Annotated in this window: 216 protein-coding genes, 2 tRNA genes, 1 rRNA gene, 6 pseudogenes and 2 riboswitches; of the genes and pseudogenes, 157 read left to right on the forward strand and 68 right to left on the reverse strand. The window is 45.0% G+C overall.

The features are described 5' to 3' along the window. The 6 genes from rrf to tsaD form a co-directional block, all read left to right on the forward strand. Nucleotides 1–107 (forward strand): 5S ribosomal RNA (gene rrf, locus ACFQ1X_RS01265); the annotation flags it as partial. Nucleotides 108–119: 12 nt separating this feature from the next. Next, nucleotides 120–192, forward strand: a tRNA-Asp gene (locus ACFQ1X_RS01270). Between the two features lie 176 nt (nucleotides 193–368). Beyond that, entirely contained in the window at nucleotides 369–821 is a 453-nt protein-coding gene (tsaE, locus tag ACFQ1X_RS01275) for a tRNA (adenosine(37)-N6)-threonylcarbamoyltransferase complex ATPase subunit type 1 TsaE (RefSeq protein ID WP_144840335.1), read from the forward strand. Then, nucleotides 818–1,513 carry a tRNA (adenosine(37)-N6)-threonylcarbamoyltransferase complex dimerization subunit type 1 TsaB gene (gene tsaB / locus ACFQ1X_RS01280; protein WP_144840336.1) on the forward strand — a complete coding sequence of 232 codons (696 nt, stop codon included), beginning with the start codon at nucleotides 818–820 and terminating at the stop codon, nucleotides 1,511–1,513. The genes tsaE and tsaB overlap by 4 nt, the downstream gene beginning before the upstream one ends. Beyond that, on the forward strand, nucleotides 1,510–1,965 hold the full coding sequence (gene rimI / locus ACFQ1X_RS01285; RefSeq protein ID WP_144840337.1) for a ribosomal protein S18-alanine N-acetyltransferase: 456 nt from the start codon (nucleotides 1,510–1,512) through the stop codon (nucleotides 1,963–1,965). The genes tsaB and rimI overlap by 4 nt, the downstream gene beginning before the upstream one ends. Next, nucleotides 1,958–2,977, forward strand: a complete 1,020-nt coding sequence (gene tsaD, locus ACFQ1X_RS01290; protein WP_144840338.1) for a tRNA (adenosine(37)-N6)-threonylcarbamoyltransferase complex transferase subunit TsaD — start codon at nucleotides 1,958–1,960, stop codon at nucleotides 2,975–2,977. Before rimI ends, tsaD begins: the two co-directional genes overlap by 8 nt. Before the next feature lie 660 nt (nucleotides 2,978–3,637). Here the strand turns inward: tsaD and ACFQ1X_RS01295 are convergent. Next, nucleotides 3,638–5,581 (reverse strand): ABC-F family ATP-binding cassette domain-containing protein, encoded by a 1,944-nt coding sequence (locus ACFQ1X_RS01295; RefSeq protein WP_144840339.1) that lies wholly within the window; start codon nucleotides 5,579–5,581, stop codon nucleotides 3,638–3,640. Between the two features lie 130 nt (nucleotides 5,582–5,711). On the opposite strand from ACFQ1X_RS01295, the gene ACFQ1X_RS01300 reads away from it, so the two are divergent. From ACFQ1X_RS01300 to tatC, 3 genes are all read left to right on the forward strand, one after another. Continuing rightward, nucleotides 5,712–6,347, forward strand: a complete 636-nt coding sequence (locus ACFQ1X_RS01300) for a redox-sensing transcriptional repressor Rex (protein WP_144840340.1) — start codon at nucleotides 5,712–5,714, stop codon at nucleotides 6,345–6,347. 91 nt (nucleotides 6,348–6,438) lie between these two features. Continuing rightward, nucleotides 6,439–6,633, forward strand: a complete 195-nt coding sequence (locus tag ACFQ1X_RS01305) for a twin-arginine translocase TatA/TatE family subunit (protein ID WP_144840341.1) — start codon at nucleotides 6,439–6,441, stop codon at nucleotides 6,631–6,633. Between the two features lie 12 nt (nucleotides 6,634–6,645). Continuing rightward, nucleotides 6,646–7,413, forward strand: coding sequence for a twin-arginine translocase subunit TatC (tatC, locus tag ACFQ1X_RS01310; RefSeq protein ID WP_379081027.1), 768 nt, complete (start codon nucleotides 6,646–6,648; stop codon nucleotides 7,411–7,413). Nucleotides 7,414–7,493: 80 nt separating this feature from the next. Here tatC and ACFQ1X_RS01315 read toward each other — a convergent pair whose 3' ends face one another. Further along, nucleotides 7,494–8,309, reverse strand: a complete 816-nt coding sequence (locus tag ACFQ1X_RS01315; RefSeq protein ID WP_144840343.1) for a CPBP family glutamic-type intramembrane protease — start codon at nucleotides 8,307–8,309, stop codon at nucleotides 7,494–7,496. A gap of 571 nt (nucleotides 8,310–8,880) precedes the next feature. Here ACFQ1X_RS01315 and groES point away from each other — a divergent pair. Both groES and groL read left to right on the forward strand, forming a co-directional pair. After that, nucleotides 8,881–9,165: a co-chaperone GroES gene (gene groES, locus ACFQ1X_RS01320; protein WP_144840344.1), complete on the forward strand. Its 285-nt coding sequence runs from the start codon at nucleotides 8,881–8,883 to the stop codon at nucleotides 9,163–9,165. A gap of 40 nt (nucleotides 9,166–9,205) precedes the next feature. Beyond that, on the forward strand, nucleotides 9,206–10,837 hold the full coding sequence (groL, locus tag ACFQ1X_RS01325; protein ID WP_144840345.1) for a chaperonin GroEL: 1,632 nt from the start codon (nucleotides 9,206–9,208) through the stop codon (nucleotides 10,835–10,837). Between the two features lie 70 nt (nucleotides 10,838–10,907). On the opposite strand, the gene ACFQ1X_RS01330 is transcribed toward groL, so the two are convergent. Then, on the reverse strand, nucleotides 10,908–11,672 hold the full coding sequence (locus tag ACFQ1X_RS01330) for an SDR family NAD(P)-dependent oxidoreductase (RefSeq protein WP_144840346.1): 765 nt from the start codon (nucleotides 11,670–11,672) through the stop codon (nucleotides 10,908–10,910). Nucleotides 11,673–11,995: 323 nt separating this feature from the next. On the opposite strand from ACFQ1X_RS01330, the gene ACFQ1X_RS01335 reads away from it, so the two are divergent. The 10 genes from ACFQ1X_RS01335 to ACFQ1X_RS01380 all read left to right on the forward strand — a co-directional run bounded on the left by ACFQ1X_RS01335 (nucleotide 11,996) and on the right by ACFQ1X_RS01380 (nucleotide 22,462). After that, a complete protein-coding gene (locus tag ACFQ1X_RS01335; RefSeq protein WP_144840347.1) occupies nucleotides 11,996–12,841 on the forward strand; it encodes a DegV family protein in 846 nt (281 codons plus the stop codon). A gap of 281 nt (nucleotides 12,842–13,122) precedes the next feature. Further along, nucleotides 13,123–14,265 carry a histidine kinase gene (locus ACFQ1X_RS01340; protein ID WP_144840348.1) on the forward strand — a complete coding sequence of 381 codons (1,143 nt, stop codon included), beginning with the start codon at nucleotides 13,123–13,125 and terminating at the stop codon, nucleotides 14,263–14,265. Further along, the gene (locus ACFQ1X_RS01345) at nucleotides 14,262–14,894 is read left to right on the forward strand and encodes a response regulator (RefSeq protein ID WP_144840349.1); all 633 of its coding nucleotides are present in this window, start codon (nucleotides 14,262–14,264) and stop codon (nucleotides 14,892–14,894) included. Before ACFQ1X_RS01340 ends, ACFQ1X_RS01345 begins: the two co-directional genes overlap by 4 nt. 118 nt (nucleotides 14,895–15,012) lie before the next feature. Beyond that, nucleotides 15,013–15,945, forward strand: a complete 933-nt coding sequence (locus tag ACFQ1X_RS01350; protein ID WP_144840350.1) for an ABC transporter ATP-binding protein — start codon at nucleotides 15,013–15,015, stop codon at nucleotides 15,943–15,945. 13 nt (nucleotides 15,946–15,958) lie between these two features. Further along, the gene (locus ACFQ1X_RS01355; protein WP_144840351.1) at nucleotides 15,959–17,230 is read left to right on the forward strand and encodes an ABC transporter permease; all 1,272 of its coding nucleotides are present in this window, start codon (nucleotides 15,959–15,961) and stop codon (nucleotides 17,228–17,230) included. Between the two features lies 1 nt (nucleotide 17,231). Continuing rightward, nucleotides 17,232–18,335, forward strand: a complete 1,104-nt coding sequence (locus ACFQ1X_RS01360) for an ABC transporter permease (protein ID WP_144840352.1) — start codon at nucleotides 17,232–17,234, stop codon at nucleotides 18,333–18,335. A 219-nt stretch (nucleotides 18,336–18,554) separates the two neighbouring features. Continuing rightward, nucleotides 18,555–19,526 (forward strand): tRNA dihydrouridine synthase, encoded by a 972-nt coding sequence (locus ACFQ1X_RS01365; RefSeq protein WP_144840453.1) that lies wholly within the window; start codon nucleotides 18,555–18,557, stop codon nucleotides 19,524–19,526. A gap of 575 nt (nucleotides 19,527–20,101) precedes the next feature. Beyond that, complete coding sequence (locus tag ACFQ1X_RS01370) at nucleotides 20,102–20,317, forward strand: hypothetical protein (RefSeq protein ID WP_144840353.1); 216 nt, start codon at nucleotides 20,102–20,104, stop codon at nucleotides 20,315–20,317. A gap of 298 nt (nucleotides 20,318–20,615) precedes the next feature. Beyond that, nucleotides 20,616–21,623 (forward strand): ATP-binding cassette domain-containing protein, encoded by a 1,008-nt coding sequence (locus ACFQ1X_RS01375; protein WP_379081037.1) that lies wholly within the window; start codon nucleotides 20,616–20,618, stop codon nucleotides 21,621–21,623. Continuing rightward, nucleotides 21,620–22,462: an ABC transporter permease gene (locus tag ACFQ1X_RS01380; RefSeq protein WP_144840355.1), complete on the forward strand. Its 843-nt coding sequence runs from the start codon at nucleotides 21,620–21,622 to the stop codon at nucleotides 22,460–22,462. The genes ACFQ1X_RS01375 and ACFQ1X_RS01380 overlap by 4 nt, the downstream gene beginning before the upstream one ends. Before the next feature lie 497 nt (nucleotides 22,463–22,959). On the opposite strand, the gene ACFQ1X_RS01385 is transcribed toward ACFQ1X_RS01380, so the two are convergent. Further along, entirely contained in the window at nucleotides 22,960–23,859 is a 900-nt protein-coding gene (locus tag ACFQ1X_RS01385; protein WP_144840356.1) for a glycine betaine ABC transporter substrate-binding protein, read from the reverse strand. A gap of 186 nt (nucleotides 23,860–24,045) precedes the next feature. Further along, nucleotides 24,046–24,597: a choline uptake/conversion transcriptional regulator CudC gene (cudC, locus tag ACFQ1X_RS01390; protein WP_144840357.1), complete on the reverse strand. Its 552-nt coding sequence runs from the start codon at nucleotides 24,595–24,597 to the stop codon at nucleotides 24,046–24,048. Nucleotides 24,598–24,889: 292 nt separating this feature from the next. On the opposite strand from cudC, the gene betB reads away from it, so the two are divergent. The 13 genes from betB to ACFQ1X_RS01455 all read left to right on the forward strand — a co-directional run bounded on the left by betB (nucleotide 24,890) and on the right by ACFQ1X_RS01455 (nucleotide 42,072). Then, complete coding sequence (betB, locus tag ACFQ1X_RS01395) at nucleotides 24,890–26,362, forward strand: betaine-aldehyde dehydrogenase (RefSeq protein WP_144840358.1); 1,473 nt, start codon at nucleotides 24,890–24,892, stop codon at nucleotides 26,360–26,362. Nucleotides 26,363–26,551: 189 nt separating this feature from the next. After that, nucleotides 26,552–28,234, forward strand: a complete 1,683-nt coding sequence (gene betA, locus ACFQ1X_RS01400) for a choline dehydrogenase (protein WP_144840359.1) — start codon at nucleotides 26,552–26,554, stop codon at nucleotides 28,232–28,234. Between the two features lie 215 nt (nucleotides 28,235–28,449). Further along, the gene (locus ACFQ1X_RS01405; RefSeq protein WP_144840360.1) at nucleotides 28,450–28,959 is read left to right on the forward strand and encodes a YehS family protein; all 510 of its coding nucleotides are present in this window, start codon (nucleotides 28,450–28,452) and stop codon (nucleotides 28,957–28,959) included. Between the two features lie 160 nt (nucleotides 28,960–29,119). Further along, nucleotides 29,120–30,064: a formylglycine-generating enzyme family protein gene (locus ACFQ1X_RS01410; protein WP_144840361.1), complete on the forward strand. Its 945-nt coding sequence runs from the start codon at nucleotides 29,120–29,122 to the stop codon at nucleotides 30,062–30,064. Nucleotides 30,065–30,078: 14 nt separating this feature from the next. Beyond that, the gene (locus tag ACFQ1X_RS01415; protein ID WP_144840362.1) at nucleotides 30,079–31,374 is read left to right on the forward strand and encodes a sulfatase family protein; all 1,296 of its coding nucleotides are present in this window, start codon (nucleotides 30,079–30,081) and stop codon (nucleotides 31,372–31,374) included. A 280-nt stretch (nucleotides 31,375–31,654) separates the two neighbouring features. After that, entirely contained in the window at nucleotides 31,655–34,012 is a 2,358-nt protein-coding gene (locus ACFQ1X_RS01420; RefSeq protein ID WP_144840363.1) for a glycoside hydrolase family 65 protein, read from the forward strand. Nucleotides 34,013–34,098: 86 nt separating this feature from the next. Then, nucleotides 34,099–35,355: an ABC transporter substrate-binding protein gene (locus ACFQ1X_RS01425; RefSeq protein WP_144840364.1), complete on the forward strand. Its 1,257-nt coding sequence runs from the start codon at nucleotides 34,099–34,101 to the stop codon at nucleotides 35,353–35,355. A gap of 97 nt (nucleotides 35,356–35,452) precedes the next feature. Then, nucleotides 35,453–36,328 carry a carbohydrate ABC transporter permease gene (locus ACFQ1X_RS01430; RefSeq protein WP_144840454.1) on the forward strand — a complete coding sequence of 292 codons (876 nt, stop codon included), beginning with the start codon at nucleotides 35,453–35,455 and terminating at the stop codon, nucleotides 36,326–36,328. Continuing rightward, nucleotides 36,328–37,164, forward strand: a complete 837-nt coding sequence (locus tag ACFQ1X_RS01435; RefSeq protein ID WP_144840365.1) for a carbohydrate ABC transporter permease — start codon at nucleotides 36,328–36,330, stop codon at nucleotides 37,162–37,164. The genes ACFQ1X_RS01430 and ACFQ1X_RS01435 overlap by 1 nt, the downstream gene beginning before the upstream one ends. Before the next feature lie 24 nt (nucleotides 37,165–37,188). After that, nucleotides 37,189–37,896 carry a YesL family protein gene (locus ACFQ1X_RS01440; protein ID WP_379081047.1) on the forward strand — a complete coding sequence of 236 codons (708 nt, stop codon included), beginning with the start codon at nucleotides 37,189–37,191 and terminating at the stop codon, nucleotides 37,894–37,896. A 27-nt stretch (nucleotides 37,897–37,923) separates the two neighbouring features. Continuing rightward, nucleotides 37,924–38,607 carry a beta-phosphoglucomutase gene (pgmB, locus tag ACFQ1X_RS01445; RefSeq protein WP_144840367.1) on the forward strand — a complete coding sequence of 228 codons (684 nt, stop codon included), beginning with the start codon at nucleotides 37,924–37,926 and terminating at the stop codon, nucleotides 38,605–38,607. A 32-nt stretch (nucleotides 38,608–38,639) separates the two neighbouring features. Beyond that, entirely contained in the window at nucleotides 38,640–40,910 is a 2,271-nt protein-coding gene (locus ACFQ1X_RS01450) for a glycoside hydrolase family 65 protein (protein ID WP_144840368.1), read from the forward strand. A gap of 157 nt (nucleotides 40,911–41,067) precedes the next feature. Beyond that, nucleotides 41,068–42,072, forward strand: a complete 1,005-nt coding sequence (locus ACFQ1X_RS01455) for an LLM class flavin-dependent oxidoreductase (protein WP_144840369.1) — start codon at nucleotides 41,068–41,070, stop codon at nucleotides 42,070–42,072. A gap of 53 nt (nucleotides 42,073–42,125) precedes the next feature. Here the strand turns inward: ACFQ1X_RS01455 and ACFQ1X_RS01460 are convergent, their stop codons facing one another. Both ACFQ1X_RS01460 and ACFQ1X_RS01465 read right to left on the reverse strand, forming a co-directional pair. Then, nucleotides 42,126–43,736 carry a glycoside hydrolase family 43 protein gene (locus ACFQ1X_RS01460; RefSeq protein ID WP_144840455.1) on the reverse strand — a complete coding sequence of 537 codons (1,611 nt, stop codon included), beginning with the start codon at nucleotides 43,734–43,736 and terminating at the stop codon, nucleotides 42,126–42,128. A gap of 82 nt (nucleotides 43,737–43,818) precedes the next feature. Continuing rightward, nucleotides 43,819–45,027, reverse strand: a complete 1,209-nt coding sequence (locus ACFQ1X_RS01465; RefSeq protein ID WP_144840370.1) for an ROK family protein — start codon at nucleotides 45,025–45,027, stop codon at nucleotides 43,819–43,821. Nucleotides 45,028–45,292: 265 nt separating this feature from the next. Here ACFQ1X_RS01465 and ACFQ1X_RS01470 point away from each other — a divergent pair, with 265 nt between their 5' ends. The 3 genes from ACFQ1X_RS01470 to ACFQ1X_RS01480 all read left to right on the forward strand — a co-directional run bounded on the left by ACFQ1X_RS01470 (nucleotide 45,293) and on the right by ACFQ1X_RS01480 (nucleotide 48,408). Beyond that, a complete protein-coding gene (locus ACFQ1X_RS01470; RefSeq protein ID WP_144840371.1) occupies nucleotides 45,293–46,594 on the forward strand; it encodes an extracellular solute-binding protein in 1,302 nt (433 codons plus the stop codon). Nucleotides 46,595–46,692: 98 nt separating this feature from the next. Continuing rightward, nucleotides 46,693–47,571, forward strand: coding sequence for a carbohydrate ABC transporter permease (locus tag ACFQ1X_RS01475; protein ID WP_144840372.1), 879 nt, complete (start codon nucleotides 46,693–46,695; stop codon nucleotides 47,569–47,571). Between the two features lie 15 nt (nucleotides 47,572–47,586). Next, nucleotides 47,587–48,408: a carbohydrate ABC transporter permease gene (locus ACFQ1X_RS01480; protein WP_144840373.1), complete on the forward strand. Its 822-nt coding sequence runs from the start codon at nucleotides 47,587–47,589 to the stop codon at nucleotides 48,406–48,408. Nucleotides 48,409–48,473: 65 nt separating this feature from the next. Here the strand turns inward: ACFQ1X_RS01480 and ACFQ1X_RS01485 are convergent, their stop codons facing one another. Continuing rightward, nucleotides 48,474–49,094: a YesL family protein gene (locus ACFQ1X_RS01485; RefSeq protein ID WP_144840374.1), complete on the reverse strand. Its 621-nt coding sequence runs from the start codon at nucleotides 49,092–49,094 to the stop codon at nucleotides 48,474–48,476. Between the two features lie 480 nt (nucleotides 49,095–49,574). Between ACFQ1X_RS01485 and xylA the strand changes: the two genes are divergently transcribed. The 7 genes from xylA to ACFQ1X_RS01520 all read left to right on the forward strand — a co-directional run bounded on the left by xylA (nucleotide 49,575) and on the right by ACFQ1X_RS01520 (nucleotide 58,495). Continuing rightward, nucleotides 49,575–50,897 (forward strand): xylose isomerase, encoded by a 1,323-nt coding sequence (xylA, locus tag ACFQ1X_RS01490; RefSeq protein WP_144840375.1) that lies wholly within the window; start codon nucleotides 49,575–49,577, stop codon nucleotides 50,895–50,897. 159 nt (nucleotides 50,898–51,056) lie between these two features. After that, nucleotides 51,057–52,556 carry a xylulokinase gene (gene xylB / locus ACFQ1X_RS01495; RefSeq protein WP_144840376.1) on the forward strand — a complete coding sequence of 500 codons (1,500 nt, stop codon included), beginning with the start codon at nucleotides 51,057–51,059 and terminating at the stop codon, nucleotides 52,554–52,556. Between the two features lie 84 nt (nucleotides 52,557–52,640). Next, nucleotides 52,641–53,624, forward strand: coding sequence for an aldo/keto reductase (locus tag ACFQ1X_RS01500; RefSeq protein ID WP_144840456.1), 984 nt, complete (start codon nucleotides 52,641–52,643; stop codon nucleotides 53,622–53,624). A 43-nt stretch (nucleotides 53,625–53,667) separates the two neighbouring features. Next, on the forward strand, nucleotides 53,668–54,765 hold the full coding sequence (locus ACFQ1X_RS01505; RefSeq protein ID WP_144840377.1) for an ABC transporter ATP-binding protein: 1,098 nt from the start codon (nucleotides 53,668–53,670) through the stop codon (nucleotides 54,763–54,765). Between the two features lie 94 nt (nucleotides 54,766–54,859). After that, on the forward strand, nucleotides 54,860–55,879 hold the full coding sequence (locus ACFQ1X_RS01510; RefSeq protein WP_379081056.1) for a Gfo/Idh/MocA family protein: 1,020 nt from the start codon (nucleotides 54,860–54,862) through the stop codon (nucleotides 55,877–55,879). Further along, nucleotides 55,869–56,936 carry an aldose epimerase family protein gene (locus ACFQ1X_RS01515; RefSeq protein WP_144840378.1) on the forward strand — a complete coding sequence of 356 codons (1,068 nt, stop codon included), beginning with the start codon at nucleotides 55,869–55,871 and terminating at the stop codon, nucleotides 56,934–56,936. The genes ACFQ1X_RS01510 and ACFQ1X_RS01515 overlap by 11 nt, the downstream gene beginning before the upstream one ends. A gap of 239 nt (nucleotides 56,937–57,175) precedes the next feature. Beyond that, the gene (locus ACFQ1X_RS01520; RefSeq protein ID WP_144840379.1) at nucleotides 57,176–58,495 is read left to right on the forward strand and encodes a short-chain fatty acid transporter; all 1,320 of its coding nucleotides are present in this window, start codon (nucleotides 57,176–57,178) and stop codon (nucleotides 58,493–58,495) included. Between the two features lie 110 nt (nucleotides 58,496–58,605). Here the strand turns inward: ACFQ1X_RS01520 and ACFQ1X_RS01525 are convergent. Further along, nucleotides 58,606–58,698: pseudogene (locus tag ACFQ1X_RS01525) on the reverse strand (SDR family oxidoreductase); the annotation flags it as partial. A 229-nt stretch (nucleotides 58,699–58,927) separates the two neighbouring features. Here ACFQ1X_RS01525 and ACFQ1X_RS01530 point away from each other — a divergent pair. Continuing rightward, nucleotides 58,928–59,911 (forward strand): F510_1955 family glycosylhydrolase, encoded by a 984-nt coding sequence (locus ACFQ1X_RS01530; protein ID WP_144840380.1) that lies wholly within the window; start codon nucleotides 58,928–58,930, stop codon nucleotides 59,909–59,911. A 49-nt stretch (nucleotides 59,912–59,960) separates the two neighbouring features. On the opposite strand, the gene ACFQ1X_RS01535 is transcribed toward ACFQ1X_RS01530, so the two are convergent. The 3 genes from ACFQ1X_RS01535 to ACFQ1X_RS01545 form a co-directional block, all read right to left on the reverse strand. Continuing rightward, nucleotides 59,961–60,287 carry a four-helix bundle copper-binding protein gene (locus tag ACFQ1X_RS01535; RefSeq protein ID WP_144840381.1) on the reverse strand — a complete coding sequence of 109 codons (327 nt, stop codon included), beginning with the start codon at nucleotides 60,285–60,287 and terminating at the stop codon, nucleotides 59,961–59,963. A 107-nt stretch (nucleotides 60,288–60,394) separates the two neighbouring features. Further along, nucleotides 60,395–60,652, reverse strand: a complete 258-nt coding sequence (locus ACFQ1X_RS01540; RefSeq protein ID WP_144840382.1) for an SHOCT domain-containing protein — start codon at nucleotides 60,650–60,652, stop codon at nucleotides 60,395–60,397. A 97-nt stretch (nucleotides 60,653–60,749) separates the two neighbouring features. After that, nucleotides 60,750–60,893, reverse strand: a complete 144-nt coding sequence (locus tag ACFQ1X_RS01545; RefSeq protein WP_379081062.1) for a hypothetical protein — start codon at nucleotides 60,891–60,893, stop codon at nucleotides 60,750–60,752. Between the two features lie 260 nt (nucleotides 60,894–61,153). Between ACFQ1X_RS01545 and ACFQ1X_RS01550 the strand changes: the two genes are divergently transcribed. From ACFQ1X_RS01550 to ACFQ1X_RS01625, 16 genes are all read left to right on the forward strand, one after another. After that, nucleotides 61,154–62,737, forward strand: coding sequence for a SpoIID/LytB domain-containing protein (locus ACFQ1X_RS01550; RefSeq protein WP_379081065.1), 1,584 nt, complete (start codon nucleotides 61,154–61,156; stop codon nucleotides 62,735–62,737). Between the two features lie 188 nt (nucleotides 62,738–62,925). Beyond that, nucleotides 62,926–63,903 (forward strand): N-acetylglucosamine kinase, encoded by a 978-nt coding sequence (locus tag ACFQ1X_RS01555; RefSeq protein WP_144840384.1) that lies wholly within the window; start codon nucleotides 62,926–62,928, stop codon nucleotides 63,901–63,903. A 10-nt stretch (nucleotides 63,904–63,913) separates the two neighbouring features. Then, nucleotides 63,914–65,932, forward strand: a complete 2,019-nt coding sequence (locus ACFQ1X_RS01560; RefSeq protein WP_144840385.1) for a GNAT family N-acetyltransferase — start codon at nucleotides 63,914–63,916, stop codon at nucleotides 65,930–65,932. A gap of 14 nt (nucleotides 65,933–65,946) precedes the next feature. Then, nucleotides 65,947–66,654: a PIG-L deacetylase family protein gene (locus tag ACFQ1X_RS01565; RefSeq protein WP_144840386.1), complete on the forward strand. Its 708-nt coding sequence runs from the start codon at nucleotides 65,947–65,949 to the stop codon at nucleotides 66,652–66,654. A gap of 11 nt (nucleotides 66,655–66,665) precedes the next feature. Then, nucleotides 66,666–68,237 carry a beta-N-acetylhexosaminidase gene (nagZ, locus tag ACFQ1X_RS01570; RefSeq protein ID WP_144840387.1) on the forward strand — a complete coding sequence of 524 codons (1,572 nt, stop codon included), beginning with the start codon at nucleotides 66,666–66,668 and terminating at the stop codon, nucleotides 68,235–68,237. 375 nt (nucleotides 68,238–68,612) lie between these two features. Continuing rightward, complete coding sequence (locus tag ACFQ1X_RS01575) at nucleotides 68,613–69,785, forward strand: anhydro-N-acetylmuramic acid kinase (protein ID WP_144840459.1); 1,173 nt, start codon at nucleotides 68,613–68,615, stop codon at nucleotides 69,783–69,785. Then, nucleotides 69,758–71,122 (forward strand): extracellular solute-binding protein, encoded by a 1,365-nt coding sequence (locus tag ACFQ1X_RS01580; RefSeq protein WP_379081070.1) that lies wholly within the window; start codon nucleotides 69,758–69,760, stop codon nucleotides 71,120–71,122. Before ACFQ1X_RS01575 ends, ACFQ1X_RS01580 begins: the two co-directional genes overlap by 28 nt. 60 nt (nucleotides 71,123–71,182) lie before the next feature. Continuing rightward, nucleotides 71,183–72,127, forward strand: a complete 945-nt coding sequence (locus ACFQ1X_RS01585) for a carbohydrate ABC transporter permease (RefSeq protein ID WP_379081073.1) — start codon at nucleotides 71,183–71,185, stop codon at nucleotides 72,125–72,127. A 14-nt stretch (nucleotides 72,128–72,141) separates the two neighbouring features. After that, nucleotides 72,142–73,110 (forward strand): carbohydrate ABC transporter permease, encoded by a 969-nt coding sequence (locus tag ACFQ1X_RS01590; RefSeq protein ID WP_144840389.1) that lies wholly within the window; start codon nucleotides 72,142–72,144, stop codon nucleotides 73,108–73,110. Beyond that, complete coding sequence (locus ACFQ1X_RS01595; protein ID WP_144840390.1) at nucleotides 73,110–74,273, forward strand: exo-beta-N-acetylmuramidase NamZ family protein; 1,164 nt, start codon at nucleotides 73,110–73,112, stop codon at nucleotides 74,271–74,273. The genes ACFQ1X_RS01590 and ACFQ1X_RS01595 overlap by 1 nt, the downstream gene beginning before the upstream one ends. A gap of 11 nt (nucleotides 74,274–74,284) precedes the next feature. After that, entirely contained in the window at nucleotides 74,285–75,199 is a 915-nt protein-coding gene (gene murQ / locus ACFQ1X_RS01600) for an N-acetylmuramic acid 6-phosphate etherase (protein ID WP_144840391.1), read from the forward strand. A gap of 6 nt (nucleotides 75,200–75,205) precedes the next feature. After that, nucleotides 75,206–76,153, forward strand: coding sequence for a GNAT family N-acetyltransferase (locus ACFQ1X_RS01605; protein WP_379081077.1), 948 nt, complete (start codon nucleotides 75,206–75,208; stop codon nucleotides 76,151–76,153). 99 nt (nucleotides 76,154–76,252) lie between these two features. Then, nucleotides 76,253–77,137 (forward strand): MurR/RpiR family transcriptional regulator, encoded by an 885-nt coding sequence (locus ACFQ1X_RS01610; protein WP_379081080.1) that lies wholly within the window; start codon nucleotides 76,253–76,255, stop codon nucleotides 77,135–77,137. Between the two features lie 26 nt (nucleotides 77,138–77,163). Beyond that, nucleotides 77,164–78,351, forward strand: coding sequence for an N-acetylglucosamine-6-phosphate deacetylase (nagA, locus tag ACFQ1X_RS01615; RefSeq protein WP_144840393.1), 1,188 nt, complete (start codon nucleotides 77,164–77,166; stop codon nucleotides 78,349–78,351). Continuing rightward, nucleotides 78,320–79,045, forward strand: coding sequence for a glucosamine-6-phosphate deaminase (gene nagB, locus ACFQ1X_RS01620; protein WP_379081083.1), 726 nt, complete (start codon nucleotides 78,320–78,322; stop codon nucleotides 79,043–79,045). The genes nagA and nagB overlap by 32 nt, the downstream gene beginning before the upstream one ends. A 28-nt stretch (nucleotides 79,046–79,073) precedes the next feature. After that, entirely contained in the window at nucleotides 79,074–80,171 is a 1,098-nt protein-coding gene (locus ACFQ1X_RS01625; protein ID WP_144840394.1) for an ABC transporter ATP-binding protein, read from the forward strand. A gap of 382 nt (nucleotides 80,172–80,553) precedes the next feature. Here ACFQ1X_RS01625 and ACFQ1X_RS01630 read toward each other — a convergent pair whose 3' ends face one another. Further along, entirely contained in the window at nucleotides 80,554–82,032 is a 1,479-nt protein-coding gene (locus ACFQ1X_RS01630; protein ID WP_144840395.1) for a phytoene desaturase family protein, read from the reverse strand. 314 nt (nucleotides 82,033–82,346) lie between these two features. On the opposite strand from ACFQ1X_RS01630, the gene ACFQ1X_RS01635 reads away from it, so the two are divergent. The 4 genes from ACFQ1X_RS01635 to ACFQ1X_RS01650 all read left to right on the forward strand — a co-directional run bounded on the left by ACFQ1X_RS01635 (nucleotide 82,347) and on the right by ACFQ1X_RS01650 (nucleotide 85,467). Continuing rightward, nucleotides 82,347–83,069, forward strand: a complete 723-nt coding sequence (locus ACFQ1X_RS01635) for an ABC transporter ATP-binding protein (RefSeq protein WP_144840396.1) — start codon at nucleotides 82,347–82,349, stop codon at nucleotides 83,067–83,069. Continuing rightward, the gene (locus tag ACFQ1X_RS01640) at nucleotides 83,066–84,103 is read left to right on the forward strand and encodes an ABC transporter permease (RefSeq protein WP_144840397.1); all 1,038 of its coding nucleotides are present in this window, start codon (nucleotides 83,066–83,068) and stop codon (nucleotides 84,101–84,103) included. Before ACFQ1X_RS01635 ends, ACFQ1X_RS01640 begins: the two co-directional genes overlap by 4 nt. Before the next feature lie 74 nt (nucleotides 84,104–84,177). Continuing rightward, on the forward strand, nucleotides 84,178–84,465 hold the full coding sequence (locus tag ACFQ1X_RS01645; protein WP_144840398.1) for a DUF5316 family protein: 288 nt from the start codon (nucleotides 84,178–84,180) through the stop codon (nucleotides 84,463–84,465). Between the two features lie 243 nt (nucleotides 84,466–84,708). Next, entirely contained in the window at nucleotides 84,709–85,467 is a 759-nt protein-coding gene (locus ACFQ1X_RS01650) for a class I SAM-dependent methyltransferase (protein ID WP_144840399.1), read from the forward strand. 50 nt (nucleotides 85,468–85,517) lie between these two features. Here ACFQ1X_RS01650 and ACFQ1X_RS01655 read toward each other — a convergent pair whose 3' ends face one another. From ACFQ1X_RS01655 to ACFQ1X_RS01670, 4 genes are all read right to left on the reverse strand, one after another. Next, entirely contained in the window at nucleotides 85,518–85,742 is a 225-nt protein-coding gene (locus ACFQ1X_RS01655) for a helix-turn-helix domain-containing protein (RefSeq protein ID WP_144840400.1), read from the reverse strand. 182 nt (nucleotides 85,743–85,924) lie between these two features. After that, the gene (locus tag ACFQ1X_RS01660; protein ID WP_144840401.1) at nucleotides 85,925–86,107 is read right to left on the reverse strand and encodes a hypothetical protein; all 183 of its coding nucleotides are present in this window, start codon (nucleotides 86,105–86,107) and stop codon (nucleotides 85,925–85,927) included. A 15-nt stretch (nucleotides 86,108–86,122) separates the two neighbouring features. Beyond that, on the reverse strand, nucleotides 86,123–86,383 hold the full coding sequence (locus ACFQ1X_RS01665) for a hypothetical protein (RefSeq protein ID WP_144840402.1): 261 nt from the start codon (nucleotides 86,381–86,383) through the stop codon (nucleotides 86,123–86,125). A gap of 10 nt (nucleotides 86,384–86,393) precedes the next feature. Continuing rightward, nucleotides 86,394–86,750: a DUF1801 domain-containing protein gene (locus tag ACFQ1X_RS01670; protein WP_144840403.1), complete on the reverse strand. Its 357-nt coding sequence runs from the start codon at nucleotides 86,748–86,750 to the stop codon at nucleotides 86,394–86,396. A 173-nt stretch (nucleotides 86,751–86,923) separates the two neighbouring features. On the opposite strand from ACFQ1X_RS01670, the gene ACFQ1X_RS01675 reads away from it, so the two are divergent. Next, nucleotides 86,924–87,358, forward strand: coding sequence for a helix-turn-helix domain-containing protein (locus ACFQ1X_RS01675; RefSeq protein WP_144840404.1), 435 nt, complete (start codon nucleotides 86,924–86,926; stop codon nucleotides 87,356–87,358). Between the two features lie 44 nt (nucleotides 87,359–87,402). On the opposite strand, the gene ACFQ1X_RS01680 is transcribed toward ACFQ1X_RS01675, so the two are convergent. Together ACFQ1X_RS01680 and ACFQ1X_RS01685 are read right to left on the reverse strand one after the other, a co-directional pair. Next, nucleotides 87,403–87,963 carry a maltose acetyltransferase domain-containing protein gene (locus tag ACFQ1X_RS01680; protein ID WP_144840463.1) on the reverse strand — a complete coding sequence of 187 codons (561 nt, stop codon included), beginning with the start codon at nucleotides 87,961–87,963 and terminating at the stop codon, nucleotides 87,403–87,405. Nucleotides 87,964–88,271: 308 nt separating this feature from the next. Beyond that, nucleotides 88,272–88,433: a hypothetical protein gene (locus ACFQ1X_RS01685; protein ID WP_379081091.1), complete on the reverse strand. Its 162-nt coding sequence runs from the start codon at nucleotides 88,431–88,433 to the stop codon at nucleotides 88,272–88,274. A 106-nt stretch (nucleotides 88,434–88,539) separates the two neighbouring features. Here ACFQ1X_RS01685 and ACFQ1X_RS01690 point away from each other — a divergent pair. Continuing rightward, nucleotides 88,540–88,983, forward strand: a pseudogene (locus tag ACFQ1X_RS01690) (DUF4385 domain-containing protein); the annotation flags it as partial. A gap of 281 nt (nucleotides 88,984–89,264) precedes the next feature. On the opposite strand, the gene ACFQ1X_RS01695 reads toward ACFQ1X_RS01690, so the two are convergent. Then, on the reverse strand, nucleotides 89,265–89,567 hold the full coding sequence (locus ACFQ1X_RS01695; protein WP_144840405.1) for a TIGR04104 family putative zinc finger protein: 303 nt from the start codon (nucleotides 89,565–89,567) through the stop codon (nucleotides 89,265–89,267). Nucleotides 89,568–89,688: 121 nt separating this feature from the next. Continuing rightward, nucleotides 89,689–89,907: a hypothetical protein gene (locus tag ACFQ1X_RS01700; RefSeq protein ID WP_144840406.1), complete on the reverse strand. Its 219-nt coding sequence runs from the start codon at nucleotides 89,905–89,907 to the stop codon at nucleotides 89,689–89,691. 181 nt (nucleotides 89,908–90,088) lie between these two features. Between ACFQ1X_RS01700 and ACFQ1X_RS01705 the strand changes: the two are divergent. Continuing rightward, nucleotides 90,089–90,915 (forward strand): annotated as a pseudogene (locus ACFQ1X_RS01705) (undecaprenyl-diphosphate phosphatase). A gap of 76 nt (nucleotides 90,916–90,991) precedes the next feature. Here ACFQ1X_RS01705 and ACFQ1X_RS01710 read toward each other — a convergent pair. After that, nucleotides 90,992–91,381 (reverse strand): hypothetical protein, encoded by a 390-nt coding sequence (locus ACFQ1X_RS01710; protein WP_144840407.1) that lies wholly within the window; start codon nucleotides 91,379–91,381, stop codon nucleotides 90,992–90,994. A 135-nt stretch (nucleotides 91,382–91,516) separates the two neighbouring features. After that, on the reverse strand, nucleotides 91,517–92,257 hold the full coding sequence (locus tag ACFQ1X_RS01715) for a hypothetical protein (protein WP_144840408.1): 741 nt from the start codon (nucleotides 92,255–92,257) through the stop codon (nucleotides 91,517–91,519). 263 nt (nucleotides 92,258–92,520) lie between these two features. Between ACFQ1X_RS01715 and ACFQ1X_RS01720 the strand changes: the two genes are divergently transcribed. The 3 genes from ACFQ1X_RS01720 (at nucleotide 92,521) to ACFQ1X_RS01730 (ending at nucleotide 95,176) form a co-directional block, all read left to right on the forward strand. Continuing rightward, nucleotides 92,521–93,426: a TIGR01777 family oxidoreductase gene (locus ACFQ1X_RS01720; RefSeq protein WP_379081095.1), complete on the forward strand. Its 906-nt coding sequence runs from the start codon at nucleotides 92,521–92,523 to the stop codon at nucleotides 93,424–93,426. Nucleotides 93,427–94,022: 596 nt separating this feature from the next. Further along, nucleotides 94,023–94,679 (forward strand): DUF4085 family protein, encoded by a 657-nt coding sequence (locus tag ACFQ1X_RS01725; protein ID WP_144840410.1) that lies wholly within the window; start codon nucleotides 94,023–94,025, stop codon nucleotides 94,677–94,679. Nucleotides 94,680–94,870: 191 nt separating this feature from the next. After that, entirely contained in the window at nucleotides 94,871–95,176 is a 306-nt protein-coding gene (locus tag ACFQ1X_RS01730; protein ID WP_144840411.1) for an RNA polymerase sigma factor, read from the forward strand. A 25-nt stretch (nucleotides 95,177–95,201) separates the two neighbouring features. Here ACFQ1X_RS01730 and ACFQ1X_RS01735 read toward each other — a convergent pair whose 3' ends face one another. After that, on the reverse strand, nucleotides 95,202–95,420 hold the full coding sequence (locus ACFQ1X_RS01735) for an alpha/beta fold hydrolase (RefSeq protein WP_144840412.1): 219 nt from the start codon (nucleotides 95,418–95,420) through the stop codon (nucleotides 95,202–95,204). 594 nt (nucleotides 95,421–96,014) lie between these two features. Beyond that, a complete protein-coding gene (locus ACFQ1X_RS01740) occupies nucleotides 96,015–96,386 on the reverse strand; it encodes a hypothetical protein (protein ID WP_144840413.1) in 372 nt (123 codons plus the stop codon). A 95-nt stretch (nucleotides 96,387–96,481) separates the two neighbouring features. Here ACFQ1X_RS01740 and ACFQ1X_RS01745 point away from each other — a divergent pair, with 95 nt between their 5' ends. The 5 genes and pseudogenes from ACFQ1X_RS01745 to ACFQ1X_RS01765 form a co-directional block, all read left to right on the forward strand. Next, nucleotides 96,482–96,715 carry a hypothetical protein gene (locus tag ACFQ1X_RS01745; protein WP_144840414.1) on the forward strand — a complete coding sequence of 78 codons (234 nt, stop codon included), beginning with the start codon at nucleotides 96,482–96,484 and terminating at the stop codon, nucleotides 96,713–96,715. A gap of 127 nt (nucleotides 96,716–96,842) precedes the next feature. Then, complete coding sequence (locus ACFQ1X_RS01750; RefSeq protein ID WP_144840415.1) at nucleotides 96,843–97,397, forward strand: hypothetical protein; 555 nt, start codon at nucleotides 96,843–96,845, stop codon at nucleotides 97,395–97,397. Between the two features lie 271 nt (nucleotides 97,398–97,668). Next, nucleotides 97,669–99,735 carry a penicillin-binding transpeptidase domain-containing protein gene (locus ACFQ1X_RS01755; protein WP_144840416.1) on the forward strand — a complete coding sequence of 689 codons (2,067 nt, stop codon included), beginning with the start codon at nucleotides 97,669–97,671 and terminating at the stop codon, nucleotides 99,733–99,735. A gap of 129 nt (nucleotides 99,736–99,864) precedes the next feature. Further along, entirely contained in the window at nucleotides 99,865–99,993 is a 129-nt protein-coding gene (locus ACFQ1X_RS01760) for a hypothetical protein (RefSeq protein ID WP_379081101.1), read from the forward strand. Beyond that, a pseudogene (locus tag ACFQ1X_RS01765) lies at nucleotides 99,966–100,058 on the forward strand (DinB family protein); the annotation flags it as partial. The gene ACFQ1X_RS01760 and the pseudogene ACFQ1X_RS01765, both read left to right, overlap by 28 nt. A 70-nt stretch (nucleotides 100,059–100,128) precedes the next feature. On the opposite strand, the gene ACFQ1X_RS01770 reads toward ACFQ1X_RS01765, so the two are convergent. From ACFQ1X_RS01770 to ACFQ1X_RS01785, 4 genes are all read right to left on the reverse strand, one after another. Beyond that, entirely contained in the window at nucleotides 100,129–100,518 is a 390-nt protein-coding gene (locus ACFQ1X_RS01770; RefSeq protein WP_144840417.1) for a VOC family protein, read from the reverse strand. Between the two features lie 123 nt (nucleotides 100,519–100,641). Further along, a complete protein-coding gene (locus ACFQ1X_RS01775) occupies nucleotides 100,642–100,908 on the reverse strand; it encodes a hypothetical protein (RefSeq protein WP_144840418.1) in 267 nt (88 codons plus the stop codon). 25 nt (nucleotides 100,909–100,933) lie between these two features. Then, a complete protein-coding gene (locus tag ACFQ1X_RS01780; protein WP_379081104.1) occupies nucleotides 100,934–101,092 on the reverse strand; it encodes a hypothetical protein in 159 nt (52 codons plus the stop codon). A gap of 93 nt (nucleotides 101,093–101,185) precedes the next feature. Continuing rightward, nucleotides 101,186–101,533, reverse strand: coding sequence for a hypothetical protein (locus ACFQ1X_RS01785; RefSeq protein ID WP_144840419.1), 348 nt, complete (start codon nucleotides 101,531–101,533; stop codon nucleotides 101,186–101,188). A gap of 696 nt (nucleotides 101,534–102,229) precedes the next feature. Between ACFQ1X_RS01785 and ACFQ1X_RS01790 the strand changes: the two genes are divergently transcribed. After that, nucleotides 102,230–102,445 carry a hypothetical protein gene (locus ACFQ1X_RS01790; RefSeq protein WP_379081107.1) on the forward strand — a complete coding sequence of 72 codons (216 nt, stop codon included), beginning with the start codon at nucleotides 102,230–102,232 and terminating at the stop codon, nucleotides 102,443–102,445. 256 nt (nucleotides 102,446–102,701) lie between these two features. On the opposite strand, the gene ACFQ1X_RS01795 is transcribed toward ACFQ1X_RS01790, so the two are convergent. Further along, nucleotides 102,702–103,418, reverse strand: coding sequence for a 3-ketoacyl-ACP reductase (locus tag ACFQ1X_RS01795; RefSeq protein ID WP_144840421.1), 717 nt, complete (start codon nucleotides 103,416–103,418; stop codon nucleotides 102,702–102,704). A gap of 185 nt (nucleotides 103,419–103,603) precedes the next feature. On the opposite strand from ACFQ1X_RS01795, the gene ACFQ1X_RS01800 reads away from it, so the two are divergent. Then, nucleotides 103,604–104,281, forward strand: a complete 678-nt coding sequence (locus ACFQ1X_RS01800; RefSeq protein WP_144840422.1) for a type 1 glutamine amidotransferase domain-containing protein — start codon at nucleotides 103,604–103,606, stop codon at nucleotides 104,279–104,281. A 3-nt stretch (nucleotides 104,282–104,284) separates the two neighbouring features. Next, nucleotides 104,285–104,569 carry a putative quinol monooxygenase gene (locus tag ACFQ1X_RS01805; protein WP_144840423.1) on the forward strand — a complete coding sequence of 95 codons (285 nt, stop codon included), beginning with the start codon at nucleotides 104,285–104,287 and terminating at the stop codon, nucleotides 104,567–104,569. A gap of 660 nt (nucleotides 104,570–105,229) precedes the next feature. Here ACFQ1X_RS01805 and ACFQ1X_RS01810 read toward each other — a convergent pair. The 3 genes from ACFQ1X_RS01810 to ACFQ1X_RS01820 are packed head-to-tail and all read right to left on the reverse strand — an operon-like array spanning nucleotide 105,230 to nucleotide 106,154. After that, nucleotides 105,230–105,436: a hypothetical protein gene (locus tag ACFQ1X_RS01810; protein ID WP_144840424.1), complete on the reverse strand. Its 207-nt coding sequence runs from the start codon at nucleotides 105,434–105,436 to the stop codon at nucleotides 105,230–105,232. Between the two features lie 13 nt (nucleotides 105,437–105,449). Continuing rightward, nucleotides 105,450–105,827, reverse strand: a complete 378-nt coding sequence (locus ACFQ1X_RS01815) for a hypothetical protein (protein ID WP_144840425.1) — start codon at nucleotides 105,825–105,827, stop codon at nucleotides 105,450–105,452. Nucleotides 105,828–105,872: 45 nt separating this feature from the next. Next, nucleotides 105,873–106,154, reverse strand: coding sequence for a DUF4190 domain-containing protein (locus ACFQ1X_RS01820; RefSeq protein ID WP_144840426.1), 282 nt, complete (start codon nucleotides 106,152–106,154; stop codon nucleotides 105,873–105,875). Nucleotides 106,155–106,518: 364 nt separating this feature from the next. On the opposite strand from ACFQ1X_RS01820, the gene ACFQ1X_RS01825 reads away from it, so the two are divergent. Then, entirely contained in the window at nucleotides 106,519–107,736 is a 1,218-nt protein-coding gene (locus tag ACFQ1X_RS01825; RefSeq protein WP_144840427.1) for an aminotransferase-like domain-containing protein, read from the forward strand. Nucleotides 107,737–108,089: 353 nt separating this feature from the next. On the opposite strand, the gene ACFQ1X_RS01830 is transcribed toward ACFQ1X_RS01825, so the two are convergent. Together ACFQ1X_RS01830 and ACFQ1X_RS01835 are read right to left on the reverse strand one after the other, a co-directional pair. Next, nucleotides 108,090–108,455 carry a PH domain-containing protein gene (locus tag ACFQ1X_RS01830; RefSeq protein WP_144840428.1) on the reverse strand — a complete coding sequence of 122 codons (366 nt, stop codon included), beginning with the start codon at nucleotides 108,453–108,455 and terminating at the stop codon, nucleotides 108,090–108,092. Nucleotides 108,456–108,547: 92 nt separating this feature from the next. Beyond that, nucleotides 108,548–109,018: a hypothetical protein gene (locus tag ACFQ1X_RS01835; RefSeq protein WP_144840429.1), complete on the reverse strand. Its 471-nt coding sequence runs from the start codon at nucleotides 109,016–109,018 to the stop codon at nucleotides 108,548–108,550. A gap of 430 nt (nucleotides 109,019–109,448) precedes the next feature. On the opposite strand from ACFQ1X_RS01835, the gene ACFQ1X_RS01840 reads away from it, so the two are divergent. Continuing rightward, nucleotides 109,449–109,964, forward strand: coding sequence for a hypothetical protein (locus ACFQ1X_RS01840; protein WP_144840430.1), 516 nt, complete (start codon nucleotides 109,449–109,451; stop codon nucleotides 109,962–109,964). 196 nt (nucleotides 109,965–110,160) lie between these two features. Here the strand turns inward: ACFQ1X_RS01840 and ACFQ1X_RS01845 are convergent, their stop codons facing one another. The 4 genes from ACFQ1X_RS01845 to ACFQ1X_RS01860 form a co-directional block, all read right to left on the reverse strand. Next, entirely contained in the window at nucleotides 110,161–110,649 is a 489-nt protein-coding gene (locus ACFQ1X_RS01845; RefSeq protein WP_144840431.1) for a DUF2975 domain-containing protein, read from the reverse strand. A 154-nt stretch (nucleotides 110,650–110,803) separates the two neighbouring features. Beyond that, nucleotides 110,804–111,409 (reverse strand): PIN domain-containing protein, encoded by a 606-nt coding sequence (locus tag ACFQ1X_RS01850; RefSeq protein ID WP_144840432.1) that lies wholly within the window; start codon nucleotides 111,407–111,409, stop codon nucleotides 110,804–110,806. A gap of 7 nt (nucleotides 111,410–111,416) precedes the next feature. Then, nucleotides 111,417–111,860, reverse strand: coding sequence for a helix-turn-helix domain-containing protein (locus ACFQ1X_RS01855; RefSeq protein WP_144840433.1), 444 nt, complete (start codon nucleotides 111,858–111,860; stop codon nucleotides 111,417–111,419). A gap of 164 nt (nucleotides 111,861–112,024) precedes the next feature. Further along, a complete protein-coding gene (locus ACFQ1X_RS01860) occupies nucleotides 112,025–112,465 on the reverse strand; it encodes a hypothetical protein (RefSeq protein WP_144840434.1) in 441 nt (146 codons plus the stop codon). Nucleotides 112,466–112,610: 145 nt separating this feature from the next. Here ACFQ1X_RS01860 and ACFQ1X_RS01865 point away from each other — a divergent pair, with 145 nt between their 5' ends. The 11 genes and pseudogenes from ACFQ1X_RS01865 (at nucleotide 112,611) to ACFQ1X_RS01915 (ending at nucleotide 128,123) form a co-directional block, all read left to right on the forward strand. After that, nucleotides 112,611–112,982, forward strand: coding sequence for a TIGR04104 family putative zinc finger protein (locus tag ACFQ1X_RS01865; RefSeq protein ID WP_144840435.1), 372 nt, complete (start codon nucleotides 112,611–112,613; stop codon nucleotides 112,980–112,982). Between the two features lie 376 nt (nucleotides 112,983–113,358). Further along, complete coding sequence (locus ACFQ1X_RS01870) at nucleotides 113,359–114,030, forward strand: hypothetical protein (RefSeq protein ID WP_144840436.1); 672 nt, start codon at nucleotides 113,359–113,361, stop codon at nucleotides 114,028–114,030. Between the two features lie 135 nt (nucleotides 114,031–114,165). Continuing rightward, complete coding sequence (locus ACFQ1X_RS01875; RefSeq protein WP_144840437.1) at nucleotides 114,166–116,022, forward strand: DNA/RNA helicase domain-containing protein; 1,857 nt, start codon at nucleotides 114,166–114,168, stop codon at nucleotides 116,020–116,022. Nucleotides 116,023–116,034: 12 nt separating this feature from the next. Beyond that, nucleotides 116,035–118,638, forward strand: a complete 2,604-nt coding sequence (locus ACFQ1X_RS01880; RefSeq protein WP_144840438.1) for a GmrSD restriction endonuclease domain-containing protein — start codon at nucleotides 116,035–116,037, stop codon at nucleotides 118,636–118,638. Nucleotides 118,639–119,751: 1,113 nt separating this feature from the next. Further along, nucleotides 119,752–121,032, forward strand: a complete 1,281-nt coding sequence (locus tag ACFQ1X_RS01885; protein WP_379081120.1) for an alpha/beta hydrolase — start codon at nucleotides 119,752–119,754, stop codon at nucleotides 121,030–121,032. Between the two features lie 597 nt (nucleotides 121,033–121,629). Continuing rightward, nucleotides 121,630–122,649: a toxin regulator gene (locus ACFQ1X_RS01890; protein WP_379081123.1), complete on the forward strand. Its 1,020-nt coding sequence runs from the start codon at nucleotides 121,630–121,632 to the stop codon at nucleotides 122,647–122,649. 484 nt (nucleotides 122,650–123,133) lie between these two features. Then, nucleotides 123,134–123,463: pseudogene (locus ACFQ1X_RS01895) on the forward strand (ABC transporter permease); the annotation flags it as partial. A gap of 545 nt (nucleotides 123,464–124,008) precedes the next feature. Beyond that, nucleotides 124,009–124,944 (forward strand): acetamidase/formamidase family protein, encoded by a 936-nt coding sequence (locus ACFQ1X_RS01900; protein ID WP_144840440.1) that lies wholly within the window; start codon nucleotides 124,009–124,011, stop codon nucleotides 124,942–124,944. 162 nt (nucleotides 124,945–125,106) lie between these two features. Beyond that, on the forward strand, nucleotides 125,107–125,289 hold the full coding sequence (locus ACFQ1X_RS01905) for a hypothetical protein (RefSeq protein ID WP_068872267.1): 183 nt from the start codon (nucleotides 125,107–125,109) through the stop codon (nucleotides 125,287–125,289). A 655-nt stretch (nucleotides 125,290–125,944) separates the two neighbouring features. Beyond that, nucleotides 125,945–127,321, forward strand: coding sequence for a PQQ-dependent sugar dehydrogenase (locus tag ACFQ1X_RS01910; RefSeq protein WP_379081127.1), 1,377 nt, complete (start codon nucleotides 125,945–125,947; stop codon nucleotides 127,319–127,321). A gap of 475 nt (nucleotides 127,322–127,796) precedes the next feature. Next, entirely contained in the window at nucleotides 127,797–128,123 is a 327-nt protein-coding gene (locus ACFQ1X_RS01915; protein ID WP_144840442.1) for a hypothetical protein, read from the forward strand. A gap of 345 nt (nucleotides 128,124–128,468) precedes the next feature. On the opposite strand, the gene ACFQ1X_RS01920 is transcribed toward ACFQ1X_RS01915, so the two are convergent. Then, nucleotides 128,469–129,368: an oxidoreductase gene (locus ACFQ1X_RS01920; RefSeq protein ID WP_379081130.1), complete on the reverse strand. Its 900-nt coding sequence runs from the start codon at nucleotides 129,366–129,368 to the stop codon at nucleotides 128,469–128,471. A gap of 625 nt (nucleotides 129,369–129,993) precedes the next feature. On the opposite strand from ACFQ1X_RS01920, the gene ACFQ1X_RS01925 reads away from it, so the two are divergent. From ACFQ1X_RS01925 to ACFQ1X_RS01945, 5 genes are all read left to right on the forward strand, one after another. After that, a complete protein-coding gene (locus ACFQ1X_RS01925; RefSeq protein WP_144840443.1) occupies nucleotides 129,994–132,771 on the forward strand; it encodes a M14 family metallopeptidase in 2,778 nt (925 codons plus the stop codon). Between the two features lie 306 nt (nucleotides 132,772–133,077). Next, a complete protein-coding gene (locus tag ACFQ1X_RS01930) occupies nucleotides 133,078–133,785 on the forward strand; it encodes an MBL fold metallo-hydrolase (RefSeq protein WP_144840444.1) in 708 nt (235 codons plus the stop codon). 19 nt (nucleotides 133,786–133,804) lie between these two features. Next, the gene (locus ACFQ1X_RS01935) at nucleotides 133,805–134,386 is read left to right on the forward strand and encodes a TetR/AcrR family transcriptional regulator (protein WP_144840445.1); all 582 of its coding nucleotides are present in this window, start codon (nucleotides 133,805–133,807) and stop codon (nucleotides 134,384–134,386) included. Between the two features lie 159 nt (nucleotides 134,387–134,545). Continuing rightward, nucleotides 134,546–135,256: a GntR family transcriptional regulator gene (locus ACFQ1X_RS01940; RefSeq protein ID WP_144840446.1), complete on the forward strand. Its 711-nt coding sequence runs from the start codon at nucleotides 134,546–134,548 to the stop codon at nucleotides 135,254–135,256. 107 nt (nucleotides 135,257–135,363) lie between these two features. Further along, nucleotides 135,364–136,254: a glycine betaine ABC transporter substrate-binding protein gene (locus ACFQ1X_RS01945; protein WP_144840447.1), complete on the forward strand. Its 891-nt coding sequence runs from the start codon at nucleotides 135,364–135,366 to the stop codon at nucleotides 136,252–136,254. A gap of 200 nt (nucleotides 136,255–136,454) precedes the next feature. Here ACFQ1X_RS01945 and ACFQ1X_RS01950 read toward each other — a convergent pair whose 3' ends face one another. Then, nucleotides 136,455–137,984, reverse strand: coding sequence for an FAD-dependent monooxygenase (locus ACFQ1X_RS01950; RefSeq protein WP_144840448.1), 1,530 nt, complete (start codon nucleotides 137,982–137,984; stop codon nucleotides 136,455–136,457). A 486-nt stretch (nucleotides 137,985–138,470) separates the two neighbouring features. On the opposite strand from ACFQ1X_RS01950, the gene ACFQ1X_RS01955 reads away from it, so the two are divergent. The 4 genes from ACFQ1X_RS01955 (at nucleotide 138,471) to ACFQ1X_RS01970 (ending at nucleotide 141,622) form a co-directional block, all read left to right on the forward strand. After that, entirely contained in the window at nucleotides 138,471–139,982 is a 1,512-nt protein-coding gene (locus ACFQ1X_RS01955) for a M3 family metallopeptidase (protein WP_144840449.1), read from the forward strand. 255 nt (nucleotides 139,983–140,237) lie between these two features. Further along, nucleotides 140,238–140,939 carry a gamma-glutamyl-gamma-aminobutyrate hydrolase family protein gene (locus ACFQ1X_RS01960; RefSeq protein WP_144840450.1) on the forward strand — a complete coding sequence of 234 codons (702 nt, stop codon included), beginning with the start codon at nucleotides 140,238–140,240 and terminating at the stop codon, nucleotides 140,937–140,939. A 200-nt stretch (nucleotides 140,940–141,139) separates the two neighbouring features. Continuing rightward, a complete protein-coding gene (relB, locus tag ACFQ1X_RS01965) occupies nucleotides 141,140–141,352 on the forward strand; it encodes a type II toxin-antitoxin system RelB family antitoxin (protein WP_144840451.1) in 213 nt (70 codons plus the stop codon). Nucleotides 141,353–141,358: 6 nt separating this feature from the next. Continuing rightward, the gene (locus tag ACFQ1X_RS01970; RefSeq protein WP_144840452.1) at nucleotides 141,359–141,622 is read left to right on the forward strand and encodes a type II toxin-antitoxin system RelE family toxin; all 264 of its coding nucleotides are present in this window, start codon (nucleotides 141,359–141,361) and stop codon (nucleotides 141,620–141,622) included. 302 nt (nucleotides 141,623–141,924) lie between these two features. Here the strand turns inward: ACFQ1X_RS01970 and ACFQ1X_RS01975 are convergent, their stop codons facing one another. The 6 genes from ACFQ1X_RS01975 to ACFQ1X_RS02000 all read right to left on the reverse strand — a co-directional run bounded on the left by ACFQ1X_RS01975 (nucleotide 141,925) and on the right by ACFQ1X_RS02000 (nucleotide 145,869). Continuing rightward, nucleotides 141,925–142,125: a helix-turn-helix transcriptional regulator gene (locus ACFQ1X_RS01975; protein WP_144841677.1), complete on the reverse strand. Its 201-nt coding sequence runs from the start codon at nucleotides 142,123–142,125 to the stop codon at nucleotides 141,925–141,927. Next, nucleotides 142,112–142,645 (reverse strand): DUF6773 family protein, encoded by a 534-nt coding sequence (locus ACFQ1X_RS01980; RefSeq protein WP_144841678.1) that lies wholly within the window; start codon nucleotides 142,643–142,645, stop codon nucleotides 142,112–142,114. Before ACFQ1X_RS01980 ends, ACFQ1X_RS01975 begins: the two co-directional genes overlap by 14 nt. Before the next feature lie 437 nt (nucleotides 142,646–143,082). Next, nucleotides 143,083–143,499 (reverse strand): NUDIX hydrolase, encoded by a 417-nt coding sequence (locus tag ACFQ1X_RS01985; protein ID WP_144841679.1) that lies wholly within the window; start codon nucleotides 143,497–143,499, stop codon nucleotides 143,083–143,085. A gap of 301 nt (nucleotides 143,500–143,800) precedes the next feature. Next, nucleotides 143,801–144,637: a nucleotidyl transferase AbiEii/AbiGii toxin family protein gene (locus tag ACFQ1X_RS01990; RefSeq protein WP_144841680.1), complete on the reverse strand. Its 837-nt coding sequence runs from the start codon at nucleotides 144,635–144,637 to the stop codon at nucleotides 143,801–143,803. Then, entirely contained in the window at nucleotides 144,634–145,227 is a 594-nt protein-coding gene (locus ACFQ1X_RS01995; protein WP_379081139.1) for a type IV toxin-antitoxin system AbiEi family antitoxin domain-containing protein, read from the reverse strand. Before ACFQ1X_RS01995 ends, ACFQ1X_RS01990 begins: the two co-directional genes overlap by 4 nt. A 492-nt stretch (nucleotides 145,228–145,719) precedes the next feature. Next, entirely contained in the window at nucleotides 145,720–145,869 is a 150-nt protein-coding gene (locus ACFQ1X_RS02000; RefSeq protein WP_379081142.1) for a hypothetical protein, read from the reverse strand. A 284-nt stretch (nucleotides 145,870–146,153) separates the two neighbouring features. Here ACFQ1X_RS02000 and ACFQ1X_RS02005 point away from each other — a divergent pair, with 284 nt between their 5' ends. Both ACFQ1X_RS02005 and ACFQ1X_RS02010 read left to right on the forward strand, forming a co-directional pair. After that, on the forward strand, nucleotides 146,154–147,053 hold the full coding sequence (locus ACFQ1X_RS02005; protein WP_144840467.1) for an ABC transporter ATP-binding protein: 900 nt from the start codon (nucleotides 146,154–146,156) through the stop codon (nucleotides 147,051–147,053). Continuing rightward, on the forward strand, nucleotides 147,040–148,260 hold the full coding sequence (locus ACFQ1X_RS02010) for an ABC transporter permease (RefSeq protein ID WP_144840468.1): 1,221 nt from the start codon (nucleotides 147,040–147,042) through the stop codon (nucleotides 148,258–148,260). Before ACFQ1X_RS02005 ends, ACFQ1X_RS02010 begins: the two co-directional genes overlap by 14 nt. A 145-nt stretch (nucleotides 148,261–148,405) precedes the next feature. Here the strand turns inward: ACFQ1X_RS02010 and ACFQ1X_RS02015 are convergent, their stop codons facing one another. Further along, entirely contained in the window at nucleotides 148,406–149,278 is an 873-nt protein-coding gene (locus ACFQ1X_RS02015; RefSeq protein WP_379081145.1) for a CPBP family intramembrane glutamic endopeptidase, read from the reverse strand. A gap of 820 nt (nucleotides 149,279–150,098) precedes the next feature. On the opposite strand from ACFQ1X_RS02015, the gene ACFQ1X_RS02020 reads away from it, so the two are divergent. Together ACFQ1X_RS02020 and ACFQ1X_RS02025 are read left to right on the forward strand one after the other, a co-directional pair. Further along, on the forward strand, nucleotides 150,099–151,226 hold the full coding sequence (locus ACFQ1X_RS02020) for a M20 family metallopeptidase (RefSeq protein WP_144840470.1): 1,128 nt from the start codon (nucleotides 150,099–150,101) through the stop codon (nucleotides 151,224–151,226). Between the two features lie 66 nt (nucleotides 151,227–151,292). Continuing rightward, nucleotides 151,293–152,408 (forward strand): amidohydrolase, encoded by a 1,116-nt coding sequence (locus ACFQ1X_RS02025; RefSeq protein ID WP_144840471.1) that lies wholly within the window; start codon nucleotides 151,293–151,295, stop codon nucleotides 152,406–152,408. 81 nt (nucleotides 152,409–152,489) lie between these two features. Here ACFQ1X_RS02025 and ACFQ1X_RS02030 read toward each other — a convergent pair whose 3' ends face one another. Then, complete coding sequence (locus ACFQ1X_RS02030; protein ID WP_144840472.1) at nucleotides 152,490–153,206, reverse strand: hypothetical protein; 717 nt, start codon at nucleotides 153,204–153,206, stop codon at nucleotides 152,490–152,492. 249 nt (nucleotides 153,207–153,455) lie between these two features. Further along, nucleotides 153,456–154,448 (reverse strand): MsnO8 family LLM class oxidoreductase, encoded by a 993-nt coding sequence (locus tag ACFQ1X_RS02035; RefSeq protein ID WP_144840473.1) that lies wholly within the window; start codon nucleotides 154,446–154,448, stop codon nucleotides 153,456–153,458. A 272-nt stretch (nucleotides 154,449–154,720) separates the two neighbouring features. On the opposite strand from ACFQ1X_RS02035, the gene ACFQ1X_RS02040 reads away from it, so the two are divergent. The 6 genes from ACFQ1X_RS02040 to ACFQ1X_RS02065 all read left to right on the forward strand — a co-directional run bounded on the left by ACFQ1X_RS02040 (nucleotide 154,721) and on the right by ACFQ1X_RS02065 (nucleotide 163,096). Then, nucleotides 154,721–155,389 carry a vWA domain-containing protein gene (locus ACFQ1X_RS02040; protein WP_144840475.1) on the forward strand — a complete coding sequence of 223 codons (669 nt, stop codon included), beginning with the start codon at nucleotides 154,721–154,723 and terminating at the stop codon, nucleotides 155,387–155,389. 264 nt (nucleotides 155,390–155,653) lie between these two features. Beyond that, entirely contained in the window at nucleotides 155,654–157,996 is a 2,343-nt protein-coding gene (locus ACFQ1X_RS02045) for an excinuclease ABC subunit UvrA (RefSeq protein ID WP_379081150.1), read from the forward strand. A gap of 630 nt (nucleotides 157,997–158,626) precedes the next feature. Continuing rightward, nucleotides 158,627–159,403 carry an ion channel gene (locus ACFQ1X_RS02050; protein ID WP_144840476.1) on the forward strand — a complete coding sequence of 259 codons (777 nt, stop codon included), beginning with the start codon at nucleotides 158,627–158,629 and terminating at the stop codon, nucleotides 159,401–159,403. A gap of 123 nt (nucleotides 159,404–159,526) precedes the next feature. Then, nucleotides 159,527–160,591, forward strand: coding sequence for a M42 family metallopeptidase (locus ACFQ1X_RS02055; RefSeq protein ID WP_144840477.1), 1,065 nt, complete (start codon nucleotides 159,527–159,529; stop codon nucleotides 160,589–160,591). Nucleotides 160,592–160,675: 84 nt separating this feature from the next. Further along, nucleotides 160,676–161,131, forward strand: coding sequence for a hypothetical protein (locus ACFQ1X_RS02060; RefSeq protein ID WP_144840478.1), 456 nt, complete (start codon nucleotides 160,676–160,678; stop codon nucleotides 161,129–161,131). A gap of 354 nt (nucleotides 161,132–161,485) precedes the next feature. After that, nucleotides 161,486–163,096 (forward strand): glutathione ABC transporter substrate-binding protein, encoded by a 1,611-nt coding sequence (locus tag ACFQ1X_RS02065; RefSeq protein ID WP_144840479.1) that lies wholly within the window; start codon nucleotides 161,486–161,488, stop codon nucleotides 163,094–163,096. Between the two features lie 109 nt (nucleotides 163,097–163,205). On the opposite strand, the gene ACFQ1X_RS02070 is transcribed toward ACFQ1X_RS02065, so the two are convergent. Next, nucleotides 163,206–164,252 carry an aromatic acid exporter family protein gene (locus ACFQ1X_RS02070; protein ID WP_144840480.1) on the reverse strand — a complete coding sequence of 349 codons (1,047 nt, stop codon included), beginning with the start codon at nucleotides 164,250–164,252 and terminating at the stop codon, nucleotides 163,206–163,208. Nucleotides 164,253–164,381: 129 nt separating this feature from the next. Between ACFQ1X_RS02070 and ACFQ1X_RS02075 the strand changes: the two genes are divergently transcribed. Further along, nucleotides 164,382–164,465: transfer RNA gene (locus ACFQ1X_RS02075), tRNA-Leu, on the forward strand. Nucleotides 164,466–164,601: 136 nt separating this feature from the next. Here the strand turns inward: ACFQ1X_RS02075 and ACFQ1X_RS02080 are convergent. Next, nucleotides 164,602–165,558 carry a calcium/sodium antiporter gene (locus ACFQ1X_RS02080; protein ID WP_144840481.1) on the reverse strand — a complete coding sequence of 319 codons (957 nt, stop codon included), beginning with the start codon at nucleotides 165,556–165,558 and terminating at the stop codon, nucleotides 164,602–164,604. 327 nt (nucleotides 165,559–165,885) lie between these two features. On the opposite strand from ACFQ1X_RS02080, the gene ACFQ1X_RS02085 reads away from it, so the two are divergent. From ACFQ1X_RS02085 to ACFQ1X_RS02135, 11 genes are all read left to right on the forward strand, one after another. Next, nucleotides 165,886–168,156, forward strand: coding sequence for an excinuclease ABC subunit UvrA (locus tag ACFQ1X_RS02085; protein WP_144840482.1), 2,271 nt, complete (start codon nucleotides 165,886–165,888; stop codon nucleotides 168,154–168,156). A gap of 359 nt (nucleotides 168,157–168,515) precedes the next feature. Continuing rightward, on the forward strand, nucleotides 168,516–169,481 hold the full coding sequence (locus tag ACFQ1X_RS02090; protein WP_144840483.1) for a sugar-binding transcriptional regulator: 966 nt from the start codon (nucleotides 168,516–168,518) through the stop codon (nucleotides 169,479–169,481). Further along, nucleotides 169,478–170,401 carry a sugar ABC transporter substrate-binding protein gene (locus ACFQ1X_RS02095; protein ID WP_144840484.1) on the forward strand — a complete coding sequence of 308 codons (924 nt, stop codon included), beginning with the start codon at nucleotides 169,478–169,480 and terminating at the stop codon, nucleotides 170,399–170,401. Before ACFQ1X_RS02090 ends, ACFQ1X_RS02095 begins: the two co-directional genes overlap by 4 nt. A gap of 23 nt (nucleotides 170,402–170,424) precedes the next feature. Further along, nucleotides 170,425–171,933 carry a sugar ABC transporter ATP-binding protein gene (locus ACFQ1X_RS02100; RefSeq protein WP_144840485.1) on the forward strand — a complete coding sequence of 503 codons (1,509 nt, stop codon included), beginning with the start codon at nucleotides 170,425–170,427 and terminating at the stop codon, nucleotides 171,931–171,933. Further along, the gene (locus ACFQ1X_RS02105) at nucleotides 171,933–172,904 is read left to right on the forward strand and encodes an ABC transporter permease (protein ID WP_144840486.1); all 972 of its coding nucleotides are present in this window, start codon (nucleotides 171,933–171,935) and stop codon (nucleotides 172,902–172,904) included. The genes ACFQ1X_RS02100 and ACFQ1X_RS02105 overlap by 1 nt, the downstream gene beginning before the upstream one ends. Then, nucleotides 172,904–173,677, forward strand: coding sequence for a tryptophan synthase subunit alpha (gene trpA / locus ACFQ1X_RS02110; protein ID WP_144840487.1), 774 nt, complete (start codon nucleotides 172,904–172,906; stop codon nucleotides 173,675–173,677). Before ACFQ1X_RS02105 ends, trpA begins: the two co-directional genes overlap by 1 nt. Before the next feature lie 2 nt (nucleotides 173,678–173,679). Further along, nucleotides 173,680–175,155 carry a xylulokinase gene (locus ACFQ1X_RS02115; protein WP_144840488.1) on the forward strand — a complete coding sequence of 492 codons (1,476 nt, stop codon included), beginning with the start codon at nucleotides 173,680–173,682 and terminating at the stop codon, nucleotides 175,153–175,155. 394 nt (nucleotides 175,156–175,549) lie between these two features. Continuing rightward, on the forward strand, nucleotides 175,550–176,272 hold the full coding sequence (locus ACFQ1X_RS02120; RefSeq protein WP_379081160.1) for an Ltp family lipoprotein: 723 nt from the start codon (nucleotides 175,550–175,552) through the stop codon (nucleotides 176,270–176,272). Nucleotides 176,273–176,304: 32 nt separating this feature from the next. Then, on the forward strand, nucleotides 176,305–176,820 hold the full coding sequence (locus ACFQ1X_RS02125; RefSeq protein WP_144840490.1) for a YcxB family protein: 516 nt from the start codon (nucleotides 176,305–176,307) through the stop codon (nucleotides 176,818–176,820). A gap of 17 nt (nucleotides 176,821–176,837) precedes the next feature. Beyond that, the gene (locus tag ACFQ1X_RS02130) at nucleotides 176,838–177,185 is read left to right on the forward strand and encodes a hypothetical protein (RefSeq protein ID WP_144840491.1); all 348 of its coding nucleotides are present in this window, start codon (nucleotides 176,838–176,840) and stop codon (nucleotides 177,183–177,185) included. 176 nt (nucleotides 177,186–177,361) lie between these two features. Continuing rightward, the gene (locus ACFQ1X_RS02135; RefSeq protein WP_379081164.1) at nucleotides 177,362–177,505 is read left to right on the forward strand and encodes a hypothetical protein; all 144 of its coding nucleotides are present in this window, start codon (nucleotides 177,362–177,364) and stop codon (nucleotides 177,503–177,505) included. A gap of 407 nt (nucleotides 177,506–177,912) precedes the next feature. Here the strand turns inward: ACFQ1X_RS02135 and ACFQ1X_RS02140 are convergent, their stop codons facing one another. Beyond that, entirely contained in the window at nucleotides 177,913–178,707 is a 795-nt protein-coding gene (locus tag ACFQ1X_RS02140) for a CPBP family intramembrane glutamic endopeptidase (protein WP_144840492.1), read from the reverse strand. 57 nt (nucleotides 178,708–178,764) lie between these two features. On the opposite strand from ACFQ1X_RS02140, the gene ACFQ1X_RS02145 reads away from it, so the two are divergent. Both ACFQ1X_RS02145 and ACFQ1X_RS02150 read left to right on the forward strand, forming a co-directional pair. Continuing rightward, nucleotides 178,765–178,935 carry a hypothetical protein gene (locus tag ACFQ1X_RS02145; protein ID WP_379081167.1) on the forward strand — a complete coding sequence of 57 codons (171 nt, stop codon included), beginning with the start codon at nucleotides 178,765–178,767 and terminating at the stop codon, nucleotides 178,933–178,935. A 40-nt stretch (nucleotides 178,936–178,975) separates the two neighbouring features. After that, entirely contained in the window at nucleotides 178,976–179,557 is a 582-nt protein-coding gene (locus ACFQ1X_RS02150; RefSeq protein ID WP_144840493.1) for a hypothetical protein, read from the forward strand. Nucleotides 179,558–179,814: 257 nt separating this feature from the next. Here ACFQ1X_RS02150 and ACFQ1X_RS02155 read toward each other — a convergent pair whose 3' ends face one another. Continuing rightward, nucleotides 179,815–181,251, reverse strand: coding sequence for a carbon starvation CstA family protein (locus ACFQ1X_RS02155; RefSeq protein WP_144840494.1), 1,437 nt, complete (start codon nucleotides 181,249–181,251; stop codon nucleotides 179,815–179,817). A 634-nt stretch (nucleotides 181,252–181,885) separates the two neighbouring features. Further along, nucleotides 181,886–182,086 (reverse strand): hypothetical protein, encoded by a 201-nt coding sequence (locus tag ACFQ1X_RS02160; RefSeq protein ID WP_379081171.1) that lies wholly within the window; start codon nucleotides 182,084–182,086, stop codon nucleotides 181,886–181,888. Nucleotides 182,087–182,293: 207 nt separating this feature from the next. Between ACFQ1X_RS02160 and ACFQ1X_RS02165 the strand changes: the two genes are divergently transcribed. From ACFQ1X_RS02165 to ACFQ1X_RS02245, 17 genes and pseudogenes are all read left to right on the forward strand, one after another. Continuing rightward, nucleotides 182,294–182,842 (forward strand): general stress protein, encoded by a 549-nt coding sequence (locus ACFQ1X_RS02165; RefSeq protein ID WP_144840496.1) that lies wholly within the window; start codon nucleotides 182,294–182,296, stop codon nucleotides 182,840–182,842. A gap of 130 nt (nucleotides 182,843–182,972) precedes the next feature. Then, on the forward strand, nucleotides 182,973–184,016 hold the full coding sequence (locus ACFQ1X_RS02170) for a processed acidic surface protein (RefSeq protein ID WP_379081174.1): 1,044 nt from the start codon (nucleotides 182,973–182,975) through the stop codon (nucleotides 184,014–184,016). Continuing rightward, on the forward strand, nucleotides 184,016–184,645 hold the full coding sequence (locus ACFQ1X_RS02175) for a class D sortase (RefSeq protein WP_144840498.1): 630 nt from the start codon (nucleotides 184,016–184,018) through the stop codon (nucleotides 184,643–184,645). Before ACFQ1X_RS02170 ends, ACFQ1X_RS02175 begins: the two co-directional genes overlap by 1 nt. A 329-nt stretch (nucleotides 184,646–184,974) precedes the next feature. Then, nucleotides 184,975–185,709 carry a plasmid pRiA4b ORF-3 family protein gene (locus tag ACFQ1X_RS02180; RefSeq protein ID WP_379081177.1) on the forward strand — a complete coding sequence of 245 codons (735 nt, stop codon included), beginning with the start codon at nucleotides 184,975–184,977 and terminating at the stop codon, nucleotides 185,707–185,709. Nucleotides 185,710–185,787: 78 nt separating this feature from the next. Next, nucleotides 185,788–186,297, forward strand: a complete 510-nt coding sequence (locus ACFQ1X_RS02185) for a YfiT family bacillithiol transferase (protein WP_144841319.1) — start codon at nucleotides 185,788–185,790, stop codon at nucleotides 186,295–186,297. 194 nt (nucleotides 186,298–186,491) lie between these two features. Next, nucleotides 186,492–187,301 carry a tryptophan-rich sensory protein gene (locus ACFQ1X_RS02190; RefSeq protein WP_144841320.1) on the forward strand — a complete coding sequence of 270 codons (810 nt, stop codon included), beginning with the start codon at nucleotides 186,492–186,494 and terminating at the stop codon, nucleotides 187,299–187,301. A gap of 389 nt (nucleotides 187,302–187,690) precedes the next feature. Then, a complete protein-coding gene (locus ACFQ1X_RS02195; protein WP_144841321.1) occupies nucleotides 187,691–188,152 on the forward strand; it encodes a VOC family protein in 462 nt (153 codons plus the stop codon). Nucleotides 188,153–188,192: 40 nt separating this feature from the next. Continuing rightward, nucleotides 188,193–188,420: pseudogene (locus ACFQ1X_RS02200) on the forward strand (DNA-binding transcriptional regulator); the annotation flags it as partial. A 74-nt stretch (nucleotides 188,421–188,494) separates the two neighbouring features. Beyond that, nucleotides 188,495–189,124, forward strand: coding sequence for a type 1 glutamine amidotransferase family protein (locus tag ACFQ1X_RS02205; RefSeq protein ID WP_144841322.1), 630 nt, complete (start codon nucleotides 188,495–188,497; stop codon nucleotides 189,122–189,124). A gap of 200 nt (nucleotides 189,125–189,324) precedes the next feature. Next, nucleotides 189,325–190,521 (forward strand): c-type cytochrome biogenesis protein CcsB, encoded by a 1,197-nt coding sequence (gene ccsB, locus ACFQ1X_RS02210; protein ID WP_379081182.1) that lies wholly within the window; start codon nucleotides 189,325–189,327, stop codon nucleotides 190,519–190,521. A 224-nt stretch (nucleotides 190,522–190,745) separates the two neighbouring features. Next, a complete protein-coding gene (locus ACFQ1X_RS02215) occupies nucleotides 190,746–191,588 on the forward strand; it encodes an aldo/keto reductase (protein ID WP_144841323.1) in 843 nt (280 codons plus the stop codon). 361 nt (nucleotides 191,589–191,949) lie between these two features. Continuing rightward, nucleotides 191,950–192,684: a plasmid pRiA4b ORF-3 family protein gene (locus ACFQ1X_RS02220; RefSeq protein WP_144841324.1), complete on the forward strand. Its 735-nt coding sequence runs from the start codon at nucleotides 191,950–191,952 to the stop codon at nucleotides 192,682–192,684. A gap of 354 nt (nucleotides 192,685–193,038) precedes the next feature. Then, complete coding sequence (locus ACFQ1X_RS02225) at nucleotides 193,039–193,395, forward strand: hypothetical protein (protein WP_144841325.1); 357 nt, start codon at nucleotides 193,039–193,041, stop codon at nucleotides 193,393–193,395. A 60-nt stretch (nucleotides 193,396–193,455) separates the two neighbouring features. Then, nucleotides 193,456–194,004, forward strand: a complete 549-nt coding sequence (locus tag ACFQ1X_RS02230) for a restriction endonuclease (protein ID WP_379081187.1) — start codon at nucleotides 193,456–193,458, stop codon at nucleotides 194,002–194,004. A 37-nt stretch (nucleotides 194,005–194,041) separates the two neighbouring features. Beyond that, complete coding sequence (locus ACFQ1X_RS02235) at nucleotides 194,042–195,292, forward strand: S41 family peptidase (RefSeq protein WP_144841326.1); 1,251 nt, start codon at nucleotides 194,042–194,044, stop codon at nucleotides 195,290–195,292. Between the two features lie 19 nt (nucleotides 195,293–195,311). Further along, a complete protein-coding gene (locus tag ACFQ1X_RS02240; protein ID WP_144841327.1) occupies nucleotides 195,312–195,656 on the forward strand; it encodes a hypothetical protein in 345 nt (114 codons plus the stop codon). 191 nt (nucleotides 195,657–195,847) lie between these two features. Continuing rightward, a complete protein-coding gene (locus ACFQ1X_RS02245) occupies nucleotides 195,848–197,062 on the forward strand; it encodes an NAD(P)-dependent malic enzyme (RefSeq protein WP_144841328.1) in 1,215 nt (404 codons plus the stop codon). Nucleotides 197,063–197,183: 121 nt separating this feature from the next. Here the strand turns inward: ACFQ1X_RS02245 and ACFQ1X_RS02250 are convergent, their stop codons facing one another. From ACFQ1X_RS02250 to ACFQ1X_RS02260, 3 genes are all read right to left on the reverse strand, one after another. After that, nucleotides 197,184–198,047 carry an STAS domain-containing protein gene (locus ACFQ1X_RS02250; protein ID WP_379081191.1) on the reverse strand — a complete coding sequence of 288 codons (864 nt, stop codon included), beginning with the start codon at nucleotides 198,045–198,047 and terminating at the stop codon, nucleotides 197,184–197,186. 17 nt (nucleotides 198,048–198,064) lie between these two features. Then, nucleotides 198,065–199,087 (reverse strand): sodium-dependent bicarbonate transport family permease, encoded by a 1,023-nt coding sequence (locus ACFQ1X_RS02255; protein ID WP_144841330.1) that lies wholly within the window; start codon nucleotides 199,085–199,087, stop codon nucleotides 198,065–198,067. Between the two features lie 160 nt (nucleotides 199,088–199,247). Continuing rightward, nucleotides 199,248–199,622, reverse strand: a complete 375-nt coding sequence (locus tag ACFQ1X_RS02260; protein ID WP_144841331.1) for a DUF2294 domain-containing protein — start codon at nucleotides 199,620–199,622, stop codon at nucleotides 199,248–199,250. A gap of 331 nt (nucleotides 199,623–199,953) precedes the next feature. Here ACFQ1X_RS02260 and ACFQ1X_RS02265 point away from each other — a divergent pair, with 331 nt between their 5' ends. After that, the gene (locus ACFQ1X_RS02265; protein ID WP_144841332.1) at nucleotides 199,954–200,370 is read left to right on the forward strand and encodes a hypothetical protein; all 417 of its coding nucleotides are present in this window, start codon (nucleotides 199,954–199,956) and stop codon (nucleotides 200,368–200,370) included. On the opposite strand, the gene ACFQ1X_RS02270 is transcribed toward ACFQ1X_RS02265, so the two are convergent. Both ACFQ1X_RS02270 and ACFQ1X_RS02275 read right to left on the reverse strand, forming a co-directional pair. Continuing rightward, nucleotides 200,278–201,405 carry a 5-methyltetrahydropteroyltriglutamate--homocysteine S-methyltransferase gene (locus tag ACFQ1X_RS02270; RefSeq protein WP_144841333.1) on the reverse strand — a complete coding sequence of 376 codons (1,128 nt, stop codon included), beginning with the start codon at nucleotides 201,403–201,405 and terminating at the stop codon, nucleotides 200,278–200,280. The genes ACFQ1X_RS02265 and ACFQ1X_RS02270 overlap by 93 nt on opposite strands. Nucleotides 201,406–201,548: 143 nt before the next feature. After that, a riboswitch (SAM riboswitch) is annotated at nucleotides 201,549–201,654 on the reverse strand. 230 nt (nucleotides 201,655–201,884) lie between these two features. After that, nucleotides 201,885–202,814, reverse strand: a complete 930-nt coding sequence (locus tag ACFQ1X_RS02275) for an AAA family ATPase (RefSeq protein WP_379081196.1) — start codon at nucleotides 202,812–202,814, stop codon at nucleotides 201,885–201,887. Nucleotides 202,815–203,085: 271 nt separating this feature from the next. On the opposite strand from ACFQ1X_RS02275, the gene ACFQ1X_RS02280 reads away from it, so the two are divergent. Together ACFQ1X_RS02280 and ACFQ1X_RS02285 are read left to right on the forward strand one after the other, a co-directional pair. Continuing rightward, on the forward strand, nucleotides 203,086–203,304 hold the full coding sequence (locus tag ACFQ1X_RS02280) for a hypothetical protein (RefSeq protein WP_144841335.1): 219 nt from the start codon (nucleotides 203,086–203,088) through the stop codon (nucleotides 203,302–203,304). 296 nt (nucleotides 203,305–203,600) lie between these two features. After that, nucleotides 203,601–205,010, forward strand: a complete 1,410-nt coding sequence (locus tag ACFQ1X_RS02285) for a sodium/glutamate symporter (protein WP_144841336.1) — start codon at nucleotides 203,601–203,603, stop codon at nucleotides 205,008–205,010. A 171-nt stretch (nucleotides 205,011–205,181) separates the two neighbouring features. Here ACFQ1X_RS02285 and arr read toward each other — a convergent pair whose 3' ends face one another. The 5 genes from arr to ACFQ1X_RS02310 form a co-directional block, all read right to left on the reverse strand. Next, entirely contained in the window at nucleotides 205,182–205,598 is a 417-nt protein-coding gene (gene arr / locus ACFQ1X_RS02290) for an NAD(+)--rifampin ADP-ribosyltransferase (RefSeq protein ID WP_144841337.1), read from the reverse strand. A 100-nt stretch (nucleotides 205,599–205,698) separates the two neighbouring features. After that, the gene (locus ACFQ1X_RS02295) at nucleotides 205,699–206,448 is read right to left on the reverse strand and encodes an SDR family NAD(P)-dependent oxidoreductase (RefSeq protein WP_144841338.1); all 750 of its coding nucleotides are present in this window, start codon (nucleotides 206,446–206,448) and stop codon (nucleotides 205,699–205,701) included. A gap of 150 nt (nucleotides 206,449–206,598) precedes the next feature. Continuing rightward, a complete protein-coding gene (locus ACFQ1X_RS02300) occupies nucleotides 206,599–206,817 on the reverse strand; it encodes a hypothetical protein (protein ID WP_379081201.1) in 219 nt (72 codons plus the stop codon). A 338-nt stretch (nucleotides 206,818–207,155) separates the two neighbouring features. Next, nucleotides 207,156–207,722, reverse strand: a complete 567-nt coding sequence (locus tag ACFQ1X_RS02305) for an NADPH-dependent FMN reductase (RefSeq protein WP_144841340.1) — start codon at nucleotides 207,720–207,722, stop codon at nucleotides 207,156–207,158. Nucleotides 207,723–207,733: 11 nt separating this feature from the next. Then, nucleotides 207,734–208,792, reverse strand: a complete 1,059-nt coding sequence (locus tag ACFQ1X_RS02310; protein WP_144841341.1) for an LLM class flavin-dependent oxidoreductase — start codon at nucleotides 208,790–208,792, stop codon at nucleotides 207,734–207,736. Nucleotides 208,793–208,908: 116 nt separating this feature from the next. Here ACFQ1X_RS02310 and ACFQ1X_RS02315 point away from each other — a divergent pair, with 116 nt between their 5' ends. The 6 genes from ACFQ1X_RS02315 (at nucleotide 208,909) to nadX (ending at nucleotide 213,497) form a co-directional block, all read left to right on the forward strand. Beyond that, on the forward strand, nucleotides 208,909–209,262 hold the full coding sequence (locus ACFQ1X_RS02315; protein WP_144841342.1) for a winged helix-turn-helix transcriptional regulator: 354 nt from the start codon (nucleotides 208,909–208,911) through the stop codon (nucleotides 209,260–209,262). A 167-nt stretch (nucleotides 209,263–209,429) separates the two neighbouring features. Continuing rightward, nucleotides 209,430–210,464: a zinc-binding alcohol dehydrogenase family protein gene (locus tag ACFQ1X_RS02320; RefSeq protein ID WP_144841343.1), complete on the forward strand. Its 1,035-nt coding sequence runs from the start codon at nucleotides 209,430–209,432 to the stop codon at nucleotides 210,462–210,464. Nucleotides 210,465–210,823: 359 nt separating this feature from the next. Next, nucleotides 210,824–211,477 carry a hypothetical protein gene (locus tag ACFQ1X_RS02325; protein ID WP_144841344.1) on the forward strand — a complete coding sequence of 218 codons (654 nt, stop codon included), beginning with the start codon at nucleotides 210,824–210,826 and terminating at the stop codon, nucleotides 211,475–211,477. Nucleotides 211,478–211,536: 59 nt separating this feature from the next. Beyond that, nucleotides 211,537–212,127, forward strand: coding sequence for a hypothetical protein (locus tag ACFQ1X_RS02330; RefSeq protein ID WP_144841345.1), 591 nt, complete (start codon nucleotides 211,537–211,539; stop codon nucleotides 212,125–212,127). A gap of 42 nt (nucleotides 212,128–212,169) precedes the next feature. After that, a complete protein-coding gene (locus ACFQ1X_RS02335; RefSeq protein ID WP_144841346.1) occupies nucleotides 212,170–212,646 on the forward strand; it encodes a DinB family protein in 477 nt (158 codons plus the stop codon). 83 nt (nucleotides 212,647–212,729) lie between these two features. Further along, the gene (nadX, locus tag ACFQ1X_RS02340) at nucleotides 212,730–213,497 is read left to right on the forward strand and encodes an aspartate dehydrogenase (RefSeq protein WP_144841347.1); all 768 of its coding nucleotides are present in this window, start codon (nucleotides 212,730–212,732) and stop codon (nucleotides 213,495–213,497) included. A gap of 82 nt (nucleotides 213,498–213,579) precedes the next feature. Here nadX and ACFQ1X_RS02345 read toward each other — a convergent pair whose 3' ends face one another. Continuing rightward, nucleotides 213,580–214,026, reverse strand: coding sequence for a YrvL family regulatory protein (locus ACFQ1X_RS02345; protein ID WP_144841348.1), 447 nt, complete (start codon nucleotides 214,024–214,026; stop codon nucleotides 213,580–213,582). A 238-nt stretch (nucleotides 214,027–214,264) separates the two neighbouring features. Between ACFQ1X_RS02345 and ACFQ1X_RS02350 the strand changes: the two genes are divergently transcribed. Beyond that, nucleotides 214,265–214,780 (forward strand): hypothetical protein, encoded by a 516-nt coding sequence (locus tag ACFQ1X_RS02350; RefSeq protein ID WP_144841349.1) that lies wholly within the window; start codon nucleotides 214,265–214,267, stop codon nucleotides 214,778–214,780. A 269-nt stretch (nucleotides 214,781–215,049) separates the two neighbouring features. Here the strand turns inward: ACFQ1X_RS02350 and ACFQ1X_RS02355 are convergent, their stop codons facing one another. Continuing rightward, entirely contained in the window at nucleotides 215,050–216,357 is a 1,308-nt protein-coding gene (locus tag ACFQ1X_RS02355) for an acetamidase/formamidase family protein (RefSeq protein ID WP_379081208.1), read from the reverse strand. Nucleotides 216,358–216,661: 304 nt separating this feature from the next. Between ACFQ1X_RS02355 and ACFQ1X_RS02360 the strand changes: the two genes are divergently transcribed. Next, nucleotides 216,662–217,546, forward strand: a complete 885-nt coding sequence (locus ACFQ1X_RS02360) for a proline iminopeptidase-family hydrolase (RefSeq protein WP_144841350.1) — start codon at nucleotides 216,662–216,664, stop codon at nucleotides 217,544–217,546. A 272-nt stretch (nucleotides 217,547–217,818) separates the two neighbouring features. Further along, entirely contained in the window at nucleotides 217,819–218,721 is a 903-nt protein-coding gene (locus ACFQ1X_RS02365; protein WP_144841351.1) for a nuclease-related domain-containing protein, read from the forward strand. Nucleotides 218,722–219,002: 281 nt separating this feature from the next. Here ACFQ1X_RS02365 and ACFQ1X_RS02370 read toward each other — a convergent pair whose 3' ends face one another. Continuing rightward, entirely contained in the window at nucleotides 219,003–220,178 is a 1,176-nt protein-coding gene (locus ACFQ1X_RS02370) for an MFS transporter (RefSeq protein WP_144841352.1), read from the reverse strand. Between the two features lie 63 nt (nucleotides 220,179–220,241). Then, nucleotides 220,242–220,341, reverse strand: a riboswitch (purine riboswitch). Between the two features lie 184 nt (nucleotides 220,342–220,525). On the opposite strand from ACFQ1X_RS02370, the gene ACFQ1X_RS02375 reads away from it, so the two are divergent. From ACFQ1X_RS02375 to ACFQ1X_RS02385, 3 genes are all read left to right on the forward strand, one after another. After that, nucleotides 220,526–220,756, forward strand: a complete 231-nt coding sequence (locus tag ACFQ1X_RS02375; protein ID WP_144841356.1) for a hypothetical protein — start codon at nucleotides 220,526–220,528, stop codon at nucleotides 220,754–220,756. A 260-nt stretch (nucleotides 220,757–221,016) separates the two neighbouring features. After that, the gene (locus tag ACFQ1X_RS02380; RefSeq protein ID WP_379081213.1) at nucleotides 221,017–222,081 is read left to right on the forward strand and encodes a saccharopine dehydrogenase family protein; all 1,065 of its coding nucleotides are present in this window, start codon (nucleotides 221,017–221,019) and stop codon (nucleotides 222,079–222,081) included. 487 nt (nucleotides 222,082–222,568) lie between these two features. After that, nucleotides 222,569–222,733 carry a hypothetical protein gene (locus ACFQ1X_RS02385; protein WP_379081216.1) on the forward strand — a complete coding sequence of 55 codons (165 nt, stop codon included), beginning with the start codon at nucleotides 222,569–222,571 and terminating at the stop codon, nucleotides 222,731–222,733. Nucleotides 222,734–223,230 lie beyond the last annotated feature (497 nt).

A 223,230-nucleotide genomic window follows, 5' to 3' on the forward strand; every position in this document is an offset into this window, starting at 1 on the left:
GATGGCAAAGAGGCCACACCCGTTCCCATCCCGAACACGGCAGTTAAGCTCTTTTGCGCCGATGGTAGTTGGGGGTTTCCCCCTGTGAGAGTAGGACGTCGCTGGTCTGGTTTTTTTATGGTCCCGTGGTGTAGCGGTTAACATGCCTGCCTGTCACGCAGGAGATCGCCGGTTCGATCCCGGTCGGGACCGTCTTATGATAAACACAGCCAAGCCGCTGTGTTTATTTTTTTTGTCTAAAAGCAACGGGTTTAATGTCAGATGTAAATTTTTAATTTCAAACATTAGAACGGTGTGAATAATATATTTTGATTTACGGACATATCTCCGCTAAACTATGTAAAGACTTAATAGAGGTGACAAAACTAATGACCTATATGATAGAAGTAAATACGCCTGAAGAAACAGAAGAATTTGCTGCCAAGCTGGCGGGATACCTGCAACCGGGGGATTTGCTGACGTTGGAAGGCGGTCTTGGTGCCGGCAAGACGACATTCACAAAGGGTTTGGCGAAAGGTCTTGGAGTTAAACGGATGGTCAATAGCCCGACATTCACTATCTTAAAGCAATATTCCGGTAATCTGAATCTGAATCATTTGGATGTCTACCGGCTCGAGAATAGCGATGAAGACATTGGTTTTGATGAATTGTTTGCCGATGACGCTGTATCAGTCGTGGAATGGGCACAATTCATAGAAGATTATTTACCGGTAGAGCGACTCGAAATCATTATGGAACGCCTGTCGGAAGAAGGGCGGGCAATCCGTTTTTATCCAATAGGAACACGCTACGAAACTCTTTGTAAGGAGCTTATGCCATGATTTATCTAGGTATTGATACTTCAAATTCCCCTTTGGCCATTGCGTTGGCGAAAGATAACAGCATTCTAATAGAAGAAAGCTCGAATCTCAAAATCAATCATTCGTTGACAGTGATGCCTGCAATTGAAGAAATGATGGCTACGGCAAAGATCACACCGGCTGATTTGACTCATATCGCTGTTGCTGAAGGTCCAGGTTCGTATACAGGCGTTCGCATCGGATTGACAATTGCCAAAACATTGGCTTGGTCCTTGAAAATACCGCTGCATATGGTGTCGAGCCTGAAAGTGCTTGCCGCCAATGGACAGTTTTTTGATGGTATTGTTTGTCCGCTGATGGATGCCAGAAGAGGGACCGCTTTTATCGGTGCCTATGATGGAGAAAGATTGGAATCAGTGATTCCGGATCAGCATAGTGAAGTAAGTGAATTTCTGTTGAAATTAAAAGAATTGGGTCGTCCCGTTTTATTCGTGGGGAATGATATTGAAATTCATGAAGAAACGATAAGAAAAAATCTGGGGGATCAGGCCATTTTCGCAGCGCCATCGAACCGGTTACCGCGTGCTTCAAACCTGATCATGCTGGCGAAAACGTCGGCAGAACAGGAAATCCATCATGCGGTCCCTGAATATCGCCGTATTACGGAAGCAGAAGCAAATTATATTAAGGCGCAGGGCGGCGTTGAATCATGAATGAAGAAGTGGTATTCCGGAAAATGACCGTGAAGGATATTGATGCTGTTTACGACATTGAGCATTCTTCCTTCAGTCTGCCTTGGACAAAAGAAGCTTTTTTTTATGAAATGATGGACAATCAGCATGCCTATTATGTATTGGCTGAGACAGTTGATGGTATAGTCGGTTTCTGCGGATTGTGGATTATAATGGATGAATCCCACGTGACCAATATCGCCATTCGACCGGAACAGCGGGGCAAAAAGCTGGGGGAAAAACTCATGCGTGCCGCTATGGAAACAGCCAAAGAAAACGGGGCAAAGACGATGACACTTGAGGCCAGAGTCAGCAACACGCCGGCAAGAAACCTTTATGAGAAACTCGGATTTAAAAATGGCGGCATCCGCAAGAGCTATTATTCAGATAACTTTGAAGATGCCATAGTGATGTGGGTGAACTTTGATGAATAAAGATATATATGTATTGGGAATAGAGACAAGTTGTGATGAAACAGCAGCGTCCGTAGTGAGAAATGGTACCGAAATTATCTCAAACGTTGTGGCTTCTCAGATTGAGAGCCATAAGCGTTTTGGAGGTGTGGTGCCAGAAATTGCTTCGAGACATCATGTGGAGCAGATTACGATTGTCATTGAAGAAGCCTTGAAAGGCGCCGATATGCTTCCTTCTCAATTAAGTGCAGTGGCGGTAACAGAAGGACCTGGGCTAGTCGGAGCTTTATTGATTGGCGTGAATGCTGCGAAAGCATTCGCTTTTGCCCATCAATTGCCGATTATCGGCGTTCATCATATTGCTGGGCATATTTACGCCAACCGACTGGCGCAGGAAATGGAGTTTCCACTGCTTGCACTGGTGATTTCGGGGGGACATACGGAACTTGTTTATATGAAGGAACACGGTCATTTTGAGGTAATCGGAGAGACCCGTGATGATGCGGCGGGAGAAGCATATGATAAAGTGGCCCGTACTTTAAATCTGCCGTATCCAGGAGGTCCGCATATCGATCGGCTCGCCCATGAAAGCAGTAACCCAGTGGCTTTTCCCCGCGTTTGGCTGGAAGAAGGCACTTATGATTTCAGTTTCAGCGGTTTGAAATCCGCTGTATTGAATTATATGCACAATGCAGCACAACGGGGGGAGCAAGTGGCTCCGGAAGATGTGGCGGCAGGATTCCAGAATAGCGTGGTGGAAGTCGTTACAGCCAAAACCCTGCGTGCCGCCGAGCAATATGGCGTGCGGCAAGTAATTGCGGCTGGAGGGGTAGCGGCCAATAAAGGCTTGCGAACTTCACTGGAAAAGAAATTTGCGGAAAAAGGAGTTTCCTTCTTTATCCCTCCATTGAGTTTGTGCACCGATAATGCCGCAATGATTGCGGCAGCTGGCACTGTTATGTACGAAAAAGGCATCCGCGGCAATATGGCAATGAATGGCCGTCCGGGAATGGCAATGGATTCCTGGGTATAAACGTTTATAAACAATAAAAGCTCTTTACCCACAGTATGGGTGAAGAGCTTTTTACTGGCTGTGAATAACTGTCTACAAGTATGATATTAATTGAAAAAATACGAAAATTACAGCTATTTATCCACTGTTCGTGAACAAAAAAGTGTGCATATGTCAATAGAGAACATTTGTACTTATGCACAATTTGTTAGTAAACTGTTTGTAAGTGGAGAATAACTTGGTGATTTCCTATATCTTGTGTACTATATATCAGTATACTATGTGGATAACATTTTTATAGACTGTGGATAATGTGTGTAACTATGTTGATAGTTGATATAAAAGGAGTGGGTTTGTGCACAACTTTGTGGAAACAAATATTTCGCAAAAAGGTATTGACCAATATGTAGATACGGAAAAGCGACAGCGCCCGTTAAGCTCTGAAAGGCATAAGACGGACCAGCGAAGTGGCGCTCCGCCGCGCAGCTGGGCTGGCTTATGACCCGAAGAGCTGGGCCGCTGGAGTCTGGACAAAGAAAAGCGACAGCGCCCGTTAAGCTCTGAAAGGCATAAGACGGACCAGCGAAGTGGCGCTCCGCCGCGCAGCTGGGCTGGCTTATGACCCGAAGAGCTGGGCCGCTGGAGTCTGGACAGAGAAAAACCGCATACAAAAGTATACGGTTAATTGTTGATATGCTCAAGTTTTTCCTGTAATTGGAGCCAAAGTGTCATCGTTTCTTCGTGCTCTGCTTTTAGCTCTTCCAGTTGCTGCTGCAGCGGGAGAAGGCGCTCATGATCCTGGAAAATTTCCGGATCGGTGAACTGTTCTTCGGTTTCCTTAATTTGCAGATCCAATTTTTCCATATTTTCTTCCACTTCTTCGAGTTGGCGTGTTAATTGGCGTTCCAATTTTTTCACTTCTTTATCGATTTGGGAGGTAGAAGGGATTGTTTCAGTTGAACTGGCGATTGAAGGATTTTCAGCTTCTTCCAACGCCTTCAGTTCTTCTGTTTCCAGTTTCTTTTCCACATAATAATCATAATCGCCGAGATACTCGGTTGTGCCTTCCTTCATCAATTCAACCACTTTGGTGGATATGCGATTCATGAAATAGCGGTCATGCGATACGAATAAGATGGTGCCAGGGTAGTCGAGCAAAGCGTTTTCGAGAACTTCTTTGCTGTCGAGGTCCAAATGGTTGGTGGGCTCATCGAGCAGAAGAACATTCGCTTTTTGCATCATTAACTTTGCCAGTGCAACACGCGCTTTCTCGCCGCCTGACAGCGAAGAAACCGGCTTCAGTACATCATCTCCCGAGAACAGGAAGCTGCCGAGTATGCCGCGGATATCCTTTTCATTGATCATCGGATAATCGTCCCATAGCTCATTTAATACGAGCTTATTGCCCACGAGATTAGCCTGTTCCTGATCGTAATAGCCAAATCGGATGCCGGTGCCGTAATGGATATTGCCGGCAAGCGGCTGAATTTCTTTCATGATGGTTTTCAGCAGCGTCGATTTGCCGACGCCGTTTGGTCCTACTAATGCCAGGCTTTCCTGGCGGTAAAGTTTCAAGTCGATATCTTCGGACACCGGATTTCCGCTGTAGCCGATTTTCAGCCCCTGCACGTTCAGTACATCGTTGCCGCTTTGCTTTTCGATTGTAAAGCCAAAACGGGCTGATTTTTCACTGCCGTCCGGAGCTTCCATCCAATCGGTTTTCTCAAGAACTTTACGGCGGCTCTGCGCCATTTTGGTGGTCGATGCGCGAACCAGGTTACGGGCAACATAATCCTCCAGCTTGGCTTTTTCGCCTTGCTGTTTTTCGAACTGCTTCTGGTCCAATTCGTATTGTTTCGCTTTTTCGTCAAGATAACGGCTGTAGTTGCCTGTGTATTTCTTGACGCGGTGGCGTGATACTTCATAGACCAGCGTGACAATCTGATCGAGGAAATAACGGTCATGCGACACGACCAGGATGGCGCCGGGATAATTTTTTAAATAATTTTCCAACCAGCTTAAGGTTTCGATATCGAGGTGGTTGGTGGGCTCATCGAGAATCAGGAGTTGTGGTTTCGAAAGCAGCAGCTTCGCGAGCATCAGACGCGTTTTCTGGCCACCCGACAATGAAACAACTTTTTTACCGAAATCATCCGGATAGAATTTCATGCCGTGCAGAATGGCGCGGGTATCGGCTTCATATTGATAGCCCCCGGCATCTTTGAAATTAGTCTGCAAAAGATCGTATTCCTGCATGACTTTTTCATTCATTTCAGGATTGTTGTAGACAGTTGGATCCGCCATTTGTTCTTCGAGATGGCGCAATTGTTTTTCCTGTTCACGGAAAGCGTGGAAAATGGTCATCATTTCATCCCAGATTGTCATATCGGACTCGAGCTTGGACTGCTGTTCGAGATAGCCGGTTGTCAGCTCTTTCGGCATGATGATGTCACCGCTGTCATAAGACATTTCCCCGGAAATAATTTTCAGTAATGTTGATTTTCCTGCGCCATTGCGGCCGACAAGAGCGACCCGGTCACGGTGCTGAACTTCTAATTTGACGCCGGAAAGGATTTCATCCGCTCCGAACGATTTATGGACTTGGTTTACTTGCAGAACGATCATTTTGGGTCACCTCTATTCTTTCTAAGTGTAGCTGATAGAGGCAGGCTTCGCAATCGGCCAAGCCTTTACATATCGGGCTGCCTCATGTAAGATAAAGTCGATTTGACAAGACCCTGGGAGGTAACATTTCATGTTACAGGAACCATCAGCTAAAATTCCACAAGCCACTACAAAGCGGCTTCCGCTTTATTACCGATTTCTGCAGAACTTCGCCAATGCGGGACAGAAGAGAATCTCTTCCCAGGAACTCAGCGAAGCAATGAAAATAGATTCTGCCACCATCCGCAGGGATTTCTCGCATCTTGGTGCGCTTGGCAAAAAAGGCTACGGCTACGAGGTGAAGGAACTGCTCGAGTTTTTCCGCAAAACACTGGATCAGGATGAGCCGACAAATGTTGCGCTGATCGGTGTCGGCAGCCTCGGCAGCGCCTTTCTGAAATATAATTTCCACCGCAACCACAATACGAAAATCATTCTTGCTTTCGATTCGAACAGCCCGCATGAGGGTGAAAAGATCAGCGGAATCGATACGTATCATCCGGATATGATTGAAGAGAAGGTAAAAGAATATGGTGTTGAAGTAGTCATTTTGACTGTGCCGTCCCGTTCCGCACAGGAAGTCACCGACCGCTTGGCCACGATGGACATTAAAGGGATTTTGAACTTCACGCCGGTGCGCATTGCCGTCCCTTCGCACATCCGTGTGCAGACAATCGACTTGTCAGTGGAGCTGCAGACTCTGATCTATCTGATCAAGCAAACCTGACTTAAAACCTTCACATTTGTGAAGCCTGCGGAAATAGCCAAAGCGCCACAGATGCTGTAAAATAAGACGTATACTACAGGAGGTGTCAATTATGCCAGGTCCACTAAGTTTAATCGTTATTGCAGTTGTAGCATTGTTAATTTTCGGGCCGAAGAAATTGCCGGAATTGGGTAAAGCGTTCGGTTCTTCACTTCGCGAATTCAAGAATGCCACTAAAGGGCTTGTTGATGATGACGACGATGATATTGCAACAAAGAAGAAAGACGAGCAAAAAGAATTACGATAGGATGTTTATCCGATGACTGAAAAAGATATGACATTAGTTGAACATATAGGTGAATTGAGAAAACGGCTGACGATTATAGTCGTTTTCTTTCTATTGGCCGTGATTGTCAGCTTTTTTCTGGCGCAGCCGCTGATCCAGTATCTGCAGTTTACCGATGAAGCGAAAAACCTGACCTTGAACGCCTTTAAAATTACGGACCCGCTAAAAATCTATATGCAGGTCATGATGATCCTAGCGCTGTTCATTACTTCACCCGTGATCATGTATCATTTCTGGGCATTTATCAGCCCCGGCCTGCATGACAAAGAGCGGCGGGCGACGTTAAGCTATATCCCGTTTTCACTGTTGCTGTTTGTTGGCGGAATTGCATTTTCCTATTTGGTGCTGTTTCCTTACGTAATCGGCTTCATGCTCAATATTTCAGACAACCTTGCCATTCAGGAAACGATCGGAATCAATGAATACTTCCAGTTCCTGTTCCAGATTACCTTGCCATTCGGTTTTATATTCCAGTTGCCGGTGCTGATGCTGTTCCTTACAAGACTTGGGCTCATCACACCGATGCTGATGACAAAATACCGCAAATATGCGTATTTTATCCTGGTGGTCATTGCAGCATTCATTACGCCGCCGGACATCATCTCGCATCTTATCGTAACGCTGCCATTGATTCTTTTATACGAATTCAGTATTGTCATCGCGAAAGTCGGCTACCGCAAGTTTTTGAAAGCCGAACAGCAGCAGGCAATTGAAGACCAACAAAGCCTGTCGGAGGAATAAACTCCGTGAGGTTTTGTTTTTATAGCGAAAATATCTGAAGACAAAGAAAAGCCCGGCTGCAATTTGCAGCCGGGCTCTATTTAATTGAAGAAAAGGCGAAAGATGAACTGCATTTGCTCCAATTGTTCCATACGTTCTATAAAGCGATTGATCGAATCCATATTCAGCTGAATAAGCATGACGTAGCCGTTCAGCAGGATATGGGCGATGATAGGTGTCAGTAAGCGTTTTGTTTTTTGGTAAAGGAAGGCTAAAATCAGGCCGGTTGTGAAATACAGCAGGATATGGATAAATTCCATATGGACTATGGCAAAAACAATGGCGCTGACAGCTGTTGCAATCCAAAAATTGGTGGTCTGGTTCAAAGATCCGAAAATGACGCGCCGGAAAACGAGCTCTTCCATTACAGGGCCGAAGAGGACGACGGCAAAAATGGCGACTGGCACCACTTCTGCGATACTGACAAGATTGGATGTGTTTTCGGAACCTGGTTCGATGCCAATGGCCACTTCAATCAGGGCGGCGATCGACTGTCCGATGAGCAGCAGCAGAAATCCTAAAACTCCCCACCCGATAGACCACCATAAACCAAGTTTTTTGCCTTTCCAGATATCAAAAAATTTCTTGTCACGGAAGACAACAAACATGGCAATGGCGAAACCGATGCCCATTGCGATGAATATAAGCCAGCCGGATGTAGCGGCTTGAGCAGTATCAGGTTCCATGCCCTGATCTATAAAGTAATTGTAAGTGGTGGACAGGAACAGGATCGGAGAAAATTGGATGGCAATAAAGATTAAAATTACATATAGGGAAGTCTTTTTTGTCTTCTTCTTGGTTTTTGGTCCAGAGTCTTTGAAAAATAGATCCTTCACTGGGTTTTTCTTGGTGGCCATTTACGCAAAATTCCTTTCGATTGCAAATCTCTCTTCTATTGTAATTGTTTCGAAAAAATACCGCAAAGATATTGGGAAAAGCGACAGCGAGAGATGGTCCATAATTTTAGGGCCACCTCTTGCGACGAAGCAGCGGAGCGATGCAGGAGCAGCACTTTTGCTGGCTTATGACCCGAGGAGTTGGGCCGCTGGAGTCTGGACAAGGAAAAGTGCAAGCGCCCGTTAAGCTCTGTAAGGCAAGAGGTGGACCAAATTACATTTGGTCCACCTCTTTGCGACGAAGCTAGCGAAGCGATGCAACGCCCTTTCATGTCTCGAAGCTAGCGCAGCGATGCAGGGACAGAGACAGGAGCACTGTGGGTTTAGCAAAACCAGCGAAAAAAGAATAGCTATTCTGGTATATGACCCGAAGAGCTGGGCCGCTGGAGTAAAACCTTCTTCATCTTTTCAAAACTACTTACCTTTCCACTTGCAAATATTCTTTATATTTATTAAACTTGAAAATGGGTTAGCACTCGAAGAGTGAGAGTGCTAATGATTGCATTTATTTATTCAGAGGAGGGTGTTTCAATTGTTAAGACCATTAGGAGACCGAGTTATCATTGAACTCATCGAAGCGGAAGAAAAAACTTCAAGCGGGATTGTATTGCCGGGATCGGCTCAGGAAAAACCGCAGGAAGGCAATGTCATCGCGGTAGGAAATGGCTTGATCCGCGAAAACGGCACACGTACGGAGCTGGATGTAAAAGAAGGCGACCGTGTGATTTTCTCGAAATATGCGGGATCTGAATTGAAATATGAAGGCAAAGAATACTTGATCTTACGTGAAAACGATATTTTAGCAGTAATCGGTTAAATATTAATAAAATACATTTTGATACAGGAGGAAGCTAAACATGGCAAAAGAGATTAAGTTCAGTGAAGATGCACGTACCCTCATGCTGCAGGGTGTAGATAAATTGGCGGATGCGGTAAAAGTTACGCTTGGGCCAAAAGGGCGCAATGTTGTCCTTGAGAAAAAATTCGGTTCACCACTGATTACAAATGATGGTGTTACGATTGCAAAAGAAATCGAACTTGAAGACGCTTTTGAAAACATGGGCGCGAAACTTGTGGCAGAAGTTGCTTCTAAAACGAATGACATCGCCGGTGACGGTACGACGACTGCAACGGTTCTTGCTCAGGCAATGATCCGTGAAGGCTTGAAGAACGTAACTGCTGGCGCGAATCCTGTGGGAATCCGCCGAGGCATTGAAATGGCAGTGGAAAGCGCTGTTGAAGGCCTGAAAGCCGTTTCACAGCAAATCGAAGACAAAGACTCGATTGCACAAGTTGCAGCGATTTCATCAGGCGACGTTGAAGTTGGCCAGTTGATTGCTGAAGCGATGGAGCGTGTCGGAAACGACGGCGTCATCACATTGGAAGAATCACGCGGTTTCACAACAGAGCTTGACGTAGTCGAAGGTATGCAATTTGACCGTGGTTACCAGTCTCCATATATGGTGACGGATTCAGATAAGATGGAAGCGGTTCTTGAAAACCCGTTCATCCTTGTCACTGACAAGAAAATCGGCAACATCCAGGAAATCCTTCCGATTCTGGAGCAAGTTGTTCAGCAAAGCAAGCCTTTGTTGATCATCGCTGAAGACGTTGAAGGCGAAGCATTGGCTACATTGGTGGTCAATAAACTGCGCGGTACATTCAACGCTGTAGCGGTCAAAGCTCCAGGATTCGGTGACCGCCGCAAAGCAATGCTGGAAGATATTGCAGCATTAACTGGCGCTGAAGTCATCACGGAAGACCTTGGTCTTGACTTGAAATCAACGAACATCGCACAGCTTGGCCGCGCAGCAAAAGTTGTTGTGACGAAAGAAAACACGACGATCGTTGAAGGCGCTGGGGATTCTCAGAATATCGTTGGACGCGTCAGCCAGATCCGCAGCCAATTGGAAGAAACAACTTCTGAATTCGACAAAGAGAAATTGCAGGAACGCCTCGCGAAACTTGCCGGCGGCGTAGCAGTGATCAAAGTCGGAGCGGCTACTGAAACAGAATTGAAAGAACGCAAACTACGCATTGAAGATGCGTTGAACGCTACGCGCGCAGCAGTTGAAGAAGGAATCGTGGCAGGTGGCGGTACAGCACTTGTCAACGTCTACAACAAAGTCGCAGAACTTCTTGAAACAACTGAAGGCGATGTAGCTACAGGCATTAAAATCGTTCTTCGCGCACTTGAAGAACCGGTTCGCCAAATCGCGACAAACGCAGGCCTTGAAGGATCGATCATCGTTCACCGCCTGAAATCAGAAGAAGTCGGCATCGGCTTCAACGCAGCAAACGGCCAGTGGGTCAACATGCTTGAAGAAGGCATCGTCGATCCAACCAAAGTTACGCGTTATGCATTACAAAACGCAGCATCCGTTGCGGCTATGTTCCTGACGACCGAGGCTGTCGTAGCAGACATTCCGGAACCGGCAGGACAAGGCGGCGGCATGCCTGATATGGGCGGCATGGGCGGCATGATGTAATATCGTTCAATCATAAAGAAAACTCCTCTCACTTAGTGGGAGGATTTTTTTATGGAAAGGAATAGTTACATCACTTTGCTGTACGCTTCGAAACATAAGGAAAAATAGGATCCATTAATTCGAATTCATAGCTCTCACTGTCCACTTTCCCAACAGCCCTGTCACTATCGTAAAGGTCCAGCATGAATTGGGCCATTTCTTTTGCCGTGTGATACTTTTGGACATTGTCGCTGTAGCTGAACTCATCTATCTCCTTAGCGGTTTTCACAAATTCCGTTTCTGTCATGGCCGGCGCCAGTATCTTTACTTTCATTGGAGCTTCCTGATCACTGAGTTCCTGGGCCAGTCCTTCTGTAAATGCGCTCACGTAGAACTTGGTCGCAGCGTACGATACAGCATTGGGGGCGATCCTGTATCCCAAATCAGATGATACGTTGATTAATTGTGTGCCTTCTTTGTTGGAATAATCACGTGCGTAAAGTGTAGAAAGAGTTGTTAACGCTTCAACATTTACCCGAAGCATCTTTTCAATCTTTTTTACCTGTTGTTCAGCAACAGGCGCACTATTTCCGAAACCGGCATTGTTAATCCAGGTTTCAATGTCATATTCTTTTAGGCTTTCGTATAGCTCATGAACTTGGTCACTTTGGGAAAGATCTGCAGGTTTGATTACGACGTCCAGATCCGCGTTCACGTTGTGGATCGCTTTTTTTAATTCATTAAGCTGAGCTTCCCGTCTTGCAATTAAAATGAGGTTTTTATTCCGTGTCGCAAAAGCTAACGCGGTTTCGTATCCAATGCCTGAGCTGGAACCTGTAATGACGGTATACTTCATAAGAATTCCTCCACTGAAAGTTTTTATGATACATAGCTATCGTACTGTTAACATTAACTGGAAAGCAAATGATGTGAGGGGTTTCTGTGGGCGTAAGACAGCCCGGGGATGCCCGGTCTGCAATATCTTAATTGATTAGCGGACCTGAAAAATAAGAAAACGTGATCCATTAATAAAACAAAATAAGTTTAAATTATGGCTGGCATTTTTAAACTTCCTTCTTTTATGACACCTGTCACTACTTGTTTGCGGATGCATCATGTAAGTTAACGGTAGTCGATAGCCGGTTCCTGTAGGGGAGTGGTCTGTAAAGGAGAATTTTTATGAAAAAAATAGCTTGGATTACGGATACAGCTGCACAACTTGATGAAGCGTTCGTCCAAAAACACAATGTCTATGTGCTGCCTCTCACTGTTGTTTTTGCCGATGGAACGTACAGGGAATCGATTGATCTTACACAGGAAGAATTCTATGGTAAATTGCGTTCAGCAAAAACTTCACCGAAAACCTCGCAGCCTGCCATTGGCGAAATGCTCGCTCTGTATGAAGAATTGGAAGCGCAAGGATACGATTTGGCGATTGCGCTGCACTTGTCCAGCGGATTGTCAGGTACATTTGAAAGTGCACAGTCAGCGTCGGAAATGACGGATTTTAAAGTGTATCCAGTGGATTCGAAGATCGGTTCATTCCCGATGGTAAAGATGATTGAAGCTGGCGATAAACTTTTTGCGGAAGGCAAAGAGGCTGAAGAAGTGATAGCAGCAATTACAGATATGACAGCCCGATCCCATTTGTCCTTTATTCCATCGAGCCTTGAACAATTGCACAAAAGCGGCCGCGTTTCCGGGACGCAAACGTTTTTGAGCAATTTGCTGAATATTAAACTGGTCATCAGTTTTGAAGAGGGCAAACCCGTCATGAAAGAAAAAGTGCGTTCAGATAAGCGGGCAAAAAGCAAGGTAATGAATGCCCTGCGAGCAGATATGGCTGCAGGCGCGGTACCGGAAGTTGCGGCTATTCATTGCAATAATGCCGCCGATGCTGAAAGCTGGAAGAATGAGCTTCTGCAGGAGTTTCCGGATTTAAAAGTACAAGTGGTCCAACTGAGTGTGTGCGTGGGCGTCCATGCGGGTGAGGGCACGACAGGATTAAGTTGGGTAGCGTATTAAACAAAAACAGGGATGAACGCCTGCCGGATAGAAAAATAAAGTAAATTCAAGTATCAAAATAAAAGACTATGAGTTAAACAGAATCCCTGAATTAGACCTTGCGTAAGTTAACCAAACTTACAAAAGGTCTTTTTTGCGATTTCTCACATTGCCACCAATTCTGATAACCCTGAAACGCAATCAAACCCAGTTACGTAAATAACTTAATGATATTCAGGTTTCATTGAAGTAGTATAGAAACCATAAAAGAAGTAAAAACAGGGGCGGAAGGAGCGGGAAGCATGCGGTCGTATTGGTTTTGGGTTTTAATGCTGGGCACGGCATGGACGCTGGGACTTATCCAGTTGTCTCTGGATTTCAGTGAATTGCCTCTGCGTATTTTTGGTAGTTCCTTATTTTTCGGATTGTTTTTCCTGGCACCTTTAATCAGGAAAAATCTGGCTTTGTCATTTTTGAATTTTTCAGGGATGGCAGTCCTGGCAATCCTGGTATTTTGGCCGGCAGCATCGGCAGCATCGAATTTGTATCCGCTGCTGATTTTTGCGATCATCGCCGGCAAAGCGGTTTATCGCCTTCCGGTGAAAGCAGCTGCTGGTGTAGGAACTGTATTAGTGGCCGGCGCATTACTGCATAGTATTGTCGGAGATTCGGGTATATCTCCGCTGTTCATTTTGCTATACGCTCTGCTGGTGTGTGCCGCATTGGTCTTTTTTAGAAAAAGTTACATATTCGAAGACGAATTGCAGGAGCGCAACGAGGCTTTATTAAGTGAATACCGTAAGATGAAGCGGCGGTTGCTGACAGATGAGCAGGCAGCGAGACAGGAAGAACGGACGCATATTGCCCGGGACATCCATGATTCGGTGGGCCATAAGCTGACAGCATTGTTGATGCAATTGGAAGTATTCCGGCTGCAGGCGGAAGGGGATGCTGCTGAACAGCTTCAGGAATTAAAGTTAATAGCAAAAGAAAGCCTGGAGGAAACGCGGAATGCGGTGAAGACCTTGAAACATGATGAAGCGGGAGGGGTCACAGCCATTATCGGATTGATCCGCAAACTGGAGGCTGAAAGTTTTCTGCGCATCCAGTTTTCGGTGAAGCACGGTGCTTTATCCGCCCCGCTCGACAATGAGCAGGTGGTGATTGTCTACCGTGCGGTGCAGGAAGCGTTGACGAATGTCATGCGGCACAGCCAGGCGCGGGAAGCGGATATTCTTTTTGAAGCGCCGGGAGGAAGCATTTTCCGGTTTACGATAAGCAATAAAAACTCGGGAACTGCTCCGTTTCGTGAAGGTTTCGGCTTGTCTTCGATGCGTGAGCGGATTGAGCAGGCAGGCGGCGAATTCAAGGTGGGACCGGAAGGCGGTTTATTCATCGTGAAAGGTTCGTTGCCCTTAATCATTAAGGAGAGTGGTCTGGAATGATTCGAATATTATTGGCCGAAGACCAGACAATGGTGAGGCAAGGATTGAAAATGATGATTGAGACAGATGAAGAGATTCGAGTGACAGGAGAAGCCGTAAATGGCAAAGAAGCGGTGGAGCTGTGTGAAAGCCACGCGTTCGACCTGATCATTATGGATATCCGGATGCCGGTGATGGATGGTCTTGAAGCGACCCGGATTATCTTGTCGCGGCGGCCGGAGACGAAGGTGCTGATTTTGACCACTTTCAATGATGATGAATATGCACTGGAAGCGCTGAAAAGCGGGGCCCGTGGTTATTTGTTGAAAGATGCCGATACGTCAGAGTTGATCCGGTCGATCCGCAGCTGCGTCGAAGGCGGTCTTGTGCTGGAAGACCAGGTTGCAGCGAACATCCTGCCTAAATTGATGAAGCAGCCTGCGCAGGAGAAAGCGGATGAATCGTTGACGCCGAGAGAACTGGACATTATCTGCCGCATCGGGGAAGGACGCAGCAATCGTGAAATTTCCGATGAACTGGCGCTTTCTGTTGGGACGGTGAAAAATCATATCAGCATCATTTTGGATAAGTTGGAGCTGAGGGACCGCACCCAGATAGCGATTTACGCGATTCGCCACGGACTGGTTTAACACAATATGACGGAGGTCATGGTTTTGGATGGAAGTCATGACGCAAGACAGTGGGCGCACTGTCTTTTTTTACATACACTGAGCTTAACGAATCGGAATTTGAAAGGAGAGGGAGAATATGCTGGAAACCGAAGAGTTGAAGAAAGTGTTTAAAGGCAAGACGGCGGTGGAAGGAGCCAGCCTGTATATCGACAAAGGCGAATCGGTCGGCTTGCTTGGCCCGAATGGCGCGGGGAAATCCACCACGATTTCGATGATTTCGACTTTATTGAAGCCGACTTCCGGAGATGTTCGGCTGAACGGCAAAAGTGTCATTAAAAATCCGGCGGAAATGCGGCGGGTACTGGGTGTAGTGCCGCAGGAAATCGCGCTGTATGCGGAACTCTCGGCATATGAAAATCTGAAATTCTTTGGCCGGATTTATGGGCTTTCCGGAAAAGAATTGGAAGCCGCCATCCAGCGCTCTTTGGAATTGGTCGGATTGGTGGAGCGCCAGAAAGAGATTGTCAAAACCTATTCCGGCGGAATGAAGCGCCGCATCAACATTGCCGCTGCAATGATGCATGAACCCGAAGTGATCATCATGGATGAACCCACAGTCGGAATCGATCCGCAATCGCGCAGCCATATCCTCGACATGGTACGTAAGCTGAATAAGGAAAAAGGTTTGACGGTATTGTATACCAGCCACTATATGGAAGAGGTGGAGCGGCTTTGTGACCGGGTTTATATAATGGACCACGGAAAAATCATCGCCAGCGGCACGAAAGAAGAATTGAAAAGCATCCTCTCCAGCGAAGAAACTGTGTGGATTGAATTGGACCGCCCGTATCCGGAGTTTTTCAAAGAACTGCAATCTTTTGAAATGATCAAGCAGGCAAGTGAAGCGGAAAAAGGCATCAAGTTGATCCTTCCTAAAGGCAGTCGGGTACTGGGTAAAATTTTTCAGGCGTCCGAGCGCCATCAGGTTCAAATCATCAATGTCAATGTTCAGACGCCGAGCCTGGAAGATGTGTTCCTGCATCTGACCGGCCGAAAACTGAGAGATTGAGGAGGCTGGCTCCATGTATGCGTTTCTGAAAAAAGATATTCTGATTTTAATTCGAGATCGGACTGAACTGGCTGTGCTATTGACGATGCCGTTCATCTTAATCGCGATTCTTGGTTTTGCATTGAGTGGAGTGCTGAGTGGCAATGCAGAAGTTTTATCGATGGAAGTGGCTGTTGTTCTGGAAGATGATGAGCAGCAAGGGCTGGTTCGATTTGAGGAAGAACTTGAAGGGTCAGGCATGCCTTTGGATGCTCGGAACGGAATAATGGAGGCGGCTGAAGAAACCAGCACGTCTTCAATGCTGCAGGAGATTCTGCGAGATGAAAGCTTGTCTGGCCTGGTTACTGCAAGCGAAATGAATGAGGCAGCGGCAGAACAGGCTTTGGAAGAGGAAGAGGTAGTGGCGATCCTCACGATTCCGGAAGGCTTCACATTTAACACACTGCAAAAAATGATATTGGATGCGGGAGGCGGCAGTGAACTGCAATTGACGATTTCTGACCATTCAGCAACACAGGCAGAAGTTTTTCAAAATATTTTGGAAGAGTTTGTGTGGTCGCTGAATTTTGAAAGTGCCGTTGCAAGCGCAGCGGGTGGCCAGGAGGTGGCGTCGGAAACAGTGCAGCCGCAACTTGGCGGTGTGGAAAGCGTGTCAGCTGTGGAACCGATCAGTTCATTCCAATACTACACGATCGGCATGGCGGTCATGTTCGCCCTTTTTGTCGGTGCCACCATATCAGGGATGGCATTTGTCGAAAAACAGCAATTTGTTTTCAACCGAATTTTGCTGTCGAACCGTCATCCTTTTGTTTATCTCGGGGGAAAGGCGATTTCAGCAACACTTGTAACGTTCCTCCAATTCTGTATCTTATTCCTCCTGTCTTCCTTGATATTCGGTGCGTTCGATTTAACAGATCTGGCGTTTTGGCCGGGTATGCTGCTGATCGTTCTCAGTTTAGCTGTTTGTGTCGGCGCACTCGCTGCATTCTTGATTGCTTTGACGATGCGTTTTAATAATGACACGATTACCACAGTTTTCGCGGGAGGTGTCGTTACGGTCTTCGCATTTCTTGGCGGCAGTTTTACGCCAACAGAAGGCTTGCCAGTTTTCGTTCAGGAACTTGGGGGCTGGACGCCGAATGGGGCCGCTATGAATGCCTTTCTATTATGGGTTCAGAATTTGGAGCTTGTGATGCTTTGGGAACCGCTCAGCCGGCTTCTGCTGATTACAATTCTTCTGCTCGTGTTGAGCCTGCTGATATTTCCAAGAAAGGGGGAGGCATAGCATGAAGTCAGTATTCCTGCTGCAATGGCAAAGGTTGCGTCGCGCGCCCCTCATGGTTTTGTCGTTCCTTGTAATGACCATTATCTTTGTGGCTGCGTTAGGTGGCAATAACCCGGGAGAACGGGGGGGAATCCTTGCTTATGCAGATGATTCATTATCGCAATCGGAAGCAGAAGATTGGGTGGCTTCGCTCAATGAAGCGGAAGAATACCAATTTCAATTAATGAATGAAGAAGAGGTCCGCGACACAGTCGAGGCGGGCGATGCGCCGTTAGCGGTGCGGTTCATGGATGATAATTACCGGATCGTGCTCGCGGCGGATGATATGAGCCGCTTTGTCCTGGATGCATTTTTAACCCGAAAATACCGCGAGGAACTTCGGCTGCAGCAGGTTGAGCAGGAAACAGCTTCCAGCGATATACGGGCACAAACAGGTGCTGAGATGGAAGAACCGGCGTTTCAAGTTGCCACATCCACTCTGGATGGCATAGAGGAATTCCAATATGACAACCAATTGCAGCTGCTGTTTGGGATGACACTGTTCTTTTCGGTTTACACCATCATGTTCAGTTTGATGAAAATAGTAGAAGAAAAGAGATATGGCACCTGGAATCGCCTGATCCTGTCCCCGGTCGGAAAATGGCAAATATATTTAGGGCATCTTGCGTATAGTTTCACCATCGGTTATGTACAGATTGTGCTGATTTTCGTGCTATTTAAGTACTTGTTTAATTTTGATATCGGAGACCGTTTTGGAGTGATCTTATTGATCATTGCCTGCTACACCTTTGCGGTTGTGGCGCTCAGTATGCTCGTCATGAGCCTGGTGACCCGGCCGCAGCAGCTTCAGGCGGTCGTCCCGATTATCGCAACAGGGATGGCAATGATCGGCGGCGCGTTCTGGCCAATCGAACTGGTCAGCAATAACCTGCTGCTGGCAATTTCCAAAGTCCTGCCGATAACCTATGCACTGGATGCGCTGAAAGGTGTTGCGATATACGACCGCAGCTGGCAGGAACTCAGCGAACCGATTTCGATAATGCTGCTGTTCGGCGTCGTTTGTATGGGAATCGGCATCAACTTCATGGAGCGGAGAACTTATTAGTAGACCAAATAGGCAATCTGTTTAGCCGAAACTATGGCTGAGCGGATTGTTTTTTCATTTTCATGGAAGATTTTATTTGCAATTAAAACACGTCACTTTCCACAATCGCCTGAGTCGTGTAAACTGTATAAGGTTAAGAATGATGAGATGTAAATTGATTTTATTGAATACAATTATAGATGCAAAAAGAGTCAGGAACGAAAGGATTGGAAACAGATGTTGAAAGAGAATTTTTGGCGCGATCTGCCGAAGCCATTTTTTGTATTGGCGCCGATGGAGGATGTCACGAATGTGGCTTTTCGCCATGTAGTGGCTGAAGCAGCACGGCCGGATGTGTTTTTTACCGAATTTACGAATACGGAAAGTTACTGCCATCCGGAAGGGATCTTCAGTGTGCGTGGACGTTTGACGTTTACGGAAGATGAACAGCCGATGGTGGCGCATATATGGGGCAATAAACCCGAGCATTTCCGCGAGATGAGCATCGGCATGGCGAAACAGGGTTTTAAAGGGATCGACATCAATATGGGATGCCCGGTGCCGAACGTTGCCGCAAAAGGAAAAGGCAGTGGCCTGATCAACTATCCGGATAATGCCGCTGAAGTTATCCAGGCGGCGAAAGCAGGCGGATTGCCGGTCAGCGTCAAAACGCGCCTGGGCTACACCGATGTTGCGGAGTGGCGTGGTTGGCTGACGCACGTTCTGGAGCAGGACATCGCCAACCTGTCGATCCACCTGCGGACGAAAAAAGAAATGAGCGCTGTGCCGGCGCACTGGGAATTGATTCCTGAGATTAAGGAATTGCGTGATGAAATCGCGCCGGATACGCTGATTACGATCAATGGAGATATTCCGGATTACCAGACGGGCATGGAGCTGGCCGAGAAATATGGCATCGACGGCGTCATGATCGGACGCGGAATTTTCCATAATCCGTTCGCGTTTGAAAAAGAGCCGAAAGAGCACAGCACCGAGGAATTATTTGGCTTGCTGCGTCTGCACCTCGACCTTCATGACAAGTATTCAACGGACATCGAGCCGATCTCATTCAAACCGCTGCGCCGTTTCTTCAAGATTTATGTCCGCGGAATCCGGGGAGCCGGTGAATTGAGAAATCAATTGATGTATACAGAGACGACGGATGAAGTCCGCGAACTGCTGAATAATTTTGAAGCTTTGGCTGAAGTATAGAGCGGAGCTGAAAAGCCGGACTTCGACTGCAAAAAAATAGCGCAATCCCGATTGTAACGGGGTTGCGCTATTTTTATGGGCTGTTTCAGACTCTCGCTATCAAATTCTCAATCACTGTTTCATTGAGCATGTTTTTTTCATTGGGTAAAGGCAAGGCTCTTTTGCCGGTTTGGACGTCTTCCACGAATATAATTTCCCGTCTTACTGTGTTGGAAAAACAGATCATGTATTTTCTTTCGTTGTAATCAATCACACTGAAACGAGTTCGATCTGTCAGAAACCAATTGGGAGATATCAAAATATGCCCGCCTTTGCTGATGGATTTTTAGTTAGTATGACACGAGCCGGAAAGTATGTAAAGGTAAAAAACTGCACTAGCAATGCCAGATTATTAATATTTCACTATTACGATGAGTTACCAACACTTTTTATTCATTGTATATTAAAAGCATTCGCTTTCTAATGGAGGGAAGTCCGTGCTATAATAAGTGGCTTAGGATTAATGTAACTTTCCCTTGTAATCAAACAGGTGGCCAAGGTTTCCGCCTGCCAATAACTCATAGAGGTGTACTGAAATGAATAAACGATGGACGATCGAAAAGATTAGAGAGTTTACTGCAAAAAATTCAGACAGTAAATTGCTGTCGACAGAGTATCATGGTTTTTCCCAGAAACTGCTGTTCAAGTGTGCATGTGGTAATAATTTTGAAAAAACATTTACGAAGTTCAATAAGAACAACCAACGCAAATGTGATGTATGCCAGCCGCCAAAAGAACCGCGTGGCGCATAAGAATAAAAGAAGAGCGCAAATTTCCTTCAGGGAATTTGCGTTTTTTTATTTGCCATAAAACATTTCCGCGTGTAATTTGAGCAAGAAATTTGACCGACACATCGCAAGTGAGAGATTATACAAATGGAGTTTAAAAAAAGATTGAATAATTAGAAAACAATCATTTACATAAGCTGCCGGAAGTTGTAGAATAAAAAATAAGAACAAACGTTCCTTTTGTGTGGGGTGAATTAGAACTCCTCAAAGTCAATGTTGCATACCTATATTTCATGAACGTTCCTTCCATACATAGGAAAGGGTGAGAATAGTGGAAAATGCAAGTTATCGGCCGGCGACCACTGAATGGGCAATTGAAGCAAAAGGCATTGTAAAAGTTTTTGGCAAGCACCGGGCAGTGGACGGTGTGGATTTAGCGATCCGAAAAGGAACAGTGTACGGTTTTTTAGGGCCGAATGGTGCCGGAAAAACAACGGTAATTCGAGTGCTGGCCACCTTGTTGAAACCCGACGGCGGATCAGCCCGGATTTTTGGGCACGATTTAAGCAAGGAAGGCGACAAAATTCGGAGCCGCATCAGTCTGACAGGTCAATATGCCTCGATTGACGAAGATTTGACCGGTCTGGAAAATTTGATCATGATGGCCAGGTTAATGGGTTATGGACGCAAAGAAGCAAAAGTGCGTGCAAGGGAATTATTGACTGCATTCGGGCTGGAAGCGGCAGCCAAGCGACAAGTGAAAAATTATTCAGGCGGCATGCGAAGACGAATTGATATTGCTGCGAGTATCGTTGTTACACCAGACTTATTATTTTTGGATGAACCAACGGCCGGGCTTGATCCGAGGAGCCGGAATCAGGTATGGGATATCATTCGTGCGCTCATTAGCGAGGGCACTACCGTCATGCTGACGACTCAATATTTGGATGAGGCCGATCAACTGGCAGACCGCATTGCGGTGATTAACAAAGGTAAAATCATTGCAGAGGGTACCAGCAGTGAATTGAAGGCATCGGTGGGTACGGGCACTTTGAACATTCGGCTGGTGGAAACTGAAGACCGGCCACGGGCCATGGAAATCCTCAAAAAGAAACTTGCTGTGCCGGTTCACATGGGTTCAGATTCAGCATCGCTGACGGCACAGATAAACGATTCGTTCCGGGTCGCGGATGCGTTAAGTGAATTGTCACATAAACGGATTGCAGTAAGTGATTTTTCATTTGGCCGGCCAAGCCTCGATGAAGTGTTCCTGACTTTGACCGGACATGCCGCTGAACACGAAGCTGAACCTGAGGAGGGCGTATCATGACTGGCTATATTGAACAACGGGAAAAAGAGACCAGTGAATTGCGGCTGAATGAATCAATCGCATCCAGCCATCGGCCAAAACCGCCAAGTGCGATCACTTCGACACTGACTTTCGCGAAACGGGCCATGTTGCGCATTAAACATGTTCCGGAGCAAATGTTCGATGTAACGGTTTTTCCAATCATTTTTTTATTGATGTTCACTTATTTATTCGGTGGGGCAATTGCCGGGTCCACGGAAGAATATCTTCAATTTCTGCTGCCCGGCATCCTGGTGATGACTGTCTCTCAAATTACGATGTATACGGGCATTGACCTGAACGATGATATTCGGAAAGGGATTTTTGACCGGTTCCGTACGCTGCCCATTTGGCTGCCGTCAGCACTCGTCGGGTCGTTATTGGTGGATGTTGTCCGCTATTCGCTTGCATCGACAATCATGCTCGGGCTTGGATTCATTCTCGGTTTCCGGCCGGAAGGCGGTCTCATGGGGGTACTGGGCGCAGTTGTGCTTGTTTTGGTGTTCTCGTTCAGCTTGTCCTGGATCTGGACAGTCTTCGGTATAATTATGCGTTCGGAAAAATCGCTGATGATGATGAGCTTTATGGTGCTGTTTCCGCTGACATTTGTCAGTAATGTATTTGTCGATCCCAGCACTTTGCCGTCCTGGCTGCAGAGCTTTGTAAACGTCAATCCGATCTCCATTCTTGCCACCGCAGTGCGCGGAGCCATGCATGGTACTGCAACGGTGGAGCAGGTTGTGTGGGTGCTCATCGTATCCGTGATCATGACGGCCATATTTGCACCGATCACCATCTATTTGTATCGCAATAAACAATGAACGATACCAAAAGAAATGGAGTACTCGAGACAATTATTTACTCCACGAAAAAAGCTCCGGATATGGTCACTGAAAAGTGTCCATGTCCGGAGCTTTGTTTTGGTTAATTGAAGAAGTATTTCTTTTACTCGTGTTTTATATATCTTGAACTAATAAATCTGTAGTAGTCGATATTCCGCAAAACAGTTTGCTAAGACATTGGCCGAAGCCTGCGAGGTCAAGTCTTTGCGACAAAGCAGCGCAGCGGTGCAGCGTACTTTCATGTCCCGAAGCTAGCGTATGCGATGCAGAGACAGGAGCATGCTTATTTAACCCTGTGATTTAGCCGTCTGCGCTGTTTTGCTCCATACCTTTAAAGAGTTCACTGAGCACAGGCGCGCCTACGGACTGGGCGAAGCAATAAGACGAGTGCTCTTCTCGGCTTATTGTGAAAGCCTTGTCCAAAGCGCCGAAGCGTCATATTTACGCTATTTCTTTAATTCAACATAACTAATTCTTTATTTTACCCATTCGCCGATCAATTCTTCGTTCTCTCCGACCCATTTCTCAGCACCGGCAAGAGGTTCCTCGGCACTTTCTACGTAGTCAATAAGTTCGCCGATTTGTTTGTCATTCATCTTCCAGTTTTTGAGCCATTCGCTTACATCCGGATTCTCGTCTTCAAACCCTTGTCTGGTCGCATGGTGGATTTTTTCTACACCACCAAATGTGTTTTGTGGATCTTCCAGAAATTTTAAGTCAAATTGGGAAAATACCCAGTGCGGACTCCAAAGTGGCGCTACAATTGGTTCGTTGTCTTTAACTGCTTCATTGATTTCAGCCAGCATTGCAGCTTCAGAGCTTTGCTGCAGTTCAAAGTCCAGGTCGTAGTCCTTGATCAATTGTTCGGTAACTTCCATTGTTCCTGCGCCAGGATCAAACCCGACAATTTTGCTGTCGAACAATTCTTTGTGTTCGTTCAAATCTTCCACGCTATTAACTTCTTCCATATAAGTCGGTACAACTAGCCCTACTTTTGCATTGTCAAACCAGGTAGCCTCCGAGAAGTTGACCGAATCCTGATATTGCTCCAGATAATTGGCATCCTGCACAGGCAGCCAAATTTCCAGGCTGGCGTCGATATCTCCTGTTTCCAAAGCTTTCATCGTAGTACCCATGTCCAACACACTTAACTTAACGTCATATCCTTTTTCGTCCAGAATGACTTTCCACATATTCGTTACGGCAATATTTTCTGCCCAGTTAATTTGGCCGATCGTCAATTCTTTCTTATTGTTCTCAGTCCCAGTTTCTTCCTGCTCGCTGTCCGATGCACCATCCGCGTTTCCGCATGCCGCTAGTACAGCAATCATGAAGATTGCCACAATGAAACCAAGTCCTTTTTTCCAGTGATTCATGTTGTAAAACTCCCCTTTTTAAGTATCTATATTAATTAAAATACATTCTAATATTAAATATATTAAAAGTATTAAAATTTTATTTAACGAAAAAGCAGAACGAAGTTAGCCCTTTTTTATAAAAGAGTGGGCATCTGTAATAGGGGACAGTCCACAGCAGTGGGCTGTCCGATAACTTGTTAATGCTTAATCCCTTTGATCTTTAGGTAAAAATTCAAATATTTCGCCGCTTCTGATGCTCTCGACCAAGTCATCCAACCAATTGTAATATGCTTTGGATTCCTCCAATTGATCATAGAAATGTTTTGCTTCCGCCACAACTTCCGGTGTGCTGCTGGAATCTTTGATGATGTTGATGAAATCTTCCTGAGACTCCTCGATTGCTTCCATGTTCATTTTTACTTCCCGTTCCCACATCAGGCAGTAAAATTCCATAAATGAACGGAAGAAATTTTTCTCAGCTACATACGTATGTTTCCGGGAACCGCGGGTAAATGTTTTTTTCACCATTTTTATATCCTGCAGTTTACGGACGCTTGTACTCATGCTCGGTTTGCTCATTTCAAGCTCAGTGCGCATTTCATCAAGCGTCATTTGATCTTTGAAATACATAGTCGCATATAAATTTGCTGCAGCAGGTGTGACACCATATAAGTCCATAGTTTCTGCAATTGCGCCGATTACTTTGTCTTTGGCTTCTTCTATTTTGGTTCTGGATCGTTCACTGGATTCACTCATAATCTTGCTCCTTTGTTAATAAAGTAAACCGTGTTAAACAATAATTAAATTTTCTTAACAAACTTTATGTTAACGCGTTGAGATTAAAAGTCAAATGCAAATCGACATTTTCCCTGCTTATTTTGCCTCTTCCTTCATTAACTAGCGAAGTGAAGAAAAAATAATTTTTTTAAGAAATGATGTTAAGACTATCCAAAAGTAATTTTGACAGTCCTAAAAAGGCATGTTATGGTTTTTTATGTTAAATAAATTCTTAACAAACTTAATTTAATGGAAATTGGAGTTGAGAGCTTTGAATATAAAACTACAACAATACATCGATGGACAGTGGGTAGAATCAATTTCAGGGAAGACACGGGATATTATCAATCCTTATAATCAGGAAGTTATCGCTACGGTTCCGGACGGCGATGAAAGCGATGCAAAAGCAGCAATCGCTGCCGCAAGAAGAGCATTTGATGACGGGGAATGGGCTTTTACCCCAGCAACTGAGCGAGGGGCTATCGTAAGGAAGATTGCCGAGCTGATTGAACGGGACAAAGAAGAACTCGCGCATCTGGAATCGTTGGATACTGGCAAGACAGTGGAAGAGAGCAATGGGGATATGGATGATATCGCAGGTGTATTTCGGTATTTTGCAGAACTTGCAGATAAAAATGGTGGAGAGCTGATCGCGTCACCGGTGCCAAACTCCATTAGTAAAGTAGTCCACGAACCAGTCGGCGTTTGCGGACAAATCACACCGTGGAATTATCCGTTGCTGCAAGCTTCCTGGAAACTGGCGCCAGCGCTGGCGACTGGCAATACTTTAGTGATGAAACCAAGTGAAATCACACCACTTACTACTATTAAAGTATTCGAATTGATGGAAGAAGCGGGAGTGCCGGCAGGTGTTGCAAACCTGGTGCTCGGTTCGGGAGATACGATTGGCGCAGAGCTTTCAAGCAATACGGATGTTGATCTTATTTCGTTTACGGGCGGCCTGGCTACCGGCAAGAAGATTATGCAGGCTGCCAGCGCAAATGTGAAAAATCTGGCGCTTGAGCTTGGTGGAAAAAATCCGAACGTCATTTTTGCAGATGCTGATTTTGAAGTGGCTGTCGACCAGGCATTGAACGGCGTATTTTTCCACGCAGGCCAAATTTGTTCTGCTGGAACAAGGCTGATTGTGGAAGAAAGCATACACGATGATTTTGTGAATGCTCTTGTGGAGCGGGTGAAGAAATTCAAGCTGGGAAGCGGATTTGAAGAGGATACTCAAATGGGGCCGCTTATTTCAGCGGGCCACTTAAAAAAAGTGGAAGACTATGTAGCGACGGGCATCCAGGAAGGAGCCACCGTAGCAGTTGGCGGCAAACGTCCGGAAGAGCCTGAATTGCAAAATGGCTTTTTCTACTTGCCGACTATTTTCACTGATTGCACAACGGATATGAACATTGTGCAGGACGAAGCGTTTGGTCCGATAATCACTGTGGAAAAATTCCGGACAGAAAAAGAAGCAGTAACACTTGCCAACGATTCCATCTATGGGCTTGCTGGAGGAGTTTGGACGAACGATATCGCGAAAGCTGAACGTTGTGCAACAAAAATGCGGATGGGTACGGTTTGGATCAATGAATTTAATCTTTATTTCCCCCATGCACCGTGGGGTGGATATAAACAATCCGGTATCGGGCGTGAATTGGGCAGAATGGGCATGGAAGAATATACAGAAACAAAACATATTTTCCAAAACCTTAAACCTGAGGTTATCAACTGGTTCTAAAACAATAAATTCCATAAGTTCGTTGCAGTGTTTTTATGCAGCCAATTTGGAGCTGACGAATTAATTAAAGTAAATACCCTATAGAAAAGAAATCAGAGTGAATTTGATAGCAGAAGAAGGGCCACGGCAATGAATTATTGCCGGTTGGATTCCTTCCTTGCGGTTTCAATATTCGAGGAGGAACAGAAAATGAGTGAAAGATATGATTATATTGTTGTTGGAGGCGGAAGTGCGGGTTCAGTGCTCGGCGATCGTTTAAGTGAAGATGGTACAAAAAAAGTACTTGTTCTGGAAGCGGGGCGCAGTGACTATTCATGGGATCTATTGATTCAAATGCCGGCAGCTCTGCCATTTCCTGCAGGCAACAGCCTTTACGATTGGAAATATGAATCTGATCCTGAACCATTTATGAATGGGCGCCGCATCAAGCATGCTCGCGGTAAGGTGCTCGGCGGATCGAGTTCAATCAACGGAATGATTTATCAACGCGGAAATCCCTTGGATTATGAGCGCTGGGGAGCTGACAATGGAATGGAAACATGGGATTTTGCTCATTGTCTTCCATATTTCAAACGTTTGGAAACAGCTTTGGCATCTCCGGATGATGATCTTCGCGGCCATGACGGTCCGATTAAACTGGAGCGCGGACCTGCTACAAATCCGTTGTTTCAAGCTTTCTTCAATTCGGGAGTAGAGGCTGGTTATTCACGGACGCCGGATGTAAATGGATTTCGCCAGGAAGGATTCGGACCATTTGATAAGCACATCTTCAATGGCAGACGCTTGTCAGCTTCTCGTGCCTATCTGCATCCGGCAATGAGCCGCCGGAACCTGACGGTGAAAACGCGGGCTTTCGTTACGAGCATCGATTTTGAAGGCACACGCGCCAAAGGATTAACGTATAAGCAAAATGGCAAAATCCATCGAATCGAAGCGGATGAAATTATCCTTTCCGGCGGTGCAATCAATACGCCGCAGCTGCTTCAATTGTCGGGAGTCGGAAATGCGGAACACCTCCGCTCACTTGGCATCGATCCGGTAGTTGATCTTCCGGGTGTAGGAGAGAACCTGCAGGATCACCTCGAAGTCTACATCCAGCATTCTTGTCCGCTGCCTGTCTCGCAACAGCCAAGCTTAAACAAAGCGCGGATGCCGTTTATCGGGTTGCAGTGGATTTTTGCTCGCACCGGACCGGCCGCAACCAATCATTTCGAAGGCGGCGGTTTCGTCCGTTCGAATGAAGATGTCAAATACCCGAATCTGATGTTCCACTTCCTTCCGGTCGCTGTAAGGTATGATGGGCAAAAGGCGGATACCAAGCACGGATTCCAAGTGCACGTAGGACCTATGTATTCGGATGCGAGGGGTTCATTGAAAATCCGCTCGAAAGATCCGAAAGTTTATCCGAGCATGGTCTATAATTATCTTTCGACTGAGCAGGATCGCCGTGAGTGGATCGAAGCGATAAGAGTGTCCCGGAAAATCATGTCGCAGCCGGCAATGTCTCCCTATAATTCAGGAGAAATGTCTCCTGGACCTTCCGTCAGCACAGATGAGGAGATTTTGGAATGGGTGGCGAATGATGCTGAAACTGCACTTCACCCATCCTGTACAGCGAAAATGGGACCGGCTTCGGATCCAATGGCTGTCGTAGACCCATTATCGATGAAAGTGCACGGATTGGACAACGTACGGGTGGCGGATGCTTCTGCCATGCCTTACGTGACGAACGGCAATATTCATGCCCCTGTGTTAATGCTGGCTGAAAAAGCGGCGGACCTTATCCTTGGACGTGAGCCACTCGAGCCGATCGATGCTGACTTCTATCGTCACGGCGTTCATCCGGCTGATGCAGGCACGGTGACAAAATAAAAAATTCCATCAAATGCCCTCTTTCCTTATGTATCTGTTCATTGAACGTACATTGGTGATAGAGGGTTTTCTTTTAATTGATCAAGGCAATGATTTCAGGAATGCGGAATAGAATCTTACTGACAGCTTGGTGCATATGTTTATAGACAGCAGTCCAGCGGCCACCTATGCTATCATTAGAAGATAAATTCGGTTTTGATACAGGAGGTTTCACGATGGACAACAATGATATTTTAATCCGGCTGCGCTATGCGCTGGATATTAAGAATAACGATATGGTGGAAATTTTTAAGCTGGGCGGCATCCAGCTGACTAAAGAAGACATGCAGAAGGTGCTGACGAAGACACCGGAACGCGACGAAGATGAAGATGACAGCATTTTTACAGATAACGGCAATGATGATTATATGCCGGTGGACAACGCGATGCTCGAGTCGTTCCTTAACGGTTTTATCATTCACAAGCGTGGGCGGCAGGAAGGCCAGACCGGGACGCCGCCGCTGACCAATGAACCATCGAAGAATCTGCTTTTGAAGAAAGTGAAGATTGCGCTCCAGTTGACGAGTGAGGATATGCTTGAAATCCTGCAATCTGCCGGAGTGACCGTTTCAAAAAGCGAATTGAGCGGCTTGTTGCGCAAGCAGGGCCATAAGAATTACAGCCTCTGCGGCGATCGCTACGCACGCAATTTCCTGAAGGGCCTGGCGCTGAAGTACAGAAAATAAACAGGACAAACCGCATCTTTTGGTGCGGTTTTTGTTTTGGCTCAATAAATTTATTTGATTGGAATTATAAAGAGAAGTTTCTTCAGGAGAAATATTCTTTATTTGCAGGAATCAGTCTGAGAAAGAGAGAATTCGAAGGGTGTCGGGAGGAGGAATTCGAATGGAACGCGAAACTGAAGCTTGCTGTGGGGTCAGCAGGCCAAAAACGACAGCAGAAAAGTCGAGTGGAAAAGATGAAGTCCTGTCGCTCAATCAGAAGAACGAAATTTATTTTACAGAAAAAATGGTGCGCATTGAAGGCGGCACATTCCTCACGGGAACAAACGATGCAGAAGGATTTCAGGCAGATGGCGAAGGGCCGGTGCGTGAACGGAAAGTGGAATCGTTTTTAATGGACAGCCACACCGTCACGAACGCTGAATTTTCCCGATTCGCCAAAGAGACGGGATATGTAACCGAGGCCGAAATGTTCGGCTGGTCGTTTGTATTTTATCAATTTATTTCCCGGGCTATAAATACCGAAATTCAGCAAGTGGCGGCGACTCCCTGGTGGTTCGCGGTCGAGCGGGCTTACTGGTTCCAGCCGGAAGGTCCGGGCTCATCGATAAAGGGAAGATTGGATCATCCGGTTATCCATGTGTCATGGAACGATGCGCAAGCTTTTTCGAAATGGGCCGGCAAGCGTTTGCCGAGCGAAGTTGAATGGGAATACGCAGCGCGGGGCGGTCTGCAACAGAAGAAATATCCATGGGGCGATGAATTGACGCCGAACGGCGAACATTACTGCAATATTTGGCAGGGAATATTTCCGAATTCGAATACCGGAGAAGATGGCTATGCCGGAACGGCGCCCGCTTGTTCATTCCCGCCAAATGGATTTGGTCTTTACAATATGGCCGGCAACGTGTGGGAATGGTGCGCAAACCCATTTGAACAAGAGCTTACAGAAGAGGTGAAGGAAGAGAACGTTCACAGAGCCATGCGCGGAGGATCTTATTTATGCCATGAATCCTATTGCAATCGGTATCGGGTAGCGGCACGGACCTCGAATACAATGGACAGTTCTGCAGGCAATATCGGATTCAGGTGCGTGGCAGATCTGTAAAAGGAGGTATCAGCATGACGAAGAAGTTGAACATCCTGATGGTGATTTCACATGACACAGGCCGGCATTTGGGCAGTTACGGAAAGAAAGTGGAGACTCCGGAACTGGATAAGATTGCAGAAGAAGGAATTCAGCTTGATAATTATTTTTGCTCCCAGCCCCAATGCAGTCCAAGCCGGGGCAGTATCCTGACAGGAAAGTACGGACACAATCATGGGTTGATGGGGCTCACGCATCTTGGACATACGATGAAAAAGGGAGTCAAAACCATCCCTTCAGAATTAAAAACGATTGGATATGATACTTGGCTGTTCGGATTTTTTCATGAATCCATTGACGGCGTTTATGAAGGAGGGAAATTGGGATACGAGCATGTTGTGGAAGTTCCAGGAAATGCCGCCAGTAAAGTTACAGATGAACTGGAAGAATTTTTGAAAGAACGATCAGCATCCAAAAATGAAGCACCGTTTTACGCGTCAGTCGGATTCGAAGAAACTCATCGTCCGTTTGATGGCTTTGAACCGGATCCAATTGATTCTGTGGAAGTGCCGCCGTACTTGCCCGACACAAAGGAAGTCAGGGAGGATATCGCCTTTTTCCAGGGCTCGGTCAAGGAGTTGGACCGGTCTGTCGGGAGGATTACAAAAATGCTGGATGCCGCCGGTCTTGCTGAAAATACCGTGTTGATCTATACGACCGACCATGGAATCGCGTTTCCAAGGGCAAAAGGGACATTGCTGGATGCCGGATTGGAGACGGCTTTGCTGATCAGATTTCCAAAAGGGATGGTAAGGGAAGGAAGCAGGAAGGATGCTTTATTGTGCAATATCGACTTACTGCCGACGTTGCTGGAAATTGCTGGAGGACAAGTGCCGGAAGGGATTGATGGGCGCAGCTTTCTGCCTTTATTGAAAGAGGAGGAGTACACGGAGCGAGATCATTTTTTCTGTGAATTGACATGGCATGACCGTTACCATCCGATGCGTGGAATCAGGACACATGATTTTAAATATATCCGGAATTTTGAAGACGGTCCGAAAGTTTATCTGCCGTACGATATTTACACAAGCTTGTCCGGGAAAGTGGTTAGAGATGATTATGCTGTGCCGAATTCCAAAGAAGAGCTGTATGATTTGAAAGCCGACCCACTTGAAGAGACAAATTTAGCCAACAATAAATCCCATCACACGAAATTAGTGGAGTTAAGGGAACGAGTCATGGCCTGGATGAAGGAAACACAAGATCCTTTGCTGAAAGGACCGGTTCCAGGGGTGGAAGCGGAAGAGTGGCAACAGCAACATGATAGATAAAGGGAAGAGTTGTCAGCATGAGCTGATAACTCTTCCTGCCGTTCATCCATCAGCTGAAATGGAATATCCATTGACTATTAAAATGGATGGATTTATACTATATAAAATAGCGAATATACAGAAAATACTAAATATATAGTCAACTTAGGTGACTCGAGAGATGGAAAGGTTTACAGACATTTAAAACGGTCCGGGCAAAACCTGAAGGGGCCATCTCGCTTTTTTATGCGAAAACTAATGATTTCAGATACTCGGACAACTCCTGAAGGGGGGAACTGTGATGCTGGATTATTCGCTCGGACAGGGAGCATATGAAAATTGGGTCTTGGCCGAAAGGGATTTTTCCGCCCTTCATCTGGGGAAAAGCGAAACGGTGATGATGCTGGGAAACGGCTATCTTGGTTTGCGTTCTGCAACTGAGGAACCTTATTTGAATGAACAGAGAAATCTTTTCATCAACGGAACCTTTAATCAGGCCGACAAAAACGAAGTGACAGAATTGCCGAATGCCGCAGACACAACCCGGCTGGATATTCGGATTGACGGGCAGCGTTTCAGTCTCGAATTCGGAAACAGTGAGGATTACAGCAAACAGCTGAACCTGAAGAATGCTGAACTCATTCGTTCATTCGTCTGGACATCACCGAAAGGAAAAGAACTGCAATTCCGCTTCAGCCGCTTTGCATTTTTTGACAATCTTCATTTAATTGGAATGAAGATGGAAGTTGAATGTCTGTCGCATGCTGTCGTGTTATCAATCGATAGTGGCATAGATGCGCGGATGAGCAATTCCGGCGTTCAGCATTTCCTTGAGGGAGACCATAGAATTATTGAGGAGCATTTTCTGCAGCTCACTCAAACGACCACTCAATCGGAAATCGATTTTGTCCATAACGCTGTACATATATTAAAAATCAACGATGAGAGAATTACTGGCAAAGCGGATAAAGATATCGACCGGAGAAGAGTATGGCTGTCCTTTGAAGCCGGTCTGGAGCCGGGCGACAGCTTTGAGATGGAAAAACTCATTACAGTGCATACAAGCCGGGACAAAGACAGGGACGCAGAGCCTTATAGTTTGATGCACTTGCAGAAACATTCACATGCAGAACTAAAGAAACTCGAAGAAAAAGGCTACGAAAAACTGGCGGAATCGCACCGGCTGGCGTGGCAGAAAAAAGTGTGGGATGAATATCCCTTTGAAGTGGAAAGTGAAAATCCGACAGATCAACTGGCGCTCCGTTTTTCGCTGTATCATTTGACCGCCATGGCGCCGGCACACGATGACCGGCTGGGAATCGGCGCAAAAGCCTTAAGCGGCGAAGCGTACAAAGGGCATTCGTTTTGGGATACCGAAATTTTTATCTTGCCATTCTTTATTTTTTCAGCGCCGGAGACAGCAAGATCCCTGCTGACATACCGTTACCGGGGATTGCCGAGTGCGCGTCGGAAAGCCATAGAAAACGGCTATGCCGGAGCCATGTATCCGTGGGAAATGGCATGGCCGACCGACGGCGAAGCAACTCCGGAATGGGGCGGAATCGATATCGTCACCGGCGAGCGGACGAAAATCTGGCCCGGACTTATTGAACATCATATTTCCGCTGACATCGCTTTTGCAGTTTACCAATATGCAAATGCCACCGGTGATAAAGAGTTTATGGAACGTTATGGTTACGAGATGGTTTTCGAGACAGCCAGATTCTGGGCAAGCCGACTCGAATGGAATGAAAAAAGACAGCAATTCGAAATTACCGATGTCATCGGTCCGGACGAATACAAAGAACATGTCGACAATAATGCATTCACGAATTATATGGCGTATTTCAATTTAAAGCTGGCGATGCATTATGCGGAGGTAGTGGAAAAGAAAAATCCGGAGCTGTTTGCGAAATTTGATGTGGAACAAGCTTATTGTGAGTGGCACAGTAAAGCGGCGCAGCTCCATTTACCGAAACCGCGCGAGCCGGATTCGATCCTTCCCCAGGACGATACGTATTTGCAGTTGCCGGATATCGATCTTGGTAAATATAAGAAACAGAAAAAATCCAGAACAATCTACCGGGATTATAACCCGGAACAGGTCAACAGGATCCAAGTGACGAAACAAGCTGATGTTGTGCTGCTGTTCTATTTGATGGAGCAGACGTTTTTGAAAGATGATTTCCGTTTTACCCAACAGGCAAAACGGGCGAATTTCCTTTATTACGAAGCGCGCACGCTCCATGATTCTTCGCTGAGTTTAACGACACATGTCATTGCGGCAAATGATATCGGGGAATATGAGTATGCTTACGAATTGTTTCGAAGGGCCTGCTTGATTGATATGGGACCGAATATGGATTCTTCCGATGATGGAATTCATGCGGCAGCAATCGGTGGAATCTGGAAAGCAGCGGTGTTCGGGTTCGCTGGCGTCCGCCAGTCAGAGGGCGTGCTGAAAATAAACCCGCGGCTGCCGGTGAAATGGAAGCGCATGCAATTCAGGATTTATTGGCAGAGCCAGTCTCTGCAATTCGATATAACAGATAAACTGCTGAAAATTACGTCGGAAGGCAATAAATCCATTCATGTTGAAACGGATGGCACCGGCTATGAGCTTCTTCATTCACTGGAAATTCCGCTTGCTGATTACTGAAGCTCTTATTCTCTGAATAGTGAATTCAAATGAGTCAATCATTTTTATTGCTGTACAATTTCAAATACTCAAAGGGGGCACCAACAATGGCGGTTAATAAGAAGTTTCTCAAAGGTATGGCATTTTTCGCTTCAATGTCGGTTTTGGTTGCATGTGGGGGTGAAGACACCGGAGACAATGGAGATGGAGGGGGAGAATCAGAAGGGGAAGCGTCGGGAATTACGATTTTCCAAAGCAAAGTTGAAATTTCCGAACAGCTTGAAGAGGCTGCGCAGGCTTATACGGAAGAAACAGGGGTACCTGTGGAAGTGATTGGAACAACTGGTGACGATTATGCGCAGCAATTGCAGATCCGTTTGAACAATCAAACGGGGCCTTCGATCTTCAGTATTCAAAACACGGAAGTGGCGGAACGTCTCGAATCTTATCTATACGATTTAAGTGATGAAGAATTTGTAACGAATATCGCGCCTGATATGGAATTGATGCTGGACGACAGATTGGTCGGCATTCCATACGGTGTCGAAGGTTTCGGGATTGTCTATAACACCGAAATGGTCGACCCTGAGGATATCCAGGATTATGAGTCGTTTGTAAGTACATTGGAAGATTTTAATGCAGAAGGAATCAACGGTTTTGGCCTTTCTTCTGAAGCCTATTTCCTGATCGGGCATATCAGTAACTACCCATTCTCGCTCCAGGAAGATCCGGTGGAATTCATGGAACAGTTGACGAACGGGGAAGTGTCTTTGACAGAAACGGAAGAGTTCCTGAGATTCGGGGAATTTATGGAAGCGATCAGAGCCAATACACCAACTCCTTTAAATACCACCTATGACACACAAGTTGGTGATTTTGCAGCTGGCCAGACAGCGATGATCCATCAAGGGAACTGGGCTGCAGGAATGCTTGAGGAATTCGATGTTGATTTTGAAGTTGGCATGGCGCCATTCCCGCTCGAAGGCAATGACAAGCTGGCAGTCGGGGTCGGCAGCAACTGGGCAGTCAATGCGCAGAAGGACCCAGCGGAAATTGAGGCCGCAATCGAGTTCCTTGACTGGCTTCATACAAGTGAAACCGGCCAACAGTTTATCGTGGAGGATTTCGGATTTATTCCAGCGATGACAAACATCGAAGCTGGAGATCTGGATCCGTTGTCACAAGCTGTTTTGGAAGCATCGAACAGCGGAGAAACAATTCCTTGGGCGCATAACTACTATCCTGCCAACGTGGTTCCGAATGATTTTACGCCAGTTGCGGAGAGCTTCTTTGTCAATGAAGATATGAGCGGCGAAGAACTGGTTGAAGATCTGGAAGCAGCGTGGCAGAACGCTGCCCAATAAACGAATTTAAAAAATAGCAGGAACACGTCTTTCAGGATGTGTTCTGCTTTTTCTGCACAGGCAGAGGAAACGCAGCATCAGGAAAGTGGGGATGAGCGTGGCGAAAAGGAAGAAAATCGTCTGGTATTTAATATTTACAGTGCCATTATTAATTATTTTTACAATTATCGTACTCGTTCCATTTATCGTCGGAATTTATTACGCTTTCTTTGACTGGGATGGAATTGGTGCAAATCCGATGACATTTACAGGTCTTGAGAACTTTGTCAGATTGCTCGATGACAGCCGTTTTCTCCGATCTACATGGTTAACTGTCCTCTTTACCGTGTTATCTGTAATCACGGTGAATGCAGTCGGGCTTGCGTTTGCGCTTCTGGTAACATCCAAACTGAAACTGGCCAATTTGGCAAGAACGATGCTTTTTATGCCGTATCTGATCGGCGGACTGATTTTGGGGTATATCTGGCAGTTTGTCTTCCTCGATGTTTTCACGTTGATCGGTGATGTCACCGGTTTGGAATCGATTTTCTTCAATTGGTTAAACAATGAAGATTTTGCGCTGTTTGCGCTCGTTTTCGTCTTTACCTGGCAGATGGCGGGTTACGTGATGATCGTTTATATCGCAGGTTTGCAGGGAATTCCCGGAGAAGTGATTGAAGCGGCCCGAATCGACGGGGCCGGCGGCTGGCAGCGATTTATGAGGATCACTGTGCCTCTGCTGATGCCGGCGTTTACGATCAGTTTATTTCTTACGCTTTCCTATGGTTTTAAAATCTACGATGTAAATTTGTCGCTGACGGGAGGCGGACCCGCAAATGCGACAGAATTGTTTGCCATGAATATTTACAATGAAATTTTCGGCTACAGTAATTATGGCTATGGGCAAGCGAAGGCGATTGTATTCTTTGTCATCGTTGCGGCCATTACACTGACCCAGGTATATATTACGAAAAAGCGGGAGGTGGAAATGTGATGAGGGTTATAAGAAATTGGTCGAGAGAGATACTGCTCTTTTTGATGGCGCTGCTGTTTCTGTCTCCCATCTACATTATCTTTATCAACTCTTTTAAAACGCGGAGTGAATTATACGAAAATACGCTGGCATTTCCCGCACAATTCACGTTGGAGTTTTATGAGGGTGCAATGGCACGGATGGATTTTTTCAATGCCTTTTTAAACTCGATGTATGTGACGATTGTTTCGGTCGTCTTCATCGTGATCCTGTCATCGATGACAGCCTGGATGCTGGCAAGGTCAGGCAATTGGATCAGCACCGTGATTTTTATGACGATGATCGCGACGATGCTGATTCCTTTCCAGACGATTATGATGCCGCTGATGCAATTGGTTACCGGTATAACGAGGAATACCGGAATCCCTTTATATAACTCACTCAGCGGTTTGATCTTCATGAACATCGGCTTCCATGCGGCGCTATCGGTGTTTCTCTACCATGGTTTCATCAAGTCGATTCCGATTTCGCTGGAAGAAGCGGCGACAATCGACGGAGCTTCAAAATTCGGCGTGTTCTGGCGGGTTGTTTTTCCGATTTTGACGCCAATTACGGCTACAGTGATGATCTTGAACGTTATCTTGATCTGGAATGATTTCCTGTTGCCATCATTGACGTTGATCGACAGGGATTTGCGCACAATCCCGTTGTCTGTGTTTTACTTTTTCGGTGAATTCACCATTGAATGGAATATGGCGATGGCAGGACTGACGCTGACCATTATACCGGTCGTCATCTTTTATATAATTTCGCAGAAATACATTATTAAAGGGATCGGCGAAGGCGCAGTGAAATAAAGATTTTTGGGAATGGGGGGTATTATGCTTGAACTGAAGGGAATCAGCAGTGTTTTTTATGCAATGAGCGAATGGATCATGCGGTTTTCCGGTGTCAATCTGCTGTGGTTCGGAGTAAGCCTCCCCTTCTTCCTGTTGTTTGTGACAGTGGAAATGAGCAGTTCCGGGGGCCTCATTTATTTTGGAATTGCTGCCTGGCTTCTCGGAAGTCTGCTGTTTTTTCCAGCTACGGCAGCGGTCTTTTCAGTTGTAAGGGACTGGATTATGGAAACGGAACCCTCTTCCATTGCTAAAAGTTATTTTAAGCATTTGAAGGCGGATTATAGAGGAAATGCGAAAATGGGGGCCTTCTTTTCTCTCATATGGCTTCTTTGGTATTACGGTTATTTTTATTTGTACACGGCAAAAAACAGCCTGGCTATCATTTTATTGTTATTCGGATTGGCAATGTTCGTTTTTACCGTCAACTATCTGTCGATTAATGCCCATTACCGGATGAGCAGTATTTCGAAGGTGAAAAATACATTTTTCCTCTCAGCAGGCAAACCGTTGATGAGTCTGGCAGTCGCATTTGTAAGCGGAATTTTATTATGGCTCAGTACGACGCAATTGCTGTGGCTTTTCCCGCTGGCGTCCTGTTCGATGATTGCTTTCCTGTCTTTTAGCGCCTTTTACCGGACTGCTCAAAAAATAGGCGGCAGTTCAGCTGTGGATGAACCGGCTGATTCTTGATTGCTGAAAAAGAAAGGACCGAAACTTATGCCTCAATCTCCAAAACTCATCATATATGATCTGGATGGTGTCATTACGGATACAGCGGAGTTCCATTTTTTGGCGTGGAAAAAATTGGCTGACGAATTGGGGATCCCCATTGACCGGCATTTTAATGAACAGCTGAAAGGAATCAGCCGTATGGACTCCCTTGACCGGATTCTGGAGCAGGCTTCGCCGCCAATGAAGCTGTCAACTGAAGAAAAAATCGAGCTCGCGACCCGGAAAAATGCTTATTATCTGGAATTGATTGAAGAGATCAGTCCGGAGCATATACTGCCCGGCATCAAAGCTTTATTACAGGCGAATAAAGAGGCGGGCATCAAGACAGCCATTGGTTCAGCGAGTAAAAATGCTCCGCGCATTTTGGAAAAGCTGGGGCTTGGCGATACTTTCGATCATATCGTCGATGCGGCGGAAGTGAAAAAAGGCAAACCAGATCCCGAAACGTTCACTGCAGCCGCCGATGCCCTCGGTATTGCTTATACCGATTGCATCGGAATTGAAGATGCGGTGGCAGGCGTGGAAGCTATAAACCGCGCTGGGATGTTCTCAGTAGGTGTCGGGGACAAAGCGCATCTGTCGCATGCTGATTATTTGGTGAGTGCAACAAACGAGCTGGTTTTCGAAGAGATTATCAGGCGATTCCAAGAGAAGCAAAATCTTTCTTAAACAAGCAACTCAATGCTGGAAGGAGGGGTGAAATGAGCTGGAAACTGACGAAATACGAACTGGATAACGCGAGTTTATTGGTCAATGAAAGCCTGCTGTCCCTCGGCAATGGCTACCTCGGGGTCAGAGGGAATTTTGAAGAAGGGTACCCGGAAGGATACAAATCGATCCGCGGAACTTATATCAATGCGTTTCATGATGAAACGGAAATTACGTACGGCGAGAAATTATACGGATTTCCGGAAACACAGCAAAAAGTTTTGAATATTGTAGATGCCCAAACCGTAAAGATTTATGTGGAGGGCGAACTCTTTTCTTTATTTGAAGGAGAAGTTCTGTCGTTTGAACGGAATTTGCATTTGGATGAGGGGTTTTCCGAGCGGATTGTGCACTGGGTCTCTCCGAACGGAAAAGAAGTGAAAATCCATTTCAGACGGCTTGTGTCGTTTGTGACAAAGGAACTGTTTGCCATCGACATTGTCGTGGAGCCCATCACACCGGTGGACAGGGTGGAAATTGTTTCTACTGTCAATGGCGATGTCACTAATTTTGTCGATAAGGACGATCCGCGCGTAGCTTCAGGACATGCGAAGCGTCTTCATATAACCGAAGTCAGGCAAGACGGCGAAGTGGGAATTATAAAAGCGACCACATATCAAACAAAGCTGGAAACTGCCTGTATTTCATCATCCCGAATGACAGCAGAGAAACACGAATACAGCAGCAGCCAAACGGACTATTCTATAGAAGAAACTTATACTTGTTATGGCAATGAACCTATGCATTTTTTTATATGTAATATTTTTACAGATACATTGAGGCATGGGAAGCATCCTATTGATGAAGGAATCATACTTCTTCGCCAGGTTCAGGATAAGGATTTTGATGAACTTCTGGCAGAGCAAAAGGCATATTTGGATAAATTCTGGGCAATATCGGATATTGTCATTGACGGTGACCAGCTGGTGCAGGAAAGCATCCGCTTTAATTTGTATCAATTGCTGCAGTCGGTCGGCAAAGATCCGGCCAGCAATATTGCAGCTAAGGGTTTATCGGGGGAAGGCTACGAGGGGCATTATTTCTGGGATACCGAAATTTATATTTTCCCGGTCTTTCTGATGACGAATCCGGAGATCGCGAAAAATCTGCTTCTTCACCGTTATTCGATTTTGGAGCATGCGAAAGAACGGGCAAAGGAATTGGGACATGAAAAAGGCGCTTTATTCCCATGGCGCACGATTACGGGAACGGAAAGTTCCGCATATTTCCCTGCAGGAACTGCGCAATACCATATCAGCGCTGATATTGCCTATAGCTATATCCAGTACTATTTGGCAACCCGGGAAGAAGATTTTATGAAGCGCTACATGGCCGAGGTGTTGTTTGAAACCGCCCGCCTGTGGGCAGATACGGGTCATTTGCAGAACGGACTGTTCCGGATCGATGACGTGACGGGTCCGGACGAATACACCTGTATCGTCAACAATAATTATTATACGAATGTCTTGGCGAAACATAATTTATTGTGGGCTGTAAAAATCTATTATTTGCTGCAGGAAGAGGATGAAGATCACCTGAAGCAATTATCAAGCCGGCTTGAATTGACGGAAACAGAAGTGAATAATTGGCAAATAGCCGGTGATAATATGTATTTGCCCTATGATGAAACTTTGGGAATCAATGCACAAGATGACAGTTTCCTTCAAAAAGGGAAATGGGACCTGAAAAATACCCCGCGCGAAAAATTTCCGTTATTGCTGAACTACCACCCGTTGACGCTGTATCGCTACCAGGTATTGAAGCAGGCTGATACGGTGCTTGCCCATTTTCTGCTGGAAGATGAACAGGATTTTGACACCATCAAGAATTCCTACGATTATTATGAAGCAATCACGACGCACGATTCTTCTTTATCTTCCTGCGTCCACAGCATCATGGCGTCAAAGTTGGGATATTCAGAAAAAGCCTCCAGCTATTTTAATGAAACTGTACGCCTTGATTTGGACAATACCCATAAAAATACGAAAGATGGTTTGCATATGGCGAATATGGGCGGCACCTGGCTCGGCATCGTCTCCGGCTTTGGGGGGCTGCGGCTGAAGGAAAGTGGCCTTGCGCTTTCTCCGGTCCTTCCGGCGGAATGGAATTCATACGAATTCCATGTACGTTATCAGGGCAGGATGCTGAAAGTCCATAAAAATCGTGAATCGACAGTCTACACACTTCTTTCGGGAGCGGATTTGGAAATCACCCATGAAGGTGAACCGCTTTTTTTGGAAAGTGGGAAGGAAATTGTTGTTTGAAAGCTTGCGGAAAAGGAAGCCTTATCCTTAGCAGATGCTGAGGCTTTTTATATACGGGATTTTATTTTGGAGATTGGTCTGCGCAAACAAACCATTCCTGCGATCCATAACTTGCGTGCTAAACTAGAAAGAACTTGGAAAAAAGGGCGGGAAACTCATGATTTCACTTAGTATTTTGGATTATTCGCCAATCGATGAAGGATCGACGGCAGGAGAAGCGCTGCACCAGACGACCGCGCTCGCACAATTGGCGGAGCGGCTTGGATATCAGCGTTTTTGGGTGGCGGAGCATCACCAGGTCGATTCGGTTGCCGGGAGCTCGCCGGAAATGCTGATGATGCATCTGGCCGGTGCAACGGAAAAGATTCGGATCGGCTCCGGCGGCGTCATGCTGCCGCATTACAGTGCATATAAAGTGGCGGAGAATTTCCGGCTCCTCGAAGCGCTGCACCCCGGACGAATTGACCTCGGCATCGGCCGTTCACGCAGCTACCGTCTGGTCAATAAAGCCTTGAACGAGTCGAAGGGGATTCCGGTTTCCTACGAGCAACAAATTGCGGATATCCAAAAATATCTTACTGACGATACGGAAACGGAACATCGTTTCCGGCAATTGCGCGCGACACCGGTAGCCGAAACAACGCCCGAAATGTGGGTGCTCGGCACCGGGGAAGGCAGCGTGAAAGTGGCGGCGGAAGCGGGAGCGGCCTATGCTTATGCCCATTTCGCCAAACCGTTGAAATCCAGCGCCAAGCTGATCGGTTCGTATAAAGAACAATTCCGGCCATCGCGTTTGCTGGATGCACCCAAATCGATGGTCTGTGTTTTTGCAGTTGTCGGAGAAACTGAAGAGGAAGCGGAAGACCTGGCAAAAGCCTTTGATCTGTGGCTGCTGTTCGTCGAATCGGATACACCGCCTCCGTATTACCCGTCTATTGAAACAGCGAAGCAGCGCGGTTTCAGCGCAAGCGAGACGGAAAAGGTCGAACGTAACCGGAAACGCATGCTGATCGGCACGGCTGAACAGGTAAAGTGGCAAATCGAAGAGATTGCAGCGGCCTATCAGACGGATGAAATTCTCATCATTCCGAATGTTTCCGGTGCCTATAGCCGGATGAAAACGATTCGTCTGTTGGCGGAAGAATTTGGATTGCAGGGGTAAAATGAAAAGCCTCGTGACAGCAATTACGCTGTCACGAGGCTTTTCTGTGTTTATTATTTATTTTCTTTATAAACAAAGTAATCGAAATCAGCAGCCAGTCCTTGTCCGGATGTATCCTGGCATTGCATGCCGACAAATGCGCCGGTGAAGAAGCCGCCGCCCTGGATATAATCATCCGATAATTTATGCGACTCGAATTGGATTGGAATCCCGTTCCAGTTGTTGCCGTCAAACGAATAGGAATACTGATAGGTACCGGTTTTGACATCGACACGCATGTGCACGTAGTCGACATGTTCAGGAACTTCAATTTCTTCCCCTTGAAGGGGTTGGTCGAATTCTGTATTGTCGCAAACCGTCAATTCGAGGATACGCCCTTTTTCTTCGTTCCAGGAAATTTGAAGCGCTGTCCAGTTTTCCGTGTTGTAATAATTGACCAGTCCGGCCCCTTGCTGGAACGTTGTCGGATTGAACGCGACTTTCGTTTCAGCTGTGAAGTTGAAATGCTGCCAGCGGCGCGCAATAAAAGCCTGTGTGAATTTCGACGTCAGCGATTCTCTGCCGTGAATGCGCAGATGGCCCGGATTTTCTTTCAGCGATGCAATTTCTTCACCAAGCGGAATGCGCAGCGTTTGGAAATGGCTGTTCAATTGCTCCGAATCGAAATCGTCCCTTTCAGGAAAATCCGCTTCCCAGACGTGTTCTGCGATGGCCGGCCCTTCGATTTCAAGGGAAGGCTGGTTGCCGCCGACTACGTACGGCCAGTCGTTTTTCCATTCCAGCCGCTGGATTGCTGTTTCACGCCCGAGCGGACAGAAACCGCGCGGGTCAAGCAGCGCCTGGTCTTCCTGTGGAAGCGGTCGGCCCGTCAGATGGACGAGGAACCATTCGTCAGTATGTGTCTGAACGATGGAAGCGTGGCCAGCTTTTTGCAGCGGATTTCTTGGATATGGCCATGAAGTGATCAGCGGGTTTTCCGGATGCACTTCGTACGGGCCGTCGATTGTTTTCGAGCGGGCGATTGTCGCCTGGTGATCGTATTTGGTGCCGCCTTCTGCGGTCAATAAATAATAATAGTCACCGATTTTATAAAGATGCGGCGCTTCCGTCAATTTAATGTCGGTTCCTTTGAAGATGATTTTTGATTCGCCGACAAGCTTGCGCTGCTGCGGATCGAATTCCTGCAGTACGATGCCATAGAAATTATGATTTCCTTTACGGTGGTCCCAGTACATATTGACAAAATATTTCTTGCCGGATTCATCAAGGAACAGAGAAGGGTCAAAGCCTGAACTGTTCAGGTAACTTGGCTCCGACCATTCGCCGTCGATGGTGTCACATGTCACCAGATAGTTATGGCAATCTTTCCAGCGGCCTTCGGTCACTTTGACGTCTGTGTAGATCAGCCAGAATTTTCCGTCGCTGTATGAAAGAGCCGGAGCCCAGACGCCGCCGGAATTGGGGTTGCCCATCATGTTCAATTGGCTGACGCGGTTAAGCGGGCGAGAAGCCAGGCGCCAGTTTTTAAGATCTTTTGAGTGATAGATGCCGACGCCGGGGAACCATTCAAAAGTGGAAACGGCTATGTAATAATCTTCCCCCACGCGGCAGATGCTTGGATCCGGATTGAATCCGGGCAAAATCGGGTTCAGTATTTTCATCAGAATAATCCATCCTTTGCAGTTATATTTTAGATGTAAGTGCTTACAATATTCGTTCCGGGAAAGCCCGGGAGCACAGGCCAGCTCAGACAGGCAGAACGTTTTTCTGCTGGATGCTGACCTGCAGGAAGTTTTCGATTGAAAAAGCGGCAACGCCGAGTGCTGTGGAGAACGTGGAGAGTTCCGAAAACTTGATCTCCAGGTCATTCTTCTGGAACCAAAGCGCTTGTTTGGCGACACGATTATTCAATGGTCCTTCCAACAGTTCTTTTGCCGATGCCAGCCGGTTGCCGATGATGACCTGCTGGGGATTAAAGGTATTGATGATGTTGTTGATGCCGACGCCCAAATAGTCACCGGTTTGTTCAAACAAGGCGATAACGTCTTTATTGCCATCGACCGCTAAAGCCTGAAGATTCGTCAAATCGAATTCTTCGTGGTCAGCGAGAGGCAAGCCCATCGGTTCTGCCCTTGTGATCAATGCCTGTTCGGAAGCATAAAGTTCCCAGCAGCCTTTATTGCCGCAGCGGCAGGTTTTACCATCGACCTGAATCGTCATATGGCCCATTTCACCTGAGAAACCGTTGGATCCTTTGTAAAGTTCACCGTTCAGGATCAGGCCGACCCCGATACCGATTCCCGCACTGACGTAGACGATATTGTCGCATTCCGTTCCGACCCCGAATTTTTTCTCGCCATAGGCGCCGGCGTTCGCCTCGTTTTCGATGATGACCGGCAGACCGTATCTGTCTTCCAAAATTCCCCGGAGATTCAAGTTTTTCCAGTTGAGATTGGGTGCCAGAAGAATGTTGCCGTCGTTATCAACAATGCCCGGTACGCCGACACCGATACCAATGATGCCATGTGGGCTCGAGGGTGCGTTAACCTGCAGATAATCGATAACGGAGAACAGCTTTTCTTCGATCTCTTTATAGGAAAGATCTTTGAATGTGACTTCTTTTTTCAGAACGATATTGCCGCTCAGGTCGGTCAGAATGCCGAGCAAATAATTGACGCCGATGTCGATGCCGATCGAATGGCCTGCAGCTTCGTTGAACAGGAGCATCACCGGGCGCCTTCCGCCACTTGAAACGCCGGGACCAGATTCATAAATCAGATGATCTTCCAGCAGATCATTGACCAAAGAAGAAACTGTCCCCTTGTTCAGGCCGACTTCACTGGCGACAGAGGCCCTTGAAATCGGGGAGCAATCTATAATTTTATTGAGCACCAACGATGTATTCCCTTCTTTTACGACATGATGATTGAATGTCCTGGTTGCCACGGTTTTCATCAGCTTCAGCTCTTTCTTTTTTTAATTCTATTCTAACAAATAAAACCTGGTATATAATTAATTCCGGTACAGGAAAAAGAAAATATTGCCTTTTTGAGCAATATAAAAGGATTTCCTTAGAATTATTGCAGGTTTCTAGCTTCAGTATACATGAAATAAAAACTTTGTTCATCCACTAGACTAACAAGGATTGATTTGATACAATGAAAACGCATACAACAATCTGAAAATTGTTGTAACAATAAATTTTATTGGGGGAGAAAAAATGGGAGGAAAGAAAACGCTTACAGTTTTATCGTCCGCATTAGCCATGTCATTGTTGTTAACAGCTTGTTCAGATTCAGAATCAGAAGGGGCATCTTCAGCGTCGGGGGATACTGAAGTTAAGTTTATGCACTTATGGCCGGAAGGAAGCTCTAAGAAGCATTTTGATGTGGTGAATGAAATCATCGCTGATTATGAAGCTGAAAATGAGGGCGTCACAATCGATTTGGAAGTATTAAGCAATGAGCAATACAAAGATAAATTACGTGTCCTTTCGACTTCAGGAGATCTTCCGGATGTCGGGATGACGTGGGCAGCCGGATTCCTCGAGCCTTATGTCGGCGGCAATATGTTCGCACCGCTTGATGATTTGATCGCAGAGGAACTGAGCGACGCATTTGTTCCAGGAACAGCGGAAGCATATGCGCTTGACGGCGCGACTTATGGTCTGCCATTGGAATTGAACATCGTATCACTTTACTACAACAGCGCAATGTTCGAGGAGCAGGGCTTGGAACCGCCTGCAACTTACGAGGAATTGCTTGAAGTAGTGGACGCATTCAATGAAGAGGGAATTCAGCCGATTGCACTTGGTAACAGAGACGCATGGACAGGATCCATGTGGTATATGTATCTGGCAGATCGCCTCGGCGGAGCTGATACATTGAATAAAGCGATCGACCGTACAGGATCTTTCGAAGACCCGGCTTTGGTTGAAGCTGCTGCAAAAGTACAGGAATTGGTTGACAGAGACGCATTTGTAAACGGCTTTAACGGTTTGGCTGATGAAGAAGCAAAATCGATGTTCATGAGCGAACAGGCTCCAATGTACTTGATCGCTACTTGGGACCTGCCAAACTACACAACAAACGAAACAGTGCCACAGGAATTCAGAGATTCTGTTGATTACATGAATTTCCCGACAGTTGAAGGCGAAGGCGACACAAACAGCTTTGTCGGCGGACCGGGAGTCGGACTATTCGTAGCAGAAGAATCTGAAGTCAAAGAAGAAGCGAAAGATTTCGCAGCCCACTTTGTGAAAGCATGGGGCGAAGAAGCGGTAACCAAAGCCGGCGTAATTCCGGCTACTAAAGTTGACGCGGATTCTCTTGATCTTCCACAAATGTACATTGATATCCTGAACGAATTGAATAACGCCAGCAACATCACATTGTTCGCGGATGTTCAAATGAGCCCGGATACTGCGCAAGTCCACTTGGATTCGATCCAGGCATTGTTCGGCAACGAAATGACGCCTGAAGAATTCGGTAAAGCGCACGAAGACGCATTATCAGCAGAATAAGCAACACATGGATTTGGTGAAATCAGATGAAATGAAAGGGACATCTCCTGGTTAGCGGAATGTCCCTTTCAATTTTCCAGAATATGGGGTTGAATGCTATGAACAAAGTAATGTCCAATAAGTTGCATATCGCATTATATATTGCACCGGCCCTACTATTGGTCAGTGTATTGGTATTTATTCCATTGATTCTTTCCGGCTATTATGGCCTGATGGATTGGGATGGAATAGGCGCAAAGACATTTATCGGTTTGGAAAACTATATTAACGGGATCCAGGACAGCAAGTTTTGGAACAGCGCTTTTCATTCGTTTTTACTGGCATTGTTCTCGACTTTGAGCCTGGCGCTTTATTTACTAGTTTCAATCATTTTGGCTTCAAAAATTAAAGGTGCAGATTTGCTGAGAAAAATCTACCTGATTCCGATGCTGCTGTCTTCAGTTGCCATCGCTCAGCTTTGGATAAAGGTCTATAACCCGTCAAATGGTGTTTTGAATACATTCCTGCGGGCAATCGGCATCGAAAATCCGCCGAACTGGCTGGCTGATCCGACTATCGTGCTGTTTGCGATATTCATTCCGATTCTCTGGCAATATGCAGGATTCTACATATTGATCTACTATGCGGCACTTAAAAACATTCCTGAATCATTGGTAGAAGCAGCACGCATCGACGGAGCAACGCCGTTTCAGATTGCGACCCGCATCAAGTTGCCATTGATCAAAGAAGTGGTGAGTGTCACAATCGTTCTGGCAATCGTCGGGTCATTGAAATACTTCGACCTGATTTACGTAATGACTGCCGGCGGACCAAACGGTGCATCAGAGGTTATGGCGTCGTATATGTATAAGCTGGCGTTCAGCAGTTATAACTTCGGATACGGCAGCGCCATCGGATTCCTGTTGCTGATCATTACGCTGATAGTAACGATCATCGTCCGTAAAGCGACCGCAACCAAAGAAAGAATTGAGTATTAGAAAGGGGATTATAGCATGAATCGCATTGGTTATTTTTTTCTTTACCTCGCGCTGATTGTGGTGGCAATGTTTCAGATCCTGCCGTTAATCTGGCTGTTCATCTTCTCGCTGAAAGATAATCGTGAAATTTTCGCCGGCTCGCCTTTTTCATTGCCGAGTGAATTCCGGTGGGAAAATTACGCCAAAGTCTGGGATGGCGGCATCGGTGTTTATTTCTTTAATAGCGTCTGGATAACAATAATAGCCATCATTCTGACAGTGCTGTTTGCCAGCATGGCAACATTTGCAATCACCCGCATGAAATGGAAATTGAGCGGATTGGTTCTCGGCCTTTTCATGGTCGGTTTGATGATTCCGATCCACTCAGCTTTGATTCCGCTCTACAGCATGTTCATGAGCGTCAACATGATCGATAATCCGTGGTCGATTGTGCTGACTTACACAGCCTATAACCTGCCGATCACAATGATGATTCTGCTTGGTTTTTACTACACCTTGCCGAAGGAAGTCGAAGAAGCGGCCATTATCGACGGCTGTTCGATCCACCGGATGTTTTTCCGTATCATCCTGCCGATGACGACTCCGGTCATGGCGACTACAGTTGTGATCAATATGATCTATAACTGGAATGAGTTCGTCTTTGTGAACACGTTCATCAGTTCCGAGAAATACAAGACGCTCACTGTCGGCATCCAGAACTTTATCGGCCAATACATGACAGACTGGGGCGCAATCGGCGCAACGCTTATCATCAGTGTGCTGCCGATTATCGTAGCGTTCATCTTCTTCAGCAATAAAGTCGTTGAAGGGATTTCATCGAGCGCGGTTAAAGGATAATAGAAAAGCTTCCCCTGTGAAAAATGATTCTCACGGGAGAAGCTTTTTGTCTATCGCGGATCCGGTTACCCCTGCAGTTCGCCGCCTTTATTCATCCGGCTGAATGACCGCAAGGCAAGCCACATGATAATGTACGAAAATGAACTGCCGCCGAAGATAACGGCGAGTGCCGGAATGGTTTGCATGATGACAGCGAGTGAGCCAAGGCAAACGAAAATGAGCAGTGTATTGAGCGGATTGATCAGCATGATCAGAAATGCATTTTTAATGACCCAGCCTATTTTAATATCGAAATGAACAAATGTCGGGAACAGGTAAAACAGATACATTGTGAACAGCAGCATAAAGGCGAACAACGGGATATGGGTCCATGACAAAGTTTCAGAACTTGTTTGGATATAAAAAATATCGAGCGCGATAAAAGCCGCAATGGCAGTCACGAAAAGGCCAAGCAAATTGCTTTTGACGAAATCGCGCCGGTAATATTCCCAAAACATCGGGAACACAGGCTTGCCGGTATCACCGCGCAGCCAGTCCCTGCAAATCGCGAACATTGCAAGCGTCGCAGGATAGAATCCGAGCAGCACACCGCCGAGCAAAGTAAACAGGATCCACAGCAAATTGACATAAGCAAAACGGGTGACCCATTCAAGAACATTATAGATAAAACCACTGGTTGAATTCATATTTTGACCATCCTTATTAATTAATGGGAAAGGCAGTGAAATAGTTATTATATTTGCTTCGGCTCTTTGTACTAAACTTCCCAATAAGCCGAGAAAAGCACTCGTCTTATTGTTTCGTCCAGTCCTGAGCCGCGCCGTCGCTTGGAGAGTGATTTTGGATTAGAAAATCTCTAAGATATGGAGTAAAACAGCGAAGAGTTGACCGACGCCTGCGAGGGCGGCTCTTTGCGACGAAGCAGCGCAGCGATGCAGGAGCACGGGTTTTGGCAAGCGAGCTGTTTTGCGGAATATCGAATAACAGCATTAGGCTAACAACAAAACTATATCTTCTTTTATTATCTTACACTATCATTCTAAACTTAGTTTAACTAATAGACAAACTAATTCAAAATTGGTATACTTTTGATGAAAGCCTTTTCATTACATAACCAAATCAACATCTATACTAACCAAAACATCATACAGTTGGAGGTACATACAATGGCTTATTTCCCGAATATCGAAAACATTAAATTTGAAGGTGCTTCTTCGAAAAATCCGTTCGCATTTAAATTCTACAACCCGGAACAGCAAATTGGCGGCAAGTCTATGGAAGAAACGCTGCGCTATGCAGTCTCTTACTGGCACACATTCACAATGGACGGTTCTGATCCGTTCGGTGCCGGCAGTATGATCCGGAATTGGGACAAATATGACGGCATGGACCTGGCGAAAGCCCGTGTTGAAGCGTCGTTTGAATTCTACAATAAAATCGGCGTACCGTTTTTCTGTTTCCACGATATTGACATTGCACCGGAAGGCAGCAATTTGAGCGAATCCAATAAGAACCTCGACGAAATCGTCGGCATGATCAAAGAATACATGAAAGACAGCAAAGCGAAATTGCTTTGGAATACAGCAAATAACTTTACGCATCCACGTTTTGTTCACGGCGCAGCTTCATCCAGCAATGCGGATGTGTTCGCTTATTCAGCAGCAAAAGTGAAAAAAGGCCTGGAAATCGGCAAAGAGCTCGGCGCTGAAAACTATGTATTCTGGGGCGGCCGTGAAGGGTACGAAACGCTATTGAACACGAACATGAAACTGGAGTTGGATAATCTTGGCCGCTTCTATCACATGGCAGTGGACTATGCGAAGGAAATCAGCTTTGACGGCCAATTCCTGATCGAGCCGAAACCGAAAGAACCGACAACCCACCAATACGATTACGACGTGGCGACAGCCCACGCCTTCCTGCAAAGCTACGGTCTGGCAGATCGTTTCAAGTTTAATATAGAAGCAAACCACGCCACGCTTGCGGGCCATACATTTGAACACGAACTTCATTATGCGCGCATCAACAATATGCTGGGTTCGGTCGATGCCAACCAGGGAGATCCGCTGCTTGGCTGGGATACGGACGAATTCCCGACGGATCTGTGGTCAACAACGCTTGCGATGTACGAAATTCTTCAAAATGGCGGACTTGGCCGCGGCGGCTTGAATTTCGATGCAAAAGTGAGACGCGGTTCATTCGAACAGGATGACTTGTTCCACGCACACATTGCCGGAATGGACGCATTTGCAGTCGGCCTGACTGTCGCACAGCAATTGATCGATGACAAAGTATTGGAAAACGTTGTAAGCAACCGTTACCAGTCCTATACAGAAGGCATCGGTCTGGATATTGTCAACGGCAAGACCGATTTCCACAAACTCGAGCAGCACGCACTTGGCTTAACCGACATCAAACAGACTTCAGGGCGCCTGGAGCAGATCAAAGCGACAATCAATCAATATTTATTGCAGGCATTCGTTAAATAAAGAGAAACTTCATTCAGTGGGGAAGATCTATCTCCCCACTGAATGTTAGTTGATCCAATCGGGTTTTTACGGTCAGTCGACCTCCCGCTTGAACAAGTGGGAGTCTTACTGACCGTTAATACGGGATAAAAGATTTTCAATGCTGGGAGCGCTGGAACTATGAAATATGTAATTGGTGTGGATTTAGGAACAAGTGCAGTTAAAATCTTATTGGTCAGCGAGCAAGGGGCAGTCGTCCAGACGGTATCAAAGCCGTATCCTCTTTATCATGACAAGACAGGATACAGCGAACAGGATCCGGAAGATTGGGTGACCGGAACGATTGACGGCCTGCAGGAACTGCTGCAGGAATTCGGCGGCAACCCGGAAGACATCGAAGGCATCAGTTTCTCGGGACAGATGCATGGTCTCGTGCTGATGGACGACAGCAACAGCGTCCTGCGCCGTGCCATTCTTTGGAATGATACCCGCACAACGGCCGAGTGCCGGAGCATCGTCGATCTTGTCGGGCAGGAACGCCTGCTTGAAATTACAAAAAATCCAGCTTTGGAGGGCTTTACACTTCCGAAAATTCTGTGGGTCAAAGAACATGAACCTGAAATTTTCAATCAGGCAACAGCATTTGTCCTGCCGAAAGATTATTTGCGTTACCGGATGACGGGTGAGTTGCAGATGGAATTTTCGGATGCGGCAGGAACACTGCTGTTGGATATTTCGAAGAAGCAATGGAGCGGAGAAATCTGCAAGCTGTTGGATCTTGATGAGAGTATTTGCCCGCCGCTGGTTGACTCGCATACCGAAGTCGGAACACTGACGGCTGAATTTGCAGAGGCTTCCGGTCTGGCACAAACGACGCGCGTCTTTGCAGGCGGAGCTGATAACGCATGCGGCGCCATCGGTTCGGGAATTCTGGAAGATGGCAAAACGCTGTGCAGCATTGGCACGTCAGGTGTTGTGCTGTCATACGAAGCAAGTGACGATAAAGACTTCGATGGAAAAGTGCATTATTTCAACCACGCGGCACCGGATGCCTTCTATACGATGGGCGTCACACTTTCAGCGGGCTACAGCCTGACCTGGTTCAAGGAAGTTTTCGCTGCAGACGAATCATTCGACGAGTTGTTGGCTGATATCGCTGCAGTTCCTGCAGGTTCAAACGGCTTATTGTTTACGCCTTATTTGGTGGGTGAACGGACGCCGCATGCAGATGCCGCAATCCGCGCCAGCTTTATCGGCATGGACAGCTCACATCAGCGTAAAGATTTCGCGCGCGCAGTCCTGGAAGGCATAACGTTTTCAATGAATGAATCGATTGAAATTTTCCGAGCCAACGGCAAGCATATCGACACGATCGTTTCCATCGGCGGGGGCGCCCAAAACGAAGATTGGCTGCAGATGCAGGCGGATATCTTCAATGCGAAAATCGTCCGGCTGAGGAGCGAACAGGGGCCCGGCATGGGGGCGGCAATACTTGCAGCTTTCGGCTGTGGCTGGTTTGAGTCACTCCAGGCATGCGCAGATGTATTCCTTGAAGAAGACAAGGAATTCTTACCGGACGCCTCCAATGTGGAACGATATGAGAAATTGTTTGCGGTATACACTGAAGTTTATGAACAGACAAAAGGTCTGAACGAAAAGTTAGCAGCTTTCCGAAAATGAAGCATCAAATAAGAGTCTCAACTATTCGGTGGAGGCTCTTATTTGCAAAAGGGCTGGACAAATCGAAAGAGGGGGCGTGAAATGATGAATTATCGGCAAATCGGCAGCACTGATCTGAAAGTGAGCGAATTGAGTTTTGGCACATGGGCGATTGGTGGTTCGTGGGGCAGTACGAATGATGAAGAATCGTTACGGGGGCTCAACTGGGCAATGGATGCCGGTGTAAACTTTTTCGACACAGCAGACGTTTACGGAGATGGCCATGCAGAAGAATTATTGGCAAAAGCGACAAAAGGCAGACATGAAGAAATCCATATCGCGACAAAATTTGCGCGGGGCGGCGACATTCATGACCCGAAAACCTATTCGCTGGAAAGTGTCAGCCAATACGCAGAAAATAGTTTGAAACGGCTTGGCCGGGAACAAATCGATCTGTTTCAGATCCATTGTCCACCGATTGAAATTCTCCGGGACGGCCAGGTGTTTGACGTATTGAACCGTTTGAAAGAACAGGGCAAAATCCGTTACTACGGCGTCAGTGTGGAAACAGTGGAAGAAGGGCTGTTGTGCCTCGAAAATCCGGATGTCAGCAGTTTGCAGGTGATTTTTAATCTGTTCCGGCAGAAACCGGCAACAGAACTTTTCCCGGTGGCAGCCCAAAAGAATGTCGGCATTTTAGCTCGTGTACCGCTGGCCAGTGGTTTATTGACCGGGAAATTCAAACGGGATGCAAAATTCGAGGAAGACGATCACCGCAACTTCAACCGAGATGGTCAGGCATTTAATGTCGGCGAAACTTTTGCAGGGCTGGAATTCAATAAAGGCGTTGAGTTGACCGAAAAATTGTCCTGGATTTCAGAAGGCAGAGGCAATATGACACAGGCTTCCTTAAAGTGGATTTTGGAGCACGAGGCAATTTCTTCCGTGATTCCGGGCTTTAAAACAGTGGCGCAAGTTGAAGATAATCTGCAGGCGTTGAAAGCGGCGCCGTACAGCGCAGAAGAACTGAAAAAAATTGAACAATTTTATAAGCAAGAAGTGGCATCGAATATCAGGGGCCCATACTAAGTCAGGGAATTGAAAACGAGATACATAGTCGGAGGGATAAAAAATGGCAGGATTGAATTTAGTCAATATCAAAAAAGTCTATGACAAAGGTGTCGTTTCGGTTCAGGACTTCAGCCTAGAAATCAGGGATAAGGAATTTCTTGTACTGGTGGGACCATCCGGCTGCGGGAAATCGACGACGCTCCGGATGATTGCCGGGCTTGAAGATATCACGGAAGGTGACTTGTTCATCGGCGACAAACGCGTGAACGATGTCTCCCCGAAAGACCGCGATATTGCAATGGTATTCCAGAACTATGCACTTTACCCGCACATGAACGTGTACGACAATATGGCATTCAGCTTGAAACTGCGCAAATTTAAAAAGAATGAAATCAAGGAACGCGTCGACAATGCGGCGAAAATCCTGGGATTGGACGAATACCTGTACCGCAAACCGAAAGCCTTATCCGGCGGCCAGCGCCAGCGCGTTGCACTCGGACGGGCTATTGTGCGCGACGCGGAAGTGTTCCTGATGGATGAGCCGTTATCCAACCTGGACGCCAAACTGCGTGTGCAGATGCGCACCGAGATCCAGAAACTGCACCGCCGTCTGCAGACGACGACCGTTTACGTGACACACGACCAGACGGAAGCGATGACGATGGCGACACGACTCGTTGTCATGAAAGATGGTTTTATCCAGCAGGTCGGTTCACCGAAAGAAGTGTACGATGAACCGGATAATATGTTTGTCGGCGGCTTTATCGGCTCCCCGGCGATGAATTTCCTGAATGGGCGGCTGGAAGGCACTCAATTTGTAATGGGCGATATCAAAGTCGTGATACCGGAAGGGAAATTGAAGCTTCTTCGTGAACAGGGGTATGACGGAAAAGACCTGGTTCTCGGCATCCGCCCGGAAGACATCCACGATGAACCGGTGTTCCTCGATTATTCCCCCGAAACAAAAATCCGGGCATTGATTGAAGTGGCCGAATTGATGGGCTCGGAAATCGTTCTGTATTCGATTGTGGACAACCAGGATTTCATCGCCCGCGTGGATGCGCGTTTCGGTGTTGAGGCCGGTGAGACAATCGAAATGGCCTTTGATATGAACAAAGCGCATTTCTTTGATAAGGAATCCCAACTTCGGATCAAATGATTTGCGGATTGCTGATTTGCTAGATCAATGCCGCTGGAGGATAAGCAGTCCTTTGGCGGTATTTTTTCATTTTAAAAATGAAAGGGTGGTTGTGATGGAAAAGGTCAGGTGGGGTGTGTTAAGTACGGCGAAAATCGGATTGACGCAAGTGATTCCGGCGATTCTGCGAGCAGACAATGCAGAGCTTTTGGCGATTGGGAGTCGAGGAGACAAGGCGCGTGCCATTGCTGGCGAAATGGGTATTCCAAAAGCTTATGAAAGTTACCGGGAGTTATTGGCGGACCCGGATATCGACGCGGTTTACATTCCGTTGCCGAATCATCTGCATAAAGAATGGACGCTGAAGGCGGCAGCTGCAGGAAAACATGTGTTATGTGAGAAACCGGCAGCATTGACGGCAGGGGAAGCGGAGGAAATGGTGCAATTTTGCCGCAGCCGAAATGTGAAATTTGCCGAAGCATTTATGTATCAGCTTCATCCACAGCATCAGCGCGTAAAAGAAAGTATGTCTTCCGGTGAAATTGGCGACATTCGGCTGATCAAGTCGAGCCACTCTTTTTATTTGGCAGACCGGGATCACAATATCCGCATGCAAAAAAATATGGGCGGTGGCAGCCTCTACGATCTCGGCTGCTACTCGATTCAAGTCATCCGCCATCTTACCGGCTCAGAGCCGCTGGCAGTGCAGGCATTTGCTGAAGTGGATGAAGCAGGCGGCGTCGACATGACGGCTTATGGATGGATGAAGCTCGATAACGGTGTCCGCGCTTTATTCGACTGCAGTTTTGATATGGTCCCGAGAAACGAATACGAAGTGATCGGCACTAAAGGAACTATCAGAGTGCCGTATGCGTTTCGTCCGGATCTCGTCGGCAACGTGGGTACTGTGATTGTGCAGGCTGCGGGAGAAATCCGGAAAGAAGAACTTGCCGGGGATATTTACAGGCTGGAAGTGGAGAATTTTTCGCAGGCGGTGTTGGATGACCGTGAACCGTGGATCAGCGGAGAATCGACCATACGCAATATGCAAGTGCTGGAAGCGTGCTATCGGTCAATTGCTGAAGGTAAAGCGGTACAGCTTGGTGAAGGGGCAGGGAACGCAAATGATCATTGAACAACAGCCAGTCGGGCAACAGATATTTGGTGAAAAAGATGGGAAACCTGTTACCCTTTATACGATAAAAAACAAGTGGGGCTTTCAGGTTTCCTGCATCGATTACGGCTGCATCATTACGGAAATCCTGTCACCCGACCGGACAGGAAAATTGGAAAATGTTGTGCTGAGTTTGGATACGTTGGAAGAATACCAGCGCGATGTCCATTTTCTGGGAGCCGTAGCCGGTCGTTTTGCGGGACGCATCAAGGATGGCAGCGCTGACATTGCAGGCAGGAACTATCAGCTGGACCGCAATTCGAATGGCCATCATCTGCACGGCGGAGGGTCCGGATGGCATTCTGTTGTGTGGCACTCTGCTCCTTTTGAAGAAGCTGACGGGGCAGGGGTGGAATTTTCGTACACCAGCCCAGATGGCGAAGGGGGCTACCCTGGCAAGTTGGATATGACCATCCGATATTTTGTGAAGGATGATGCAAACGAGCTGATCATTTCCTACGAAGGAACAGCTGATTGCGACACTTTACTCAATCCCACCAACCACTCGTATTTCAATTTGAGCGGAAAGTTGAAACGCGATGTACTGGAACATAACGTTAAGATTCCGAGCGATGCGTATCTTGAATTGGACGGAGAACTATTGCCCACCGGCAAGCTTTTGCCGGTCGATAATTCTGTTTTCGATTTGCGGAATGGAATGAAAATCAACGAAGCCGTTGAAGCAGATCATCCGCAGACAGAAATTGCGGGCAATGGCTATGACCATCCATTTGTTCTGGACCAGTCGGGCGGCAATCCAATAATATTGTCAGATCCCGAAAGCGGCCGTCAACTATCAGTGACCACAACGGAACCGGCCGTGGTGCTGTATACCGGAAACGGCCTTAAGGGGCCTTATACTTTGCGCGGAACAAAAGCGGGAAATTATATGGGCCTCTGTCTGGAAACTCAAAAACTTCCTGATTCGCCTCGCCATACTCAATTTGCTTCGGCGATTTTGAAGCAGGGAGAAAATTTTCATTCTGAAACGAAATTTTCTTTTACGGTACAGGAGTAATGGACGAAAAAAAAGATCGGTTGAAATGAATTATGATACAAGTAAAGCCGTTGGGATGCGAAATTGCCTCTCGATGGCTTTCTTTTTGCTGGATACGGAACACAGGTCAGCTGGCTATGCGATTTCAAGTAAAGCTCTCTTGATAAAAAAACAAAATATTGCAAAATGGATTCAATATACAGTGTAAATAAGGTAGCATAAGACAGGAAGTGAAAATTAGACATAGGAGGATTTACAAAATGAAAGGAATTATCCGTTTTTCCAATAACTTAATGGAAAGATATCTGCCCGATCCATTTCTATTCGTTATCATCCTGACGCTCGTCGTTTTCGGTATGGGTCTCGGTTTGACCGGTTCATCGCCAGTCGAAATGGTAGCATTCTGGGGTGAAGGTTTTTGGGCACTTCTGGCGTTCTCGATGCAGATGGTGCTCGTGCTGGTTACCGGATTCGTTCTGGCAAGCAGCCCGATTTTCAAAAAAGGCCTGGGCAAACTGGCAAGTTTTGCGAAATCGCCGGGCAGTGCCATTATTTGGGTGACATTGGTGTCACTTGCAGCAAGCTGGATCAACTGGGGATTTGGTCTGGTTATCGGTGCGTTGTTTGCGAAAGAATTGGCTAAACGCGTTGACAATGTTGATTATCGCCTGCTGATTGCGAGCGCTTATTCAGGTTTCTTGATCTGGCACGCAGGCTTCTCGGGCTCGATTCCATTGTCGATTGCGACAGAAGGCCATCCGTTCATTGACCGGATTGGCGTTATTCCCACCGGCGAAACGATTTTCGCCAGTTACAACCTCATCATCATCGCGGCGTTAGTTATTATTCTTCCATTATTAAACCGTTTGATGATGCCGAAAAAAGAAGAAACTGTTGCAGTGGATCCGAAAGTGCTGGTGGAGCCGGAAGTCGAAGAACAGCCGGCAAAAACGGACATGACGCCTGCGGAGCGGCTGGAAAACAGTTGGGTTTTATCCGCGATTATCGGCGTACTCGGTATTTCATTCATCGCATATTATTTTATCCAAAATGGATTTGCGTTGACACTTGATCTGGTCAACTTTATGTTCTTGTTTCTCGGAATCATTTTCCATGGAACGCCACGGAAATATTTAATCGCCGTCCAGGAAGCGGTCAAAGGAGCGGGGGGCATCATTGTCCAGTTTCCGTTTTATGCGGGAATCATGGGAATGATGACGGCATCCGGACTCGCTGCTGTAATATCAGAAGCGTTCGTCAGCGTATCAACGGCACAGACTTTTCCGTTGTTCGCTTTCCTGAGTGCGGGGATCGTCAACTTCTTCGTCCCATCAGGCGGTGGCCAGTGGGCAGTTCAGGCACCGATTATGCTGGAAGCGGCGGAAATGCTCGGCAGCGAACCGGCGAAAGTCGCTATGGCAGTAGCCTGGGGTGACGCTTGGACGAATATGATCCAGCCGTTCTGGGCATTGCCGGCATTGGCAATCGCCGGGCTGAAAGCAAAGGATATCATGGGCTTTTGCCTGATTGTCTTGTTTGTCAGCGGTGTTGTGATTGGTTTGGGATTGTTATTTCTTTAAATTAATTTATAGGTCAGCCCTGCCATTACCATTGGCAGGGCTATTTATTTCCCGGGAAATAAAAAGAGCCACGTCCTTGTGATGATTGGAAGTGGCTCTTAGGATCTCTGTTATTTCGCGGTCTGGCCGCCATCGACCAGGTGTTCAGCCCCGGTGATGAAACGGGCTTCGTCTGATGCTAGAAATAGCGCCAGGTAAGCGACGTCTTCCGGTTCTCAAATCCTCCTTTTAAAAGTTTGACTCTATAACGTTTTCCCTGTACCTGTTTTTTCAAACGGCAATTATGAGTAAACGCTGGTATGAAATTCAAATCCAGTGGATACCTTTGAAGCTGCCACATTTTCGACAAGCAAAATAGCTGAAGAGTGGAGGTTTTTCGATATAATGAGAGACAGGGAAACAACAGAACTATACAACAGGAGGAATCTGCAAATGAACAGGAAATTCTTATTCACCGCATTGGCTGCCGGTTTTATTGCCGCAGGGTGCAGTGATGGTTCAGATAATGAAGCGATTGAAAATTCAGCGCCTCCGGAAGAAGAGGCGGCCGAACAGGAGCAGGACACGGAAAATTCTGTGGAGGATGAATTTCTGGTGCCCTTTGAAGGTGCCTTGACGCATGTCCACGGAATGGGATTTGTTGAAAGCGAAGGCGGGTTGTATCTGGCTTCTCATATGGGATTGAAAATCTACCAGGACGGCAGCTGGTATGAGACAGACGGCATGTTCAATGATTATATGGGCTTTAATGCGGTGGATGATGGCTTTTATACGTCCGGACATCCGGGGGAGGATTCAGATTTGCCAAATCCGATCGGAATCCAGCGCAGCAATGACGGGGGACGTTCGCTTGAGGAGCTCGGATTTACAGGTGAAACGGATTTTCACCTGATGGCAGCCGGTTACCGCAGCCACGATCTCTTGGTCATGAATCCGCAGGCGAATTCGGAAATGGCAGCAGGCTTTTACTTCAGTGAAAATGGAGGGGAAGATTGGCAGCAACTGGAGCCGCAAGGGCTTGAAGGCGATTTGGGAGCATTGGCGATCCATCCGGACGATTCACAGCTGATGGCAGCGGCGAGCGCTGCCGGAATATTCCTGTCCAAAGACGGTGGCGCAAGTTTTGAGCGGCTGACGGAAGAAGGGGAATTCGGGACAGCGGTGCATTTTACAGAAGAACAATTATATTATGCGAGTTACGGAACGGGTGCTTCGATGAAAGCCTATGACTTGGAAAGCGGGGAAGCCGATACGTTCGAGTTGCCCGAATTGAATGAAGACGGTGCGGTTTATATCGCCGTGAATCCGTCAGATGATGAGGAAGTTGTATTCAATACGGCTCAGGGCAATACCTACTTCTCCAAGGATGGCGGAGAGTCGTGGGAAGAAATTATGAGTGGTGGAGAAGTTCAGTAAATCCATAGAGAAATCCCCTTCTGAAACTTTCAGAAGGGGATTTTCAGGTTTATGCAACTTTTCTGCAGGCTTCTGCGCATTTGAAGCAAGCTTCTGCACAGCGCTGGCAATGGTCGTGGTCGTGTTGTTTGCATTCATTGCCGCAGGCTTCACAAATTTCAGCGCAAACTTTTGCCAATTGGGCTACAAAAGGCGAGTTGCGGGAAATGGCCTGTTCAAGATAGCCGCAGATGTCTGCGCATTCACGGTCCAGGCGGATACATTCTGCCATCATTTTTACGTCGTCTTCTTTTAGGCATGCGTCGAAACAATGGTTACATTCGGTCATGCATTCGTGCAAAACTTTCAATAATTCTGCATGCTGTTCATGTGCCACAATAAAACCTCCAGTTTCAAATTTTTACCTCATACTTACAGTGTATCCTGCTGGCTGAAAAATAAACATTTGGAACGGTTTTTTTAACTGAAACGAGCGTATCCCAATCAAAATGGGCGTTTCGTTTGGTCTTCCAAATCCTTAACTTTCTGGTGATATTCTTCTTCGCTGATTTCACCCCGGTTGTACTGTCCCTGGAGGCTGTGTTTATCTTCTACAGGGGGCAGCGAATCCACACTTCGCGACTTTGGATCGTTCCTGGCCATGAAAAACCAAAAGATGATCAGAACACCGGCAAGGAATATCAGTAAACCTCCCAGCAGGCCAAGGGGCATCGGAATAGTTGATAACAGAAGGATTTCCATTTTTCCCACTCTCCTTTATCCACCAATCTGCTTGTTACTTGTATAGTTCCCTTTTTCAGACTCCGGTAAGCCAAAACGTTCCGCCTCTCGTGAATTATTATTTTATTTCTCTTTTCTTCATTATCAATGTCAGCCAGACAATACCGATTATCAATAAAACCGGGGCCACAAACAGAGCGATAGTAACTGGCCATTGAAAGGTACCGAGGCCCAATCCCACGTTCAATATAAACAAAGCCATAAGCTTCAACTCCCTTAAATGAATAAGGTATTTTGTATGATTTTTCTCATCTTCATTATAAACCAAATGTAATCTGATTATTAGGTAAATTAACTGATTGCAGAAAAATAATAGTAATAAATCGCTGAAAAATCATAATTTTAATATTTTAAGGAGGTTTATTGAAAATAAATATCGAAAATTTAAGTTTTATTTAAAAGGAATTATCAGATAAAAATGGAATTATAAGCATGAGCAATAAAATTTTGAGGAAGAAGGGAATGGGTGATTTGAGAGATGTGTTCAAGTATTTCATCGTTGCAGCAATTGTAAGCGCTTTATTTTTACAGGGGATCGGACCGGTCAATGTTGCTGCAGAGGAACAGGAGCCTGTCATCCGAATCGGCGTGGTGCCGACAGCGGAGAGTCTGGTAATGGGAGCAGAAGGAGCATTTGACGTTGTTGACAAGGAAACCGGGGAGGTTCTTATCGCTGGCGCAGAAGGAACGGTGGACGTTGAACTTGGAGGAGCTGCAGTCGTTCAGACAAATTACCGCCTGCAGGTCGCTTCCACGACAAGTGAAAGCTATAAGGAAGACTGGCTGGAACGGGCAGCAGCGGCCGGATATGTTACTTACGTTGAAGAGTTTGGTGACTTTGACCGTCTCTTGATCGGCAAATTTCCGGCTGATGCAGGCTGGAGTGAACGTGCAGCATTTAAAAATGACATCGTTGCAGCAGGCCTTGGGGGCAGCGATTCCTATTGGCGCGTAATCACTGTAGGTGAGGGAGAAATGGCGTTGAATGTGACGTATGCCGGCGAAACGGCGACAGCCGCCAACGCTGTACAGATCATCGCAGCATCTGAGCGTGTTTCAATCAACGGCAAACCATACCGCGGTTTGGCAGAAGCGGGATTCAACAGCACGGGCACACTTGCGGGCATCAATGAATTGATGATGGAAGAATATCTTTACGGGGTAGTGCCGCACGAATTGCCGCCGAATCCTTACGGTGAACTGGAAGCACAGAAATCACAGGCAATTGCAGCGCGCACATATGCCTTGTCCAACATGGGCAAACGCAGTGCCGACGGTTATGATTTACTGCCGACCACATCTGACCAGGTATACGGCGGATCTGCGGCGGAGCATCCGATTTCGACCGATGCCATCGATGGCACAAAAGGAATTGTTGCGACATATGACGGCAAGCTGATTACAGCTGTTTACCATTCGACAAGCGGCGGAGCGACTGCCAATAACGAAGACGTCTGGAATTCAGGCGCGACCGATTACCTTCGCGGCACACATGTTGCGCAAAAAGGAAATTCATTGAAATACGTACCGGCACTTGATGTCTATAAGAATTCTGATGAAGGTGAATCGCTGCGCAAAGTGAAAAAAGGCGATTTCGAAGCGGATTGGTCCCGTTATTACCGATGGAATTTTGAATGGACGGCTGAAGAGATGAGCGAAGTATTGAGTCTCTACTATAATATTGATGTGGGTGAAGTCTACGAAATCAACGTGCTCGAACATTCAAGTTCAGGACGTGTGGCGGAAATCGAGTTTGTCACTGAAAACGGCACATTCTACGAATACAAAGACCGCATCCGCTGGGCATTGCAGTACATCAACGCGAGCGGTGATCCGGCAGTGTTGCTGAGTACATTATTCATCATCGAACCGGTTACAGATGAAGTAAACGGGGAAGTCACTGGCTTCAAGACAAACGGCGGAGGCTGGGGCCACGGCGTCGGCATGTCACAGGTTGGCGCAGTCGGCATGGCTGAAGCTGGCTATTCCTACGAAGTTATCCTGAAGCATTTTTATAAAGGGATTGAATTGGAGACACGTTATTAAAGGAATAAAAACTGAAAGCACGCTGCAGGAAATGCTTTTCCTGTTGCGTGCTTTATTTATCGAGGATTGTACTAACAGAAAGTCGTGTGTTGAAAAAAAATAACGGTTTTTAAAAGAAAAGTTGAAATAATATTTCAAAAATTTATAATAAACTAGTAGAAGAGAAAAAAGAAAGCGGAGGCGCTGTTATGTATGTGTTGGGAATTGACGGGGGAGGAACGAAAACTTCAGGAGTGGTCGCCGATGAGAGCGGCAGGGTTTATATGCAGACGATTGGAGGCAGCAGCAATCCGAATGCGCTGACTCAGGAAAAATTCGAGGAGGTGCTCAGCGGACTCCTGGCTGAGCTGGAAAATCAGAATCCGCATATTTTCGCCCAGCTCTCGGTATGTTTTGCGGGCATGTCAGGAGTCGGTGAAAGCGGAGGCGATGCTGAATTTGCAAAACTCCTGAAGAAACAGCTGCCTGCGCAGACGGATGTTGTCGTGGTGAACGATGCTTATAACGCACTCTATTCCGGTACGCTCGGGAATCCGGGAATCGTTCAAATCGCCGGAACCGGTGCAATTTCATTTGGCATAAATTACGAAGATAAAAGAGCACGTGCCGGAGGCTGGGGTTATCTGTTCGATGATGGGGGCAGCGGGTACTACCTGGGCAACGAAGCTCTACGCGCAGTTTTTGAACATTTCGATGGACGCGGGCCGTCGACAGTGCTGACAGAGCGACTCCTTAATTTCTTTGACGCAAGGCATGTGCCGGAATTGACCGGGAAAATCTACAGTCCAAAAGAGCACCCGCGCGCGGTCATTGCAAAACTTTCCCCGATCGTAGTGGAAGCGGCGCAAGCAGGAGATCCGGTTGCGGAAGGAATCATCTGCAAAGCCTGTGAAGAAATGATGAAATGCATCGAAGCCTGCCACAACAAGCTATTCGATTTTGACCATCCGACGGTTATCGTCTTATCGGGCGGCGTCTTTACCCACCCCGGTCAATTTGTTTGGTACCTGAATGAATTGAGCAGAAAATCGCTGCCGAATGTCATATTCCGGGAAACCCGGGTAGACCCGGTCGGCGGTGCGGTAATCGGCGGTTTGAAAGCGATGGGAATCAGCTCCATTGAGGAATCATTCGCAGAACGGTTGAACCGGGAATTAAAGAAATGAGGCGATTTTGATGGAATTGCGCCATTTGGGTGAGTTCAGCACCGAGGAGATTACGGAATTCTGGAACCGCGAACTCGGTGATTCATTTCCCATGCAGGAGAGGTTATGGGAGCAGAATACGTTCGGTGATCTGAATTTGATCGAAGAAGCTTCGGTAGCGGTAGCAGAAGAAGGCAGGCTCGCCGGTTTTATTGTCGCGAAACGGTTTCAGGAACAAACGGAAGCGGAAATGAACCGGGATATCGGCTGGATCCAATGTTTGCTGGTAAAGCGCGAAATGCGCGGATTGGGACTCGGGAGGAGGCTCTTGAAGCATGCGGAAGACATGTTCGCCCAAGCGGAAATGAAACAGATCCGTCTGGGCCGGGATCCATGGCATTACTTTCCGGGAGTCCCGGCTGACGACACGCTAACCGCAAACTGGTTTGAAAGCCAGGGATATGTGCGTGAATCGCTCGAGACGGATCTGATGAGAAAAATGGACAGGAAATCAACATACGAAATGGAAAATCCATCTGAACAGTTCAAAGTGATAGAGCCGCACGAACTTCCGGATCTGCTGGAGTTTCTGAAAACGAATTTCCCTGGAAGATGGCATTACGAGGCGCTGAGCTATTTGGAAACCGGAGCGGCCGGCCGGGAATTCATGGGTCTGTATATAGAAGGAATGTTAAAAGGCTTTTGCCGCATCAATGATTCCGTCTCGCCGCTGATTGCACAAAACGTCTACTGGTCCCCGTTATTTGACGGAGAGCTCGGCGGCATCGGTCCGCTCGGAATCAATCGCAGCATCCGGGGGCGGGGGTACGGGCTCGATCTCGTGAAAGCCGCCGCCAATGAATTGGTCCGCCGCGGTTCGGATGTGATTACAATAGACTGGACGCAACTTGTGCCGTTCTACGAAAAGATGGGATTCAACGTATGGAAACAATACATAACGATGGCAAAAACACTCAAAAGTGAAAAGGGTGACGGCATGAAGAGCTTGGTGAGAACATTTCTGCAGAATGAAATCGACAAACAGGTGACGCCGGGCGCAATCATCCGTGTGCGCCATAAAGGCGAGTTGATCGTGGATGAAGCGCTCGGGACGAACAGTTTGGAAAATGAACGGGTGCCCGTCACCGGAAAGACTGTTTATGATATGGCATCGCTGACAAAAGTGATGGTGACGACGCCGATCATTTTACAGCTGCTCGAGCAAGGTCAAATCTATCTGCATGATCGGGTGGCAGCTTTTGTGCCGGAATTTGGTGCAAACGGCAAAGAAAATGTCCGGCTGCGGCATTTGCTGACGCACTCATCAGGACTCCCGGCGCATCGCCATTATTTTGCGGACCGGCTGACGAAGCAGCAGGTTTATGAAGAAATTTATAAAGAACAGCTTGTTTATGAACCCGAAACGCAAGTGGTATACAGCGATCTCGGCTTCATTATGCTGATGGCAGTGATTGAAAAAGTGACAGGCCAGCGGATCGAAGCTTATGCTGAGCAGCATCTGTTTGCGCCGATGGGTATGAACGATACGAAGTTTCTGCCGGATTACGAAAATTCACGTTATGCCCCGACGGAATTTTTAGAGCATATCGGCGGCCATAAATACGGCATCGTCCATGACGACAATACCGAATTCATGGGCGGCATCAGCGCGCATGCGGGTCTTTTCTCAACGATGGATGATTTATCGATCTTCACAAAAATGCTGGAGAACGATGGCGTACACAATGGCGATCAAATTCTCCATCCCCTGTGGCTCGAAAAAGCGCGGCAGGATTTTACTCCCTACAGCGATGATGCGCGGGGCATCGGCTTTGAACTGAAAGCGCGCGGGGCCGGTCCAGTGGGCGATCTGCTGTCATCAAAGACTTACGGCCATACGGGGTATACCGGAACGAGCTTTTATATCGACATAGAACGGCAATTGACGATCATGCTGCTGACCAACCGCGTCTACTTCGGACACCAGGATCCGATCATCCGGCTGCGTCCGCGGCTGCACAATTTGATAGTCGCCAATCTGGAACAATAAAAAGGGGGAGCAGCATGCACTTAATGATTGTCGGTGCGCATTGCGGAGACGGCGAATTGCAAGCCGGTGCAATTGCACATAAATATGCAGAGGCAGGTTATAAAGTAACTTTTCTGCATCTGACAGCGGGCGAAAAAGGCGCACCACCACATTTAGATACCGAAGTATATCGTCAGCAGAAAATTGCGGAAGCGGAAAAGGCAGCTGCAATCCTCGGCGGCATGAGCATCACACTCAGCCATCGCGATGCGGAACTGGAATTCACAGCGGAGCTTTCGAAAGAAGTCGCAACGATTTTCCGCACAGAAAAACCGGATTTTGTCATAACCCACTGGGTCAACAGCATGCATCCCGACCACGCCATCTGCCAGAAACTCGTCCAGGATGCCTGGCTGAAAGCATCGCTCCCCGGTTTCGAGCTGGACGGCTTGCCGCCGCACGGCATCCGCCGCGTTTTCCATAGTGAAAACTGGGAGGACATGGAAGGTTACGAACCGGATATTTACGTCGACGTCACCGAATCGTTCGACGCCTATCTGGAGGCGCTGTCCTGTTACTGGTTCATCATGAACTCAGGCAGTTTCCGCTATTACGATTATTATAAAGCGCTCGGCACAACGCGCGGCTGTCTTGGCCGCACACAATATGCACAGACTTTGCAGAACTCGAAAGGGCTGCATGTCCGCCGGGAAGGCCACATCCCCGGATTTCAAACCACTTAAGGAGGCTAACCATGACTTTACATAAAAAAGCCGGCCGTCTCATGATTGCCGGATTCAAAGGACTCACCATTTCGGAAGAAATAAAACATCTGATCCACACTTACCATATCGGAGGCGTGATCTTGTTCGGCCGCAATATCGGCACGCCGGAAGAAATTCTTGAGTTGACCCGGTCGCTTCAAGCAGAAGCAAAAGCAGCCGGCTACAACGTGCCGCTGTTGATTTCCATTGATCAGGAAAATGGCGTCGTCCGCCGCCTCGGGGAAGGCACCACAATCATTCCGGGCGCGATGCTGCTCGGAGCCGCACAGGATCCGGCCCATGCACGCAAAGCCGGCGAATTGACCGGCAAGGAATTGAAAGCGCTAGGCATCAACTGGAATCTGGCGCCGGTCGTCGATATTAATAACAATCCAAAAAACCCGGTCATCGGTGTGCGCTCATTCGGCGAAAATCCTGAAAAGGTCAGCGAACTGGCAAAACAATCGATGCTCGGCATGCAGGATGCAAAAGTCATGACGACGCTCAAGCACTTTCCGGGCCACGGCGATACCAGTGTTGATTCACATCTCGATTTGCCTGTCATCAGCCACGGACTCCAGCGGCTTCATGCGGTGGAATTGGTGCCGTTCAAAGATTGCATCGCGGCCGGAGCGGACGCCATCATGAGCGCGCATGTTTATTTCCCCGCACTTGAAGGAGAGGCAAATCTGCCGGCAACCTTGTCGCGCTCTGTCATAACAGGACTTCTGCGCGAAGAGCTCGGCTTTGACGGCGTCGTAACCACGGATTGCATGGAGATGGATGCGATCGCCAAAGGCATCGGCACAGTCAACGGTTCGGTTAAAGCTGTCCAGGCCGGCGTCGATTTGGTGATGGTTTCACACATGCACGATCTGCAGGAACAAGCCATCCTGAAAATTGCCGAAGCCATCGAAAACGGCGATATCGAAGAAGCACAAGTCGACCGTTCGATTGAACGCATCAACAGCATGATCGCCAATTACGATGGATGGAATGAAATTGCAGAAAACAGCAGCGTTCCGGCATTCGTAGGCTCCACCGAACACCAGCTGGAAATGAAAAGCATATATAAGCAAGGCATCACGCTGACCGGCGGCAAAGGCGGACAGTCCATTGCACCATCCGACAAAGTGCTGCTCATCTACCCGCATAACGAATACGCCACCATGGTGGAAGACAAACGCTATTCAACTTTGGAGATGGCGGAACAGCTCAAAAAGGTTCATAGCCATGTCGAAGTCATCGAAATCGATCCAGCCAACTACGAAAAGCAGCAACATAAAATAGTCGAACAGGCTCAAAACTTCGACCGCCTTGTCATCCTGACACTCAATGCAGCCGTCCAGGAAAGCCAGCGGAATTTCGTCAATGAACTGATTGATACCGGTGTCCCATCTGACGTCATCGCCATTCGGACACCATACGATGCAGCACAATTCAAAAATGCAAACCGCATTTATTGCACCTACGAATTCACCAAATCCGCATTTGAAACAATGGCGGAAGCCTTGGTAGGCAAGACAGAAATCAACGGCAAGCTGCCGGTGACGATTCTATAATTTCAATTCTTCTATTATAGGTTGAAGTAAAGAATCAATATTCTCATCTCGCTTCGGCGCTATGGACTGGGCTGAGAGAATAGCTTAGATATGGAGCAAAACAGCGAAGACGCCCAGGGGAGCAAGCGAAGTGCTGAGATCCACTCGGGCGAAGTGCAACGAGCCAGAGTTAGCTCAGCACGAGCCCCCAGGCAAGCGAGCTGTTTTGCGGAATATCGATTACTGAAGATTTATTAGTTCAACTTATATAGCTAATTGATATTTATTTTTAAATTTAATAAAAAGTATTGATATTTAATTTTAAAAAAGCTACTATATGAATAAGAGTTTTCGAACAATTCTGGCGCATCGGAAAGGGGTGGTCAAGTGGAAGCAATGAGAGTTTGTGGATTAATGTCCGGAACATCGCTGGACGGCCTTGATATTGCGGTCGCGGATTTCGCGGAATCGGGAGGCAAGATAAGCTATCAGCTGGTCCACTTCACGACAATGTCCTATCCGGATGAACTGAAGGCGAAGCTCCTGCAATTGATGGATCCGCTGGCACCGATGCAGCAGGTTTCATCGATGAATATGTATCTCGGGGAATATTACGCGCGTCTGATCAGGGAGGCATTGGAAGCAACGGATGTCGATTACGAATCGATCGATCTGATCAGTTCACATGGCCAGACGATGTGGCATGAACCCGTGATAGGAGGGGCCGATCCTTTTGCGCGCCCCAACAGCTTTCAAATCGGTGACATTTCAGCGCTTGCTGAGTTCTCCGGAAAAACGGTCATCGGTGATTTCCGCCCGCGCGATATGGCGGCCGGTGGTCAGGGGGCTCCGCTTGTTCCGTTTGCTGATAAAATTTTATTTCAGTCGGAAACGGCGGGCAGAATCCTCCTGAATATCGGAGGCATCGCGAATATGACCGTCCTGCCCTCAGTAAGCAGCAAAAAGAAAACGCTTGCATTTGACACGGGGCCCGGCAATATGATCATCGATGCCTTTGCATCAAAGCATACGGGCGGGAAGCGGAATTACGACGAGGACGGTAAAATCGCAGCTGCCGGACGAGTGGACAGCGAATGGCTGGCTCAATTGCTCGAAAATCCCTATTACAATTTACCGGCACCGAAAAGCACCGGACGCGAGCTGTTCGGTACATCTTATGCCGATGAATTGTGGCAGGAAGCCGACAGCCGGCAAATGGCAGAAGAAGACAGAATCGCTACGATGACAAAGCTGACAGCGGAAACGATTGCCGCTGAAATCCGTAAGTTCGCGGACAGCCACGACATCGACGAAGTATTTGTCAGCGGTGGGGGCGTACATAACGGCACGCTGCTCGGATTTTTGAAAGAGCGCATGCCCGACAACATCTCAGTAAAAGCCTCCAACGAAATCGGCATCGATTCAGATGCCAAAGAAGCATTTGTTTTCGCGCTGCTCGGTTATTTGGGTTTCAACAGGAAACCGAATAATCTGCCCGCTGCCACAGGGGCGGAGCGGCCGACAATTTTGGGGAAAATTGCATGGCAATCAAAACATTGGGGGGAATAGAAATGACGAAAATGTACAGAAAATCTGTTTTGACAGTCGCTTCACTTGGTATGGCAGCAAGTGTACTTGCGGGATGCAACAGCAACGCCGAAGAAACGGGCGATGTAGAAGAATTTAAAGGTACAATTACGATCTGGGACGGCCCGAGATGGCCGGATGAAGATGACAATAAATTCCACTGGCTGGAAGAGAAAATTGCTGAATACGAAGAAGCGAATGAAGGCATTGAAATCGAAATGGTGCAGGTTCCTTGGGCAGAAATGGGCGATAAGCTGGGTGTAGCGATTGCCGGTAAAGGCTGGCCGGATATTGCGCCGGTTGACATCAGTGGAAGCGCAATCTCAATCGACCATATCGAGCAGGGCGTTGTAGAACCGCTTGATGCTTATATCGATGACGAAGCGAAAGAAGACTTTTATGAAAATGCACTTGATGCTTACACATATGACGGGAAACTCTACGGCATTCCGAACTCCATCACACTTCATACGATGCTGTTGAATTTGGATCTGTTTGAAGAAGCAGGCGTTACACCGCCGGAAAACGGCCAATGGTCGTATGATGAATTCCTGTCTGCTGCAAAAGAGTTGACGTTTGACCGCGACGACGATGGCGAGACGGATGTATACGGATTCTCGACATACATCATGCCTGGGTATTACGAAGCGTGGCCTTTCTTCTATAAGAATGGCGGATCACCTTTGAACGAAGATATGACTGAATTCACATTCGACGACCCTGAAACCATTCAGGCGATCCAGGATCTGGCTGATTTAAAACTGACGGAAAACGCTGCACCTGAAACGCATGGCGGCAATGATGTCGGCGGAACATTCCAGGCTTGGGCAAACGAAGAACAACGTACGGTAGCTATGCAACCATGGGCAACATGGGCGATTGGCGCGGCTCAAGGCGCTTACCCGACAAACTTCATGGTAGCTGAATATCCGACCGGTGATGAAGAAACTTCGAAAACAATCGGTGGGGTCGGCGGCTGGACAATGTTCCACCAGGACGAAGATGCTAACAAAAAAGCTGCGGTAGCAGACTTCATGCAATTCATCTCGACTGCTGATGAGCAAGTGACGATGGCTCAGAATTATGGCGTCTTCCCGGCTCGCATCAGTGCGGCTGAACAAGATCCATTCGCGGAAAACCCTGAAATGGCGCGCGCGATGGAAATGTCTGAACAAGTGGTAATGCTTCCACGCCATCCGGAGTGGAGAAAAATCGATGAAGCGATCCAAACAGAACTTCAACTCGTCTTCAACGGTGAGAAAACTGCAGAGCAAGCAATGGCTGATGCAAAAGTTGTCGTAGACGGCTTATTGGAATAGAAGATTTCGAGCAGGCTGTGCCACGCGCAAGCCTGCTTCATTTTTAGGAGGTGTCCCGCAATGACTCAAGTGCCAATTGGAGCGGTACCGAAAAAAGGCGAAGAAGAACTGAAAGTCAAAAAACGATTTAACGAAAGTGTTTGGAAACAAATGAAGAAAAACTATGCGGCGTACCTGTTTTTATTGCCCAAATTGGTGCTGTTCACCTTATTCGTCGCAATTCCTGTGTTATGGGCATTCGTCTTGTCGTTTCAGGAATACAAGATTTTCGGCAGTGAATTTGCCGGATTTCAAAATTACATAACCGTGTTCCAGAGCGCCGCATTTATGGCGGCATTGAAAAATACGATGCTGTTCACGATTGTGACGGTGCCTTTCGGCGTCATCACGGCTTTGATCGGCGCGTCGATGATTTTCGCGCTCGGCAAAGTGTCACAGAGCTTTTTCCGGTCCGCGTTCTATTTGCCGACGGTGACTTCAATGGTCATCATCGCGATGGTATGGCGCTGGATGTACAATTACGATTTCGGTTTGTTCAATTATTTGCTCGGCTGGTTTGGGGTCGATCCGGTCAACTGGCTGGGCCAATCGGCAACCGCGTTATGGGCGTTAATCATCATGCAATGTTTGATACCATTCGGTGTCGGCATCATCATGTACCTGGCGTCGATGGGCTCGATTTCGACGGCGCTCTATGAAGCGGCGAAAATTGATGGAGCCGGCAGCCTCAAACAATGGTGGCATATCACTGTTCCACTGTTGAAGCCGACGACGCTCTACCTGGTGCTGCTCAGCACGATCGGTTCGTTCCAGGTGTTCACCCAGATCATCATGATGACGGGCGGTGGGCCGGGTAACGCCACCGAAACACTTGTCCACCTCATCTATAAAACCGGTTTCCGGGATTTCGAATTCGGTTTGGCGGCCGCACAATCGGTCGTATTGTTTGTCATTATTCTCATCTTCTCTGTCATCCAATTCCGGGTGCTCCGCCATGATGAGTGATTGGAGGATTGACTGTGAAAAATCAAAGTAAACGAGCAAATAAATTAATCATCTATGTCCTGCTGACCGTTTTTGCGGTCGTTTCACTACTTCCTCTTTATTGGGTATTTTCTACCTCGCTGCAACTCAGCAGCTACCAGTCGGAAGATATGGATCGCCCTGTTTCCTATGTCGATTCCAATCCGCCGAAACTATATCCGATGGGGATCCCGCTTTATTTTGAACATTGGGGTGAAGCACGCGAAGCGGATAAAGCAGGAAATGCGGAAGAAGAAGCGTATCACCGAGAAATGATGGACCATATCATCGACAATACGTTCTCAAGTTTCGCCACGCTGTTCCAAAAACATGATGTCGGCAAATGGTTCTTCAACAGTGTTTATATTTCCGTTGTCGTAACGGTCGGGATTCTGCTGATCGATTCCATGGCCGGTTATGTGCTCGCCAAAAAGAAATTCCCGGGGAGGAATCTCATCTTCTGGATCATTATTTCAACGATGATGATCCCAGGGCAGGTTACGCTGGTGCCGCTGTTCATCATGGTTGGGAATTTGAACTTGATGGATACGCATTGGGCGCTCATTCTGCCGGATCTGTCGATGGTCTTCGGCGTGTTCCTGATGCGCCAGTTCATGTATTCAATTCCGGATGAACTGCTCGAAGCATCGCGTATGGACGGCGCAAGCGAATGGCGCACCTACTGGACAATCGTGCTTCCGCTTGCGAAACCGGGTCTTGCCGCACTTGGGATCTTTACGTTCATGAATGTCTGGAATTCATTCCTGTGGCCGATTATCGTGTTGAACAGCGCAGAGCTGTACACCTTGCCGGTTGGATTGAAAACACTTCAAGACGCCAATCTGGCCAGCTTTAAATTATTGATGAGCGGAGCTGCGGTAGCCGCAATTCCGATGATCATCGTCTTTATCCTGTTCCAGCGCTACTTCGTTAAAGGCTTGACACTCGGCGGCGTGAAGGAATAATGGCGGCCGCTGTAAAGCTAGGACTCGAAGTATTCCTGGAAAATCGGACGCACGAGCTGAAGGGAAAACGAATCGGTCTCCTGACCAATCAAACAGGGGCCGACTCACAGCTGGAATCGGCGATTCGTCTGTTTCACCACCATCCTGATCTCGACTTGCGCGTCCTGTTCGCACCGGAACACGGCTTAAAGACGGATGCCAAAGAAGGTGAGAAATTCGGAGACAGCGTCCACAGCGAAACGGGCGTGCCGGTCTACAGCCTTTACGGCAAAACGAAAAAACCGACGGACGCCATGATGCAGCATATCGATGTTGCGATTTACGATCTTCAGGATATCGGCGCACGTTATTACACTTATATTTACTCGATGGCCTATCTGATGGAAGCTTGTGTGCGGACGGGCAAAAAGATGTATGTCCTGGACCGCCCCAATCCAATCGGGGGCGAAGCACTCGAGGGAAATCTTATCGAATCCGATTTCACATCTTTCGTCGGACTCTACCCGATTCCGAACCGCCATGGCATGACGGCGGGGGAACTGGCACTTTATTTCAATGAAACCTTTAAAATCGGCTGCGATTTGGAAGTGGTCAAAATGGAAGGCTGGCAGAGCGGCATGTTATTTCCGGATACCGGATTGCCGTGGATTCCGCCTTCACCGAATACGACAGGGCTCGATATGATGCTGCTGTATCCGGGAACCTGTTTAATAGAAGGAACGAACTTATCAGAAGGACGCGGAACCGCCCAGCCCTTTGAAATCGTCGGCGCCCCGTTTATCGACGGCATCCGGTTGCAGGACGCTGTCAACGCTCTCGGCCTTCAACACGTCAAAGCGCGAGCGATTAGCTTTACGCCGGCACAGGCGAAACGTGCAGGAGAACTGTGTGAAGGCATTCAGCTCCATATTATGGACAGGCAGTTGTTTCAGCCGCTGGCGAGTTTTATTCGTGTGCTCAGCCTGATCGCTGAAATGTACCCGGAAGAGCTGGTGTTCCTGGAATACGGCAACCTCAAGCATCCGATGTTCGATCTCCTGGCCGGCACGGACCTGCTGCGCAACGCACTGGCAAACGGCGGCGCAGAAGAATTTTTACAGTATTGCCAAAAAGACAGCGAAACTTTCGCTGACATAAGACGGCAATTCTTACTTTACAGATAGGGGGCGAAGCCATGGAAAAGTTATCACTTCTCATCACAGAGGAATCCAATCCGAAATCGGCGAGTCTTGACGAAATGCCGACTTCGGAAATACTCAAAACCATGAACGAAGAAGATCAGACTATCGCGCTGGCCGTCCAGAAAGTCCTGCCGCAGATTGAGCAGACGGTTGAAAAAGTCGTCAGCGCATTCAAAGCGGGAGGCCGGCTGATTTACACTGGAGCCGGAACCAGCGGCCGCATCGGCGTGCTTGACGCCGTTGAATGTCCACCGACATTCAGCACGTCACCCGATATGGTCCAGGCGGTACTCGCCGGTGGAAACGGAGCCATGTTCAACGCAGTCGAAGGAGCGGAAGACGACGAATTGCTCGGCGCATCCGACCTCGAAAAGCTGAACATCACAAAACACGATGTCATCATCGGCATCGCGGCAAGCGGACGCACACCTTACGTCAAAGGAGGGCTTGTCTATGCCAACTCATGTGGTGCAACGACTGTCGCCTTGTCGAGCAATGAAAAGTCACTGATCGGCAAACATGCCGACATCAAAATCGAAGTCGTCACTGGACCGGAAGTATTGACCGGCTCCACGCGGCTTCGCGCAGCAACAGCCCATAAAATGATTCTTAATATGATTACGACTGCTTCGATGATCAAAACCGGCAAAGTTTATAAAAATCTTATGGTCGATTTGAACGCCAGCAATTATAAATTGCGCGAACGGGCGAAGCAGATGGTCTGCACGCTCACCGAAGTTTCTTACGAACAAGCGGAAAAGGTTCTTGAGACAACTGATTTCGATGTGAAACTGGCGATTGTCATGATCTTTACGGGCGTCGCAAAAGAAGAAGCGGAAGCGTTGATTCGCACATCCGGCGGTTTTGTCCGGGAAGCTGTGAAAACGGCAACAGTAAAAGAGGGGTGAATGGCGATGTACCGCAGTTTCCGGAATGGCGACGAAAATGCCATCATCGATCTATGGAATAAAACCATGCAGCGCGATCCGATAACAAAGCAGCGATTTTTCAAACAAGTGCTGCTCGACGCCAACTTCGATCCTGAAGGTTTAATTGTTGCCGAGCAGGATGGGGAATTGATCGGCGCTATCTATGCGCTCACGAGGAAACTCCCAATGGCGGGTATAGAATTGGAGCGGGACACCGCGTGGATTACGTTTTTCATGGTCGATCCTGAAAACGGACGTCAGGGAATAGTCCACGGATTGATGGAGCAGGCGGAACAATATGCGAAGCAACAGGGAGCGGTACAAATATTATTCTCTTCCTACGCACCGAATTATTTTCTGCCTGGCATCGATGAAACGGCTTATCCGGCTGCGTACACTTTTTTGCTGAAAGAAGGTTATCGCCGACAGTCTTCGCCGGTTGCGATGCACCGTGATTTATTGGATTACAGTTACACGCCCGCAGTGAGTGAATTGAAAAAACAGCGCGAAGCGGAAGGCTATTCATTTGGACCGGCATCACACGGCGATTTTCCGGAACTGATCCGCTTTGCAAATGAACATTTCAATCCCGATTGGGGACGCGCCATCCGTGAAGGCATCCTGCAGGGACTCGATCCCGAACAGGTGCTGGCGGCGAAAAACGGTGACCGCATTGTCGGCTTCGCGATGTTCGGAGGCTATGAAGGAATCCGGGAACGCTTTGGCCCGTTTGGTGTAGATGAACACGAAAAGGGCAAAGGGCTTGGTAAAATCCTGCTGCACGATACGCTCCATGCGATGAAGCAGCGGACGATCCAAGGCGCCTGGTTCCTGTGGACCAGCGAAACAAGCTCAGCAGGTCATTTGTATTTGAAGCACGGTTTCAAAACCTATCGCCAGTTTCATGTAATGGTGAAGGAACTGGTTCATTAAAGAAGCGATTTCCAGGCATGGTGGAGCATTTCACCTGTATTAGTTTTGAATTAGAGATAGAATAAATATAGAGATAATTTTGTATAAGCAGAAGGGTTGATGACAATGGGCATAGCAAGTGGCGGTTTGGTATTGGTCAATGAAATGCGGAAGAATCTTCCGCCATCGGAACAGAAAATCGCGGATTATATTGTGTCGAATCCGGAAAAAATCGTGTCGATGACGGTACAGGAACTCGGTGAAATGAGCCAGACAAGCGGGGCAGCGGTTACTCGGCTGTGCAAATCGCTGAAGCTGAAAGGCTTTCAGGAGCTGAAATTGCGCATCAACGGAGATCTGGGCCGGAAAATTGAATTGACCAACCGCGACATCGAACCCAACGAACCCGTAATGAGTACCATTCAAAAAGTGACGGACCACGCTGTCCACGCTTTATTGGAAACCGCGGAACTGATGGACAGCACCCAACTCGAAGCAGCGGTCGATGCCATCGGCAATGCACAAAATATCCACTTCTTTGGTGTCGGGGCTTCCGGCATTCCGGCTTTCGATGCGCAGCAGAAATTTCTGCGGATCCACAAAGCGACAACTTCAACAGCAGATCTCCACATGAGCGCAACAGTCGTGGCCAACTTCGGACCGGAGGATGTCGTTGTCGGAATTTCATTTTCAGGGAAAACATTTGAAGTCGAAAAGATTTTGGAACTGGCAAATTCCCGGGGGGCGACGACGATCAGCCTGACGAAATATGGCCAGACGCCGATTTCAGGAATTTCGAAAATCCAGCTGTACACCTCGCCATCGCGCGAAGCGAATTTCCGGAGCGCGGCAACTTCTTCACGGCTGGCTCAGCTGCATGTTATGGACATGCTGTTTATGTCAGTGGCATCGCGGCAATTTGATACAACAATCACTTATCTGGATTCGACGCGGGAAGCGATTGAAGACATTCAGCAATACATTTCAGGCAAGAAGAAAAAATAATGACGCAATCAAAGAAGGTGTCCGCAATGACTCGAACATTGATCGAAAATATCCGGCTGGTCCAAAACGATGGCTCGTTGGCTGAAGGCTCGGTCCTCATCGAAGACGGACGGATTGCGGCAATGTCGGCGGAGCCGCTCACCGATTACACTGGCGACCGTTTTGACGGCGGCGGCTCTGTGGCGATGCCGGGTTTTATTGATATCCATATCCACGGAGCACTTGGAGCGGATTTTATGGACGACGACAGTGCAGCGGCGGGGACGATTGCGGCGGCGCTGCCTGCCGAAGGGACGACTTCATTTCTTGCGACCACGCTGACGCATTCGCCGGAACGCATTTCACAGGCTATCCGGCACGGACGGAATTTCATGACTGGAAAGGAGAAAGCAGGAGCGGAGATGCTCGGCTTTCACCTCGAAGGTCCGTTCATCCATCCGAATCAGGCGGGGGCACAGCCTGCCGCCTATATTTGTGAACCGTCGATGGCGCAGTTACAAGGATGGTTCGGTAACAATCTGGACGATTTGAAAATCATCACGATGGCGCCGGAACAAGATGTGGAATTTAAAGTGATTCGGGAACTTTCAGAACGTGGCGTCATCGTTTCAGCCGGCCATACGACGGCGGATTACGCGACGATTAAAAGAGCACAGGAGGCCGGATTAACGCATCTGACGCATTTCGCCAATGCCATGCGCGGGCTGCACCACCGCGAAATCGGCGTGGTCGGCGCGGGTATGCTGAACCGGGAATTATTTTGTGAAATCATCGCGGATGGCATCCACTTAGCGCCCGACATGCTGAAGCTGGTGCTGCAGGTCATCGGTCCGGAACGTTTATTGCTCATCACTGATTCGATGCGCGCCAAAGGATTGCCGGACGGTTCGTATACTCTCGGCGACCAGGAAGTGACGGTGAGCGGCCAGGAAGCGGTGCTGGCGGATGGAACGCTTGCCGGCAGTGTGCTGAAGATGAATGAAGGAGTGCGCCAGTTGAAAGTGGCAGCTGACATTTCATGGGCCGACGCCATTGCGCTGTCGTCCGGAAATGCGGCACAGCGGTTCGGAATCTCGGACCGCAAAGGCAGCTTAGAGCATGGCAAAGATGCTGATATCGTTCTGGTAACAGAAGATTTCAGCGTCAGACATACCTTTTGCAGAGGAAGGATGAGTTTCGCTCATGATCAAATCGAAGATGTTCCAGTGGATTGAAGTATCAAGCTACGAGCAGATGAGTGAAATTGCAGCGACGATTTTTGCGGAACAATTGCTGTCAAAACCCGACAGTGTCCTAGGGCTTGCCACAGGCGGCAGCCCTCTCGGCTTTTACAAAGAATTGGTGCGGCGCCATCAGGAGGAAGAATTTTCTTTTGCACGGGCGACAACTTTTAATTTGGATGAATACGTCGGGATAGGCCCGGGAGACGCGACCAGCTACCACGAATTCATGAATGAGAATTTATTCCGTCACATCGATTTGCCAGAAACGAGACGCCATTTACCAAATGGCCTGGCGACGGATCTGGATGCGGAGTGCAGTCGATACGAGAAGCTGATTGGGGAAAGCGGCGGCATTGACCTGCAATTGCTGGGCATTGGCGTCAACGGCCACATCGGTTTCAACGAACCGGGCACGCCCTTTGATTCGCGTACGCATGTCATTGAACTGACGGAAGCGACGCGGCAGTCGAACGCACGGTTTTTCGACAGGGAACAGGATATTCCAAAAAAAGCGCTAACGATGGGCATCGGAACAATTATGGCAGCCCGTAAAATCGTGCTGCTGGCTTTTGGAGACAATAAAATGGATGCTGTGGAGCGCCTGGAAAACGGTGCCGTAACGGAAGAGTTTCCTGCCAGCATACTGCACAAACACCCGCACGTCACGGTAATATACGGAAAATAATAGAGATGATTTTGAAGGGGGTTGCCGTATGGCAGAGTTGAAGTTGACCAATCTTACCAAAGAATACGACAAAGGTGTTCTGGCGGTACAGGATTTTAATTTACACATACTGGATAAGGAATTCATCGTTTTTGTCGGCCCGTCCGGCTGTGGGAAATCGACGACACTTCGCATGATTGCCGGTCTTGAGGATATTTCAGACGGCGAGTTTGAAATCGAAGGCAAGCGCATGAACGATGTGGCGCCGAAGGACCGGGACATCGCGATGGTGTTCCAGAACTACGCACTGTATCCGCATATGACCGTTTACGAAAATATGGCATTCAGCCTGAAACTTCGCAAAGTGCCGAAAAAGCAGATCGAGGTGCAGGTCAATGAAGCGGCGAAAATCCTTGGACTCGAGGATTACCTGAAGCGCAAGCCGAAAGCCCTCTCCGGTGGACAGCGCCAGCGTGTGGCACTGGGACGTGCAATTGTGCGCGACGCGAAAATCTTTCTGATGGATGAACCGTTGTCGAACCTTGACGCCAAGTTGCGTGTACAGATGCGCGCAGAAATTCAGAAATTGCATCACCGCCTGCAGACGACGACAATCTACGTGACGCATGACCAGACGGAAGCGATGACGATGGCAACACGCATCGTCGTCATGAAAGATGGTTTCATCCAGCAGGTGGGAACACCCAAGGAAGTCTACGACAACCCGGTCAACGTCTTTGTCGGGGGCTTTATCGGTTCACCGGCGATGAACTTTTTCCGCGGCAAGATGACGACGGCAGGGTTCCAGATCGGCGAAACGACGGTCGATCTGCCCGCTGATAAACGAGCGCAGCTGATGGCGGAAGGTTATGAAGGGATGGAAATCATCCTTGGCATCCGTCCGGAGCATATCCACACCAACGCAGCGGAAATCGAATCCAATGCATCATCGGTATTCAAAGCGAACATCGATGTTGCCGAGCTGATGGGAGCGGAAACGTATTTGTATGCGCACCTGAACGGCTCGAATTTCATCGCCCGCATCGAAGCCACTACGGCAATCAAAGCGGGAGACGAGATTACACTGGCATTCGACATGGAGCACGCCCATTTCTTCGACGTTGAAAACGAGAAGCGTATATTCTGATTTCAAGTGGCATCCCCTGCGGAGATAATCCGTGGGGGATTTTTCTATTTACTGATAGTGGAGAATTGGCAGCGTCGGCGCTTTGGGTGTGGGAGATGGAATAGGGGAAGATTGTGCCTATGTGTTGCTTAAGAAGATAGCTTCTGGATCTTCTACTTAGGGGAATGAAGCTCTGAGTGTCATATAGAGTTATTCACCTCACGTATAAAACGATTTACTTACCGTATAAATTGTTTTAGGTGTCGTATAATCTTGTTTTTGTGTCGTATAGCCAATTTTACCTCACGCTCCTCAAAATAGACGGACCGCATCAGAAGTTTGAACGGATCGATTTGAAACAGCTGGCGTTCGCCAGCTGCCTGGGGCGGCGCGCCGCCCGTTTTTAAATCAACCGCTTGGAAGCGATTGAGCGGGCCGCATGGATGCCACTCGCCGCAGCACCAATTGTGCCGCCGCCTGGAAAGATATGGTCGCCGCAAACATAAAGTCCAGGAATGCCCGAACGATGCGAGATGGAATTGAACAGCGCTGAATCCAAGGTTTGGGGGAATCCCCCGACAAATCCGTTCGGTCTGCCCGTGAAACGCTCCCATGCTTTAGGCGCTCCTTTTTCCAGATGGACAATCGACTCGCGGAAACCAGGAATTTGCTGTTCGATTGCCTGGAGCATCCGCGTGCTTAACGTTTCTCTGGCCACGTCGTACTTTTCGTGGGTATCCCAAAGGTCCGCTTTGGAATGAGTGGAAACTGTAACGGTTTGAAAACCGGCAGGCGCCCGCAACAAGTCGCCGGGAAGCGAGGCGGACATAAAAAAGTGAGCGCCTTCAGCCATGCCATCTCCTGTTGAAATTTGCCGGAAGGGAGGCAGCGGATGAGTCAATCTGCTGGAATCGACAGCAATGTACAAAGTCAGGGTCGTCCATGTTTCACTTCTTGCCCCTTCCAGGAGGGGCTTTTTTAATTGGTCTGCGAGTTCCTGTGACAGCATGCCGGGGAGCAGGTGGATGGGTGCATTGACGATGACTGCATCGGCTTCGTAGCTATTGCCGCGGTGATCGGTTGCAATCCAGGCCTTTTTGCTGCGTGCCAGTTTCATGACGGTGCGGCGTTTTTTCAACACACCTCCATTTTCCTTTATACTTTCACCCATTATCTCAGCAAAGCGATACAATCCGCCGGGTACATAATAAGCCCCTTCATGATAGATATCGAGTGCGACTGCAGCCAGTAAATAAGAAACATCCTCGCTTGCGGTCTGCATGCTATCGATCAGCAGCCCGTCCAGCATATGCCGGAACGCTGTGAGTTGGTCGAGGCCGTGGCGGTTCAGGCAATCGCCAAGTGTTTTATTGAAATGCGGCAAAAGCCTGGCATGGGCAGGCCGGATGGCGCCCGCTAATGCTACCCATTCTTTCGCTGTAGCCGGAGGCAGTGCAGGAAGTGGATCCATCATTGTGCGGACGATTGAAGCAGTCGAGTAAATTTCCTGATAAAAGGCACGAATATTTGATTCGTATCCGGGAAATTGACTGACGATGTTATGCACATGATGTTCACGGTTTTTCAGAAACACAAACGAATGGTCAGGGTGGATCATTTCCATGACGGTTTCCAACGGTTCAAGCGGCAATGGTTTTCCGAGGAAACGGAAAACGCGCTCATGGATGCCGCCGCTTTCAAGGCCCATGCCGAGTGTGGCGCCAACAGGGAACAGGAATTTATGCCGTTTGAATTTCCCGGCGCAGCCTCCCAGTTCAGAAGATGCTTCGAGAAGTGTAACGCGGTCCCCATTTTTAGCCAGCAAAGCAGCAGCGGTCAATCCGCCGATGCCAGCGCCAATCACTAATATATTTTGCGGCATGTCCGATCCTCCTTAAAAATAAAATTTATCCTATAAAAAATTTAAAGAAATTCTTCAGTCCAATGAAATATTACTTAATGAATATGACGATTCCAAATTATCCAAAGAGAAGCTGGAAGCCCAATCTATTAATTAAAGTACCATAATCCCTCATTGTGAGAAAATCTGTGGACAGAAAAGATACGTAAAAAAGGGGTTTTCGAGAAACCGGTCGCCAACAGGAAAAATATATCTCCACAACCCATATTCCATATACTAACATCCGTCCGATTATGCTACGCTGAATACAAAATTAAACCGAACGGGGTGTTGATATGAATCACACAATCCGGATTGAAAGTTTAAGCAAGAATTACGGCAAACAGGAAGTGTTGAAAGACATCAATCTGGAAGTTGGCGAGGGGCGGATTTATGGCTTCATCGGCCCGTCCGGTTCCGGCAAGACGACGCTCGTCAAGATGATTGTCGGCATCGATTCGCCGGATACAGGTACGGTGACGGTACTGGATAAAAAGGTGCCGAACTTGAAGCTGCTGCAGGATATCGGGTATATGGCGCAGTCTGATGCGCTGTATCCTGAGTTGACCGGCAAAGAGAATCTGGTGTTTTTTGCATCGCTGTTCGGTTTGAAAGGGACAGCGCTGAGAGAGCGCATCGCCTATGTGTCGAAACTGGTGCAGCTGGACGACGCCATGAACAAGAAAGTTGTTGCGTATTCGGGAGGCATGAAGCGGCGTTTGTCACTGGCGATTGCCCTGGTACACGATCCGAAACTGCTGATTCTGGATGAGCCGACGGTGGGAATCGATCCCGAGCTGCGGCAATCGGTTTGGCAGGAGCTGCTGGAGCTGATGGCGCAGGGAAAAACGATTGTGCTGACAACCCATGTCATGGACGAAGCGGCAAAATGTGAAGTGATCGCGCTGGTGCGGGATGGCGGTATTTTGGCGAGCGGTTCGCCGGCAGAATTAAAAGCGGAGTACGGTGCGGCGGATCTGGAAGGCGTCTTTCTGGCAGCCGGGAGGGGTTCGGAATGAGAATCCAGGCGTTAGTTAAACGCATCATGCTGCAGATGTTCCGCGACAAACGCACCTTGGCGCTGTTGTTTCTTGCGCCGCTCCTCGTCCTGACGCTGATGTATCTCATTTTTGACGGCAATGACGACGAACTCAATCTTGGAATTGTCGGCGGCAGTGAATTGCTTGTGGAAACGCTCGAAGAACGTGGCATTGAAGTGGAAATTTTTGAAGCCGCGGATCAGGAAACAGTTCTGGACAATGACCTGGATGGGTTATTGGAGATCTCGGCAGATGGTGCAGCATTGACGCTTCAAAACAGCAGCCCTTCCCAAACGAGAGTGTTGATCGCCGGAATCTCCCAGGCGATGGCGCTGCAGGGCCAGGGAGTTGGTGAGCAAAGTCCGACAGCGCCTGTACTCCAAACCGAGTATATTTATGGCAATGAAAACACGGATCTGTTTGACGTCATCGGTCCGATTTTAGTGGGATTTTTTGTGTTCTTTTTCGTCTTCCTTATTTCAGGAATCGGTTTATTGAAGGAGCGGGTTTCCGGCACCTTGGAACGGGTTCTCGCGACGCCGGTCAAACGCTGGGAAATTGTTATTGCCTATCTGACCGGGTTCGGCATATTTGCAATCATCCAGACGACGATCGTTGTTTTATTTTCCATCCATATTCTTGATATTGTGATGGAAGGGTCGGTTTGGCATGTCATCATCATCAATCTGCTGCTTGCGCTGGTGGCGCTGTCGCTCGGCATCCTCTTGTCGACGTTCGCCGGATCCGAATTCCAGATGGTCCAGTTCATCCCGGTCGTCATCGTTCCGCAGATCTTTTTCTCCGGCATCTTTCCAATTGAGGGCATGGCTGAATGGCTGCAGAACGTCGGGCGCGTTATGCCCCTGTATTACGGGGCCGATGCGCTGACAGGCGTTATGTACAGAGGGGAAGGGCTTGGCGATGTGGCGGACAATCTGCTGGTATTGGCGCTTTTCGCTTTATTGTTCATCGCATTGAATATTTTGGCACTCAAGCGGTATCGAAAATTATAGTTTATTTTACCCCGCATTTGCGGTTATGATGTTATATAGAAGAAACATAAACTTACAGCATGGAGGAAACAGAAATGAAGTTTTTGATAATCGGAATTGTCACGGCCGTGCTCAGCCTTTTGCTCGGCTATTTCCTGGAAGACTGGGACATGGCGTTTTATATTGCGGGAGTCCTTGGAATCATCGGAATTGTTTGGGGCGTACTGTTTTCCGGCGTGCTCAAAGGCTCCGGCGGAATGGAGCGCATGACCAGCTCGGAACGCCGCAAGGAAAGCGCGGGGCGCACAGCGAAATTGCGCAACGGCTTCCTGTTCGCATTGCCGAACTTACTGGCTGCCCTCGCAGCTCTTTGGGTTTTTTAATAAATGGAATGGCCATCAATCGCTCTTTGGATTGGTGGCTTTTTCATAGAATGGACCATGATTCCCTATGATTGGGATAAGCATATAAATAAAAACAAAGAAAAGAAGGATCTCAGCTGAGCTGGGATCTTTTCATTTCTCTCTAAATAATGCGTTAACCTCAATATGTTTTATTTCCGGAATAGAGGGAATAGTTTGGAAATATAATTTTTAGCATTTTCAAAAAGCGAAGGAGGGCATCCGATGTTAGGGTATTACAGCAAGCTATCGACGGAAGTCTATGGGGTCGACAAGCCGATTGGGACATCGTTCGGCGATGTGGAATTCTACCTGGAACGGCTCGCCGGCATCAAAGGACGCATCCTGGAACCGGCAACCGGAACGGGGCGTATGCTCGTGCCTTTGCTTGAGAGAAAGTTTATGGTGGACGGTTTCGACAGTTCACTGGATATGCTCAATATGTGCAGTAAGAATTGTGAAGCAAGGGGACTGCGGCCAAATCTTTTTAAAGCGGATATGGAGACTTTTTCACTCGGGACAGAATACGAGGCAGTCATCATCCCCGCGGGTACTTTCCTTTTGTTGCATGAGCGGGGCGCATCGCTCAGAGCGCTGAAGAATTTCCACAGGCATCTGAAGCCTGGCGGCAAGCTGATCGTCGATTTGTACTTGCCGACGGACAACGAGATCGGCAATTCAACGCTTCGTTCATGGGAGGTTGAAGACGGCGGAGTCATCACGCTTGAGTCGACGACAACCGATATCGATCACATCAATCAATTCAGTGTGTCAAACCATCGTTACGAGAAGTGGGAACGCGGACAACTGCTGGATACGGAACTGGAACGCTTCGCGATGCGCTGGTACGGCGTTGAGGAGTTTCGCACAATCCTGGAGAACCATGGTTTCGGTGATATTGTGATTTCCGCAGACTATGTGTACGGTGAATATCCGAAAAATCCGCAGCAGAGTATCACGTTCGAAGCGGTTGCGAAAAAGTAAGGAAACCGGAAAAAGAGCCTGGAAAATTTTCCAGGCTCTTTCATTTGGCTTTATTCAGCTCCCGTTTCTTCATCCGCACGGTATTCCAGAATGTCGCCCGGCTGGCAGTCGAGGGCTTTGCAGATGGCCTCAAGGGTGGAAAAGCGAATCGCTTTGGCTTTGCCGTTTTTCAGGATGGACAAGTTGGCCATCGTGATACCGACCTTTTCGGTCAGTTCCGTCACGCTCATTTTCCGTTTTGCCAACATAACATCAATATTGATAATAATCGCCATTTTCGTCACCTCAGACCGTAAGATCGTTTTCAGATTTTATTTCAATTTACAAGTTCTTATCCTGAAGATACCATTTATTTTATCGAATATCAATAAATAATTATTGAATATGAATTGATAAGGATATTTTGCGAAAAAAACAGGAGAAATTATGCTTATTTCCTCTCCACTGATTCTTGAATTTATTGTCCGGCATCCTTCATGCGATGGCTGGCGTTGATGTAAAACAATGTGGCAAAAATGAAAATAATTACTGACAAGAATGTAGTGATTCCCGAGTACTCGTCACCAAGCAGCGTGAAATTGAGTAAAGTGATGACGATGATTAAAATAAGGCATATGTATAATCCTTTCAGCTGGTTCAAGACTCCACCTCCAATTTAAATAATGATGCTCAAAAAGAACAGCAGACTCAACAGGCCGGCAACAAACAGCACGCTCAACACCATGCTCAGTTTTCGGCGGAGGAGTTCATAGCGGTTCTCGAGTTGATGGATAACGACGATCAGGCCGACAAACAGCACCAGATAAACCGCATAAGCTGCCCAGCGGTTGGCGCCTGACAGCGGCTCAACGATATAGAAGTAGATGCTCAGCAGCAACGCCACTAATACCAGGAAAAGAAGGGTGCCGACTTTCATTGTGCCCGCCTCATTTCCTGTTCAGATCAACCGCATCCCAAATCAGGAATTTCAGTTTTTCCTCATCGATGTCATCCATCTTGTGGATCTGCACGTGGCGCATCTTTTTGCCGTCGCCTTCGAGTATATTATTGCGGTCCTCGAGTTCGGTGCCGCGGTAAAACCCGAAATTGACATGGCTTTTCGCCGTCTGCATATAGCACACGAGCCCTTCTTTCGAATAACTCGGCTTCGACCATTTGATGTGTTCTTCGATCTCCGGATAAGCCTCGAACACCATCGTTCTCAAACGTTTGACGATGACCTGAACCGATTCGTCCAAGCCCTCGATCAGTTCGTCCACTTGCGGATCCAATTTGCTGATCATTCGCGCCGCCCCCAATATTTAATGATTACCTTCATTATAACGTTAACAGCGGGTTGATTGGGGAGAGTTTTCAGATCTCTCTATATGAATAAAATCTCGTAGACTCAGTTTTATTTTTAAGTAAAATTATGATATATTTTATTTATAAATAAAACCAAGGAGAGTGAAAAGGTATGGCGTTCAACGCAAAGAATTTCGGGCAGATTCTAAGATTTCTGCGGGAGCATGACGGTTTGTCGATGCTGTCATTGGGCGAAAAACTCGGCACGTCGGCGAGCCGGATCAAAAGTTGGGAAAACGGCGATTCGGTGCCGTCGGTCAAATGGATCGTGGCGCTGTGCGAAGTGCTGGATGTACCATATGAGGTGCTGCTGGAAACAGAAAAGGAAGAGATTATCCATTACAGCGATCAGGAATGGGATGACATCATGAACGGCGTCCGTCCGGAGGATAAAGTTTCGGCTGAAAATATAATGATGGCGGAAATGACGAAAGCGGATTATCTGGAAAAGCTGCTGGCCATTTCTTCTTCGCTGGGCAGGCAGGATCTGCTGGAGCTGTGTGCACTCGCGGAAGTGAAGGCTGACAAGAACCGGAGCTATTCGTAAATATTGCACCCAAAAACACCACAGCCTTAGCCGTGGTGTTCGATTTACAATTCGATTTCTTTCAATACAATAGCTGGATTGCCGCCAACCATCGTGTTTGCCGGCACATCTTTTACGACAACAGCACCAGCTGCAACCACCGCGTTGTCGCCCACCGTTACGCCAGGGTTGATCACCGCGCGTCCGCCGATCCACACGTTATCGCCGATCGTCACCGGTTTGCCAAACTCCAGTCCGGCTGCCCGTTCGCCCGGATGTACCGGATGAGCCGCCGTATAAATATGGACACCAGGACCCAGCAGGCAATTGTCTCCGAACCGAATCTCGCACACATCGAGCAGGCAAGTATCGAAATTGGCATAAAAATTCTCGCCGATGTGGATATTTGCGCCATAATCACAGCGGATACTCGGCTCGACAAAAAACTTATCGCCCGTTGACCCGAGCAACTCCTTCAGCAGCAATTTCCGGTCTGTGCCGTCCATCTCGGAAGATTTATTGAACAGCCGGCTCAGCCGCCGCGCATTCAAACGCTCATTCAGCAGCGTGTTGTCCTGCGGATCATACATTTCCCCATCCAGCATTTTCTGTTTCTCCGTTTTCACCATCCATCGCCCCTTTGCGTGAAACTTATTATCGCCATTATACCAGTTTTCACTGCAACAAAATCGGGGGAGGTGGTGAGGGCGGAGATTGTCGCGGAGGCAGATGACGGATAGAGGCGGTTAACTACTGGATGTGGCGTTTTAGGTGTCGTATAACTGATTTTAGATGCCTTATAGCAGATTTTGCCTCACGGTTGCTCTTCCTTAGCTGATGAATCCAAATAGAAGAGACTTAACCAGCTGAAAAGCCGAACGGTCGCAGTCCGCGGGGGCGGACTGCAAGGGCGGGGCGTGCAGCCCCGCCCGCTTTAGGGCAATAAGGAGTTTTGTTCTTTGGGTGATGAGGAGGCTTTTGGAGATGCCTCATTTTTGGAAGATGGTACCGTATATGGAGTTTCAAGTGACGTATAACCAAGTTCAGGTGTCGTATAAAAAGTTTCAGGTGTCGTATAGACGAGTTTACCTATCATATAGAAGATTTTTCCTCACGGTTGCCATCTTTCATTTAAAATCAGCACAACACACCGGCATTTTCCACCCCAAAACAGGGTATGAAATCCACAAGGAGTGATACGGATGGCATTTGACTACGAGCTGGATTATGAAAAATTGGATTTGCGCAAGAATCCCGAGTTGTACCGGGTGGGCAAAGGCGAGCAGGGGGTGCTGCTGGTCGAGCCGTATAAGAGTGAGATTTTGCCGCATTGGCGCTTCAAGACGCCGGACATTGCGCAGGAATCATGCGATAAAATTTCGGAGATGTTCGAGGAATACCGCAGGCAGGACGATTTCGTCGGCATGGACATGGCGCGGAAATTCATCCAGATGGGCTACACCCGTGCGCGGCGCTATACGAATTACAAAGGCGGCCGTAAATACAATGAAGACCGTTCGATCAAGGAACGCCAGATCGATCCCGAAAAAGCCGAGTCGGCGGCCATCTTCAAAAAGAGATGGGATGAAATTCGGGAAGACGAAGATTACCTCAAACGTAAAAAGGAACACCAAATAAAATATGGAGAACTAAAAATGCCTGCCAAGAAAGGGCGGAAATCCAACGAAGGGAACGACTTTCCGAAAACCATTGCCAGTCCGGCGATCAGGGCATTGCATGAAGCAGGCTACACCCGGTTGAAACAATTGACCGGCATCACCGAAAAAGAATTATTGGCACTGCACGGCGTCGGCCCGAAAGCGGCTGGTATCCTCCAGGAAGAACTGGTGGCAAAAGGGATGAAGTTCAAAGAACAGTAAAAAAACGCCTTTCCATTGGAAGGGCGCTTTACTTTGTGTATTTATAACTACCACATCGGTTCGTTTTCGTCCGTCAATTCCATCATATATGGATATGTCATCATGAATGCCGCAAAAAGCACCAGCGCGAGCGCTAAGATCGTGGCTATATCGACATCAAACAGCATGCCGGAAAAGATCAGGATGGGAGCAGGAAAGAAATTGGCAATCCCCATCCGTTTTTTTGATTGTTTCGTCAGGTACTGGGTTCTGCCGCATTCCGGACATTCCATACCTTCACCTAACGTGAAAGATTTGCGCAAAGCCGTGCCCCAAGCCCATTGGTGGTTGCAATTCTCGCAGTGTGGCATTCGAGGACCTCCGTTCTGTAATATGTATTTCGTCCATCTTCATGCTAAAGCATCGAACCAATAAATTCCACGTCATTTCCCGGGAAATAATTGGCAGCTAACATGATAAGTGGTATTTGATCTATTGAATCTCTTTATTTTCCTTCTTCTTTTTCCGGAAGCGGTACCGCCAGCTGTAGTAGAAGGCATAGCCGATCAGAAGAATTCCGAAAGGGTAATGTCGGGTGGAAGGCGTACTGGTCAGCAAGAAATAACTTCCGATAATCGTAATCGGAACCATGATCAGCAACCACATTTTCAACTCTTTATTTTTGAAACTCATGTCAAAACGTTCCGCCATTTCCGCCACCCCTTTGCATTGTCAAACTAATTTCAGGCTATAGTATTTATACGAATGATTCAATTGGAAGTTTCAATAAAACCTGCTGAAAATTAATTCCGGCAGCTGCTGAAAATTGCGCAACCTCCGCAGAAAAAAGGCGTTACATAAAAAGAGATGATAACAGAAAGCAGGATGGCACATGGAATGGTTGGATTTATTGAAGGCCCTCATTTTGGGCTTTGTGGAAGGCATGACGGAGTTTGCCCGGTGTCGTCAACCGGACATTTGATCATCGTTGATGATATGTGGCTGAAATCACAGGAATTCCTCGGAAAATATCCGGCAAACACATTTAAAATCGTTATCCAATTGGGTTCGATCCTGGCAGTGGTCGCCGTCTTCTGGAAACGGCTGTTCAGTTTGGTCGGCCTTTATAAAATCGAAGGGCAATCCGCCAATGAACGCTTTAATTTATTGCATGTCATCATCGGCATGCTGCCGGCAGTCGTGCTCGGTTTTGCTTTCAAAGACTTGATCGACGACCACCTGTTTGGCGTCGAAACCGTCATCTACGCCTTGATCGCCTGTTCGGTCCTGATGATTGCGGCCGATAAATTCGGGCCCCAAACGCCAACTATCAATAGCCTTGACGAAATTACATATCTTCAGGCATTCAAGGTCGGAATGGTGCAAACGCTGTCGCTTTGGCCGGGCTTCTCACGTTCCGGCGCGACCATTTCGGGCGGTGTATTATTCGGCCTCAGTCACCGAACGGCAGCGGATTTCACCTTCATCATGGCTGTGCCGATCATGTTCGGCGCAAGTCTCGTGTCGGTGCTGAAAAACTGGGACCAGCTGTCGATGGACTATCTGTCGTTCTACATCGTCGGCTTGGTCAGCGCATTCGTCTTTGCCTTGATTTCGATCCGCTTCTTCCTGAAGCTGATCGCCAAAGTCAAACTCATGCCGTTCGCGATTTACCGGCTTGTGCTCGCAGCTATTCTGATTGTGATTGTGTATTTCTGATGCAAAAATTTCTGTATAAAATAAACTGCCAAAAAGGTTCCGTTCTAACGTCATTGACGTGAAACGGAACCTTTTTTTATTTTTTCGCAATCAATCCGATGAATCCAAGGGCCATCTGGAGGGCACTCGCCAAAAACAATTGGATTAAGGGCAAATACCATTCGCCTAGCAGAATAATAGGTAAAGCAGCGCACAGGAAACACAAAGCGCCAAGAAATATGACCAGCACAAATAGTTTTTGATCTTTCTTCATAAATCCGTAAATTGCGGCGCCGGCATTTCCAAGTCCGAATACAATCATTCCAAACAAGGCGAGGCTCATCCAACTGTTGAAAGGCATGACACCGACCCATTCCGGTGGAAAGTCGGCAAATATGCCATCTCCCGACAACATTAAGCTGCCATAATAAAATGCGCCAAGCGATAGCAATAAAGTATAAGAACTGACAATGTTTCTAAAAAGCATTTTTTTCGCTCCTTTCAGTTGCATGTAGTGGTTTGTAATTATATGTGACCAAATAAAAGTAAAAAAGTTCCTGGATACAACAAATGCCCGTCAAATCGTCTTCCGATTTGACGGGCATTCCATTTATTATTTTCTTTAACTGTCAGAGATATCCTCAAAGAACGCATAGAGCTCATCTGCACTATAGCCTTTGAACAGCAGCTCTTTTTGGTTGAAGACAAAAATCACAGGAAACTGTTCGATGTCCAATTCCTCCTTGAAATCGACCACATAATTGGCGTCGTATTCGACAGATGCACCTACAACATCGTGATCTGTGCCTTCCAATATAGCAAGTGTATTTTCATACAATGGTTCCTGCATTTCAGGTGGAGGCGGATCTCCGTATTCATACATGACTACAATATTAAATCCGTCTATATGCGACAGCAGCCGCCAGTATTTTTCTTCATAAGTCATGTCCATTAACACAATTTCATCTGCGTGGGCTTCAGAATTATCGTCGTTTGCGGGCGGATTGACCAGCACTTTTTGGCCGTTTTTTATGTCGTCGATAGAAGCAGACGTGCCATCTTCGTATCTAATGGAAGTGTCTTCTGTAAAACTTGCCCTATAACTATAGCCACCATCTGTTAGCACGGGGCCTTTCCAGTCGCGCTTGCTCCATTCGGAAATATCGATTTCAATGATATTTTCTTTTTTGTTAACTGATGACGCTGTGCCAATCATTTTATCGTCTTCGTAATGGCCGTAAGGGTATTCGCCGCTATCACCGGATGCAATGTCATCAGCGTCATTTCCTACTCCTTGGCCGCAAGCGGATACCGCTATCATCGCAACCAGCAGAAACGCCATAAAGTGAATTTTTCGATGCACAGCTTTCACTCCTTCCGTTATCAAATTTGGCTTGTTAACAGATTAGACTGCAAATACATAAAAAACGTTTCACTATACAACAAATGTCCGTCAAATCGTTATTCCATTTTTTATTGGTATAAATAAATGCAAGCATAATATGCCGATTCATGCAGAGAAGTCCCAGAAATTAAAAAGAAAAAAGTAAATTCATGGAAAAGTGAATCTTTTTCGACAGCTCAAACGTCTAAAGGGTATAGGGAAAAAAACAGAGGGGTTTTAACATGTTCAAAAAAATTGTTTTAGCGGGCGGTACTGGATTTATCGGGCAATACCTGGAACGGACGTATACCAACCAGGGTTATATTGTACATATCATTTCGCGGCAGCCGGGCCAGATTTCCTGGGACGATAATAAAGCGATGGTTGATGCGCTTGAAAATGCAGAGATGGTCATCAATCTGGCAGGGAAATCAGTGAATTGCCGGTACAATGAAAAGAACAAACGGGAAATTTTCGAAAGCCGGACAAAGACGACAGAAGCGCTCGGCAAGGCGATTCAGAAATGCCAGAATCCACCGCGCCTTTGGATCAATTCCAGCACGGCAACGATTTACCGTCACGCGGAAGATCGGCCAATGACAGAATCGATTGGCGAGTTAGGCAGCGGCTTCTCAGTCGATGTCGGCAAAGCCTGGGAAGACGCATTTTTCCGATTCCAATTGCCGAAGACCCGGCAAGTGGCGCTGCGCCTCGCCATTGTGCTCGGAGCAGACGGCGGCGTGATGGAACCTTATGTGAATCTTGTGCGTTTCGGCCTTGGCGGCAAACAGGGTGAAGGCAAGCAAATGTTCAGCTGGGTCCATATTGAAGATGTCTACCGCATCATCGAGTTTCTGAAAAACCGGAAAGATCTGAAAGGCATTTTCAATGCTTCTTCACCGAATCCTGTAACCAATAAAGAACTAATGGACCACATGCGAAAAGCGATGGGGCGCAGCGCCGGTATGCCTGCACCATCATGGATGCTCAAAATGGGTGCGGTTTTCATCGGCACGGAAACCGAGTTGATCCTGAAAAGCCGCTGGGTTTTGCCGGAGCGACTCGAAAAGTCAGGCTTCCGTTTCCAGTACGAAGGGCTGGACCGCGCCCTGGGGCAAATCATGGAGGAACAAAAACAAGAACAATAGACAAAGCTGCTCCGTGTAACTGCGGAGCAGTTTTTATTTTGTCCGATGTGTTTGAGAGGAGGGAAAAGATGTAGTCATTTTTCTCTGTCCAGACTCCAGCGGCCCAGCTCTTCGGGTCATAAGCCAACTCAGCTGCCGTGGCAAAAGGCGCCACTCTGCTGATCCGTCTTATGCCTTTCAGAGCTTAACGGGCGCTGTCGCTTTTCTCTGTCCAGACTCCAGTGGCCCAGCTCTTCGGGTCATAAGCCACTTTTTGTCTAGTCTCCAGTGCCTAGCTCTTCGGGATATAAGGCAACCCAGCTGCGTGGCAAAGAGCGCCACTTCTCTGTGTCGTCTTATACCTGTCAGAGCTGAACAGGCACTTCCGCTTTTCGCGACTGTGCGGCTGAAAAGACGCCGCTTCGCCAAATCGTCCAAACCCATATTGCTCCTGCATCGCTGCGCTAGATTCGTCGCAAAGAGATGGACCAAATTTCATTGGCTCCATCTCTTGCCTTACAGAGCTTAACGGGCGCTCTCGCATTTCTTTATTCAAAGTTCACTTCTGAAACAAGAACGAGTATAATTTCTAAAAAGAAGTTTATAGGGGGAAGACGATGAAATACTTTACGAAGGAATGGTATGACGAAATGCAGGTTTCGGGTTTTCTGGTCTTCCCCGAAACCAAAGAAGAATGGGAGGGTAATCAGACATGGCAGCGGACAGAAGGCCAAGATCCTCATCAGATTCATCGCCGTGATCTGGCGGATAAAAGGGAAGATCTCTTGAAGTTTCTGCCGGAAGCCTTCCATCCGTATATTTATGATGGCACCATCAATTCGGCCTATCCAACGCTTGAACTCCGCGAGATGACGGCAAAATGGGAAGCGGATTACGAGGCGCGCGTCGATGCGCTGCTTGACGATTACAGCCGCCATTACGAAGCGACCAAGGAATTTCTTCCGCCCGGCATGCTTCAACTGACCGAAAAAAGCCTTCATGACTGCATCGTCAAAAGCGTCGAACGTCCTTCTGATGACGTGCTGGTGCTTTATCTCGACTGCAGTGGCGGTTTTCATTATTTCAAGGACATCAAAGTGACATTCACCGGGGTGAAAGAAGTGGTTATTCCGGAAAATATGACGGATGCCTGGTGGCTCTACAACGAGATTTATCTGAATGGCGACCTGTTCGAATTGCATGTGCTTTTCGACATGCCGATGGCGGAAGTGACAATCGTGAGCCGGGATGTACAAATAGAGGAACTGGAATAAATTCCGGCTTTCTTTTTTTAATAAACAAACTGTAAATAATTTACTAATAATAAGTCGTTAGAACCTATAAAGTATACAAGTTTACATAAAATGTGTTTTTTCCATTGATTTCTGCAAGAATCTCATCTTTTATTTCAACTGGGAGTTTAGCCTTACAAGAGGCGGGTAATTGGAGATAGAGGGGTGACGGAATGCAGGCAGAAGAACATTTGATCAAGGCTTTGTTGCAACGGGACAAGGATGCGTTTGAAAAGCTTTACGACCGCTACCATTTATTGCTGTGGAAACTTGTCTCTGAAACCGAATCCGATCAGCGAATCTGCGAACAGCTCGTCACTCAGGTATTCAAGCAAGTATGGCGCAACCCACACGAATTCGTCAGCGAAAAAAGGTTGGCATTACTGCTGATTGAATGCTGCCGCGCCAAGATGAAGGAGCGGGCCAGGCCGAAAACGGTTTGCCAGACGCCTATAAAATCACAAGCATGCTGCGGATAAAATCCGTGGCTTTTTTTTATGCAGTTTATCGGACAATGAACCAATAGACACAGATGATGCCCAAATCAGCCAGGCTGTGGCCAGCCATGTCGAAAAAGATTGTCCTGTGTTTATCCGACAGCGGCTCCTGGTGCAGGAAAACACTGTGCGCTATCACGAACGGGTGAATGAAGACGATCGGCATGCCAACGCCTTTGCTCTGATAATAAAGCGTCAATGAGTCATCGATTTTGGCATAGGGCATAATGTAGGTTCACTCCTGAAAAGTAGTGTCATGTGTAGATGGAATACCCTGTTGATGGGAGCGGCAAAACAATTGGAGTGGGCAGGGTTGGTGAGCGTGAGATGAAAAATGTTATCCGTGAGGAAAATTCCTCTATACGGTAGCTAAAGTCATTTATACGGTAGGCAAACTGCGCTATACATTAGATAAAAATTTTATATGTGAGATAAACTCCTCTATCCGTGAGATAGGATCGCCACGAATAAATCTCATCCTCACCAGAAGAACAAACCCCTTATTTGCCCAAAAACGGGCGGGGGCCGCAGCCCCGCCCCAGCAGTCCGCCGCGGCGGACTGCGATCCATTCGGATCTTCAGCTGAGTGAGGGTTATTTATATAGAAGGAATAGGTGAGAAAGTGAAACGGGGAGGTGAAAATTTTTATATGACAGCAAAAGTTCGCTATACGTGAGGTAAACTGCCTTATCCGACAGGTAAAATCTTTTATACGTGAAGTAAACCACTCCATCCGTGAGGTGAATACGCCAACCAATAGATAACCCACAAAAAAAGGAGCTGCGAAAATTTCCGCAGCTCCTTTATCCTTCAACTCATATCAAATCCTCGACTTCAACAAAGGCGCAGCCGTTTCTTCCTTCGGCACAACCCAAAACATAGCGATCAGAAATACCGCCAAAAACGCAAAGCACGCAAAGCCGCTTGTATTGCTGTTGATCAGCGCGGGCTGCACAGTTTCAGGGCGTATATAAACCATAAGCCCGACTGACACATTCACCAGATAAGAAACGTAGAAACCCGCCAACGAGGCAACCATCAAATAATGGCCGGCAAGCCGCCGCTTGTCGGCTTTTGTGTTCCCTTCCGTCGAGCGCTTCACTTTCAGTGTATCCCGGACCTGCCACACCAGTGCATAGCCAAAGCCGACTATCGTCAGCGCCACGAAAATCCATCCCACAATATCAACCATAACTCAGCCTCCTCCACTCATTAATTACATTTTACTTTTTGTCGTCAAAAAGAAATCGATAAATACCCCATACAATAAAAACGACGCCCAATAAAATGAAAAAAGAAAAAATTCCCCATATCAAGGCTGGAGGCGGAATGCTGCTTCCATCACCGATTGGGCCGATTCGCGGGGCCAATAAATCATTGATTGCCACGAAGGACAATATCACCATGGCAATTCCGCCATACAGCAGCACATGTTTCCTCATCCGTTCTCTCGTCAAAAACATCACTCCATACTTTTCTGCCATCAAAGTATTTCTTGGTTGTCCAGCAATTAAAAATTGAATAGTTCAATAATCTCTAATTCAATTAAACCATAGTTTTGGAATATGTCATGGGTTTTTATGGTAAAGTTTTTAAAAAGCAGAGATCTCTGAAAAGGGGATTACTGTATTTCGAAGGGGGAAAAGGTATGAAGAAGCGCTTAGTAATTGTATTGGCCTCACTCATTGGTTTATTTACGGTCGGCTACCTTCTGATGCTGTTCATGTTTTACTATGAACCCACCCCTGATAAAAGTGATGTCGAAGCAATGGTGAATGAAAGAGATCTTCAGGAATTCGGAGAAGTTGAAGGTTCGTATCTGCTTACACCGAGAAACTATGGCTATTATAATGATCACAGTATTTACATAGTGGAACAGTATTTGGACAAAGGGAAAGAGTATGGAGACCAGTATGTTGTTATTGAACGGGGCTCGGAGTTAACGGAGGAAGATGAACCGGCTATCGAAAAAATTCAGGCAAGAGAAGTATTTCAGTCTGATCACAGATACGACCTTCAAGTAATTTCGAAGCATAGAATGACTGTCTATAAAAATGGAGATAAAGTTGAGGAAGACTGGCTTTTCAAAATCACTTGCCAATACGATGGGAGTTACTATTTGACATTCATACTGCCCGAAAAAATCGAAGAAAGTCGGTTCAATTTCTCCACAGAAGGCTACGACCAATTTCTGCAATTTTAATGGAATAAAGGAAAGCAGCTTGTTGAGGAAGTAAAAATGAAAACCGATATTCCGCAAAACAGCTTCGAAGACATTAGCCGAAGCATGCGAGGCTAATGTCTTCGAAGCAGCGAAGCGATGCAGGAGCACAATGTTTTTTCCTGTGGGCTTGTGCTGAGCTTGGAGATTTCGCAGTGAAAAATAAAGGAATAACTGAATATACAGAGAACTTTAAGTTATAATAGAATATAAGGAAACTGTTGCTCTAGCCCAATTGAATGGAGGGAAACGGATGGACAAAAAACTTCTCGGGATTTTCGCATTTATTGTTTTGATCATTCTCCTTGCAGGCTGTCAGGAAGAACCGCAAGAAGAGTCGGCGCCGGATGAAGCGGTGGCGGAAGAGACATCGGAAGCGGAAACGAGGGCTCAGCAATACATTGAGTTATGGAACAATCAGGAGTTTTCGAAGATGTATGGTTCTTTTCTGAATAAAGGATCGAAGGATGTCTACGGTTCCCTGAATTTTGTGACGTGGCAGGAAGATATTTATGAACAGCTCGGCGTCAGCGATGTGAATGTGACGTACTTACCGCCGGAAGAAGCGGTGGAATATTCAAAAGACACCCCGGCGGATTTCGATATCCAAGTCGAAATAGAAACGCTTGCCGGTCCCGTCGAATTTGAACAGACACTGACGCTGTTGCACGAAACGCACGACGAGATGGAAGACTGGTTTGTCGAATGGGACCCGTCATTTATCCTGCCGAGGCTGGAACTTGGCGATCAGGTCGAAGTACAGATGACCGAAGCGGTGCGCGGGGAGCTTGTGGACCGCAACGACCGGCCGATTGCAGCGAATAGCGAAGCGATGACGGTCGGCGTCGTGCCGCAGAATTTCACCTCTCCTGAGCAGAAGCAAAAACTTGCCCGCGCGCTCGAAATCGATGTCAAGGAAATCGATGCGGCCATGAATAAAAGCTGGGTGCAGCCGCATTATTTCGTGCCGATCAAACAAGTGCCGGCGAGCGACCAATTAACGCTTGACCGTGTCTTCGCGGTTCCGGGCACGCAACAGGAAAAATCGACTTTCCGTGAATATCCATACGGCGAAGCGCTGGCGCATCTGACCGGCTATATCGGACAGATCACAGCGGAGCAGCTGGAAGAACTGGAGGATCAAGGATACGGCCCGAATGATATGATTGGCCGCCAGGGGCTGGAACGTGCGCTGGAGGAACGGCTCCGCGGCAAGCCCGGCGTGAAAGTCCTTGCACATAGAGCAAGTGGCGGCGATCCCGTTACAGTTTTTGAAAACGATGCAGGCGAAGGCGAAGTCGTCAAATTGACGATCGATGCCGAATTGCAGAAATCGATATTCGAATCGATGGGCGGCGAGCCTGGAGCGAGTGCCGCAGTCCACCCGGAAACCGGCGAAACGCTGGCGCTCGTCAGTTCGCCTTCCTATGACCCAAATGAATTTCTGAAAGGCATCACCGGCTCACGCTACCAGGAGCTGTCAGATGATCCGAACAAGCCATTGTTCAACCGTTTTGCCGCTTCCTATTCACCCGGCTCCACAATAAAACCGATAACCGCGGCAATCGGACTTGAAACAGGTGCGATCGATCCGGAAGAAGGGGTAACGATTGAAGGCGAAAGCTGGCAGCTGAACGCTTCATGGGGCGGCTTCCATATTACGCGCCTTCATCCCGAAATTGAAAATCCGGTAGATCTTCATAAAGCACTGGTCTACTCGGACAATATTTATTTCGCACAAAAAGGGCTGGAAATCGGCCGTGAAGAAATGATAGCCGGCTATGAAAATTTCGGGTTTACGGATAATATTCCGTTCCTATTGAACCTGCAGCCTTCGCAGATCACCAGTAAAGGAACGTTCGGTTCAGATGGCCAGACAGCAGACACAGCTTATGGCCAGGGGCAGATGCTCGTCAATGTCCTGCATCTCGCGGCGATGTACGAGCCTATCCTGAACGGCGGCACAATGTACGAAGCGTCGCTGTTCCTCGAGGAAGATGAACCGGTCGTCTGGAAAGAAGGACTTATAAGCGATGACAATGCCGAGTTACTCCGCACAGCAATGCGAAGCGCAGTAACAGACGGCTATGCACAATCCGCCAATATCGGCGAAGTGGCGGTTGCCGGCAAGACCGGCACTGCGGAACTCAAAATGCGCACCGAAGACGAAGGCAAAGAAAACGGCTGGTTCGTCGGCTACGACTCAGACAACCCAAATGCCATCATCGCAATGATGATCGAAGGCATCGAGGACGAGTCGAACGGCAGCGATTACGTGGCGGCAAAAGTGGCAAGCGTGTTGAAGAAACATAAGGAATAGGATTGAAGGGAGAAGCAGCTGAGGCTGCTTCTTTTTTGTGGGTTTTGTGTGAGTTGGGCATATATCCAAATAGGCATCCTCAACATTCATGGAAAATAAAAACGAACGCCAAATCACAGGAGGTTACCCATGAAAATGCTGTTTCATTACAATTGGCAAGTCCGGGAAGAGTGGTATCAATGGTGCGAAGGGATCCCTGAAGAAGAACTGCTGAAAAAACGCACCGGCGGTACATCGGGCAATTATCCGTTTGGTTGAGGGAACTCGGGAAGGAGCCTGTGTCAGCTGATTTGCTGGGGCGGGGACTTGGCGGTGTGAAATAGCAAAGGAATTTAATAAGATACAAAATAAAACAGCGTCTTAAAATCAATCCTTTTAAGACGCTGTTTTAATTTATTCTTCCAAACTCTCCATCACCGCAAAATAATTCCCTTCATCATCAGCAAAATTGAAGCTTCTTCCGGTTCTCAAATTGATCAGTTCGCCAGTCGTCACGCCTTTTTCCTTGAAATCCGCGTACAGTTTGTCAACGTCGTCCGTATAAAACATCAGGGACGGTGTGCCGAGATTCAATTCGGGTGACATTTTCGAAATGACTTCTTTGTCGTGCAAAACGATCGTCGTCGCGGCATCCCTGGCAGGGGCGATTTCTATCCATCTGAGGCCCTGGTCTTCTGAACCTTCATCCGCCACGACCACAAATCCAGCTTTCTCCGTCCAGAATTTCACGGCCTTTTCCTGATCTTCCACATACACCATCACTTGCCCAAGCTTACTGATCAATTCGATCACTCCTCCGCAAATTTGGTTGATTCAAGCCCATTATACTCAAGATATTCCGAAATGAAAAACGCCTGAACAATAAACGCTGTCCAGGCATTTTAAGAAATCACGAGAATCGATATTTTATTTACGGAGAGCTTGCTCTGCTTTATATTTATCTTCTTTTCTGACAAAAAAATCATACTCGGTTGTATCGACAATGGCATTTCGAACAAACTGATCCGCGCCATGTGAAGATGTACCATATGTTTTAGCTGTCAATTTAAGCTTTGCATCAAAGTCGATTCCCGCAGCGTTCAAACGACTCGATGCCTGATAATAGCTGTCATTCCCGAAAGCTGTATAGGCAAGATGCTTTTTTTCGAAAAATAAATACCGGATCAATCCCATACTGGTCATCTCCTTTTCTATACAGCTATCTTCTCCGCAACTCCTCCGCAATTTCTTTTAAATAGGCATTGCGTTCTTTCGTCAAATTCACCCACATGATGATTACATAAACTGCAATGACAATTGGTATAAGTGATATTAAAAGCCCGATCATCGGAAGTAATGTAAACATTGCATCTCCCATAATTCATTCCCCCTCGTCTTCATTATACGAGTGCAAATAGGAAATGTTTCAAAAAATAAAAAAGCATTCCCTTTAAAAGGGAATGCTTTCAACTTAAACGGTATCCAATGACTCTTCCTCCGGCGTGCCCAGCTTTTCAGTCAATGTATTATAAATATCATCGAAATGCTTTTCTTCATAAAACATTTCGCTATACGACGCGGAGCGGATAATCGCTTCCTTATCGACTTTCACGACTTCGATCTGGACTGAATTGCTCGTGCCGGTCTCATCAAGCTCAAGCCGCTTTTCCTTTGCAAACGCATCTGCGTCACGTGGTTCATATTGCCGGAACGTCTCCACGACTTCATTGAAAACGGTCATTGTATCCTGCTCACTTTGGAACAGCCAATAATAATCCTTCTTCGCACTCGCGAGGTGCAAATTGAGTTGATAATGCATGCAGATTCCTCCTTCGGAAATAAAAACGATTGTGTCGGTCATCTTTTTCTATACCCGAATTTTGAGGAGGAAACCTACATATCTGCGACCTATCAGGTTTTCACCAGGAGGGAAGGTGATGATAATGGAGTTTTTTCGATAAGAAGAGGAAGTGTGAGGTAAAACGGGTTATACGGCAGGTAAATGAATTTATACGGTAGATAAAATACGCTATACGTAAGGTAAATCTCTCCATACGTGAGGTAAAGGAGAAAATCAGCCACCACCCACACTTTGAGAGAAAACCCATATCTGCAAAAAACGGGCGGGGTGCGCAGCCCCGCCCAAAGCAGTCCGCCGTGGCGGACTGCGACCATTCGGCTCTGCACCAGGAGCGAGGGGGATGAAAAATGGGTTCGTTAGATAAGAAGGGGAAACCGTGAGATAAAACGGGTTATATGTGAGGTAAATGGATTTATACGAGAGGTAAATTCATTTATACGGTAAGAAAAAATTTCTATGTGTGAGGTAAACGCGATTATACGAGAGGTAAATATCCTCAGCACCTTGAACCCCTCTCTATTTTGGGTTAAATTGGTAGAAAGATACGCCACAAACAAAACGCAGTAGTAAGTAGCCGCCCAGTAAAAAAGGCTTTTGAATCTTATGCTAGAATATAATCTGATATGGAAATGCCATTGCCTGGGAGGTTATTTTTTGAAGAACCGAAAATTGAGGATTGCCTGGATTATTCCAAATATATTTTTTTACTTAATGTTTATAGGGTTTTCTACTTTTGTAGTATTAAACGCAGAAGGTTTACAGGAAATAAACCTTTTCGGTATATGGGTTTTTGCGATGATGATTCTTTTGTTGGTCGCCATTCTTGGCAGTTTTCGAATTTGGTCATGGATTAGGGAAGGGAAAATGTAATAAAGCTAACGACTTCAATGATGCGTTGTTGCGCTTCATTCTTAAACACATTAAAACTATTATCAAATCGGAGTTGCTGATATGACAAACATTCATTTCACCGATCGCCGCTGAAGAAGGCACCTATACGGTAAGCTATTCAACTCTGGGGCAAGTTGAAGTTACATTTAAACTGTAATAAAAACAGCTGTCTCCAATACAAAAAACGATGCCCGCCATGCAGCTGCATGACGGGCATCGTTTATTTTTATTGCCATTACGGATTCGTTGACCAAAGACCAGCAGATTTCAAGAGCACACGCGGGTGCAGCTTCAACTGGGCAACCATCATTTCAGCCATGTCTTCCGGCTGAACGACTTTGTCGGGATTGCCGTCGGTCAGGTTCGAATCGATCGCCAGGTCAGTGGCAACCGTGCTTGGCGTCAGGGCGCTGACGCGGATGTTGTGCTTTCTGACTTCCAGCATCAACGATTCCGTGAGTCCCATCAAGCCGAATTTCGACGCGCTATAGGCGCTTGTCACCGGCGCACCTTTTTGCCCGGCCGTTGACGAAATGTTGATGATGTCGCCGGACTCGCGCTCGATCATTTGCGGCAGGACAGCGTGGGTTACATAATAAACACCCATCAGGTTCGTATCGATGATGCCTTTGAATTCTTCTGGTGACAGCTCGAGGAACTTGCCGAATTTGCCGATGCCTGCATTGTTGATCAGGATATCAATCGGTCCAAGTTCCGCCGTTATATGTTCAACCGCTGCGTTGACCGCTTCCATGTCAGCGACGTCAGCCACTGCAAATACTGTCTTCACGCCGTATTCCTGCAATTCAGTTTGCACTTTCTCCAAGTTGGCTGCCGTACGTCCGACAAGTCCAACATTGATGCCTTCCGCTGCAAAAGCGATGGCGGTTGCCCGGCCGATGCCTCTGCCGGCTCCTGTAATGATTGCGTTCTTTCCTTTAACGTTTTGCATTTGAACAGCTCCTCTTCAATCAATCAGTTTCATTCCATCCATTAGTGTAGCAAAGTATTGCGGTAGAAATCCAAATGAAGAACTTGGGGCCTGAATTGTCTGGCTTGTCAGATTGTTTAAGTGAAAAAACATTCGGGAATACCTGTTATCAAGATGATTTTTAATTTAAGGGAGGAAACAATATAATGGCTAAAGTATTAGCAGTAGTATCAAGTGGACATAAGGATCTGGCAAACAATTACGAAACCGGCTGGTGGGGCGAAGAATTATTTGCACCGATGGAGATATTGGAAGGCGCAGGCCATCAAGTGGATATGGCTTCACCACTCGGCGGCAAACCGACGATCGACCAGGCGAGCATCTCAGAAGAGTATGACCCGGAAGGCAAATACAAAAAAATGTATGAATCGGGATTAGCCGACAATACAAAAAAACTTTCTGAAATTACGCCGGAAGACTATGACGCCGTCTTCATCGTAGGTGGCCACGGCGCAATGTATGACCTGGCGGAAAATGAAACCTTGCATAACATCATCAACAGCATATACGACAATGGCAAAATCGTGTCGGCCGTATGCCACGGGCCGGCGCCGCTGCTTTGGACAAAACGTCCGGACGGCAAGAGCATCATTTCCGGTATGGACGTAACAGGCTATCCGGAAGCGGTTGAACCAGAAGGCCTTCCTGCGATTCTGCCATTCAGCCTGGAAGGGGAAATGAGCAAAGTGGCGAATTATTCCGCTGAGCAAAAAGTAGTCTGGGGCAATGACCAGTTGGTAACCGGGCGCGACCCGTTTTCTTCTGAAGCATTGGCCGAAGAATTGGTAAAAGCTTTGGACAAAAGAAGCAAACAGGAAAACTGAGTGATGGAACCCATCATCATTACAGCGATCATGAAGCCGAAGGAAAACATGGAAGCTCAATTATTGGCGGAATTAAACAAAGTGCAGAAAGCCTCGCGCAACGAAGCGGGCTGCCTGAACTATGTCCTCCATCAATCCATCGAAGACGACACCTTTGTCCTGTATGAAACATGGAAAGACATCGACGCTTTGCAGAGCCATATCGGCTCCGCTCATTACCGGGAATACCGCACGAACATTGCGGACCTGGTGTCGAAGCGGGAAGTCTTCAAATTGAAGGCACTATAAATAAAGCAAATGCAGAACCTCGCGGGGTTCTGCATTTTTTTGGCGTTTAGCAGGGGAGAACGTTGAAAGGGTGAGGCGCTAACGTGAGCTGAATGGGGTTATACGGTAGGTAAAATTTTTTATACGGTAGGTAAACTGATTTATACGTGAGGTAAAGCGGTCTATACGTGAGACGAAAACAGATATCCGTGAGATATAATCCCTCAACACGAAAGACTATCTTGAGGAAATAAAGATTCCTTTGCTTATAGCAGCGCTTTTGTATGCAAGAATACCCCAGTTCAATTTGGACTGGGGTATAAATAGGATATTTTCCATTTGATTCTCCTTCAACTAATGCTCTCGTTGCTTTTAGCATAGTTAGAGCAGTTTACGGATATTCTACTCTTAAAGTTTCATTCACTTATAATTTTTTTACGAAATCGGTCTTCAATAATAAAAAAACCTACAAGCGTCGCGAGGATTAAAAATGGAGATGCACTATACGACATTAACCCGAAATAAGGTAATGTTAAAGATAAGAGTACAAGCAAGCTAGCTATGATACGAATAATCAAAAGATCCTTAGGTTCTCTTTTTTTATGCATGTCACTTCCACCTTTCTTAGTGTGTTTTGCGATAGGAAACGGAAACTGTTACTTGAGGAATCCACCCTTTTCTTTATGATCCATTCTTTTGTTTATTGGAAAAGAACCCTATCCCTGCGTATTTCTGTAATCCCCAAACACTGATAATAAATAAAATCAGACCTGAAACCGATAAGTAGATTGTGATTTCTTCTGCTCTCTGATTAATAAACTGAGATAGTGCATAACCAAAAACTATACCGCTGATTGATAGCATAAAATACCAAAATAAACGTGCCATATGTATTCTCCTTTCAGTCCAAAACCTCACCCGGAACATCCCACAACACATAATGCTCCGAAAATTGCCTGGTCTCGATCACCAAAGTTTCTTCCGCATTTTCAAACACTAGCCCCGATCCCAGCTGCTCTTCGAAATCCCATCCCTTGTCCTTCATGAATTCTTCGATGACCTCGTACCGGGAAGCCCCAGTATTCGCCGAAACATACCGATTCCCTGTCCCTGCTTCGGCAAACTGTTCATACTCAGTGTCCGAAAGTTCAAGTCCGATGATCGAAGAGAGGATCGGCAGGGGATTTCCTTCCTGAGTCAAAGCAGGACCGAATCTTAATGTAAGCAGCCCGATCATTACAATAAATAATATAAGCACTGTCATTAAAATTCTTTTCATATTCTTCCCCCCCGCGAAATTCAAATTTAGCGAACCGCATTTCCTTTAAAGCATCATTAGGGAATTAAATGCAAGAATTCCCAGCAGCATAATAATCTGCAGGTTAAGTCCCACAATACTGCAAATCAAACCGGACACCGCATAGCCTTGTCCACCTTCACCGGTTAATGCGATTTCATTTTTTGCTTTGTAATAAACCACGATGCCAATAATTCCAAGAATCAATCCCAGGAACGGCACCAGAATCGATAGGATACCCAATGTCAAAGTGATTATAGCCTTGCTGTTCGTCACCACTCGCGGGTCGCTTCCAATTCTTTCGTTCATTTGAATCCTCCTCATCTCTTTGCATGTCTTGCCTTTTTAGGTAAGCTATTCATTGATTATACCAAGAATATCCATTTAAATGTTCTAAATTTTCTTTTAAATGAGAGTTAGCTCCAGCGTAAACCTACGCGAAGAATAGCAGAATAGAAAAAATGACGATTGAAGAACTGACAGGAAGTATTTGGAATTAGAAATTAGTTGTCCAAAAGCGAGTGAATTGAAGATTTCATTTCGATTCAAAAGCTTGTACAATTGGAGGAATAGCAAATTATTATGCTATATCCACAATGGACATGTACTGTATAGAAATAATAATGAATGAAGTGGGTACATAAAAAAAGGCTTTTAGATGGGGGATTACAGAATGCAAAACAAATATGCAAGAAGAGCCAATGCGCTGGAACCATCTGAAATGCGCTTAATCTTATCGTCTTCGGAACGGCCTGAATTGATTTCATTTGCTGGTGGACTTCCTGCCTCTGAACTGTTTCCAATTGAAGAATTGAAAGAAGCGAGCCAAGCGGTCCTGACTGATCACGGAGCTTCGTCTCTTCAATACAGTTCGACGGAGGGGTATGTCCCGCTTCGACAAGCGGTAATGGAAAGAATGGAAGCCATTGGAATCGAAACAGATTTGCAGCAAGTGATGATTACCTCAGGTTCCCAGCAGGCAATTGACCTGACAGGAAGAGTATTTCTTGACGAAGGAGATACCGTCATCTGCGAAAGTCCGACTTATCTTGCGGCAATCAATGCCTTTAACGTCTACCATGCAAACATAGTGGACGTGGAAATGGATGAAGACGGTATGAAGATGGATGCGTTGGAGAAATGCCTGCAGCAGAATCCACAGGCTAAATTTATTTATACGATTCCTGATTTTCAGAATCCGACCGGCAGAACACTCAAACTTGAAAGAAGAAAACGGATGATTGAACTCGCCAATCAGTTCGATGTTCTAATTTTGGAAGATAACCCGTACGGAGCCATCCGTTTTTCAGGAGCCCCGATTCCTCCCATCAAACAATTTGATACAGAAGGACGAGTCATTTACCTTAGCAGTTTTTCAAAAATATTTGCTCCTGGACTGCGATTGGGCTGGATTTGTGCAGAGAAAGATATACTCGAGAAGTACGCAGGTTTTAAGGAATCTGCTGATATGCATTCCGACGGCCTTGCACAGCGTATTACAGCGAAGTATATGGAACTGTACGACCTTGATGGCCATATTGAAACCATCCAAGCCGTTTACGGGGAAAGATGTGCAACCATGCTGGACTGCATCGCCGAATATTTCCCTAAAAACGTTTCATACAACAAGCCCGATGGCGGATTATTCCTTTGGGTAGAACTTCCTGACTCAGTAAATGCCGGCGACATCGCATTGAAGTGCCTGGAAAATAACGTGGCTTTTGTACCCGGTGCACCATTTTATGTTAGAGGAGCACAAACAAATACGATGCGATTGAACTTCTCCAATTCGAATCCAGAAAATATCAAAGAAGGCATGAAACGCATTGGTGAAGTACTGCACCGTGAATTCCAGTTGGTGAATGAATCTATTGAAGAATTAGCTAAATAATACTTTGTAATTATTTATGCAAAAAGAAGGGGAGGGAACGGTCGCTTTCTGTTCCGGTGTGCGCTTTCCGCGGGCTCGCGCCCAAGCCTCCTCGCTCACTTCGTTCACTTGCGGGGTCTTGGTCGTCTCGCTGATCCGCAGGAGTCGCACACCTGCACGTCAAGCAAGCTGGATATCTTTGGAGGTAGGCCTAAAAAATTCCGACGGTTACTTTTTTCATCAGCTTGTCTGCACTGAATATCTTTTTCTCCGCTTTCATTGTCATCTACTATGTTTTCTAAATACAAAAATCCAGTGGAGTTAAATCTCCACTGGATTTTTGTATCATTTGAAACAGCCTGTTCTATATAAGTTTATAAAATCGCTTCCGCAATAATCTTATCCAGCTTACGGATATCAACTTTCTTCGCCAGGTTCAATTTGAATCTGCCTAACGTCGTCCAAAGCTCGAGCTCGGTATTCAGGTCGAACGTACCGGCGTTTTCCGATGAATACATGATGATCGATTTGAAAGGGATCGTGTAGACTTCGACTTTCTTGCCGGTCAATCCCTGTTTGTCGGAAATGATGAAGCGCTTGTTCGTTACTACCGCTGTGTCGCGCACCGTCTTATAAGCGATTTGCGCCACTTCTCCCGGGACCAGCAAGTCATCGACCGACTTCGGTACATCAATTTCCTGCGTAAACGTCCACGCCAGCATTGCATTTAAATCTGCCATAAAAATTCCCCCTTTTCATTTCTGCCTTCAGTATGGCATATGGTGGGAGTTGAAGAAAGTTCATGCTGCAGAATTTTTTATTCGAATAAAATCTAATCCTCCACCACATCAATCAGGTCGGTATGTATCTTATGGAAATGAATCTCCAGCAAATGTTCCAATTTCCCATTTTGTTCGTGATACGCATTATCCATGAGTTCAATCTTGCTGTAATAGTCATCCTCATGCGACTCATCATTCTCCAAAGCCAGGTGCAGCTTCCATAATTCCGCCAGGTGAGTGCTTTCAATTTCGGCAAAATCAGGAGCCCCGATTTTTACGAGACTGCTTGCCAGCTCGTCCTGATATTTTTGTATGCCAACTTCCCTGATATAGTCCTGCGACCAATTAAGCAGCGCTTCGTGCCCGCCGCTTTCCATCTCCGAATAATATTGAAACGCCAAAAAAGCGTCGTTCACTTCCTGGCTCTCGGTAGGAAAATCCTGTTCACTGAGCACTTTAGTGACTGCGTTCCAAATATCGTTATTATCCTTCAATTCTTTTCTGTTCATCTTCGGCTTCATTTTTTCCCCTCCGGGTTCTGAGTCTGAGTGTCATCACTCGGCTAGTAATAAGTTCGACAGGCTTTGGGTAAATCCTTTTCATGAATAATAGAATCAGCATAAATATGACGCTTCGGCGCTGAGAGAAGTTTTTGGAGGTATGGAGTAAAACAGCGAAGAGTTGACCGACGCCTGCGAGGTCAACTCTTTGCGACGAAGCAGCGCAGCGATGCAGGAGCACGGGTTTTAGTTAGCTCAGCGCGAGCCCCTAGGCAAGCGAAGCTGTTTTGCGGAATGTCGGTTAATGAAAATCCTTAAAAAGAATCTGAGGTATTTGTGTTAAATGGTTTCAAGAAGATAAGCAACAAACGGGAAATAGAGTGTACTACTAATTAAAGTGTACTGTAACGTTCACATATATTTATCGTCTAAATAGTAAGGAGGGATAGTGATGAATTTCAAATTTTTATTTTTAGCTTTAATTCTTATATCTCTTTCAATAATAATGGGTTGTTCTGGCATAAATGATACGCGTGAAAAAGCTGATAATGATAGTGAAGTTAAGGAGGTTAGTAATTTGGATGGTTCTTCAGAAGATGCTATTCCTAAACCACCAAGTTTAACCGTTATTGTTGGAGAAGAGACCGTTAGACCATCACTCGGGACTTATAATTGGAGTGTAGATAATGGGGGTGGAACAACAAGCGGAATAAATGCAGATTCTTCTGCACCACCCGAATTGCTTGAAAATAATAATTCCATACAGGTAACAGCAGATACAAATGTTGAATTAGTTTTCGAAGAAGAGCCGGAAAACTATACCGTGAGAATATGGGATGACGATAACAATATTGTAAACAGCTCCAATAAAGTTGTTCTGTCTGGCAAAGGAAAAATTGTTTACGAGGTGTTAGCTCATTGGGAGCAAGGTACTGCAAGTTATGCCTTTTCTTTAGATGTTGAATAGCTTCGTTATTACGCTAAGCGACAGCTTTAGTCGTAAAAAAATGAAGGTCACTACTTAAAACAGCCCTAAGAAAAATAGGGCTGTTTTGTTTTACACCGATACTTTTCCGACTCTGTTCCATAAAAAATCAACACTATTGTTTAACATAGCCTTATAAAAAGAAAAAGCTCTTTCAACAGAAAGGAGCTTTCAAAATTCAAACAATCAAATCATTCTCCGACTTGATCCGGATCGCATCCTTCAAAAGCTTTTGCAGCAGGCCGGCAAAAATTGCGATGACCGTGGAACCGAACGTGATGATCCCACCCATCATGATGATGTGCGTGATGTCTTCGCCGCGAATCAGGGCAATCGTCGCCAGCTCACCCAGCACGATAAACGCGATGATCGTCAGGGTGCAATACTTGATCGTCTTCAGCGCCTTGACCGCAACATCCGAGAACGCCTGGCCCCGGTCGATGAAGGTCAACAGCTTGAAGGTCTGGTACAGCGCAATAAAAAATGGAATGAAGAAGATGTAAGCCGCTATCAAAAACGGATACTGCAGAGGAGCCGTCTCCGGATGCAGCTGCGCATCCATCGCAGCCATCCCCGGCAAGCCGAATATACAAAGGGCAAGCGCCACCCCGGCAATCAGCAATAGGACAGCTTTCAGGAAGAGCGTTGAAGCTTGTCTGCGTTTCATGGAACCACTCCGCTCGGTTAATGTTACGTTTAATATAGCATGTTATTTATTGATTATCAATAAATAAATGTTGATAATTAATTGAATTCGCCAAAAAATGATCTGCAACGAGACTAACGCGCTGCAGATCATCTTTAATCATAATTTTAGGTTATTATTTCTGGTCTTCCAAGGTAATTTCCAACTTACCAAGTTGATGGAACATTTCTTTAAAAGTTTCATCTTTCCAAACTTTAGCATAAACTATTTCAGGATATTGAATATATTCATTCAATATCAAATCATATAAACGCTCCTCGCGCTGAGCAAAGAGGAAAGGATAAAGCAAGAAGTCTCTAGTATTTGCAGTAACAAGAATACTGTCTTCATAATATGCACTATATAAAATTCGTGCATCTGAAACTCCGCCGTATTCCATTTTTGGAAAGCCGATGTCACGCTTGTAGTTTGCACGTAGATAAGCGGACATCTCTCTTATGTGATGTTCAATTTCGGTCGAAATAGGGGATGATACTTCAAGACATTGATTCACCAGATTTTGAATCCTTTTGTTTTCGCTCGTTTTTAATGTATGAGACTGCACTTTAAGTTCTCGCACAACCTCCGCTGGAACAAGAATTACTGCCTCACCTTTTTCAGCTTTTTCTTTTATAGTGCGCCAAAATATTCTTGCAGCCCTATCTAAAATTTGATCAACCGTTTTACCGGCTTGGTAACGAATCACATTCGTATCAATTGTATATTGCTTTAGGTTTCCCATGGCTCAATCACTCTTTATCCTGAAGATTCTTGAGTACTTCGTCAGCCAGCCCAAGTGACTGGGTTTTAATCCTGGCACGCTTTTCGATAAAACGTTCCCAGTTTGGCTTGTCCATCAATTGTTTCGCTTCGATGCGCCATTTTCCGCTGCCTTCAAACGTTTGTTGTGCCGAAAGTCTTCCGTCAGCGCAGTGCCTGCGAACCATTTGCGGGCTGATGTCCATTATGTCTGCCGCATCACGCACAGTTACATACTGAGGAAGATTGTACTCCTGGCTTAATGCCTCGAAAGCTTCCAGTTTTTCATCATCCTTTAATTCACTGGATCTCTTCTTGATTTCTCTTTCGATTTCTTCAGCAATTCTCGTGAGTTGCACATACTCTTTTACCCGTTGGTTTTTAATTGCTTCATCGGAAGGACGTGGTTTAACGTTATCGAGCAGATTGACCATACTGATCACTCCTCATCATCTTTCTTTTTATTATACAATGTTTCTATTTGAAACTAAAGAAATAAACGAAACTTTCGAAACTTAATGTTTTAACGAAATCATGCTATATTATAGGTAGTGATCAAGCCCATGTTCCTTGCGAGGACTGGGCTATTTTTATACACCTATTTAGACAATGCCCCAGTCGCAAAATCAAACTCATACGTTTCCACCTCATAAGTTTGCGCCACGCCATGGTCCACGACATCATCCCGCGGCATGACGTTGATGGTGACATGGTCATCATCAGTCCACACCATTTCAAAATAATCGATGGAGTGCATGCGGATTCTCTCTACTACTACATAGTCCTCCAACAGACTTCCGTATTCACCGTAGTAAATTCTCAAGGAATGAAACATGGGTTCATAAGTGGCATGCAAACCGACATTGTCTTCTTTATACATCTCCTGGATCTCGATGATATTCATTTGGTTCGGGGAGGCACTGGTCTGGATGGAAAAGCTGCCGATAATTTCAGACTCACCATCAGGATCTTCAGGCTGACAGCCTAATAAAAGCAGCGTGCTGCAAAGTAAAAGGAATAGCATTGAGTTTTTGAGCATTTATGGTTCTCTCCCTGGGTGTTGCCGAAGTTTGTTCAGTACATAATGAAACGATGCGGCAGTGGGGAAGTTCCATTTGAAATAAGTGCCTGGCACGTACCTGGTACGTGCCAGGCACCACTTACCAAACCTGGAAGATACACAATTGGATTTAAATTGGAAAAAGGGTAAGATGAAACTATGGAAACGTTCCGATAACTTAAAAGAAGGAGGAACAAGTATGCCAAACTGTCAGAACTGCAACTATAAGTGGAGTTGGTTAGATACGGTGAAGATTGGATTTATGAACAACAGGAAATGTCCGAATTGCGGAGAGAGGCAATTCATCAAACCGCAGACAAGCAAAGGGATCTATGCTCTTTATATTATCCCCTTGATTGTCATTTTATTTTCTCGACCCCTTTTCGATTGGAGTACACCAGTTTTTCTTTCCATCGGTATTTTATTTGTTGTCGCTTTAACGATGGTTATGCCTTATACAATCAAGCTTTCGAATGAGCAGGAGCCGTTGTGGTGATGGAGGATAATGAAGTGAACCGACACCGTCTGAGGACGGTGTCAGTGTATTTTTTTGTCTTTGTCGTTTCATGAGTAACCCGAAATAAAAAGAGGTTTTACTAATGAAAAGTAGAATACTCAATATAAAAGTCAAAGAGCTGATTGGCGGGTGTTCAATAAACTAAAAAGTATATACTTATGGAGAAATTAAAGAAAATGTAAAATTCAGATAAATTATTGTATAATTAGGGTGAGCATTTCGTAATTTCCTGATAGAGATGTTCCTTAATACAGCATTTATTTGTTCTAGTTCCTTTGAGTTTTGGAGATTCAGAAGCAGCTGCCAGCAATTTAGGTAATGATTCTATTCAAAAGTTTAAAGGAGGAAAAATATAATGAAAAAATCAACCATGGTTTTATTCTTTTCATCCGCTTTAATCTTTTCTGGCTGTGGAGCAGATACTACAGGAATAAGTGAGGAATCCGATGACACGGGCGCACAGGAACAACTGGAGGAGACAATAGATTCGGAAGAAACTGAAGAAGTGGAAGAAGAGGTCGAAGAAGAGACAGAACTGGTTGACGAAAATGTCCAGGAAGACGAGAGCATGAAAGCGACTAACACTTATACAGATAAAGAGCTGGACATCACTGGAGAAATCGGTCCGATGCAATACGAGATCCAAGGAATCCAGCTGAAAATCATTGAACCAAAAGATGAGGCAACAGCGGAACTTTTTGAAGTGGCAGTAGGTGAGGAGGTCCATGCGTTCACCATAGAGATGGCCGGAGAAAATACGTCTGAAGAAGACATGAGCTTTTATCTGGGTCAGACAACTGCAATTACCAATACGAGAGAGCAGTTAGAACCGGATATGTTCCTATCCGAATATATTGATGGTGAATACCTTGGGCAAGTCAGACATGAAGGCCATAATGTCTATGTATTAAAAAACTCTACAGTGGATGAATTGGAAACAATTGAACTGAGAATTTTGGCACCGACTGACAGTGAGTTTAATACAGTGGGCGAGGATGTATCACATACTATTGAAGTGAATAATTGATCTATGTAAATTCGAGCGCACATCAATTCAATGATGTGCGTTTTTTCTATGGTTGAAATATTCAGAAAAAAATATAGAAAAATATGGATTAGCTGGTAGACTAAAGAGAGTGAAGAAACAGTCAGGAGCTTACTTATGATTATTTATAACGAAACTTCATCAAAGTTCATCGACCATGTTCTCGAACAGCAAATTGAAACTGTCTTACTGAAGAAGGTTCAGGAAAAGATGAACCATTCAGTATCGCCGAGTGAAATACGGTCCTGGACCAATTCGTTGCCGCAAATGGCCAAGATCTTGCGCGACGCTGATTTGAAAGAGGGCACGCATGTGCTGTTGGAGTACAAGTTACCATCTACTGAAAAACGAATTGATTTCCTCATCACTGGCGAAGACAGCGAAGGTAAGCAGAATGCTGTGATTGTGGAATTGAAACAATGGGGCAAAGCGCAGATTGCAGAAGGTGATGGAATTGTCTCCACCTACCTGGGAGGCAGAGAGCGGGAAACGGTTCATCCATCCTATCAGTCGCTGTCTTACAAGCGTTACTTGGAAAACTTCAACGAGGCTTTATACGAAGACACCTCCATCAACTTAAGTTCCTGTGCTTATTTACATAATTACATCCCGGCAAGAGATCGAACGGCAGAGCCTTTGCTCAATGACCGATATGCCAATTACGTTGAGCAGTCTCCGATCTTCTTTCAATTTGATGACTTGCTGTTGAAGAAGCGCATCAATTCTGCTGTGTCCGAAGGCAAGGGCACGGAAATTGCCCGCAAGATTGAAGAAGGCAGAATCCGGCCATCCAAGAAATTGGTGGAAGCCGTCAATTCCTTATTTGAAGGGAATGAAGAATTCATCCTCCTCGATGAGCAGAAAGTGGCTTATGAAAAAGTTCTCTCCATTTATAGTAGTTTAGATTTGGAAGCAGACAAGAAACATACCATTCTGATTAAAGGTGGACCCGGCACAGGCAAATCGGTAATCGGATTAAACCTGATGAACTATTTATTGGGCAAAGAAGCAACGATTGAATACATCACACCGAACCAATCGTTCCGGGAAATCCTCCGGAAGAAACTTATTGGCCGGAGTGGATTTGTGGAAATACGCAGCTTTTTCAAAGGATCGGCTGCTTATGTTGAAACTCCGAACAATTACTATGACGTTTTGGTTTGTGATGAAGCCCATCGCCTCAAAAACCAAGGTCACATGAAACGGAAAATCGAAGGCGAAAATCAGGCTACACAAATTATCCGGTCCAGTAAACTCAGTGTCTTCTTTATCGATGACGAACAAGTCATCTCGAATAAAGACATCGGCCGCTTTGCATTATTGAAAGAAGAAGCGGAAAAGCAAAACTCCACAGTACATGTAGTTGAACTCGATTCACAATTCCGCTGCGCCGGTTCAGGAAATTACTTGGAGTGGCTGGATAATGTCCTTTACGACAGAAAACAGGATATTCAATTGGACGGCGATTTCGACTTTCAGGTTGTCGACTCTCCCCATAAACTTTACGAGAAAGTCGTTAAAGAAAAAGGCGGCAGGCTGCTGGCAGGTTACGCTTGGGAATGGAATACCAAAAGAGTCAACGGAGAACTTCCGAAAGACGTAATTGTAGAAGTCCATGACTTCGCCATGCCATGGAATGACCCAACACGCATCGATTGGGCCATTCATCCAGAAGGCGCAGACCAAATTGGCTGCATCCATACTGTTCAAGGACTCGAGATGGAATACGTGGGTATCATCATTGGAAACGATTTAACCTATAACCCAGAATCGCAATCAATAGAAGTGAAGCGTGAGAACTTTAAAGACAAAGGTGCCAGACCGGCTAAGCCTAAAGGGAAGTACGAAATTGATCCGCTTGATCAGTTGGTGAGGAATACTTATAAAACGCTGATGACTCGTGGGATGAAGGGTTGTTATGTTTATTGTGTGGATGAAGAGTTAAATAATATGAAATTATTAAAGGGAAGTTGAGGAGGAATAATTATGGCAGATTTATTTCTAAAAGACGAAGAAATAAAAGAGATATTTAAAAATCATATCAAAATTGATTCAAAGGTGATGTCTATCGAAACTCTATTCGCGAATGAACGCAGAACAAGAAGTACTGTCTTTGATCCTTATTACCAGAGAAACTATGTTTGGGATACTGATAAGGCTACCTACTTTATTGAGAGTATTCTTTTGGGAACTGAAATTCCCCCCCTTGTATTCTTTAACACAGGTAAGAATATTGAAGTAATAGATGGAAGACAACGTTTTGAGACTATTAAAAGATTTAAGGATAATCAATTTCATCTCACAAAAAATGGTCTGAATATTTTTGGAGACTTACAAAAAAAGAGCTTCGGAGACTTTGATGTAAATCTGCAGGATGTATTTTGGGATACTAAGTTAAGAATAATTGAATTTAGTATTGTAAATGAACCTAAGTTAGACTATAGGAAAGAGGATCAAATCAAGAAAGAAATATTCAGAAGATATAACTCCGGAATTACACCATTAAAGAATGCTGAGATTGAAAAAGCTATTTATATTAATGATGATACAACTACTTTTTTTAAAAGGAAATTTAAAGAAGGAGAAAAAGATTACATAGAGTTTTTAGATATATTTTTTTCTGAAAGAGAAAAAGAACTCGGTAAAAAAGGAATAACATTAGAAAAGGCAATGTCAAAAGTAAGGGTCTTTTTAGTCTTACATAATATACCAATAAATTATTATAGTACTTCTAAAAGTAGAAAAGAACTAATTCAAAAGTTCTTTGAAAGTCTTAGTGAAAACACTCAGGATGTTGAAGAGTTGTATAACAATTTTTTCAAGAAAATAGAATTACTAAAAATTATTAAAAATAAGCTTTCTGCAAAGAAAGTTGAACATAATAAACTGGTATTCGAATGTTTATTTTGGGCATTTACTATTATGGAACAAGAAGGTATCAATTTAGAGAGAATAAATAAAGAAGACATCAATGAAAGATTAATTAATTTTATTGGAAAGAATATAAATATATACACTACTGAAAATAGCCATTTCTATAAAGAAATGAAGGAAAGGTATTCAGGAACAGCGTCTTTTTTCGAAGACTTGTTCAATATTAACTTTGAAATATATATTAAAAATAATGTTACAACTCAAAAAAAACTAAAAACTATTATGAATAATTCATCTGATACTCACCAAATTATAGAAGTGTTTGAAAGTTTGAGACTGAATAAACCAGATGCAAGTTCTACTACAATTGATGATATATGTAGATTGATGAATAGAAAACGATTTTTAGTGAGACCTTCTTATCAAAGGGGAGAATCCATAAATCAAATGAAATCTTCAGCCATAATCGAAAGTATATTATTAGGAATAAATTTACCGCCTATTTTTATTTATAAGAGATTAGATGGAATATTGGAAGTAGTAGATGGACAGCAAAGACTTCTATCCATTTTAGGTTTTATTGGTGAAGAGTTCTTAGATGAGAACGGTGAATTAAGTAGTTCGGAAAAGAATAATTATAAATTGAATAAGCTAAGGATTCTAGATGAATTAAATGGCAAGTCATATCAAGATTTAAACGATGTTTTAAAAGAAAAAATATTAGATTTCAATTTGTCATTAGTTACAATTGACGCTAAAATCAACCCTCAATTTGATCCGATTGATTTGTTTATTAGATTAAATAATAAACCTTATCCCATTAGAGAGAATACATTTGAGATGTGGAATTCGTACGTTGATCATGAAATTGTAAGTAAAATTAAACAGGTAGTTTCAAAGAATAATATGTGGTTTTATTCTAAGTTACAAAATACCAGAATGGAAAATGAAGAATTAATAACAACTTTGGCTTACTTTGAATACAAGGAAGAATATCCAGATGCTAATGATGATTTAGATATCTATCAAAGAACAGATAAAATTAATTTTCGAGTAAAATCAAAAGTAGAAATTACGAAAGTTTTAAACATTGCATCTGAAGAAGAGGAAATTAAAAGAAGATTTTTGAAAAGCATTAGTGAAGTTGAAAAGTTTTTGAAAAAACTTAAACTTCTATTGGTTGATAAAGATGTTTCCGAAAATGTAGAAGATTATTTAAAGGAAGAATTAACAAAATTATTTTATCTTCAACATTCAAAAGGTGCGAGAAGAACCTTACAGTCGTTTTATGCACTTTGGAATGTATTGTCTAAAATTTCATATGAAATGATTAGATTAAACAGAATTAAAATTAAAGAAGAAATATCTAGTTTATTCGCCTATACGAAATCACTACCTCTAGAAGATCAAAATGGAGATGGAATAAAAAAATATCAAGAAATGGTCTTAGAGTTATGGGATGGCTATAAAGTCGACGGTCGAAGAATTACTTTATCTCATGAAGAAAAACAAAGTTTGTTAAAAAAACAGCAAAATCAATGTCCCCTTTGTACAGGTTTATTATTTATTTCCGATGAATTAGAAGTAGATCACAGAATTCCATTGGGAATAGGTGGAAGAGATAAGTTCTTAAATTTACAATTAGCTCATAAAGATTGTAATAGAAGAAAAGGTATAAAAATTGAACATGTACCTAGCTCTAGCTTAAGAAATTAAAGTAGGATAAAATTCGAGTCCCTGTGTGAAAAACAATTTTAAACGAATCTGACAATACACTACAATTTATAATCTAAACATTGCCACACCCACTGCATTAGTATTTTGAACTGCACCTCCATTGATAGACACAATTAATAATGGAGATGCAGTGAAGAAGAGCTAGATCATGTCCTAGGGAAAGAAACAATTCTAAACGATTTTGACAATGCAGTACAATTTATATTTTATTCAAAGACACCCCACTTAATCAGCATTTCGGGCGTGTTTCTTTCATAAAAATCGATGGGAAAGAATTCATTCTGAATGATTTTGACAATACACTAGAAATTGTAATACATATATTTCCAAGTATGTTTTAAAATCACCTCCCTGTGTCAAACCCAATTCAATTTATTAACTACAATTGAATGAGGAAATTGCCGAATTCATTAACCTCAAGGGTTAGCGAATTCGGCTTTCGTATTTTTATCTGAAAAGTTAAGTATTCATAATTGCGCGCGACACAGGGAGAATGTGGGAACTGCTGGAAATTCGCTCCCACTGTTTCGCCTTGGACATTTCACGTTATTTTATAGAAAGAATCGAAAAGATGCGGGAGGATATATAGTGAAGAATCCCTTATGGATAGCAAATTTACTGGTGCTACTACTTTTAGTAGCAGCCTGCAGTAATGATAGTGAAGACGCCACAACTGAGGAGGCAAATTCTACGGAAGAAATCACAGGCACATGGGAAGGTTAAATTCAGGTGCCCAATCAGCCGCTGCCAATACTTGTGGAGTTTACACAAGATGGTGTCACATTGAGTATCCCGCTGCAGGGGCTGAGCGATTTTCTCTTTTCGACAGTAGAATTCAATCGTAAAATCGTCTCCCTGTGTCAAACCCAATTCAGTTTATTAACTACAATTGCACGAATAAAAGTCCATATCCATGAACCTCAAGGGTTAATGGATGCGGCTTTAATATTTTTACTAGTAAAATTAACTATTCACAAATGTTTGCGACACAGGGAGAATCTGGGAGCTACTGGAAATTCACTCCCACTGTTTCCCCTTGGACATTTCATGGTATTTTATAGAAAGAATCGAAAAGATGCGGGAGGAGATATAGTGAAGAATCCCTTATGGATAGGAAGTTTACTGGCGATGCTTCTTTTATTGGCTGCCTGCAGTGGTGGAAGTGAAGACGCAGTAATTGAGGAGGCAAGTTCCATGGACGAAATAACAGGGATATGGGAAGGGTCCATTCAGGTACCCAATCAGGTGCTGTCAATCGTTGTAGAGTTTGAAGAAGATGGCGGCACATTAAGCATCCCGCTGCAGGGGCTGAGCGATTTCCCCTTTTCGACAGTAGAATTCAATGATCCAGATTTAATGTTTGATTTAAATCTTCAGGGACAACGGCTTGTGTTCGACGGGAAACTGGAAGACGGGAAAATTTCCGGCGATTTTACACAGCAGGGCCAGACCTTTCCGTTCGAGTTAGCGCCGGGTACAGCGGAAGAAACGGTTGAGGAAGAGGATTTTATTGAAATCGAAGTTGCAGGAGGCACGATGAAAGCGGAAGTCGAGATGCCTGAAGGGGAAGGACCGTTTCCGGCGATGCTGATTTTAGCCGGTTCAGGACCGACAGACCGCGATGGCAATTCACTGATGCTTCCCGGCAAAAACAATAGTTTGAAGATGGTGGCAGAAGAGTTGGCGGCGAATGGCATTGCCAGTGTCCGCTACGATAAGCGCGGTGTCGGGATGAACCAGGCACTGGGCGGCAGTGAAGCGGATCTGACTTTTGACGATTATATCAATGACGCGGCTGCCTGGGTGGAGCATTTGAAATCGGATGACGCATTCAATGAAGTCGGGATTGTCGGGCACAGTGAAGGCTCGCTGATCGGCATGGTGGCGGCAGAGCGTGCTTCAGCCGATTCGTTCGTCTCTATTGCGGGAGCGGGACGCCCCATTGATGAAGTGCTGATGGAGCAGCTGGCTGCACAGCTTCCGGAAGACCTCATGAATGAAGCCCGGCAAATCATCGGCCAGTTGAAGGAAGGCGATCAGGTGGCAACGGTCAGCCCCGAATTGCAAAGTATTTTCCGTCCGTCGGTCCAGCCTTATATGATTTCCTGGCTGGCGTATGATCCGCAGGAAGAAGTGGCGGCACTGGAGATCCCGGTCCTGATCATTGGCGGCACTGCTGATTCGCAGGTGCCGGTATCCGATGCAGAAAGTTTGCATGCGGCGCAGACGGCATCACAACTTCTGATTATTGAGGATATGAACCATGTGCTGAAGACGGTATCGGATGAAAGCGAGGATGGAGCGGCATACAGTAATCCTGATTTGCCGTTGGCGGATGGGTTGATGGAGGGGATTGTTGGGTTTTTGGAGTGAAATAATTAACTGTAAAAAAGCTGCGAAGAGATTCGCAGCTTTTTTATGGAATTTTTTAATACTCATCTTGGGAAGAAACAATTCTAAATGATTTTGACTATGCACTGCAATTTAAAATTTATAAACCCACTGATTTGTAAAATCAGCGATTTAACGATGATGGTTGCTCTTTATTCAAGCTTATAAATTGTTTGGGAATTGTGTCGTTCCTTGGAAGCTAAATTAATGCAGTTATTAAAATCGGCTTGAAGTGTGCGACTCCTTGGTAACCAAACTAACTGAATCTAAGCTCAAATGAATAAAGGTAGCTTTGAACTAAATAAACATCTATTAATAGTCTGAATATTATGTTAAATTTATAATAATTCGCTAACCTTAAATATTATTACCTATGGAAACTAATAATAGCTTGATGGTCAATAAGAATAATTTGTCTTTAGTACATATAAAAGGGAAGGGAAACCACAGGCGAAAGAGAAACGATTATAGATTTATTCCAATCCCGACGGTACCTCGATGTTATTCGCTAACTGTTAACTTATTTCAGTAGAAACCAGTACACAATTTACAGGAAGAATTCGGAAAGGGGCGGAAAAAATGAGTACATTATTAGGGGTAATTGGTTTAACAACGATGTTTGCTGGTTTAATTCTTTTTATACTAACTTTTTTTACTGAAATTTCAAAGAAGATTGCAGCATATATTGGAATTGTCGGTTTTGTTCTGCTAAGTCTCAGTGATTTCCCGCAAGATGCTTTATTCGGTATTTTTGGTTTATTGGCAATGATAGTCGGTATTGTAATACTGATAATTTCTGCGGTTAACAAAAAATCTTTAAAAGCTCCAGGAATTGTTATTCTAATAGGGTTCCTGGCATTTTCCAGTAGCATTTCAACGCAGACAGGCCCAGCCCGAGTACAGGATGCAACAGTTCTGGAGCCGACAGAAGTGGAAGCTTCAGAAAGTGGAAATCAAAAAACGGTGAAAAAATTAGAAGAAAAAAACAAGGAACTCGCTTCGAAAGTTGTAGCACTGGAATCCAAAAATAAAGAGGCTGAAAAGAGAATCGAAGAACTGGAAGCCAAAGTAAAAGAAGCTGAACCGTTCTTCCTGTTGGAGGAAAAAGAAAGAAAAGCAAAAGAAGCTGAATTGAAGAAGAAAGAAGAGGAGGAGAAAGCGGAGAAAGCAGCAGAAGAAGAAGCTGCAAAAGAAAAGGCAGAGGCTGAGGCAAAAGCGAAGGAAGAAGTAGAAGCTAAAAAAGCTGCTGATGAAAAAGCAGCTGCCGAGGAAGAAGAAAGAATGGGTTATGATACGGGCATCACTTATGACCAATTAGCCAGAACACCTGATGAATTTATATTTGAAAAAGTTAAATTTAGCGGAACTGTCGTTCAAGTAATGGAAGGCGATGGTCTGACACAAATAAGACTGGCTGTAAATGATGATTATGATCATATCCTCTTTGCGGAATTTGACGCTTCTTTGGTCGACTCCCGTATTTTAGAAGACGACACGATAACAATAAGAGGCATATCAAGTGGATTGATTACTTACGAATCCACAATGGGTGGTTCGATTTCTATTCCTGGTATCGTTATAGATCAAATAGATCAATGAAAACCTTTATATTTCAGGAGGGCTTTATAGATTAAAAAAATATAGTTACTTGAGAGTGAATTTAAAAAAATAGCCAGAAAATACACCACTAGGTAAGAAAACAACTCTAAATGATTCCAACAATATACTGTAATTTATATTTTAAACATTACCACACCCGTTGCATCAACATTACGGGTGTGTTTTTCTATTCATCGAAAATCGCCTCCTATAGAAAGAAACTATTCTAAACAGTGACGCCTCCCTGTGTCAAAGCCAATTCAATTTATTAATTACAATTGCATGGAGAAAAAGTCGTATCCAGGAGAAATCGCTTCCCTGTGCCAAGTCCAATCCAGTTTATTAACACAAATGTACGAAGAATAAGCCGTATCCAGAACCTCAATGGTTAACGGATACGGCTTTCGTATTTTTATCTCAAAAGGTAAATGTTCATGATTTTCTCTTACACAGAGACAATCTAGGGACTGCTGGAATTAATGATATTTGGACGTTCAGTGCAATTATGGCTTTATTCCTGTGGATGGGTACGGCAAGGCTAATCCGTTCGCTGGCACTGCAGGAGAAAATGCTTGATTATATCCATGCTTCAAGAACCCTGGGGAGTAACCCGGTCAAAATCATATTTTCACAGATGATGCCGAACCTGGTGGGTATCGTCATCGTAAACGGAACATTATCACTCGCTGCAAATATTGGCATAGAGTCAGGGCTGTCTTTCCTCGGCTTCGGTTTCCCTGAAGACTACCCGTCTCTTGGAACATTGCTTTCTTATGCGCCCCAGACTCAGGCACTGCAACACAGATGGTGGGTATTGGAAATCGAGTCCCAGGGAAAGAAACAATTCTAAACGATTTTGACAATACAGTACAACTTATATTTTATACAGAGATACAACCGCTTAATCAGCATTTCGGACGTGTTTCTTTTACTTTATTCATCTGTATAAATTGTTCGGGAATTGTGTCGTTCCCTAGGAAGGAAAATTTCATGGACTATACATCCTGACGACGCGTTAGCGAAATTAAAAATAGTGGATACTAAAGGAGTTTATTTTAAAGGTAAGCGTCAAATGTTGCGCAAATTAAGTATACAGAAGGTGGCTCTCTTGTAGGCAAAAGTGGCTCTATTTTATGTCCGAAGTGGTATATTTTCTTGACTGTAATCACATTTTTCATGCAACCAACCTCTCTTTACATAAAGAGTCCCTTTTCCACCATTCCACTTTCCTCTCCGGATAACTTTATTCCGACAATCGCCGTGAAACAGATCTTCAGAAAGAGAAAATGCATATCAAGAGTTTTCAGTTTTCGATATAATGATAAAGGATATATTTTTTAGTTGAAAGGAGCTGCAGCAGTGATACATAAAATTGAATTGGATTCCAAAAATTTTCATTCATCGTTCAACCGTGAATACCAGCCGATCCTAACGGTGAATTCCGGTGATTCCATCCAGTTGAGAACGCTGGATATCCAGTGGGGCTATTCGGCATCGGAAAATGAAGAGAGGACGATTTTCGAATCGCGTGAACAGGAAGAGGAGCTCGGGCACCCGCTCGTGGGGCCGATTGCCATTGAAGGCGCGAAACCGGGAATGGTCCTTGAAATCAGAACAAATGAACTGGTTCTGGCATGGTACGGAAGGAACTGGGCTGCGGGGACGCAAGCCTGGCAAAACGAAAAACTCGGATTGGTCGACAATGAACGAATTCAACTGGACTGGAAATTGGATCCGTTGAAAATGACGGGCAGCTGTCAAATCGGGGAAAAGGAATTCCGTGTCGGTCTGTCTCCTTTTCTTGCCTTAATGGGCGTCGCGCCGGCAGAACCAGGCACACATCGTACAACTCCTCCCCGTTATTGCGGCGGCAATATCGACTGCAAGGAATTGGTCAGAGGCAGCAGCTTGTTTTTGCCGGTGGCAGTCGAAGGCGCCATGTTTTCACTCGGTGATGGCCACGCGCTCCAAGGAGACGGGGAGAATTCCGGGACAGCCATCGAATGCCCGATGGATCTGGTGAATGTCACATTGATCCTTCATGAAGACAAGACCTTGACGATGCCGCAGGCCAACACACCAGCCGGTTGGATCACATTCGGCTTCAACGAAGACCTGAACGAAGCCGCAGCGGTTGCACTGGATGAAATGGTGCAGCTGATGCAACAATTTTACGACGTCACAAAAGCCGAAGCGACCGCTTTATCAAGCGTCGCCGTCGATCTCCATGTCACTCAAGTCGTTAATGGCGTCAAAGGCGTCCATGCCATTTTGCCGCATGGCGTGTTACGGTAAACCACTGCAGCTGTCCGGTTGTTCTAAGCATAAAAAACGCGTCCCTGGGAAACGATGCTTACTTTTGTCCGATTTTAAAACTCTACTTTCATGAATTCCGTTTGTACACTTTCACGGAGGGTATAATGTTTGTGAAGGATAATTTGAGGAGGGATTTTTCTAATGGGCCAAACTTTTGACGCATTGAAAGAAAAAATCAGCAATGCTGACATGGGAGAAGCGAAAGAAATCATCACTCAAGTCAAGCAGGCATATGACGATGGCAAGATCGACGAAAATGAAAAGGACGAATTGATGGATTTGGCGAAATCTAAACTAGGCGGAGGGCTCGGCGGCTTGTTCTAGGAGCCGGAAGCCCAATTAAAGATAAGTTTTGGTATCCTTTTGACAGGCTGCTGAAGCTTATTTTTTTAGTTAGGATTCTGTGTAAAAACTCTAAACGACTCTGACAATACACAGCAGTTTATAATACATACAGTGCCACACCCGGTGGATCAACATTCCAGGTGTGGTCTCACTTATTTATTCAATCATATAAATTTTGTTTTCCGTTGTTTATGCCTTAGGGACAATTTGGGGTTGCAGGAGAAAGAGCTTGATTGGCTCAATGCTTCAAAAACCCTGGGGAGTAACCCGATTAAAATCATATTTTCACAGATGATGCCGAACCTGTTGGGCATGGCTGCCAGCACTATGTGTACGTAACATCTGCGAAGCATTCCGCCGTGCAGGGGATGCGGGACAAAGGCAGGCTGAATACATCACAAAAGGCGGCAACTCCGGTTGTCGTCTTTTAACAAAACATTATTACAAGAATTTAATCTATATCATGAAAAATCAGATTATTGTTTTTATCACAAAATTGTGATAACATTATTTTCAAAGGATTTTCATATTTTTAATTATAATATGAAAGCCTTAACCAGGTTTTGATACGGGATTTCAGGGAAATGAATTTTAATATATTCAGTTACATATTTTAGAAAGGGGAGGAAAAATGATGACGAAAGCTTCGTGGTCAAGATTACTATTCTTTATGATGCTGATCTTTATTTTGGCTTTGGCAGCATGTGGTGGCGATGAGGAAACTACAGACCAGGAACCAGCGGATGAGCCTGCAGAAGAACCAGCAGAAGAACCAGCAGAAGAGCCTGCAGAAGAACCTGCAGAAGAACCTGCAGAAGAACCTGCAGAAGAACCTGCAGACGAAGGGGCTGAGGAAACTACAGATGCAGAATCTGCAGAAACTGAACCAAAAGTCACTGAGTTTGAACCGGCATTTCCAGAACAAACAAGAGCACCTGCAGTAGAGACTGAAACAGAACTTAATGAGGAAATTATTGCTGACGGTCTTGGCGTATTATGGGGTATGGCAGAGTTTGAACCAAACCGCTTGCTTGTTACGCAAAGAGATTCAGCAGAACTTCTTATTGTGAACCTTAATGAGTACGCTGATTCAGATCCACTCGAAGGTACACCAGAAGTAAATGCCGAAGGTCAGGGTGGTTTACTTGATGTAGCCGTTCCACCTGATTTTGACGAATCAAGAATGGTATTTTTGACTTTTGCTCAAGATGTTGAAGGTGGTACTGTAACTGCTGTCGGTAAAGGTGTTTTATCAGAAGATGAAATGTCATTGGAAAATTTTGAAACAATCTTCCAGGCAACACCAGCATATGAAGGTGACTTACACTATGGTGGACGTATTATCTTTGATGAAGATGGCAACCTGTTCTTAACAACTGGTGAACGTTCAGATGATCCGATTCGCGAACGTGCACAAGACTTGGATGCTTACTTGGGTAAAGTAATTCACATTACACAAGATGGAGAACCAGTAGGTACGAATCCATTTATCGAAGATGAAGACGCACTGGATGGTATTTACAGCTACGGTCACCGTAATATTCAAGGTATAGACTTCCACCCTGAAACAGGAAACTTATGGATTGTTGAATTCGGTCCACAAGCTGGGGATGAACTGAATATTATTGAACCAGGTAATAACTATGGATGGCCGATTGTTTCTTATGGTATCGAGTACTCTGGTGAATTGATCAATGAGGGGATTTCAGAACACGAAGCGCAAGGCTTTGTTGAACCAAGATATTATTGGGATCCGACAAGTGCGCCAAGTGGTATGGCATTCTATGATAACGACGCAATTCCTGAATGGGAGAACAACCTGTTCATCGGTGGTTTAGCGCCAAACTATATTGTACGTGTCGTTATTGAAGATGAATTCATCGTTGGAGAAGAACGCCTATTAACTGAAGAAGGCGAACGTTTCCGTGATATTCTTGTAACTGAGGATGGCGAGCTTATTGCATCCACTGATGGCGGTGTGATTTATAAGATTTCTGCAGCAGGTGAATAAAAACGCGCCACTGTGTCAAAGGAATTCAGTTTAGTAACTGCAATTGCATGAAGAGAAAGCCGTATCCAGAAACCTCAATGGTTGATGGATACGGCTTTCGTATTTTTATCTCGAAAGGTGTGTAATGCAAAATAGAAGTACAGAACTTTGCAACGATTTTGTACAGAGTTCTGCATGATAAATTCAGGCAAATAAAAATTGCATCCCAGGGAAAGAAACAATTCTAAACGATTTTGACTATGCACCTCAATTCATAACAAATACACCGACGGAACAATAAAAACAGCGTTTCTATCGACGCATCGGAAGTAGAATTTTCAAGTTTTAATGTGCAAAAAAGTATATGAGCTATTATAAATTATCCCTTTGGCCGCTATAATGACTAAATATTCAAATTTTTTACGCTTTTGACTGGAAATCGAACGTTAGTTCTGTTATATTAAATACATACCACTATGGAATGAGGTGTATTTCGATGGTGCTTGCAATCAAAGAAGTGAACGGATTTGAAAAAGGAAAAAAATATACGAGGGAACTTGAGTTTTTGTCATGCTTTAAAAATGACGAACATCGAGTAGTCGCTTTAGCGGATAGAGATGGCGAGGTTCTTTATTGGACGACTACAAAAAATTCGCCTGAATACCGAAACTTCCGGATAAAAGCTATTTATACATTTAAAGTTAGCTATATTTCTACAATATTTGGCCCTTCCACTCCTAAGGTTGTTATTGCAGAATTGAATGACGTAACAGCTGAGAACGGTATGTATGGTAAGGCAGAGCAATTTAAATTAAATGCTTAATATATAATTGTAAAAAGAACCTTGACGCGCACAAGGTTCTTTTAGTTTAGATATATATAGATGTTAGTCTTGCCATCACACAGGGAGAATCTGAGCACTGCTGGAAAAAGTTTTAATTTTTGTGTCGTTCCCTGGGAAGTAAAGTTAATGTCAATTCCAATCTTTTTTAAAAACGCGTCCCTGGGAAAAACCAATTCTAAACGGTTTCGACAACACACAACAATTTATCCTCTATCCATTGCCACACCCGCCGCATCAGCATGGCGGATGTGGCTTCTTTAAATTTATTCACCCTTATAAATTGTTCAGAAATTTTCCGTTAGCTGAGAAGCGATATGAAAAGTGTTATTTGGTGAAATCAAAAGTTACGCCGGACAGCTTCTCTGAAACTTCCCAGAGTTTCGTGCGGATGCCCTCGTCATTCACTGCCGGATCAGGTTTCTCTAAGACCGGGTAGCCTCTCCGTTGGCCTTTGCCGTCCGGCCCGATATATTCGCCGCCTTTTATGCCGGGGTCAGTGGCGGCATAGACTGTAGGAAGGGCCCCCATTTCGGCAGGCTGCAGGTAGCGGTTCATGAGCCCTCTGAAAATTCGGGGCATTTCCCGGTTGCCGATCTTGAAAAGATTGGTCGCAGAAATACCGGGATGGCAAGCAAGGCTGAGCGTCGATAAGCCGTGTTGCTTCAATCGCTTATCGAGCTCTGTCGCAAACATTAAATTAGCGAGTTTGCTTTGGCCATAAAACTTCATTCCCTTATAACCCTTTGAGCCGTCCAGGTTATCAAAATCAATGGAGGCCTTTCGGTGTGCAAGACTGCTGAGTGTTACCACCCGTGAATCTTCTGTATGGAGGAGCAGGGGCAAGAGCAGGCCGGTCAAGGCAAAATGCCCGAGGTGGTTGCTGCCAAACTGCAGTTCAAAGCCGTCATTCGTCTTCGCATAAGGAGGCGTCATAACGCCGGCATTGTTGATAAGCAAATCCAGGGAATCGAATCGGCTGATAACATTTTCTGCAAAAGCCCGTACACTATCCAAATCGGACAAGTCGAGTTTCATGACTTCAACGGTTGCCTGAGGAGATTCTTCTGCAATTTCCTGTTTAGCTGCCTTTCCTTTTTCGATATCACGGACAGCCAGGATGACCTGTGCACCTTGCCGGGCGAAAACTTTAGCTGTCTGGAGGCCCAGTCCGCTGTTCGCCCCTGTGATGATGGCGGTTTTTCCTGTCAATGTATGTTGTTCCACTAGATCAGCTCCTGAGATGATAGATTCTTTTTTCTTACTTTGCAAAAAGTCTACAGTTTAAATATTTCAGTGTCCAGGCTTCAACGCCTGGCTCTGGAAAATCGTCTCCCTGTGTCAAACCCAATTCAGTTTATTAACTACAATTGCAAGGAGAAAATGCCGTATCCAGTAACCACAAGGGTTAACGGATACGGCTTTAGTATTTTTACCAGTAAAATTAAATATCCATAAATGTTTGTGACACAGGGAAAATCTGGGAACTGCTGGAAAAAGCGCATTATGTACAAGCTGATCAAAGGAGAAAACAGCACTTTCAGAGAAAAAATTCGATTTGACCATTATACGGTTTCTTTACGATGAGCTTGCGGTAAAGCATTGTTCTTTGTCTTTCCACAGCGCCGAAGCGATATAAATACAATTTTTAAAAATAAACCCGTACATCTTTTCTTTCTGATTGGTCCAAATTATTACTTTTAAACCATTTTTTACAGATGTAGACGTTGTAAATATTGGTAGAAAGGACCGTTTTTAATTATAAGTGCAGTTGTCTCCTTCGACTGGCGAAATATTCTGTTATATTTGTAGGTGGCAAGACAATTAATGAGAAGAAAGGGATGGTGTATGGATGAAGAAGTTTTTTGCAGGATGGCTCTCAGTTATGCTGGTTTTTTCGGCTTTTGTGCCGGCAATTGCAGCAAATGATACAGGGGTCATTGAAACGGAACAGATAACAGAGCTGGAAGTCAGCCGGTCTGTCTTTTCTTTGACAGAAATTCGGACAGTGGAAGTTTCTGCCGACTTGGGCGAAGGGGTTAATCTGGACGATGTGGAGTTTCAGTTTGGCGGAAAGCCGCTTTCGGAATGGCAGAAATGGAGCGGCGGTACGGATTATGATGGCGAGCCGTTCATCACTGTCGTTGAAGGCCCAGCTTTTGTTGAAGGCACAAACGAAATTACCGCAGTGCTGGAATTCGGTTTGTTGTACGATACGGACAATTTATCGAACCGCACCATCCGCACACAATATCAACAATTTATCGGTGACTATGAATTAGCGGTTGTCGATGTGGAAAGCGGCACAAAAGCGGCAGCAACTGTCGCATTGAATGTGTACGATGAGTTCAAATTTTATGATGAATTAAAACCGGCAATTGACGAGATTTTTGAAGCCGCTGAGGAAGATGAGGAAAATGATCGTTACCTTGAGTATCAGAAAGTCGGAGAAACGACTGAAGGGCGCGATATCCATTTTGTCATCCTGGCGAGAGATGAAGCTGCAGTGGATCAGTATTTGGATGAAACCCTGCCGGCTGCACTTGAAGATCCGGAAAGCCTGATTGAAAAGTTGGAGAATGGTACGATGGGCGATTATCAGGTGCCGATCTGGTTTAATAACATTCACCCGGATGAAGTGGAAGGTGTAGATGTACAAGTCGAATTATTGGAGAAATTCGCTCTTGAAGAAGAAGTGGAATTCTTGAATACAGACGGCGACACGGAATTCAGCGAAAACTTGAATGTGGACGCTGTACTGGATGATGCAATTTTCTTGTATATGTTCACAAGCAACCCGGACGGCAGAGCCGCCAACACGAGAGCGAACGCCGAGGGCTTTGACTTGAACCGGGATAATGCGTATCAGACACAAGTGGAAACGCAGCAGGTGAATGAAGTGCTTTCACAATGGACACCGCTGTCATTTATTGATTTCCATGGCTATGTGAATGGGTTTTTAATCGAACCGGCGACACCGCCGCATAACCCGAATTTTGAATATGATCTGCTGATCGGTAATATGATGGAACAAGCGCATGCGATGGGCAATGCGGGAATTGCCAATTCGAACCTGACTTCCTATTTTATTGCAAAAGAAGGTTATGGTTCCGGCTGGGATGATATGACGCCTGCGTATACGGCGATATATGCCATGCTGCACGGCACGCTCGGCCATACGATCGAAGTGCCGGCACTAGGCCAGGACGGGTATAATGCACTTGTCGGCAGTGGCTTGGGTGCGGCTAAATATGTTCATGACAATAAAGACGAATTGTACAAAGAGCAGTTGGAGATTTTCAAACGCGGTGTGAACGGGGAAGATAACCGTGCCGTCGATGAATATTACGTCAATGCGGCGGGTGAAGAAATCGGCCGTGTCCGGGGCGATAATGAAAACTTCTTCCCGGATTATTATGTAATTTCTGCAGATAATAAAAACCAGAAAAATGTATTGGAAGCTTATAATATGGTTGAATATTTGCTCCGCAACGGTGTGGAAGTCGAAAAGACTGTGAAACCTGTAGAGGTGGACGGTGCCACGTATCCGAAAGGTACATTTATCGTACCGATGGACCAGGCAAAACGCGGGTTGGCAAATGCAATGCTTTATGAAGGCGACGATGTGTCCGACTGGGACGCGATGTACGACCCGATTGTCGTCAACTTCTCAGACTTAAGAGGATTTGATCTTGTGGAAGTCCGTGATGAAGGATTGTTCGATGGGAAAACCCAAGAAATTGAAGAAGTGGTCATTCCAACAAGTACAGTCAAAGGGAACCCGCCGAAACAAATTCTTGAAAACTCAACGAACGATGCCATCAGAGTCGTCAACGCATTATTGGCGGACGGCAAGACGGTGGAAGTGCTGACAGAGAGCAAAGGCAGTGCGAATGCAGGAGACTATGTAGTCGCGACCAACGATTTGCGTGCTTATGCAGATGATTATTATTTTGAGACGCAAGTGTTCGGCAACGGCAAAAATGTGGAAACAGAAGTTCTCAAGCAGCCGAGCGTTGCAGCAACCGGCTCTGCCCAGTTGAACTTCTCATTGAGCCAGCTTGGATTCGAACTTACAGACTCAGCTGAAGCAGATGTTATTGTCAGCGACGGCAACTCATTTGCTGCAGAACAAGTTACTGGAAAAACCTTTATCGGAATCGGTGCACCTGCATTGAACGCGGTATCTGAGAGCGGCCTGCTTTCCGGATTCGCGTTTGAAAGTACGGGAGGCAGACATGAAGGGCTTGTGAAAGCAGATGTCACTGAGCATCCGATAACAGCGGGTTATGAGCAGCAGGAGAATTTGTATGTAACGACCGGTTCATGGATTTCGGGCGTTCCTGAAGGCGCAGAAATATTGGCGAGCTTCCAGGACAGCGAAGATTTCTACATCGCCGGCTGGTGGCCTGGATACGAACAAGCCCGTGGCCAAACGATGGCAATCACTGCAGACAGTGCGGATACGACATTTACACTGTTCTCCAATGACCTGGCTTTCCGCGCGCATACCGAGCACAGCTATCGTTTGCTGGCGAACTCGATTTACGATGCGGTAAGTGTTGAGCCTGAGCCGGAAGGCAATGGTAAAGGCAAAGGGAAAGGCAAAGGAAATGCAAACAAAAACTGATTGACAGTTTTTCGGCATTGAAAATCGCCTCCCAGGGAAAGAAACAATTCTAAATGATTTTATTAATTCAAGTTAATTGAACACAAAAGAACATCTAATCCCAAGAATGCAACGTCCTTGGGGTTTGATGTTCTTTTTTTATGCAGAATGCGGAATTGTCATGAACTGTGCCATTCCCTGGGAAGCAACGCATTTATTGGTTAATTGATCTTTCTCTTCTAATTAATGATTGATTATTTCAAAAACTAATTAAATTAGTTATAATGCTAATAAGTTTAGTTTGAAATCAAAGGAGGACGTTGTCCCATGAAAATGGTCAGCAGTAGAACAGTGCATCAAATTTCTTTTATGCCTCGGTTCTTTCCGGTCAACTGTTATCTGGTAGAGGAAGACAGCGGTTTAACTTTGATAGATACCGCCATGCCTTATAGCACCAAAAAAATTCTGTTGGCTGCCCGTAAAATAGGCAAGCCCATCACCAACGTGATCCTGACACACGCTCACAGCGATCACGTCGGCTCATTGGATGCATTGAAGGAAGCGCTTCCCGATTTGCGTGTCTCCATTTCCGGAAGAGATTCACGCTTGTTGGCGGGAGATAGGAGTTTACTCGCAACTGAACCGGCAACCCCGATCCGAGGGGGCGTGCCGAAAGGGATCAAGACGACACCGAATATTTTATTGGCAGAAGGTGACCGCATCGGTTCGTTGGAAGTGATTGCTACACCAGGGCATACGCCCGGCTCAATCAGCCTGCTGGATAAGCGGAATGGTGTGCTTGTGGCGGGCGATGCTTTACAGACGCGTGGGGGCATAGCCGTTGCAGGAGTGATGAAGCCTCTATTCCCGTTTCCAGCCCTGGCGACATGGAACAAGGAGGAAGCTTTGAGGAGCGTTCTGAAACTAAGAGCCCTTAATCCGGTTTTATTGGCAGTGGGACATGGAAAGATGCTGGAGAATCCAGGTCAACAGATGGATCGGGCTATCGAGGAAGCCAAGCGGCAACTAAACTAGCGAATTAGGAAGTGGGAAAATGGCAAGCAGAACAAAATTGGATATGGGAATAATTCTTGAAAAAGCAACGGAGCTTGTTGATCGGAACGGACTTGATCAGTTGTCGCTGAATGGGCTGGCTGAAGAGTTGCATATTAAATCGCCATCCTTATATAACCACTTTGAAGGGTTGGAAGGGTTAAAACAGAAACTGGCGATATACGGGACAGAGCAGCTTTATGCCCATCTGTTGCCAGCCGTCATAGGAAGCCAAGGTGACGAGGCAATCCACGGACTTTCACGCGCATATATTGACTTTGCCGGAATTCACCCCGGCCTTTACGAAGCGACCAACCGTACCCTGGATCATTCGGATGAAAATCTGCAGCATGTGCAGCAGGCAGTTGTGAAACTTGTGATGCAAGTTCTTCGGAGTTATCAATTGGAAGAGGAAATGGCCATTCATATTGTGAGGGGGCTGCGAAGTATTTTACACGGCTTTGCTTCATTGAAAAGTACAGCCGGTTTCCAGTTGCCGGTCGATCTCGACAAGAGCATCCCTATCGCTATAGATATTTTTATAGAAGGCATCCATTCGAGGGTTCAGCAGCAAGAGAAATGAAATAATTTTCGCCTCCCGGGGAAGAGACAATTCTAAACGACTTTTACAATGCATTACAATTTTAATGGTATCGTTCCCCGGGAAGTGAAATCAGTTCGATTATTTAAGCAAACTTTGCTACCCTTAAAAAACGGATAACCAAAATTAGGAGTTGAAATTATGTCCAAACCCCAACGAAAGCTCCCATTATATTTGCAAATCAAGCGTAAAATGGTTGATAGGATAAAGGACAATGAATGGGTACCTGGTGATCCCATTCCATCAGAAAGTCAACTGATGCAAAGCTATAACGTAAGCAGAACCACAATTCGGCAGGCTATTCGCGATTTATCAAATGACGGAATTATTGAAACGCGCCGTGGTACAGTAGCACGGGTAAAACAGACACCAAATGAGGAGATGCAAAACCCTGGTGTTTTGCACCATGAATCCGGGGATAAATTTTCCATCAAGGTTCTAAGGTCAAAGTACGCCATTGACCAGCATTTTGCCAAAAGTCAACTTCAGATGGAAGCCGATGAAGAAGTTTACTTTCTTGAACGCCTTCGACTAGCTGATGGAATCCCTATTGGTTTTCAACAACTATTTACACCCGCACACATCGGGGAAATAATTGAAAGCGAGGCTGCTTCCTGGTTTGATATCTTTCCTGTCCTGGGAATGAATGCAATTTATTACTCTGTCATTAAAGAAAATGTCACAGCAACTCTGGCTAACCAGTATGAAGCAGATCTATTGGGAATTATGAGCGGTGATCCATTAATTGATATACGGAGAGTCACTCTGGGAATTGACAACAGACCTATTGAATACTCCAGAACAAAATATGTGCCTATCCATTTTAATTATCGTATTGAAATTGGGCATTAATATCCTCCAAATACATATTTCCAGAACAATCATATCTCAATATGTTAAATACATGTTACAATATGTTTTGTGTGCATCGTATGATCAAACATATTAGGAGGATTTTGATGAAAAATTTCAACAAATTATTTCCCGCATTATCGTTAGGAACGCTGTTATTACTTACTGCTTGCAACGGAGACGAAGAATCTGGTTCAGCAGAGGAAAGCACAGAAGAAAAAGGATCCATCTCCATCGGTATGAATAACTGGGCAGAGAATGTAGCAGTATCAAACATGTGGAAGATTGTTTTAGAGGAAAAAGGATATGACGTATCGCTGGAACCGGTGGAAAAAGCCATTCTTTATGAAGGATTATCCAGCGGAGACTTAGACATCGGTATGGAAATCTGGCTGCCGAATACTGACAAATCATTCTTTGACAAATATGAGGAAGAAATTGAATGGCGTGAGACATGGTATGAGGGAACTGATTTAGCCCTTGTTGTTCCTTCTTATATGGAAGATATAAATAGCATTGAGGATTTAAAAGTAAATCAGGAACTATTCGATTCCGAAATTATAGGAATTGATCCTGGGTCCAGTCTTATGGGATTAACGGAAGAAGTTGTTTCCGAATATAATCTCGATTATGATTTGACCCCTTCGTCTGAGCCAAGTATGATTGCCGAATTAAAAAATCGCTTAGAAAATGAAGAACCTATTGTCGTAACATTGTGGAAGCCACACTGGGTGTTCGCAGAAATGGATCTAAAAATTCTTGAAGAACCAAAAAATATTTATGGTGATTCGGAAAATATCTTATACGCGACACGTCAAGGATTAGAAGAAGACCATCCAGAAGTTGTGGAATGGTTTGATAACTTCATGCTAAACGATGCACAGCTTGGAAGTCTGATGGCAGAACTAAATGAAGCCGAATCAGAACAAGCTGGAGCTCAAGCATGGATCGATGAAAACCAGGATTTAATCAATGAATGGATTGGTGAGTCGGAATAATTTTAAATGGGACTGTCCCTTTTTGCATCCAAAAGAACCGACTGATGTCCATTTCGACAGGCGCTTTCCGCGGGCACGGCCTCAGCCGGTTGCACCGTCTTCACCACGCGCTGTTCCCGCAGGAGTCGCCGTCTCCATTCCCATCAGCAGGTTCTAAAAAACCGTACAACAAACTCGTCCATTCCTTTACTGTTTCTGCCTCACTCCACACCAAAAGCCTCAATCCCGTAAGTTTCCAAATACATTTTCAACACGCGCAGCCACTGCTTTTCAGTCGCAAGCCCCACATGGCCATCCGGTCGAATCAGATACAGCGCATCCTGCTTGAATCCGGCGTCTTGCATTCCAGCTTCCCATGCAAACTCATGGAGCTGGAGCGACTGCGAGCGGGCAAATTCAATCAGCTCGGGCTTCGCTTTGCCGTATATATGGATTTGCCAATCGACTGAGCGCAGCGGCTCGAAATTATCGCCGCTTGCGGTTTCAATCCACGGCAAGCGCATGCCGCCGTAGATTTTGCCGGCTTTGCCCTTGCTCAAGGGACTGTTGCGGTAATTGATGTGGATTTGAGAAAGGATCTTGAAAGCATTCTTTTGGGAGAAAGGAAATTTGAACAGCGCCGGCAGAGCATAAGGTACAAAATAATGGCGCAGCAAGGTGCCCCGCAGTTTTTGGCTGACGATAGTCGAGAACGCTTTGTCGGTCGTTGCGATCAACCGGCGCGCGAAGACGATGCGCTCCTTTTCGTACGTGCTCAATATTCTGGGAGCGCCTTTTCCTTGAATCACCGCTGCGAGCTTCCACGCCAGATTGATGGAATCTCCAATACCGGTGTTCATGCCTTGTCCGCCAGCAGGGCTGTGCAGGTGGCCGGCATCGCCTAAGATAAAAATACGCCCTTTGGCAAATTGCTCACTTATTCGGTTATGGACGCGGTACGTCGAAAACCAATTTACCTTTGCCGGATTCACATGGATTTTATTTTCAATGTAATCGCTGATTTCACTGTATTGGAGATCGGTGCGTTCGTTGAACTCCTCGGGCACAATGCCGAGGATTCGTTTGGTTATGGCGTTGCGGACGGACATATACAGCATAAAGCCGTCATCGTCCATGTACATGTCCATCTTTTGCATGTCGTCTGCCGGTTCCGCGGTTTCGATATCGGCGACAAAGAATAATTGCTTGTACGTGCCGCCGGGAAATTCGAGTCCCAATCCTTTTCGGACCATGCTGCCGGCTCCGTCGCATCCGCATAAATAGGCAAATTCCACTTCTTCTGCCGGCTGTCCTTGTTGCTGCATAACGGCGTTCACGCATTCTGCCGTGTCTTCAAAAGAAAGCAACGCGGTGTTCCATTCCACTTCGATACCTATTTTATTTAATTCATCCACGAGAATTTCTTCATGCTCATCTTGCGGCAAGCTCAAGATAAACGGAAACGGGCTCAAACCTTTGCCGAAATCATGGAATTTCACTGTGGCTTTCACTTCATTGTCGTCGCTGATGTCAAGCGACAAAATGGGATGCCCCCGCTTGATGTTGCGTTCGGCCAGGCCAAGCTGCCCGTACTGCTCCAATATGCGTGCATGCACAGCGAGCGCACGTGACGCTGTGCCGGTTCCTGCGTTTTTATCGATGATCCGGAAAGGCACGCCTTGACGCGCCAGGCTATAGGCGAGAGCCAGGCCAGTGGGGCCAGCTCCGACGATTAAGATTTGTGGGTTCATCATAGGGACCTCCTAACGAGTATCACGTCTGCTGATCGATTGGGTTTCAAATGTCATGTAACAGCCAGCTAAAATTGCGTACGGGAAAAGTGCTTATAAGAAAAGTGCATAATACCGAACGAAAAAGATCTTGTACAGCTACTATATCCTTAATCGGTCCCTTTCAAGCAAGTGACAGTTAAAATTAAAAATCTCGCCACATTTGCAAGAAAAATTCTACACGATTCTTACAATACACAACAATTTATAATCTATACATTGCCAAGCCTGTTGCTGCAATACTGCCGGGATGGTTTTTACTTTTTATTCATCCGAGAAAAATTGAGTGGGAATTGTGCCGCTCCCCGGGAAGCGGAATATAGCATCTATCAATATCTGCCCAAATCCTCCTTGTCCTCACCCAATGCAAAAGTATATAGTTAAAGGAACGCTGCTTAACTCCAATAGAAGGCAGTGCTTATTTTTGGAGGAGGATTTCAGAATACTATGAAAAGACTGACGCAACTGGCAAACGAACTGAATGTGCGCAAAGCGGAATACAGCCGATTGAACTGGACGCTGTATACGACAGGCTATGACTTTGGCATCGAAGGCGCTTATGAAAAGATCATGGAAATTATGAAAGACAAAGAAAACTTCGGCTTGATCGAATCTTATATGGAACAGGAACTATCCAAAGCGGATAAAAGAAGAGTGGAAATCCTACATAACAGCTTTAAGCCTTTTCACCTGACGGATGAATTGAACGCGCTGAACCTGAAAATTCAACAAAAAACGAATGAGCTGTTGAAAATTCTCAACAATTTCCGTTATCAATTGGACGGCCGCGAAGTGTCGGCTGTGGAATTGGCGCAAGTGCTGAGCATGGACAGTGACCGCGAAAAGCGGAAAGAAGCATATTTTGCCCGCAACCAGATCAATGGCTTGATGGTGGAGAACGGCTTTATCGAGTTGATCGATTTACGGAAGGAATACGCCAAGCAGTATGGAGCGGAGAATTTCGTGGCCTATCAGCTGGAAGCGAATGAACTGGATGGGGGCCTTTTCGACAGCTGGCAGTCGGAGCTTCAGGAAATCCTGCCGCAAATGACAGAAGGCAGAAAGAAATTTGCGCAGGAATTTCTGGGCGAAGACGAGATCAAGCCTTGGGACGAGCAATACATCCAGTCCCAAATCGCGCCTTCCTTGAACGAGACGGTCGATATGTCGGAATACTACACCAACATCCAGGAGCTTTTCGGTTCATTCTGCATTGATCTTCCTTCAATGAACATCACGTACGATATTTCCCCGAGGGCCAATAAATCCGAGTGGGGCTATAATTTCACAGTGGAAACCGGTAAAGATTCCAGAATTCTCGCCAATGTGAAAAACAAATACTTTGAATACGGTGTGCTGCTGCACGAAACCGGCCATGGGGTGCATTCGTTCCTGCTCGACCCGGAAGAAAAGATTCTCAATGAGGGCGTCAGCGGCATCGTCAGCGAAGGCATCGCGAATTTATTCCAGGGCTTCCTGTACAGCCCGGCGTTTTACGGCAAGTTCTTCAAAGATGCGGAAAAGGTTGGAGAAGAGTTCCGCAGGCTGAAAGAATACCAGAAGCTCAATTCGCTCCGGAGCATCAGCCGCATTTTCTTTGACCACAGCCTGTATAAAAACGATATCGCTTCACTCGATGATATCCACGGCTTATACTGGGAAAACCAGCTGGCTGTGTTAGGTGAGGGCGCATTGGACCAGGCGCCGCCATGGGCTTACATGATCCATTTCACGACGCACCCCATCTATCTTCACAACTATTTCATGGGTGACGTCACCTGCGCGATGCTTGAACAGGTCTTCAAGGAAAAGCACGGAGGGTCCATGGAAGAAATGCCGGAACAGTTCGGCCAATTTCTGCGCAGCGAAGTGATTGAGCCTTCAGGCACGTTGAAATACAATGATTTGTTTCAAGAGATCAGCGGGCGTGAATTCTCGTTGAAGTATTTGTTGGACTAATAAAAAATCCGGAGCCTTTGGGGCTTCGGGTTTTTTATTTTTGTTCATTCGTATTAATTGTTTGGAAACTGTCTATCGGTATTTGGAATTTTCTGCTTCATTAGTTAAATAAATGCTATAGTGGTATATGTAAAAATATTCAGATTAGAAAGTATCGAAGAAATTTTTTACAAAGGCAACAACTTGGCAAACTAGATCCTCGCTAACGTGGCAGCCAGAAAAAATTATCAAAACATAGAAAAGAGGAACTGTGATTTGGCACCGATTATTGGAGTAACTTCAAACGTTGAACTTGATTACTTACATACTGTTTCAAATGCTTATATGCAATCCATTATTCAGGCAGGTGGAGTACCAATCATTTTGCCGATTGGCGTAGATGAACATGCTCAGCAACTGGCGGAGAAGATTGACGGACTTGTTGTAACCGGCGGAGGGGATATTGATCCAACCTTGTTCGGGGAAGAGCCGATGCCGAATTTGGGTATGATTTCACCTGGCAGAGACAGTTTTGAAATCCTGATGATCCAGGAGATGCTGAAGGCGGACAAACCGGTTCTTGCTGTTTGCCGCGGCATCCAGATTTTGAATATTGCTGTCGGAGGGGACATGTACCAGGATATTTACAGTCAGATCAGTGAACCGTTGCTGCAGCATAGCCAAAATGCAGCGCTTGCCCATTTGTCACATTATGTGGACACACCGGAAAACAGTCTATTGGCAAAGATTGCAGGGCAAGCGAGGTTTAAAGTGAACAGCTTTCACCATCAGGCGGTACGTGATGTGCCGAAGCCGCTTGCAGTTTCCGGCAAGGCATCAGACGGAATTATTGAAGCTATTGAAAGCATAGAGCATAAATTTGTTCTCGGGGTCCAGTGGCATCCAGAGCAGCTGGCAGTAAAAGGAGACGGCATTTCAATCCGGATTTTCGAACAATTTATCGAAAACTGCGGATGATAGAAGGAGAAGTAAAGAACGCTTCCCAGTGTCAACCGCAAAGTCCTGCCAATTGTTTGGAAATTGTGTCGATTCCAGGGAAGTGAAATTAGCAAACCTTAAATAACTTGTGTGTAAGGAATTATTCAGCTTCTATCACTTTACGAACAAACCAAATTGTAATACAATGTATTACAAAAGAACTGAAGGAGGTTTTATCTATGGCCACCATTTCCTTGCGCGTGGATGACCGCGACAGCAAACTAATCCGCGATTACGCCAAACTAAAAAACACATCCGTATCGGACTTGATGCGAAATGCTATCATCGAGAAGATTGAAGATGAATTGGATGTGGAGAATTTTGACCGAATCCTTGCCAATATGGAAAAAACCCATTCTTTAGATGATGTCAAAAAAGAATTGGGTTTTTAACAGACGATGTATGCTGTTCATTTTTCAGATGTCGCTTTGAAGAAATTAAAAAAGATGGACCGATACCAAGCCTCTCTTCTGATCGGCTGGATTGAAAAGAACTTGCAGGGTTCAAGCGATCCACGAACACATGGAAAGGCATCGGTTGCGAATCACAAGGGCAAATGGCGTTACCGTGTCGGTGATTACCGTATCCTGGCGTTAATCGAAGACGAAAAAATCATTATTACCATTATCGATGTCGGACATCGAAAAGATATCTACGAATAAAACCCCACCCTGTGTCAAACCCAATTCAGTCTGTTACCTACAATTGCATGGAGAAAAAGCCGTATCCAGTAACCTCAAGGGTTAATGGATACGGCTTTCGTATTTTTACCAGTAAAATTAACTATCCATAAATGTTTGCGACACAGGGAGAATCAGGGAACTATTCATCCGTATAGTGGTTGGGAATTGTGCCGATTCCTGAGAAGCAGACTATTAAAGAAAAAAACATAAACAAAAAAGAGTGGGCTAAGCCACTTTTTTCAGAGGATGTTAATTCCGCAACCGTGTCAGGTAACTATTAATCATTCAGGGTCTTGCCAAAATAAGTCATCCAGTGTTCTGTCGAGCGTGTGGCAGATTGCCAGGCAAAGGGTCAGGGTAGGATTATATTTGCCCAATTCGATGAGCCCAATTGTTTGGCGGGACACGCCGATTTGGTCTGCCAGTTCGGCCTGGGATAAATCATGCTCCACCCTGGCCATTTTGAGCTTAATATTTTTCATTATCATCACCAGATTCATCATCAAGCATTTTGTTTATGTTTTTCTCACTGTTGTTCTTGAGAATTTCATTTCCTCCAACAATAAAAATGAGGAAAAATGGCAAGTATATTAACAATGAGACAAAAGCAGTTAAAAGAAAGTATTGGATACTCTGACTTGTTCCTTCTGCGTATTGGACTGCGCTGTTTATACCGAATCCAAGGGCGATAACCACACCGAGCGCGACACTTGCGAACAGATTTTTCTTTTGTTGAGACCATTTACTTTTGCGGTCATGCATTTCAATTTCAGCAGAGAATACACCTAATCTTGTTGATCGGTATATATAATAAACCCCACTTAAGAATAGAATAATTAATTCGGTAGCTATCCCTTCGATGCCAAGGTTATAAATAAAATATTTGAGGACGACTGAAATAATTGCGATTACCATAACCAAAATATAAACTTCTGCATAAATTTTATTTTTAATATTCGTGATCCGTTCATCTTCAATGCCTGATTTTTTATAAAGACCCACGATGTACGCCTCCTTTTCTATTTAGCGTAAGTATACTGAATGATAAAATTTAATGCAATATATATATGTCATAATGTAATTTAAAATATTCTTTTAGACGTATATAGTTTCTGTTAAGACAGGAATTCAATCTTCATGAACGACTTCTTTCTATAAAATATACCAATTGGTTATACAAATAGTGGATTGCCTTTACTATTGTGATTTTCATCCATAAACTTCGGTTCGGATTCAGTCGCCCCATACAAATAAGATAATGAAACCAGTCTTTATCCCATTCTTGAAGCAAAGGGAAGAGCACAAAAAAAAGTAGCCACAGCCACTTTTTCGAGAATATTTACTCAATAATCGCACTCTTATGCGGAAGATTTTTATGTATGGCATAGACTTTATTGATATCCTTTAAAGATGCTATACTCTAATATTCATGAGTGTAATTATCCTTTTTGCAGAGTATATTTGGCTCCTGGTTCAGTAAGCAGCTTTGAAATTCCTCCAGAATGATATGGCATTAATCTGTCTGCATCTTCCAAGCTTAGCCATTCAACTTTTATAATATTTTCTTCTTGTGGGATTTCTTCAGGTCGCTTTGTTATTTGCCCATGATAAGTAATAAAATAAACTTGATTTTTATCTATAAAAGCCTCGTTCAAAGCAGCAATATTGCCAACCTTAATGTCATATCCTGTCTCTTCCTTCACTTCCCTTACAGTTGCTTCTTGCAAAGTTTCTCCAACTTCAACTGCCCCTCCTGGTAAAGACCATGTACCATTTTTGTTGAATACCATTAGGATTTTGTTTGTATTTTCATCAAATAATAGTGCATATACAACATCAACTCGCTGAAAATCCATTACTGTATCCTCCTTCTCAAACTAAATTTATATTTCTTCAATAATTACGTTCGTTTTTCTTAATAACAATCATTTCCAAATACTAACATTTTATCAATGACTTACTCCATAAAATGGGTTGTATGTTGAAGGTTATTTTTCTTAATCATACAATTTCAACATCCCGGTAAGTCTTGACATCAAAAGCCTTGTCTATGGTTGCTTTCTATCAATATCCCACTTGATTATAATAATAGAGGCTTGTGATAAATAGAGCTGCATTCCTCAAATTTGGGAAATGCAGCTCTTTTGACGGGTAAATTTAATGACTCATTTTCCACAAACGAACCACTGCCTGCTCAATCACTTTCCAAGTAATATCCGTAGCATACGGATACTGCTTCTGATATCGATTCCATAACTGTTCCATAGTATCGCTCTGAAAGATTTCCCGTAAAATAGCGTCTCCCTCTTCAAGCAACCCATCAGATCCGCGGTGATTTGCAGTAGAGAAGAACGCTTTTTGTATTTGGTTGACCTGCAGGCTTTCTTCTTGGGTTTCGAGCAAGGCATAGATATCGTAAAAATCACGAAGTCGGGTATTGGCGGTCCCTCGCGTAATCATTGTTTCAAGTTTTTCTGCTAGTACCGTTTCAATCGTATAGGCGAGTATGTTGATCTTGCGCTCTTCCAGTAAGAGCTGATAATGATACTGAATTTCTTTCGGTGTGATTTTGTCTCCAGTCGTCAGGTCCACTTTTAGCGGCAGACGGACTTGATCCAGCTGCGCCAAAATGGATAAACGGAACCCAGTGTATTCCGCTTCGTCGCGGATCTGTTCAACCTTTATCAAACTTAAGGTGATACCATCTGCGAGGGGTATGGCCACTATATCCAAGAACGCTTTTTCAATCGCATCCTGGGTCATGGGGTAACCTTGAATTGTCGCATCCATGTCCATTGTGGACCGCAAATCAACCCCGATGATTGAAGCAACGAGAACACCGCCTTTTAGAACAAAATACTGACTGAAGTTCGATTGAGTAATCCGTTCAAGTAACCGTTCGAACATGTAGTTCCGGAGAAGCAGTTGCGCATTTATTCCTCGTTGTTTGGACTTGTTTTGAATGAGGTCTTTCACTTGTCTCGAGCTTTTCATAGCAGAATCTCCACATACTTCCGGATCGGGGTGGATACCCGGAATTGTTCGGCATAGCGCAGCAGCTGTGGGATATTCTTCTCTTTCCTCGCTAAGTACCGCTTCATGCTGTCGGTCAATAGATCCGGGTCCACGTTGTTTCGCTGCCTGAACATGTCACAGAGCGTCCGTTCTGCGTTGTAAAGACGAATCGGCCGGCCATACACCGTAGTGGTTTCGGTTACACCCAGCTCATGCCATTCTTTTTTCACCGTATATACCTGCAAGCCGTTATCCGTGAGCAGTCGATTGTGATACCCCGTCGGTACCGTAACGGAATACGTGATGGGGTCCCGGTCCGTCAAATCGTGCAAGTAAAGAGCCGTTTCATGAGAAAAGATCAACTGCGGACTCCGCGCCTGCAGCATATACAGGTCATCTTCGTATGCCTCAGGGGTCACGTAGATCCCGTGACTGACGCGTTCAATCACGCCTTCGCGAGCCAACAACGTTAAATAATGACGTGGAATGCCAGCAGCTTCCGCATCACGAGTCAGGACGAGGCCATTCTGTTTGGTAATCAATTCCAGGAGGTGGGTTGTATACGACATATTTGTCACCATTTTCTTTTGCGTTTGTACGTTTATTATATATTAATTAAGTATAAATGCAAAAAATGCATGACTCGTTCTTAAACTACTAGTGATTAAATAAGGTAAAAAATGAATAAAAAAAATGGATCGATACCAAGCCTCTCTTCTGATCGGCTGGATTGAAAAGAACTTGCAGGGTTCAAGCGATCCACGAACATATGAATAAAACCCACCCTGTGTCAAACCCAATTCAGTTTATTAACTACAATTGCATGGAGAAAAAGCCGTATCCAGTAACCTCAAGGGTTAATGGATACGGCTTTCGTATTTTTACCAGTAAAATTAACTATCCATAAATGTTTGCGACACAGGGAGAATCAGGGAACTGCTGGGAATGCGATTCTCTTGTTTCACCACCTGTACATTTCCTTCATTAAAATCACTTCGTAGCGCTTGATTCCAAGACATATTAAGAGCGTTTCGAAAGATACTCTATTTCTCTTTTTGTTTTCAATCTTTTTTATAGTTAGCTTTTAATGTTGTATTAATATTAACTAAAGCCATTAATATAAAACCAAGCATTATAAAAGTTACGATTTCACCTGTGAAAAAAGATACAATCCCTAATATCATGGCATACACGTACCACCAATTATTCATATGCAAGATCTCCCCTTTGCTTTTTAAGGTCTGTTTATTAAGTCCATTATCTTCTTAAGGATACCATAATAACCAATTATTGTAATAAAGGGTGAATATCATAACGACTTCGCGGTCCGGAAAGTGGCAATCAGCGAATCCACGGTTATGGTTGGAGTCTTTTTAAGGCATTGATTATAAGATTCACCCATTTAATGGGAATAATCTATGTTAAGATATATTTTGGGACTTAGAAAAGTAAACCTTTAAAAATCTGCACAGATTCAATTTATGGAGGTGTCAAAATGGATTTAGTCATCAAAGAGTTAAAAAAATCATTTAATAACAAAGAGGTATTAAAAGGCATCGACTTAACGATTAACTCAGGACAGATTTTTGGTTACCTGGGGAGAAATGGCGCGGGAAAAACCACTTCCATGCGAATTCTGATGGATGTATTCAAAGGTGATAGTGGATCCATTATGATGGATGGAAAAGAGTTTAAACCGACTGACTATCGAATTGGTTATTTGCCTGAAGAACGCGGTATGTATACGAAGTTTAAAGTGAAAGATCAATTGGTTTATTTTGCTCAACTCCGGGGTGCTACCAAAAAAGAAGCTCAGCATTCCATGAAGAAGTGGGCCGAAGAGTTTGGTATTGATATTTATTTAGACCAAAAGCTTGAGACGCTATCAAAAGGAAACCAGCAAAAAGTTCAAATTGCACAAGCTTTTATTTGTGAACCGGATATTTTGATCTTGGATGAACCTTTTTCGGGGCTGGATCCTGTCAATTCGAAAATCTTTCAGGATTCATTATTGAATTACATAAGAGAAGACCGAATCATCATCTTTTCTTCCCACCAGATGGGGTATATCGAATCTTTTTGCGACGGTATTGCCATTATCAATGACGGGAAGATCGTATTGGATGGGGATTTGAATGCAATCAGAAAACAACTGGGTGAAGGCAAGCTGCGTTTGCGATTTGCCGATCAGCGGAACCTGGATTTTTTAACAGCCTATGATTATACCATTGACAGAGAAGACGTTATTTTAACTATTCCTCCAACTGAAACGAAAAAATCAATTATAGAAGGCTTATTCAGTCAGGGAATCGAACTTACGATGTTTATGGATTACTTACCGAGCCTTCAGGAAATATTCATTGAGAAAACAGGTGATAACAATGAAAAATCTTAAAACCGTATTTAATTTCGAACTGCGTGGCATGTTTCAAAAGAGGAGCCTGCTCGTAACAACGGCCATCATGTGTGTGATTGTGCTGCTTATTACCTCGATCCCCACGTTCATGATGTGGTTTGGAGGAGAAGAAACAGAAGAGGATCCCAGTGGAAACGGGGGAGCCGGCGAAGAATTTACGGTGGTATACGAAAATGATGAGCTGAGAGAAGCCCTCAGTCCAGTGTTAGGGGAAGAAACCTATCCGTCGGAAGCGGAATTGAGAGATGCAGTTCAGAATGAGGAAGTTGCTTCCGGATTTGTTGTTGAGGATTATGATCGTTATACCTATATCACCTTCGACAGCACCGCTTTTCCCACCGAACAGATGGTTTTTGAGTCCCAATTGAAAGAACTCAATGAAAATCGGTTGTTTGATGAAAACGGCATCGATAGTCAAAGGGTCCGCGAAATTTTGAATCAACCCATCGAACAGGAAACTGTGTTTCTGGGGAAAGATTCCGGATCAGGAACAGCGATTGCCTTTGGTGTCTTGATTACGATGTATATGCTCATACTCTTGTATGGAGCAAATGTAGCGACCTCAGTAGCCAGAGAAAAAGACTCGCGTACAATGGAACTGCTCATCACATCCAGTAACCCGCGAACATTGATACTTGGAAAAGTGGGGGCAGTCGGATTGACCGGTATATTACAGGTTGCATCGTTGATTGTCTTTGGCGTAATCGGATTTATGCTGAATAGAGGGAATTATCCGGAGTTTCTTCTGGATATGCTTCAAGGAACCATGACGATCGATGTGATTCTGGTTTATATTCTATTTTCAGTATTAGGCTATATCTTATACTTGTTTATCTATGCAGCTTTGGGAAGTCTGGTTTCAAAAGTGGAAGATGTGAACTCTGCGGTTACGCCGATAACGTTCCTGTTTATCCTGGCTTATCTCGCTGCAACATTTGCAACGAACGCGCCGGACAATACGATTGTGAAAGTCACATCGTTCATCCCGTTCATCTCGTTGTTTACGATGCCGATTCGTTATATGCTGACAAGCGTGCCGATTACATCTCTTTTATTATCAAGCGCGATAATGGTGTTAACAGTAGCGTTATTTGCTTGGCTATCTATTCACATTTATAAATTCGGGGCATTAAATTATGGCAACCGTCTCAAATTTAAAGATGTAATCAAATCTTTCAAAAATTAGTGCAGGAGCCTTGTGGAGAAAATCACGCCCCTGTGTGCGGCACAATTTCATTAATTCACTAAACTTACATGAAGAATCCAGAAAATCCAGCAATGGACAGGATTCTTCATGTTTTTTCATGTTTGGGGTAAATTTTCTCTAATAGTCAACCCGCCTGCGTGCTCAACTCTTCCTTGCCATACTTTTTCACCAAATAGTTGGCTGCCAGCCATGTGCCGATTGCGACGGCGATCGGTGTCACAAGCGGTGCGGGGGATACGGCGAGCAGATAGAGGGATGCTGTATTGGCCCATGCGTGCAAGAGGACACACAGCCAGATATTGCGCGTACTGTTATAAAGCCATCCGAGAACATACGCCTGCGGAATCGTCAGCAGCGTAAAGCCGAGAAGTGACAGCAGGACAGTTACTGTGCCATAAGAGGAATTCAGGAAAATGATGAAAGGATAATGCCAGATGCTCCACAGCACGCCTACACGAAAGCAGGCTTTTTCAGCCGTGTAGCGTGTCTGCAGAAGAGGCTGCAAATACCCCCTCCAACCAAATTCCTCCATTCCGCTGGTCACAAACTGAAACAGGAGATATACAGGAAGAAACCACAGGGGAACGACTCCCCAGTTAAATTCTCGACTGAACCCCGTCATGATCCAGGTCACCAATAGCGCCGCTGAAAACAGCAGAACCGGATAAAGGAAAATGAACAGCAGCCACCCGCCGACATTGGCAGGGTGTTTTTTTCGGGCAGCCGGAAAGAGGCTGCCCTCTTTCCGGCTCTTTTCATAAAGCCCTGCAGCAATTACCCCGACAATCGGGCCGTAGACGGCAGCCGTGAAGAACAGCGACAGCAGCAATTGCTGAATATTTTCTGCGCCTTCGGTCAACATGGTATACAGGCCTTCATTGTAAAAAATCTCCACACCAATTTCATCGGAAATTCGCATGGTGCCGATCCACAGTGACCATGTAAACAGGAGGGTGACACCGTAAAAAATCGTTGCCCTTTTTGTTATGCTGTCCATTTTAATCACCTTTCTTCGCAAGCGTTTTTTAAATGCTGAGTGAATCGGTGTTGAATGGAAAAACAAGAACGCCAACTGGAAATTATCTGGTTCTATATTGTTTTTTGATTTTACTATACCTCTGCGCTGCCTCATCGTCCAAGGTATCAAGCCCGTCATCGAAAAGATAGAAAGGAATTTGGATTCTATTTGGAAAAAATGTATAATAAAGATAATAAAAATAGAAATAGAAATTTAAATCTGAGGGGGAATTAAGATTAACAAGGCAAATGCTTCGATTTTTCTCATTCTAAGTCTAGTAGTTTCTTTGCTAATGATATCCATTGATCCTATCGCTATTGCAACATCAGAAGCAGTAGCTGATTTGCTGATATATGTCGTTTTATTTGGAGCAGTCATAACTTTGATTTATTCAATATTGTTTATTCTAAACAAAATTAAGCGGAATATTGTTTCTATAATTGCTTTTGTTATTACTTTAATCAATATTACAATTATTGTTTTGGTATTAATTTTTGGTTCACTTTTAACTTAAACTGTGCGACTCACTGCTACAAACCATTTACTAAAAAATTAAGAATTAGCATTCCGATTCGTACGGTTTCCAAAAACCCGTTCAGCGAATCAGGGGTGCTATTTTTTCTTATCATTTCCTCTCCTTCATTATCAAATCCATTCCCGGTCACTGAATTACAGTATCTCCAATTTGCAGTTTTTTTCTTGCCAGCCTCACCGAACACCGCTACGATTAAAGAAAAGCTGAAGGAAGAAGAGATACTTTCCAAGGTTTACACAATTAAAACACAAGGGGGCAGAACCAATGGAATGGATGAAACAGCGCCAAGAAGAAATGGTCGGATTGCTCGAGCAGCTTGTCAATACGGACAGCGGTTCTACATATAAAGAAGGAATTGACCGTGTCGCGGATATGTTAAAGGGGCATTACGAAGCGTTGGGGTTTGTTGTGGAAACGATTGAAAACGAGCAGAACGGCAATCACCTTCTGTTCCGCCAGCCGGATGCAACAGAGCCGAAAATCCTTCTGCTCGGTCATATGGATACAGTGTTCGCGAAAGGAACAGCAGCGAAGCGTCCTTTCCGGACTGAAAACGGCCGTGCTTATGGACCGGGAGTTGTGGATATGAAAGGCAGCCAGGTAACTCTTTTATTCGCCTTGAAGTATTTGGCTGAACACGACCCGGCTGCCCTTCGCAATGTTATTGTTCTCTTAAACAGCGATGAGGAACTCGGTTCACCGACATCGCGTGAATTGATTGAAGAAACCGCGCGTCCAGTCGATTACGCACTCGTTATGGAGCCCGGCCGAAAAGACGGTTCCCTCGTTTCGTCCCGTCGCGGCGGAGGCCGTTACGAAATGCATGTTCAGGGACGTGCAGCTCATTCCGGAGGAGCACCGGAAGAAGGCATCAGCGCAATTGAGGAATTAGCCCATAAAATCATTAAACTAAATGCCTTGTCCGATCATGCAAACGGCGTTTCTGTTTCGGTCGGCATCATTGAAGGCGGCGAAGCCGTCAATATGATTCCTGACCGCGCGACCGGTTACATTGATGTCCGTGTTAATACGGAACAGCAGAGCCATGAAATTCACGAACGCATCGAGGCGATCTCTACAGAACCGGACGTGCCTGGGACGACCATCCGTCTTGAAGGTGGGATCAATCGTCCACCGATGGAATTCAACGAAAGGAACCGGGCACTGCTCGAACAGGTGAAGAGCGCAGGCGAATCATTTGGACTGAATGTGAGTCACGTTCATGCCGGTGGGGGTTCAGACGCTTCATTCCCGTCCGCACTCGGTGTCGCGACCATCGACGGTCTCGGTCCAGTTGGTGGAGAACTGCATAATGTGGAGGAATATTTGGAGCTTGAATCACTTGCAGAGCGCTGTTATCTCGTTGCGGAGACTGTGCGGAAGTTATCGTAGTAAAGCGGTTTAAAACAGACACAGCGAACGTGTGGGACCAAAGTCAATAACAAGGAGTGGAATTTTGTGGAAAGCAAAAATTTTGAACTGGCAAAACGATTGCGTCACGAATTGCACCAGCATCCGGAATTGTCCAATGAAGAAGTATGGACAAAAAAGCATCTGATCGATTTTTTGAAATCGAATACTGAACTGGAAATTGTCGATAAAGGAAATTGGTTTTATGCGGCTTATCGGGCAAAGGAAGGGGAAAGGAACGTAGCTTTCCGGGCAGACTACGATGCCTTGCCGATGGACGAAGTTATTGACCTGCCATATGGATCTAAATTTCCCAGGAAAGCCCATAAATGTGGGCACGATGGCCATGCAGCCACACTTGCCGCTTTCGCGCTGGAAATCGATCAGAAAGGCGCGGACAGGAACATCTTTTTCCTGTTTCAGCCTGCCGAAGAAACAGCGGACGGTGCGATTCAATGTGCAGATTTGATAAAGGAAGAGAACATAGATGAAATTTTTGGGTATCATAATATGAGTGGTCAACCGTTTCAGTCAGTGGCCGTCATCGATGGGACTGCACAGTTTGCGTCAAAGGGGATGACAATAAGCATGAAAGGAACCCCTGCTCATGCCAGCAGCCCTGAAGATGGGGTTAATCCTTCATTTGCCATAGCGAATATTATTAACGAACTTCCTGAATTTACAGGTGCTATGAAGGGACAAGGCAGGGTTTTTTGTACGGTCATCTGTGTCTCTATAGGAAGCAAAGCTTTTGGTATATCCCCGGGTGAAGGGGAGTTGCTCCTGACTCTTCGCGCTTTGCATGAAGAGAATTTACATGAACTTCAAAAAAATCTTGAAAATCTCGTTGAAGTTCAAGCAAAGAGATACGGATTATCGCTAAACTTTTCATACACGGATGAATTTCCTGAAACATTTAACCATAAAGAAAGCTCTGATAAGGTCCGCCAGATTGCAACTGCAACAGGCATGCAATTAATTGAAATGAAAGAAGCTTTGCGTATATCTGAAGATTACGGCCACTATACCAAATTGACAAAAGGTGCTTACTTCTACCTTGGAAATGGAGAAGACTATCCTCACATACACACATCCGGGTTTGATTTCCGTGATGAACTCATTGAAACAGGAGTAGAGCTGTTTAAGGGGCTGGCAGAATTATAATTTCTGCATGCTGCAGGACGGCCGGATTCAAGAAAGAGAGCAAATATGAGCAAAGACCGTGCAAATTATGCACGGTCTTCTTTATTCAATCGATTCTAAAGATGAAGTGACTGTAAATTCTTCTTCTCCTTCTTCCTGAGTGATAAATTCCCGTTTCACTTCTCCGTACCCCTCAACGAAATACCATCTGTTGGTTGCGTTTTCCGATTCTTCGCTCTCAAGAACGATAGCGTCTTTGAATGTTTCGTAAGGCGTTTCGACTGTCGCGCCGGTTTCAACTACAGTTCTGTCATCAAACGTATTGCCTTCTTCAAGCGGAAACTCCAAATAGGTGGAAACTGCCTCCAGTTCTTCCAGCTCTTCCGATGTGGGATTGTAGTCGTCGTAAAACTCGGGCTCTTCTTTGACCAACTCCACTTTGTCATCAGCCAAGCGATAGACCTTCAAGATTGTAGTGCCGCCATTATCTTCATACAGAGCCACATAATCTTCTTCCAAATAATCCGTGCGTATTGTAAGGGTGGCAAACTCCATGCCTTCTCCCTCGAATTGTGCTGTAGTGCCGTCATCCATGAAAAACGACAACGGATCAATTTCATCGCTGTCTGGTTCTTTTCCAGCAGGTTCTTCAGGCTCCTCCGCTTCCTCCACATCTTCCGGATCTTCATCCGTGACGTTCGTATCTGAACCCGGCGGAAGCTGAACTTCCGGTTCTTCTGGCCCTTCAGGCGTGTCGTCACCACAACCTCCCAACAGCAGCATCAAAGTCAGACCTCCTGGGATCAATAAACGCTTCATGTTCCCACTCCTTTGTATATTTGAGTCGAATTCCCAAGTGAATTCCTCATTAAATTACCCTGTTTCTTTCAGTGTACCCCTTACTTATTTGAAAAAACGTGGAAAATTGTGAAGCTTTCCTGTGTCGAAACCAATTCAGTTTATTAACTGCAATTGCATCAAGAAAAAGCCGTATCCAGTAACCTCAAGGGTTAACGGATACGGCTTTAAAGTGTTTATCTGAGAAAAGTAGAAGCTTAAATCCGGTAGTTAAAATAACTCCTGCGCCAGCAAATGGTAGACATCCAATCGTTTTTCCTGCGAATGCGGGATGCTGCAGATCATCGCTTCTTCAAAACCATACTCAATTTGTTCCCGCTGCAATTGATCTGCCACGTCTTTGGCGGAACCGACTAAATGGATTTTGCGGCTTTCCTGGATTTGCATGCGGTCCATTTCAGTAAGCGCAGAATTTTGTGCCTGCTCGGGTGTCATGAGCGGCATGATGCGCCCTTTCATTAACATCAACCGCGCAATATCCTGCGGCAACGCTTCATACTCTGCTTCTTCGGCAGTTTCAGCTGTTGTCACTAAATACGACACCGAAATTTCGGGTTTTTCCATGAAAGCGGAAGGGACGAAATTTCTTCTATATGAATCCAAAATGGTTTTCGTCATACCGCCGTTGAAAAACTGGGCAAAGGAATAGCCGACACCCATGCGTCCTGCCTGTAAAGCGCTATTGCCACTCGAACCGAGCAGCCAAGCTTCCGGCAATTGGATATGTGCCGGGGCAGCGATGATTTTATTGTACATATTGTCTTCAGGTGTTTCGTCGTTTACCAGTTTCAGTGCTGTGTCGAATTTCCCGTACATATCGTCGGTCATAGGCCGGCGCCCTTGAGATAAGGCGTAAATGGAACTATGGTCGCCACCTGGTGCACGTTCCACGCCGAAATCGATGCGGCCCGGTGCCAATGCGCTCAATGTCTTGAACACTTCAGCCAGTTTCAAAGGCGAATAATGCATCATCATAACGCCGCCTGTGCCGATTCGGATCTTTTCTGTTTTGGCGCTTGAGTACGCGGCAGTGACTTCGGGAGCCGAGCTGGAAAATGCGTCGGAGCCATGATGTTCCGCCATCCACATCCGGCTGTAGCCCAATTTGTCGGCGAGAACCGCGAGTTCCACCGCTTTTTGTATGGCATCTTCTGCTGTGTTTCCTGTGGTGACAGGGGCTTGGTCCAATACGCTTAATTTCATCTATATAACTTCCTTCCATAACTTGCAGGTTTGCACAGTAAGGAGTATAGCAGTCCGGCATAATGAAATCATTTTTACTGTCTGCAAATATTATTTGCATAATATGACGCGAATGAAAACAGAAGGAAGTTCCTGATACTTTACATTTTTGGAACTGAACTGTCATTCGCTTGTACAAGCAGGTATACTTTTTACTAAGAACAATACAGGAGGGATACATCTTGGGTTTATTCGATAAGATTTTTAAAAAACCGGAAAAAGAAGAAGCGAAGATCAGCGGGATTTCATTGAAGAAAAAAACGGCGAAAATCGTTTTGGAGAAAAAGAAATTGACGGGTGTCACTGCCAGAGTCGGCATTGTCCTCGATATTTCCGGATCCATGAGAAGATTGTATAAGGAAGGCGTCGTACAGGAAGTGGTGGAGCGGGTGCTTGCGGTCGCGAGCCAGTTCGATGATGACGGCGAATTGGATGTCTGGGTCTATGACAATGAATTCTCGCGGTTGCCGGGAGCGACCGAGGCGACATTCATGGGCTACGTGGAAAAAAACATCCTGTCAAATGACAGCGTCCACAAATTCGGCCGCAACGATGAGCCGAAAGTGATGGAAGACGTGATTCGCAAGTACACGCAAGAAGAACCGGGTGATGAGCCGGTGTTTCTTGTGTTCATCAATGACGGCGGATGCAAATCCGGCATCAAGAAATTTGTTGTGGATTCATCGTCCAAGCCGATTTTTTGGCAGTTTGTCGGAATCGGCAACGCGAATTTCGAGGTACTGAAGAGACTCGATACAATGGGCGGCCGCGTGGTCGACAACGCAAACTTCTTCCACCTCGAAGACGTCAGCGAAGTATCCGACGCGGAATTATATGATCAGTTGTTGAATGAATTTCCGATGTGGCTGAAGGAAGCAAAAGACAAGGGGATTTTGCGTTAAACACTGAAATAACTGCTTGCGCCAATCTCAATTACCCAATACATGAAATCCGCCCTGTAATTATCGGGCGGATTTTTTATTTGTTTTTTTAACTGTTTTGGTGTGACTATAGTCCAAACAGGGAAAGCGTTAATGGATAACGAAAGAATTTACTTTCTTCCGCTTGAGCACTGTTTTCCCGGTACATCGGCTACTATATTTTTATTTTTTTCGCAGATATAGTAGGGTGGTTCTCTGGCTTGATTGGAAAAGGAGAATGCAGACATGACTGAAAAACGAGATGAAATCATTTTGCGCGGGCTTCGTGAAAATAATCTGAAGAATATCGATTTGAATATACCGAAAGAAAAGATCAATGTATTTACCGGCTTGTCCGGTTCGGGGAAGAGCTCCGTCGTCTTTGATACGTTGGCGACGGAAAGCAGAAGGCAGATGACGCTGAACTATCCGCTGTACATCCGGCACCAGATGCCGCGGTACGAACGGCCGCATGCCGACTTGATGCAGCACCTCAGCCCGGTGGTCGTCGTGGAGCAGAAACCGGTTCGGGGCAATTCTCGCTCGACGGTCGGCACCTATATGGACATTGATCCGCTGATCCGGCTGTTGTTCTCCCGGATCGGCAGTCCGTCGATCGGCTCGGCAACCGAGTTTTCGAGTGACAGTTCTTTCGGCAACTGCCCGGAATGCAGCGGCTACGGAGAAATCGTTGCGCCGGATATCAACAAACTGATCGATCACACGAAATCGCTGCGGGAATCCGCTGTGAGATTCAAACCGCTGGCGCCGCCGGGCTGGCAGGGCAGATGGATGGTGGACGGCGGATTGTTCGACCCCGATCTCCCCATCAAAGATTACACGAAGGAAAAATACAATATGCTGATTTACGGTCCGCCGGAAGGGGAGCGGGCATTCAGCAAGTATTATTACAAAGTAGGCAATAGGGACATCGAATGGGACGGCATTCTTCCCCGGTTTATTCGCCTGTACATTAACCGGGACCTCACGAAACTGAAAGTAATCTCTCAGGAAGACGTCCTGGCGGTGACGACGCAAGCCCCGTGCCCGACTTGTGAAGGTTCGGGATTGAATCCGAAAGTGCTGGAGTGCAAAATCAACGGCCTCAATATCGCCCATTACGACCGTTTGGAACTGACGGATCTGCTGGTGGAACTGGGGAAAATCCAAGATCCGGTCGGCACATCGATTGCCCAGCAGGCCTATCCGAATGTCAAACAGCTGGTGGACCTGGGGCTGGGCTATTTGAGTCTGGCGCGGAATATGGGGACCTTGTCCGGCGGCGAAGCGCAGCGCGTGAAAATTGCCCGTCACTTGGGCAGCAGTCTGAACAACATCACCTACATTTTTGATGAACCGAGTGCAGGACTGCATCCGGAAGAAATCGAGATGTTGACGCACATGCTGGGAAGTCTGAGAGACAATTACAATACCGTGGTCGTCATCGAACACAATCTGGCCGTCATCAAAACGGCGGATGAAATCATCGAAATGGGGCCGGGCGCGGGCGTGACCGGCGGTGAGGTGGTCTACCAAGGCGCACAGGCAGGCTTAAAGAAAGCGTCCGCCATCACCGATTTGGATCACAAAGTCACCATCAATAAAATCCCGCGACAGGCAGAAAACTGGTTCGGTGTAAAAAATGCTTCAGCCAACAACTTGAAAAACATCAGTGTGGATATTCCGAAAAATGTCCTGGTGTCGGTCTGCGGCGTTTCGGGTTCCGGCAAGAGTTCGTTAATGTTCGGCGCATTTACCGGCAACTATCCCGAAACCATCGCGGTAGGCCAGGGCAGCATCGGAACATCAAGCCGTTCGACACTCGCGACTTATATGGGAATCATGGATGACATTCGGTCGATTCTGGCCAAAGAAACGGGTCAGCCAGTGGGCTTGTTCAGCTTTAATTCGACGGGGGCCTGTCCGGTCTGTGAGGGCAAAGGCGTCACCACGCCGGACGTGGCTTTTGCAGATCCGGTGACCGTCACATGCGAAGCCTGCAGAGGCACGCGCTATTCCGAAGAAGCGCTGTCGCACCGCCACAAAGGCAAAAACATCGTGGAAATTTTGGAACTGTCGATCGATGAAACCAATCAGTATTTAGAAATGCCGAAAATCGTCAAAAAAGTGGATACCTTGAAAGATGTCGGCTTGGGCTACCTGACACTCGGACAGACGACCAGTTCGTTGAGCGGAGGCGAAGTGCAGCGCCTCAAACTGGCCAGCCACCTGAAAAAAGTAGGGCAGATCTATTTGCTGGATGAACCGTCATTGGGGCTGCATACCAAAGACAACGCGCTCCTGCTGGAAGTGTTCCAGGGACTCGTCGACAAAGGCAACTCGGTCATCCTCATCGAGCACAATCTGAACTTTATCGCTGCAAGCGACTGGGTCATCGAAATGGGACCCGGCGGCGGCAAAAGAGGCGGCGAAGTCCTGTTTGAAGGCACGCCGGAACGGATGCTCCAGTCGGAGACCTTGACCGCGAAGTGGCTGCGGGAAGGTGTGGGGCTGAATGTAAAGCCATCCACACTCCCTGCAAGTGAATCGCCTATGAAATCCGAGCGGTTTCATGAAGTGTCCCGTTAATTTATACAACAGAAAAAACACCTCCAGTTCGTCGCTGTGGCCACAGCCGACGTTGGGGGTGTTTTTCTTTTCGCATTTTATTGGGTCACTACACTTAGAGGGCGGATTTTTTACATAGATATTATCTAAACAATATAATCAAAATTAAATATATAATATTCCTTAAATGTAAAATATGTACTTAAATCGCGAACCTGTGCCAAAAACAATTCCGATCATTCAAATATGTTGCCTGAAGAACCATTCAACTCCAGTAACAGGGCAAATTCTTCATGTATTTACCTGTTTTATCATAAACAGTAATAATTGAACGCAACGCGGGTAGATCAGGGACCTGGTGGAAATGTGGCAGCCAACCGTGCTGTCGTATCTGAATTGAGTCGTTTTCTGGAAAACAGAAAAGCTTTCTGCTGCTTTCCATTTATAGAGCTAAGCTGTTATTTCGCCAAACAAGCAGGTATACTTTTAAAATAAGAATCATATAGGGGGGCGTTCGTTTTGGGTTTATTCGATAAGATTTTTAAAAGGTCGGAAAAGAAGAAGTGTAGATAAGCGGGGTTCATAAATCGTTTCGCCGGGAAGCGAAATTCATGAAAATCTAAACTCTTGTTGTGAAAAGGTGATACAGAATTGATTTTACTTCGACGTCTATACCTGAGTGCGACCAGCCTGTCGTGGCTTATACTAACAGCCAGCACAGTAATACTGATTGCATTCAGTACACTCATGCTGCCACTCGTTGAGCCAGCCACTTTTACCAGGTATGGAGATTCATTTTGGTTTACCATGACGACCATCCTGACAGTCGGTTACGGTGACCTTTATCCTACTACTTATAATGGAAGAATATTCACAGTCCTGTTTTTATACATAATCGGTATCGGGCTGTTTGCGTCATTCATCGGAAAGGCAATCGAAAGCCTGACCTTGCGCAGAAGACGCGAAGAAAGGGGTGAGCTGGTGTTTAAAGGAAAAAACCATATTGTCATCATGGACTGGTCACATAAAGCTGAAAATGCGATAGCAGAGATATTAAAGCAAGATGAGCGAACCGAAATTGTTGTAATCGACAAGCTGGAAAAAGCAAAAGAGATCCACCCGAGAATCCATTATATTAAAGGCAACGCCACCCATGGAGAGGTTCTAAGGCAGGCAAATATTCACGAGGCAAGAGCGGTTCTGATTTTTGCAGATGACCAGATTGAGGATCAGATGCTGACTGACGGGAAATCACTGCTGATAGCCACAGCTGTAGAAAGAATGTCTCCGGATGTATATACGACCGTGGAAGTTGAACGGGAAGAACACCTCCAGAATTTTTCGCACATTAAGGTGAATAAGTTTATCTTGTCTAACGGTACGATAGCGAAAATGGCAGTAAACTCAATCTTTTCTGAAGCGAAGTAGGCGTTGGGAAATCGTGTCAGGGCAAAGAAATTCTAAACGATACCGAACATACAAAATAATTTAATGTAATTTTTTTCAAAATGAAATTAGTCATCATCCATAATTCTAAAAGGAGTGTTTTGCTTGAAGAAATTACTGAAAGAATTAACTGAAATAACAGGACCATGTGGATTCGAAGAAGATGTAGCCATCTATATTGCGAATCGCTTAAGAAATTCAGTCGACTCGATCGAAGTCGATAATGCAGGGAACTTGATCGTTTCCAAAAAAGGAAAAAACCTGGGACCGAAAATTTTAGTGGCCGCCCATATGGATGAAGTCGGCTTTATCGTAAAGAAAGTTGAAGAGAATGGATTGCTTCGTTTTGAAAAACTGGGTGGACATGATGATCGTGTTTTATTGTCCCAGCGTGTTCAAATCCGTACTGCCACTGGCCTGCGTACAGGCGTAATCGGAACAATTTCTGCGCATATGGTGAAATTTGATGATCCGTCCAAAGTGAGAAAGCATAACGAATTATACATAGATGTTGGCGCTGCATCGGCGCAGGAAGTAAAAGAGCTGGGCATTGGAATCGGCGATCCGGTTTCGTGGTACCCGAATTTTGATTTCTTAACAGACACGAGAGTTGCAGGAAAAAGCTTTGATGACCGGGCAGGCTGTGCGGTCCTGGTAAAAGCAATGGAAGAATTGGCAGCGGAAGATTTTGACGGAGAATTTGTCGGCATTTTCACAGTCCAGGAAGAAATTGGATTGCGGGGAGCGCGGGTTGCCGGTCATCATTTGACGGGAGATGTGGCGATTGCGCTGGATACCACAGCTGTCAGTGATACGCCGGAAGCGATGATGGATAACACGCTGGCACTTGGTGCAGGAACAGGCATAAAAATGATGGATTTCAGTTTAATCGCCAATAAAAAAATAAGAGAGCAGTTAGTGAAGCTCGCAAATGACCATCAGATCAACTACCAACTTGAAATTTTCCCCGGCATTGGAACAGATGCAGGAGAACTCAGTTTAGCGCATGCAGGAATTCCGACTGGCGTCTTATCCATCCCGTCCCGAAATGCACATTCATCCAATGAAGTGATCGACTTGAGTGATCTGGAAGCTACGAAAGAGCTGCTGAAGGTCTTTGTTCAAAATATGCATTATGCGAAGGATTATAAGTTTAATATTTCACAATAAATCAGTTGGCTGTGTACCAGTCTGCAAAAAAGACATATCATATGTAGCGATAGAGGAAGCAGATAAATTTTAAGGGGTGGCATAATGGACAAATTAGTAGAAGAACAATTGAAAGAGATACTCGATGTGTTCGAGAGTCTCCCCGATTGTAGAATTGAAAAGAGTACAGACGACCGTCTTTTAATCGCCAGTTATAAACCGGTTCCCTGGAGTGGCTCACTCGAAAAGCGGGACACGGAATCAGCGCATAAAATTGGATATATTAATCCGCACAAAGCTGCACTGGGTCTTTACATCGATTTTCCGCATGATTTCCTGGAATTTGAGGAGTTGGAAAAAATCATAGACCCTGAGGCGACGTTGACTTATTATCCGCCCGAAACTAAGGCGACTACAGTGAAAAGCTGGTGGAGATTCCGCTCTGATGATAAATTTGACAGCCTCCACATGGTTCTAAGAAAAACAGAGTTGGCATATTATGATTTTAAAAGAGAAGACTGGATTGAGTTAATGCAACAGATAACCGGAGTTCATAAATGATTGAAAGATATACTCCAAATGAACACAAGTTCCCGTACTTTTCTGCTTGATAGCAGAGGAGTGCGGGAACTTTATATTTTCTGATATTTTGTAGTGTCGCGTCACCGGGAAAGAAACAATTCTAATCGATTTTGACTGCACACGACAAGTTATACTCCATATAAAGCCCCACCCGCTGTACCAACATTGCGGGTGGGGCTTTTCATGTCATTTTAACCAATCGAATATTTAAGACCTGATTTATATTTATGTATAATTCATCATTGTAATGAATATTAATGCATGATAAGATAATTTCAGAAATAAAAAAGGTATTGGCAATTTCTACTAACAGACATCTTAGGGGGAGACATCATGATTGATTTGAAAAAGTTTGGTTGGCCGCTAATTCTTGTGTTGGTGATGGGAATATTCCTGGCTGCTTGTGCAGGCGGAAGCGACGAGAGTGAAAGTTCGGAGGAACCGGGCGCTGAAAATGGCAATGAAGAAACGGCAGGCGGTGATTTGGTACTGGCTGTTTTAGCGGATGCCTCAACTTTGGATCCGCAGGGCACCAGTGATGTTACGTCGTCAGTCGTTCAGGAAAATATATACGAAAACCTCGTTGAGAAAGATGAAAACAACGACATCATCCCCGGTCTTGCGAAAAGCTGGAAGGCAGTGGATGAGTTGACCTGGTCGTTCACATTGAATGAAGGAATCAAATTCCACGACGGTGAAGATTTTAATGCAGAAGCTGTCAAAGCGAATCTGGACCGTATTTTAAACCCGGATTTGGGTTCACCACGCCATAATTTGTTCGCAATGATTACAGACGTGGAAGTTGTCAGTGAATACGAATTGCATATTTCGACTGAATATGCATTTTCTCCATTGCTTTCCCATTTAACGCATAATAGCGTCGGCATGATTTCACCTGCTTTAATTGAACAGGCGAACGCTGATTTTGAGAACGGCGACGATCCATTTGCTGCCGTCTCTGCAAACCCGGCTGGAACCGGTTATTTTAAATTCGATTCATGGGAGCCGGGCCAGATGATTCGCCTCGTGAAAAATGAAGATTATTGGGGTGAACCGGCTCATGTGGATTCTGTTGAATTCCGCGTCGTTCCTGATTCCCAGGTACGCCTGGCAAATCTTGAAACCGGTAACGTCCATATCATTGATCCCGTTCAGCCGAACGAAGTGAGCCGTATTGAAAACGGTGACGCGGCGAGCATCCACCGCCAGGCATCAGCGAGCCTGCTGTATCTTGGTTTCCATACAGAAAAAGAGCCTTTCGACAATCCGCTGGTCCGCCAGGCAATTTCCCATGCAATTGACCATGAATCGATTGTCAGCGGCATCTACGAAGATTTGGCAATTCCGGCAACTGGTCCGCTTGCACCCGGCACTTTCGGTTACTCGGAAGATGTGGAAGGCATCACTTATAATATGGATAAAGCACGAGAACTGATGGCTGAAGCCGGTTATGAAGACGGCTTCTCGACAACCATCTGGACAAGTGACAATCCGCAGCGGCTGTCGATTGCAGTTCTGGTGCAAGAGGCGCTGGCTGACCTGAACATTGATGTGGAAATCCAAAGCATGGAATTCGGGACGTATTTGGATGCCACTGCTGCGGGTGAGCACGATATGCTGATCGACAGCTACTCGAATCCAACCGGAGACGCAGATTATCAAATGTATACCTTGTTCCACTCTTCGCAAAAAGGCGAGTCAGGAAATCTGACGTTTTATGAAAACGCTGAAGTCGACGCCTTGCTGGACGATGCCAGACGTGAAACAGAACCCGAAGAACGGGCAGCCATTTACGCCGAGGCTGCAAACATTTTGACAGAAGAAGCCCCGATGTCCTTCTTGCTCCACCAGGAATTTTTACTTGGTGTTGCAGATAACATCAGCGGTTTTGAAATTAACAGCGCCGGCATTTACAATTTGAAAAACGTACAGATCGGGCAATAATCAAACCTGCTTGGCAGTAGAAGCAATAGACCAATAGAAAACGGTCGCGCCGGAAACAATTTCGTTTCCAGTGCGGCCGTTTTTTTTATTCCATGCAATTTCAACAGGTTTACATTTCCGCTTCCCGGGCAGCCTTCACACTGTTCGGATCGAAAAACTTATCCACCAGATCATAAATGGTGATGAGCTCGTAAAGAATTTTGAACTCCGGCGGGAACAGGGTAGGGTGCAGGGCATCGCTGGTTGATATGCCTTTGCTGTCTTCCCAAAAGAAGTCTGTAATGATTTTTAATTGATGCTGATGCGTTTCGTGGTCGTATTCATTGGAATTCTGCAGGTCGTCGGCAAGCTCCGTAACTGCTTGCATAATAATATTCCGCTCAGCGGGGGACCATTTAATGCTATGGAACGGGATACGGAGTAAAGCATCCAAATGGAACTCCAGATTATGTAAAAAGAGCAATTGCCTTTCCGCCATGCGAAGCTCAGTTTCCCGATCGCGAACCCGGGGGTATAAACTGAATTCATCCCGCTGGTAATGAATTAATGTCTCTGTCTTTCTGATTTCCGTCGTCAGCCGCTTCACAAGATCCCTATCTTCCTGAAGGTTCGCATCACCTTCAAAGAGAATCGTATGGAATGTGTGTTCCAGCATCGTTCCTGCACGTTCACTGATACTCTGGATACTTTTCAGAATATCTGACCTGTAGTTTGGCGGAAAAACGAGCATGTTGACAGCGGTTGACACGAGCAGGCCAATCGTCGTCGTACCTAATCGAATGAAGAAAGAGATCAGGAAATGATCATGGATGACTTCGACCATCGCTACGGCTGTCAAGGTGGCAACGAGTAAGCCGGCATGCAGATTTAACCTGTAACAGACTAAAATGGTTGCCACAGCAGCGAGTGTATAGGTAATCGGGGAATCCCCGAAAAGCGTAATAAAGAAAACGGCAAAGGCAGAACCGATCGCAGATGCCGGGAACCTGACGAGCCCTTTTTGGATCGAATCACGGACAGTCGGTTCAATCGTAACAATTGCCGTGATGACCGCGAAGACAGGCGGCCATCCCATCCAAACACATATAGTCGCTGTTAAAAATATCGCCAGCCCTGTTTTCAGAATGCGGCTGCCATTGAAATGAAAGGATCGCATCGCAGGTGGACCCCCTTTCCTTTATGTAGTATTTCTCCTGAAGTTTAGTATATCACCCATAGTGAACATCCCATTTGACTTTTTTTCTTATCGAAGGCAAAATATTTATTGTTCAGGATTATTGCTCTTGCGGATGTGGCGGAATTGGCAGACGCGCTAGGTTCAGGGTCTAGTGGTGGAGACACCGTGGGGGTTCGAGTCCCTTCATCCGCATCGATCAAGCTCTACAGAAAAAAGGACTGTTGATTATATACTAATCAACAGTCCTTTTTTTGATAGTTATAGTGATTCATATTGTATTGAAAGCCTTATTATTACTGCCATTAAAATACTCATTCTTCTCTATCTTTTAATTTCGTAAAATAATAAATACAACGTAAATGATGTAAATGACGGCTAAAACTGTCCCTTCAATCCTTGAAATCTTATACTGGGTTCTCGCCAGAACCATTACTAAAATGGTTACAAAGATCATCAGCCATACATCCATGAATATCTTCGAATCAACAGTTAAAGGATGGATAGCTGCTGATGTTCCTAATATAAAGAAAATATTAAAAATATTGCTGCCGATAATATTTCCTAAAGCAATCTCCACCTGCTTCTTTAAGGCTGCAGTAATAGAGGTGACTAACTCAGGAAGTGAAGTACCTACAGCAACGATTGTCAAACCGACTAATGTCTCACTCATTCCGAGTGAAAGCGCGATCTGAATGCTGTTTTCTACCACAAGGTTACCACCAAATACGATGGCGGCAAGTCCTCCAATTGTTAAGAACGTGTTTTTCATCTTGGACGTGTTCTCGATATCAGCGGGGTTTTCTTCTATGTTCAGCCGATCTTTCCTTGCCACCTCAAAGACATAGTAAAGAAAAACCGCAAAGAAAAGCAGCAGCATGATGCCTTCCGTTCTTGAAATGATGATGCTGTCCGACGATTGAAGTTGAATATCGCTAATTAAAAGCAGCAACGCCACTGCGCCCAACAAGGCGAATGGAATCTCTTTTCTTATTGTTTCGTTCTGAACCAGCAAAGGGAAAACCAGGGCTGTTACTCCCAAAATGAAAGTGATATTAAAGATGTTGCTGCCGACTACATTCCCGACAGCTACATCACTGTTTCCTTCGAAGGCAGCAATGAAACTGACTGACGCCTCCGGTGCACTTGTACCAAAAGCTACAATCGTTAAGCCAATCAATAAAGGCGAAACCCTCAAGCTCTGCGCTATTTTTGAAGCTCCTTCTACAAAATAATCAGCTCCCTTAATCAAAAGAGCGAATCCTATTAATAAAAATAGATAAGTCATGTGTTGTTCACTTCCTTCATTTCATTTGTCGTTGATATAAGTAACTCTACTCTATTCTACGCTAATATCCTACGCATTATTCAAAAAACCGGAATGATTCGATACTGCGGCAATCTGGAGAATCAATTATATTACGGATTTCTTTTCATTCTATATATTTTAGTGTGAGCCTGGCCAAAACAGGGAACGATAACTAAAGAATTAGCATATGCCAATCGCCTACGGCAAGAGGAGCTGTTTTCCGGAACATCGGCTACTATATTTTTATTTATTCCTTATATATAGTAGGATGGTTCCCTGATTTGATTGAAAAAGGAGATTGTCAACATGACATATAAAAGAGATGAAATCATATTGCGGGGACTTCAAGAAAATAATTTGAAGAATATCGATTTGAATATCCCGAAAGAAAAAATCAACGTTTTTACCGGCCTGTCAGGTTCAGGGAAAAGCTCGGTCGTATTTGATACCTTAGCAACAGAAAGCAGAAGGCAAATGACATTGAACTATCCTCTTTACATCCGGCACCAGATGCCGAGGTATGAAAGGCCGCATGCCGACTTGATGCAGCACTTAAGCCCGGTTGTCGTCGTGGAACAGAAGCCGGTAAGAGGCAATTCGCGTTCGACTGTCGGCACCTACATGGATATTGATCCCCTGATCCGGCTGTTATTCTCCAGAATCGGCAGTCCACCGATCGGCTCAGCCACCGAGTTTTCGAGTGAAAGTTCGTTCGGCAACTGCCCGAAATGCAATGGTTTCGGGGAAGTGGTAACGCCGGACATCTCAAAAATCATCGATGACACGAAATCACTCAGAGAATCCGCAGTGAGATTTAAACCGCTGTCTCCCTCGGGCTGGCAGGGCAGATGGATGGTGGATGGCGGGTTGTTCGATCCCGATATACCCGTTAAAGATTTCACGGAAGAAAAATACAATCTGTTAGTGCATGGGCCACCGGAAGGCGAGCGGGCATTCGGAACTTATTATTTCAAAGAAGGCACTCAGGACATCGAATGGGACGGCATCCTTCCCAGGTTTATTCGCCTGTACATTAACCGGGATCTCTCGAAGCTGAAAAAAACTTCCCAGGAAGATGCGCTGGCGATGACTGCACATACAGCGTGCCCGACCTGCGAAGGTTCCGGATTGAATCCGAAAGTACTGGAATGCAAAATCAATGGCTTGAATATCGCCCATTACGACCAACTGGAACTGATGGACTTGATGGCTGAATTGGGCCAAATAAATGACCCTGTCGGAACATCCATTGCGCAGCAGGCGTACCCGAATGTAAAACAACTGGTTGATTTGGGGCTGGGCTATTTGAGTCTGGCGCGAAAAATGGGTACCTTGTCCGGCGGAGAAGCCCAGCGCGTGAAAATTGCCCGCCATTTGGGCAGCAGTTTGAATAACATCACATATATTTTCGATGAACCGAGTGCGGGGCTTCATTCGGAAGAAATCGAGATGCTGACGCAAATGCTGGAAAGTTTGAGAGACAATTATAATACCGTCGTCGTGATCGAGCACAATCTGGCCGTCATAAAAACAGCGGATGAAATAATCGAGATGGGTCCTGGAGCGGGAGTTGGCGGTGGAGAAGTGATCTATCAGGGTGCACTGGAAGGGCTGAAAAAAGCTTCAGCCATCACCGATTTGGATCACAAAGTCTCCATCAATAAAAATCCGCGAGGAGCGGATAGCTCGTTCTCCATTAAAAATGCCTCTGCCAACAACTTGAAAAATGTCAGTTTGGAAATTCCTGAAAATGTCCTGGTCTCTGTATGCGGCGTTTCAGGTTCCGGCAAGAGTTCATTATTATTTGGCGCATTTACAGACGAATATCCTGAAACCATCGCGGTCAGTCAAGGCAGCATCGGAACTTACAGCCGTTCGACGCTGGCCACCTATATGGGAATCATGGATGACATTCGATCAATCCTGTCAAAAGAAACAGGCCAGCCGGCGGGCTTGTTCAGCTTTAATTCGTCGGGAGCCTGTCCTGTCTGCGAGGGCAAAGGCGTCACTACGCCGGACGTGGCTTTTGCGGATCCTGTAACCGTCACTTGTGAAGCCTGCAGAGGCACGAGGTATTCAGAAGAAGCATTGTCTTATCGCCACAAAGAAAAAAATATTGTGGAAATTTTGGAACTGTCGATCGACGAAACCAATCATTATTTAAAAATGCCGAAAATCGTCAAAAAAGTGGATACCTTAAAAGATGTGGGCTTGGGCTACCTGACGCTCGGACAGACGACAAGTTCGTTGAGCGGGGGCGAAGTGCAGCGACTCAAACTCGCCAGCCACCTGAAAAAAGAAGGGCAGATCTATTTATTGGATGAACCCTCATCCGGCCTGCATACCAAAGACAATGATCATCTATTGGAGGTTTTCCAAAGCCTCGTAAATAAAGGGAATTCTGTCATCATCATCGAGCACAATCTGAACTTTATCGCTGCGAGCGACTGGGTCATCGAAATGGGACCGGGTGGAGGCAAAAAAGGCGGCGAAGTCCTGTTTGAAGGAACACCGGAAGATATGCTCCAGTCGGAAACATTGACGGCGAAGTGGCTGCGAAAAGGTGTGAAGGGGTGAGCTTGCCCCCCTGTGTAAAAACAACTCCAATTTATGTTCCATATATCTACACACCCGCCGTATCCCGACAGCGGGTGTGTTTATTTATTTTATTAGTCTAAATAAATTATGGAGAATGCACGGAAGACAGTAATATCCACTGCTTGCTGCATCCCAATCCAAATAACCGAATGCGACGGTGACAACAGCGTATTATGGAGTTTTGTTAATTTAGATATATAATCGATATATTTTATTTGCAATTTAAAAAAATCTTCAGAATTTATTGACATTAAAAAGGATATAAGTAATACTAAATTTAACAAAGAACATATTCTCATCTTTGAACATATGTTCAAACGGTAAAAAGGAGGCTTGGAATGAATAATGAAAGACTGAGACTGCTAGTGAAAGTTGCCCATCTTTATTATGTAGAAGGTATGATTCAACAAGAAATCGCAACACATTATGGGATTTCTAGAGCTCAAGTTAGTAGATTTTTAACTAGTGCTAGGTCAGAAGGTATTGTGGAAATTACAATTAAAAACCCTTTTAATGATGAAGCTCTATTAGAGAATAAATTAAAAGAGATGTACAGCCTTAAAGATGCGATTGTAGTTGATATTAGTAATGCGGACGATAAAATGGCAGATGTATTAATTGGCAAAGCTGCTGCAGCTTTTTTTGAGAATGTAGTGAGTGAGAAAGATATTATAGGAATAATGGCAGGAAAATCAATAACAGCTTTAGCCAAAGAGGTAAACGATATTACAAAAACTGATATACAATATGTTCCATTAGTAGGCGGTTGGGGATCTGAAGGTACAGAATGGCATTCAAATACTAACACTTTTTTATTTGCTAAAAATTCAAGAAATGCTTACTCAGTTCTTCATGCACCTGCAGTTGTCAGTACTACTACGACTAAAGAATCTTTTCTTAAAGAGCCCGAGATTTTAAATATAATAAGTCTTTATAAAAAGTTAAATATAGCAGTAGTAGGGATAGGACAAATTTCAAATGAAGCAACACATGTTAAATCGACAAACATGTCTATCGAAGATGTTAATGATTTGAAAAATGAAGGGGTAGTAGGAAGTATTGCAACCACTTTTATTGACTCAGAGGGGCAACAAGTTACTACTCCTTACTCCGATAGAATGATAGGAATTAGTGGCGATGAATTGAAAGCGGTTCCATTAGTTGTAGGTATAGCTAGAGGTAACGTTAAAGTTGACGGAATAAGGGCAGCTATAAAAGGGAAATGGATTGACGTTCTGATTACTGATATGAATACAGCAGAACTATTGATCAATACAAAAAATAATAAGGGGGAATCACAATGAGAAAAATTTTAATTTTAATTTTTATGGTGTCATTAATAATTATTGTCAGTGCTTGTGGCGATGGAGATGTTAGTGATGGCGAGGGTGAAAAGAACGTCGCTATACTTACACCCTTTCTATCTTCCGTAACAACTAAACAAATGGTAGATACTCTTGAACAACAAGCTGGGGATAAAGGATGGTCAACTAATGTTATCGATACTAACGGAGACGTTGGAGCATTAGCGTCTCGAATGGAAGATGTAATTTCTTCAAATGTTGACGCTATAATTTTGGTCAGTACTGATCCTAATCAAGTGAAATCACAGATTGATTCAGCTGAAGAGAAAGGAATTCCGGTATTTGGAAGTGATGCAAGTTATATTGAAGGAATGACTTTAAATGCAACAAGTGATAATGCTGAAATGTCTAAATTAATTTCTAATTATCTTATTGAACAAATCGGTGAAGAAGGAAACTTAATTGTTTTTACACACCGTCCACATCCAGGAGTATTAAAAAGAACTGAAGTTCTCGATGAACTTCTTAAAGACTATCCTGATATTAATGTAATTACAGAACAAGAAATTCAAGTTCCTGGACCAATTGAAAACTCTCGACAACAGATGGAAAATTTACTGCTAGCAAATAAGGAGACAGATTCTATCACAGCGGTATGGGCTGGTTGGGATGAACCAGCAATTGGAGCTGCTCAAGCTATTCAAGCCGCCAATCGAGAAGATATTATTGTTACCGGTATCGATGGCAACTCCCAAGCTATCGAAATGATTGAAAATGGCTCTCCAATAAAAGCGACAGTGAAACAAAATTTTGATGGGATGGCTGAAATTGTAATAGAGCAAATGGAAAATGTATTTGACGGCGGAGAAGTCGAGGATACTGAGATGTATGCTCCGGCAGAACTAATCGAAGGAAAGTAAGACTTTCAAAAGGTGGAATTTAAATGAACTTACTTAAATTTGAAGGCATATCTAAAGAATTTGGAAGTGTAAAGGCTTTAAATAATATAACTTTGGAAATTAAATCTGGTGAAGTCCATGCACTTATAGGAGAGAATGGGGCAGGTAAATCCACTCTAATAAAAATTCTTACAGGAGTTTATACGCCTAGTGAAGGACAAATACATTGGGATGGTAATCCTGTAAAGATTGAAAATCCGAAAGAGGCAAAAAATTTAGGAATTGATGTAATCCACCAAGACCGCCAACTAATTTCTTCTTTTAGCGGATTGGAAAATCTATATCTCAATACTATTTATCCTAAAAAATTTTTAGGTGTAGATTGGAATGCCATGAAAAAAGAATCAAGTATATTGTTGGATAAATGGGGGATGGATATCCCCCTTCATAAACAAGTTTCCGAAATGACGCCTTCTGAAAGAACAATGCTTGAGATTGCCCGTTCAATGATGTCCAATTCAAAGGTATTAATATTAGATGAACCTACAGCTTCATTAACTGACAAAGAGTCTGAATTATTATTTCACTTTATCAAGAGACTTCGAAGTGAAGGTGTAGCAATAATCTATATTTCTCATAGATTAGAGGAAGTAATCGACTTAGCAGATAATGTAACAGTTTTAATGAATGGAAATTTAGTAAAGACTCTACATCAAAGTGTTATTACTCAAGAACTACTTATTCATTACATGACTGATGGCCAGACTACTATCAACAAGAAAGAAAAAAATCAACGCCATTTAGGAGAAGTCTTACTAAGTGTTTCCAATCTTAGTACAGTAGATAAGACGGTGAAAGATGTAACTTTTGATTTGCATGAGAGAGAAATCCTCGGAGTTTACGGTTTGGCAGGAGCAGGTAGGACTGAGACTGTTGAAGCAATGTTTGGACTCAGGAAAAAAGAAGCAGGAACTATTAGATTTTTTAATAAAGAAGTTTTGAAACCTAGTCCAGTACATGCAATACAGAATGGTATTGTTTTGATTCCGGAAAATCGGCATGAAGATGCTTTGATTATGGAGAATTCAATTGCGGAAAACATGTCTCTTCCAATTTTAAATACGTTAACTAAGTTTGGGAAATTACAGAAGAACAAAGAAACTCAAATAGTGGAGCGGGAAATGAAAAAATTTCAAGTAAAAGCTGTTAATTCTAGCCAACCCGTTGGGGAATTAAGTGGTGGAAACCAACAAAAAATAGTGTTTGCAAAAGCCTTATTATCGAATCCCTCTGTATACATTTGCGATGAACCTACTCAAGCGGTGGATATCATGACCAGACAACAAATTCATCAATTCCTCGAAACTCAAGTTGAAGATAAAAAAGGGGTTCTTTATATATCTTCTGACTTGCATGAAGTTCTTGAAATAAGTGATCGAATTATTGTTTTTAGTGAAGGTAAGACGGTGGCAAACATAAAAAATGAGAATCTAAAACCTGACAACATACTTGATATTTGCTATAAATTTCAGAAAGAGGTTGTGATGGAATAATGGAGCAAACCGAGAAAACATTACTTGGACGCGACATATTTAATAAAAATATGCTTAGTTCATACGGGACTATTGTAGCTGGAATTTTGATTGTTATTATTTTTAGTATTTTAAGTCCATCATCTTTCGCGACTTTTGATAACTTCATAAATATCACTCGTCAAATTTCTTTATTGGTCATTATAGCAGTTGGAGCTACTTTAGTTATGACGGTAAAAGAATTTGATTTATCTATTGGGGCTATGGCAAGCCTGGGGGGTGTCATTTCCGCAAAACTTGCAGCAGATGGTATGCCTATCACTTTAGCCATATTAATTCCAATTATTATTGGCTTCTTAGTTGGACTCGTAAATGGTTATATCATTACAAAATTCAATGTACTATCATTTGTTACTACTCTCGCAATGGGAACTGTAATAGGAGGATTCACTTTTTGGTTTACAGGAGGTTCGACTATATTTGAGAATATTCCTTCGGAATTTAAATGGATCGGTCAAACAAGTGTTATAGGAATTCCCCTGTTATCAATTGTAATGATTTTAGTAGTAGCATTCTTTTGGTACTTTATGACCCAAATGGTTGTTGGAAGAAGGTTATATGCTATAGGAGGAAACGAAAAAGCCTCTAAAGTATCAGGAATTCCTATAAAACGTTATAAAACTCTGGCATTTGCTTTATGCAGTATGTTAGCAGCACTAACAGGCGCTTTGTTAGCCTCTAGATTAGGCTCTGCGCATCCTACTGGTGGGGACGGTTATTTTTTGAATGCATATGCTGCTGTATTTTTAGGGATGACTATTGTAAGAAGCGGAGTTTCTAATGTTTTTGGTACTTTATTTGGTGCTGCCGTGCTAGGAGTATTAGCGAATGGACTGACTATTTTAGAAATTCCTACATTTATGCAAAATGTCATCACAGGTATTATTATAATTGTTGCGTTAATTCTTCAAAAGATAGGGCGTGAAAATTAATGATTAATTCCGAAAAAGTAAGGAAAAAAGAAAAGTTATTTTTAACTGGATATTTTGTAGCAAGTGATCCAAATCCAGATGCGTCTATTGAATACATTAAAAATGCAATTAACGCTGGAATGGATGCAATAGAAATCGGAATTCCTAGCGCTGATCCGTATCTTGAAGGAGATATCATAAAAAGAGCTCATGAAAGAAAGTATCCCGATTTTAAAGAAACTCAAGATATATATAATTTTTTCGATAAGCTTCGTCCTTATACAGATGGCCCAATTTGGGTAATGGGTTATTACAACGAAGTAATAAATTCAGAACTATATAAACTGTTAGCAGAGCGAAAATTAGTAGATGGTTTTATAGTTCCTGATTTACCTATAAATGAGATGAAATCAATCAGACAAAATATGAAAAAATTTCAAACCGAACTTATTCCTGTTATTAATAATAAAATGAGTGAAGAAGACTTAAATATAGCATTATCTGAAACTAAATTAGTATATTGTCAAATCCATACAGGGAAAACAGGAACCCAAATATCTAATTTCAATGATTTACCTTTCTTCTTTGACAAAATCAAGAGTAAAACAGATGCAAAATTAATGGCGGGTTTTGGAATTAAAAATGCTGACTTAGCACAGAGTGTATGGAAACATGGATTTGAAGGTGTGGTTGTGGGGAGTGAAATAGTAAAATTAGTAGAGATGAACGATATGGAAGGGCTTTCTGAGCTCGTAGAAAGTATTGTTAAATCTAAAGAATTTAAGGGTGTTTAATTATGGAGTATGTAGCAGCTTTTGATTTAGGTACTACTGCAATTAAAGGGATTTTACTAAGTCGTGATGGAGAAATACAAGCAGAGTGTTCAATTGTTATAGAAACTTATTATAGATCAAATAATATAGTTGAGCAGAACCCGGAAGAATGGTGGGAGGCAGTAAAAAAAATAGTTCGAAAATGGTTCGTAGATAAAAAAATTAATCCTGAATCGATAAAAGCAATAACTTTTAGTGGTCAAATGGAAGATGTAATATTAATCGACGAACAATCTGAAACTACGAATGCAGTATTATATGCTGATACCCGTGCCTATAAAGAGGCTGATATAATTAAGGAAGCGTTTCCGGATTTTAAAAAAATTACTGGAAATAATGTTACTTCTTCTTCTCCAATTGCAAAAATGCTTTGGTTAAAAGCTAATAAAAAGCTAAAAGACAATAGTAGATATAACATAGTATTTAGCGCAAAAGATTACATTATATTTAAACTAACAGGATCAATTGTTACTGATAGTGTAACTGGGGCTACTACAGGCATTATGGATTTAAAACGGAGGAAATGGGAGCTGGGTGTTCTTGAAAAGCTAGAAATCGAAGAGTTTATTTTGCCGCGGCTTTTGAATCCGCAAGAGGAAGCTGGAAAACTTTCAGAAGAGGGAGCTAAACAAAGCGGTTTTCTTCCAAACACTCCTGTTTTATGCGGGGCAGGAGATGCAGGAGCAAGTACGTTAGGAGCTGGAGCAACAAATGTAGGAGATTGTTATATGTATCTCGGGACGACTGGTTGGGTAGCAATTTCTTCGGAAAGTACATATTTTCAAGAACAAGGTCTTTTTACTTTAGCGCATGTGGTTCCTGAATTGACTATTACAATCGCTCCCTTATTAAATATAGGAAATGTTCATGCCTGGGCTATGAAAACATTTTTGGGAAATGAGGATTATGATGAGTTTGAAGAAAGTATCCAATCTTCTCCAATAGGGGCAAATGGGTTAATCTTTCTCCCTTACTTAAATGGGGAAAGAGGTCCAATTCAAGACATTAATGCAAAAGGTTCATACTGGGGCATTACTCATAAAACTCAAAAAAATGATTTTACTAGAGCTGCTTTAGAAGGTGTTTCTTACTCTTTGTTTCAAGTGACAAAAATTTTAATGAAAGAAAATAGTTTGAGTTCAATCACTTTAATTGGTGGAGGGGCAAAAAGCAAAGTTTGGTGTCAATTGCTTGCAGATATTTCTAATGTAACAGTTAAAGTACCGAATAATAGCGAATACTTACCTTCAATAGGGATCGGAGCAACAGCTTTCCAATATTTAGGGTGGATAGAAGATTATAAACTATTTATACAACAAAAAATTGAAAATTCTTCCTCCAAGATTTATTATCCTATAAAAAAAAATCATGAAATTTATTCAAATATTTTTAAGCAATATTTAAAGCTTTATCCAGCTATGAAACGTATATACGAATAAGTTTTTTGATGAAAACCGCTCCTCTTGTAAAAATCAACTCTAAACGATTTAAAGTTTATACACTGTTGCGACCGCTACATCAGCATTTGATGAGATTCTTTTTTATGTTATTTGTCCATATAAATATCCAGTATGGGTACTTCTGTAGATATCTTAGGAATTTAAATTAAAAATTGAATCACTATGGATTTACCTGCGTCCGCCATTTCTAAAAGAAATGGCGGGATTTTTGTTTGTTAAATCTAGAAAAATTAAGCAATCGGAACGACTATTGTAAAATAATGTATTAATTTAAATGCAAGTGTACTATGATAAACGGAAAAAGAAATTTAGAAAGGAGAGCTGCAAAATCGAAAAAGTAACAGCATTCATAAAACGCAGGTGGAGATACATATTGGTTGCATTGATCGCGTTGATTATCGGAACAAGTTTTGGCCCTTCGCAGGCTGAAGTGGACGTTTCTTCAGATGAAAATCAAAAAAAGGTTGAAACACTCGAATTGGCGAATAAAGAATTGTCTTCAGAGATCGAAACACTCGAATCGACCAATGAAGAATCCGGGAATAAAATCAAAGAGCTGGAAGCCAAGGTAAAAGAGGCGGAACCATTTTTCTTGCTGGAAGAAAAAGAGAAAGAAGCAAAAGAGGCCGAATTGAAGAAAAAAGAAGATGAAGAAAAAGCCAAGAAAGCTGCAGAAGATGCTGCTGCAAAAGAAAAAGCGGATGCTGAGGCAAAAGCGAAAGCGGATGCTGAGGCAGAAGAGAAAGCCAAAGCTGAAGAAGAAGCGAAAGCAAAGGCCGATGAAGAAGCAAAGGCAAAAGCTGCGAAAGATGCGGAAACGGTCGCACAGAAACAAGCGATCGGAATGGCTGAGAATTATCTCGAGTATACTGCTTTTTCCAAAAGTGGATTGGTTGAACAATTGGTATTTGAAGGATTCAGTAATGCTTACGCTGTAGAACAAATCGAAGCCGACTGGAGAGCACAGACAGTCACAATGGCTAAGAATTATCTCGAGTACACGGCTTTTTCAAGATCCGGATTGATCGAACAATTGGAGTTTGAAGGGTTCAGTAATGCAGACGCTACATTTGCCGTAGATGCAATGGGGTTATAAGAGAAAAATTTTAAAAAGGGGTCAAGGGAAAGATGGAACTCAACTACAAACTCACCGAAGAAGACTATATCGACTTCAATTTATTTCATGCAAAAAATTCAAAGGCGGTAAAGAAACAAGTAACAATGCAACGGGTATTGGTGCCGGTGATGTATATCATACTGGCATTTTTGGGATTAGTTTTTCTGGACATGCCGTTTCTCTTTCTATTTATCCCGTTTCTCCTCATGGGCATCTTATGGTTCATTTTCTATCCGGCATATTTTTACCGTTTGATCAAGCGGAACTCGACCAAGATGATGCGGGAAGGCAAAAATGAAGGCGTGCTGGGGGCTCATAAGATGATTTTTACGGAAGACGGGTTGCGTGAAATCAGTCCGAAAGGCGAGATGTCCATTTCCTGGAGCGGCATCGAAAGTTTCGGCGAAGACCCATCCGGTTTTTACTTATATAACAGCGGAATGTCTGCGCTGATTATTCCGAAAAAAGAACTGGGGAACAGTGAGGAAGTCAGCCGTTTTCTGGATGGGAAGATTAAAAGCATCTGAAATGGAGGAGAAGTGATATGGTCGAACGCAGCGCTATATTTTCAAATGTTCTTCACGCCCTGCTCGGCAATGTGCCGACCAGCTTGCGGGCGTTGGTCATTACGATGGACGAGGGGAAGAAATTCTCACAGTGGACCGCCTATTTCGATGACGAGGCGCATGAAGATGAACTCGAGGCCGTCAGTGTGGCCAATACACAATTTTTCTCTTCTTTTCTGGAAACTGAACTCAATAACACAAACGTCGAAAACATCATTCTCCCCTGGCCTGAACCGTTTCCATGGGTGGGCACAGGTGACATAGAAGGCTATCTGGTCTATCTGCGTTATGAGAAGCCGAAGCACAGCCGGAAGCATTTACTCTGAGCGATCCTCTGCATCAAACACATTTCAATACGTTTCCTCTATTTTTAAAGACGGTTGGTTAATTATGATAAACTGTAGACAGCGTTTGTAATGGACTGTACTCAAACTAATGAAACGGTATAGTTGCAGAATATATAGAGCGATATTGGCTTAAAGTCAGATTAGGGGGAGATTATATGGAAGTTTTCGCGCTTGTGGGGTTCATTTCTGGAATGGCAGGATTTTCTTTCGCAATTGTCGCTTTTACGACAGCGATAAGCAGCATTAAAAATGGAAAAGAACTTGAAAAAAGAGTGGTTGAGCTAGAGGGAAAATTGTAGACGATTTCCCAAGTGACGGACAGTGTTTGTTCAGTATTCCAAAAAATCTATATTCATTCACGACTCAGTTCTTATTGAACTGGGTTATTTTTTTGCAATCAAATTAGGCTGTTTCATTCAGGCAATTATAAAACGCATCCTGTGTCAAACCCGATTTGGTTTATTCGCTATAAATGAATACAAAGAAAAATACACATCGGAACGACAAAGGGTCCCAATCATATTTTCAGTATAATAGTGAGTCGGACACAGGGGGGATTTGGAGTCAGCCGGAAGACTGTATAATATCGTGAAATAGCGGATGCCTGCCAATTATCCTTGTCAGCAATGCCGTCAACTTAAAATCGTCCCGCTAAAAATCGTTTCCTAAGTGCGGATGTGATTTTTTATTTTATATTAAATTTCACCTATCTCTTTTCCAAGCTCCGAAACAGCCATGTAATAAAGAAAAGCAGCAGCACCGAGCTAACAATCAGCGTAACAAGGTTTGGTCCACTTTTTGTATACAGGTCATCTACACTTGTCACTATCAGCCATTCGGGGAATGATGGGTTAAAGGAGTATTGATAAACGGAAAGGGTGTTGTTGAAGATATGAAGCAAAATAGGCGCCAGCAGAGTGCCGGTCTTTAAATACAGCAGTGACGCCACTATTGCGAACAGGAAAGCGCTTAAAATATTGATATGGAAGAGGCTGAAAATCAGGCTGGTTAAACCGACGCCTTTCCATAAACCGAATGTTGCCATCAGCCGATGCATGATCACCCCGCGGAATACGAACTCTTCCGCGATCGGTGCGATAACCGCGATGATGAAACCGGTCGCGGCCAGGTACCACATCTCACCGGGGAGCGGCTGCGACGTAAGCGCGATTTGGACCGAGACAGGGGAAATGGACAGGAGACCGCGCATCATCAGCCAATAGACACTGAAGGAGAATGCCATCATTACCAAGGTGAGCCCGGCTATGGGCAGAAGCCAGCGCGCGATGCCGTGGACGAATAAGGTTTGGCGCAGTTTGATGCCATGCTTTTTGAAATAATAGCTGCAGATCCATACGGGTGGGACGGTATAAAAAACGAGCAGCATGACAATATTGGTAAGAAGTACGTTTCCAGTGGCTTGCAGCAGCAGGGAAATCGACACGATGGCCGTGACAGTCATCAAGCCGAGTACAAACCGTGGCCTCATTTCCTCAAACATTCGTATCGCCGCCTTTCATTGAAGTTAAATAATTAAATATTCTGACTTTATAATATCATGTTGGGAAATGAATTCAGAAATAAAGGAATCGACGATAAACGAGTGAAAATCGGCGATAAACATGAAAAAATCGACGATAAAGCTCTGAGAATCGACGATAAACCACCGGAAATCGACGATAAACCAAAAATTATGTCACTCGGGAAAGCGAAATTCAATTTATGTTAAAATATGTATATAGTTTTATAGATGGGTTGGAGGAATTGATGTGACTGCTAAAACGAAGAAAATCGTTATGAGTCTGATTGGGATATCGGCTTTATTCCTTCTATTAATGACGTGGTTTTATCCTTATTCAGTTTTTGGTATTACGAAAACGTATTCCTATGCACCTGATTCGGTTGTTGTGGAGGGGTATGAGGATGGTTTAGCTGAATTCAATCGTTCTTTTGAAGAGGATCTGGAGGAAATGGGAGCAGCTGGCACAGTTGATCTGACAGTTGACCGGACCCAATATGTGCTGCCGTTGTTTGAACAGGACTGGTTACTGAGCAAGGAGCCGGTAAAGTTTAGTTTGGATGATTTAGATGACATCTTATTCGAAGTAGAAAATGCCAGAACAACTTTACTGGAACTTTCAGCCAGCACAGATTATACAAAAGAAAACAGGCGATATTTAGTGGATAGTATCAAAAGTTTGCTTTGGTTAGAAGAGCAAATTACAGAGATAAAAACAGGTGGAGCACAATCAAGAAAAACGCTCCGTATTCAATTTAATAATCTTCACATGAGTTTTTTGAACAACTTTATGATGTTTAGGATTTTTTATGAAAGGTCAGGAGAGGAATAGTTTTCATTTTAACTGAATCCGTCTGCCGATATGAGGGGGAGACCGCGTGGGAGTCGCAAGATGGTTGTTGGCTATGGTTGTTGGCTATGGTCGTTTTATTGGCTGCTGCTGGCTGCAAGAAAACAAAAAAGATGACCCCGGCACAATACCGAAGTCATCACATCGCATCCTGGCTGCAGGATCTATTCTATTGAACTGACTCCTGTATGGAGCAAAGTTCTTTTTTTCGGCCATTTTATTTTTAACAGCCTTGTTTATTAAACGCCTTCGTATTCTGCATCGACTTCTTTGGTAGGGCGATGTCTGATGATTTGTGCGGCGTACCATAACACTACGGCTAACGTGATGACCGAGCCGATGATCGCTGAAATATAGTAGTCCATATTCAAACCTTCAGGTGCATAAAAAATGTACATGGAAACGACGCCTGTCATGAAGATTGCCGGCACGCCGCTGATCCAGTGGAACTTGAAGTTTTTCAACAGATACATCGTCGCTGTCCAAAGCATGAACGTTGCGACGACCTGGTTGGTCCAGCCGACGTAACGCCATAAGAACGTATAGTCGATGGTGGCCATATAAAAAGTCGGGATGGCCAACGGGATAGTGATCAACAGGATCTTCACTTTTCCGTCTGTATTAAAGAACTTCGACAAAAGATCAGCTAAAATCATTCGGGAAGAGCGAAGGGCTGTATCCCCTGTAGTGATTGGCAGGATGATGACGCCGAAAATCGCCAGGATACCGCCCAATGTGCCAAGCAGGGAAATTGAAATTTCGTTGACGACTCCTGAAGGGCCACCAGCCGCGAGTGCTGCGCCAAGACCATCCGTCCCGTTGAAGAACGTCATACCGGCAGCTGCCCAAATCAACGCTATGACACCTTCGATAATCATTGCGCCATAGAAAATTCTGCGGCCATCCGTTTCTTTTTTCATTGTGCGGGCAATAATCGGGCTCTGTGTACAATGAAAGCCTGAAATCGCTCCGCATGAAACAGTGACCATCAATAGCGGCCAGATTGGCAGGTCAGCCGGATGAAGATTACTGAACGTCAAGTTGGGCATCGGTTTTCCTGAGAACACCAACGCTACTGCCACAGCAACAGCCATGAATAGCAAGATCCCGCCTAATAATGGATAAATACGGCCGATAATCCGGTTGATCGGCAAAATTGTAGCGATAATAAAATAACCAAAAATAAGTGCTAAAGCCACGATAAAGCTAATGGGCGTAATTTGAGCAATCAATTGAGCCGGTCCCGCCGTAAAAGCGGCCGCCACCAACAGCATCAATACTAAAGATAATCCGTTAATAAAAACTTTGGCGTTTTTTCCTAAATAACGACCGACCAGTGTAGGGAATTGCGCGCCACCATGCCGCATCGACAGCATACCGGAAAAGTAATCGTGAACGGCTCCCGCAAAAATACAGCCGACCACAATCCAGATAAAGGCTACAGGACCATACAAAGCACCAGCCACAGCTCCGTAAATCGGGCCGAGTCCTGCGATGTTCAGCAATTGAATCAAATTCCCTTTCCACCAGCTCATCGGTACAAAATCAATATCATCTTTCTGGGCATAAGCAGGAGTGAGTGTTTGATCGTCGACTCCGAATACCTTTTCAACAAACTTCGAATAAAAGACATAACCTAAAATCAATAATGCCAGTGCAACGAAAAATGTAACCATATGTACCCTCCTCCTCTGTTATGCGATATATCGTATACAAATAATAACACCTTTTAAGAATAATGAAAGATAATATTTTGAAAAAATTAAATTTTCTTTTTATTATTTCTAGGAAGGAGGGAGAAGTTATTCAAATAGTCAAATGTAAGCGCATTCATTGATTTTATGAAATTTTGTTTGTCATTATTCATATGAGTGATATGTAAATCGCTTTCATTTTATTATTTTAATATACAAGATTTATCGCCCAGTTAAGGCACGTTAGAAGTGGTTGGATCAAAATTAAGGCGTGAAATAGCAGCTGCATTTGGCAAACTCATCCGGCTGTTTGCAACACTTGTCATCCATTCGACAAGATTAAATCTGCGGCAAAAGGGAAAGTCCCAACGCGGATGTGGATCCTGCTGAAAAAAGCCTCAGCGAACTGGATTCCGCCTACCGGGCCGAATGGGTTTCGATCAGCTATCCGCAAACCCATCGGGAAATCGAAGAAAATGAAAACTGGAATAATTAATAGACACCGTGTCCGCCCTTGTGGCAGGTGCGGTTTTTTTGAGTAGTTCAGCCCAAATAAAAATGGCCAGCAAATCAGGATGCGATTTGCTGGCCGTTTTCGTTTGGGCAAAGGAAAAAGTTAGGGTGTCCGGTTATTATCTGTATTCGTTAATTTATTGTTTTCATCCGGATTCCGCGCATTGTCTTTCATTGATTGGTTTTTTTGCTCCTGTTGATTGAAGTCTTGTTTTTCAGAAGTCTCCTGATTTTTTTCTTCAATGAGTTCCTTCATTTTTTGAATGTTTGTTTCTTTTTCGGTTGATTTGTCTTCGCTCATCATAATCGCCCTTTCCTGCTCGTTTTTTATTATTTTCCCAAAAAGAATCGAAGATAAACGCTGCAGGAAAGCGAAAGGATAAAGCAGTTGCTCTGCTAGAGAGTTGTGAAGATGTTTAAGGCAGAATTCAGCGGGTAGCCTAATTATATAGATTTAATAATACAAATTTGACAATTTGGTTACTAATAAGACGAAGGAGGAGAAAAACTTATGGAAAGAACTGTAGTTGGAGGAGTATTTAGAAGTTCAGAAGAGGCATTAAGTGCTATCGAGCGGTTAAGAGATATTGGATTTGATCCTAATGACATTTCAGTTATGGCAAAGGATAAAGATAAAGTTGACGAAATCGAAGAGCATACTGATGCAGACGTAATTGATGAAAGTTCAAAACGAGGCAGCAATGCTGGTAGAGGACTTGGAATTGGCGCAGGATCTGGAGGCGTTTTAGGTGGTATTGCCGGTCTGATCGCTGAAGTGGGCTTATTGACAATACCGGGGATTGGTGTTCTTGCAGCAGCTGGCCCGTTAGCCACCACCTTGAGTGGTGCAGCCATTGGAGCAACTGGAGGCGGACTTGTCGGGGCATTAACAGGTGCCGGAATTCCGAAAGAAAATGCTAAAGAATATGAGAAGTATTTGAAAGAAGGCAACATTCTCTTATTGGTGGATATTGATGAAAAGCAGCGTGAAGAGATTCAGCGGATTTTTTCTGATTCCCATTCTGTAACTACGGATGTTTATACTGTAGATACGAAATAATAGTGAAAATCATTTAAAAAGAAAAATTTCAGAAAATCGAAGCAATATGGTATTACATTGAATAGTGGAGTGAAAGGCCCCTTTAGAAAAGCCGGCTTCTCTATTACTATCTCAGGAGGCGATTTACATCATGAAGAAACAAATTATTCCCTACGCAGTAGTGGCAACTTTGACCTTTAGCTCTGCAACTATGACTGCGCAAGCAATTGAACCGGATGAAGCCAGTGCGAATTTCCCCACAGTTGTTGATTGGTCTGAAACTGATTGGAACATCTATTTGGAAGAGAATTTCGGTACAACCTTAGATGATTATGATACAGTGACAGAACTCGAAGCGGATATAGGCCCTCCGGTGAATTTATCCACATTGGGTAATGCAGACCTGTCTGATCCGAACGTTTTGGACATTATGGAACGATATAATTTGACCGCGGAAGAACTCATTTTGTTCTTGGATGCTTATGATAATGTCGAGGATATATATTTCCTTGGAGATTTAGAGGGTGCGCTGGAAGAAGAAGGCTTTGAAGTTGTAGATGTAGATGAACCTGCAACAGATGAAGACCAGGATCAAGGTGCTGACGAACCTGCAACAGATGAAGACCAGGATCAAGGTACAGACGAACCGGCAACAGATGAAGACCAGGACCAAGGTACTGATGAACCTGCAACAGATGAAGACCAGGACCAAGGTACTGATGAACCTGCAACAGATGAAGAACCGGAATATGCTTTTGACATGTCCCAGCTTGAAGAAGTTTATTTAACACCTCTCGGTTGGACACTGGATGAATTTTCTGGCTATGTGGAAGATAACTACGATATGTCTTTAACTGATTTTGAGTCGTTTGAAGAGCTTGAAAATACTGTTGGGCCTGTTCTGAACGATGAAAGACTGCAAGATATTCTTGATTCGTATGGACTAACGCCCGAAGAATATCGTGAATTATTGGCTGATTACGGAGAAACACCTGAAGATTACAATTTTGTTTATGAATTAGAAGAAGCTCTTGATTATTATACGAGTGAAGAAGCGGCTAATGCAGATACCGAAACAGGGGGAGAAATGCCGGAAACTGCTACTGATTCTCTATTGATGACATTAGTGGGAGTTGGAGCTGCAGCAGCCGGAGCCTTTATGCTTTACCGCAGAAGACCACAAGGTGAAAGATAATGAAACCCATGAAAAACGGGAAGGGGAAAGAGCGATCTTTCCTCATTTCGTTTCTCTCGATTATATTGATTGCAGCAGGGCTATTCATGGCTGCCAATTATTCTTATGAATGGGCAAGAGGTTATATGGCTGTTGAGCAGATGGAAGTCGAAGAAGCAGATGCTTCATCGACGGTTAAAAAAATGTCGGGCGAACCAAGACAATATCCCGAATATAAGTCGCGACCTGAAATGGACGAAGAGTTTGGAACATTAACCATTCCAAAATTGGAGGTCTCAATTCCGATTTTCGAAGGGACAGATCCAGACCAGTTAGCAAAAGGGATTGGCCATTTTGCGAATAGCGTATTGCCTGGAGAAGACAATAATAGCGTTCTCTCTGGACACCGTGATACAGTATTCCGCCAATTGGGTGAAATCGGTGAAAATGATTTACTGATTGTCACAACTTCAGCAGGTGAGTTTACTTATCGTGTCCAAAAAGTCCGGATAGTTGATGAAGATGACCGGACCGTCATTGTCCCGAAACCCCGAGCGACTTTGACTGTAACCACCTGTTATCCATTCAATTTTGTGGGGAGCGCTCCGGAACGGTATGTGCTTGTAGCAGAATTGATTGATATGGAATAAAAAGCGTCATTGTGTCAGATACGATTCCGTTTTTTCTAAAATAATGCATGAAGAAACCTCTCATATCTAAAATTGGAGAGGTTTCTTCATGCATTTTTATATTTTGGAATTAAAGTTATAATGGAAGCGAAGGCATTCTTTCGGGGAGGGAAAAAGATGGATATCAGCATTATAGTAGCGATATTCGTAATTTTCTTAGGTGCGCTGGGCGGCGGATATTATATGAAGGATAAGGGGAAGAAATGAAGTTTGTGTTAAGCGTGGAGCATTTGAGAAATGGCATCGAGGGTTTTATTACTTACCAAAAATAGAAAGCAGGCGATAAAAATATGAAATCCTATATTGTCCGAATCGAGCTTGAACACTCCAATCCACTGATTTGGCGCAAGGTGATCATGCCAGCGGGGGCAACTTTCAATATGCTCCATGACATTGTGCAGCAAGTCAGCAATTTTCAGAGCGGCTATCCTTATGAGGCTTATCATCTGTTCGAATTTGATTTGGCGGAAGATGGAATCCGGGTGACGAACGACGATGAAGCCTATCAGGAACATCAGTATTATAAGAAGAATAAAAAAGAGTTCGCTGAAAGACTGAAGAATATGGAGCCGAAGTATAAGAAGTTTGAAGAGGCATATCAGGAGCGGCTGAAAGCAGTCGTCCGTAAGCCTTCCGGCATTAAGATTGATGAATTTCTTGAGAAGCACGGGGAGCTCGTCTATAACTACGACTTCGGAGACAGCTGGCAGTTCCGCATCAAGCTCGAAGCAATCGTCGACGACTATTATTTCGGTTTCCCGACGCTGCTTGACGGCACAGAAACGGCACCACCGGAAGACGTGGGAGGCATTCCCGGGTTTTATGAATTCCTTAAAATTTACCGGAATCCAAAGCATCCCGAGCATAAAGAGACAAAGGTGTGGGCGGATAGCCAAAATTTCAGGGAGTATGACCCTGCTTGGATCAACGACGCGCTGAAAAGCCGGATGTATAAGAAGACGGAATGGAATAAGATTCATCATGAGAATTTTCGGGTAATTGAGGATAAGTATCGGAAGGGATGAGCCGTTTTCGATTCCAGGTATTTATCGACCGTAAATACGATCGCACACAAATATGGATAAGGAAAAGAGGTTGGAAAAATGGATGTGAAATTTCCTATTGGACAATTACAGGTTCCTGACAATGTGAAAGCTGAGCACGTCCAGGAGTGGCTCGACAAAATCGCAAGCTACTCGATGCGGCTTAGGGAAAATGTGGATTCATTGAGTGATGAGCAATTGGGCAAGAAGTACAGGGAAGGCAGCTGGACCGTCCGCCAGCTGGTGCACCACATTGCGGATTCGCAACTCAATATGTATCAGCGGCTGAAACTGGCTTTGACGGATGACAATCCGACGGTTCCCGGTTTCGACCAGGAGGAATGGGCGGCGCTTCCTGACAATGAATTACCGGTGGAAAGTTCAATCCGGATACTGGAGGGGCTGAACGAACGAATTGTCATACTCGGGCAGCGTTTGGCTGAAGAGCAATTGGACCGCGTGTTCACCCACGAAACCAACGGCGAAATCAGCGTCGCAACAAAGCTGGCAAAACTGTGCTGGCACGAAGAACATCATTTGGCGCATATTAAGATTGCTTTAGAGAATTGACTCCCTATAAAGACACAGCTGCAGCAACTGCGGCTGTGTCTTTTTCATTTATTTTACAGAATTTTGCAGGAAACAGTTTGGCTGCAAAGGCAATTCGGGAAGAGATAAGGAAGGAGAATCTGTATGAATTATTGAGAAGTTGCCGGTGTCGCTCTTGTTTAAATAAAAAATTTCCTCGAGAGGATGGCTTCACTATGAATGAAAACACATTGAAGAAAACAAAAGTTTTCGCGATATTAAACCTGGTATTTTATTTTCTGACGCTCGGCGTAAATTACCTCGGATCGTCAGGGTTCTTTAATGGTATGAGCCAGAGAGATATCTCGGATAAATACATGACGCTCATCTCGCCGGCCCCTTTTACGTTTTCGATATGGGGTGTCATTTACAGTTTGCTGCTGATTACGCTGATTTATTTATTTGTAAAAAGGAAAGATAGAAATGTCAGCAGGCTGGTCCTATTGGTTTCGCCTTTAATTATCGCGAGCTCGGTATTCAATATGGCGTGGATCGTTACATTTTCCTATGAATGGATGGGCATATCAACACTGCTGATTTTGGCCATGTTAGTCTCGTTACTGATCATCGTGGAACGAATTTATAAAAATCGCTTTGACTTTCCTTCGACTCTTGCAGGGCTCAGTTTTACGCTATATGGTTCGTGGGTCTTCATCGCCACAATCGTTAATATTTCGGTGTTTTTAGTGCAACTGGAATGGGACGGATTCGGGCTTTCCGATTCCATCTGGACCATAATCGTATTGGGGATTGCGATCGCTTTTGTCCTCTTTTACCTGTCTCTTTATAAAAATGCCGCCTTTCCGATTCCGATCGCATGGGCTTTCTTCGGAATCTATAGTGCATACGCCAGCGGAAGCCTCGATCCTGCCATGTCTACGGCCATTCAAGGCATTCTATTAGCGGGAATCGGGATCTTTCTGATTGCTGTAGTATGGACATTTATTAAAAATAGGAATGCTCTTTTTCCGAAATACAGGGTTTAAATATTTAAAGTCTGGCACGGAAATTAAGGGCATGTCGCCACGATTTTAGAACGGCACATCCAAATGGCAATGCTTTTTGTCCGCAGTAAAGACGGCATCAGCAACAATCCGAAAGAATGGTCTTCATTTGCAGGTTGTGTAAAGATTCCATGTTCTAAAAGGATTTATCGAAGCTGGAATGAAAAAGCATAGTGAATCTCAAGAGAAAGACAGAGAACCATTTCTGTCTTTTTTTTTGTAGATTTTTTACGAATGCTTTTTGAAATATAAATCAATGTAGAGGTGAAGAATAGTATTGAACAAATTAATTACTGGTCAATCAAAAGTTGTATAGAGTGAAAGTAACTGGTCAGGTAAAGTGAAAGGAGGAGAAGGGGGAGAGGTTCGTTGTGATTAAAGGTCTTTATGAAACACACTTGCCAGTTAGCAATTTAAGTAATTCAATTGAATTCTACAAAGGATTAGGATTGGAGTTCGATCATCAAGTTGAAGACAATTTAGCTTTTCTTTGGATTGAAAAGGACAAAAGTTGGTTAGGTCTATGGAAAACTGAAAAAGTGGAAGTAGAGTATCATCCGTCCATAAGACACCTCGCCTTTGAAGTATCAATTGAAGGAATGAAAAATTCTGTAAAATGGTTAAAGGACCGGGGCTATGAACCGAGAAAGGCATTTGGCTTTGAACCAACGGAGCCTTTTGTAATGCCGAACAATGATTATGCCCATGCTAAAATCCATTTTAATGATCCAGATGGCAATAGCCTGGAGTTTATCTGTAAATTAGAAAATCCCAATAAGATCAAGGAGAGAATGTATTTTAGTGAATGGGAACGGTTGCACCATAGTTTATAAAAATATAACAAGATGTTTGAAAACAACAGTTACCATAGCGGATAAAAGTGTATTGGCTGATATTAGCCAACATTGGTTTTTAGGACATTATTTACAAGAACGGACTTCAAATAGAGCAGTTTTTCTTCTTGAAAAAGATGTGATCCATACATACGTACCTTATTTACTTTTACCGTACAATAAATCACTTAAAGTTATTGAGCCATTAAGTCTTAAGAAAAGACTTGTTGAAGTTCTGTCGGAATTAATAAAATTTCATGAAGATTGATGACTTCCCTGACGCTAACTGTCAGGGAAGGTTTTATATAATAATTGTATCAACTGCGAATGGAGTGTTAGGGGATGCAAACAAAAAAAGTTTTTCTTTATGTATTTAATACAATGTCGGACTGGGAATATGGGTATTTAATCGCTGAACTAAATTCAGGAAGATACTTCAAAAAAGATTCCCCACCTTTAAAAGTGATTACAGTAGGAGCCAATAAAGAACTGATTACAACGATGGGAGGATTGAGCATAAAACCCGATCTTTCCCTTGATGAATGTGCGCTTGAAAGTGAAGACCTTTTAATTTTACCGGGAGGGACGACTTGGAACGAGGAAATTCATCAACCGGTCCTGGAAAGAATCGGCCAAGCATTGGAGCTTGGCACGATTGTTGCTGCAATTTGTGGTGCAATTGAAGCCCTTGCGAATAGGGGATACTTGGATACGAGAAGACATACAAGTAATAACTTGGAATATACTAAAATGGTTTGCCCTGATTACAAAGGGGAAAAGTTCCATGAGATGGGACCTGCAGTATCTGATGCGAATTTAGTTACTGCATCAGGAATAGCCCCTCTGGAATTTGCAGTTGAGGTACTGAAAAAAATGGATGTATTTGCACCAGACACCTTACATTCATGGTACAACCTGAATAAGACGCATCAACCCGAACACTTCTACCAGTTAATGAATTCAATAAATTAATGAAGGAACTGAAAAGCTCAACTTCTCTATTTTGATCAGTAGAGAAGCTGGGCTTTTTAAATTGGAATTTTCATGAGGCTCCCTCTGCAAGAAGTGAAATATTTTCAGTCACAAAATGGACTTAGATTATTATTTGAAAATAATGGTATTATTGGAATGATTATTTCCATTTATCCCACTAACTTTATAGGAGTGTGACTATGTCCGTAGAATCCATGATTTCGTTAAGCAGTTCATCTTTGTTTTTTTCTTTTATCCTTTTACTGATTGCGATTGTGCCATTCGGAGTGGCTGTGAAATCCCGCAAGCAGGTCGCTGTTAAAATCGCCTTGACCATGACTGTCATCGGCTTTTTAGCGCAACTGAATTATTTCATCCTTCGGTGGGTGGCTTCCGGCCATGCACCCGTCAGCAATCTCAATGAATTCCTGACGTTCTTCGGCATCATGCTGATTGGCAGCTTTTTGGTCTTTTACTTCTTGTACCGCCAGCCGGTCGTTGGACTGTTTTTGCTGCCGGTAGCGATTTTGATCATCGCCTATGCCAGTATGTTCGCCAATGATGTATCGCCTTTGATACCAGCGCTGCAAAGCCACTGGCTCACGATCCATGTCATTACGGTTGCCACTGCAAGTGCCGTGCTGTCAGTGTCATTTGTAACTGGGCTCATTTATTTATTGAAGCATATCGATACTGCACAAAAAGGGAAAAGTTCGTTCTTTTTGGAGCTGGTTATGTATTTCCTGGTGGTGGTTGTCGGTTTTATTCTTATTACTTCGGCTTTCCGGCTCACCGATTACAGCGCAAGCTATCAATTTGAAAACCAGCAGGGGGAAGTTCAAGTTTATGACTATGCTATGCCGGCCATTGTTGTGCCGATTGACGCAGAGCCTGTTACTGAAACTGCTGGAAGTTACGAGCCGGCGACTCATTATGCCGGTCTTTTCGAAATTCCAAACAGCATCGAGACTGCAAAGCTGAACTCGGTTCTTTGGTCTTTCCTGATGGGTTCTGTCTTGTATTTACTGATCAGACTAATCACACGCAATAAAATTGCACAGCTACTGCAGCCGTTCACAAACAAAGTCAATTTGTCCCTAATGGATGAAATTTCTTATCGTTCGGTCGTCATCGGTTTCCCATTATTTGCGCTCGGCGGATTGTTCTTTGCGATGATCTGGGCGCAGATTGCCTGGAGCCGTTTCTGGGGCTGGGATCCGAAGGAAGTATGGGCGCTGATCACATTCCTCTTTTATGCGGCTTTTCTTCATCTGCGCATCGGCAAAGAATGGACAGGTGAAAAGACTGCCTGGCTTGCCATCATCGGCTTTGGAACAATTATTTTCAATCAGATTTTTGTGAACTTAGTCATTGCCGGTCTTCATTCGTATGCATGATTAATCCATGAAATCTAACGAATTTTAAAAGCGCTTATTTTAATGAAAAAGAATAGAATTCAAAAAGGCCGAAACGAATTAGATTATTCGTTTCGGCCTTTTTTTGATTAAGCAATAGACTCTACTCAACTCCATTGCTTTTGTTCTCTACCAATGGAAGAGTTGTTTGAGTTTTCAATCATGTAAGAGTAATCTTTAACTAGAAACGAAAGGAGCGCAAATAGATGAAAACAGAAATACCGGAAGTGACGTTGAACGACGGCACCAAGTTGCCGGTTATCGGACTCGGTACATACGGCCTTTGGGGCAATGCAGGGGCGAACGCGGTCGCCAGCGGAATCAATGCTGGCAACCGCCTGATCGACACGGCGTATAATTACGAGAACGAAGGCGCGGTCGGGGAAGGCATCAAGCGCAGCGGCGTTTCCCGGGAAGATTTGTGGGTGACCTCCAAGCTGCCGGGCCGTTACCATACATACGACAAAGCGATGGTGGCAATTCAGGAATCGCTGTACCGCTCCAATCTGGATTATTTTGATGTCTATTTGATTCACTGGCCGATGCCGAATGAAAACTTATATGTGGAAGCGTGGCAGGCTTTGATTGATGCGAAGAAATGGGGCCTTGTCCGGTCGATCGGTGTCAGCAATTTCCTGCCGGAGCACCTGGAGCGCATTATTCAGGAGACCGGCGTAACGCCGAGTGTGAATCAGGTGGAATTGCATCCGTTCTTTAACCAGGAAGAGCAGCGGAGCGTGCACGCGAAACTCAATATCCAAACCGAGTCGTGGAGCCCGATTGCCAAAGCGGCAGATATTATGGCGAATGAAACGATCAGCAAGATTGCCGAGAACCACCATAAAACGATTGCCCAAGTGATACTGCGATGGCAATACCAGATTGGTTCGGTGTCAATTCCGCGATCGACGTCTCCTCAGCGGCAGCGGGAAAATCTGCAAATTTTCGATTTTAGCTTGAGCGATGCTGAAATGACTGCGATTGCCGGGTTGTCCCGTCCGGATGGCAGGTTGTTTGATATGGATCCGGCTACGCATGAGGAGTTTTGATATGGGGAGTGGCTGCTTACGTAGAAGAGGTTTATTCCATTAAGTTTGATTAGTGCAGTTGGAGAACCGCCGGCGGGAGTTATTCCTGTTGGCAGCGCTTGTATTTTATTGAATGATAATAAATTATTTAGTAATTATGTCACCCGCAGTGAAGCGTAATTCAGAACACAGGTTTATTGCCGAAGATAAAAAGTGTTTTTCAAATAGGAGCACTTTAGTTTATCGAGCTATGTTAGGATAGGCGAAACACCAAGACTATTTAAGAACTCCTGGCAAAATGTAAATGAAAGGTGGCTTCAATACAGGAAAGAGATAATATTAAATTTACTATAAAAACCCATCTGAGAGAGCAGGGCGAATTATGAAATCATACATCATCCGAGTCGAACTGGAACACTCCGATCCACTGATTTGGCGCAAGGTGATCATGCCGGCGGGGGCTACTTTCAATATGCTCCATGACATTGTGCAGCAGGTCAGCAATTTTCAGAGCGGCTATCCTTATGAGGCCTATCATCTGTTCGAATTTGACTTGGCGGAAGATGGCATCCGAGTGACGAACGATGAGGAAGCATACCAGGAACATCAGTATTATAAGAAGAATAAAAAAGAGTTCGCAGGAAGACTGAAGAACATGAAGCTGAAGTATAAGGAATTTGAAGAGGCGTATCAGGAGCGGCTGAAGGCAATCGTGCGTAAGCCTTCAGGCATTAAGATTGATGAGTTTTTGGAGAAGCACGGGGAGATCGTCTACAATTACGACTTCGGAGACGGCTGGCAGTTCCGCATCAAGCTCGAAGCAATCGTCGACGATTATTATTTCGGTTTCCCGACGCTGCTTGACGGCGCAGAAACTGCCCCTCCGGAAGACGTGGGCGGCATTCCTGGATTTTATGAATTCCTGAAAGTATATCGGAATCCAAAGCATCCTGAGTATAAAGAGACAAAAGTGTGGGCGGAAAGCCAATATTTCAGGGAGTATGATCCTGCTTGGATCAATGACATACTGAAAAGTCGGATGTATAAGAAGACGGAGTGGGATAAGATTGATCATGAAAATTATCGGGTGATTGAGGATAAGTATCGGGAAGGTTAAGGGTTATTTACGACTGATTAGATATAGAAGAAAATAGTATTTATCAAAACCGTCGCCGGAAGCTATTCGAGCGACGGTTTTATTTTTGAAAGAAACCCTATGATCAGTTCTCTAAAATTAATATTAGTTAACTCGTTTCCTGAATTAACTAAACTCAATCATTCTAACTGGAAAATTTATGTATTTCAGATTACTGTTTTATGGTACGATTTACTTACATGTAATAGTTAGAAATTTTAATTAATAGTTAAAAAGAGCTCCGAACTAAAAGGTGTGAAATCTTTATAAAAAATACTTAGTTGTTGGCTGAGAGTTATTTGAAGAATTTAAGAGTTAACTAAAGGGGGAAGAAATATGAAAATTACAATGAAAATGAGTCAAGAAGCTTATCCGGTAGCAAAGAGAGTGTATTCGGGACAATTGACGAGGGACGACGGAAAAAGTGAAATTAATCGCGTCACTGGTATGAATGAAGGATCCGCTCAAGCATATATTACGATTTTCTTAGGCATGATGAACGGACAAGAATACAAGCGGGCATTTAATAATGAAACAAATAGATTTTTATTTGAAAGTATCCGCAAAGATTTTGGAGAGAAATATTACGTAAACGCATTAACTGCCGCCCAAAAGCATATCAATTATTATGGCACCTTGGGAAAAGGAAATTTAATCGGACTTCAAAGAATTGTAGATGAATTAAAATATTAATAGTAAAAATTGCTGAGAAGCAGTACCAGAATTATATATAGAAAGCGAGACAAATAAATTATGAAATTTACTGAAGGATTTGGGATGGGACTGGAGATGCTCTGGAATATTGTGCTTGCAAATCCTTTCTTGATTGGAATACTGGCGTTTTTCTTTACTGGTACTGGGCTGCTGGGATTTCACAAAAAGACAATGAGGCACAACAAACTGAAAAAATCCGGCATCTTGAACGTAGATGAAATGACGGGGAGAGAATTTGAAGAATATCTCCGGATTTTATTTCGTGAGAGAGGATACCAGGTACAGTTGACACCGACTACCGGCGACTTTGGGGCTGACCTCATCTTATCGGCCAAAAATCAAAAGGTTGTCGTACAGGCAAAACGCTATAAAAAGAATGTGGGGTTAAAGGCCGTCCAGGAAGTCTCGACTGCCAAAAGCCATTTTAACGCAGATGAATGCTGGGTAGTCACGAACAGCTACTATACTGAGCCTGCTAAAAAATTAGCTGCGTCCAACCGGGTGCGATTGGTAGATCGTGAATTGTTGATGAAGTGGATGTTCGAAATGAAGAAGAGCGATGAGGCGAAAAGCGCGGCTGTGGAATGATTGTGTTTTAGCAATTACTAACGAATGGAGTGTTTAGGTGTTTAAGAAAAAAGAAATCTTTAACGATATCATTCAAATTATGAAAATGGACTATTCTGGTGCTGCAGAGAAAAAGGATATGAACCGGCCGGAGGAATATCTTATTACAGATGATATGCCAGACCGTGATTTTATTGAGACCATCCAATCCTATCTGTTGGATTTTAAAGATGGCCATTTGTCATTCAATGCAAAAGATGCGGTTATTCCTAATTTGGGCTTCAGGGCACGTCGGTATCAAAATGAATTATATGTGACGGAATCGACAGAGGAATTGCGCTTGCAAAAAGGTGATGAAATTCTTGAAATCGATGGATTGACGGTCGAGGATTTTGGGAATCACCATTCGAAAGTCCTGGAAGATACCGTTCTTGATCGGCAATTTTGGAACGTGGCGTTACGTCGGGCGAAAGAACTGACTGTCCTTAGAGATGAAGTGAAGTTTACTTTGCCATTGGCAACGTATGAACGTACTCCTTATACACCCAGCTACACACTGGAAAAGTTAAATCCTGATACTGTATATATGAAACTCACAGACTTTGGGCAGGAAAAGCCCATCTTGGATTTGCTGGACAAGCACAAGGAGGATTTTAATCGTTCCACCAATCTGATTATTGACGTCCGCGTGAATTACGGAGGGAACGATCTGTTTTATTTTCCCCTTCTCGATTACGTATTTGAAGGGCCGACACCATTCAAAAGTTTGTTTAACAAAGATGAGGTCATGTATACGAATTACACAGAGCGGAATTGCCGGCTTTGGACAAATGAACTGAAAGGATATCTTGCGCAGGAGTTGGATGCAGAGACTGAAAAGTGGGCGCATGGAGAAATTGAGTTGTTTGAAAAGAATAAAGGAAAAGGCCTTCAAACCGTTCAGGAAGAAATGGACTACACAATCCAGGGACAGGCTGCGCCACAAAATGTCTATGTCTTAACTGATGTGACTTGCGGAAGTTCGGGGGATACATTCGCCAGTAATGTGAAAAAATCACCAAAAGTTAAAGTGGTCGGACGGCCAACCATGGGGATCGTGGATTTCTGCAATGTGGTCAATGTGGATTACGGCGACTATGAATTTGGTTACAGCATTTCCAAAATGCACGAAAACTATTACACAAACGAAACAGGCGTCAAGCCGGATATCGATATTCCTTGGACACCGCGGCATTTGGAAGAAGATGTGGATTTGAAATATGTTTTAGAAGAGATTGAAAGCAAGCCGATAGTCGCGAAAAGAGTCTGATAGTAGGAGAGAACCGCTAATGAGTATAAGTAAATTTCTTTTGGGCATTCTTTCAATTGTGCTTTTAACTTTAGCTGGATGTACATCCACTTCATCACAGGACTGGGCGTCTAATTTTATTGTTTTGGACGGGTATATTTATATAGTTAGCGATGAGTATACTGAAAATGTCGGAGAGGTAATAGGGCAAGTCACACATTACTCGGATCAGGAAGCCACGTATGCAGGGAATTTTTCTAATATGTATGAGGAAGGAACAAAATATTATGAGATAGAAGGGGTTAGTAGAGAGGTCGCTATTGCTGTTGAGGAAAATGATAAATATCGGATTGCCAACCAGAATGGAAAATACGGTGAGAAATAATCGTGTGCCGCCTTGGGAAGTGAAAACCCCTCTCCGAAAGTTAAAGCGAAATAATTTTTATGCCCAGTATATTGCTGGGTTTTTCTTATATCTCAGTCAAAAGACTGAATATTCTTTAATTTAAGCCTAAACACTTCTAATCTCTCACTATTTCTTTATAATGAACAATTATGGCAGAGGGAGTGGAAGCGATGACGAAACTGAGACAGGAAGCGCTGCGGATGCACCGGGAACATCAGGGGAAGCTGGAGATTGTTTCAAAAGTCGCTGTGAGAAATGAGTATGATTTGAGTTTGGCATACTCTCCCGGTGTCGCCGAACCGTGCAAGGAAATTGAGCGGGACAAAGAGGCCGCATATGATTATACGATGAAAGGCAATACCGTCGCTGTTCTGACGAATGGCACGGCGGTGCTCGGCCTGGGCAACATCGGTCCGGATGCTTCGATGCCGGTCATGGAAGGGAAAGCAGTGCTCTTGAAGAATTTTGCCGGTGTGGACGCGTTTCCCATCGCTTTGAAAACGGAAGATCCGGAAGAAATTATTCGGACAGTGAAATTGCTGGAGCCGGGATTCGGTGGAGTGAATCTGGAGGATATAAAAGCTCCTGAGTGTTTTATTGTGGAAGAGCGCTTGCGAAAGGAAATGGATATCCCGGTGTTCCATGATGACCAGCACGGCACGGCGATCGTTACGCTGGCAGGGTTGATCAATGCTTTGAAACTGACCGGCCGTGTCGTTGAAGAAACGAAAGTGATTGTGAACGGAGCGGGTGCCGCCGGAATTGCGGTGGTGAAACTGCTGAGCGGATTCGGCTTCCCGAATATTATTATGTGTGATACAAAAGGAGCAATTTATAAAGGGCGTCCGAATGGCATGAATCCGTATAAAGAGCAGGTTGCGGGAATGACCAATTTTAATAAAGTAGACGGCAAACTGGCAGATGTTATCCGTGGAGCCGATGTGTTTATCGGCGTCTCGGCTGAAGGGGCGTTGACGCAGGATATGGTCCGCTCCATGAATGTCGAGCCGATCATCTTCGCTATGGCCAATCCGAATCCCGAAATTCTGCCGCATCTTGCGAAAGAAGCCGGCGCACGCGTTGTCGGCACCGGCCGTTCGGATTTCCCCAATCAAGTCAATAACGTGCTCGCGTTTCCGGGGATATTCCGCGGCGCACTCGATGTGCGGGCAAGCGACATCAACGAAGCGATGAAAATTGCGGCCGTTGGAGCAATTGCCGGATTGCTGGAGGAAGATGCGCTTCACGATGATTACGTGATCCCGGCACCATTTGATCCGCGCGTTGCTCCGGCCGTAGCTGAAGCCGTCGCCCGGGCGGCTGTCGAATCGGGTGTGGCGAGGAAGCCGGTTGGTGAGAAAGTGAAAGTATTGGCTGAGAAGTAGAAGAAGACCCCGTACTCTGAGAGTACGGGGTTTTTTGATTTGGCTTCGATAAAGAGTGGGACAACGTGTTGTGCGGAAAGGGAAATCTTGTTCAGAATTCGGTAATTTTATTTCTTCGCAGCTATTGAAGGTTTTCCTTCTTCAATGCCTGGATCAGTGTATTGGTAATTTCAATATTGCTGGAGTCAAAGTTTGATTGGATGAAAAGTTTTGCGATATCCGGGCCGATGCCTGTAAGCACCGTTTTCACCCCAAGGATTTTCAGGCCGGCAAATAAAAGGAAGAGTTGTTGCACATCTCTTTGGTCGGTCATTCGAACGCCTGACAGGTCAGTAAACAGCTTTTCCAAATTGTTGTCGCAACATTGTTGCAATGTTTTTTCACAGATGATCTGAGATTCGTGTTCAGTGATTTTCCCGGTGATGGGCAGCAAACCTGTACGTTCGGTAAGAAGGAGGAGGGGTGCGATCAGTTCCGCAATCGATTCCGGGCGGACGTCCATTTTTTGCTGTAACAAGGCTGAATGCTGAACAGCGTATTGCAGAATGAGTTTATTGAAGGCTGCTGTCACTTCCTGATTCCATGCTGTTACTTCTTCCTGTGAAATGTAATTACGATACAGTGAGATAAATACTTCAATCAGTTGAAGGTATTCTTTTTGTACATGGAAAAGTTCATCCAATGCTAACGGAAGAGAAGTGGATAATATTTCCTCATCCTTCGGCGAACGGATTATCCACTCCCGAAAATTTTCCTGGAATTCATCAAACTCTTTCGTGATCAATGAACGAAACAGAAGATGGAATTCAGAGTTGGGCTCTCCAAATTTTCCGGGCAATTCCGGAACGGAAGTGCCAATGATTTCATCGGTACTGTGGTTCGCTATCTTGTTACTCTCTTCTGCAGGTCCCTGGTTGCTGTCATTGAAATAGTCTTGTAATTTTAAGTCCGTCAGCATTGTTGCTCCACCTTTCTTTAATTGCATCCGTCATCCATTCGAATTTACTGGCTAAATTGTGCTAAAGCAAAGTAAAAAGGGATTCCAACGATTAAGTTGAAAGGGAACGTAACGCCAAGAGACAGGCCCAGGTATATCGACGGGTTCGCCTCCGGAACGGACGTCCGCAAGGCTGCTGGTGCGGCGATGTAGGAAGAACTCCCCGCAAGCACGCCCATTAGGACAACACCCCCAAGGGAGAGGCCGACCAAATTTCCAACCATGACGCCTGCGCTGCCTCCCAGCAGCGGGACACAAAGACCGAATAATAATATTTTCCAGCCGTGTTTGCTGATTTCAGGAAGGCGTTCTCCTGCGATTAATCCCATATTCAATAGGAAGAGAATTAATATGCTTCCATAAAGATCGATAAACAGTGGTTTGACTATGGATTCAGCGGTTTGTCCCACCAGCAGGCCGATGATCAGACTGCCCATCAACAGCAGGACACTTTTACCCAACAAGCTGTCCCGCAGTACTTCCTTGTCAAATAAATTCATGGCAGAAGCAAAATTCAACCCAAGTTTTTGCGGGTTTCCTGGAGCTGCAATTAAATCCCCTGGATCAGTTTTATGCAAAATCCGCAGTAACAGCAGGGAAATAATGATGGCGGGACTTTCCAATAAAACCACCATTGCATTCATAAAGCCTTCATAGCCGATTTCTTTCTTTTCCAGGAAAGAGATGGCAGCTCCATAGGTGACAATACTGACGGAACCATATGTAGCAGCCAGTCCGATGGAATTATGGAGATCCATTTTCATGAATAGCAGCGCGGCCAATACAAGGATTGGAATGATAATGCCCAAAAACAGGGTTCCTAAAATAGGCTTAATGACGGTGTGGAGTTCATAATGGGAAAGCTCCATACCGCCTTTGATGCCGATTGCCACCAACAGATAAATACTCAGGGCCTCACTTAAGCCGGCAGGGAATTTCAAATCGGATTTCACTAAAGCGGCAATTACCCCCAGTACAAAAAATAATACGACGGGGGATAATAAATTCTGGATCATAATATCGTACATTCTGATCATTTCTCCTTTATTTCCGGGTTGATTGTCCAGATTTTTGCATAAAAAAACCGGTATTATTCAACAGGCAAAGATAACGTTCATCATCGCCTATTGAATAACACCGGTTTACCAGCAGCTCAAGTTGCCTTGTTCTGAAAGTCTCCCATTATTCTTATTGTAATTTTTCCTGCAGATTTCCGGATAACCTGAATACCATGATGCGCTCTCCGGTATGGGTGCTGATGTCGGTATGAAAGCTTTTCACTTCTTCTCCCGTCAACTCCCGTATGACATTTCCTAAATATTCACGGCCGGATTCAACTAAATCAGAACGCATTCTTTTAACGGCCAACAAACCTTCTTTTGCATCACATAATTTATATTCTGCAGGCGTCAAAACACCGCTTAACGAAACAACCAGCATATCCCGAAGGATGTCTGTTTTTACAGAAACAGAGCCTCTGCCTAAAAAATCTTTTTCCCATTGTGTCAATGTCTTGCTGATCTCCGCTTCCAAAGATCCTTTTGTCCATTTGGTATGCTCCATCAACTGTCTCCCCTTATATAGAAAAACGGCATATTTCTATTCCTGCAATAAATGCAGAGATAAAAATATACCGTCTTATCCCACTCTTAACCAATGATTCCCCAAACTTTTTCATCCAATCAATAAGTGACTTATTAACTGCCTGCTCAAGCCTGAAACAGCATCTGGTTACCAGTTTAAATTTTACGGCTATTCTGTTGAAGTAATCATATCTATTCTGTTTTATTTTGTCAACAGCGTACTTTTTATGGTGGCGGACATACTGCAAAGACTGTTTTGGCGGTTATGTGCTTCGGTGGAACTGCTGTTTGACTGCAAGGCGTAGACAGCTATGAATATTGCTGGAAATAAAATCCAGTTGAGTAGCTGTTGTCTTCTCACTATATGGAATGTGGATCGTCGTCTTTTGGCAAATTGGGGAATCGCTGATAAAGCTAAGAAAATCGCTGATAAACCTTTAAAAATCGCTGATAAACTCATGAAAATCGCTGATAAAATGAGAATCGATGATAAAAGGAATAAAATCGACGATAAACCTTCAAAAATCGACGATAAACCCAAAAAAATCGACGATAAACTTCAAAAAATCGACGATAAAACTCCAGACACAAAAAGGAAGGCAAGCACATCTCAGCGCTTGCCTTCCTCATTAATTTCACTCACCAAAAATCTCTTCAGAAACCTCTACAATATATCTCAATTTATCCCATTGCTGCTGCTCGGTGAGTTTATTGCCGTGATGGGTTGATGCGAAACCGCATTGCGGGCTGATGCAGAGCTGCTCTAAAGGCACGTATTGAGCGGCTTCCGCGACACGGGCTTTAATGGAGTCTTTATCTTCGAGCTCACCGTTCTTCGAAGTGAAGAGGCCCAACACAACTCGAGGACCGCCAGCCGGAATGTGCTCGAGTGGCTGGAAGCTGCCGGAGCGTTCGTCGTCGTATTCGAGGAAGAAGCCATCGACTTTTTCTTTGGCGAACAGCGTCGGCGCAATCAGCGCGTAGCTGCCTTCGAATGCCCAGTCGGACTGGTAATTGCCGCGACAGAGGTGAGTTGTCACTGCAAGATCTTCCGGTTTGCCTTCCAGTACGCCATTTGTGACGCGCAACGCCAGATCGATCAGGTAATCGCGGTTATATTTGCCGTCGTTGAACGGAATGCCCGGTGCTGAGAGGCCGGCGATATAGACGTCATCAATTTGCAGATAGCGGACGCCTGCATCATAGAAAGTTTGGAAGGCATCGCGATAAGCCTGGATGACATCTTTCGCATATTCTTCCAGATCAGGATAGATGCTTTCGTTACGGATCCCCTGATTGAAAAACTGGTTCGGGCTCGGGATTGTCAGCTTTGGAATGGCGCGGCCGCCGACAATTTCCTTGAATTCAATAAAATCCTGGACGAAGGGATGATTTTCATTGAATGAAATTTTGCCGATGTTGCGGACGTCGTAAGCTTCCGTCTCGACATTTTTAAATTTATAGCCATGTTCCGGCGTGTATCCTTCAAAGCCGTTGATGTGCGCCATAAAATCGGTGTGCCAGAATGTGCGGCGGAATTCACCATCTGTTACAGCTTTCAGGCCGACTTCGATTTGCTTGTCGACGATTCGTTTAATTTCCGTCGTTTCGATTTCGCGTAATTGTTCTGCAGTGACGGTGCCTTCTTTGGAGTCTTTTCGTGCCTGGTGGATGCTTTCGGGACGCAGCAAGCTGCCGACATGATCTGCTTTGAAAGGTGCTTGTACCGTTGTTTTTGCAGTTTCTGAAATTGGGTTTGTCATGTGAAATTCCGGCTTTCTGTTTTTAGTCTGGTTTGCGATATTCAGCTTGCTCTTGACTTGGACTCCCTTTAACCGAGCTCCTTTTCCAATAGAAAAGAGGCTTTCTTCAACAAAGAAGAAAGCCCCTCAAAAAGGAAAGGTTCTTCTCATCTTCTAGGCTCGCGCCTATTGGAAGTAGCACCTTTGCCTTTCACAGGCAGGTTGCTGAGACATCACAGGGCCAAATCCCTCCGTCTCTCTAGATAAGAAATAGATTATTAAGTTAGTTGTTATTGGTTGTTGTTAACAATAAAACAGTTTTCAGATAAATGCAAGGAGAAATTACGTGAAAACTTCACGCGGGAGTATCTGCTAATAGAAATAATCCGCCTTTAAATAAAGATGATAAGTTTAGCCCAAATAAACCAAAATTGTACCGCTGTCGAGGAAACGAAAATAATAATTCATTGCCATGATGGCTCAAGCCTAAAAAAATATATTCAATTGATTATTTCCCACAGTTTTTCCAGCCGCTCGTAATTGTCCAAACCGATCCTCCTTTTCACTTTTCCGCGTTTGGACTCCATGCCGATTTCGAATTCATCGATCAGCAATAACACGTCATAGATAAATTGCATCGGGAACTGGAGTGATAACAGCACCGGATAAGCAAGATAGGCGCTGACATGTTCATAGCCATAGAAATTATCCAGTTCGATGGGCAGCTTTTTCCTGACATATGCTTTTCCTATGTCATGCAGTAAAATGGCCCAGGAAAGAAGCTCCAGTTCCTCCGGGTCAGGGACTTCTTTTTTGATTTCTTCGATGATTTTCCAATTTTGGTGCAGTAAGGCACGCATTTCTGCAGTTTTTGTCATAAATTTGGTTTCTTCGAAGCTTTGAAAAAATGTTTCACATCCTTCATATGACAAAGCCTTATCCTTGAGCTTTGCAGCGTTTATTTCTGCAAGTGGAGGTTTAGAAAGAAAGCGGATACTATCGAATTTTTCATCTTTCCGTGGCAGTTGGAAAGCACGGATATAGCGTTCAATAATAAGTTCAGGAACGCGGTCAGCATCGCTCCGCCGGCTATTGCGCTTTTTCAGCACATCATAGGGAGTGAGAAACACGATTGCTTCCGTTTCAGGCTGAAATTTTTCAATTCTGTTCAAGACGCTTTTTCTTCTCTTTGAGGCCAGATTTGTTGCATCATAAATAACATTGGTTCCATTTTCCAAGTTAAAGGCGGTCTGCTGGTACATTTCTTCAAATGTATGCCGATAATCGGGGGATTCGCCGGGCAGGCGGTTATGACGCATAATTTTATCAGATGACAGATGCACCCAGTCCTCATTGCTGAGAAGAAGTGCGCGGGCATAAGTAGTTTTTCCGCTTCCCGGCAGGCCGATCAGCATGATGAATTTTGTCATAACACACCTTCTTTCAGCTGGGTTGCCTGGATTATACCCTTGTAAACTATTCTCCATAATTGAATCGTGTCCCTGCAAAATCCTTTAAGAATATTGAATGGGAGTCGTGTCCAGCACAAGGGTAATCGAAGGTCCCACAGCAATCATGAAATAAATCCTTCAAGCGATCCTTGGAATATACTATACTATGTATAGATGAGATGACGGCTGCAACTTCTTGCCGGTCATCCGATGACGATCTTTCAAATCCATCGAAAAGGAGTTAATGATATTGCCTATATTAAACAACGTTCAAACTGGTCATCTATGGGGCATCCTCAGCCCGTTCATCATTCCGCTCGGCCTGACTTTCGTATTGGCGATGGTCTTGTTTTACATCTCGATGAGGATGGAGCCGGGAAAAAAACAAAGAACATTTTCAATCGTGACGCTGATTGTTATTCCTGTGAGCCTGATTGTGTTTCTTTATATTTCGTTATCAACCAGGTAGTTTGGTGCCAGGCTATCAGAAGGAAATTTCATGGTTGCTGCCATGGCGTAAGTGCAATTGAAAATCTGCAGGAAATCGTATAAAGAAATCATTGAGAAAGGCCTGGGAATCGTTTGGTTCCAAGGCCATTTTTTTATTCCGTATATTCTTCAAAAGCCGCGGGCAATCCTTATTTTTCCCTGTCAACTCCGCCCTCTTTTTTGGGGGTTTATATGGGGAAGCAGAGGGAACAGGTTTGTAAAACTTATATTCGGTTCGGAAGCGTCTTTGGATGATCATTCGGGAGGGATGATACGATGTCTGCGGAGATGGTTGGATTCAGCATATTATTGATCGGTATTTTATTGTTGATAGGAAAATGGATTCGCGTCAGTTTTTTTGTGTTTCAGAAATACTTCCTGCCCAGTTCCATTATTGCCGGATTTATCGGCTTACTGCTGGGTCCTGAAGTATTGGGGGCATTGGTTGGGGTTTTCACTGACGGATCGGCTGCTGTTTCGAATGGGCTTTTTCCTGAGGCGGTTCTCGAATCATGGTCAACTTTTCCGGGGTTATTGATCAGTGTTATTTTTGCAAGTTTATTTTTAGGCAAAAAGATTCCCAAAATAAAAGATATTTGGCTTTTGGCCGGACCCCAAGTTTCGTTTGGCCAAACTATAGCATGGGGGCAATATGTCTTTGGCATTCTTTTAACCTTATTCATATTAACCCCATTTTTCGGCATCAATCCCATGGCTGGAGCATTAATCGAAATAGGGTTCGAAGGCGGACACGGAACAAGCGCCGGTCTGGCGAATACATTTCAGGAACTGGGGTTCAGCGAAGGCGCCGACCTTGCCATTGGATTAGCGACTGTCGGAGTTGTCTCGGGAGTTGTGTTTGGAATCATTTTAATCAATTGGGCTGTCAAAAGGGAGAAAGCAGTTGTTTTGAAAGACCCCAATGACCTGCCGGAAAATAAACTTCGTGGCATTACAGAACCGGAAGAACGCCCGATTGCAGGGAAAATGACGACAGAACCAGAGTCGATTGAACCTCTTGCCCTGCATGTTGCTGTGTTGGGAGTCGCCATTTTAATCGGCAAGCTATTGTTGGAAGGGCTTATCTATTTAGAGTCGGTTACCTGGGGCGCTTGGACGGATACTGAAGTCCTCTCCTATATGCCCTTGTTTCCTTTAGCAATGATTGGCGGTGTCCTGCTGCAAAAGGTTTTTGATCGGTATGATAAATACAAACTCGTCAACCGGAAAATGGTGCTGCGTATCCAAGGGCTTGCTTTGGATTTCCTGATTGTCAGTGCTGTGGCTACTTTATCTTTAACAGTTATAGGAGACAACCTGTTTCCATTTATCCTGCTGGCTTTGACTGGGATCGCCTGGAATACCATAGCGTTTGTTTTTCTGGCGAACCGAATGATTCCGGAATATTGGTTCGAAAGGGGAATCGGCGATTATGGCCAATCAATGGGAATGACTGCTGCAGGTTTGATGCTTATCCGGATTGCTGATTCAAAAGACGATTCGAAAGCATTGGAAGCATTCGGATACAAACAATTGATGTTTGAGCCGGTTGTAGGCGGAGGATTATTTACTGCAGCATCACTTCCCCTTATTTCACAATTCGGACCTGTACCAGTCTTAATCTTTTGTTCAGCCCTTATGCTTATATGGATCGGAATCGGTTTGTTTTATTTCGGTAAAAAATAGCAGTCACGACTGCTGCAGCAGTATTTGGGTTTCAGTTCAGAATCCCTTCAGAGCGGCTGTTTTAAATTGATGATGCTGCGCTGGTTTTTGGTTAATTCGTGCTGTACTTGTTGGACGTTTCACAAACAGCCTTCAGGTTGTTCCAGGTTTGCTCTGTGGAAGATTCTTCGCTTAATCGATTATGATGTCCTTGCCCTGTTCCCATAACGCTTTCAAAGAAGTAAGCATGTGGTCGATTTCCTCATCGGTGTGCCTGTCCCAGGAGCCGAGTTCAGCAATGATCTTGAGAGGCGCTTTCGAACGGTAGGAGCGCGTCGGATTGCCGGGGAATCTTTTGTCGGTCAGATTCGGATCATTCTCGAATTCACCGGTGGGCTCCACCAGGTAAATACGTTCTTTCCGATTGCCTGCTGCCAGTTCTGCCCCCCATTTAGCCGCTTCCAATGACGCCGTGAAATAAATGAAGTTCGATTTCTTGTCCTGGTAATTGGACTGGTTTTGCGCTTTCAGTTCTTCGCCGATTTCGAGTTCCGCTTTGGTTCCGTGGAAGAAGGGACCGGGATCCAGAACTTCTTTATGGTCATTCATACTTAAAAAGCACCTCCGTTATGTCGTTAGTATTACATACGACGCGGGAGATGCTTTTTCCTTGTTTCTTGACTGCTATGTTTTTTATAGAAGAGCTAGTTTATTTCGTATTCGTGAATCCGCCATCGATGCGGATGGTGTCGCCGTTGATGTATTGTGCTTTCGATGTCAAAAGGAAAGCGACGAGTTCTGCGACTTCCTCCGGTGTGCCAAGGCGTTTCTGCGGTATGCCCGCTTCGGCGCTCTCTTTCATGTCCGGATTGTCTTCGAAGAATTTCTTGACCATCGGTGTTTCCGTCGGACCGGGTGCAATGGCATTGACGCGGAGACCGTCTTTGGCATATTCCGCAACGAGGCTTTTTGTCATGCCGACGATGCCGTGTTTCGTCGCACCGTAAGTGACGACGGATGCCTGGCCAGTGACTCCGGCGCTTGAAGCGGTGTTGACGATGGAACCGCCGCCGTTTTTCAGCATGGCTTCTGCCACATAGCGAAGTCCGTAAAGGGCGCCGAGCAGGTTGATGCCGACAATCTGGTCGATTTCTTTAATGTCCGTTTCCAGGAAATTCTTGCCGCTGCCGGAAATGCCGGCATTATTGAAGAAATAATCGACCGATCCGAAATGCTCGAGCGTTTTGTCCACGTAATTCTTCACTTCGTCCGCTTTTGAAACGTCCGCTTTGATAAAGATGGCATCGACGCCTTTTTCTTTCAGTCTCCCGACGGTGTCGTTGCCGCCTTCTTCGCTGATATCGACTACCGAAATGTTGACGCCTTCGTCTGCGAGGCGCAGTGCTGCGGATTGTCCCAGTCCGCTGCCGCCTCCTGTGATGATTGCTGTTTTGCCCATTGATATTCCTCCTCTGAAATAAATGCATTCTCTTTAGGGGTTTCCCGAAATGTTGGGGAGTTAATCAGGGGAGAGGGGAATTGTTTAAAGTGGAAAACAAAAACAACTGCCATTCCTCTTTCCCGAATGGCAGCAGCTGATTTTCTGACTTCAATTAGTTTGTTTTCTTCTTAAAACGATAGTGAGGATCGTATTGATTGTAACGAACGTAATGACAGCAATATTCAAAGGAACAAACAGCCAATCCGGATAATCAATCAGGGACATTGTCATTGTATATCCAACCAGCAGAATGACACTCAGTAATGAGAGGATTAAAAAAGTGATTTGTAATTTTTCCATTGTCATTCCGCCTTTCAAGCAACTCATTCTGTCTCACAGACCTTTTTTTAGATTTATCGCATATGGAAATTTCAAGTCAAGGGAGGGAAAAAAATTACCTATATTTAAATATTTTAGCATAAATAGTAAAAATTGGGCGGGAGCAGGAGATGTTAAAGCTGTTAAAATGACCCGAAAGAATCGGTATTCATCTTTCAGAATAGCGTTTGGTCTTTACTTACTTTAAATAAGTTCACCTCTACCGCATCTTATCAAAGGGGTGGGGAGTATACCGGGTTGACCCTTTATGAAGAGCGGGGAGGTAGCAACTCCGAAAAAAATGCCCTTCCAACGAAATCTTGGAAAGACATTTTCAATAGCTATAGTTAAAAATCATATTCCGCTTCTTTTTCTTCACGGATTTTCGTGAATGTCTCGGTCAGCACCACGGTGTCTTCTGCGAGGCGGTCAATGCGCAGTAGGACGTCATTATTGATAATTTCCTTTTGATAAAAATCTTCTTCTTCGATAAAGACGAAAGTCTGGACCATTTGCGCTTTCATATAAGCGAGAATCGGCTTTAATTGTATGTCCGCAACCATATAATGTTTGGCAGAGCCGGCTGTTACCAGCATACTGACGACTTTATCGCGAAAGGCATTGACCGGCAGCAAATCAAAAATATTCTTCAGTGAAGCCGGGATGGACGCCTGGAAAATAGGGGTCCCGATGACGATGGCGTCGGCTTCCATCAATGTTTTTGTCACATAGCCGGTATCTCCTTCATAGTCCAGGTAATTGCGTCCGTCACTAAACTCCATTTTATAATCGGCCAAATCGATCAACTCTGTTTCCACTTCAGGATATTTCTCAGAGATCGCTTTGATGGTAGCATTCATGGCGATTCTGGTTTTCGAACCGATTTGGGAACCGGATAAAGCAACGATTTTCATTCTGTTTCCTCCTATTTTTTGGCTGTGTATTTTTTGATGGCCGGAATGATTTCCGTACCAATCAATTCAAGGTTTTTCTTGAGTTTATCCATCGGCATGCCGCCAAAATCGATCTGGGCAATATAACGCTGATGCCCGAATACTTCATGCTGATGCAGTATTTTCTCGATGATTTGCTGCGGACTGCCTATGTTCATGATGTTATGAGGGTCCACGCCTTGAGCGAAGAGCTGTTTCGGGAACCCTCCGCCGTTGGTGCGTTTCATGCCTTCATTGATATGAGGATACAGCTCTTTTAATGCCTGCTGGGAATTTTCTGCAGCATAGAAAAATCCTGCTGTAGCAACCGGCAATTCATCGGGATTATGCCCGCCGGCACGTGCGGCATCCCGATATGCATCAACCGTTCTTTTGAATGTCGAAGTGGCGCCACCGAGGTGAGCCATGAACATCGGCACACCGGCATAACCGGCTTTCATCGCACTGGCCGGAGTGCCGCCCACTGCGCGCCAAATCGGAAGAGAACCGTTGGCTGGACGCGGAAGAACTTGTGCATCACGCAACGGTGCGCGGAATTCGCCGCTCCAATTGACGGTTTCGTTTTCATTGATCTGACGCAGAAGGTCGAATTTTTCTTCAAATAGATCCTCGTAATTGCGGACATCATAACCAAGCAGATCAAACAAGCCGATCCGTGATGCGCGCCCCGCCACAAGTTCTGCTCTGCCATTCGATATCAAGTCCAGTGTGGCGAAATTCTCATAGACACGGACCGGATCGGATGTACTGATAATGGTGGAAGAGCTGGCGATTTTAATCTTTTTTGTCGCCTGTGCGATTGCAGCAAGCACCACGGCATGCGCCTGCGTGGCGAAGTATTCCTGATGGCTTTCGCCGACACTGAAAAAATCGACGCCAGCCTGTTCTGCAAGTCCTGCGTATTCAATAATGTCCTGAATCCGCTGCTGCGTGGAGATTCTTTCTCCGGTAGCGGGGTCTGGCAAGTGATCACCGAGTGTATAGATGCCAAACTCCAGGCCTTCATCTGGATTAATGCGATATTTTTTCATCAATAAAGCCGCCTTTCTATTTCAATTCTAAAATTATTATAAGCTTCAGAGTGTTTATATGTAAGTACGCACTCTAAAGTGCTATAGTATACAAAAAGATACTTAGGAGTGATTATATGGATCGGAAACCGGATAATTGCCGTGTGGAAGACGCTTTGGGCATCCTTGTCGGAAAATGGAAACCGGTGATTCTTCTTTACCTGTTACAGGAAGGCACTAAACGTTTCAGCGAGTTGAAGCGCAATATGCCGGGAATCACGCAAAAGATGCTGACGAAGCAATTGCGGGAATTGGAAGATGAAGATATTATTCTGCGTGTTGTCTATCCTCAGGTGCCGCCGAAAGTGGAGTACTCGATGACGGAGTACGGACGGAGCCTGGAGCCAATCCTGGAAGCCATGCATGAATGGGGCGCCAAACATACAGAGCATAAAATCGAAAAGCTGCACCAATTGAAAAGTTCTTCCTGATATATTGAACCGGGCCTCTCTGCCAATTTGAGGGGCCCGGTTTGCATATGGTGACAAACAAGATTTTATTAAATGAAATTCAATATTATGTATGCGGGAATTTCGATGTGTAAAATGGTGGGTATACTGTTTTTCTCTATACAGAAATTGAAAGGAAGCGATACAAGATGAGCACAGAAACCATGAAGACATTTGGCTTTTACAAACCGGGTTCAAAAGAAGAAGCGATGAACTTTGAAATGGTGGAGCAGGAAAAGCCGACACCGGAAGGACGCGATCTTCTCGTCGAAGTAAAAGCGATTTCCGTTAACCCGACCGATCTCCGGACACGCGACGGGAAAAAAGAAGACGATGATTCGTTGACTGTAGTTGGCCGCGATGTGGCTGGCGTGGTTGTTGCGACAGGGGAAAATGCGGCGCTGTTTAAAGTGGGAGACGAGGTTTTTTATGCCGGCACGAACAATCGGCCGGGCGGACAAAGTGAATTCCATTTGGTGGACGAGCGCATTGTGGGGCGAAAGCCGGCAAGCCTTAGTTTTCCGCAGGCAGCCGCATTGCCATTGACCGGCATCACCGCCTATGAAGCGCTTTTTAACCGCCTCGGTGTATCGAAAGAAGCCGTTGAGAATGAAGGCAGGAGCATTTTGATCATCGGTGCTGCAGGAGGCGTGGGCTCGATAGCGGTTCAGATCGCCAAACTTGCAGGCCTCACGGTAATCGGCACAGCTTCACGTTCCGAAACGGTGGAATGGGCAAAGGACCACGGCGCTGACCATACGATCAATCATCACGAACCGTTCGGACCGCAGCTGGAGAGCATGGGTATAGACGGCGTTGACTTCATTTTCTGTTTGAACAATACCGATGAGCACATGGCCGAAATGGCGAAAGCAATCCTTCCTCAGGGAAAAATCTGCTCGATTCTGCCGGCATTCAAGCCACTCGACCTCACGTTGTTCGGCAAAAGCGTCACGTTTGTCTACGAGCTCATGTACACCCGCTCTGTTTTCCAGACAGAAGACATGGTACACCAGCATATTATACTGAACCAATTGGCTGATTGGGTTGAGAACAATAAAATCCGTTCGACCATGACCCAGCATTTCAAACCGATTTCGGTCGATAACTTAAAAGAAGCCTATACCAATCTTCTGACAGGCAAGACGATCGGCAAGATTGTGTTGGAAGGCCCATTTGAATAAAACAGTTGTACCCGCCATTCCTTTTTGGGATGGCGGGTTTTTTAATTGGTTGTTTTTTGTGGGAATCCTTTTATAAATTGTAATATGGAGTGTGGATTGGCAGGAAACTATTAGTTAAATGGAGAAACTATTTGTATGATGCAATTTAAAAGACAGGAGTGATCTTTTGCTGATAGTTGAACTGCTGGCCATTTTGCTGAGCATCGGAGTAATTGTATTCGGCTTGTACTTCTTGAAATTCAAAAAAGAAAAGAATAGAAACAGTTTTATCCTGGGGTATCTATATTCATTGTTTGGCATAATTGGGCTGGTTATTACTGTGATTTCAGTTAGTTGAAGGAATGTTGGGAGGGGACACCTTGTACAGAAGCAGAAGCGGTTATTATTGGATGTATTTTATCTTTATCTTATTCATTTTTTCCTACATAGGATTTTATGTGGCGGAACAATATTATCTCTGGAGTGCTTTTATCGGCATACTTTTTGGCGTTATGGTATTTTTTCTCGCACTCATTCCATTTACAGACTATCTGGCAAACCGGCTTTCGAGATTCACAGAGGAGAAAGAGCTGCATGCAAAAGGTGCGTTCAAGTTTGTTCTGGCCTTTATTGTCATCCTGCCTTTGGCTTTAATCGCGTTTTCTCTTTTTGATGAATTCGGGGAGAAGAATTTAACGAAGGCATTAAGTTATGTACCAGGCGATGTGGAAACGGTGGAATTTATGTCGGATGGTAATGCTGGGGTGTGGCAAAATAGCAGCAAGGAAGCGGCCGCTGAACTGCATGATTTCTTCGGGCAATATGAGGTCAAAAAAATGAGTGACAGCGACTGGGACAGTGATGTTTCCAAAGAAACAGGGCTCATGTTGACCCTCCATATGAAGAACCACATCATTATAGCCTATATTTATGAAAACCGTATGCATCTCTTGAATGACGGTAACTATTATTCAGTGATGAACGGACCGATTGATATGGAATGGGTCGCTGAATACAATGAAAGATATAATTAGATGATGAAATAAGAGTTGGAAACTAAAAAGTAGAGGACGCAATGAGGAGGACTACGCTGGTGAAAAGTTCGATTGGATCGGTATTCATTTTTCTCGGAGCTGTAACGCTCTTTTATCTTTTGAGGACATACAGTTATTTGTTCGACTTCCTGTTTGTGCATTGGATCATCGAACTGATCTTTTTGATTGGAACAGTGATCTTGGCTGTCTGGTCGGTGAGGGAGTTGGACAAGCTGATTTCGTCCAGCCGGTTTGATGTTTACATACAGTCGGTGGCCATCCTGTTGGTGGGTCTCTTTTTCACTTATCTGATGTTTGCTTCACATTTTTATTCCGAGGAATATTTGAAAGCGGCAGGGCTTGAAAAAGTGGAGCGGCTGTTTGAAATTGCAGAGATGGATTTGGATGCGGAGCAGCTTCGGGAAGCAGCAGAAGAGGTCACTTTTGAAGAGAATGCTTTTGCTTATTCTTTATATGGCTTGAATCCAAATCCTTCGGGTGCAGAACAACTTGAGGTTCTGGATTTCGAACGCAGATACAATTCGTATGAGTTGCTGATCGGAGCCGGAAGTGGAGCGGAAACAGCTGACTACACTTTTACGCGTGACGGCTTAGGATTTAAAATCAGCGGAAGTTCGATGATGGAATAGAGTCTTTTAAGGGAGAGAAATCGAAGATTCAGGAGGGATTTTATGAACGAGCAATTCTTTCGAAAAGCTCTGCATGGGCAAGAAGCTCACGTGGATACGGCAACAGTTTTTGACGGACTGGACTGGCGGCAGGCGGGGGAGAAAGCAACTGGGTTCCCACATTCAGTTTGGGAGTTGTTGTTCCATGTGAATTATTGGCAGGATTTTATGCTGGACCTTTTAAATGGGGATACGCCAAAAAGCCAAAATCCCGATGCTGAATCCTGGCCTGCTTCTCCATCACCTGAGAGCGAAGAAGAATGGGATTCGGCTGTAGCGTATTTTCTGAAAGGGTTGAAAGAAGCTGAGCAGGAAGGTGGCAAAGATTTAACGGAACAAGTGGTTGCCGGAAGGGGAGAGACCCGCGCCGAATGCCTGCAGACAATTGTGCTCCACAACTCATATCATGCGGGACAAGTGGTCTTTGCACGAAAAATAATGGGAGACTGGCTACCGGTGACAAGTGGGGATAAGGGATGACATAAAACGGATGGAGAGAATATTCTTCCTCTGTTTTTTAGCATCATTAAAAGATCTCATCGAATCTAGTGAGGAGTTTTGCCATGAATATTGGAATAATTGGAACTGGAAATATTGCTTCGTATTTATTGGAACAAGTGAACGAAGGGCAAATGGCCGACGGAAGAATAACGGCTCTTTTTGGACGCAACCGTGAAGTTGGGACGCATTTGAGCGAGCAATTTGGAGTCGGATTTTATACCGATATTCAGGAGTTCTTGAAGAGGCCGCTCGATATGGTTGTGGAGGCATCTACTGTGGAAGCCGCAGCTCTCTATTTAAATGAAGTTGTCGCTCATAAGAAAGACCTCGTTGTCAGCAGCATCGGCGTTTTTAAAGATGCTTCTTTCCTGGAGGAAGTCAGGAGTATGGCGGAAGTTGCGGGCACGCGGATCTTTCTGCCATCCGGCGCGATCGGCGGACTTGATATCCTGCAATCTGCGCAAGCGGTCGGCGGTTTGGAGCGGGTGAGGATTACGACACGGAAATCCCCGGCCTCTCTCGGGATGGAGTCCCAGAGGGAAGAAGTGCTTTTTGAAGGAACTGCTTTTGATGCTGTCGAGAAATTCCCTAAGAATGTCAATGTGGCGCTGGTACTCGCGATTGCAGGGGTAGGGGTCGAAAAAACGGAAGTACGAGTCATTATCGACCCGGCCGTTGAGCGGAATACTCACACCATCGAAGCGGAAGGGGACTTTGGGCGGATGCAGCTGCAAATCGAAAACAACCCGATGCCGAACAATCCGAAGACAAGCCTGCTCGCTGCGATGAGCATTCTGGCTGTGCTGCAAAATCGAAATCAGGCAGTGTGAATTGGGAATTGAGATTCATAGGAAAAGCTATTCAATCCCATTGCGGGTTTAACGGCTTTTTAAGCGAATGAAAGAAATTGGGTTAGTCGACTGGCTCTTCTTTTTTGCTGGTTTTATTTAATCCAACTTCGATTAAGGCAATAACAGCAGCGGCTATGAGCTGGGCGGTGACAGTAATGCTGATGGAATCCATCAAGAGATTCAGTAAGGAAAGCACTGCCCAAATGACGAGGAAATAAATGGCGAAAATAGTTCCCGCATTGGCTATAGACAAGTGATCCAACAAAATTGTAAATACCATTTTTATAAAATCGGCGAAGGAGTCCAAGATAAAAAAGAACACCCCGAACCAAAAAAGCGACCAAATCGAGTCGTATTGAATGCCCAGAACATTGAAAAGCCCTGCTATTCCGAAGAAGTAGATACCGAAGACGAATGCAAGTGAACCTGCAACGAGCAAGGTCATAGACACTATAATGAATATCTTGGTCCAAACTGATTCCTCTTTAAATGGTTTATCTTTCTCCATTTGCAACCCCTCTTTTTACGAATTTTTATTTTAGTTTATCACATACATGGATAATTATTCCTTGTAAGAGAAGTGTAGAATTACAAGGGAGTAAAGATGCACCACCATTCCTGAATAAGAAGTAGATGAACGATAAATAGTGGAACTAGACTTGCTCTTCTTTCCGTGTTGTAAAAAAATGGGTGTTCTGCTACGCTAATAAATACAGAATACATTATGAATTGAAGGAGACTGGATAATGTCGAATCTTTCACTTGCAGAAGCTGTAAAGTTGAAAAGCGTATTGGCAAAACGGATTCATGAACTGGAAGAAGAGATGGACCGAGTTGCATACGTGGAGGTTGAAAAAGGCAGTAAAATGCCGAAACAGAATCGTCCATTATCAAAAGTTGAAGAGGAAATCGACGAGATTCGAACAGATTTCCGGCTTTTGGACAAGTTGATGTACCGGGCCAATATCGAAAACGAAGTGGAGTTCAACGGAGAAAGTTTAACGATTGTAGAAGCTATTGAACTGGCTACCCAGTTGCGTGCCAAAGCAAGGAAATTCAAATTTTTCGGTGCGGCTGCGAAAGAAATGCACCCTTACGGCTATGGCGAGAACCTGCCGATCATCCGGCTGGCGACCTTTGATCCGGAAGAATACCGTGTAAAGGCAGTCGAGGCAGAACGTCTGGCGAATCGTCTTTCGAATGCAATCAATACCAAAAATTATTCCATTATGCTGGATTTCAACAGCGAGAAATATTTCTGATCCTTGGAGCGGTGAGACTCTGCTCCAGGGCATGGAAGGAATCTCTTTGTACTTCGGTGCAATCAAAGGAATGGCTAATGGCAAACCAATGATCCATTATCCTTCACACTTTTACCTGTTACCGATCACCAACTAAGAGCAAACGTCGGTCGATGACCAATTTACTGTAATATAGTCCTTCCATGAATCCTCCTGTTTTCGAGCAGGGGGATTTTCTTAGTATTAAAATGACAAAACCCGCCATTCCTATTCGGGAATGGCGGGTTTTGTCATTGCTGTCCGTATTGATTTTTCACCAGCTCGAACAAATCCTTTTTCCGCAAATATCGTTCTGGAGCCAGGAAGGTCACGGTGACAACACCGGGGTGGCGGCCGATTTCGATGGCACCGGTGATTGTTGCGCGGTTCATGATTTCGGGAACCGTGACACCGAAAAAGTCAGCGGCGCGCTTCAAGCCATTGTCAGTTGCATCGTTCAAATTCGGACCGGAACCGATAAACGACACCGGATACGATTCCTCGATTTTGGCGACTTCCCAGGTGTCTGCGAGTTGCCGTGCCGATTGTTTTTCTTCCGCGCTGAAAGGCTTTGCCGTATAAGGCAGGTCTTCGATATTCGGCAACAGGATCGGACCTTTTATATTAACCCCTTTCAGTACACTGACCTGCAGATGGGCGAGGCCCGAAACGTCTGTCGTGTGTCCGGCAATTTCGCCGTCCCCTTGCATGGCGTGCATATCACCGAGATAGATGCCTCCCCCGGGGACTTTCACCGGACAAATCAGCACAGCGCCGGCACGCACCCGGTTGACATCCAAATGGCCGTCGGTCCGGTGCGTCTCCAATTCTTCCTCCGTGACCGCATAATCATGTGGTGCACCGACAAGAAATGAACCGAAGTCGCCGGCATTATGGGAGTCTGGCGTCGGACGCGAAGGCGTCGTGCCAAGTTGCCCGAGAAATGGACGCATGCGCGCCATTGTACCGACCAGGTCGTGCGGCGCAAATGTCACCACCGGATTTTGCACGGAAGCTTCCGGTGTTTTCATATAGGCACGTCCATCTTTTGCGATCGTTTCCGCTGCTTCCCTTGGCAAAGTCAGACCGACATCGCCTTTTTCGCTGAAGAAAATCGTATAGCCATGCGTAAAGACAAAAGGCGTTGCATCGGCTCCGCAATTTGCACAGCGAATCGCTTCCATGCCAATCCCTTTGATTACGGTTTCCGGATTCTTCGTGCCGCATTCCGGACATTTCGCAGCCACATAACCGTCGCCATCTGCACGGTCCTCAATCATTTTATCGTTGCCGGAAGCAGTGGCATGGGAGGTGACTGTAATCGACTCGATCCGAATGGCGATGGCGTCTCCAGGTTCTGCCCCTTCCACATATACCGGCTTCGTCACTTCATGGCCGCCGATGATGCTCGGCGTCATCATCGGCCCCCAGCACCCGGGCGCCGTATTGGCGATAATCGGACCGCCGTCTTTCACGGGCCCCAACATTTCTTTCCCAGGATCCAGAATGCCGTTTACAAAATGATTTACGAATAAAGTCTCAACCACTGTTTTATTCACATGTATCCTCCTCTTCCTTATTTTTCTGACTATTTAGATTATAGTCTGTAAATTGCTTCTTTAACAATTTTCCAGCATTCGTGGGTGGCAAAAGTTGATGTGTGAAGTGAAATTCGTTATTCGGAAGGTAAGCCAGTCTATACATGAAGTAAAGTTCGTTATACGGGAAGTAAGATAACTCTGCGCAGAAGCGTTTCAGCCACCTGTTACCCAAGAGCGGCCATTTATATCAATTGAAAAAGGGATTTTTCAGTTTGATATAGAAAGGGTATTGAACAGGTAAAAGAAAAGGAGTTGCATATATATGGATGATGTAACAGTAGGACACATCGAGATTGAGGGTGGCAAGGTGTGGTACCGGATTACGGGTAAAGGCCCGGGAATTCCGCTGCTCTTATTGCACGGGGGCCCGGGTATGAAAAGCAGCGACAGCGATCCGCTTCGGCAATTGGGCACGGACCGGCCGGTGATCCAGTATGACCAGCTCGGTTGCGGGAAATCTGATAAGCCGACGGACACATCGCTTTGGACAGTGGAACGTTATGTGGAAGAGCTGGAGCAAGTCGTCGAAGCTCTGGGGCTGGAGGAATTTCATCTGCTCGGCCATTCCTGGGGAACAATTCTCGCTGCATCTTATCTGTTCAAAAAGCCAGCCGGTGTCCGCAGCGTCATTTTCTCCGGTCCGGCTCTGGATGCAAACAGGTGGGAGCAGGACCAGCGGAAATATTTGAAGGAATTTCCGCAAGACATCCAGGAAACGATTGAACGGAGCGAGCGGGAAGGGACGACCGATACTGCGGAATACAATGAAGCGATGCTGGCCTATTACAAACGCCATATGTGCCGTGTTGATCCGTGGCCGGAAGAGTTTGCGGACGATCTGAAAGCACTGAACAAGCAAGTTTATAATTATATGTGGGGAGCTTCCGAATTTACGGTAACCGGCACGCTGAAAGGTTTTGATGCGACCGGACGTTTGCCTGAAATCGAAATTCCGGCGCTGTTTTCGTGTGGCCGCTATGACGAAGCTACACCCGAAGCGACGGAATATTATGCGAGCCTGGTGCCGGATGCCGAATTCCAGGTGTTTGAAAACAGTTCCCATATGCCGGGCATCGAAGAACCGGAAGCGTATGTGGAGATGGTGCGGGAGTGGGTGAACCGACAGGAGATGAAGCCGGGGGCGTAGGTGGATGGAATAAGAATCGCTGAAATTTTTTTCGGGCTCGTGAGCGCATTGCCGCTCATGAGCCCCAGCAGTTTGCCGTGGCAAACTGTTCCATTCGAAGGTTTTTTAGAACTTTGTTTTGACAGAATTTTATAATTACTTGGTTCGCGTTATGATATTATTAGAAGGTGAATGTGTTCTGTTCATGAGATGAAATCAGAGATCAGGAGGAGGCGACAGGCATAAAAACGGAGCTGGATTTATTGTGCAAAACTTCAGCGATAGAGTGTTTATTGAAACGTATTCCTTACAATCACAGCCAACGCGACTATGTGGAAAACCAGTTGCACCGCGCCTCGGCCGGCATTCGCGGCGAAGGGAAGATGGTCAAAAAGTTTAGAGAGTTTTCTATAGAAGAAAGTCATTTGCCGATGTGGGACTTGAACATGAAAATTAGAGATTGGATTGTTCAGATTGACGGTCTTTTATTGACCGACCGCTGTGCCATCGTTATGGATTCCAAAAATGTCAGCGGTGAAATCCATTATGATACGGCGACCGAGGAATACTATAAGAAGGCGGTGCCGGGCGGAGAAATACTGCATCTGGATAATCCGGTTTTTCAGCTGAAAAAACATATAGATTTTATGGAAAAATGGTTCAGGCTACATGATATCAATTTGCCTGTTAAAGGTTTGATCGTATTTACAGCAAACAATTGTGTATTTCGTGCAAAGCCTTCCGGCGCTTTAATTTGTAAAACGTACCAGATGAACGACTATCTCTACCGAATTCTTCGGGACAGTCCCCAGGTCGCAGTTTCTCATCCGATTCAGGAAATTGGGAAACTGATTGCGGCAAACCAGGTCCCCTATAAAATCCCTCCTTTATCTGATCTTTACAGGATTGATGTGCGAGATGTAAAAACAGGTGTGTATTGCGCAGGATGCGGAACTCATCGGATGCAGCGTATAAAGAAGTCGTGGATTTGCGCGGAGTGTGGAAGTAAAGATGCTTCTGCTGATCGATTGGCGGTGCAGGAATATTTTTCGTTGATCGGTAATGAGTTAACGAATAAAAAATTTCGTGAGTTTAGTGGTGTTCATAATTCAGCAGCCGTTTGGCGTATTTTAGCGAAGTATGATCTCGAGGTGACAGGCGAAAGGAAGTCGCGTATCTATAAAATGAAAAAATAGTTGGTCAGGCGACTGCTGTTTTTGTGCGAAAGAGGGGAATCGACGATAAATCACAAAAAATCGCCGATAAACCCTCAAGAATCGACGATAAACATAAAAAAATCGACGATAAATGGTTGGAAATCGCCGATAAACTCCCAAAAATCGCCGATAAACCCAAAACCGCCTCCACCACTCACCGGCAAACCAAAGAAGGTAGCTTTTCGCAGGCGAAAAGCCTCCTATTAAATTCAAAACCCATAAAAAAGGAGGCTGCGAATTTTTCGCAACCTCCTTTAACTTTACATGCTTTTTATTTCTGAATCTCCACGCACAATCGCTGGACGCGTCAATGAAAATACCGCGAAGCCGAGTGCACCCAGCACGATGACAGCGCCGACCCAGGCGGTGCTTGTCACCGAGCCGGTTTGGGCAAGGGTGAAGCCGCCGATTGCAGAACCTAACGCGATGCCGATTTGCAGCGCCGAGTTGTTGAAACTTTGCTGAATGTCGGACGTTGTCGGATCTGTTTCAATCAGGTAGCTTTGCTGCGGCGGGGCGAGGCTCCAGCTGAGTGCGGCCCAGATGACCATCACCGGCAGGAAGACGATTAAAGAAAATGTCGTGAACGGCAGTAAGAACAAGACGACTGCAAAAGAAGAGATGACGATTAAGATACTCTTCTTCGACCCGATCGAATCGGACATGGTGCCGCCGATTGCGCCGCCGCTCACTGCTGCAATACCGAATAGCAGATAGCAGACGCTGACCCAGAAGGAACTTAATTCCAGCGTCGTCTCAAGAAACGGCGTGAAATAGGCGTAGACGGTATAATGGCCAGCCAACATGAACATCGTCGCCAGATGGGCAGTCCCAATTTTCGCACTGGCTACCGCTTTTAATTGCTGCTTAAGCGGAATGGCTGTGCTGCCAGGGATCGGCTGGATATAAAGCGCGATGAGCGCCATCGAGCCGATCGACAATGCAGCGATGCCGAGGAAAATGACGCGCCATCCGAAGGCATCCGAAATGAGGATGCCGAGCGGAACCCCGAGAACGAGTGACGAGCTGACACCCATGAAGATGAGGCCGATCGCTTTTGCGCGGTAAGCCGGTTCGACGATTTTCGCGGCGATTGTGAGCGACAGCACGACAATCAGCGCCGTACTTGCGGCCGTGAAGACGCGAGCAATCATCATCCAGGTGAAATCCGGACTGAAATAAGTCATGATATTGCCGAGGAAGAAGATGAACAAGGAAATCAGGTAGACTTTCTTTCGTTCAAAGCGGCTGGTGGCAACCAGTAAAACAGGTCCGGCAATCGCATAGATCAAAGCGAATACCGTGATCAGCTGGCCGGCGGAACTCAAGGTGACGTCGAATTCCTCGGCTATTGTCGGGAGGATCCCGCCGACAATAAGTTCCACGAGTCCGACTGCGACTGTGGACAAGGCTAAAATATAAACTTTCAAATTCATTTCAATACGCTTCCTTTCGAATGAAGATAAGTCAGAAAATATAAAAAAATCCTGATTACAGAAAACGAGAACTTCGTTTTCTGTAATCAGGATTTTGAGGTTCCTGGTAGAGACCCTTAAGCCGTATTCTTAAGGTTATACAGAGTGTATGGGTGGTGCGTTGACTACCTAGAAATCTTACTACATAATAAATTTTTCCGCAAGCCGGCAGCAGGCTGCCTTCTATAAATAAACTGATTCAACATTTTGGCTCTATAATTATTGTAAGGTTGATAAAAAAATTGAATTTTTAGACAAATAAGGTTAAAGTTTGAGGAAGTTTGAAGCTTTATACAAGGAGGGATTTCATGCTGGGTGGAATCGTTTTATCAGTTTTTGGCGTATTGCTGGCGTTCGGTATATCCTATGATTTATTTGTGCGAAAAAGTTTCAAGTCAGCAAAAAACACTGCAAGCGGAATTGAAACGGCTAATCACCCCATCGATAATGGTAGGGTGGACAATGCAGCGCGCCACATCGACAACGCAAGGGTGGACAGCTCCGCGCATCAGATGTCCAGCCAAAGCACAGGATTCTAAAGAATGAACCGACTCCCTTTAACATCGGAGTGGGTTCCTTTTGTATTTAAAATGAAAGTAGGCGAATGGAGCAGAATCGCTGATAAACCATGAAAAATCGCTGATAAACTCTCGAAAATCGCTGATAAACTCCAAGAAATCTCTGATAAACCTTAAAAAAGCCCGTTCCTGTCCATGCTTTGACGTAACATTTGTAAGCTCTCATCGCAAAAGGTATGCTTTTAAAAACCATAATTATAGAAGAAGAGGGAGTGGCGGCATTGCAGAAAAAATGGCTGATTTATGGAGCTTATGGATTTACAGGGGAATTGATCGCGAGAGAAGCGAAAAAACGTGGTATGACGCCAGTTCTTGCAGGCCGGAACCCCGAAATGCTTAATTATCTGGCCAAGGAACTGGAATTGGAAGCACGGGTGTTTCCAGTTGGCAAGACTACCGCTGAGAACCTGTCCGACATCGCGCTTGTGCTGCACTGCGCCGGACCGTTCCAAAAAACCAGCCCGCCTATGATCAAGGCGTGCCTCGAGGCGGGAGCGGATTATTTGGATATAACGGGTGAAATTTCTGTCTTCGAGCACAGTTTCGCACAGGATGGCAAAGCAAAAGATGCGGACATCACCATTTGTTCGGGGGTCGGCTTTGATGTCATTCCAACGGACTGCACAGCGCTCAAATTGAAAGAGCTGATGCCGGATGCGGTCAGTCTGGCACTCGGATTTGATTCGGATTCAGGAATTTCGCCAGGCACCTATAAGACGATGATCCAGGGAATGGGCTCCGGCAGTGCCGAGAGACGTGACGGGCAGCTGGTGCCAGTGACGATCGGAAGCCAGCGCCGCAAGATCGATTTCGGCCGCGGCAGACGTTCAGCCATGGGGATTCCGTGGGGAGATGTGTCGACCGCTTATCACACGACGGGAATACCGAACATTTCCACGTGGATTCCTATGAAGAGATCGCGGATTATAGGTGCCCGGCTGTTCAGCCCCGCCGGCTCCATTCTTTCTTTACCGTTTATCCAGAAAAGGTTGATGAAATGGGTCAGTCTGCGGGTCAGCGGACCGGATGAAAAGCTGCGCGCAGACTCGCCTGCCTATATTTGGGGAGAAGCCCGCAATGCGGATGGTGTCGTCACAACCGCGCGGATTAAAACGGCGAACGTCTATGACTTGACGGTGTACGGAGCGCTTGAAGTGACCAGCCGGTTATTGGACGGTGACTATCCGCACGGCAGCTATACCCCTGCAACCTTATTCGGGGCGGACCTGATTGAAAGCCTGCCGGGTTCAGAAAGTTTTGAAGTAGAGACCATTTATCCTGAATGAACATATAATCAGCATACGCTCCAATAAAAATAAAATTATAGAAGCAATCCGGAGGAAATCGCATTTTCTCCTGGATTGCTTTTATTTGTCTGCATTAATTAAGTAAGATATGTCAAAAATGAATTTTAACAGCCCCTCCTTATATCTTTATTGCACCCATAGAAGTTATTGCACTGTGCTAGTGATTATCTGGTTTGTCGGAAGGGACGAAACGCGTTTGCAATCGATTGAAAAAATACGCCGCGGCCGTGAGAATTGTCACAATGCCAAGTATCAGGGCAGTTTATGCTGAAAGTAAGAAAACTGCACAACCTATTTAGGACGATGGATAACCAGAACCCGAACTATTTTATCCACTGATACGGTCTCCGTTTTAAAAACAATCTATGAAACCGCAAAAGATGATGTGTAACCTGCAGAAACGAAACGCCAGTGACTGCAAGAGAAAGAAGAAATACCAAATTCTTTAACGAATGGAGGATATTTCATGGAAAAAGATCAATCTTTGGGAGTGAAAGCTATATTCAGCTGGGAAGCGCGCGGTTATGAGGAATACATCGCCGGGTACAAATTGTATAAGCAATTGAAGAAAAAATGGGATGCTGTTGAAAGCAAAAAGACCTCAGTGACCAGCCAGAAAATGCTTGTCTAATTTTTGAGAAGATGTCTCTTTGCTGCTGCAGAGCAAACAATAGGTATGGAAGGGCGATGCTAATAAATGGGCATCATTCTTTTGTAATGGTTTTTATTTCCATTTATAATCATGTAATACCCGGCAGAGTTCATAGGCTTTGTTCTGCGCCTTGCAGGTTCATCAGCGTGTTGCCAACGGCACTGTTGTTTAACTATAAAACTATTTGCGTTATAAATGCTGAATGGTTTCAAACCACTGTAATAACAACACAAAACTGAAATGGTTTGTTGGAGGGAATGCCCGTTCATCTGGCAATACTATAAAGGAATAAGAAGTTGGACAAACAAGTGGTGGGAGCAATTCATAGACTGGCTAGAGTAGATAGTTGGTATAGAAGGAACTAAATTTATGTAAATGAATCAATTTCATAAATCGCCCTTTTAAAAAGTGCAGACGATTTTTCGGATCATTTTTTCCGTTTTTTAAATTTAGGCAGCTGCTAAAGCGGCGTGCTT

Source organism: Metaplanococcus flavidus, from assembly GCF_042675885.1.
In the GTDB taxonomy this organism is placed as follows: domain Bacteria; phylum Bacillota; class Bacilli; order Bacillales_A; family Planococcaceae; genus Planococcus; species Planococcus flavidus.

Excerpts from the sequence above, each read along its gene's own strand:
- rimI (WP_144840337.1), top strand. The coding sequence starts at position 1,510 with ATGAATGAAGAAGTGGTATTCCGGAAAATGACCGTGAAGGATATTGAT.
- ACFQ1X_RS02020 (WP_144840470.1), top strand. The coding sequence starts at position 150,099 with ATGGAATGGATGAAACAGCGCCAAGAAGAAATGGTCGGATTGCTCGAG.
- ACFQ1X_RS01350 (WP_144840350.1), top strand. The coding sequence starts at position 15,013 with ATGCTGGAAACCGAAGAGTTGAAGAAAGTGTTTAAAGGCAAGACGGCG.
- ACFQ1X_RS01950 (WP_144840448.1), bottom strand. The coding sequence starts at position 137,984 with ATGAACCCACAAATCTTAATCGTCGGAGCTGGCCCCACTGGCCTGGCT.
- tsaD (WP_144840338.1), top strand. The coding sequence starts at position 1,958 with ATGAATAAAGATATATATGTATTGGGAATAGAGACAAGTTGTGATGAA.
- ACFQ1X_RS01370 (WP_144840353.1), top strand. The coding sequence starts at position 20,102 with ATGAATAAACGATGGACGATCGAAAAGATTAGAGAGTTTACTGCAAAA.
- ACFQ1X_RS01505 (WP_144840377.1), top strand. The coding sequence starts at position 53,668 with ATGGCAGGATTGAATTTAGTCAATATCAAAAAAGTCTATGACAAAGGT.
- ACFQ1X_RS01575 (WP_144840459.1), top strand. The coding sequence starts at position 68,613 with ATGAGAGTTTGTGGATTAATGTCCGGAACATCGCTGGACGGCCTTGAT.
- groL (WP_144840345.1), top strand. The coding sequence starts at position 9,206 with ATGGCAAAAGAGATTAAGTTCAGTGAAGATGCACGTACCCTCATGCTG.
- ACFQ1X_RS01415 (WP_144840362.1), top strand. The coding sequence starts at position 30,079 with ATGACGAAGAAGTTGAACATCCTGATGGTGATTTCACATGACACAGGC.
- ACFQ1X_RS02130 (WP_144840491.1), top strand. The coding sequence starts at position 176,838 with ATGGTCGAACGCAGCGCTATATTTTCAAATGTTCTTCACGCCCTGCTC.
- ACFQ1X_RS01515 (WP_144840378.1), top strand. The coding sequence starts at position 55,869 with ATGATCATTGAACAACAGCCAGTCGGGCAACAGATATTTGGTGAAAAA.
- ACFQ1X_RS01450 (WP_144840368.1), top strand. The coding sequence starts at position 38,640 with ATGAGCTGGAAACTGACGAAATACGAACTGGATAACGCGAGTTTATTG.
- ACFQ1X_RS02095 (WP_144840484.1), top strand. The coding sequence starts at position 169,478 with ATGAGAAAAATTTTAATTTTAATTTTTATGGTGTCATTAATAATTATT.
- ACFQ1X_RS01485 (WP_144840374.1), bottom strand. The coding sequence starts at position 49,094 with ATGAATTCAACCAGTGGTTTTATCTATAATGTTCTTGAATGGGTCACC.
- ACFQ1X_RS01840 (WP_144840430.1), top strand. The coding sequence starts at position 109,449 with ATGAATTTCAAATTTTTATTTTTAGCTTTAATTCTTATATCTCTTTCA.
- ACFQ1X_RS01520 (WP_144840379.1), top strand. The coding sequence starts at position 57,176 with ATGAAAGGAATTATCCGTTTTTCCAATAACTTAATGGAAAGATATCTG.
- ACFQ1X_RS01935 (WP_144840445.1), top strand. The coding sequence starts at position 133,805 with ATGGCAAGCAGAACAAAATTGGATATGGGAATAATTCTTGAAAAAGCA.
- ACFQ1X_RS01635 (WP_144840396.1), top strand. The coding sequence starts at position 82,347 with ATGAATCACACAATCCGGATTGAAAGTTTAAGCAAGAATTACGGCAAA.
- ACFQ1X_RS01530 (WP_144840380.1), top strand. The coding sequence starts at position 58,928 with ATGAACAGGAAATTCTTATTCACCGCATTGGCTGCCGGTTTTATTGCC.
- ACFQ1X_RS01470 (WP_144840371.1), top strand. The coding sequence starts at position 45,293 with ATGGGAGGAAAGAAAACGCTTACAGTTTTATCGTCCGCATTAGCCATG.
- ACFQ1X_RS01330 (WP_144840346.1), bottom strand. The coding sequence starts at position 11,672 with ATGAAGTATACCGTCATTACAGGTTCCAGCTCAGGCATTGGATACGAA.
- ACFQ1X_RS02190 (WP_144841320.1), top strand. The coding sequence starts at position 186,492 with ATGAATGAAAACACATTGAAGAAAACAAAAGTTTTCGCGATATTAAAC.
- ACFQ1X_RS01405 (WP_144840360.1), top strand. The coding sequence starts at position 28,450 with ATGGACAACAATGATATTTTAATCCGGCTGCGCTATGCGCTGGATATT.
- ACFQ1X_RS02045 (WP_379081150.1), top strand. The coding sequence starts at position 155,654 with ATGACTGAAAAACGAGATGAAATCATTTTGCGCGGGCTTCGTGAAAAT.
- ACFQ1X_RS01915 (WP_144840442.1), top strand. The coding sequence starts at position 127,797 with ATGGTGCTTGCAATCAAAGAAGTGAACGGATTTGAAAAAGGAAAAAAA.
- ACFQ1X_RS01830 (WP_144840428.1), bottom strand. The coding sequence starts at position 108,455 with ATGGCAGATTTAAATGCAATGCTGGCGTGGACGTTTACGCAGGAAATT.
- tatC (WP_379081027.1), top strand. The coding sequence starts at position 6,646 with ATGACTGAAAAAGATATGACATTAGTTGAACATATAGGTGAATTGAGA.
- ACFQ1X_RS01930 (WP_144840444.1), top strand. The coding sequence starts at position 133,078 with ATGAAAATGGTCAGCAGTAGAACAGTGCATCAAATTTCTTTTATGCCT.
- ACFQ1X_RS01745 (WP_144840414.1), top strand. The coding sequence starts at position 96,482 with ATGAAAAAAGAAAAAATTCCCCATATCAAGGCTGGAGGCGGAATGCTG.
- ACFQ1X_RS01875 (WP_144840437.1), top strand. The coding sequence starts at position 114,166 with ATGATTATTTATAACGAAACTTCATCAAAGTTCATCGACCATGTTCTC.
- ACFQ1X_RS01675 (WP_144840404.1), top strand. The coding sequence starts at position 86,924 with ATGGCGTTCAACGCAAAGAATTTCGGGCAGATTCTAAGATTTCTGCGG.
- ACFQ1X_RS02155 (WP_144840494.1), bottom strand. The coding sequence starts at position 181,251 with ATGGTTACATTTTTCGTTGCACTGGCATTATTGATTTTAGGTTATGTC.
- ACFQ1X_RS01560 (WP_144840385.1), top strand. The coding sequence starts at position 63,914 with ATGGAATTGCGCCATTTGGGTGAGTTCAGCACCGAGGAGATTACGGAA.
- arr (WP_144841337.1), bottom strand. The coding sequence starts at position 205,598 with ATGAATGACCATAAAGAAGTTCTGGATCCCGGTCCCTTCTTCCACGGA.
- ACFQ1X_RS01990 (WP_144841680.1), bottom strand. The coding sequence starts at position 144,637 with ATGAAAAGCTCGAGACAAGTGAAAGACCTCATTCAAAACAAGTCCAAA.
- ACFQ1X_RS01545 (WP_379081062.1), bottom strand. The coding sequence starts at position 60,893 with ATGGCTTTGTTTATATTGAACGTGGGATTGGGCCTCGGTACCTTTCAA.
- ACFQ1X_RS01925 (WP_144840443.1), top strand. The coding sequence starts at position 129,994 with ATGAAGAAGTTTTTTGCAGGATGGCTCTCAGTTATGCTGGTTTTTTCG.
- ACFQ1X_RS01500 (WP_144840456.1), top strand. The coding sequence starts at position 52,641 with ATGAATTATCGGCAAATCGGCAGCACTGATCTGAAAGTGAGCGAATTG.
- ACFQ1X_RS01835 (WP_144840429.1), bottom strand. The coding sequence starts at position 109,018 with ATGAAGCCGAAGATGAACAGAAAAGAATTGAAGGATAATAACGATATT.
- ACFQ1X_RS01820 (WP_144840426.1), bottom strand. The coding sequence starts at position 106,154 with ATGAACGAAAGAATTGGAAGCGACCCGCGAGTGGTGACGAACAGCAAG.
- ACFQ1X_RS01860 (WP_144840434.1), bottom strand. The coding sequence starts at position 112,465 with ATGCTCAAAAACTCAATGCTATTCCTTTTACTTTGCAGCACGCTGCTT.
- ACFQ1X_RS01940 (WP_144840446.1), top strand. The coding sequence starts at position 134,546 with ATGTCCAAACCCCAACGAAAGCTCCCATTATATTTGCAAATCAAGCGT.
- ACFQ1X_RS01625 (WP_144840394.1), top strand. The coding sequence starts at position 79,074 with ATGGCAGAGTTGAAGTTGACCAATCTTACCAAAGAATACGACAAAGGT.
- ACFQ1X_RS01740 (WP_144840413.1), bottom strand. The coding sequence starts at position 96,386 with ATGGTTGATATTGTGGGATGGATTTTCGTGGCGCTGACGATAGTCGGC.
- ACFQ1X_RS01345 (WP_144840349.1), top strand. The coding sequence starts at position 14,262 with ATGATTCGAATATTATTGGCCGAAGACCAGACAATGGTGAGGCAAGGA.
- ACFQ1X_RS01910 (WP_379081127.1), top strand. The coding sequence starts at position 125,945 with ATGACGAAAGCTTCGTGGTCAAGATTACTATTCTTTATGATGCTGATC.
- ACFQ1X_RS02320 (WP_144841343.1), top strand. The coding sequence starts at position 209,430 with ATGAGCACAGAAACCATGAAGACATTTGGCTTTTACAAACCGGGTTCA.
- ACFQ1X_RS02385 (WP_379081216.1), top strand. The coding sequence starts at position 222,569 with ATGGAAAAAGATCAATCTTTGGGAGTGAAAGCTATATTCAGCTGGGAA.
- ACFQ1X_RS02140 (WP_144840492.1), bottom strand. The coding sequence starts at position 178,707 with ATGTTTGAGGAAATGAGGCCACGGTTTGTACTCGGCTTGATGACTGTC.
- ACFQ1X_RS01700 (WP_144840406.1), bottom strand. The coding sequence starts at position 89,907 with ATGGCGGAACGTTTTGACATGAGTTTCAAAAATAAAGAGTTGAAAATG.
- ACFQ1X_RS01465 (WP_144840370.1), bottom strand. The coding sequence starts at position 45,027 with ATGAAAACCGTGGCAACCAGGACATTCAATCATCATGTCGTAAAAGAA.
- ACFQ1X_RS01380 (WP_144840355.1), top strand. The coding sequence starts at position 21,620 with ATGACTGGCTATATTGAACAACGGGAAAAAGAGACCAGTGAATTGCGG.
- ACFQ1X_RS02175 (WP_144840498.1), top strand. The coding sequence starts at position 184,016 with ATGAAACCCATGAAAAACGGGAAGGGGAAAGAGCGATCTTTCCTCATT.
- ACFQ1X_RS01565 (WP_144840386.1), top strand. The coding sequence starts at position 65,947 with ATGCACTTAATGATTGTCGGTGCGCATTGCGGAGACGGCGAATTGCAA.
- ACFQ1X_RS02260 (WP_144841331.1), bottom strand. The coding sequence starts at position 199,622 with ATGGAGCATACCAAATGGACAAAAGGATCTTTGGAAGCGGAGATCAGC.
- ACFQ1X_RS02185 (WP_144841319.1), top strand. The coding sequence starts at position 185,788 with ATGGATGTGAAATTTCCTATTGGACAATTACAGGTTCCTGACAATGTG.
- ACFQ1X_RS01385 (WP_144840356.1), bottom strand. The coding sequence starts at position 23,859 with ATGAATCACTGGAAAAAAGGACTTGGTTTCATTGTGGCAATCTTCATG.
- ACFQ1X_RS01295 (WP_144840339.1), bottom strand. The coding sequence starts at position 5,581 with ATGATCGTTCTGCAAGTAAACCAAGTCCATAAATCGTTCGGAGCGGAT.
- trpA (WP_144840487.1), top strand. The coding sequence starts at position 172,904 with ATGATTAATTCCGAAAAAGTAAGGAAAAAAGAAAAGTTATTTTTAACT.
- ACFQ1X_RS01845 (WP_144840431.1), bottom strand. The coding sequence starts at position 110,649 with ATGAAACGCAGACAAGCTTCAACGCTCTTCCTGAAAGCTGTCCTATTG.
- ACFQ1X_RS01855 (WP_144840433.1), bottom strand. The coding sequence starts at position 111,860 with ATGGTCAATCTGCTCGATAACGTTAAACCACGTCCTTCCGATGAAGCA.
- ACFQ1X_RS01360 (WP_144840352.1), top strand. The coding sequence starts at position 17,232 with ATGAAGTCAGTATTCCTGCTGCAATGGCAAAGGTTGCGTCGCGCGCCC.
- ACFQ1X_RS02105 (WP_144840486.1), top strand. The coding sequence starts at position 171,933 with ATGGAGCAAACCGAGAAAACATTACTTGGACGCGACATATTTAATAAA.
- ACFQ1X_RS01585 (WP_379081073.1), top strand. The coding sequence starts at position 71,183 with ATGACTCAAGTGCCAATTGGAGCGGTACCGAAAAAAGGCGAAGAAGAA.
- ccsB (WP_379081182.1), top strand. The coding sequence starts at position 189,325 with ATGTCCGTAGAATCCATGATTTCGTTAAGCAGTTCATCTTTGTTTTTT.
- ACFQ1X_RS02085 (WP_144840482.1), top strand. The coding sequence starts at position 165,886 with ATGACATATAAAAGAGATGAAATCATATTGCGGGGACTTCAAGAAAAT.
- ACFQ1X_RS01825 (WP_144840427.1), top strand. The coding sequence starts at position 106,519 with ATGCAAAACAAATATGCAAGAAGAGCCAATGCGCTGGAACCATCTGAA.
- ACFQ1X_RS02030 (WP_144840472.1), bottom strand. The coding sequence starts at position 153,206 with ATGAAGCGTTTATTGATCCCAGGAGGTCTGACTTTGATGCTGCTGTTG.
- xylB (WP_144840376.1), top strand. The coding sequence starts at position 51,057 with ATGAAATATGTAATTGGTGTGGATTTAGGAACAAGTGCAGTTAAAATC.
- ACFQ1X_RS01630 (WP_144840395.1), bottom strand. The coding sequence starts at position 82,032 with ATGCCGCAAAATATATTAGTGATTGGCGCTGGCATCGGCGGATTGACC.
- ACFQ1X_RS02225 (WP_144841325.1), top strand. The coding sequence starts at position 193,039 with ATGAAAATTACAATGAAAATGAGTCAAGAAGCTTATCCGGTAGCAAAG.
- ACFQ1X_RS01890 (WP_379081123.1), top strand. The coding sequence starts at position 121,630 with ATGAGTACATTATTAGGGGTAATTGGTTTAACAACGATGTTTGCTGGT.
- ACFQ1X_RS01810 (WP_144840424.1), bottom strand. The coding sequence starts at position 105,436 with ATGGCACGTTTATTTTGGTATTTTATGCTATCAATCAGCGGTATAGTT.
- ACFQ1X_RS02310 (WP_144841341.1), bottom strand. The coding sequence starts at position 208,792 with ATGAAAAAATATCGCATTAATCCAGATGAAGGCCTGGAGTTTGGCATC.
- ACFQ1X_RS02145 (WP_379081167.1), top strand. The coding sequence starts at position 178,765 with ATGTTGGGAAATGAATTCAGAAATAAAGGAATCGACGATAAACGAGTG.
- ACFQ1X_RS01850 (WP_144840432.1), bottom strand. The coding sequence starts at position 111,409 with ATGGGAAACCTAAAGCAATATACAATTGATACGAATGTGATTCGTTAC.
- ACFQ1X_RS01815 (WP_144840425.1), bottom strand. The coding sequence starts at position 105,827 with ATGAAAAGAATTTTAATGACAGTGCTTATATTATTTATTGTAATGATC.
- relB (WP_144840451.1), top strand. The coding sequence starts at position 141,140 with ATGGCCACCATTTCCTTGCGCGTGGATGACCGCGACAGCAAACTAATC.
- ACFQ1X_RS01550 (WP_379081065.1), top strand. The coding sequence starts at position 61,154 with ATGGGTGATTTGAGAGATGTGTTCAAGTATTTCATCGTTGCAGCAATT.
- ACFQ1X_RS02000 (WP_379081142.1), bottom strand. The coding sequence starts at position 145,869 with ATGAATAATTGGTGGTACGTGTATGCCATGATATTAGGGATTGTATCT.
- ACFQ1X_RS02305 (WP_144841340.1), bottom strand. The coding sequence starts at position 207,722 with ATGAAAATCGTTGCTTTATCCGGTTCCCAAATCGGTTCGAAAACCAGA.
- ACFQ1X_RS02215 (WP_144841323.1), top strand. The coding sequence starts at position 190,746 with ATGAAAACAGAAATACCGGAAGTGACGTTGAACGACGGCACCAAGTTG.
- ACFQ1X_RS02070 (WP_144840480.1), bottom strand. The coding sequence starts at position 164,252 with ATGCGATCCTTTCATTTCAATGGCAGCCGCATTCTGAAAACAGGGCTG.
- ACFQ1X_RS01595 (WP_144840390.1), top strand. The coding sequence starts at position 73,110 with ATGGCGGCCGCTGTAAAGCTAGGACTCGAAGTATTCCTGGAAAATCGG.
- ACFQ1X_RS01355 (WP_144840351.1), top strand. The coding sequence starts at position 15,959 with ATGTATGCGTTTCTGAAAAAAGATATTCTGATTTTAATTCGAGATCGG.
- ACFQ1X_RS01800 (WP_144840422.1), top strand. The coding sequence starts at position 103,604 with ATGGCTAAAGTATTAGCAGTAGTATCAAGTGGACATAAGGATCTGGCA.
- ACFQ1X_RS02180 (WP_379081177.1), top strand. The coding sequence starts at position 184,975 with ATGAAATCCTATATTGTCCGAATCGAGCTTGAACACTCCAATCCACTG.
- ACFQ1X_RS02250 (WP_379081191.1), bottom strand. The coding sequence starts at position 198,047 with ATGCAATTAAAGAAAGGTGGAGCAACAATGCTGACGGACTTAAAATTA.
- ACFQ1X_RS01540 (WP_144840382.1), bottom strand. The coding sequence starts at position 60,652 with ATGGAAATCCTTCTGTTATCAACTATTCCGATGCCCCTTGGCCTGCTG.
- ACFQ1X_RS01435 (WP_144840365.1), top strand. The coding sequence starts at position 36,328 with ATGAGGGTTATAAGAAATTGGTCGAGAGAGATACTGCTCTTTTTGATG.
- ACFQ1X_RS01975 (WP_144841677.1), bottom strand. The coding sequence starts at position 142,125 with ATGAAAAATATTAAGCTCAAAATGGCCAGGGTGGAGCATGATTTATCC.
- ACFQ1X_RS02370 (WP_144841352.1), bottom strand. The coding sequence starts at position 220,178 with ATGAATTTGAAAGTTTATATTTTAGCCTTGTCCACAGTCGCAGTCGGA.
- ACFQ1X_RS01650 (WP_144840399.1), top strand. The coding sequence starts at position 84,709 with ATGTTAGGGTATTACAGCAAGCTATCGACGGAAGTCTATGGGGTCGAC.
- ACFQ1X_RS01305 (WP_144840341.1), top strand. The coding sequence starts at position 6,439 with ATGCCAGGTCCACTAAGTTTAATCGTTATTGCAGTTGTAGCATTGTTA.
- ACFQ1X_RS02010 (WP_144840468.1), top strand. The coding sequence starts at position 147,040 with ATGAAAAATCTTAAAACCGTATTTAATTTCGAACTGCGTGGCATGTTT.
- ACFQ1X_RS01785 (WP_144840419.1), bottom strand. The coding sequence starts at position 101,533 with ATGCATTATCAACTCAATTTGCACCTCGCGAGTGCGAAGAAGGATTAT.
- ACFQ1X_RS01995 (WP_379081139.1), bottom strand. The coding sequence starts at position 145,227 with ATGTCGTATACAACCCACCTCCTGGAATTGATTACCAAACAGAATGGC.
- ACFQ1X_RS01610 (WP_379081080.1), top strand. The coding sequence starts at position 76,253 with ATGACAATGGGCATAGCAAGTGGCGGTTTGGTATTGGTCAATGAAATG.
- ACFQ1X_RS01760 (WP_379081101.1), top strand. The coding sequence starts at position 99,865 with ATGAAAATGCTGTTTCATTACAATTGGCAAGTCCGGGAAGAGTGGTAT.
- ACFQ1X_RS02270 (WP_144841333.1), bottom strand. The coding sequence starts at position 201,405 with ATGACAAACCCAATTTCAGAAACTGCAAAAACAACGGTACAAGCACCT.
- ACFQ1X_RS01795 (WP_144840421.1), bottom strand. The coding sequence starts at position 103,418 with ATGCAAAACGTTAAAGGAAAGAACGCAATCATTACAGGAGCCGGCAGA.
- ACFQ1X_RS01480 (WP_144840373.1), top strand. The coding sequence starts at position 47,587 with ATGAATCGCATTGGTTATTTTTTTCTTTACCTCGCGCTGATTGTGGTG.
- ACFQ1X_RS01420 (WP_144840363.1), top strand. The coding sequence starts at position 31,655 with ATGCTGGATTATTCGCTCGGACAGGGAGCATATGAAAATTGGGTCTTG.
- ACFQ1X_RS01880 (WP_144840438.1), top strand. The coding sequence starts at position 116,035 with ATGGCAGATTTATTTCTAAAAGACGAAGAAATAAAAGAGATATTTAAA.
- ACFQ1X_RS01720 (WP_379081095.1), top strand. The coding sequence starts at position 92,521 with ATGTTCAAAAAAATTGTTTTAGCGGGCGGTACTGGATTTATCGGGCAA.
- ACFQ1X_RS02160 (WP_379081171.1), bottom strand. The coding sequence starts at position 182,086 with ATGATGAGCGAAGACAAATCAACCGAAAAAGAAACAAACATTCAAAAA.
- ACFQ1X_RS01695 (WP_144840405.1), bottom strand. The coding sequence starts at position 89,567 with ATGCCACACTGCGAGAATTGCAACCACCAATGGGCTTGGGGCACGGCT.
- ACFQ1X_RS02035 (WP_144840473.1), bottom strand. The coding sequence starts at position 154,448 with ATGAAATTAAGCGTATTGGACCAAGCCCCTGTCACCACAGGAAACACA.
- ACFQ1X_RS02275 (WP_379081196.1), bottom strand. The coding sequence starts at position 202,814 with ATGACAAAATTCATCATGCTGATCGGCCTGCCGGGAAGCGGAAAAACT.
- ACFQ1X_RS02255 (WP_144841330.1), bottom strand. The coding sequence starts at position 199,087 with ATGTACGATATTATGATCCAGAATTTATTATCCCCCGTCGTATTATTT.
- ACFQ1X_RS01775 (WP_144840418.1), bottom strand. The coding sequence starts at position 100,908 with ATGGGATTGATCCGGTATTTATTTTTCGAAAAAAAGCATCTTGCCTAT.
- ACFQ1X_RS01750 (WP_144840415.1), top strand. The coding sequence starts at position 96,843 with ATGAAGAAGCGCTTAGTAATTGTATTGGCCTCACTCATTGGTTTATTT.
- ACFQ1X_RS01710 (WP_144840407.1), bottom strand. The coding sequence starts at position 91,381 with ATGCTTTTTAGAAACATTGTCAGTTCTTATACTTTATTGCTATCGCTT.
- betA (WP_144840359.1), top strand. The coding sequence starts at position 26,552 with ATGAGTGAAAGATATGATTATATTGTTGTTGGAGGCGGAAGTGCGGGT.
- ACFQ1X_RS02100 (WP_144840485.1), top strand. The coding sequence starts at position 170,425 with ATGAACTTACTTAAATTTGAAGGCATATCTAAAGAATTTGGAAGTGTA.
- ACFQ1X_RS01985 (WP_144841679.1), bottom strand. The coding sequence starts at position 143,499 with ATGGATTTTCAGCGAGTTGATGTTGTATATGCACTATTATTTGATGAA.
- ACFQ1X_RS01425 (WP_144840364.1), top strand. The coding sequence starts at position 34,099 with ATGGCGGTTAATAAGAAGTTTCTCAAAGGTATGGCATTTTTCGCTTCA.
- ACFQ1X_RS02005 (WP_144840467.1), top strand. The coding sequence starts at position 146,154 with ATGGATTTAGTCATCAAAGAGTTAAAAAAATCATTTAATAACAAAGAG.
- ACFQ1X_RS02295 (WP_144841338.1), bottom strand. The coding sequence starts at position 206,448 with ATGGGCAAAACAGCAATCATCACAGGAGGCGGCAGCGGACTGGGACAA.
- ACFQ1X_RS01510 (WP_379081056.1), top strand. The coding sequence starts at position 54,860 with ATGGAAAAGGTCAGGTGGGGTGTGTTAAGTACGGCGAAAATCGGATTG.
- ACFQ1X_RS02360 (WP_144841350.1), top strand. The coding sequence starts at position 216,662 with ATGGATGATGTAACAGTAGGACACATCGAGATTGAGGGTGGCAAGGTG.
- ACFQ1X_RS02135 (WP_379081164.1), top strand. The coding sequence starts at position 177,362 with ATGGAAGTTTTCGCGCTTGTGGGGTTCATTTCTGGAATGGCAGGATTT.
- ACFQ1X_RS01725 (WP_144840410.1), top strand. The coding sequence starts at position 94,023 with ATGAAATACTTTACGAAGGAATGGTATGACGAAATGCAGGTTTCGGGT.
- ACFQ1X_RS02205 (WP_144841322.1), top strand. The coding sequence starts at position 188,495 with ATGCAAACAAAAAAAGTTTTTCTTTATGTATTTAATACAATGTCGGAC.
- ACFQ1X_RS01905 (WP_068872267.1), top strand. The coding sequence starts at position 125,107 with ATGGGCCAAACTTTTGACGCATTGAAAGAAAAAATCAGCAATGCTGAC.
- ACFQ1X_RS02125 (WP_144840490.1), top strand. The coding sequence starts at position 176,305 with ATGGAACTCAACTACAAACTCACCGAAGAAGACTATATCGACTTCAAT.
- ACFQ1X_RS02350 (WP_144841349.1), top strand. The coding sequence starts at position 214,265 with ATGTCGAATCTTTCACTTGCAGAAGCTGTAAAGTTGAAAAGCGTATTG.
- ACFQ1X_RS02170 (WP_379081174.1), top strand. The coding sequence starts at position 182,973 with ATGAAGAAACAAATTATTCCCTACGCAGTAGTGGCAACTTTGACCTTT.
- nagB (WP_379081083.1), top strand. The coding sequence starts at position 78,320 with ATGATCAAATCGAAGATGTTCCAGTGGATTGAAGTATCAAGCTACGAG.
- ACFQ1X_RS01685 (WP_379081091.1), bottom strand. The coding sequence starts at position 88,433 with ATGATAGGTAAACTCGTCTATACGACACCTGAAACTTTTTATACGACA.
- ACFQ1X_RS01340 (WP_144840348.1), top strand. The coding sequence starts at position 13,123 with ATGCGGTCGTATTGGTTTTGGGTTTTAATGCTGGGCACGGCATGGACG.
- ACFQ1X_RS02335 (WP_144841346.1), top strand. The coding sequence starts at position 212,170 with ATGAACGAGCAATTCTTTCGAAAAGCTCTGCATGGGCAAGAAGCTCAC.
- nadX (WP_144841347.1), top strand. The coding sequence starts at position 212,730 with ATGAATATTGGAATAATTGGAACTGGAAATATTGCTTCGTATTTATTG.
- ACFQ1X_RS02080 (WP_144840481.1), bottom strand. The coding sequence starts at position 165,558 with ATGACTTATCTATTTTTATTAATAGGATTCGCTCTTTTGATTAAGGGA.
- xylA (WP_144840375.1), top strand. The coding sequence starts at position 49,575 with ATGGCTTATTTCCCGAATATCGAAAACATTAAATTTGAAGGTGCTTCT.
- ACFQ1X_RS01580 (WP_379081070.1), top strand. The coding sequence starts at position 69,758 with ATGGCAATCAAAACATTGGGGGGAATAGAAATGACGAAAATGTACAGA.
- nagA (WP_144840393.1), top strand. The coding sequence starts at position 77,164 with ATGACTCGAACATTGATCGAAAATATCCGGCTGGTCCAAAACGATGGC.
- cudC (WP_144840357.1), bottom strand. The coding sequence starts at position 24,597 with ATGAGTGAATCCAGTGAACGATCCAGAACCAAAATAGAAGAAGCCAAA.
- ACFQ1X_RS02060 (WP_144840478.1), top strand. The coding sequence starts at position 160,676 with ATGGACAAATTAGTAGAAGAACAATTGAAAGAGATACTCGATGTGTTC.
- pgmB (WP_144840367.1), top strand. The coding sequence starts at position 37,924 with ATGCCTCAATCTCCAAAACTCATCATATATGATCTGGATGGTGTCATT.
- ACFQ1X_RS02065 (WP_144840479.1), top strand. The coding sequence starts at position 161,486 with ATGATTGATTTGAAAAAGTTTGGTTGGCCGCTAATTCTTGTGTTGGTG.
- nagZ (WP_144840387.1), top strand. The coding sequence starts at position 66,666 with ATGACTTTACATAAAAAAGCCGGCCGTCTCATGATTGCCGGATTCAAA.
- ACFQ1X_RS02315 (WP_144841342.1), top strand. The coding sequence starts at position 208,909 with ATGGATCGGAAACCGGATAATTGCCGTGTGGAAGACGCTTTGGGCATC.
- ACFQ1X_RS02375 (WP_144841356.1), top strand. The coding sequence starts at position 220,526 with ATGCTGGGTGGAATCGTTTTATCAGTTTTTGGCGTATTGCTGGCGTTC.
- ACFQ1X_RS02240 (WP_144841327.1), top strand. The coding sequence starts at position 195,312 with ATGAGTATAAGTAAATTTCTTTTGGGCATTCTTTCAATTGTGCTTTTA.
- ACFQ1X_RS01645 (WP_144840398.1), top strand. The coding sequence starts at position 84,178 with ATGAAGTTTTTGATAATCGGAATTGTCACGGCCGTGCTCAGCCTTTTG.
- ACFQ1X_RS01455 (WP_144840369.1), top strand. The coding sequence starts at position 41,068 with ATGATTTCACTTAGTATTTTGGATTATTCGCCAATCGATGAAGGATCG.
- ACFQ1X_RS02265 (WP_144841332.1), top strand. The coding sequence starts at position 199,954 with ATGAATATTGCTGGAAATAAAATCCAGTTGAGTAGCTGTTGTCTTCTC.
- ACFQ1X_RS02115 (WP_144840488.1), top strand. The coding sequence starts at position 173,680 with ATGGAGTATGTAGCAGCTTTTGATTTAGGTACTACTGCAATTAAAGGG.
- tsaE (WP_144840335.1), top strand. The coding sequence starts at position 369 with ATGACCTATATGATAGAAGTAAATACGCCTGAAGAAACAGAAGAATTT.
- ACFQ1X_RS02220 (WP_144841324.1), top strand. The coding sequence starts at position 191,950 with ATGAAATCATACATCATCCGAGTCGAACTGGAACACTCCGATCCACTG.
- ACFQ1X_RS01605 (WP_379081077.1), top strand. The coding sequence starts at position 75,206 with ATGTACCGCAGTTTCCGGAATGGCGACGAAAATGCCATCATCGATCTA.
- ACFQ1X_RS01335 (WP_144840347.1), top strand. The coding sequence starts at position 11,996 with ATGAAAAAAATAGCTTGGATTACGGATACAGCTGCACAACTTGATGAA.
- ACFQ1X_RS02165 (WP_144840496.1), top strand. The coding sequence starts at position 182,294 with ATGGAAAGAACTGTAGTTGGAGGAGTATTTAGAAGTTCAGAAGAGGCA.
- murQ (WP_144840391.1), top strand. The coding sequence starts at position 74,285 with ATGGAAAAGTTATCACTTCTCATCACAGAGGAATCCAATCCGAAATCG.
- ACFQ1X_RS02300 (WP_379081201.1), bottom strand. The coding sequence starts at position 206,817 with ATGAGTTGCTTGAAAGGCGGAATGACAATGGAAAAATTACAAATCACT.
- ACFQ1X_RS01870 (WP_144840436.1), top strand. The coding sequence starts at position 113,359 with ATGAAAAAATCAACCATGGTTTTATTCTTTTCATCCGCTTTAATCTTT.
- ACFQ1X_RS02345 (WP_144841348.1), bottom strand. The coding sequence starts at position 214,026 with ATGGAGAAAGATAAACCATTTAAAGAGGAATCAGTTTGGACCAAGATA.
- ACFQ1X_RS02245 (WP_144841328.1), top strand. The coding sequence starts at position 195,848 with ATGACGAAACTGAGACAGGAAGCGCTGCGGATGCACCGGGAACATCAG.
- ACFQ1X_RS01315 (WP_144840343.1), bottom strand. The coding sequence starts at position 8,309 with ATGGCCACCAAGAAAAACCCAGTGAAGGATCTATTTTTCAAAGACTCT.
- ACFQ1X_RS02090 (WP_144840483.1), top strand. The coding sequence starts at position 168,516 with ATGAATAATGAAAGACTGAGACTGCTAGTGAAAGTTGCCCATCTTTAT.
- ACFQ1X_RS01640 (WP_144840397.1), top strand. The coding sequence starts at position 83,066 with ATGAGAATCCAGGCGTTAGTTAAACGCATCATGCTGCAGATGTTCCGC.
- ACFQ1X_RS02285 (WP_144841336.1), top strand. The coding sequence starts at position 203,601 with ATGTCTGCGGAGATGGTTGGATTCAGCATATTATTGATCGGTATTTTA.
- ACFQ1X_RS01730 (WP_144840411.1), top strand. The coding sequence starts at position 94,871 with ATGCAGGCAGAAGAACATTTGATCAAGGCTTTGTTGCAACGGGACAAG.
- tsaB (WP_144840336.1), top strand. The coding sequence starts at position 818 with ATGATTTATCTAGGTATTGATACTTCAAATTCCCCTTTGGCCATTGCG.
- ACFQ1X_RS01440 (WP_379081047.1), top strand. The coding sequence starts at position 37,189 with ATGCTTGAACTGAAGGGAATCAGCAGTGTTTTTTATGCAATGAGCGAA.
- ACFQ1X_RS01410 (WP_144840361.1), top strand. The coding sequence starts at position 29,120 with ATGGAACGCGAAACTGAAGCTTGCTGTGGGGTCAGCAGGCCAAAAACG.
- ACFQ1X_RS01670 (WP_144840403.1), bottom strand. The coding sequence starts at position 86,750 with ATGATCAGCAAATTGGATCCGCAAGTGGACGAACTGATCGAGGGCTTG.
- ACFQ1X_RS01555 (WP_144840384.1), top strand. The coding sequence starts at position 62,926 with ATGTATGTGTTGGGAATTGACGGGGGAGGAACGAAAACTTCAGGAGTG.
- ACFQ1X_RS01970 (WP_144840452.1), top strand. The coding sequence starts at position 141,359 with ATGTATGCTGTTCATTTTTCAGATGTCGCTTTGAAGAAATTAAAAAAG.
- ACFQ1X_RS01755 (WP_144840416.1), top strand. The coding sequence starts at position 97,669 with ATGGACAAAAAACTTCTCGGGATTTTCGCATTTATTGTTTTGATCATT.
- ACFQ1X_RS01300 (WP_144840340.1), top strand. The coding sequence starts at position 5,712 with ATGTTACAGGAACCATCAGCTAAAATTCCACAAGCCACTACAAAGCGG.
- ACFQ1X_RS01655 (WP_144840400.1), bottom strand. The coding sequence starts at position 85,742 with ATGGCGATTATTATCAATATTGATGTTATGTTGGCAAAACGGAAAATG.
- ACFQ1X_RS02230 (WP_379081187.1), top strand. The coding sequence starts at position 193,456 with ATGAAATTTACTGAAGGATTTGGGATGGGACTGGAGATGCTCTGGAAT.
- ACFQ1X_RS01955 (WP_144840449.1), top strand. The coding sequence starts at position 138,471 with ATGAAAAGACTGACGCAACTGGCAAACGAACTGAATGTGCGCAAAGCG.
- ACFQ1X_RS01945 (WP_144840447.1), top strand. The coding sequence starts at position 135,364 with ATGAAAAATTTCAACAAATTATTTCCCGCATTATCGTTAGGAACGCTG.
- ACFQ1X_RS01735 (WP_144840412.1), bottom strand. The coding sequence starts at position 95,420 with ATGCCCTATGCCAAAATCGATGACTCATTGACGCTTTATTATCAGAGC.
- ACFQ1X_RS01665 (WP_144840402.1), bottom strand. The coding sequence starts at position 86,383 with ATGAAAGTCGGCACCCTTCTTTTCCTGGTATTAGTGGCGTTGCTGCTG.
- ACFQ1X_RS01475 (WP_144840372.1), top strand. The coding sequence starts at position 46,693 with ATGAACAAAGTAATGTCCAATAAGTTGCATATCGCATTATATATTGCA.
- ACFQ1X_RS01780 (WP_379081104.1), bottom strand. The coding sequence starts at position 101,092 with ATGGGAGATGCAATGTTTACATTACTTCCGATGATCGGGCTTTTAATA.
- ACFQ1X_RS01805 (WP_144840423.1), top strand. The coding sequence starts at position 104,285 with ATGGAACCCATCATCATTACAGCGATCATGAAGCCGAAGGAAAACATG.
- ACFQ1X_RS02015 (WP_379081145.1), bottom strand. The coding sequence starts at position 149,278 with ATGGACAGCATAACAAAAAGGGCAACGATTTTTTACGGTGTCACCCTC.